This is a genomic window from Micromonospora vinacea, from assembly GCF_015751785.1.
Lineage (GTDB): Bacteria > Actinomycetota > Actinomycetes > Mycobacteriales > Micromonosporaceae > Micromonospora > Micromonospora vinacea.
Genome location: NZ_JADOTY010000001.1, coordinates 737485 through 965464, shown reverse-complemented (window position 1 = coordinate 965464; position 227980 = coordinate 737485). Strand labels below are relative to the sequence as shown.

Annotated in this window: 213 protein-coding genes, 3 tRNA genes and 2 pseudogenes (1 of these 218 cut by a window edge); 135 read left to right on the top strand and 83 right to left on the bottom strand. The window is 71.6% G+C overall.

Features of this window, described 5'->3' with window-relative positions:
- Positions 1-73 precede the first annotated feature (73 nt).
- The 7 genes from IW249_RS04680 to pip all read left to right on the top strand — a co-directional run bounded on the left by IW249_RS04680 (position 74) and on the right by pip (position 4846).
- On the top strand, positions 74-724 hold the full coding sequence (locus IW249_RS04680; protein ID WP_196919674.1) for a DUF998 domain-containing protein: 651 nt from the start codon (positions 74-76) through the stop codon (positions 722-724).
- Positions 725-757: 33 nt separating this feature from the next.
- Positions 758-1129, top strand: a complete 372-nt coding sequence (locus IW249_RS04675; RefSeq protein WP_196919673.1) for a YciI family protein — start codon at positions 758-760, stop codon at positions 1127-1129.
- Between the two features lie 64 nt (positions 1130-1193).
- Positions 1194-2465, top strand: a complete 1272-nt coding sequence (locus tag IW249_RS04670; protein WP_307788520.1) for a sigma-70 family RNA polymerase sigma factor — start codon at positions 1194-1196, stop codon at positions 2463-2465.
- A gap of 110 nt (positions 2466-2575) precedes the next feature.
- On the top strand, positions 2576-2893 hold the full coding sequence (locus IW249_RS04665) for an ArsR/SmtB family transcription factor (RefSeq protein WP_196919671.1): 318 nt from the start codon (positions 2576-2578) through the stop codon (positions 2891-2893).
- Positions 2890-3414 carry an SRPBCC domain-containing protein gene (locus IW249_RS04660; protein ID WP_196919670.1) on the top strand — a complete coding sequence of 175 codons (525 nt, stop codon included), beginning with the start codon at positions 2890-2892 and terminating at the stop codon, positions 3412-3414. The genes IW249_RS04665 and IW249_RS04660 overlap by 4 nt, the downstream gene beginning before the upstream one ends.
- Positions 3414-3794, top strand: a complete 381-nt coding sequence (locus IW249_RS04655) for a VOC family protein (protein WP_196919669.1) — start codon at positions 3414-3416, stop codon at positions 3792-3794. The genes IW249_RS04660 and IW249_RS04655 overlap by 1 nt, the downstream gene beginning before the upstream one ends.
- A gap of 89 nt (positions 3795-3883) precedes the next feature.
- The gene (gene pip, locus IW249_RS04650) at positions 3884-4846 is read left to right on the top strand and encodes a prolyl aminopeptidase (RefSeq protein ID WP_196919668.1); all 963 of its coding nucleotides are present in this window, start codon (positions 3884-3886) and stop codon (positions 4844-4846) included.
- Positions 4847-4925: 79 nt separating this feature from the next.
- Here the strand turns inward: pip and IW249_RS04645 are convergent, their stop codons facing one another.
- Positions 4926-5669: a helix-turn-helix domain-containing protein gene (locus tag IW249_RS04645; RefSeq protein ID WP_231392405.1), complete on the bottom strand. Its 744-nt coding sequence runs from the start codon at positions 5667-5669 to the stop codon at positions 4926-4928.
- 128 nt (positions 5670-5797) lie between these two features.
- Between IW249_RS04645 and IW249_RS04640 the strand changes: the two genes are divergently transcribed.
- The 3 genes from IW249_RS04640 to IW249_RS04630 all read left to right on the top strand — a co-directional run bounded on the left by IW249_RS04640 (position 5798) and on the right by IW249_RS04630 (position 7631).
- The gene (locus IW249_RS04640) at positions 5798-5986 is read left to right on the top strand and encodes a hypothetical protein (RefSeq protein WP_196925104.1); all 189 of its coding nucleotides are present in this window, start codon (positions 5798-5800) and stop codon (positions 5984-5986) included.
- On the top strand, positions 5976-7148 hold the full coding sequence (locus tag IW249_RS04635; RefSeq protein WP_307788519.1) for a helix-turn-helix domain-containing protein: 1173 nt from the start codon (positions 5976-5978) through the stop codon (positions 7146-7148). The genes IW249_RS04640 and IW249_RS04635 overlap by 11 nt, the downstream gene beginning before the upstream one ends.
- Before the next feature lie 108 nt (positions 7149-7256).
- Positions 7257-7631, top strand: coding sequence for a DUF805 domain-containing protein (locus tag IW249_RS04630; protein ID WP_196919666.1), 375 nt, complete (start codon positions 7257-7259; stop codon positions 7629-7631).
- 150 nt (positions 7632-7781) lie between these two features.
- On the opposite strand, the gene IW249_RS04625 is transcribed toward IW249_RS04630, so the two are convergent.
- Both IW249_RS04625 and IW249_RS04620 read right to left on the bottom strand, forming a co-directional pair.
- Positions 7782-8774: a MerR family transcriptional regulator gene (locus IW249_RS04625; protein ID WP_196919665.1), complete on the bottom strand. Its 993-nt coding sequence runs from the start codon at positions 8772-8774 to the stop codon at positions 7782-7784.
- Between the two features lie 101 nt (positions 8775-8875).
- Entirely contained in the window at positions 8876-9181 is a 306-nt protein-coding gene (locus IW249_RS04620; protein ID WP_307788518.1) for a winged helix-turn-helix transcriptional regulator, read from the bottom strand.
- A gap of 165 nt (positions 9182-9346) precedes the next feature.
- Between IW249_RS04620 and IW249_RS04615 the strand changes: the two genes are divergently transcribed.
- Positions 9347-10186 carry an NAD(P)H-binding protein gene (locus IW249_RS04615; protein ID WP_196919663.1) on the top strand — a complete coding sequence of 280 codons (840 nt, stop codon included), beginning with the start codon at positions 9347-9349 and terminating at the stop codon, positions 10184-10186.
- Between the two features lie 111 nt (positions 10187-10297).
- Here the strand turns inward: IW249_RS04615 and IW249_RS04610 are convergent, their stop codons facing one another.
- Positions 10298-11200, bottom strand: a complete 903-nt coding sequence (locus IW249_RS04610; RefSeq protein WP_196919662.1) for an NADP-dependent oxidoreductase — start codon at positions 11198-11200, stop codon at positions 10298-10300.
- Between the two features lie 105 nt (positions 11201-11305).
- On the opposite strand from IW249_RS04610, the gene IW249_RS04605 reads away from it, so the two are divergent.
- Together IW249_RS04605 and IW249_RS04600 are read left to right on the top strand one after the other, a co-directional pair.
- Positions 11306-11704 (top strand): winged helix-turn-helix transcriptional regulator, encoded by a 399-nt coding sequence (locus IW249_RS04605; protein WP_196919661.1) that lies wholly within the window; start codon positions 11306-11308, stop codon positions 11702-11704.
- 60 nt (positions 11705-11764) lie between these two features.
- Positions 11765-12199: a nuclear transport factor 2 family protein gene (locus tag IW249_RS04600; RefSeq protein ID WP_231392404.1), complete on the top strand. Its 435-nt coding sequence runs from the start codon at positions 11765-11767 to the stop codon at positions 12197-12199.
- Positions 12200-12215: 16 nt separating this feature from the next.
- On the opposite strand, the gene IW249_RS34105 is transcribed toward IW249_RS04600, so the two are convergent.
- From IW249_RS34105 to IW249_RS04585, 3 genes are all read right to left on the bottom strand, one after another.
- Positions 12216-12428, bottom strand: coding sequence for a DUF1737 domain-containing protein (locus tag IW249_RS34105; protein WP_196919659.1), 213 nt, complete (start codon positions 12426-12428; stop codon positions 12216-12218).
- 526 nt (positions 12429-12954) lie between these two features.
- Positions 12955-13875 (bottom strand): alpha/beta fold hydrolase, encoded by a 921-nt coding sequence (locus tag IW249_RS04590; RefSeq protein WP_196919658.1) that lies wholly within the window; start codon positions 13873-13875, stop codon positions 12955-12957.
- A 127-nt stretch (positions 13876-14002) separates the two neighbouring features.
- Complete coding sequence (locus tag IW249_RS04585; protein ID WP_196919657.1) at positions 14003-16147, bottom strand: S9 family peptidase; 2145 nt, start codon at positions 16145-16147, stop codon at positions 14003-14005.
- Between the two features lie 86 nt (positions 16148-16233).
- Between IW249_RS04585 and mshB the strand changes: the two genes are divergently transcribed.
- The 3 genes from mshB (at position 16234) to IW249_RS04570 (ending at position 18196) form a co-directional block, all read left to right on the top strand.
- Entirely contained in the window at positions 16234-17160 is a 927-nt protein-coding gene (mshB, locus tag IW249_RS04580; protein ID WP_196919656.1) for an N-acetyl-1-D-myo-inositol-2-amino-2-deoxy-alpha-D-glucopyranoside deacetylase, read from the top strand.
- A complete protein-coding gene (locus IW249_RS04575) occupies positions 17157-17615 on the top strand; it encodes a hypothetical protein (protein WP_196919655.1) in 459 nt (152 codons plus the stop codon). The genes mshB and IW249_RS04575 overlap by 4 nt, the downstream gene beginning before the upstream one ends.
- Before the next feature lie 116 nt (positions 17616-17731).
- Complete coding sequence (locus IW249_RS04570; RefSeq protein ID WP_196919654.1) at positions 17732-18196, top strand: hypothetical protein; 465 nt, start codon at positions 17732-17734, stop codon at positions 18194-18196.
- A 137-nt stretch (positions 18197-18333) separates the two neighbouring features.
- Here the strand turns inward: IW249_RS04570 and IW249_RS04565 are convergent, their stop codons facing one another.
- Positions 18334-19293, bottom strand: coding sequence for a GNAT family N-acetyltransferase (locus IW249_RS04565; protein WP_196919653.1), 960 nt, complete (start codon positions 19291-19293; stop codon positions 18334-18336).
- A gap of 79 nt (positions 19294-19372) precedes the next feature.
- Here IW249_RS04565 and fdxA point away from each other — a divergent pair, with 79 nt between their 5' ends.
- On the top strand, positions 19373-19699 hold the full coding sequence (gene fdxA / locus IW249_RS04560) for a ferredoxin (RefSeq protein ID WP_007464872.1): 327 nt from the start codon (positions 19373-19375) through the stop codon (positions 19697-19699).
- Positions 19696-20799, top strand: coding sequence for a succinyldiaminopimelate transaminase (dapC, locus tag IW249_RS04555; RefSeq protein WP_269215376.1), 1104 nt, complete (start codon positions 19696-19698; stop codon positions 20797-20799). Before fdxA ends, dapC begins: the two co-directional genes overlap by 4 nt.
- A gap of 46 nt (positions 20800-20845) precedes the next feature.
- Here dapC and IW249_RS04550 read toward each other — a convergent pair whose 3' ends face one another.
- On the bottom strand, positions 20846-22687 hold the full coding sequence (locus IW249_RS04550) for a M48 family metallopeptidase (RefSeq protein ID WP_196919652.1): 1842 nt from the start codon (positions 22685-22687) through the stop codon (positions 20846-20848).
- 226 nt (positions 22688-22913) lie between these two features.
- Between IW249_RS04550 and IW249_RS04545 the strand changes: the two genes are divergently transcribed.
- Genes IW249_RS04545 through IW249_RS04535 form a run of 3 tightly spaced genes read left to right on the top strand, consistent with a single transcriptional unit; the run spans position 22914 to position 25241 of the window.
- Positions 22914-23933, top strand: coding sequence for a prephenate dehydrogenase (locus IW249_RS04545; RefSeq protein ID WP_196919651.1), 1020 nt, complete (start codon positions 22914-22916; stop codon positions 23931-23933).
- 10 nt (positions 23934-23943) lie between these two features.
- Positions 23944-24594, top strand: a complete 651-nt coding sequence (locus tag IW249_RS04540; RefSeq protein ID WP_196919650.1) for an SIMPL domain-containing protein — start codon at positions 23944-23946, stop codon at positions 24592-24594.
- On the top strand, positions 24594-25241 hold the full coding sequence (locus tag IW249_RS04535) for a nucleoside/nucleotide kinase family protein (protein ID WP_196919649.1): 648 nt from the start codon (positions 24594-24596) through the stop codon (positions 25239-25241). Before IW249_RS04540 ends, IW249_RS04535 begins: the two co-directional genes overlap by 1 nt.
- On the opposite strand, the gene IW249_RS04530 is transcribed toward IW249_RS04535, so the two are convergent.
- Positions 25238-25795 carry a sugar O-acetyltransferase gene (locus IW249_RS04530; protein ID WP_307788515.1) on the bottom strand — a complete coding sequence of 186 codons (558 nt, stop codon included), beginning with the start codon at positions 25793-25795 and terminating at the stop codon, positions 25238-25240. The genes IW249_RS04535 and IW249_RS04530 overlap by 4 nt on opposite strands.
- A 76-nt stretch (positions 25796-25871) precedes the next feature.
- On the opposite strand from IW249_RS04530, the gene IW249_RS04525 reads away from it, so the two are divergent.
- The gene (locus tag IW249_RS04525) at positions 25872-29291 is read left to right on the top strand and encodes a S8 family serine peptidase (protein WP_196919648.1); all 3420 of its coding nucleotides are present in this window, start codon (positions 25872-25874) and stop codon (positions 29289-29291) included.
- Positions 29292-29342: 51 nt separating this feature from the next.
- On the opposite strand, the gene dapD is transcribed toward IW249_RS04525, so the two are convergent.
- The gene (gene dapD, locus IW249_RS04520; protein WP_196919647.1) at positions 29343-30302 is read right to left on the bottom strand and encodes a 2,3,4,5-tetrahydropyridine-2,6-dicarboxylate N-succinyltransferase; all 960 of its coding nucleotides are present in this window, start codon (positions 30300-30302) and stop codon (positions 29343-29345) included.
- A 78-nt stretch (positions 30303-30380) separates the two neighbouring features.
- Here dapD and dapE point away from each other — a divergent pair, with 78 nt between their 5' ends.
- Positions 30381-31454: a succinyl-diaminopimelate desuccinylase gene (gene dapE, locus IW249_RS04515; RefSeq protein ID WP_196919646.1), complete on the top strand. Its 1074-nt coding sequence runs from the start codon at positions 30381-30383 to the stop codon at positions 31452-31454.
- A 50-nt stretch (positions 31455-31504) separates the two neighbouring features.
- Here the strand turns inward: dapE and IW249_RS04510 are convergent, their stop codons facing one another.
- Positions 31505-31672 carry a hypothetical protein gene (locus IW249_RS04510; protein WP_196925103.1) on the bottom strand — a complete coding sequence of 56 codons (168 nt, stop codon included), beginning with the start codon at positions 31670-31672 and terminating at the stop codon, positions 31505-31507.
- A gap of 154 nt (positions 31673-31826) precedes the next feature.
- On the opposite strand from IW249_RS04510, the gene IW249_RS04505 reads away from it, so the two are divergent.
- The 7 genes from IW249_RS04505 to IW249_RS04475 all read left to right on the top strand — a co-directional run bounded on the left by IW249_RS04505 (position 31827) and on the right by IW249_RS04475 (position 42903).
- On the top strand, positions 31827-32693 hold the full coding sequence (locus tag IW249_RS04505) for an LOG family protein (protein ID WP_196919645.1): 867 nt from the start codon (positions 31827-31829) through the stop codon (positions 32691-32693).
- Positions 32693-33238 carry an LOG family protein gene (locus IW249_RS04500; protein WP_196919644.1) on the top strand — a complete coding sequence of 182 codons (546 nt, stop codon included), beginning with the start codon at positions 32693-32695 and terminating at the stop codon, positions 33236-33238. Before IW249_RS04505 ends, IW249_RS04500 begins: the two co-directional genes overlap by 1 nt.
- Positions 33239-33411: 173 nt before the next feature.
- Positions 33412-37002 (top strand): ATP-dependent helicase, encoded by a 3591-nt coding sequence (locus IW249_RS04495; protein WP_196919643.1) that lies wholly within the window; start codon positions 33412-33414, stop codon positions 37000-37002.
- Positions 37003-37066: 64 nt separating this feature from the next.
- Complete coding sequence (locus IW249_RS04490; protein ID WP_196919642.1) at positions 37067-40492, top strand: ATP-dependent helicase; 3426 nt, start codon at positions 37067-37069, stop codon at positions 40490-40492.
- 226 nt (positions 40493-40718) lie between these two features.
- Positions 40719-40922 (top strand): transcription antiterminator/RNA stability regulator CspE, encoded by a 204-nt coding sequence (gene cspE / locus IW249_RS04485; protein WP_007464836.1) that lies wholly within the window; start codon positions 40719-40721, stop codon positions 40920-40922.
- Between the two features lie 222 nt (positions 40923-41144).
- A complete protein-coding gene (locus tag IW249_RS04480) occupies positions 41145-42458 on the top strand; it encodes a DEAD/DEAH box helicase (RefSeq protein ID WP_196919641.1) in 1314 nt (437 codons plus the stop codon).
- A gap of 244 nt (positions 42459-42702) precedes the next feature.
- On the top strand, positions 42703-42903 hold the full coding sequence (locus tag IW249_RS04475) for a hypothetical protein (protein ID WP_091406170.1): 201 nt from the start codon (positions 42703-42705) through the stop codon (positions 42901-42903).
- A gap of 106 nt (positions 42904-43009) precedes the next feature.
- On the opposite strand, the gene IW249_RS04470 is transcribed toward IW249_RS04475, so the two are convergent.
- Genes IW249_RS04470 through IW249_RS04455 form a run of 4 tightly spaced genes read right to left on the bottom strand, consistent with a single transcriptional unit; the run spans position 43010 to position 46157 of the window.
- On the bottom strand, positions 43010-43447 hold the full coding sequence (locus IW249_RS04470) for an RrF2 family transcriptional regulator (protein WP_196919640.1): 438 nt from the start codon (positions 43445-43447) through the stop codon (positions 43010-43012).
- Between the two features lies 1 nt (position 43448).
- Positions 43449-44333 (bottom strand): ABC transporter permease, encoded by an 885-nt coding sequence (locus IW249_RS04465; protein WP_196919639.1) that lies wholly within the window; start codon positions 44331-44333, stop codon positions 43449-43451.
- Complete coding sequence (locus tag IW249_RS04460; protein ID WP_196919638.1) at positions 44323-45102, bottom strand: ABC transporter ATP-binding protein; 780 nt, start codon at positions 45100-45102, stop codon at positions 44323-44325. The genes IW249_RS04465 and IW249_RS04460 overlap by 11 nt, the downstream gene beginning before the upstream one ends.
- Positions 45099-46157 (bottom strand): ABC transporter substrate-binding protein, encoded by a 1059-nt coding sequence (locus IW249_RS04455; protein WP_196919637.1) that lies wholly within the window; start codon positions 46155-46157, stop codon positions 45099-45101. The genes IW249_RS04460 and IW249_RS04455 overlap by 4 nt, the downstream gene beginning before the upstream one ends.
- Before the next feature lie 173 nt (positions 46158-46330).
- Here IW249_RS04455 and IW249_RS04450 point away from each other — a divergent pair, with 173 nt between their 5' ends.
- The 4 genes from IW249_RS04450 to nudC are packed head-to-tail and all read left to right on the top strand — an operon-like array spanning position 46331 to position 51113.
- Positions 46331-47446 carry an LLM class flavin-dependent oxidoreductase gene (locus IW249_RS04450; RefSeq protein WP_196919636.1) on the top strand — a complete coding sequence of 372 codons (1116 nt, stop codon included), beginning with the start codon at positions 46331-46333 and terminating at the stop codon, positions 47444-47446.
- A gap of 10 nt (positions 47447-47456) precedes the next feature.
- A complete protein-coding gene (locus tag IW249_RS04445; RefSeq protein ID WP_196919635.1) occupies positions 47457-48767 on the top strand; it encodes a M16 family metallopeptidase in 1311 nt (436 codons plus the stop codon).
- A complete protein-coding gene (locus tag IW249_RS04440) occupies positions 48764-50107 on the top strand; it encodes a M16 family metallopeptidase (protein ID WP_196919634.1) in 1344 nt (447 codons plus the stop codon). The genes IW249_RS04445 and IW249_RS04440 overlap by 4 nt, the downstream gene beginning before the upstream one ends.
- A 46-nt stretch (positions 50108-50153) precedes the next feature.
- On the top strand, positions 50154-51113 hold the full coding sequence (gene nudC / locus IW249_RS04435) for an NAD(+) diphosphatase (RefSeq protein WP_196919633.1): 960 nt from the start codon (positions 50154-50156) through the stop codon (positions 51111-51113).
- Between the two features lie 127 nt (positions 51114-51240).
- Here the strand turns inward: nudC and IW249_RS04430 are convergent, their stop codons facing one another.
- The 3 genes from IW249_RS04430 to IW249_RS04420 all read right to left on the bottom strand — a co-directional run bounded on the left by IW249_RS04430 (position 51241) and on the right by IW249_RS04420 (position 53071).
- Entirely contained in the window at positions 51241-51516 is a 276-nt protein-coding gene (locus IW249_RS04430; protein WP_196919632.1) for a hypothetical protein, read from the bottom strand.
- 260 nt (positions 51517-51776) lie between these two features.
- Complete coding sequence (locus IW249_RS04425; protein ID WP_030337575.1) at positions 51777-52016, bottom strand: DUF397 domain-containing protein; 240 nt, start codon at positions 52014-52016, stop codon at positions 51777-51779.
- 74 nt (positions 52017-52090) lie between these two features.
- Positions 52091-53071 carry a helix-turn-helix domain-containing protein gene (locus tag IW249_RS04420; protein WP_196919631.1) on the bottom strand — a complete coding sequence of 327 codons (981 nt, stop codon included), beginning with the start codon at positions 53069-53071 and terminating at the stop codon, positions 52091-52093.
- Positions 53072-53286: 215 nt separating this feature from the next.
- On the opposite strand from IW249_RS04420, the pseudogene IW249_RS04415 reads away from it, so the two are divergent.
- Positions 53287-54504 (top strand): annotated as a pseudogene (locus IW249_RS04415) (MFS transporter); the annotation flags it as partial.
- A 145-nt stretch (positions 54505-54649) separates the two neighbouring features.
- Here IW249_RS04415 and IW249_RS04410 read toward each other — a convergent pair.
- Positions 54650-54892, bottom strand: coding sequence for a mycoredoxin (locus tag IW249_RS04410; protein WP_196919629.1), 243 nt, complete (start codon positions 54890-54892; stop codon positions 54650-54652).
- Between the two features lie 92 nt (positions 54893-54984).
- On the opposite strand from IW249_RS04410, the gene IW249_RS04405 reads away from it, so the two are divergent.
- The 3 genes from IW249_RS04405 to IW249_RS04395 all read left to right on the top strand — a co-directional run bounded on the left by IW249_RS04405 (position 54985) and on the right by IW249_RS04395 (position 58016).
- Positions 54985-57150 carry an ATP-dependent DNA helicase UvrD2 gene (locus tag IW249_RS04405; protein ID WP_196919628.1) on the top strand — a complete coding sequence of 722 codons (2166 nt, stop codon included), beginning with the start codon at positions 54985-54987 and terminating at the stop codon, positions 57148-57150.
- Between the two features lie 154 nt (positions 57151-57304).
- Positions 57305-57520 (top strand): hypothetical protein, encoded by a 216-nt coding sequence (locus tag IW249_RS04400; RefSeq protein WP_181518366.1) that lies wholly within the window; start codon positions 57305-57307, stop codon positions 57518-57520.
- A gap of 130 nt (positions 57521-57650) precedes the next feature.
- Positions 57651-58016 carry a WhiB family transcriptional regulator gene (locus IW249_RS04395; RefSeq protein WP_124771441.1) on the top strand — a complete coding sequence of 122 codons (366 nt, stop codon included), beginning with the start codon at positions 57651-57653 and terminating at the stop codon, positions 58014-58016.
- A 336-nt stretch (positions 58017-58352) separates the two neighbouring features.
- Here IW249_RS04395 and IW249_RS04390 read toward each other — a convergent pair whose 3' ends face one another.
- From IW249_RS04390 to IW249_RS04380, 3 genes are all read right to left on the bottom strand, one after another.
- Positions 58353-59699, bottom strand: coding sequence for an ABC1 kinase family protein (locus IW249_RS04390; RefSeq protein WP_196919627.1), 1347 nt, complete (start codon positions 59697-59699; stop codon positions 58353-58355).
- The gene (locus tag IW249_RS04385; protein WP_196919626.1) at positions 59696-60808 is read right to left on the bottom strand and encodes a TOMM precursor leader peptide-binding protein; all 1113 of its coding nucleotides are present in this window, start codon (positions 60806-60808) and stop codon (positions 59696-59698) included. Before IW249_RS04385 ends, IW249_RS04390 begins: the two co-directional genes overlap by 4 nt.
- Before the next feature lie 222 nt (positions 60809-61030).
- Complete coding sequence (locus IW249_RS04380) at positions 61031-61201, bottom strand: DUF5679 domain-containing protein (protein WP_167457767.1); 171 nt, start codon at positions 61199-61201, stop codon at positions 61031-61033.
- A gap of 513 nt (positions 61202-61714) precedes the next feature.
- Between IW249_RS04380 and IW249_RS04375 the strand changes: the two genes are divergently transcribed.
- Entirely contained in the window at positions 61715-62245 is a 531-nt protein-coding gene (locus tag IW249_RS04375; protein ID WP_196919625.1) for a M48 metallopeptidase family protein, read from the top strand.
- Positions 62246-62421: 176 nt separating this feature from the next.
- Complete coding sequence (locus tag IW249_RS04370; RefSeq protein WP_196919624.1) at positions 62422-63030, top strand: hypothetical protein; 609 nt, start codon at positions 62422-62424, stop codon at positions 63028-63030.
- A 165-nt stretch (positions 63031-63195) separates the two neighbouring features.
- Here the strand turns inward: IW249_RS04370 and IW249_RS04365 are convergent, their stop codons facing one another.
- Positions 63196-64416: a zinc-dependent metalloprotease gene (locus IW249_RS04365; RefSeq protein ID WP_231393008.1), complete on the bottom strand. Its 1221-nt coding sequence runs from the start codon at positions 64414-64416 to the stop codon at positions 63196-63198.
- 184 nt (positions 64417-64600) lie between these two features.
- Between IW249_RS04365 and IW249_RS34695 the strand changes: the two genes are divergently transcribed.
- The 6 genes from IW249_RS34695 (at position 64601) to IW249_RS04335 (ending at position 70700) form a co-directional block, all read left to right on the top strand.
- Positions 64601-65614, top strand: a complete 1014-nt coding sequence (locus tag IW249_RS34695) for a YlbL family protein (protein ID WP_196919622.1) — start codon at positions 64601-64603, stop codon at positions 65612-65614.
- Between the two features lie 96 nt (positions 65615-65710).
- Positions 65711-68695: a UPF0182 family membrane protein gene (locus IW249_RS04355; RefSeq protein ID WP_196919621.1), complete on the top strand. Its 2985-nt coding sequence runs from the start codon at positions 65711-65713 to the stop codon at positions 68693-68695.
- A 192-nt stretch (positions 68696-68887) separates the two neighbouring features.
- Positions 68888-69397 carry a SigE family RNA polymerase sigma factor gene (locus tag IW249_RS04350; RefSeq protein ID WP_196919620.1) on the top strand — a complete coding sequence of 170 codons (510 nt, stop codon included), beginning with the start codon at positions 68888-68890 and terminating at the stop codon, positions 69395-69397.
- The gene (locus IW249_RS04345; RefSeq protein ID WP_196919619.1) at positions 69387-70325 is read left to right on the top strand and encodes a hypothetical protein; all 939 of its coding nucleotides are present in this window, start codon (positions 69387-69389) and stop codon (positions 70323-70325) included. Before IW249_RS04350 ends, IW249_RS04345 begins: the two co-directional genes overlap by 11 nt.
- 88 nt (positions 70326-70413) lie before the next feature.
- A tRNA-Met gene (locus IW249_RS04340) sits at positions 70414-70487 on the top strand.
- A gap of 136 nt (positions 70488-70623) precedes the next feature.
- Positions 70624-70700, top strand: a tRNA-Met gene (locus IW249_RS04335).
- 115 nt (positions 70701-70815) lie between these two features.
- On the opposite strand, the gene IW249_RS04330 is transcribed toward IW249_RS04335, so the two are convergent.
- Positions 70816-74595: a S8 family serine peptidase gene (locus IW249_RS04330; RefSeq protein WP_196919618.1), complete on the bottom strand. Its 3780-nt coding sequence runs from the start codon at positions 74593-74595 to the stop codon at positions 70816-70818.
- Between the two features lie 163 nt (positions 74596-74758).
- On the opposite strand from IW249_RS04330, the gene IW249_RS04325 reads away from it, so the two are divergent.
- Positions 74759-75007 carry a hypothetical protein gene (locus IW249_RS04325; RefSeq protein WP_196919617.1) on the top strand — a complete coding sequence of 83 codons (249 nt, stop codon included), beginning with the start codon at positions 74759-74761 and terminating at the stop codon, positions 75005-75007.
- Between the two features lie 47 nt (positions 75008-75054).
- On the opposite strand, the gene IW249_RS04320 is transcribed toward IW249_RS04325, so the two are convergent.
- On the bottom strand, positions 75055-76374 hold the full coding sequence (locus IW249_RS04320; protein WP_196919616.1) for an ABC transporter substrate-binding protein: 1320 nt from the start codon (positions 76372-76374) through the stop codon (positions 75055-75057).
- Between the two features lie 138 nt (positions 76375-76512).
- Here IW249_RS04320 and IW249_RS04315 point away from each other — a divergent pair, with 138 nt between their 5' ends.
- The gene (locus IW249_RS04315) at positions 76513-77346 is read left to right on the top strand and encodes a phosphoribosylaminoimidazolesuccinocarboxamide synthase (protein ID WP_196919615.1); all 834 of its coding nucleotides are present in this window, start codon (positions 76513-76515) and stop codon (positions 77344-77346) included.
- A gap of 15 nt (positions 77347-77361) precedes the next feature.
- On the opposite strand, the gene glpK is transcribed toward IW249_RS04315, so the two are convergent.
- Positions 77362-78846, bottom strand: a complete 1485-nt coding sequence (gene glpK, locus IW249_RS04310; RefSeq protein ID WP_196919614.1) for a glycerol kinase GlpK — start codon at positions 78844-78846, stop codon at positions 77362-77364.
- Positions 78847-78952: 106 nt separating this feature from the next.
- On the opposite strand from glpK, the gene IW249_RS04305 reads away from it, so the two are divergent.
- Complete coding sequence (locus IW249_RS04305; protein ID WP_091406120.1) at positions 78953-79891, top strand: ribose-phosphate diphosphokinase; 939 nt, start codon at positions 78953-78955, stop codon at positions 79889-79891.
- A gap of 209 nt (positions 79892-80100) precedes the next feature.
- Here IW249_RS04305 and IW249_RS04300 read toward each other — a convergent pair whose 3' ends face one another.
- Entirely contained in the window at positions 80101-80556 is a 456-nt protein-coding gene (locus tag IW249_RS04300) for an ATP-binding protein (protein ID WP_196919613.1), read from the bottom strand.
- Positions 80557-80675: 119 nt separating this feature from the next.
- Here IW249_RS04300 and macS point away from each other — a divergent pair, with 119 nt between their 5' ends.
- Both macS and IW249_RS04290 read left to right on the top strand, forming a co-directional pair.
- Positions 80676-81809 (top strand): MacS family sensor histidine kinase, encoded by a 1134-nt coding sequence (gene macS, locus IW249_RS04295; RefSeq protein ID WP_196919612.1) that lies wholly within the window; start codon positions 80676-80678, stop codon positions 81807-81809.
- A gap of 14 nt (positions 81810-81823) precedes the next feature.
- Positions 81824-82477, top strand: coding sequence for a response regulator (locus IW249_RS04290; protein ID WP_196924633.1), 654 nt, complete (start codon positions 81824-81826; stop codon positions 82475-82477).
- A gap of 7 nt (positions 82478-82484) precedes the next feature.
- On the opposite strand, the gene IW249_RS04285 is transcribed toward IW249_RS04290, so the two are convergent.
- From IW249_RS04285 to IW249_RS04275, 3 genes are all read right to left on the bottom strand, one after another.
- Positions 82485-83057 (bottom strand): DUF5709 domain-containing protein, encoded by a 573-nt coding sequence (locus IW249_RS04285; protein ID WP_112583682.1) that lies wholly within the window; start codon positions 83055-83057, stop codon positions 82485-82487.
- Positions 83058-83146: 89 nt separating this feature from the next.
- Entirely contained in the window at positions 83147-83878 is a 732-nt protein-coding gene (locus tag IW249_RS04280) for an ATP-binding protein (protein WP_231392403.1), read from the bottom strand.
- Between the two features lie 59 nt (positions 83879-83937).
- Positions 83938-84936, bottom strand: coding sequence for an SDR family oxidoreductase (locus IW249_RS04275; protein WP_196919610.1), 999 nt, complete (start codon positions 84934-84936; stop codon positions 83938-83940).
- 224 nt (positions 84937-85160) lie between these two features.
- On the opposite strand from IW249_RS04275, the gene IW249_RS04270 reads away from it, so the two are divergent.
- Positions 85161-86360 (top strand): glycosyltransferase, encoded by a 1200-nt coding sequence (locus IW249_RS04270; RefSeq protein WP_196919609.1) that lies wholly within the window; start codon positions 85161-85163, stop codon positions 86358-86360.
- Positions 86361-86405: 45 nt separating this feature from the next.
- Here the strand turns inward: IW249_RS04270 and IW249_RS04265 are convergent, their stop codons facing one another.
- Genes IW249_RS04265 through aroA form a run of 4 tightly spaced genes read right to left on the bottom strand, consistent with a single transcriptional unit; the run spans position 86406 to position 90600 of the window.
- Complete coding sequence (locus IW249_RS04265; protein ID WP_231393002.1) at positions 86406-87260, bottom strand: hypothetical protein; 855 nt, start codon at positions 87258-87260, stop codon at positions 86406-86408.
- Positions 87261-87319: 59 nt separating this feature from the next.
- Positions 87320-88138 carry a histidinol-phosphatase gene (gene hisN, locus IW249_RS04260; RefSeq protein WP_196919607.1) on the bottom strand — a complete coding sequence of 273 codons (819 nt, stop codon included), beginning with the start codon at positions 88136-88138 and terminating at the stop codon, positions 87320-87322.
- 28 nt (positions 88139-88166) lie between these two features.
- Positions 88167-89243, bottom strand: coding sequence for a ribosome small subunit-dependent GTPase A (gene rsgA, locus IW249_RS04255; RefSeq protein ID WP_196919606.1), 1077 nt, complete (start codon positions 89241-89243; stop codon positions 88167-88169).
- A gap of 55 nt (positions 89244-89298) precedes the next feature.
- Positions 89299-90600, bottom strand: coding sequence for a 3-phosphoshikimate 1-carboxyvinyltransferase (gene aroA / locus IW249_RS04250; protein WP_196919605.1), 1302 nt, complete (start codon positions 90598-90600; stop codon positions 89299-89301).
- 103 nt (positions 90601-90703) lie between these two features.
- Between aroA and IW249_RS04245 the strand changes: the two genes are divergently transcribed.
- From IW249_RS04245 to rsrA, 5 genes are all read left to right on the top strand, one after another.
- On the top strand, positions 90704-91414 hold the full coding sequence (locus IW249_RS04245) for an SOS response-associated peptidase (protein ID WP_196919604.1): 711 nt from the start codon (positions 90704-90706) through the stop codon (positions 91412-91414).
- Positions 91415-91609: 195 nt separating this feature from the next.
- Positions 91610-92002 (top strand): WhiB family transcriptional regulator, encoded by a 393-nt coding sequence (locus tag IW249_RS04240; protein ID WP_091406097.1) that lies wholly within the window; start codon positions 91610-91612, stop codon positions 92000-92002.
- Between the two features lie 51 nt (positions 92003-92053).
- Positions 92054-92674, top strand: a complete 621-nt coding sequence (locus IW249_RS04235; protein WP_196919603.1) for an alpha/beta hydrolase family protein — start codon at positions 92054-92056, stop codon at positions 92672-92674.
- A gap of 235 nt (positions 92675-92909) precedes the next feature.
- Positions 92910-93734: a sigma-70 family RNA polymerase sigma factor gene (locus tag IW249_RS04230; protein ID WP_112583674.1), complete on the top strand. Its 825-nt coding sequence runs from the start codon at positions 92910-92912 to the stop codon at positions 93732-93734.
- Position 93735: 1 nt separating this feature from the next.
- Positions 93736-94023: a mycothiol system anti-sigma-R factor gene (gene rsrA / locus IW249_RS04225; protein WP_030336658.1), complete on the top strand. Its 288-nt coding sequence runs from the start codon at positions 93736-93738 to the stop codon at positions 94021-94023.
- A 139-nt stretch (positions 94024-94162) separates the two neighbouring features.
- Here rsrA and IW249_RS04220 read toward each other — a convergent pair whose 3' ends face one another.
- Positions 94163-94348: a 50S ribosomal protein bL37 gene (locus IW249_RS04220; protein WP_112624378.1), complete on the bottom strand. Its 186-nt coding sequence runs from the start codon at positions 94346-94348 to the stop codon at positions 94163-94165.
- A 110-nt stretch (positions 94349-94458) separates the two neighbouring features.
- Here IW249_RS04220 and IW249_RS04215 point away from each other — a divergent pair, with 110 nt between their 5' ends.
- Positions 94459-94680, top strand: coding sequence for a biotin/lipoyl-binding carrier protein (locus tag IW249_RS04215; RefSeq protein ID WP_196924632.1), 222 nt, complete (start codon positions 94459-94461; stop codon positions 94678-94680).
- Positions 94677-95186 carry a GNAT family N-acetyltransferase gene (locus IW249_RS04210; RefSeq protein ID WP_196919602.1) on the top strand — a complete coding sequence of 170 codons (510 nt, stop codon included), beginning with the start codon at positions 94677-94679 and terminating at the stop codon, positions 95184-95186. The genes IW249_RS04215 and IW249_RS04210 overlap by 4 nt, the downstream gene beginning before the upstream one ends.
- 22 nt (positions 95187-95208) lie before the next feature.
- On the opposite strand, the gene IW249_RS04205 is transcribed toward IW249_RS04210, so the two are convergent.
- Entirely contained in the window at positions 95209-95787 is a 579-nt protein-coding gene (locus IW249_RS04205; protein ID WP_196919601.1) for a TetR/AcrR family transcriptional regulator, read from the bottom strand.
- A gap of 111 nt (positions 95788-95898) precedes the next feature.
- Here IW249_RS04205 and IW249_RS04200 point away from each other — a divergent pair, with 111 nt between their 5' ends.
- Positions 95899-97485 (top strand): MDR family MFS transporter, encoded by a 1587-nt coding sequence (locus tag IW249_RS04200; RefSeq protein WP_196919600.1) that lies wholly within the window; start codon positions 95899-95901, stop codon positions 97483-97485.
- Between the two features lie 30 nt (positions 97486-97515).
- Here IW249_RS04200 and IW249_RS04195 read toward each other — a convergent pair whose 3' ends face one another.
- A complete protein-coding gene (locus tag IW249_RS04195) occupies positions 97516-99306 on the bottom strand; it encodes a tetratricopeptide repeat protein (RefSeq protein ID WP_196924631.1) in 1791 nt (596 codons plus the stop codon).
- A 240-nt stretch (positions 99307-99546) separates the two neighbouring features.
- Between IW249_RS04195 and IW249_RS04190 the strand changes: the two genes are divergently transcribed.
- On the top strand, positions 99547-100578 hold the full coding sequence (locus IW249_RS04190) for an SIS domain-containing protein (protein WP_196924630.1): 1032 nt from the start codon (positions 99547-99549) through the stop codon (positions 100576-100578).
- A 25-nt stretch (positions 100579-100603) separates the two neighbouring features.
- Entirely contained in the window at positions 100604-102196 is a 1593-nt protein-coding gene (locus IW249_RS04185) for a PAS domain-containing sensor histidine kinase (RefSeq protein WP_196919599.1), read from the top strand.
- A 179-nt stretch (positions 102197-102375) separates the two neighbouring features.
- On the opposite strand, the gene IW249_RS04180 is transcribed toward IW249_RS04185, so the two are convergent.
- On the bottom strand, positions 102376-103839 hold the full coding sequence (locus tag IW249_RS04180) for a glycosyltransferase family 39 protein (protein WP_372433026.1): 1464 nt from the start codon (positions 103837-103839) through the stop codon (positions 102376-102378).
- Between the two features lie 81 nt (positions 103840-103920).
- Positions 103921-104946, bottom strand: coding sequence for an aldo/keto reductase family protein (locus tag IW249_RS04175; RefSeq protein ID WP_196919597.1), 1026 nt, complete (start codon positions 104944-104946; stop codon positions 103921-103923).
- 62 nt (positions 104947-105008) lie between these two features.
- Between IW249_RS04175 and IW249_RS34930 the strand changes: the two genes are divergently transcribed.
- The 5 genes from IW249_RS34930 (at position 105009) to IW249_RS04150 (ending at position 109624) form a co-directional block, all read left to right on the top strand.
- Positions 105009-105920 (top strand): ArsR/SmtB family transcription factor, encoded by a 912-nt coding sequence (locus IW249_RS34930; RefSeq protein ID WP_196919596.1) that lies wholly within the window; start codon positions 105009-105011, stop codon positions 105918-105920.
- A gap of 290 nt (positions 105921-106210) precedes the next feature.
- Positions 106211-107923 carry a nitrite/sulfite reductase gene (locus tag IW249_RS04165; RefSeq protein WP_196919595.1) on the top strand — a complete coding sequence of 571 codons (1713 nt, stop codon included), beginning with the start codon at positions 106211-106213 and terminating at the stop codon, positions 107921-107923.
- Positions 107920-108081 (top strand): IS1 family transposase, encoded by a 162-nt coding sequence (locus IW249_RS04160; protein WP_196919594.1) that lies wholly within the window; start codon positions 107920-107922, stop codon positions 108079-108081. The genes IW249_RS04165 and IW249_RS04160 overlap by 4 nt, the downstream gene beginning before the upstream one ends.
- Entirely contained in the window at positions 108078-108839 is a 762-nt protein-coding gene (locus IW249_RS04155; RefSeq protein ID WP_196919593.1) for a phosphoadenylyl-sulfate reductase, read from the top strand. Before IW249_RS04160 ends, IW249_RS04155 begins: the two co-directional genes overlap by 4 nt.
- Positions 108821-109624, top strand: a complete 804-nt coding sequence (locus tag IW249_RS04150) for a sirohydrochlorin chelatase (RefSeq protein ID WP_372432932.1) — start codon at positions 108821-108823, stop codon at positions 109622-109624. The genes IW249_RS04155 and IW249_RS04150 overlap by 19 nt, the downstream gene beginning before the upstream one ends.
- Positions 109625-109711: 87 nt before the next feature.
- On the opposite strand, the gene IW249_RS04145 is transcribed toward IW249_RS04150, so the two are convergent.
- Positions 109712-109969, bottom strand: a complete 258-nt coding sequence (locus IW249_RS04145; protein WP_088950012.1) for a WhiB family transcriptional regulator — start codon at positions 109967-109969, stop codon at positions 109712-109714.
- Between the two features lie 449 nt (positions 109970-110418).
- Entirely contained in the window at positions 110419-111369 is a 951-nt protein-coding gene (locus IW249_RS04140) for a diacylglycerol/lipid kinase family protein (RefSeq protein ID WP_196919592.1), read from the bottom strand.
- A 43-nt stretch (positions 111370-111412) separates the two neighbouring features.
- Between IW249_RS04140 and IW249_RS04135 the strand changes: the two genes are divergently transcribed.
- A complete protein-coding gene (locus IW249_RS04135) occupies positions 111413-111802 on the top strand; it encodes a hypothetical protein (protein WP_124853891.1) in 390 nt (129 codons plus the stop codon).
- A 22-nt stretch (positions 111803-111824) separates the two neighbouring features.
- Here the strand turns inward: IW249_RS04135 and IW249_RS04130 are convergent, their stop codons facing one another.
- The 3 genes from IW249_RS04130 to sodN are packed head-to-tail and all read right to left on the bottom strand — an operon-like array spanning position 111825 to position 113241.
- Positions 111825-112232 carry an ATP-binding protein gene (locus tag IW249_RS04130; RefSeq protein WP_196919591.1) on the bottom strand — a complete coding sequence of 136 codons (408 nt, stop codon included), beginning with the start codon at positions 112230-112232 and terminating at the stop codon, positions 111825-111827.
- 32 nt (positions 112233-112264) lie between these two features.
- On the bottom strand, positions 112265-112840 hold the full coding sequence (locus tag IW249_RS04125; RefSeq protein WP_196919590.1) for a GNAT family N-acetyltransferase: 576 nt from the start codon (positions 112838-112840) through the stop codon (positions 112265-112267).
- Complete coding sequence (gene sodN / locus IW249_RS04120) at positions 112837-113241, bottom strand: superoxide dismutase, Ni (RefSeq protein WP_030490383.1); 405 nt, start codon at positions 113239-113241, stop codon at positions 112837-112839. The genes IW249_RS04125 and sodN overlap by 4 nt, the downstream gene beginning before the upstream one ends.
- 84 nt (positions 113242-113325) lie before the next feature.
- On the opposite strand from sodN, the gene IW249_RS04115 reads away from it, so the two are divergent.
- The 3 genes from IW249_RS04115 to IW249_RS04105 all read left to right on the top strand — a co-directional run bounded on the left by IW249_RS04115 (position 113326) and on the right by IW249_RS04105 (position 116100).
- Positions 113326-113676, top strand: a complete 351-nt coding sequence (locus tag IW249_RS04115; protein ID WP_307788511.1) for a S24/S26 family peptidase — start codon at positions 113326-113328, stop codon at positions 113674-113676.
- Between the two features lie 145 nt (positions 113677-113821).
- Positions 113822-115000 (top strand): NAD(P)-dependent malic enzyme, encoded by a 1179-nt coding sequence (locus IW249_RS04110; protein WP_196919589.1) that lies wholly within the window; start codon positions 113822-113824, stop codon positions 114998-115000.
- Positions 115001-115137: 137 nt separating this feature from the next.
- Positions 115138-116100 carry a zinc-binding dehydrogenase gene (locus IW249_RS04105; RefSeq protein ID WP_196919588.1) on the top strand — a complete coding sequence of 321 codons (963 nt, stop codon included), beginning with the start codon at positions 115138-115140 and terminating at the stop codon, positions 116098-116100.
- Between the two features lie 109 nt (positions 116101-116209).
- On the opposite strand, the gene IW249_RS04100 is transcribed toward IW249_RS04105, so the two are convergent.
- Positions 116210-117175 (bottom strand): alpha/beta hydrolase family protein, encoded by a 966-nt coding sequence (locus IW249_RS04100; RefSeq protein WP_196919587.1) that lies wholly within the window; start codon positions 117173-117175, stop codon positions 116210-116212.
- 88 nt (positions 117176-117263) lie between these two features.
- Complete coding sequence (locus IW249_RS04095) at positions 117264-118313, bottom strand: aldo/keto reductase (RefSeq protein ID WP_196919586.1); 1050 nt, start codon at positions 118311-118313, stop codon at positions 117264-117266.
- Between the two features lie 90 nt (positions 118314-118403).
- Between IW249_RS04095 and IW249_RS04090 the strand changes: the two genes are divergently transcribed.
- Complete coding sequence (locus tag IW249_RS04090; protein WP_196919585.1) at positions 118404-118865, top strand: MerR family transcriptional regulator; 462 nt, start codon at positions 118404-118406, stop codon at positions 118863-118865.
- Between the two features lie 177 nt (positions 118866-119042).
- Here IW249_RS04090 and IW249_RS04085 read toward each other — a convergent pair whose 3' ends face one another.
- Complete coding sequence (locus tag IW249_RS04085; protein WP_196919584.1) at positions 119043-119939, bottom strand: alpha/beta hydrolase family protein; 897 nt, start codon at positions 119937-119939, stop codon at positions 119043-119045.
- 157 nt (positions 119940-120096) lie between these two features.
- Between IW249_RS04085 and IW249_RS04080 the strand changes: the two genes are divergently transcribed.
- Positions 120097-120270: a hypothetical protein gene (locus IW249_RS04080; protein WP_196919583.1), complete on the top strand. Its 174-nt coding sequence runs from the start codon at positions 120097-120099 to the stop codon at positions 120268-120270.
- Positions 120271-120336: 66 nt separating this feature from the next.
- On the opposite strand, the gene IW249_RS04075 is transcribed toward IW249_RS04080, so the two are convergent.
- From IW249_RS04075 to IW249_RS04045, 7 genes are all read right to left on the bottom strand, one after another.
- Positions 120337-121452, bottom strand: a complete 1116-nt coding sequence (locus IW249_RS04075) for an acetate/propionate family kinase (RefSeq protein WP_196919582.1) — start codon at positions 121450-121452, stop codon at positions 120337-120339.
- Positions 121449-123518 (bottom strand): phosphate acetyltransferase, encoded by a 2070-nt coding sequence (gene pta, locus IW249_RS04070; RefSeq protein ID WP_196919581.1) that lies wholly within the window; start codon positions 123516-123518, stop codon positions 121449-121451. Before pta ends, IW249_RS04075 begins: the two co-directional genes overlap by 4 nt.
- Positions 123519-123703: 185 nt before the next feature.
- Positions 123704-123889, bottom strand: a complete 186-nt coding sequence (locus tag IW249_RS04065; RefSeq protein WP_030490374.1) for a DUF6104 family protein — start codon at positions 123887-123889, stop codon at positions 123704-123706.
- 139 nt (positions 123890-124028) lie between these two features.
- Positions 124029-127781, bottom strand: coding sequence for a multifunctional oxoglutarate decarboxylase/oxoglutarate dehydrogenase thiamine pyrophosphate-binding subunit/dihydrolipoyllysine-residue succinyltransferase subunit (locus tag IW249_RS04060; RefSeq protein ID WP_196919580.1), 3753 nt, complete (start codon positions 127779-127781; stop codon positions 124029-124031).
- Between the two features lie 275 nt (positions 127782-128056).
- Positions 128057-128869, bottom strand: coding sequence for an ABC transporter permease (locus IW249_RS04055; protein ID WP_196919579.1), 813 nt, complete (start codon positions 128867-128869; stop codon positions 128057-128059).
- Positions 128866-129801, bottom strand: coding sequence for an ABC transporter ATP-binding protein (locus tag IW249_RS04050; RefSeq protein ID WP_196919578.1), 936 nt, complete (start codon positions 129799-129801; stop codon positions 128866-128868). Before IW249_RS04050 ends, IW249_RS04055 begins: the two co-directional genes overlap by 4 nt.
- Positions 129802-129942: 141 nt before the next feature.
- The gene (locus tag IW249_RS04045) at positions 129943-130590 is read right to left on the bottom strand and encodes a hypothetical protein (protein WP_196919577.1); all 648 of its coding nucleotides are present in this window, start codon (positions 130588-130590) and stop codon (positions 129943-129945) included.
- Between the two features lie 149 nt (positions 130591-130739).
- Between IW249_RS04045 and IW249_RS04040 the strand changes: the two genes are divergently transcribed.
- The 9 genes from IW249_RS04040 to IW249_RS04000 all read left to right on the top strand — a co-directional run bounded on the left by IW249_RS04040 (position 130740) and on the right by IW249_RS04000 (position 140115).
- On the top strand, positions 130740-131513 hold the full coding sequence (locus IW249_RS04040; protein ID WP_196919576.1) for a GNAT family N-acetyltransferase: 774 nt from the start codon (positions 130740-130742) through the stop codon (positions 131511-131513).
- A complete protein-coding gene (locus IW249_RS04035) occupies positions 131510-132448 on the top strand; it encodes a lysophospholipid acyltransferase family protein (protein WP_196919575.1) in 939 nt (312 codons plus the stop codon). The genes IW249_RS04040 and IW249_RS04035 overlap by 4 nt, the downstream gene beginning before the upstream one ends.
- Positions 132449-132572: 124 nt before the next feature.
- The gene (locus IW249_RS04030; protein WP_196919574.1) at positions 132573-133397 is read left to right on the top strand and encodes a DUF4097 family beta strand repeat-containing protein; all 825 of its coding nucleotides are present in this window, start codon (positions 132573-132575) and stop codon (positions 133395-133397) included.
- Positions 133394-134005 (top strand): PadR family transcriptional regulator, encoded by a 612-nt coding sequence (locus IW249_RS04025; protein ID WP_196919573.1) that lies wholly within the window; start codon positions 133394-133396, stop codon positions 134003-134005. The genes IW249_RS04030 and IW249_RS04025 overlap by 4 nt, the downstream gene beginning before the upstream one ends.
- Before the next feature lie 85 nt (positions 134006-134090).
- On the top strand, positions 134091-134792 hold the full coding sequence (locus IW249_RS04020) for a response regulator transcription factor (protein WP_030336721.1): 702 nt from the start codon (positions 134091-134093) through the stop codon (positions 134790-134792).
- Positions 134789-136351, top strand: a complete 1563-nt coding sequence (locus IW249_RS04015; RefSeq protein ID WP_196919572.1) for a sensor histidine kinase — start codon at positions 134789-134791, stop codon at positions 136349-136351. The genes IW249_RS04020 and IW249_RS04015 overlap by 4 nt, the downstream gene beginning before the upstream one ends.
- A 62-nt stretch (positions 136352-136413) precedes the next feature.
- Entirely contained in the window at positions 136414-138057 is a 1644-nt protein-coding gene (locus tag IW249_RS04010; protein WP_196919571.1) for a trypsin-like peptidase domain-containing protein, read from the top strand.
- 182 nt (positions 138058-138239) lie between these two features.
- On the top strand, positions 138240-138911 hold the full coding sequence (locus tag IW249_RS04005) for a BON domain-containing protein (protein ID WP_196919570.1): 672 nt from the start codon (positions 138240-138242) through the stop codon (positions 138909-138911).
- 148 nt (positions 138912-139059) lie between these two features.
- The gene (locus IW249_RS04000; RefSeq protein ID WP_196924627.1) at positions 139060-140115 is read left to right on the top strand and encodes a glycosyltransferase family 4 protein; all 1056 of its coding nucleotides are present in this window, start codon (positions 139060-139062) and stop codon (positions 140113-140115) included.
- Between the two features lie 18 nt (positions 140116-140133).
- Here the strand turns inward: IW249_RS04000 and IW249_RS03995 are convergent, their stop codons facing one another.
- The gene (locus tag IW249_RS03995; RefSeq protein WP_196919569.1) at positions 140134-141633 is read right to left on the bottom strand and encodes a serine/threonine-protein kinase; all 1500 of its coding nucleotides are present in this window, start codon (positions 141631-141633) and stop codon (positions 140134-140136) included.
- Positions 141634-141798: 165 nt separating this feature from the next.
- On the opposite strand from IW249_RS03995, the gene IW249_RS03990 reads away from it, so the two are divergent.
- The 6 genes from IW249_RS03990 (at position 141799) to IW249_RS03965 (ending at position 150177) form a co-directional block, all read left to right on the top strand.
- Positions 141799-142632 carry a patatin-like phospholipase family protein gene (locus IW249_RS03990; RefSeq protein WP_196919568.1) on the top strand — a complete coding sequence of 278 codons (834 nt, stop codon included), beginning with the start codon at positions 141799-141801 and terminating at the stop codon, positions 142630-142632.
- Entirely contained in the window at positions 142632-143636 is a 1005-nt protein-coding gene (locus IW249_RS03985; protein ID WP_196919567.1) for a 1-acyl-sn-glycerol-3-phosphate acyltransferase, read from the top strand. The genes IW249_RS03990 and IW249_RS03985 overlap by 1 nt, the downstream gene beginning before the upstream one ends.
- Before the next feature lie 143 nt (positions 143637-143779).
- A complete protein-coding gene (gene cutA / locus IW249_RS03980; RefSeq protein WP_091406014.1) occupies positions 143780-144100 on the top strand; it encodes a divalent-cation tolerance protein CutA in 321 nt (106 codons plus the stop codon).
- Positions 144101-144148: 48 nt separating this feature from the next.
- Positions 144149-147613, top strand: coding sequence for an SCO7613 C-terminal domain-containing membrane protein (locus IW249_RS03975; RefSeq protein WP_196919564.1), 3465 nt, complete (start codon positions 144149-144151; stop codon positions 147611-147613).
- A gap of 136 nt (positions 147614-147749) precedes the next feature.
- The gene (locus IW249_RS03970) at positions 147750-148799 is read left to right on the top strand and encodes a fatty acid desaturase family protein (protein WP_196919562.1); all 1050 of its coding nucleotides are present in this window, start codon (positions 147750-147752) and stop codon (positions 148797-148799) included.
- A gap of 223 nt (positions 148800-149022) precedes the next feature.
- On the top strand, positions 149023-150177 hold the full coding sequence (locus IW249_RS03965; protein ID WP_196919560.1) for an FHA domain-containing protein: 1155 nt from the start codon (positions 149023-149025) through the stop codon (positions 150175-150177).
- A 53-nt stretch (positions 150178-150230) separates the two neighbouring features.
- Here the strand turns inward: IW249_RS03965 and rocD are convergent, their stop codons facing one another.
- The 5 genes from rocD to IW249_RS03940 form a co-directional block, all read right to left on the bottom strand.
- The gene (gene rocD, locus IW249_RS03960; RefSeq protein WP_196924626.1) at positions 150231-151445 is read right to left on the bottom strand and encodes an ornithine--oxo-acid transaminase; all 1215 of its coding nucleotides are present in this window, start codon (positions 151443-151445) and stop codon (positions 150231-150233) included.
- A complete protein-coding gene (gene ddaH / locus IW249_RS03955; RefSeq protein WP_196924625.1) occupies positions 151445-152260 on the bottom strand; it encodes a dimethylargininase in 816 nt (271 codons plus the stop codon). The genes rocD and ddaH overlap by 1 nt, the downstream gene beginning before the upstream one ends.
- 531 nt (positions 152261-152791) lie before the next feature.
- A complete protein-coding gene (locus IW249_RS03950; protein WP_307788510.1) occupies positions 152792-153691 on the bottom strand; it encodes a thrombospondin in 900 nt (299 codons plus the stop codon).
- Positions 153692-153914: 223 nt separating this feature from the next.
- On the bottom strand, positions 153915-154196 hold the full coding sequence (locus tag IW249_RS03945) for a hypothetical protein (RefSeq protein ID WP_307788509.1): 282 nt from the start codon (positions 154194-154196) through the stop codon (positions 153915-153917).
- On the bottom strand, positions 154193-154486 hold the full coding sequence (locus tag IW249_RS03940) for a hypothetical protein (protein ID WP_196925102.1): 294 nt from the start codon (positions 154484-154486) through the stop codon (positions 154193-154195). The genes IW249_RS03945 and IW249_RS03940 overlap by 4 nt, the downstream gene beginning before the upstream one ends.
- A gap of 125 nt (positions 154487-154611) precedes the next feature.
- On the opposite strand from IW249_RS03940, the gene IW249_RS03935 reads away from it, so the two are divergent.
- The 3 genes from IW249_RS03935 to IW249_RS03925 all read left to right on the top strand — a co-directional run bounded on the left by IW249_RS03935 (position 154612) and on the right by IW249_RS03925 (position 156591).
- Positions 154612-155499 (top strand): helix-turn-helix domain-containing protein, encoded by an 888-nt coding sequence (locus IW249_RS03935; RefSeq protein WP_196919559.1) that lies wholly within the window; start codon positions 154612-154614, stop codon positions 155497-155499.
- Positions 155492-155692, top strand: coding sequence for a DUF397 domain-containing protein (locus tag IW249_RS03930; protein ID WP_196919557.1), 201 nt, complete (start codon positions 155492-155494; stop codon positions 155690-155692). The genes IW249_RS03935 and IW249_RS03930 overlap by 8 nt, the downstream gene beginning before the upstream one ends.
- Positions 155693-155781: 89 nt before the next feature.
- A complete protein-coding gene (locus IW249_RS03925) occupies positions 155782-156591 on the top strand; it encodes an Fpg/Nei family DNA glycosylase (RefSeq protein WP_196919556.1) in 810 nt (269 codons plus the stop codon).
- Positions 156592-156609: 18 nt separating this feature from the next.
- Here IW249_RS03925 and IW249_RS03920 read toward each other — a convergent pair whose 3' ends face one another.
- A complete protein-coding gene (locus IW249_RS03920) occupies positions 156610-157491 on the bottom strand; it encodes an aminoglycoside phosphotransferase family protein (RefSeq protein ID WP_196919554.1) in 882 nt (293 codons plus the stop codon).
- Between the two features lie 99 nt (positions 157492-157590).
- On the opposite strand from IW249_RS03920, the gene IW249_RS03915 reads away from it, so the two are divergent.
- Together IW249_RS03915 and IW249_RS03910 are read left to right on the top strand one after the other, a co-directional pair.
- Entirely contained in the window at positions 157591-158442 is an 852-nt protein-coding gene (locus IW249_RS03915; RefSeq protein WP_196919552.1) for an LLM class flavin-dependent oxidoreductase, read from the top strand.
- Complete coding sequence (locus IW249_RS03910) at positions 158439-158864, top strand: nucleoside deaminase (protein ID WP_196919550.1); 426 nt, start codon at positions 158439-158441, stop codon at positions 158862-158864. The genes IW249_RS03915 and IW249_RS03910 overlap by 4 nt, the downstream gene beginning before the upstream one ends.
- A gap of 58 nt (positions 158865-158922) precedes the next feature.
- Here the strand turns inward: IW249_RS03910 and IW249_RS03905 are convergent, their stop codons facing one another.
- Complete coding sequence (locus IW249_RS03905) at positions 158923-159804, bottom strand: arylamine N-acetyltransferase family protein (protein ID WP_196919548.1); 882 nt, start codon at positions 159802-159804, stop codon at positions 158923-158925.
- 43 nt (positions 159805-159847) lie between these two features.
- Between IW249_RS03905 and IW249_RS03900 the strand changes: the two genes are divergently transcribed.
- From IW249_RS03900 to IW249_RS03890, 3 genes are all read left to right on the top strand, one after another.
- Positions 159848-160489 carry a TetR/AcrR family transcriptional regulator gene (locus IW249_RS03900; protein ID WP_196919547.1) on the top strand — a complete coding sequence of 214 codons (642 nt, stop codon included), beginning with the start codon at positions 159848-159850 and terminating at the stop codon, positions 160487-160489.
- A 267-nt stretch (positions 160490-160756) separates the two neighbouring features.
- Complete coding sequence (locus IW249_RS03895; RefSeq protein WP_196919545.1) at positions 160757-162022, top strand: AGE family epimerase/isomerase; 1266 nt, start codon at positions 160757-160759, stop codon at positions 162020-162022.
- Positions 162019-162972 carry a carbohydrate kinase family protein gene (locus IW249_RS03890; RefSeq protein ID WP_196919543.1) on the top strand — a complete coding sequence of 318 codons (954 nt, stop codon included), beginning with the start codon at positions 162019-162021 and terminating at the stop codon, positions 162970-162972. The genes IW249_RS03895 and IW249_RS03890 overlap by 4 nt, the downstream gene beginning before the upstream one ends.
- A 191-nt stretch (positions 162973-163163) precedes the next feature.
- Here the strand turns inward: IW249_RS03890 and IW249_RS03885 are convergent, their stop codons facing one another.
- From IW249_RS03885 to IW249_RS03875, 3 genes are all read right to left on the bottom strand, one after another.
- The gene (locus IW249_RS03885) at positions 163164-164132 is read right to left on the bottom strand and encodes a LacI family DNA-binding transcriptional regulator (protein WP_196924622.1); all 969 of its coding nucleotides are present in this window, start codon (positions 164130-164132) and stop codon (positions 163164-163166) included.
- A gap of 72 nt (positions 164133-164204) precedes the next feature.
- Positions 164205-165584 (bottom strand): FAD-dependent oxidoreductase, encoded by a 1380-nt coding sequence (locus IW249_RS03880; protein WP_196919542.1) that lies wholly within the window; start codon positions 165582-165584, stop codon positions 164205-164207.
- 23 nt (positions 165585-165607) lie between these two features.
- Positions 165608-166744, bottom strand: coding sequence for a carboxylate-amine ligase (locus IW249_RS03875; protein WP_196919540.1), 1137 nt, complete (start codon positions 166742-166744; stop codon positions 165608-165610).
- Positions 166745-166905: 161 nt separating this feature from the next.
- Here IW249_RS03875 and IW249_RS03870 point away from each other — a divergent pair, with 161 nt between their 5' ends.
- On the top strand, positions 166906-167199 hold the full coding sequence (locus IW249_RS03870; RefSeq protein WP_307788508.1) for a DUF6412 domain-containing protein: 294 nt from the start codon (positions 166906-166908) through the stop codon (positions 167197-167199).
- Between the two features lie 102 nt (positions 167200-167301).
- Complete coding sequence (locus IW249_RS03865) at positions 167302-168048, top strand: YidC/Oxa1 family membrane protein insertase (RefSeq protein ID WP_196919539.1); 747 nt, start codon at positions 167302-167304, stop codon at positions 168046-168048.
- Positions 168049-168053: 5 nt separating this feature from the next.
- On the opposite strand, the gene IW249_RS03860 is transcribed toward IW249_RS03865, so the two are convergent.
- Positions 168054-168725 (bottom strand): DedA family protein, encoded by a 672-nt coding sequence (locus IW249_RS03860; RefSeq protein ID WP_196919537.1) that lies wholly within the window; start codon positions 168723-168725, stop codon positions 168054-168056.
- 69 nt (positions 168726-168794) lie between these two features.
- Complete coding sequence (locus tag IW249_RS03855) at positions 168795-169409, bottom strand: DUF1349 domain-containing protein (protein ID WP_196919536.1); 615 nt, start codon at positions 169407-169409, stop codon at positions 168795-168797.
- A gap of 87 nt (positions 169410-169496) precedes the next feature.
- On the opposite strand from IW249_RS03855, the gene IW249_RS03850 reads away from it, so the two are divergent.
- A complete protein-coding gene (locus tag IW249_RS03850; protein ID WP_196919534.1) occupies positions 169497-171149 on the top strand; it encodes an alpha-amylase family protein in 1653 nt (550 codons plus the stop codon).
- A 43-nt stretch (positions 171150-171192) separates the two neighbouring features.
- Positions 171193-171951: a 3-oxoacyl-ACP reductase FabG gene (fabG, locus tag IW249_RS03845; protein ID WP_196919533.1), complete on the top strand. Its 759-nt coding sequence runs from the start codon at positions 171193-171195 to the stop codon at positions 171949-171951.
- Here fabG and IW249_RS03840 read toward each other — a convergent pair.
- From IW249_RS03840 to IW249_RS03830, 3 genes and pseudogenes are all read right to left on the bottom strand, one after another.
- Positions 171920-172446: pseudogene (locus IW249_RS03840) on the bottom strand (hypothetical protein). The gene fabG and the pseudogene IW249_RS03840 overlap by 32 nt on opposite strands.
- Entirely contained in the window at positions 172439-172831 is a 393-nt protein-coding gene (locus tag IW249_RS03835; protein ID WP_196919531.1) for a hypothetical protein, read from the bottom strand. The pseudogene IW249_RS03840 and the gene IW249_RS03835 overlap by 8 nt, the downstream one beginning before the upstream one ends.
- 139 nt (positions 172832-172970) lie before the next feature.
- Positions 172971-173333, bottom strand: coding sequence for a cupin domain-containing protein (locus IW249_RS03830; RefSeq protein ID WP_196919529.1), 363 nt, complete (start codon positions 173331-173333; stop codon positions 172971-172973).
- A gap of 185 nt (positions 173334-173518) precedes the next feature.
- On the opposite strand from IW249_RS03830, the gene IW249_RS03825 reads away from it, so the two are divergent.
- Positions 173519-174421 carry a Gfo/Idh/MocA family protein gene (locus IW249_RS03825; protein ID WP_196919528.1) on the top strand — a complete coding sequence of 301 codons (903 nt, stop codon included), beginning with the start codon at positions 173519-173521 and terminating at the stop codon, positions 174419-174421.
- 75 nt (positions 174422-174496) lie between these two features.
- Here the strand turns inward: IW249_RS03825 and IW249_RS03820 are convergent, their stop codons facing one another.
- A complete protein-coding gene (locus tag IW249_RS03820; RefSeq protein WP_196919526.1) occupies positions 174497-174688 on the bottom strand; it encodes a DUF2795 domain-containing protein in 192 nt (63 codons plus the stop codon).
- Between the two features lie 128 nt (positions 174689-174816).
- On the opposite strand from IW249_RS03820, the gene IW249_RS03815 reads away from it, so the two are divergent.
- On the top strand, positions 174817-176073 hold the full coding sequence (locus IW249_RS03815) for an erythromycin esterase family protein (RefSeq protein ID WP_196919524.1): 1257 nt from the start codon (positions 174817-174819) through the stop codon (positions 176071-176073).
- Between the two features lie 100 nt (positions 176074-176173).
- Here IW249_RS03815 and IW249_RS03810 read toward each other — a convergent pair whose 3' ends face one another.
- The 3 genes from IW249_RS03810 to IW249_RS03800 form a co-directional block, all read right to left on the bottom strand.
- A complete protein-coding gene (locus tag IW249_RS03810; protein ID WP_196919523.1) occupies positions 176174-178375 on the bottom strand; it encodes an MMPL family transporter in 2202 nt (733 codons plus the stop codon).
- Entirely contained in the window at positions 178375-178962 is a 588-nt protein-coding gene (locus IW249_RS03805; protein ID WP_196919521.1) for a TetR/AcrR family transcriptional regulator, read from the bottom strand. The genes IW249_RS03810 and IW249_RS03805 overlap by 1 nt, the downstream gene beginning before the upstream one ends.
- Positions 178963-179062: 100 nt before the next feature.
- Positions 179063-179497, bottom strand: a complete 435-nt coding sequence (locus tag IW249_RS03800; protein ID WP_231392398.1) for a winged helix-turn-helix transcriptional regulator — start codon at positions 179495-179497, stop codon at positions 179063-179065.
- Positions 179498-179572: 75 nt separating this feature from the next.
- Here IW249_RS03800 and IW249_RS03795 point away from each other — a divergent pair, with 75 nt between their 5' ends.
- The 5 genes from IW249_RS03795 (at position 179573) to IW249_RS03775 (ending at position 185428) form a co-directional block, all read left to right on the top strand.
- Entirely contained in the window at positions 179573-181057 is a 1485-nt protein-coding gene (locus tag IW249_RS03795; protein WP_196919520.1) for an MFS transporter, read from the top strand.
- A gap of 31 nt (positions 181058-181088) precedes the next feature.
- The gene (locus IW249_RS03790; RefSeq protein WP_196919519.1) at positions 181089-182048 is read left to right on the top strand and encodes a DNA polymerase domain-containing protein; all 960 of its coding nucleotides are present in this window, start codon (positions 181089-181091) and stop codon (positions 182046-182048) included.
- A 103-nt stretch (positions 182049-182151) separates the two neighbouring features.
- Complete coding sequence (locus tag IW249_RS03785) at positions 182152-182601, top strand: helix-turn-helix transcriptional regulator (RefSeq protein WP_196919518.1); 450 nt, start codon at positions 182152-182154, stop codon at positions 182599-182601.
- Between the two features lie 5 nt (positions 182602-182606).
- Entirely contained in the window at positions 182607-183017 is a 411-nt protein-coding gene (locus IW249_RS03780; protein WP_196919517.1) for a VOC family protein, read from the top strand.
- Positions 183018-183046: 29 nt separating this feature from the next.
- Positions 183047-185428, top strand: coding sequence for an ATP-binding cassette domain-containing protein (locus IW249_RS03775; RefSeq protein WP_196919516.1), 2382 nt, complete (start codon positions 183047-183049; stop codon positions 185426-185428).
- Between the two features lie 10 nt (positions 185429-185438).
- Here the strand turns inward: IW249_RS03775 and IW249_RS03770 are convergent, their stop codons facing one another.
- The 5 genes from IW249_RS03770 to IW249_RS03750 form a co-directional block, all read right to left on the bottom strand.
- A complete protein-coding gene (locus tag IW249_RS03770; protein WP_196919515.1) occupies positions 185439-185897 on the bottom strand; it encodes a hypothetical protein in 459 nt (152 codons plus the stop codon).
- 86 nt (positions 185898-185983) lie between these two features.
- Positions 185984-186058 (bottom strand) — tRNA-Arg (locus IW249_RS03765).
- A 90-nt stretch (positions 186059-186148) separates the two neighbouring features.
- On the bottom strand, positions 186149-186841 hold the full coding sequence (locus IW249_RS03760) for a winged helix-turn-helix domain-containing protein (protein ID WP_196919514.1): 693 nt from the start codon (positions 186839-186841) through the stop codon (positions 186149-186151).
- A 365-nt stretch (positions 186842-187206) separates the two neighbouring features.
- Positions 187207-187875 (bottom strand): DUF305 domain-containing protein, encoded by a 669-nt coding sequence (locus IW249_RS03755; protein ID WP_196919513.1) that lies wholly within the window; start codon positions 187873-187875, stop codon positions 187207-187209.
- A gap of 8 nt (positions 187876-187883) precedes the next feature.
- Entirely contained in the window at positions 187884-188681 is a 798-nt protein-coding gene (locus tag IW249_RS03750; RefSeq protein WP_196919512.1) for a thioredoxin-like domain-containing protein, read from the bottom strand.
- 97 nt (positions 188682-188778) lie between these two features.
- On the opposite strand from IW249_RS03750, the gene argS reads away from it, so the two are divergent.
- From argS to IW249_RS03700, 10 genes are all read left to right on the top strand, one after another.
- Positions 188779-190446, top strand: coding sequence for an arginine--tRNA ligase (gene argS, locus IW249_RS03745; RefSeq protein ID WP_196919511.1), 1668 nt, complete (start codon positions 188779-188781; stop codon positions 190444-190446).
- 1 nt (position 190447) lies between these two features.
- The gene (gene lysA, locus IW249_RS03740) at positions 190448-191833 is read left to right on the top strand and encodes a diaminopimelate decarboxylase (protein WP_196919510.1); all 1386 of its coding nucleotides are present in this window, start codon (positions 190448-190450) and stop codon (positions 191831-191833) included.
- 8 nt (positions 191834-191841) lie between these two features.
- On the top strand, positions 191842-193152 hold the full coding sequence (locus IW249_RS03735) for a homoserine dehydrogenase (RefSeq protein ID WP_196924619.1): 1311 nt from the start codon (positions 191842-191844) through the stop codon (positions 193150-193152).
- 139 nt (positions 193153-193291) lie between these two features.
- Complete coding sequence (gene thrC, locus IW249_RS03730; protein ID WP_196919509.1) at positions 193292-194341, top strand: threonine synthase; 1050 nt, start codon at positions 193292-193294, stop codon at positions 194339-194341.
- A 141-nt stretch (positions 194342-194482) separates the two neighbouring features.
- Entirely contained in the window at positions 194483-197761 is a 3279-nt protein-coding gene (locus IW249_RS03725; RefSeq protein ID WP_196919508.1) for an efflux RND transporter permease subunit, read from the top strand.
- Between the two features lie 127 nt (positions 197762-197888).
- A complete protein-coding gene (locus IW249_RS03720) occupies positions 197889-198737 on the top strand; it encodes a polysaccharide deacetylase family protein (RefSeq protein WP_307788506.1) in 849 nt (282 codons plus the stop codon).
- A gap of 11 nt (positions 198738-198748) precedes the next feature.
- Positions 198749-199993 (top strand): MFS transporter, encoded by a 1245-nt coding sequence (locus IW249_RS03715; protein ID WP_196919507.1) that lies wholly within the window; start codon positions 198749-198751, stop codon positions 199991-199993.
- A gap of 129 nt (positions 199994-200122) precedes the next feature.
- Positions 200123-201067, top strand: a complete 945-nt coding sequence (gene thrB / locus IW249_RS03710; protein WP_196919506.1) for a homoserine kinase — start codon at positions 200123-200125, stop codon at positions 201065-201067.
- 297 nt (positions 201068-201364) lie between these two features.
- The gene (rho, locus tag IW249_RS03705; RefSeq protein WP_196919505.1) at positions 201365-203467 is read left to right on the top strand and encodes a transcription termination factor Rho; all 2103 of its coding nucleotides are present in this window, start codon (positions 201365-201367) and stop codon (positions 203465-203467) included.
- Positions 203468-203622: 155 nt separating this feature from the next.
- Entirely contained in the window at positions 203623-207117 is a 3495-nt protein-coding gene (locus tag IW249_RS03700; protein WP_196919504.1) for a phosphodiester glycosidase family protein, read from the top strand.
- Positions 207118-207161: 44 nt separating this feature from the next.
- Here the strand turns inward: IW249_RS03700 and IW249_RS03695 are convergent, their stop codons facing one another.
- A complete protein-coding gene (locus IW249_RS03695) occupies positions 207162-208058 on the bottom strand; it encodes a phosphatase domain-containing protein (RefSeq protein WP_196919503.1) in 897 nt (298 codons plus the stop codon).
- 275 nt (positions 208059-208333) lie between these two features.
- Here IW249_RS03695 and rpmE point away from each other — a divergent pair, with 275 nt between their 5' ends.
- The gene (gene rpmE, locus IW249_RS03690) at positions 208334-208558 is read left to right on the top strand and encodes a 50S ribosomal protein L31 (protein ID WP_030333150.1); all 225 of its coding nucleotides are present in this window, start codon (positions 208334-208336) and stop codon (positions 208556-208558) included.
- Between the two features lie 133 nt (positions 208559-208691).
- Entirely contained in the window at positions 208692-209780 is a 1089-nt protein-coding gene (gene prfA / locus IW249_RS03685; RefSeq protein WP_196919502.1) for a peptide chain release factor 1, read from the top strand.
- Positions 209781-209918: 138 nt separating this feature from the next.
- Here prfA and IW249_RS03680 read toward each other — a convergent pair whose 3' ends face one another.
- Entirely contained in the window at positions 209919-211463 is a 1545-nt protein-coding gene (locus IW249_RS03680) for a GGDEF domain-containing protein (RefSeq protein WP_196919501.1), read from the bottom strand.
- Between the two features lie 73 nt (positions 211464-211536).
- On the opposite strand from IW249_RS03680, the gene prmC reads away from it, so the two are divergent.
- The 4 genes from prmC (at position 211537) to IW249_RS03660 (ending at position 215961) form a co-directional block, all read left to right on the top strand.
- Positions 211537-212484: a peptide chain release factor N(5)-glutamine methyltransferase gene (prmC, locus tag IW249_RS03675; RefSeq protein ID WP_196919500.1), complete on the top strand. Its 948-nt coding sequence runs from the start codon at positions 211537-211539 to the stop codon at positions 212482-212484.
- Positions 212484-213131 (top strand): L-threonylcarbamoyladenylate synthase, encoded by a 648-nt coding sequence (locus IW249_RS03670; RefSeq protein WP_091406475.1) that lies wholly within the window; start codon positions 212484-212486, stop codon positions 213129-213131. Before prmC ends, IW249_RS03670 begins: the two co-directional genes overlap by 1 nt.
- Positions 213132-213743, top strand: coding sequence for an arsenate reductase/protein-tyrosine-phosphatase family protein (locus IW249_RS03665; protein ID WP_196919499.1), 612 nt, complete (start codon positions 213132-213134; stop codon positions 213741-213743).
- A gap of 106 nt (positions 213744-213849) precedes the next feature.
- Entirely contained in the window at positions 213850-215961 is a 2112-nt protein-coding gene (locus IW249_RS03660; protein ID WP_196919498.1) for a transglycosylase domain-containing protein, read from the top strand.
- 9 nt (positions 215962-215970) lie between these two features.
- Here IW249_RS03660 and IW249_RS03655 read toward each other — a convergent pair whose 3' ends face one another.
- Positions 215971-217431, bottom strand: coding sequence for an SDR family oxidoreductase (locus IW249_RS03655; RefSeq protein ID WP_196919497.1), 1461 nt, complete (start codon positions 217429-217431; stop codon positions 215971-215973).
- A gap of 35 nt (positions 217432-217466) precedes the next feature.
- On the opposite strand from IW249_RS03655, the gene glyA reads away from it, so the two are divergent.
- The 12 genes from glyA to IW249_RS03595 all read left to right on the top strand — a co-directional run.
- A complete protein-coding gene (gene glyA, locus IW249_RS03650; protein WP_196919496.1) occupies positions 217467-218756 on the top strand; it encodes a serine hydroxymethyltransferase in 1290 nt (429 codons plus the stop codon).
- Entirely contained in the window at positions 218749-219171 is a 423-nt protein-coding gene (locus IW249_RS03645) for a hypothetical protein (protein WP_196919495.1), read from the top strand. The genes glyA and IW249_RS03645 overlap by 8 nt, the downstream gene beginning before the upstream one ends.
- A 181-nt stretch (positions 219172-219352) precedes the next feature.
- Complete coding sequence (locus tag IW249_RS03640) at positions 219353-219589, top strand: AtpZ/AtpI family protein (RefSeq protein ID WP_091405894.1); 237 nt, start codon at positions 219353-219355, stop codon at positions 219587-219589.
- Between the two features lie 11 nt (positions 219590-219600).
- Positions 219601-220398: a F0F1 ATP synthase subunit A gene (gene atpB / locus IW249_RS03635; protein ID WP_091405892.1), complete on the top strand. Its 798-nt coding sequence runs from the start codon at positions 219601-219603 to the stop codon at positions 220396-220398.
- Positions 220399-220463: 65 nt separating this feature from the next.
- Positions 220464-220697 (top strand): ATP synthase F0 subunit C, encoded by a 234-nt coding sequence (locus IW249_RS03630; protein WP_091405890.1) that lies wholly within the window; start codon positions 220464-220466, stop codon positions 220695-220697.
- 32 nt (positions 220698-220729) lie between these two features.
- Positions 220730-221269 carry a F0F1 ATP synthase subunit B gene (locus tag IW249_RS03625; RefSeq protein WP_196924617.1) on the top strand — a complete coding sequence of 180 codons (540 nt, stop codon included), beginning with the start codon at positions 220730-220732 and terminating at the stop codon, positions 221267-221269.
- Complete coding sequence (locus IW249_RS03620; protein ID WP_196919494.1) at positions 221269-222090, top strand: F0F1 ATP synthase subunit delta; 822 nt, start codon at positions 221269-221271, stop codon at positions 222088-222090. The genes IW249_RS03625 and IW249_RS03620 overlap by 1 nt, the downstream gene beginning before the upstream one ends.
- 140 nt (positions 222091-222230) lie before the next feature.
- Entirely contained in the window at positions 222231-223883 is a 1653-nt protein-coding gene (gene atpA / locus IW249_RS03615) for a F0F1 ATP synthase subunit alpha (RefSeq protein WP_196919493.1), read from the top strand.
- 4 nt (positions 223884-223887) lie between these two features.
- Complete coding sequence (locus IW249_RS03610; RefSeq protein WP_196919492.1) at positions 223888-224817, top strand: F0F1 ATP synthase subunit gamma; 930 nt, start codon at positions 223888-223890, stop codon at positions 224815-224817.
- Positions 224817-226253, top strand: a complete 1437-nt coding sequence (gene atpD, locus IW249_RS03605; protein ID WP_196919491.1) for a F0F1 ATP synthase subunit beta — start codon at positions 224817-224819, stop codon at positions 226251-226253. Before IW249_RS03610 ends, atpD begins: the two co-directional genes overlap by 1 nt.
- A 225-nt stretch (positions 226254-226478) precedes the next feature.
- Positions 226479-227621 (top strand): LCP family protein, encoded by a 1143-nt coding sequence (locus tag IW249_RS03600; RefSeq protein WP_196919490.1) that lies wholly within the window; start codon positions 226479-226481, stop codon positions 227619-227621.
- 88 nt (positions 227622-227709) lie between these two features.
- Positions 227710-227980 carry the 5' portion of a F0F1 ATP synthase subunit epsilon gene (locus IW249_RS03595; protein WP_151491389.1) on the top strand. 11 nt of this gene lie beyond the right edge of the window, so only the first 271 of its 282 coding nucleotides appear in the window; it begins with the start codon at positions 227710-227712; its stop codon lies off the right edge, out of view.

Here is a 227980-nt window from a genome sequence, read left to right as displayed (position 1 = left end):
GTCACTCTGTCTGGGTGTCAAGGTTCGCGGTGCGGCCACGAGGTAGCGGCAAGCACCCACCACGGAGGAATTCATGGCCACCACCGCAGCCACCGTTCCCACCCGCCGCCGCTCGTCCGAGCGCCTGCTCCTTGCCGGCAGCCTCGCCGGACCGGTGTTCTTCGCCTCGGCCGTGACGCAGATGCTCACCCGGGAGGGCTACGACATCACGCGGCACCCGATCAGCCAGCTGGCCACCGGACGTCTCGGCTGGATCCAGATCACCACATTCGTGCTCGCCGGCCTCGGCGCGATCGCTCTCGCCGTCGGCGCCCGGCGCACGCTCACCGAGGGCACCGGCCGACGTGCGCTGCCAATCTTTGTCGTGATCTTCGGTGCCGGGCTCGTCGCGGCCGGGGTGTTCACCATGGATCCGGAGTACGGCTTCCCGGTAGGGACTCCGGACGGGCCGGTCGGCGAGATGTCCTGGCACAGCATCGCGCACTCGGCGGCGGCCGCCATCGCCTTCACCGCGCTGGCCGTCGCCGCCATCGTGCTGTCCATCCGTCACATCCGCCGTCGGGCTGCCCTGCCGGCCCTGCTGAACGGCCTCGCCGCGCTCATCCTGCTGATGCCGATGTCGCCGAGCCGCATGAGCATCCAGATCGCGGTGAACGGCCTGGTCGCCTTCACATGGACGACGGTCCTCGCCCTCTCCCTGCGTCGTTCGAGCCGAGCGGCGTAGCGTGACCCGAGCCGCGCGAACACGAGGACGACCATGAAGTATCTACTGCTCAGCTACACGCCGGCCGCAGCCTGGGACGCCGCGACCGCGGACACCCCGTCAGACGAGGCGCTGGCCGCGTTCGCCGCGTACCAGCGGTTCGAACAGGAACTGATCGAGACCGGCGAGTTCGTCAGCAGCGAGGGACTCGGCCACCCGGCGGTCAGCACCACGATCCGCAGGACCCCGACCGGCGTGGTGGCCACCGATGGCCCGTTCGTCGAGCTCAAGGAGGTCTTGGCGAGCTTCGCGGTGATCGACGTGAGCAGCCAGGAGCGCGCCGTCGAGATCGTCTCGCGGATGGTCGATGTTCTGGGCGAGCCGATGGAGATCCGGCCGATCATGGGCGCGGACTTCGTGGCATGACCAGCCGCATCCTGCGTCGCCCGACGGCGGCATGTCGAGAGGGCACACGAACGGCAGCACCGGCGTGACGCCAGACGTCGAGTACCTGCTGCGCACCGAGGCGCCGCAGGTTCTCGGCGCGCTGGTGCGGCGCTTCGGTCACTTCGACATCGCCGAGGACGCGGTCCAGGAGGCCCTGCTCGCCGCGAGCAGGATGTGGCCGGCCGACGGCGTACCGGAAAACCCGCGCAGCTGGCTGATCCGGATCGGGTACCGGCGGATGGTCGACCTGCTCCGCACCGACCAGGCCCGACGCCGCCGCGAGCGGCACGCCGGCTTGAGCGAACTGGCGATGCGAGACCCGAGCCGGCGGACAGGCCCTGCGCCGGAAACCGATGACAGTCTCACGCTTCTGCTCCTGTGCTGTCACCCCGCGCTGAGCCCCACCTCCCGGGTGGCGCTCACCCTGCGCGCGGTTGGCGGCCTGACGACCACCGAGATTGCACACGCCTACGGGACGACCGAGAACACCACGGGCGCCCGGATCAGCCGCGCAAAACAGCAACTGGCCCGTGCCGGCGCCCGGTTCACCCCGCCAACCGACGCCGACCGCGACAGCCGGCTGAACGCGGTCATGCAGGTGCTCTACCTGATCTTCAACGAGGGCTACACCGCCTCGACCGGGGACGAACTCGCCCGCGTGGACCTGACCCGCGAGGCGATCCGGCTGACCCGCATGCTCCGCGATGCCCTGCCGGGCGACCCCGAGGTGACCGGGCTACTCGCCCTGATGCTGCTGACCGAGTCGCGGCGCGCTGCCCGTACCGACGGCGACGAGCTGGTGCCGCTGGACGAGCAGGATCGGACACGGTGGGATCACGAGCTGATCCGCGAGGGCACCGAGCTGATTGACAGCGTCTGGCCGCGGCGCGAGATCGGTGCGTACCAGCTACAGGCGGCGATCGCGGCCGTGCACACGGCGGCCGCGTCGCCGGACCGGACGGACTGGCCACAGATCGCGGCACTGTACCTGGGACTGGAACACCTCAGCCCGACCGCACCGGTACGGCTGAGCCGGGTGGTCGCAGTCGCGCACGCGTACGGGCCGGCCCGAGGGCTGGCCCTGCTCGACAACCTCAACCGGAGCTACCACCTGGACGAGGAACCGCTGACCCGGCAACGCGAACGCGCGATCCGCGCACATCTGCTCGAGATGACCGGTGACACGGCCGGCGCGGCCACGTGGTACCGCGAAGCAGCCGCCCTGACCCAGAACCAGGTCGAACAGCGCTACCTCCAACGCCGGGCCACGGCCTCGGCTGACCGATCCTCAGTCGGCGGCACATCGGCGCCATGAGCGGGCGCTTCGGCGTTCAGCAGGCGCTGCCGGTGGGGTGGCAGGTTGGACACCTTTACGAGGTTGAATGTAACCTTGCGGGTACGTACCCGATCGGTTACTTTGGCGTCATGGACGCCGTGTTGCACGCGCTGGCAGACGAGAGCCGGCGCACGGTTCTCGATATTCTCCGCGACCACCCGGCGAGTGCGGGAGAGCTGGCCGAGGCTCTCCCGATCGCTCGCCCGGGCGTGTCCCGGCATCTCCGCGTGCTGCGGGAAGCCGGGCTGGTCGACGTACGCCAGGAGGCGCAGCGCCGGATCTACACACTCCGCCCGGAGGCGCTCGTCGAGGTCGACGAGTGGCTGGGAGAGTACCGCCGGCTCTGGGAGAACCGGCTCGACGCTCTTCATACCGAGATCGCACGAGGAAGGAAGGCGCGACGATGACCACGATCGCGACGATGCGAGCGCTGGACGAGACCCGCGGAGCAGTCCGGGTCGAGGACCTTTACGACACGGACATCGGCGACCTCTGGCAGGCGTGTACGACGCCTGAGCGGCTGGCTCGCTGGATGGCCCGGGTCGACGGTGACCTGCGGGTCGGCGGCACGATCCAGGCCGTCTTCACGAGCAGTTGGACCGGTCCGGTGCGCATCGAGGTGTGCGATGCGCCCCACCACCTGCTGTTGACGACGAAGCCGGGTAGGGACGACGAGGGGCAAATCGAGGCGTGGCTGACCGAAGAGGGCTCCAAGACCCGGCTGGTGGTCGAGGAGCGCGGCCTGCCGATTGGGAGTCTCCCGTTCCACGCCTCTGGTTGGCGGGTCCACCTCGAGGATCTCGGTCGGTCGCTGGAGGTCGACGGTCCGGTCCATCCGGAGGGCTGGGGCTCCGATGCCCGAGCGCCAGGCTGGGAGGAACGCTGGGAAGAGCTCACGCCGGCATACCAGCAGGTTGAGATCGGCTGATGTCGGACCTGATCAGGCTCAGCCTGACGACTGTCAATGCACCCGACGCGATCGCGCTCGCGCGGTTCTACGCCGAGATCACCGGCGGGGTCGCGAAGGGCGACGAGGGCTGGGCGCTCGTCGAAGGGCCGAACGGTGACATCGGGTTCCAGCAGATCGACGACTACCAGCCACCCACCTGGCCGGATGGCGAGGTGGGGATGCAGATGCACCTCGAGTTCTTCGTCGACGACCTGGAGGCGACCGGAGCGCGTGTGCTGGCAGCCGGCGCTACCCGATTCGAGCATCAGCCCAACGCGGACCACTGCTTCGTGTACGCCGACCCGGCCGGGCATCCGTTCTGCCTGTCCCTGTGGCGGGTCCCGAGAGTCGGCGACTGACTCAGCTCGTTCGGGCATCTGTTGTTCAGGCGCGACCAACCTGCCGGTGCCGGAACGGGCCGAGCACCACTACCGATACACGGGGTTGAATGATGGACTGGTATCCGCCCATCGAGCCGTACGACTCCGGGATGCTCAACGTCGGCCATGGCAATGAGCTCTACTGGGAACTGTGCGGGAATCCCGACGGCAAACCCGCAGTGTTCCTGCACGGCGGCCCCGGCGGTGGCCTGCTCCCGCACAATCGGCGGTACTTCGACCCGTCCGGCTACCGGGTCGTGCTGTTCGACCAGCGAAACTGCGGTCGCAGTCGGCCCTTCGCGGGCGACCCGAAGACGTCACTGGAACACAACACCACCCCGCACCTGGTGGCGGACATCGAGCGGCTACGCGAGCACCTGGGGATCGAGCGTTGGCTCGTCTTCGGCGGCAGTTGGGGCAGCACTCTCGGCTTGGCCTACGCGCAGGCCCATCCCGAGCGGGTCACCGAACTCGTGCTGCGTGGCGTGTGGTTGGTTCGCAGGTCAGACGAGGCGTGGGCGTTCACCCCAGCGGGCGCGGCGCACCTGTTTCCCGCCGAGTGGGCCGCATTTTGTGCTGCGATCCCCGTCGCTGAACAGGACGACCTTGTCGGCGCCTATGGCCGCCGCATTTCCGACCCGGACCCCGCGGTCCACGGCCCGGCGGCCCGCGCCTGGATGAGCTGGGAGCTCTCGGCCAACACCCTGCTGCCGATGACGCCACCCGGCATCGACGACGCCAGCCTGCTGGCGTTCGCCCGCATCACACACCACTACATCAGCAACGGCGGCTTCCTTCCGCCGGAAGGCCTCCTGGCGGGCGTCGACCGCATTCGACACGTCCCGACGGTCATCGTGAACGGCCGCTACGACATCAAGACACCGCCCAAGCAAGCCTGGGACCTGCATCGGGTCTGGCCTGAGGCAAAGTTTCACATCGTGGAGGACGCCGGCCACAGCGGCTCCGAAGCTGGCACCCGCCGCCTGCTCATCGAAGCCACCACCCAGTTCCTGGTGCCAAGGAGATCTTGAGGCGGCCTGGCAGCCTCTTGAGGGCCAGTCGGTCCTCCGCCGTCCGCGTAGCCAGCTGCGAATTGGTCGGCGAAGCGCGCTATCCGGGCGAGGTGTTGTACTGGTCGAGCGTCGCCTTGGACGTGGACGCGTCCCGGAAGGTCAATTCCCAGGGGCCGGTGTTGACGTCCATGTCCTTGCCGAACCCGACCCATTTCCCGGCCATCCGTCGGCCGGTGGGCTCCACCAGTAGCTGGATCGCGCCGTGGTATCGGGCTCCCCGGTAGTAGCCGGCCGGGTCGGTCTGCTCCACCCAGGTTCCGGTTACCACGGCACCGTCGACGCTGAGATCCAGCGATAGCGACGAGGCCGCCGAGCCGGGCAGGCTGCGCACGGTCAGTCGGTCTCCGTGCTGGAGTACGACCACGAAGTGCTGCCCGGCGAACGATTCTCCCCGGCCGCTGGAGTGGTATTGGTAGCGGCTGAGCCAGACGCCCTCGTACGACGCGTGGACCGCAAGCGGCTTGGGCGTTGGCGTGGCCAGGCTGGACACGGGCGAGGTCAGGTCGTGGCCACCGTGTTGGTCATCGACGCCATGGCCATTGGTTATCGCAGTGAAGCCGAGCACGGAGACCGGCAGGCCGGTGACGACCTCCAGGGCGCGGGCGTAAACGGGCCGTGGTGCGGCGATCGCGCCGGACTCCCAGCGCTGGACGAGTCTCTTGTTGGCGTCATTGGGTTCGCCGACGCGGCGGCCGGCGGCCTGAAGCGCGCGGGCGAAGTCGTCCTGGCTCATGCGCATCCCGGTGCGGACCGCGCGCAGGGCGGTGTTCGGGGCATTCATGTTCGCCACAATAGCGGTGTGTCGCCCTAATGTCGTCATGAAAGTGCCCGGGATGTCGCACTCTGTGCCGTCGCGCCTAGCGACGGCCCGGCGTCATTGTGGACGGCACGCGACGGCTGAGCCTGCCGATGCGCCCAGCAGCGGAGGTGATGATGCCCAGTTGCGACGACGAGCCGGTCAGCAGGGGTGAGCAGATCGACGCCGCCGAACGGCAGGAGGCCAAACGCCGTTTGCTCGCGCAGGCCGAGTCGGAGCGGATTCCGGTTCAGCAGACGACTCGGGCGCTGCCGGATCGGCGGTGGCGTCGTGAGCCGTGAGCCGCTGCCGATCGGTCGACGAGTCGCCTACCTGCGGGTGCGGCGGAGGTTGTCGCAGCAGTCGTTCGCGGATCGTTTGGGCAAGTCGAAGAGTTGGGTGGACAAGGTCGAACGTGGGGTTCGTTCTTTGGAGCGGGTGTCGACCATCCGGGAGATCGCGGCGGTGCTGAGGGTCGATCCCGCAGCCCTGCTCGGTGGTGATGTCCAACCCGCCGGGTCGGCTGAGCGTCGCGAGGGCGTGGCGCGGATTCGGGCCGCGCTGTCGGCGTACCCAATGGCTTTCTGTCGCCCGACGGACCGGGAGGTGATGTCGCCCGATCGGCTGGCCCGGGGGGTGCGGCACGCGTGGATGACCTTCCAGCACGCCCGGTACCCGCGTCTGGTCGAGTTGCTGCCCACTGTGGTGAGCGAGGTTCATCGCGCCCACGTGCTGGACCCGGAGTCCGGGCGGGCGGCGGTGGTCGAGGCGTATCGGGTGACGGCGGCGCTGCTGGTCAAGCTGGGCGAGGGGAGCCTCGCCTGGTTGGCCGCTGACCGGGCGATGTCCGCCGCCGCCGGTGACCGGGTGTTGCTGGCCTGCGCGGCGGTGCAGTTGGGCCAGGTACTGCGGGCATCGGCTCGGGCAGGGACGGTGATGCTCGCCGCCGCTTCCCAGATCGCCCCTGGCACGCCGCAGGAATTGTCGCTGCGGGGATCGCTGCTCGTGCAGGCCGCTCTGATCGCGGCGGGGGCCGGTGACGACCGGGCGGTTGGTGAGCTGCTGGACGAGGCCGCCAAGCTGGGCGTCCAGGTGGGCGACGGCAACGACCATCACCGGACCGCGTTCGGGCCGACTGCCGTCGAACTGGCGCAGGTCGCCGCTGCCGTGGAGTTGGGCGACGGGTCGCAGGCGGTTGCCCGGCACGAGGAGGCGATCGGGCGGGACGGGTGGCGGTGGCTGCCGGTTGAGCACCGCGCCGCGCACCTGATCGACGCGGCGCGCGCCTACCTCCAGACGGATGACCCCGCCAACGCCGCCCGGGTTCTGTTGCGGGCCGAACGCATCGCACCCGCCGAGATCCACCATCGGCCAGCCGTGCGGGACGTGGTCGCCCAGGTCGCCCGCGACCCGGACGCCCCAGCCACGATCACCCAGCTCGCCTTCAACCTGGGGGTGCTGTGAGCATGCGGCTACTGTCCCTCGGCTGCTCGGCCGTTGACCACGCGACATCGATCTGTTTGGCTGCCTTCGCGATGACCTTGAGTACCCCTCACATAACGGGAGATAGTCATGTCCTTCAGTACCGCAATCAAGTCGGTCTTCAGCCAGTACGTCGGCTTCTCTGGTCGGGCCCGCCGGTCTGAGTACTGGTGGTTCGCCCTGTTCACCATCCTTGTCAGCATTGTCACCGCCATCTTGGACAGTGCGCTGGGGCTGACCTTCGTGGAGGGCTCGACGACCGGCTTCATCGGTCTTATCGCCTCCCTGGCGCTGCTGCTGCCGTCGCTGGCGGTCGCGGTGCGGCGCCTGCACGACACCGACCGGACGGGGTGGTGGCTGCTGATCGCCTTGGTGCCGTTCGTGGGCGCCATCGTCCTGCTCGTGTTCTTCGTATTGGACAGCACCCCCGGAGCGAACCGTTTCGGCCCCAACCCCAAGGGCTGACCGCAGTCCGCGCCCAGCATGACGTGATCAGCCCGAGAGTCTGACCACCTGGTGTCAATTGCCAGTTTCGGGTGTAGCCGGCTGACCGGTGTGCCTCGGCACACCGGTCAGCCGTCCACCTCGCGATCCAGTCGAATTACCTGCCGCCAATCAGCTGGCCGGTTGGGCGGACGCGCGTAGTGCTGCGGCCAGCCACTCGTACGGAAACTGCTCCGGCGGCGCGCTGTTCACGACGGTGACCAGCTCCATGTACCTGTCGAACGGACCCTCCTGCTCCGGTGGCGTGCGGTCCCACTCCGCGCCCTTGCGCATCTGGTCGGCCGCCTGGATCCGGAACTCCGGTGTGTCCGGGATCCCGGGGCTGTCCGGCGTCGCGAAGATGCCGGTCAGCCACCCGATCCACTGGTTGGCGATCTCCCGGCCCCTGGGCGAGTCCGGCGGCACCTGCTTGCGCGCTGCGTCCATCACCGGCTGGCCGATCGCCGCGCCCTCTTCGAGGGCGTCCAGCATCGGCGACGAGGTCATCAGCGGCCCTGCCCCGGTGGTGCACACCTCGTGCAACTCACGGCGGACGGCCTGCCGGACCTCGGTGTCCCGGACCAACTCGGCCAGCTCGATCCACGCCTCCAGCTGGGCCGCGGTGGGATGGTCGGGCAGCTCCGGTCGGGCCGCCCGCCACCACTCGACCATCCGCGCCGGCGGCTCCCAGCCTGCGGAGACCTCGGTCCAGAACTCGTCGATCAGCCGGTCACGTTCCTCGTCCGACAGGCCAACGAGCTTGTGCATCAGCGTGACCTGCTCGGCTGTGGAGTCCTGTCGCAGGATGGCCGACAGCACCGCGCGACGGGTGCGCAGCCGTGCCTCCTGCCGTTCCAGCAGGGCCAGGTGGGTGGCGGCCAGCTCGCGCAGCGTCGCCTCGCCGGCCAGCACCCGCCGGATCTCGTCCAGGCCGGCGTCGAGTTCCCGCAGCGTCCGGACCAGTTCCAGCCGGGCGATGGCCGACACGTCGTACAGGCGGTGGCCGGCCGGGGTGCTGGCGGCCGGCGTGACGATGCCGGCGTCCGCGTAGTACCGGACGGCACTGACGCTCAGGCCGGCCCGCCGGGCGACATCTCCGATGGCGTACAGCTCGTCTCTGTCCACGACGCCCACTATGCGATCTCAAGCGGCTTGAGATACAAGCCCCACATCAGGTCGCCTGGCAGATTTCGGGAGACGTGAACGCGCTTGAGGCCGGCGCGGGCTCATCGTTCGGCGTCGTAGGCGCGCTGTGCCCGCTCCACCTCTCCGAGATGGGCGTCGGCCCACGTGGTCAGGTGCGCGAAGAGCGGACCGAGGCTGGCGCCCAGCTCGGTGATCTCGTATTCGACCCGGGGCGGCACCTCGGCGTGGTAGGTGCGTGTCACGAGCCCGTCGCGTTCGAGTTGGCGTAACCGTTGCGTGAGGACCTTCGGTGTGATGCTGGTCAGCCGGCGCTCCAGCTCCACGAATCGCTGCCGACCGTACTCGTGCAGAGCCCACAGGATGGGTGTGGTCCATCGGCTGAACACGATATCGACGACCGGCGAAACGGGGCAGGCTAGCTCGGGATCCGCTGACCGTTGCATGTGTCCTCCGTTACAGATCCAATACTATCCTCTAGGTACCTACTATATCGACGCTACTAACGTCTCCTCCAACCGCGCGAACGACGCGGTCGACCTGGAGGTTCAGACATGCTCGTCGTGACAGGCGCCACTGGGAATGTTGGCCAGAGACTTTTGTCGATCCTCGCGGCGTCGGGCGCTGCGGCGACGGCGGTGTCCCGTGCGCGACGCCCGGTCGTCGTACCAGACGGGGTGCGCCACCATCGCGCGGACCTCGAGCAGCCGGAGAGCCTCAGGCCGGCGCTCGCTGGCGCCGAAGCGCTGTACCTGCTCGTGGAGGGCGCCGGGGCGCATCTCAACGTGCCCGAGATCCTGCGGGTCACCACGGCCGCCGGCGTGAAGCGCATCGTGCTGCAATCCTCGCAAGCGGTCGGCACAAGGCCGACGGCCGCCTCGCATGCGCCCCTGCACGCCATCGAAGACCTTGTGCGCAGGTCCGGCCTCGGCTGGACGATCCTGCGCCCCGGCGGCTTCGCCTCCAACGTTCTCGCCTGGGCCGAACCGATTCGCAACGGACGGACGGTGGCCGCACCGTTCGGCGATGTCGGTCTGCCTGTGATCGACCCGGACGACATCGCCGAGGTGGCGGCTGTCGCCCTTCGTGACGGCGCCCACGACGGTCACACGTATGAGCTGACCGGTCCGGCGCTGAGCACACCACGTGAACGGGTTGCCGATCTCGCTACCGCGCTCGGCGAACCCATCAGCTTCATCGAACAGACGCCCGACGAGGCCCGCGAACAGATGCTGCGGTTCATGCCACCACCGGTGGTCGAGGGAACGCTGGCGATCCTCGGCGCGCCGACCGCACGGGAGCAGCGGATCAGCCCGGACGTGTCGGAGGTCCTGGGTCGACCGCCACGCTCCTTCGCCGCATGGGCCGGGCGCAACATCGACATCTTCCGCTGACGCGACCGGCCATTGCACCAACCCTTCCCTCGGACTGATGACCGGACACCCTTGAACGGCTGTCCGGTCATCGGCAGAGCCATCAGCGGCTGACCGAGCTTTCGCTGCGGATCAGGGGACGATCACCACGCCGCCGCGCACGCCGCCTTGAGCCAGCCGCTCGTGGGCGGCCGCCGCGTCGGCGAAGGGGTACACGTCGGCGACCCGGAGCGGGATGTCTCCGCTGGTGACGAGTTTGACCAGTTCGCCCAGGCGGGTTCCGTCAGGTAGCACCTCCAGCGCGAAGGTCCCGATTCCGCGCACCGGCTCCGGACGAAGCGGGGGTGACGCGGCCACGTAGCCGCCGCCGTCCCGAACGAGGTCCAGCAACGAAGAGCCGATCACCGCCAGGTCGACGACCGCATCGAACGTCCCCGTCGGATCGTCGGTGCGCGACAGGAAGGCCGCGCCCAGCGACTCGACGAACTCGCGGTCGTCGGCTCCGGCGAGTCCGGTGGCGTGCAGACCGGTCGTCCGGGCCAGCGCCAGAACGAACCCGCCCACCTGCCCGGCGGCGCCGGTGACGAGCACTGTCGAACCCGCCGGGAGCGCGAGCAGGTCGAGTGCCTGGGCAGCGGCGAGACCATTGGTCGGCAGGGTCGCCGCCTCGGTGGCGGGGACGCCGGCGGGCGCGGAGGTCAGCCAGGCGGCGTCGAGGACTACGTACTCGGCGTGGGCGCCGGCCGTGGTTTGTAGCCACGGCGAGAAGCCGATGACCTCGTCGCCGATCGTGAACTCCTCGACCGACGGGCCGACCGCGTCGACGCTGCCGGCAACGTCCCAGCCGGGCGTGTACGGCAGGCCGGTCGGCAACGGGGCCGGGAACCGACCGGAGCGGACCATCAGATCAACCGGATGGACAACCGACGCCGCGACACGCACCCGCACCTGCCCCGGCCCCGGCTCGGGCACCGGCACCTCGGCCACGTGCAGGACCTCCGGCCCTCCGAACTCTGCATAGCTGACTGCGCGCATCGCCGTCTCCTTCGTGGGATTTCGTGCTCACCACGACCGTACGAATCGTCGGCACTATGAGAAAGTAGGTACCTTAAAGTGCCTAGGGCACCAACGGAGGAAAGAATGGCGACGTCAACCGCAGCGCAACGCCGCGAACAGGCCAAACGCGACTACGACGCGTTCCTGGATCAGTGCCCGACCCGTGAGCTGCTGAGCAGGCTCACCGACAAGTGGGTCGCCCTGGTGATCCCAGCGCTCGTCGACGGCCCGCAGCGGCACGGCCAGCTCGCCCAGCGCATCGCCGGCGTCAGCCAGAAGATGCTCACACAGACCCTGCGCACCCTGGAGCGCGACGGCCTGGTCACCCGCACTGTCACTGCCTCGGTCCCGGTCCGCGTCGACTACGAGCTCACTCCGCTCGGCCATGAACTGTTCCCGGTCATGATCGCGATCAAGAACTGGGCGGAGACGCACATGGACCGCGTCTTCGAAGCCCGTACCCAATACGACGCACGCCCCTGAGAACCTGGACGCCGATTCACGGCCCCGGCGTCGCCGGAGATCAGCCGGGCAAGGCCGGTGATGCACCGACGGCCTGCCAGATTGTCACTGGTGGAGGCTAGGGTCCGCGTCGTGGACGACACCTCGACGGCCCGGCAGACCGCCCACGCCTACGTTGATCTTCTGGAGCGCCGCGACTGGTCCGGGTTGGCCGCCCTGCTCACCGATGACGTGGTCTACGAGATGCCGCAGACTCGGGAGCGCATTCGCGGCACCGACGCGTTCCTGCGGTTCAACACCGAGTATCCGGGTGATTGGCACCTCCGGCCGCGGCGGGTGATCGCCGATGGCCGCCTCGTCGCCCTGTTGCTCGACGTTCGCGTCGGTGACGAGCGGCAGGACGCGTGCGTCTGGCTGGAGATGTCCGAGCATGGGCTGATCAGCAAGATCATCGACTACTGGCCCGAACCGTACGATCCACCGCAGGGTCGGGAACACCTCGTGGAACGTTGGTGATCGTCAGCAGGGGCCTCTACCTGGCGCTTCCCATGGGCGACTCAGGGCTGGCCGAATGCGACAGCACCAACGCTTGAGCGGCGATGACGCGTTCGCCATCAAAGGTCAGCGCCGGCGACCCGTGCAGCTGATAGCCCTGATCGAGTAGCGCGCTGACGCGGGCGCAGAATTCGGCATCATCGGGCCCGGTGATGAGACGGTAGCCGAGCGGCTTCGTGAAATCCGACACCGCCGCATTATCCCTGCTCGGGTGCCGGAAACCAGTCCCGGCCACTCGCCCCGCTTCGTCCCGGGTCACGCTCGATCCTGGATCGAGTGGTTACCTGGCGCCGCATTACCACTAGATCCTGGACAACGCCGTTGCGTAAGACGGAGTTGCTGTTCGTCAACCCCGCGCTGTCCCGTCGATCATGGAGTCGTGGTGGGTGGCGAAGTGCCCACATTGGGCCAAACCAGGCACCGTAACTCCATGATCGACGAGGGCGGGCTGCCCCTCTTCCGCGATCTTGCGTTAACTGTTGCGACATAAAAGGGTGTTCCGCGCATATCGGCGCCTGAAAGTGCAAGATCGGTGTGGGCCGGGCGTTTCTGAAGTGACGGACCCCTGGGTGTCGGGATTTCACCGTTCACCTGCGCCCAGCAGCCGATCGCCAACGCAACGGTGTTCGGATCCTGGATCGAGGGCGATCTTGGGGGTGCGGGCCGCGGGCAACAGGTGGGCGCGGAACAGGCGGAGTGGCCGCCCGTTGCGTTTTTCAGGAACGACCAACGGCGCGGTCCAGGAAATCGTGGATCATCGGCGCAGCGATGTCGAGCTTGTCTTCCAAGAGGAAGTGGCCGGTGTCGAGCAGGTGGAATTCAGCCGACGGCAGGTCGCCCCGATAGGGGTGGGCACCAGCGGCCGGGAAGACCGGATCGTTCTGGCCCCAGATGATCAGCGTCGGCGGCTGGTGGTCGCGGAAGAAGGCATGGAATTCGGGGTACAGCGTGACGTTGCTGCCGTAGTCGTAGAACAGATCGAGCTGGATGTCCGCGTTGCCGGGGCGGGCGAGCTGCGTGTCGTCGTGGGTCCACCGGTCGGGGTCGAGCCGACTGAGGTCCTGCACCCCCGCCGTGTACTGCTGCTTGACCGTGTCGGAGTTGAGGATGAACGCGATTGCCTGACGGCGTTCGTCGGTCTTCTCCGCCCAGTAGGCCTTGATCGGATCCCAGAACTCGCTCAGGCCCTCTTCGTACGCGTTGCCGTTCTGCACGATGAGCGCGCTGATCCGCTCAGGTCCCTTCAGGGCCATCCGGAACCCCGTCGGCGCCCCGTAGTCGAAGCAGTAGAGCGCATATCGATCCACGCCGAGTTGGCCGAGGAGGCCGTCCATCAGATCGGCGAAGTTGGCGAATGTGTAGTCGAACGTCGACCGGTCCGGGCTGGCGCTGTGGCCGAAACCCGGGAAGTCCGGCGCGATCACCCGGTATCGGTCCGCGAGGAGGGGGATCAGGTGGCGGAACTGCGAGGACGCCGTGGGAAACCCGTGCAGCAGCAGGACCGCGGGGCCGTCGGCCGGGCCGGCCTCGCGGTAGAAGATATCGATTCCGTTCACGGTCGCCGTGCGAAAGTGCGTGACCGGGAACTCGCCTTCCTGCACGGCGGCGACCGAGGGTTTCTGCGCTATGCCCACCATTGTGGAGTCCTTTCGGAATGAGGGAAAGCGGTGTCGCCCTCGGCAATCCCGGCACCGGGTCCCGCTTCGGTCAGCATGGCATGCGGCAAGGCACCCGACGTGCCGAAATCAGTTATCGAATACCGCGCTACAACAGGTGGGTGCGGAGGAAGTCGAGCTCCAGGGGGAGCAGCCGCTCGGCGGTGCCGTTCGCGGCCAAGTGGGTGGCCCCGGTCAGCGGCAGCACGGCGTGCGGCCGGCCGGTGCTCAGCAGGGCTGCGGAGAGCCGGAGCGTGTGCGCGGCCACCACGTTGTCGTCGGCCATGCCGTGCACCAACAGCAACGGTCGGGCCTGGTCCGGGCTGGTGACCGGCTCGGCGGCCAACTCGACGAGCGAATGGTGCGCGTAGATGTCCTGGCCGTCTTCCGGCAACCCCAGATAACGCTCGGTGTAGGCGGTGTCGTACAGCGCCCAGTCGGTCACCGGGGCGCCCGCGATCCCGCAGCGGAACAGCTCCGGGTGGCGCAGCACCGCCAACCCGGCCAGCCACCCGCCGAACGACCAACCCCGCACCCCGACCCGGCCCAGGTCCAGGTCCGGGTGCTTGCCGGCGAGCGCGGTCAGCGCGTCGATCTGGTCGGTGAGGATCACGTCGGCGACCCGCCGGTGGATCGCCTTCTCGAACGACGGCGCCACGCCCGGCGTACCCCGGTTGTCGATGGTGACCACCGCGAAGCCGGCGTCGGCCCACCACTGCCGTTCCAACCACGCGGCCCGCGCCGCCACGACCTCCTGGTGCCCCGGGCCGCCGTAGATGTCCAGCAGCACCGGCAGCCGCCGGCCCGTCACGTGGTTGTCGGGGTAGAGCACCGCCGCCGGCAGCCGCCGATCGGTCACCCGTTCCAGCAGTGGCAGCGGCGAGTACGGCGGGGTGGCGGCGAACGAGCGCAGCTCGGCGATCTCCTGGTCGCCGCGGCGCACCGTCCAGCGCACCCCGGCGTGATCCAGCGACGCGACGCCGACGGCCAGCACGTCCCCGCCCACCGCGGCGGTGTACCAGCCGGAGTCGGTGGTGAGCCGGCGCGCGTCCACCCCACCGCCGATTGTGGTGCGGACCCGGAACAGGTGCCGCTCGCTCGGCTCGCCGTCGCTCGCCTCCACCAGCAGGTCGGCCGGGCCGGCGGCGGCCGGCAGCCGACCCACCACCCGTCGTACGTACAGCGACGGTGGGGTGAGCAGGGTGCCGTCCGCGAAGAGGCACCGGGCGTCGTACCCGTCGTGGGCCAGCTCCCCGCCGACCAGCACCCGGCCGTCCGGCAGGTGCGCGGGGGTGCCGGCGATCGGCTCGACCCAGCGCGGGTCGGCCAGCTCGGCGTGCACCTGCGTCTCACCCGTCCGCGGGTCCACCGCCAGCACCAGCCCGTGCTGCTGCGAGCGGCGCAGCACGGTGATCAACGGGCTGCCCTCACCCCAGCTGACCCCGGTCAGGTACGGGTAGGTCTCCCGGTCCCAGTGCACGTCGACCCAGCCGTCGTCCAGGTCCAGCAGGTGCAGGCTGACCTCCGCGTTCGGGCCACCGGCCCGGGGGTACGCGACGGCGGTGGGCGGGCTCGCCGGCTCCGCCGGGTCGTGCAGGTGCCACCGCTCCAGCCGGGACTCGTCGACCCGGGCGGCGAGCACCGAGCGGCCGTCCGGCGCCCACCAGTACCCCCGGAACCGGCCGAACTCCTCCGCCGCGATGTGCTCGGCCAATCCCCAGCTCACCCCGGCGTCCTCGCCGGCCAGCAGGGTGTCGGTGCCGTCGGGGTCGATCACCCGGAGTTCACCCCGGCGCACACCCTCGGCGGCGTCCGTCACGTACGCCAGTCGCTGCCCGCTCGGGTCAGGCCGTGGGTCCAGCACCGGGCCGACGGCGGCGACCTCCACCACGTCGCCGTGCACCAGATCGGCCCGGAACAACCGCCCGGCCAGCGCGAACACCGCAACCCGGCCGGCCGCGTCCAACGCGTACGAGCCGATGCCGGCGGCGCTGAGCCGCAGTCGCTCGCGCAGCGCGCGTTCGCCGGGGGAGAGGGACCGGACGTCCCCGCCCTCGCCCAGCAGGGTGGCCGGGTCGGCGACCAGCCGCTCCTCGCCGGTGGCCACGTCCAGCAGCCAGAGCGCGTCCGCCGGATCCTCGGGACCGGCGGAGCGCAGAAAGATCACCCGGGAGCCGTCCTCAGCCACCGAGACAGCGCGTGGCGCGCCGTGGCTGAACCGGCGGGTGCGGGCGGCCAGCTCCGGAAAGTCCACACGCCAAATCGTAGAGCGGGAGCGGAGGTGATGTGGCCGACCTGGGCGGACGCGTCAGCGTTGGCCGGCCCTAACCGCCAGTTAGAGTGACCGTCGTGACGATGCTGCCCGACCGCCGCCTGCTGCTGGTCCACGCGCACCCCGACGACGAGTCGATCGGCACCGGCTCGACGATGGCCCACTACGCCGCCGACGGCGCGCACGTCACGCTGGTGACCTGCACGCTCGGCGAGGAGGGCGAGATCCACGTGCCCGCGCTGGCGCAGCTCGCCGCCGCCGAGGCCGACCAGCTCGGCGGGTACCGGATCGCCGAGCTGGCCGCCGCGTGCGAGGCGCTCGGCGTCAGCGACCACCGCTTCCTCGGCGGCGCCGGCCGCTACCGCGACTCCGGGATGATGGGGCTCGCGACCAACGAGCACCCCCGGGCCTTCTGGCAGGCCGACCTCGACGAGGCCGCCGGGCATCTCGTGGAGATCATGCGAGAGGTACGCCCGCAGGTGCTCGTCACGTACGACCCGAACGGCTTCTACGGTCACCCCGACCACATCCAGGCCCACCGGGTGGCCATGCGCGCCGTCGAGCTGGCCACCGCCGAGGGCTGCGCCCCGCTCAAGGTCTACTGGACGGCCATGCCGCTCAGCGTCCTGGAGGCCGGCATGACGCACTTCGCCGAGTCTGCCGACAACCCGTTCGGCGGCATCGAGGACATCGCCGACCTGCCCTTCGGCACCCCGGACGCCCAGATCGCCGCCCGCATCGACGGCACCGACCAGCACACGGCCAAGGAGGCCGCGATGCGGGCGCACGCCACCCAGATCCCGGCCAACTCCTGGCTCTACTCGATCGCCGGCAACTTCGGCGGGGAGTTCATGGGCGTGGAGTTCTTCACCCTCGCTGTGGGTGAGAAGGGCCCGGGCACCGGGCCGTACGGCTGGGAGGACGACCTCTTCGCCGGCCTGCCCGCGGAGACCGCCCCGGACCGGTTCCCGGTCGCGGCGGCGGGTCTCCGGTGACGCTGCCGGCCGCATCGGTGACGGTCGTGGAGGACCAGGAAGCCCCGCCCCCGGCGGGGCCGCCGCCACGACTGCTGGACCTGGGCGTCCGGGTGGTCGGTGCGATAGTGGTGGTCCTCGCCGGAGTGCTGACCGGCGTACTGGAGTTGCTGCTCGCCACGGTTCGCGTCGGCGGGCAACTGGTCGGCGTGTCGGTGTTCCTCGCCATCGGCGCCAACATCGTGCTGAGCTGGTTCGCGTACGAGGCGGTCGGCCGCCGCTGGGCGGTGGCGCTGCCGGCGGTGCCGTGGTTCGCGCTGATGGCCGTCGCCGCCATCCGGACCAACGAGGGCGACCTGTTGCTGGCCGGCGACAACTGGGTCGGGCTGGCCATGATCGTGGCCGGTGCGATGACCTTCGCGGTGATGGGCTTCCGCCAGATCCTCGCCCCGCAGCCGCCCATGCTCGGCGGCTGAAGCCCGGGTTGGGTTTTGGTCCGGGCCGGCTGATGACGTGTCCCAGGTAAGGGTGGTAGATATTCCTGCCAGGGATGTGCAGCCCGCGACGGGGCGTACGGCAGGAGGGTCCGGCGATGGACAAGCGGTGGCGTGACATCGGGTTGCTCGTAGCGGCGCTGTTCGCGGTCAACGTGGTCGCCCGACTGATCACGCGGTTCGGCTTCGACGGTGACGACACCGCCGCCGACAGGGTGTCGCTGGCGATGTTCGCGGTGATCGGGCTGATCCTCGCCGTGGTCGCCTTCCGCTGGGGTCGTCGCCGGCCGCTGGCGGGCTGGGCCGCCGACATGGCCCTCGTGGTGCCGGTGGCGATGCTGCTGACCGTGCTGGTCGGGCCCCTGCTGGTCGGTCACAACCCGTTCGACGGCGGCGCGGCGACGTTCTTCGCGCAGATCTGGCTCTACCTGCTCGCCACCGGCGCCGGGTTGCTGATCGGCTACCTGGTGCTCACCGCGTTGGGCCGTGACTACCGCTCTCAGCAGCTCAAGCGGTACGCGGAGGTCAAGGCCGCCAAGCCCCGCCGCGTCGTCCGCCGCTGACACCGCGGATCGACTCGGCTTCCTTGAAGTCGCGGGGTTGTAGGCGCCGGGATACCGCGACTTCCTGAAAGTCGAGTCGATCAAGCCCGCCAGCCCGCTTCGCCCGGCCGCAGGGTGCCGCCCGGCGAGGGTCGAGGTCAGTTCGGGGCGACCCGGGTCAGGTAGGTGTGGTGGGTGACGAGGCCGAGCCGCTGGTAGAGCGCGACCGCCGCCGTGTTGCGCTGCTCGACCTGGAGGAACGCGTGCGTCGCGCCGCCCGACACGCCCCAGCCGGCCAGTTCGTGGATCACGCGGCGGGCCAACCCCTGGCGGCGGGCCGCAGGTAGGACCTCGATCAGGCTGAGGCCCAGCCAGCGGCCCTGGCCGGTCACCGTGCCGCGGCCGACGGCCACCAGGGTGCCGTCGGCGTACACGTGGGCGAAGCGGACCTGATCCACGGCGGTGAGCACGTGTCGGGCGGCGTCCGGCAGGCCGCCCTTGCGGCCGGCGGCGATGGCCAACCACTCGTCGCTGGGCGCGGTGGCCAGTTCGACCACCGGGCCGGCCGGGCCGGTGGCGGCCGGCGACGCCAGCACGGGTAGCGGCGCGGTCTGCACCAGCGTCGGTGGTCGGGTGCTCCAGCCGCGGGCGTCCAGTTCGGCGCCCACCGGCGCGGCGAGGGGCAGCGGAGTGTTGATCAACGCGGGTTGGCCCAGATCGGCGTACCAGCGTTCCACCGCGTCGACCGCGGCGGCCAGTGGTCGATCCGGGTCACCGATCGGCAGTGCCGAGTTGGCGCGCCCGGTCCAACCCTCGGCCGAGCGGAGCAGCCAGTCACCGAGTCGGCCCCGGGTCGGTGCCGGCCAGGCCTCGTCGGCGGCCCGCTCCAGCGCCACGACCGCTGCGGCGGTGGGCCGGCGGGTCGGCGGTACGCGCTTGGCCCGGTGGACCTGCGCCACCGGGACCCGTAGCTGCCCCTGTGCGGTGGCCAGCGTGAGATGAGTCTCGCTCAGCTCCACCAGCTCGCCGAGGGCATCGGAGAATAGCGGGCGGCCTTCGCGAATCCCCACAATCCGGCGGACCACGATTCGGTGTCCCACATCCTGCTGTCGGAGCACGATCGACCCCCTCCCCGGCGAGATACTAGGCTCTTACCGTCGCGGGAGATCGCGGCGAGTCTTGCGGAGGAGAAGACCGGTGACCTACATCATCGCCGAGCCGTGCGTAGATGTGCTCGACAAGGCATGCATCGAGGAGTGCCCGGTCGACTGCATTTACGAGGGCAATCGGATGCTCTACATCCACCCCGACGAGTGCGTCGACTGTGGTGCCTGTGAGCCCGTCTGCCCCGTGGAGGCGATCTTCTACGAGGACGACGTTCCGGAGCAGTGGAAGGACTACACCGGCGCGAACTACGAGTTCTTCGAGGACCTGGGCTCGCCCGGTGGCGCCTCGAAGATCGGCAAGGTGGAGAAGGACGCCACCTTCGTCGCCGCGCAGCCGCCGCGCGGCGAGGGCCACTGAACCGGCCCGCGCCGGTCTCGTCGCGACTGCCCGAGTTCACCTGGGACACCCTGGACGCCGCGGCCACGCTGGCCGCGGCGCATCCGGAGGGCCTGATCAACCTCTCCATGGGTACGCCGGTCGACCCGGTGCCCGAGGTGATCCGGCGGGCGTTGGCTGACGCGTCCGATGCTCCCGGCTACCCGCTGACCGCCGGCACGCCGGCGCTGCGGGCCGCGATCGCGGCGTGGGTGTCCCGAGCCTGTGGCGCCGGCGTCGACGGTCTCGGTGTGCTGCCGACCATCGGCTCGAAGGAGCTGGTGGCCTGGCTGCCCACGCTGCTCGGCATCGGCCCGGGTGACGTGGTGGTGGTGCCGTCGATCGCGTACCCGACCTACGAGGATGGTGCCCGGCTGGCCGGCGCCACCGTCGTGCGTACCGACTCGCTCACCTCGCTCGGGCCGACCCCCCGGGTCCGGTTGGTCTGGGTCAACTCGCCCGGCAACCCGACCGGCAGGGTGTTGCCCGCGGCGCACCTGCGCAAGGTGGTCGACTGGGCCCGCGAGCGTGGCGCGGTGGTCGCCAGCGACGAGTGCTACCTGCCCCTGGGCTGGTCGGCCGACCCGGTTTCGGTGTTGTCTCCGCAGGTCAGCGGGGGCAGCTACGCCGGGGTGCTCGCCGTGCACTCGCTCTCCAAGCGGTCCAACCTCGCCGGCTACCGGGCCGGCTTCGTCGCCGGCGACCCGGCGCTCGTCGCCGAGCTGCTCAAGGTCCGCAAGCACGCCGGCATGATCGTGCCCGCCCCGGTGCAGGCGGCGATGGTGGCCGCGCTGGAGGACGAGCGACACGCCGAGGAGCAGCGGGAGCGTTACCGCGCCCGGCGGGAGGTGCTCACTGCGGCGTTCACCGGTGCCGGTTTCACCGTCGAGCACTCCGAGGCGGGTTTGTACCTCTGGCTGACCAGAGGTGAGGACTGCTGGCAGACGGTCGACTGGCTGGCCCGACGCGGCATCCTGGTCGCCGCCGGCGTCTTCTACGGCCCCACGGCCGGGCAGCATGTCCGGGTCGCGCTGACCGAGTCCGACGAGCACATCGCCGGCGTCGCGGCGCGCCTCGCCTGATCGCGGTCCGGGCGGTCGAACCTGTCGGCCGACCGCCCGCACGGCGTCAGTCGCTGATCTGGCGGAAGACCCGCAGCAGGGTGTTCCGGCTCTGCTTCTCCAGCAGTTCGCTGGCCATCAGCTCCTGCATGGTGAGCACCCGGCCGTCGTGCAGGGTCAGCTCCGCCTTCAGCGGCACCTCCCGCTTGACCTCCACGGAGACGACCTCCTCGTACGGCACTAACGTGTGCCGGGCGGCCAGTTCCGCGATCGGCATCGAGCCGACCAGTTCGCGGAGCCGCTTCTCGCCCTGGCTGGCCTTGCCGGGGTCGACGATCAGCACCAGCCCCCGGTCGAGGATGAGCACGTCGTGCTCCGTACCGTCGATCTTGATGTTGGCCAGTGCGCCGATCAGGTCGGCGTCCCGCCCGGAGACCCGGTCCTCGACCACCGTCGCGCCGGAGGGGTCGATGCCCAGCTCGGCCAGGCGGGCCAACGCCACGTCCAAGGTCTGCGGCGCGACGGCCAGCTTGGCGATCTCGGCGAGGTCCAACGGTTGCCCCTGCGGGCCGACGAGCTGGGCCGGACCGGACCAGGACAGCTGCCAGTGGGCCTGGCCGGAGCGGACGGCCGCGTTGTCGAGCAGCGTCTCCATCGGCCCGGCGAACCGGGCGGCCGCCTCCTCAGCGGTGACGTCGCCGAAGAACCGCTCGGCGAACTCGCCCAGCCGGCCGGAGCGCACCAGGTCCAGCACCGTCGTCAGGCCCGGCCCGCTGACGCCGGCGAAGCGCCCTGCCGCCCGGTAGACGCCGTCCGCCTGCCGCTGCACCCCGGCCGCCACCGCCGCAGCGATGAACTGCGGCCACTGCAGCACCTGACGGCGGCCGGAGTCGACAACGATGCCCTGCAACTGCCGACCGGCGGTGTCGATGTCGGCGAGCAGCAGCGCGGCGGGCCGATCATCCGGCGTGGCCGTTCCCGCCGGCAGGCCGGCCATCGCGGCGACCCGGACGCCGATCGGCGGGTGGGTGTCCCACGGCGACGGCCGCCGATCGGGGGCGTTCTCCCGCAGCTCGGCGATCTCGTCCTGCCGACCGCGTAGCAGCTGGCCGAAGCCGCCGAAGAGGTCGTCCGGCGCCAGCTCGGCGGACCAGCCCGGCTCGACGTACCGGCGCATGAAGAAGCCCCAGGCCGCGTCGAGCGCCGGCAGGGCACGCAACGCGGAGGCTGCGGCATCCGGCCCGGCCAGCAGTACGGAGGAACGGTCGGCCTCCAGTTCCTGCCGCCGCGACGCGGCGTTGTCCACCATCAGGTAGAGCTTCGAGTAGCCCTTGAAGACCCAGCCGATCGGGTTGCGCGGGCTGATCCGCTCCAGCGTCTCCGCGATCGCCAGCCGACCCCGGTACGCCACGGCGCCGAGTCGGGTGTGCTTGCCGGAGTAGTGGCCCAGCTCGTGTGCGAGCACCGAGCGCAGCTGGTCCATCCGCAACGCCTGGAGCAGCGGCAGACCGACGTACAGGGTCCGTCGTCCGCCGAGCAGGCCGAGCAGCCGGCTCTGCTCGGAGACCGCGGCGTTCACCTCGGGTACCAGCCGGATCTCGTCCGGGGCGCGGGTGCCGACGGCGGTGGCCAGCTCGCGTACGGCGGCCCACAGGCCCGGCGCCTCGCGCTCGGTGAGGATCAGGCCAGGCGCCGGCTCGTTCTTCGCGCGCATCGCACGCCAGAGCCCGACGGCCACCGCGCCCAGCGCGACGACCAGGGGGAGCAGCAGCTTCCCGGTGACGAGCCCGTTGGTGTGGCTGAACAGCCAGACCCCGAGCGCGGCGACGGCGGCGAGCTGCAGGAGCGCGACGACGTAGAAGCCGATCAGCATGACCACCGAGGCGAGGGCCCGGTATGTCGCGGACATTTCGTTTCCTTCCGCTGGTTGCCCGCATCGACTCGGCGGGCGGCGGAGCGGACCGTATGACGCCGATCTGAAGTGGACAACCCTCCTTCCGGACCGGCTGACCAAGATCTACGGTCGGTCGGGTCGTCACAGCGTGCGGGGGCCGGCGGCCCCGAACGATATCCTCGGCCCCGGACCTGGTCGGGGCCGTGGCCCCGCACCCCAGCAGGAACGTCGAGGTGTGCGGATGGTGGACAGGTCGGGCGCGCGGGTGCGGGCGGCGGTGGTCGGCACCGGCCTGATCGGTGGTTCGGTGCTGCTCCGGATGTACGCCGCCGGCGTCGACGTGGTCGGGTGGGACCCGGACGAGGTCACCCGGCGGGAGACCCGCCGGTTGGGCGTACCCGCGCCGGACCGGCTGGTCGAGGCGGTGGCCGACCGGGACGTGGTCTTCCTGTGCGGACCGTTGCCCACTCTGCCAGCGACGCTGGTCGAGGTGGCGGCGATGACCGGTGAGCGGTGTGTGCTGACCGACGTCGGTAGCACCAAGGAGCAGGTGGCGGCGTTCGCCGCCGCGCAGGGGCTGACGCACCGGTTCGTGCCCGGCCACCCGATGGCGGGCACCGACCGGGCCGGCTTGACGGCCGCCCTGGCGGACCTGCTCACCGGCGCGGCCTGGGTGCTCTGTCCGGCGCCCGGGCCGGCCACCACCGCGTTCCGCTGGCTGGCCGAACTGCTGGTGGAGGTCTTCGAGGCCCGGGTGGTGCCGATGTCCGCCACCGAGCACGACTCGGCCGCCGCGCTCGCCTCACACGTGCCGCACCTGCTGGCCGGCGCGCTGGCCGGCGCCGTCCAGCGCGCACCGCTGCGCGACGCGATCCTCGCCCTCGCCGCCGGCAGCTTCTCCGACGGCACCCGGGTCGCCGGAACCCCGGCCGAGCGGACCGCCAACATGCTGCTCGGCAACCGGGACCGGGTGCTGCGTGAACTGGCCGAGGTCACCTCGTTCCTGGACGACCTGGCCGCCGCGCTGCGCGCCGACGACGCCCCGGCGCTCGCCGCACGCTACGACGAGGCGCGAGCTGCCCGCTCGGCGCTGCGCGACCGGCGGTTCGATGCGTACGACAGGCAGTTCCCGGCCGGCGGTGACCACACCGCAGAGGTGTCCTGGCTGCGCGAGCTGGGGGTGGCCGGCGGCCACCTGACCGGCCTGCACGTCGACGCGGACACTGTCTCCTACGCGGCGCGGCGCCCAGTGGCTGACTAGGCTGAGGGGCATGGCTGTGGACGGTCCGGTGGTGCAGGTGCGCGGCGAGGCGTACCGGGAGGTGCCGCCCGAGCTGGCCCGGTTCGCTGTCACCGCGACAGCTCGCGACCGGGACCGGGAGGCGACGCTGACCCGGTTGGCGGAGCGGGCCGCGGCGGTCCGGGTGCTGTTGGACGGCTCCGGGCCGGCGGTGGCGCGGCGGGAGACCGGCGACCTGCGGGTGCGGCCGGAGACCCGGCGCTCGGGTGAGCGGGTGGTCGCCTGGCACGGCAGTGTCACCACCACAGTCACTGTCACCGACTTCACCGCGTTGGGTGAGCTGATGCTCCGGCTCGCCGACCAGGACCAGGTCGAGGTGGCCGGCCCGTGGTGGGAGCTTCGTCCGGACAGCCCCGCCCATCGTGCGGCCCGGCACGCCGCGATCAGCGACGCGTTGCTGCGGGCCCGCGAGTACGCGGAGGCGCTGGGGGCCCGGGTCACCTCGTTGATCGAGCTGGCCGACGCGGGCCCCGTCGACCGGCCGATGTTCGCCCGTGCGGCCTTCGCCGGGGGCGGCGGCGCGGGTGGTGGCCCGCCGGAGCTCGAGCTGGACCCTCAGCCGCAGACTGTGCAGGCGGCGGTGCAGGCCCGATTCACCATCAGCGAACCGGTTCTGGGCTGATGCCCCCGGCCCGGGTGCTGTCCGCCGACGAGTTGGTGGCGCGGGCCTTGGCGCTGGCCGAAGCGGGTCCGCGACAGCTGCTCGGCATCGCCGGTGCGCCGGGCGCCGGGAAGTCCACACTGGCGGAGCGGATCGTCGCCGAGGTCGGGTCGGCCGCCTGCCTGGTGCCGATGGACGGCTTCCACCTGGCGCAGTCGCAGCTGGTCCGCCTGGGCCGCGCCGACCGCAAGGGCGCGGTGGACACCTTCGACGCCAACGGGTACGTCTCACTGCTGCGCCGGTTGCACCGGTTGGAGCCGACGTCGGTCTACGCGCCGGAGTTCCGCCGGGAGTTGGAGGAGCCGGTGGCCGGCGCGATCGAGGTGCCGCCGTCGGTCCGGCTGGTGGTGACCGAGGGCAACTATCTGCTGTTGCCGGACTTTCCCTGGCAGGAGATCCGACCGCTGCTGCACGAGGCATGGTTTCTCGACCTGGACGCCGAGGTGCGGCACCGCCGGTTGACGGCCCGGCACGAGGCCTTCGGTCGTTCGCCGGAGCAGGCGCGGGCGTGGGCGCTGGGCAGCGACGAGTCGAATGCCGCAGTGATCACCCCCACCGCCGACCGGGCCGACCTGGTGGTCCGCCTGTCGGATCCGCCGACGGTCTAGCCGAGTTCGCGGATCGGCCGGGCGGGGTTGCCGACCGCCACCACGTCGGCGGGTAGGTCCCGGGTGACCACCGCGCCCGCGCCGACGACTGTGTTCGCGCCGATCGTCACGCCGGCCAGCACTATCGCGCCACCGCCGAGCCACACGTTGTCGCCGATGGTGATCGGCTTGGCCGCCTCCCACTTGTCCCGTCGCGGGCCGGCCTCGACCGGATGCGTCGGGGTGAGCAGCTGCACGTTCGGGCCGACCTGGACGTCCGCGCCGAGGGTGATCCGAGCGACGTCGAGGAAGACCGCGTTGTAGTTGACGAAGCTGCGCGGGCCGATCCGGATCTGCCAGCCGTAGTCGCAGTAGAACGGTGGGCGGATCCAGGCGTCCTCGCCCAGTTCGCCGAGGAGTTCCCGCAGTGCTGCGATTCGGGCCTGTGGATCGGCTGCGGGACTGGTGTTGAAGCGTTCCATCAGCCGGGCGGCCCGGTCCAGGTCGGCGATGATCTCGGGATCGTCGGCGATGTATGGCTCGCCGGCGAGCATCTTGTCCTTCATGGAGGTCACCGCCCGATCATGCCGGCCCGGTTCGCCGGCTCGTGGCGGGTCTGTCATTTTTTGGCCTTCATTTTACATACCCGGTATGCAATTGTGGGTTGTCAATGTGACTCCATCCATCAAGACGCTTGACGAGGAGGATCCGTTGCACCAGGGAAGAAGATTGGCCGCTCTCGGCCTCGTGTTCGCGCTGGCGCTCTCCGCGCCGGCTCCCGTCTCAGCCGCAACCACAGTGCCCGCACCACCCGGCGGCACCGGCCCACAGTCCACTCCGGGTGGACCCACCGTCAACCGTTCGACCACCGTCACGCTGATCACCGGTGACCGGGTCACCGTCACCGCGTCCGGCGCCTCGGTCCGGCCCGGCGCCGGCCGCGAGGACGTGCAGTTCCTGGTCCAGCGTGAGCGTGGACGCCTCACCGTGACGCCGACGGACGCGGTGCCGTTGCTGCGCTCCGGCCGGGTGGACCGGCGACTCTTCGACGTCACCGGGCTGGTCGAGGCGGGCTACGACGACGCCCACCGCAACAGCCTGCCGCTGCTGGTGGCGTACGGCACGACGGGGACCGCCCGGCGTGCCTCGGCCGCACTGCCCGGCACGCAGGTGACCCGCGACCTGCCGGTGATTAGCGGTGCCGCCCTGAACAGCGACAAGTCCTCCCTCGGCGCGGTGTGGGCGAAGGTCACCACCGGTCCGGCTGAGGCTCGGCTCGACGCGGCGGGGGGCGTCGAGCGGATCTGGCTGGACGGCCATCGACGGGTGACCCTCGACCACAGCGTGCCGCAGATCGGCGCGCCCGCAGCCTGGGCTGCCGGGTTCACCGGCGCGGGAGTGTCCGTCGCGGTGCTGGACACCGGCGTCGACGCGACCCACCCGGACCTGGCCGGCAAGGTGGCCGAGGCGCGCAACTTCACCGAGGTCGCCGACGCTCGGGACACGGTCGGCCACGGCACCCACGTGGCCTCGACCATCGCGGGCACCGGCGCGGCCTCCGGCGGCAAGTACCGGGGCGTGGCGCCGGACGCGACGCTGCTCGACGGCAAGGTCTGTGAGGACACCGGCTGCTCCGAGTCGGCGATCCTCGCCGGCATGCAGTGGGCCGCTGTGGAGAAGAAGGCCGCCGTGGTCAACATGAGCCTCAGCGGCTGGGACACCCCGGAGCTGGACCCGCTGGAGGAGGCGGTGCAGACCCTGACGGCGCAGACCGGCACGCTGTTCGTCCTCGCCGCCGGCAACGACGGCTCGGACGGCTCGGTCGGCTCCCCGGCCAGCGCCGACGCCGGGCTCGCTGTGGGTGCCGTGGACCGCGACGACGAACTGGCCGAATTCTCCAGCCGGGGACCGCGAGTCGGCGACGACGCGCTGAAGCCGGACATCACCGCGCCGGGCGTCGACATCGTCGCCGCGCGGTCCGCCAACGGCGTCATCGGCGATCCGGTGGGGGACCGCTACGTCACCCTCTCCGGCACCTCGATGGCCACCCCGCACGTGGCCGGTTCGGCCGCGCTGCTGGCTCAGCAGCACCCGGGATGGCGGGCCGACCGGCTCAAGGCCACCCTGATGGCCGCCGCCAAGCCACACCCGGACCAGACCGCCTACCAGCAAGGGGCCGGGCGGGTCGACGTCGCACACGCGATCACCCAGCAGCTTACCTCCGACCCGGTCAGCGTCTCGTTCGGACGTACGCTCTGGCCGCACGGTGACGACGCCCCGATCACCCGTACGGTGACCTGGCGCAACGACGGTCCGGCCCCGGTCACCGTGGACCTGAGCATCGAGGGCGCCGGCCCCGGCGGTCGGGCGCTACCGGCCGGCCTGTTCGTCCTGGGCGCCAACCAACTCACAGTGCCGGCGGGCGGCACGGCCGCCACGACCGTCACCACTGACACCCGGCTCGGCGACGCCGACGGTTACTGGACCGGCCGGATCGTGGCCCGTTCCGGTGCCGCGGTCGCGGTCACTCCGCTGGCCGTGAACCGGGAGGTGGAGAGCTACACGCTCACCGTTGAGCACCTCAACCGGGCTGGTGCGCGTACGGCGGACCACTGGACGCTCCTGGTCGGAATGGACACCTACGGCTCCTGGGACCTCGTCAGTTCCGACGGGGTGGCCACCGTGCGGGTGCCCAAGGGGCACTACGGCCTGAGTGGCCTCGTCTTCGAGCCCGGACCGGAGGACGAGCCGCGCGGGATGTCCCTGTTGATGCAGCCCGAAGTGGCCGTCGAGCGGGACACCCGGATCGTCGTGGACGCCCGCCGGGCCAAGCCGGTGCGGACGACAGTCCCGGACCGGACCGCCGTCCCGCAACTGATCGACCTCAGCGGCAACTTCACCGCCGACGACGGCAGTGGCTACGGCATCGGGCTCTGGGCGGACACGTTCACCGGCCTGACCAGCGGTCAGATCGGCAAGCCGGTCTCCGCCGACAAGTTCGTCGCCACCCTCAGCAGCCAGTGGACCCCGGCGCAAACGGCCAACAGCCCCTACCTGTACGCGCTGGCCGAAGCGATCCCCGGCCGGATGCCCACCGGGCTCGTCCGCGACTATGCCCGACGGGACCTGGCCACCGTCGTGCACCAGTTCCGGGGTGGCTACCCGGGCATGACGGCCGAGCGGATCGTGATCCCCGAGCTGGAGTACAACGTCGGCTATTCCGCGCTGATCCTGCCCACCGTCGTGCCCAGCCAGCGGGTCGAGTACTACAACACCAAGGGCGTGAAGTGGGAATCCGAGGTCTACTTCGGAACGGTGGACGAGGAAGGGTGGTTGAACCCGAAGGCGGCGCTCTTCTCCGTCCCCACCGCCTACCGGGCCGGGCGGACGGTGCAGGAGATCTGGAACCAGGCCCCGTACGGACCGTCCTTCCCGAAGCCGCGCTGGCCGCACCAGAGCGTCAGCCGGGTCGGCGACACCATCGTGGTGGACGTGCCGATGTTCAGCGACGCGGCCGGGCACCCGGGCGGCTCGCTGAGCGACAGTGAGCACACCAAGCTCTGGCGCAACGGCAAGCTGGTCGGCGAGAGCGAGTACGCCGGCTACGGCGAGTTCGCAGTACCACCGGGTGCGGCGGACTACCGGCTCGTCACGTCGTCGAAGCGAAGCTTCACCGATCTGAGCACCGATGTGGAGTCCAGCTGGACCTTCCGGTCGCGGCACGTCGCCGGTGAGACGCCGGCCCGACTGCCCCTGTCGGCGGTGCGCTTCGCGCCGCCGCTGCGGGTGGACAACAGCGCTCCGGCCGGGCAGGGCTTCATCGTTCCGGTCCGGGTGCAACGGCAGCCGGGTGCGCCGACCGCCCGGGTGGAAAAGCTCACCGTCGACGTCTCGTACGACGGCGGGAAGACCTGGAGCAAGGCGAAGCTGGTGCGCACCTCTGCCGACGGCTGGTCGGCACTGTTGCGCCATCCGGCCGGCCCCGGCTACGTGTCGCTGCGGGCCACCGCTCGGGACACCGCCGGCAACACGGTGACCCAACGGATCATCCAGGCGTACCGGTTGCGCTGAGTCGTACCCCGTCCGGGTCCGCGGCCGAACGCCGCGGACCCGGCGGGTCCGTCAGTCGTTGGCGTGCAGGGCGGCGTTCAGCTCGATGCCCCGGCCGGTGCGCGGCCGGGCCTCCAGCCCGCCGGTGACCGAGTTGCGCCAGAACAGCAGGCCGTCGACGCCGGACAGCTCCCGGGCCTTGACCACCCGGCCGTCGGGGAGAGTGATCTTCGACGCGGCGGTGATGTAGCAGCCGGCCTCGACGACACAGTCGTCGCCGAGCGAGATCCCGACGCCGGCGTTCGCGCCGACCAGGCTCCGCTCACCGATGCTGATCTTGTCGGTGCCGCCGCCGGAGAGGGTGCCCATGATGGAGGCCCCACCGCCGATGTCGGAGCCGTCGCCGACCAGCACGCCCTGCACGATCCGCCCCTCGACCATCGAGGTGCCGACGGTGCCGGCGTTGAAGTTCACGAAGCCCTCGTGCATCACTGTGGTGCCGGCGGCCAGGTGGGCGCCGAGGCGCACCCGGTCGGCATCGGCGATGCGTACGCCCGAGGGCAGCACGTAGTCGGTCATCCGGGGGAACTTGTCGACCCCGTACACCGCCAGGTGCCGGCCGGCGGCCCGCTCGATCACCCGCAGCTCGTCCACCCGCTCCGGGGGGCACGGCCCGGCGGACGTCCAGGCCACGTTGGCTAGCTTGCCGAAGATGCCGTCCAGGTTGACCTGGTTGGGCCGGACCAGGCGGTGCGAGAGCAGGTGCAACCGGAGGTACGCGTCGGACGCGTCCTTGATCGGGTCGTCCAGCGAGCCGATCACGGTGACCACCTGCACGGTACGCAGACCAGGCAACGGCCGGTCACCCAGCGCGGCCGGCGGCAGGTCGAGCACGTCCGCCTTGTCCTCGCCGGCGACCAGCGGCAGCTCGCCCAGGCCCAGCTTGCCGGTCGGGTACCAGGTATCGAGCACCTGCTCGTCGGCGGTGACCGTAGCCAGGCCGATGCCCCAGGCGGAATCTGCGGACGTCACTGTTACACCTCTCGGTCACGGCCGGGCTGACCTCGGCTCGCTCCTCGCGCTGACAGACCTGAAGGTACCGTGCGAACCATGGAGAACCCGCTGACCCCCGAGGTCCTCGCCGATCCGGTGCAGCTGACCCGCGCTCTGGTCGACATAGAGTCCGTGTCCCTCAACGAGAAGGCGATCGCCGACTGTGTCGAAGAGGTGCTGCGGGGTGTACCGCACCTGACCACCCACCGGCACGGCAACACGGTGATGGCACGTACCGACCTCGGTCGGTCGCAGCGCGTCGTGCTGGCCGGGCACCTCGACACGGTGCCGTTGAACAACAACTTCCCGTCGACGATGCGCGGCGACCTGATGTACGGCTGCGGCACCTCCGACATGAAGTCCGGCACCGCGTACGCCCTGCACCTGGCCGTGACGCTGCCCGAACCGCGCTACGACGTGACGTACTTCTTCTACGAGGCCGAGGAGATCGAGTCCCGGTACAACGGGCTCAACCTCGTCGCCCAGGCGTTCCCGGAGTGGCTGCAGGCGGACTTCGCAGTGCTGCTGGAGCCGACGTACGGCATCGTCGAGGCGGGCTGCCAGGGCACCATGCGGGCCATCGTGACGACCACGGGTGAGCGGGCGCACGCGGCGCGCTCCTGGCACGGGGTGAACGCCATCCACGGCGCCGGTGAGGTGCTGCGGCGGCTCCAGGCGTACGAGGGACGCCGGGTCACTATCGAGGGGTGTGACTTCCGCGAGGGTCTGAACGCGGTCCGGATCACCGGCGGCGTCGCGGGGAACGTGATCCCGGATCACTGTGAGATCGAGGTCAACTACCGGTACGCCCCGGATCGCGACCCGGTGGCGGCGGAGGCGCACCTGCGGGAGGTCTTCGCGGGATTCGAGCTGGCCGTGACCGACGCGGCGGCCGGCGCGGCCCCGGGGCTGGAGGCGCCTCCGGCGAAGGAGTTCCTGGCCGCGGTGGGCGCGGCACCGATCGGCAAGCTGGGCTGGACGGACGTGGCCCGGTTCGCGGCGATGGGGATCCCGGCGCTGAACTTCGGCCCGGGTGATCCCAACCTGGCCCACCACAAGGACGAGCACGTCGAGATCAGCAAGATCCGCGACGGCGCGGCAACCCTGCACCGCTGGCTGGCCCCGGCCTGACACTGGTCGCCCCGTCGCGTCCGGTCGCGCCGGTGATCAAGAGGTTTGCGTCAGCCTGGCCCGTTGTCGGCGACGCAAACCTCTTGATCGGCTCCGGATGGCGTGGGGGAGGTGGGGGTTGGGTCCTGCTGACGGATGCGGCGGCGTTCGGCCACCACGTCTCGGATCCGTCGCTGCATCTGGCGACGGATCCGGATCATCTCGCTGTTGCTGATCACGCTGTCTCCTCCCCCGAAGGCGCGCGCCGGGGCATACCCGGTATGTGAATAGTAAGACGTACGGGAGCGCCGAATAGTTGCCCATGATCCCGAACAATTTCTCGGCGTCCCCGCCCCGCGCACCCGACCGCTGCTGCTCCACTACGGTTGCCCCATGAGCCAGAGCAACGGGCGGGAGGCCGGTCGCGGCGCGCGACAGGAGCGGCATCGCGGTGCGGTCACCCTGCGCAGAGGGGCCATCCCGAGCAGCACCGCCGACCAACGGTTGCTGGATTCCCGGGGGCGGAGCGACTGGAAGACCAAGGACGCCTGGCGCGCGCTGCGCATCCTCGCCGAGTTCGTCGAGGGTTTCGACACCCTCGCCGACGTGCCGTCGGCGGTCAGCGTCTTCGGCTCCGCGCGCAGCGCGCCGGACAGCGCCGAGTGCCAGTTGGCCGAGCGGTTGGGCGGTGCGCTGGCCCGAGCCGGCTACGCGGTGATCACCGGAGGTGGGCCCGGGGTGATGGAGGCCGCCAACCGGGGTGCCAGCGAGGCCGGTGGGCTCTCCGTGGGGCTCGGCATCGAACTTCCGTTCGAGCAGGGCATCAACGACTGGGTCGACCTGGCCATCGACTTCCGCTACTTCTTCGCCCGCAAGACGATGTTCGTCAAGTACGCCCAGGCGTTCGTCGTGCTGCCCGGCGGGTTCGGCACCATGGACGAGTTGTTCGAGGCGCTCACCCTGGTGCAGACCGGAAAGGTCACCCGGTTCCCGGTGGTGCTCATGGGGGTCGCCTACTGGCAGGGCCTGCTCGACTGGCTGCGCGACACGATGGCCGCCACCGGCAAGATCGGGCCGGTCGACCTGGACCTGATCTGCCTCACCGACGACGTCAACGAGGCGGTCCGCTACATCGTCGCCTCGGAGGCCGCGCTCTCCGCCGAGCAGGAAGCGGTCCGCGAGGAAGCCGTCGCCCGTACCGGGGCGGACCAGCAGGCCGCAGCCGTTCAGGCCGCCGAGCAGCCTCGGGACCACGACTGATGGCGGCGATCTGCGTCTTCTGCGCCTCCTCTCGTACCCTCGATCAGCGCTGGTTAGACCTGGCCGCCGAGACCGGTGCGGAGCTGGCCCGGCGCGGGCACACGCTGGTCAGCGGTGGCGGCTGCGTCGGCATGATGGGCGCGCTGGCGGACGGCGCGCGCTCCGCCGGTGGCCGCACCATCGGCGTGATCCCGCAGTCGCTCGTCGATCTGGAGGTCGCCGACCTGGCCTCGGACGAGCTGCTGGTGACCGACTCGATGGCCAGCCGCAAGACCCTGATGATCGACAAGTCGGACGCCTTCCTCACCCTGCCCGGCGGGCTGGGCACCCTGGACGAGTTGTTCGAGGTCTGGACCACCGCCACCCTCGCCCTGCACGCCAAGCCGATGGTGCTGATCGACACCGACGGGTTCTACCGCCCCCTGCTGGACTGGCTGGACGCGCTGGCCGACCAGACCTTCCTCAAGCCCGCCGGCCGCGACCTCCTGACGGTCACCACCACCGTCCCCGAGGCCCTCGACGTCCTGGAATCCCACCTAACCTGACCCCCGGGTCCCGCCACCCCCGGCCCGGCCCGTCTGCGGTGATCATGGAATTGGCGATGTCGCTGTCGGCGTGTCGCGTCGCCAACTCCATGATCGACGGGGGTGGATGGGGTAGGGGAGTGGGGGTCAGGTTTGGGTGGGTGGGTGTCGTATGGGTCTGATGGGATGAGCTGATGCAGGCGTACCGGTTGGTGCGGCGGCCCGGAGGGCTGCCGCTGGGGGACGGGGCGACGCCTGACAGCGCTTCCGGGCCCGCCAACGGCGGCCTGTCCGGAGGCGGTGTCGGCGCGCCGGGTGGGCCCGATGGCGTGGCCGGGCCCGAGCTGGCCGTCGTCGACGGTGGCTGGCGGGCCGATCCGGTGCAGGCCGAGGTGGTGGGGCACACCGACGGGCCGATGCTCGTGCTCGGCGGCCCGGGCACCGGCAAGACCAGCACGCTTGTCGAGGCGGTCGCCGCCCGGGTGGCCGAGGGGGTCGACCCCGAACGGATCCTGGTGCTGACCTTCGGCCGGCGAGGCGCCACCGCGCTGCGGCAGCGCATCGAGGCCCGGGTCGCGCAGGACGGCCACCGGGTGCTGCGCGAGCCGCTGGTGCGCACCTTCCCGGCGTACGCCTTCGGGTTGCTCCGCCGCGCCGCCGCCGAGCGGGGCGAACCGTCGCCCCGGCTGCTCACCGGCCCCGAGCAGGATCTGATCATCCGCGAGCTGCTGGACGTGGTGGGCGAGGAGCCCGAGGACGACCCGGTCGGCTGGCCGACCGACCTGCGCCCCGCCCTCCGGACCCGGGCGTTCGCCGGTCAGCTGCGCGACCTGCTCATGCGCGCCGCCGAACGCGGCGTCGGCCCGGTCGACCTGGCCCGGCTGGGCGAGAAGCTCGGCCGCGCCGACTGGCCGGCCGCCGCCCGCTTCCTCCGGGAGTACGTCGCCGTGCTCGCGCTGCGCGACGTCAGCAACCGGGGCTCCATCGCGTACGACCCGGCGGAGCTGGTCCGGGCGGCCACCGGGCTGCTGCGCGACGACGAGGAGCTGCTGGCCGCCGAACGCCGTCGGCTCGCCCACGTCTACCTCGACGAGCTTGCCGACACCGACCCCGCCCAACTGGAGCTGCTGTCGGTCATCGCGGGCGGCGGCAAGTCGCTTGTCGCGTTCGCCGACCCGGATTCGTCCACGTACGCCTTCCGGGGTGCCGACCCGGCCGGGGTGGCGACGTTCCCGCACCGCTTCCGGACGGCTTCCGGGGCGCCGGCCGCACAGGTGTTGCTGACCACGTCGTACCGGGCCGGGCCGGGTCTGCTCGCGGCGATCGCCCGGCTGGGTCGCCGGCTGCGGGGTCCGGCCGCGCACCGTCGGCTGCACCCCCTGCCGGACGCGCCGCCCGCCGTGGTCGAGGTGCACACGTTCCGCTCGGCGACCAGCGAGGCCGCCTGGCTGGCCCACGCGCTACGCTCGGCCCACCTGCTCGACGGCGTGCCCTGGTCACGGATGGCGGTGCTGGTGCGGTCGACCGCGTTGCAGCTGCCCACCCTGCGACGGGCGCTGCACGCTGCCGGAGTACCGACCGTGGTGCACGGTGAGGATCTGCCCCTGCACCTGCAACCGGCTGTCGCGCCGCTGCTGCTCCTGCTGCGCTGCGCGCTGGAGCCGGCACGACTCGACGAGGAGGCGGCCGTCGCGCTGCTGCACTCGCCGCTGGGCGGGGCCGATCCGTTGGCCGAGCGGCGGCTGCGGCAGGGCCTGCGGGCGCTCGCGCTGGCTGGCGGTGACCGACGGCCCTCCGGGGAGCTGATCGTCGAGGCCTTGCAGGATCCGGAGGAGCTGGCCGGCATCGAGCGGCGCTGGGCGGAGCCGGCGCAGGCGGTGGCCGGTCTGCTGGCCATCGCACGCGAAGCCGCCGCCCGGCCGGGTGCGACCGCCGAGGACGTGCTCTGGGCCGTCTGGCACGCCAGTGGTCTCGCCGATCGGTGGGCCGGCGCGATCAACCAGGGGCGTCCGGAGGCCGGCGAGGGCGACCTGGCCCGGCGTCGGCGGGCCGAGGCGGCCGACCGCGACCTGGACGCCGTGCTGGTCCTCTTCGACGCGGCGGCACGGTTCACCGACCGGCTGCCCGGCGCTCGTACCGAGGTCTTCCTCGACCACGTGCTCGCCCAGGACCTGCCGGCCGACACCATCGCCCCGACCGCCGACCGGGGTGCGGCGGTACGCCTGCTTACCGCGCACGCGGCGAAGGGCCTGGAATGGGACCTGGTCGCGGTGGCCGGCGTGCAGGAGGGCATCTGGCCGGACCTGCGGTTGCGCGGCAGCCTGCTCGGCTCCGAGCGGCTGGTCGATGTGCTGGCCGGCCGGTCGGTCGACGGCGCGACCGCGGCGAACGTGGTGGGTCAGACCTCGGCGTTGCTGGACGAGGAGCGCCGGCTCTTCCACGTCGCGATCAGCCGAGCCCGGCACCGGCTGCTGGTCAGCGCCGTGGCGTCGGCCGCCGTCGGCGGTGACGATCACGAGGAACAGCCCAGCCGGTTCCTGCACGAGTTGGGCCCGAGCACCCCGCCGAGCTTGCCGCCGCCGCCGACTCCGCCGGGTCCGCCGCCAACGCCGACCCTGCCCACCCTGCCGGGCCCGCCGCACACTCCGCCGACAGCGCCGACCCCGCCGCCCGGTCCCCGCACCGAGCGGTCCCCGGGCGCCAGCGGGGGTGGCGCTGCGGCGGGCGAGACCGCAGACGAGGAGCCGGACCGCCCCGGGGCGCTGCCGGTGACCCGTCCACCCCGGGCGCTCACCCTGCCGGCGTTGGTCGCGGAACTGCGTACCGCCATCACCGACCCGGCCGCCCCGGCAACCCGGCGGCGCGCCGCGGCGGCCGAACTGGCCCGGCTCGCCTCCGCCGGGGTGCCCGGCGCGCACCCGGACGACTGGTGGGGGTTGCGGGTGCTCTCCGACGACCGGCCGCTCGTCGACGACGGTGAACCGGTGCGGGTCACCCCGTCGGCCATGGAGAGCGCGCTGCGGTGCAGCCTGCGCTGGTTGTTGGAACGGCACGGCGGCAGCGGGCCGACCAGCACCGCGCAGGGGGTGGGCAACCTGGTGCACGCCGCCGCGATGCTCGCCGAGGACGCCAGCGCCGACCGGGGGGCGCTGCTCGACTACGTGGCCGCCCGGTTCGACGCGATCGAGCTGGCGGCCCGGTGGATGGCCGGGCCGGAGCGGGAACGCGCCGAGGCGATGGTCGACAAGTTGCTGCGCTGGCTGGCCACCAACCCCCGTCGGTTGCTCGCCATCGAGCACGAGTTCGCCGTCCGCCTGGACGACCCGAACAGGCCCGTCGACCTGACCGGTCGGGTCGACCGGTTGGAGGTGGACGAGGCCGGACGGCTCGTGGTGATCGACCTGAAGACCGGTAAGTCCACAGCTGTCACCGGCACCGACCTGGCGGAGCACCCACAGCTCGGCGCGTACCAGGCGGCGGTGGAGGCGGGGGCGTTCGCCGAGTTCGGTGACGAGTCCGGGGGTGCCGCGCTGGTGCAGCTCGGCACCTCCGCCAAGGACGCCAGGGAGCAGAATCAGCCGGCGGCCAGCGAGGGGCCGGCGGCCGGTTGGGCGACGGCGCTGGTCCGAAGGACCGCCGATACGATGGCAGCCGCCACGTTCGCCGCGGTGGCCAACTCGAAGTGCCGGGTCTGCCCGGTGCGCACCAGCTGCCCGGTCTCCGGGCAGGGGCGCCAGGTAGTCGAGCCGCCCACCGTTCGACGCACCCGTGAGGGCGAGGAGTGAGCTTGCGAGCCCAGTCGCGCGTGAGGGCGAGGAGTGCGCCGGTGTGGGGAACCGAGACGGCACCGTGAGCCAGCCCACCCTGTTCGGCGCGGGTCCCGCGCCGACGCCCCGACTCGCGGACTCCGGCCCCCGGTACACACCGGTGGAGCTGGCCAAGCTGCTGCGGTTGCCGGCGCCCACCCGGGAGCAGGCCGCGATCATCGCCGCCCCGGTGGAGCCGCTGCTGGTGGTCGCCGGCGCCGGGTCGGGCAAGACCGAGACGATGGCCGCCCGGGTGGTCTGGCTGGTGGCCAACTCGTACGTGCGGCCGGAGCAGATCCTCGGGCTGACCTTCACCCGCAAGGCGGCCGGGGAGCTGGCGCATCGGGTACGGACCCGGCTCGACCAGCTGATCCGCCGCCTCGGCCGGCAGGAACGGAACCCGCTGGACGACCCGCTCGCGGGCGAGCCCACAGTCTCCACCTACCACTCGTACGCGGGGCGGATCGTCACCGAGCACGGGCTGCGGGCCGGCTACGAGCCGTCCACCCGGCTGCTCACCGAGGCGTCCCGCTGGCAGTTGGTCGACCTGCTGGTGCGCAACTACGACGGTGACATGTCCGAGGTGGACCGGATGCCGAGCACCATCACCGACGCGGTGCTGGCGCTCGCAGGCGAGCTGGACGAGCACCTGGTCGCGCCGGACGACCTGGCGGCCTGGACCGGTCGGTTCTTTGCCGAGGTGCAGTCCCGGCCGGGTCGGGTGTACGCCGACGTGCGCAAGGCACTCACCCTCCAGCAGACCCGGTTGCGTCTGCTGCCGCTGGTGCGGGCGTACGCCCGGCGCAAGGAGGACTTCGAGGCGATGGACTTCGCCGACCAGCTCGCCCGGGCGGCCCGGGTGGCCCGGGACCATCCGGGGGTCGGCGTGATCGAGCGGGACCGCTTCCGGGTGGTGCTGCTCGACGAGTACCAGGACACCAGCCACGCCCAGGTGGTGTTGCTCAACGCGTTGTTCGGTGGCGGGCACCCGGTGACCGCGGTGGGCGACCCGTGCCAGTCGATCTACGGCTGGCGGGGGGCCAGCGCGGGCACCCTGGACCGGTTCCCCACCGAGTTCGCACGCGCCAACGGTGAGCCGGCCCCGGCGCTGGGGCTCACCACGAGTTGGCGCAACCGCCCGGAGATCCTTCGGGTGGCGAACGCGCTCTCCACCCCGCTGCGGGCGGCGGGTGCCCGGGTGCCGGAGCTGCGCTCCGCGCTGACCGTCCGGGACCCGATCCCGCACCGCAGCCCGGGTGGTGCGGCCGGCGGCACCGTGCACTGCGCGATGCTGACCACGTACGCCGACGAGGCCGACTGGATCGCCGACAGCGTGCTCGCCGCCTGGCGCGGGGCGGCCGGGATGCCGGGCGCGGCCCCGGAGCACATCCCGGTGGCGCGGCGTCCGACGACAGCCGTGCTGGTCCGGGTCCGCAGCCAGATCCCGGCGATCGAGTCGGCGCTGCGCGAGCGGGGTCTGCCGGTCGAGGTGGTCGGGCTGGGTGGCCTGCTGGACACCCCCGAGGTACGCGACGTGGTGTGCACGCTGCGGGTGCTTGCCGACCCGACCGACGGCGCCGCGCTGCTGCGGTTGCTCACCGGCGCCCGTTGGCGGATCGGGCCGCGTGACCTGGTGGCGTTGCACCGGCGGGCTCGGGCCATCGCGAACGCCCGGCGGCAGGTGGCCGCCGACGAGGCCTCGGAGATCAGCCCCGACCTGTTGGACGAGGCGACCCTGGTGGAGGCGTTGGCCGACCTCGGGCCGGCGCAGGCGTACTCGGCGGAGGGGTTCGCGCGGCTGCGCGCGTACGGCCGGGAGCTGGCGCTGCTGCGCTACCGACTGGACCAGGCGCTGCCGGACCTGATCGCTGACATCGAGCGGACCATCGGCCTGGACGTGGAGGTCGCGGTGCGGGCCGGCCGGGACGGCGCCGGCGACGCAGGCCTGGCCCGGGGGCACCTTGATGCCCTCGGCGACGTGGCGGCCCGGTTCAGCGGGGAGACGCCCGGCGCGACGCTGTCCGGTTTCCTGTCCTACCTGGCCGCCGCCGAGGACGAGGAGCGTGGTCTGGCGCCGGGCGAGGTCGAGGTGGTGGAGGGCGCCGTGCAGGTGGTCACCGCGCACGCCGCCAAGGGCCTGGAGTGGGACGTGGTGGCGGTGGCCGGGCTCAGTCGTGGGTTGTGGCCGGGGCCGGTCCGCAACTCCGACCACTGGCTGGGTGGGCTGGGCGTGCTGCCGTTCCCGTTGCGCGGCGACGCCGACGGGCTGCCCGAGTTGGCGCTCGACGAGGCCGGGGACCAGCGGGCCGTGGCGCGGGCGGTGACCGACTTCACCGACGCGTGGCGGGCCCACGACGAGCGGGAGGAGCGCCGGCTGACGTACGTGGCGGTGACCCGGCCGCGCCGGCTGCTGCTCTGCTCCGGTTACTGGTGGGGGGAGGGCACGAAGCGACCGCGAGGTCCGTCGGTCTTCCTGCGGGAGGTGTACGACGCCTGCCTCGACGGCGGGCCGGGGCACCTGATCGACGCGTGGGTGCCGGAGCCGACGCCCGACGCAACGAACCCGACGGCCGAGGTGGTGCTCCGCGCGGAGTGGCCGGCCGACCCGCTGGGTGGTCGCCGGCCGGCGTTGGCCGAGGCGGCCGGGTTGGTGCGTCGCCTGATGGCCGACGGTCCGGCGGCGGCGCTCCCCGGGCCGGTCGGGCCGGTGCTCGCCGGGCCGGTCACGCCGGACGGGTCGCCGGTCGAGCCAGCCGAGCCGGAGGTGGATCCGGAGGTGGCGCGCTGGCAGCGCGAGGCGGACCTGCTGCTGGCGGAGCGCGCCGAGCTGACCCGGCTCTCCGGTGCGGTCGAGGTGGCGCTGCCCGGGGCGCTGAGCGTCACCCAGCTGGTCGCGTTGCGGCGCGATCCGGCGGCGCTGGCCCGTACGCTGCGCCGCCCGGTGCCGGCCGAACCCAACCCGTACGCCCGCCGAGGCACCGCCTTCCACGCCTGGTTGGAGCAGCGCTTCGGCGCCGACCGCCTGCTGGACCTGGACGAGCTGCCCGGCGCGGCCGACGCCGATGCCGCACCCGACGAGGCGCTGGTCGAGCTTCAGGAGCGGTTCCTGGCCAGTGAGTGGGCCGACCGGTCACCGGTGGAGGTGGAGGTGCCGTTCGCCACGGTGATCGCCGGAGTGGTGGTGCGGGGCCGGATGGACGCGGTCTTCGCCCGGCCGGGTGGTCGGTTCGACGTGGTCGACTGGAAGACCGGAGCGCAGCCCACCGGGACGGCGGCCGACGTGGCCGCCGTGCAGTTGGCCGTGTACCGGCTGGCCTGGGCTGAGCTGGCCGGCGTGCCTGTCGACCGGGTGGGCGCGGCGTTCCACTACGTCCGGCACGGAGTGACGGTCCGCCCCGCCGACCTCCTTGATGTGACAGGCCTCACGGCCATGATCGCCCAGTTGCCCGAGGATTCTGCCCAACATTGACCACCGCGGGGAAAACCGTGGTAGGTTGACCGGGTTGCAGTTTTGGTTACCAGAGACTCTGTGTGCGCCTGGCGGGATTGTGGCCCCAGGCGCTCTTTGTTGTGTCCGGAGTTCTCCGGGCGGGGCGACCAGAAGCGACAGGCGATTCGCGCATCCCCGCGCGGAGCGCTCCTCTTCGGGCACGCAACAAGTGCGTGTCCGACGTTCCGTCAAGGAGACGAAACACATGGCTATTGGCACCGTGAAGTGGTTCAACGCTGACAAGGGCTTCGGCTTCATCACCCCCGACGGCGGCGGCGCCGACGTTTTCGCCCACTTCTCGGCGATCCAGTCCTCCGGCTACCGGAGCCTGGACGAGAACCAGCGGGTCGAGTTCGAGGTGACCCAGGGCCAGAAGGGCCCGCAGGCGGAGAACATCCGCCCGCTCTGATCTTCGGATCGGTCAGCATTACCTGTCGCGCCCTCCGGGTGTGACGGTGACGGGACCGGCCCGCCCCGCTGTCGTCTGCTCACGCAGGCGGCGGCCCGGCGGCGGGCCGGCCTGTACTCCCTTCGGTTCGTGCTTGTGAGTCCTGGCGGCCTTTTTCCGCCGGTGACAGCGCCGACTTCGGCGCCCTCCCTCGACACGTGCCGCGTCGAGGAAGGCTTCCGCATGACCACAGTTATTCCTTCTTTCGCTCATACCGGTCTGGCGCCGGCGCTGCTCACCGCGTTGACCGCGCAGGGCATCACCGAGCCGTTCCCGATCCAGTCGGCGACGCTGCCCGACTCGCTCGCCGGCCGGGACGTGCTGGGCCGGGGTCGTACCGGCTCCGGCAAGACCCTCGCCTTCGGGCTTCCGCTGCTGTCCCGCACCGCCGGCCGCAAGGCGCGGCCGGGTCGTCCGCTGGCCCTGGTGCTGGTGCCGACCCGCGAACTGGCTCAGCAGGTCACCACCGCCCTGGCCCCGTACGCCCGCGCCGTCGGGCTGCGGTGCGCCACAGTCGTCGGCGGCCTGTCGTTGCAGCGGCAGGCGGACGCCCTGCGCGCCGGTACCGAAGTGGTCGTCGCCACCCCCGGCCGGCTGCACGACCTGATCAACCGTGGCGACGCCCGGCTCGACCAGGTCGAGATCACCGTGCTCGACGAGGCCGACCAGATGGCCGACATGGGCTTCCTGCCGCAGGTCACCAAGCTTCTGGAGCAGGTCGCGCCGCAGGGCCAGCGGATGCTCTTCTCCGCGACCCTGGACGGCGGCGTGGACCGGCTGGTCCGCCGCTTCCTGAGCAACCCGGTCACCCACTCGGTGGACCCGGGCACCGCGACGGTCACCGCGATGACCCACCACGTGCTGCACGTCGACGCCGCGGACAAGCCCGACGCCCTGACCCGGATCGCAGCCCGTGAGGGCCGCACCATCCTGTTCATGGGCACCAAGCACCGCGCCGACCGGCTGGCCCGCCAACTGCTCTCCAAGGGCGTACGCGCGGCCGCGCTGCACGGCGGCAAGTCCCAGCCGCAGCGCACCCGGATCCTGGAGCAGTTCCGCAACGGTCAGGTGACCGCCCTGGTCGCCACCGACGTGGCGGCCCGTGGCATCCACGTGGACGGCCTGGACATGGTGGTCAACGTGGACCCGCCGACCGAGGCGAAGGACTACCTGCACCGGGGTGGCCGCACCGCCCGGGCCGGCGAGTCCGGTTCCGTGGTCACTCTGGTCCTGCCGGAGCAGCGCCGGGACGTGTCCCGGCTGATGGCCACCGCCGGCATCCGGCCCGAGTCGGTCCAGGTGCGCGCTGGTGACGGGGCGCTGGCCCGGGTGACCGGTGCTCGCGAGCCGTCCGGCGTGCCGGTGACCATCGTCGCTCCGCCGGCGCCCGCCTCTCGGGCCCGTACCTCCGGTGGCGCGTCCACCGATGGTGGCGCCCGGCCGGCGCACCGCGCGTCGGGCCGGTCCCGTCGGCCGCGTCGCCCGCGTACCGTCTGATCTTCTGCGCGTCGACCGACCCGTCCCGCTTCGGCGGGGCGGGTCGGTTTTGTCTGCGCGGTGTTCCGGGCCGGTCGGCTCTCCGGGCCGCCCGACCGGTCAGCCGGCCGCGCCGGGTGGCCGCTCCGCTGAGTCGGTAATCAGCCTCCGGTCGGTCGGCTGGCCGACTGCGCCCCGGCCGGTCGTGGTCGAGGCTGACCGACGGGGGAAGTCGGGCGGGGGGCCCGGCGCGGGAGGGGTGACCATGGCGGGCGAAGCCGGCTCGGGTGCACTGCGTGAACTGATCCTGGTGGTCGCGGTCGCGCTCGCCGGGTTGTTGCTCGCCATGGTTGCGGCCTTCGCACCCTGGCATGCCACCCCGGCGGGTAACGCTCCCGCCGGTCTGGTGGAGCTGCACAGTCCTGGCGACCCGGGCCTCGGCCCGGCGACCGCACACGTGGGCTGAGCAGGACCGGCCTACCGGTGCCGGAAGAGGGGCAGGCCCGGTCAGGATCGGTACGAGATGTGGTCGGGCCGGCGGGGCACCGGCCCGACCACATCGCCTTCGCCGCTCACGAGGTGGTGGGGGTGTGGGTGAGCAGGTTGGCCAGGGTGGTGCTGTCGACCACAGTGGCGATCGCCCCGTGCACCGCCAGCCAGACGTCGGTAAGCCCGGCGGCCACCCCGTGATAGCCGGCCCGCTCGGCCGGCAGACCGCGCACAGTGGTGAGCGAGCCGCCGACCGCGCGGAGCACGTCTCCGACGGTGATCTCGCCGGGTGGGCGGGTCAGCGCGTACCCGCCGTCGGCGCCGCGATGGCTGTGCAGCAGACCGGCCCGACGCAGGTCGAGCAGGATGCCCTGCAGGAAGCTGAGCGGGATGTCCTGCGCCTCGGCCAGGCTGGCTGCCTTCACCAACTCGCCGGCCCTGTCGCCGTCGTCGCCACCACCGGCGGCGGCGACGGCGAGCATCGCCCGGAGCGCGTAGTCGCTGCGCGCGGAGACGAACACGTCACTGACCAGCCTGGTCCAGTACGCCCCAGCGGCGCCGGATCGCCTTGTCCGCAGCACCGAACGCGGCGTCCACGACCAGACCGACGACCAGGATGACGATCATCGTGGAGAGCAGCCAGGGTGCGTCGGACAACTCGCGGGAGTAGGTGAGCTGGGCGCCCAGCGAGGTCTGCGAGATGCCGCTCACGAGCAGTTCACCGGCCATCAGGCTGCGCCAGGAGAAGGCCCAGCCCTGCTTGAGCCCGGCGACGATCGCCGGCAGGGCGGCCGGTGCGATGACGTACCGGTAGAGGTTGAGCCCCCGGGCGCCCAGGTTGCGGCCGGCGCGCACCAGCAGCGGCGGCACGTAGTCCACGCCGGAGATCACCCCGTTGGCGATGGACGGTGCCGCGCCGAGCACCACCACGAAGAAGATGGCCTTCTCGCTCAGCTCGAAGAGCAGGATGGCCAGCGGGAACCAGGCGATCGACGGCATGGTCTGCAACGCGGTGATCATCGAGCCGATGGCGGCGCGCAGCACAGTGGACCGGGCCACCGCGAGGCCCAGCAGCAGGCCGACGGCGACCGAGAAGACGTACCCGAGGGCGGCCCGTTGCAGCGTGGTGAGCAGGCCGTCCCAGAGCTGTGGCCCCTGGGCCTGGGCCACCAGCTCGCGGCCCACCTCCAGTGGCGCCGGCAGTGAGTACGGCGGCTTCCAGCCCGTCCAGACCACGATCTGCCAGGCGGCGATGGCGATGGCCAGCGCGGCCAGCTTGGGCCAGGTGGCCGCCCAGATCCGGGCGCCCCGGGAGACCTCCTTGTCCCGGCCGGCGATCTCCAGCGCGTCGAGGCCGGAGATCTCCGCGTCGGTACGCGCCGAACTGGTGAGGGTGTCACTGGCCATGGCGGCCCACCTCCGTACGGAGCCGCTCGGTGACCTCGGCGGCGATGGCGGCGACCTCGGGGGAGTCGATCCGGCGGGGGCGCGGGATGTTCACCTCGGTGGAGTAGATGATCCGGCCGGGTCGGCTGGAGAGCAGGATGATCCGGTCGGCCAGCCGGGCCGCCTCGCGGACGTTGTGCGTCACGAAGAGCACCGAGAGCTTGCGCTCGGACCAGATCCGTTCCAGCTCGTCATGCAGGATGTCCCGGGTCATCGCGTCCAGCGCGCCGAACGGCTCGTCCATGAGCAGCACCGGGGTGTCCAGGGCCAGGGTGCGGGCCAGCGCGACGCGTTGCCGCATTCCGCCGGAGAGCTCGTGCGGGCGCTTACGGCCGAAGTCGGCCAGGTGCACAGTGCGCAGCAGTTCGGCCACCCGCTCGCGGCGCTGGGCCCGGGGGAGCCGGCGCAGCTTGAGGGGCACCTCCACGTTGGCGTCGACGGTCAGCCACGGGAACAGCGCCGGTTCCTGGAACATCAGACCCGGGTTGGCGTCGCCGGCCAGGGTGATCTGCCCACCGCTGACCCGGTCCAGCCCGGCCACCAGGTTGAGCAGTGTGCTCTTGCCGCAGCCGGACGCACCGACCAGGCAGACGAACTCGCCGGGCGCGACGTCCAGCGAGACACCGTCCAGGGCCAGGACGGCGTTCGCCCCGCGCCCGTACACCTTGGTCACGCCGGAGAGCGCGACCGCTGTGGTCGCGCTCTGCGGCGCCGTCGTGGTCGACGTCATGGCTGGACGACCTCGGGCTTCCCCTGCGCCTTGAGCGCGTTGTTCAGGTACTTCAGGTCGTACAGGCCCTTGAGGTCCACCGGCTCGGTCAGGTCCACGTCGACGGCGTGGTCGAGCCCGGCCTTGAGCGAGGACGAGATCGGGTCGTTGGTGAACTCCAACGTCGGCCACGCCTGCTTGATCAGCTTCAGGTCCAGCGGCTTGCCGGTGATCTTGCCGATCGCGTCGGAGATGGCCTGCTGCGCCTCGTCCGGCTTGGTGTTGACGAACTCGTTGGCGGCCACCTGGCCGTCGACGAGCTTCTGCACCACGTCCGGGTGTGCCTTGAGGAACTTCGTGCTCACCAGCAGGTTGGTGATGACGAACTTCTTGTCCGGCCACAGGTCGCGCTCGTCGACCAGCACCTTGCCGCCAGCGTTGACCAGGCGGGAGACGAACGGCTCGGGCACCCAGGCGCCGTCGATCCCGCCGCTGTTGAACGTCTCGACGGTCTGGGCGTTCTCCTGCGGCACGATCTTGACGTCACCACCACCCTCCTTGGTGGTCTTGAGGCCCTGCTGCTTGAGCCAGTACCGGATCGCCACGTCCTGGGTGTTGCCCAGCTGCGGGGTGGCGATCTTCTTGCCCTTCAGGTCCTGCACTCCGGTGATGCCGGGCTTGACCACCAGCGCCACGCCGCCGGAGGCCGCACCGGAGATGACCCGGACGGCCTCACCCTTGGACTTGGAGAAGGCGTTGACGGTCGGGTTCGGACCGATGTAGGTGGCGTCCAGCGCGCCGGAGAAGACCGCTTCGATGGCGGCCGGGCCGGCGTTGAAGGTCTTCGGGTCCAGCTTGACGTTGGCGCCGAGCTTCTCCGCGAAGATGCCCTTCTCCACGCCGACGACCGCCGGCGCGTGGGTGATGTTGGGGAAGTAGCCGAGGCGCAGCGTCACCGGGCTGGAGCTGCCGCCCTCGCTGTCGTCGCCGCACGCGGCGGTGCTGCCCAGGGTCGCCGCGCCGACCACGGCGAGGGTGGCCAGGGTGACCAACCGGCGCAGGGGGAGCCGTCTCATCGTCCATCCAATCCGCAGTATTCCTACTTAGTTGGTAGGAAGAGTGGGCCAGGCTCCGGTCAGCGTCAAGGCCCATCCACATGGCGGGATGGCGCGTCTCAGTTATGTCGGTATTTCCTATCAGGTTGCTAGGGTAATCGGCGATCGGTCACCGGCAGAGAGGCGACTTCGCGATGAGCTTCCACTGGTTCCTCCCCACCTCCGGCGACGGCGACCAGGTCGGTGCCGCCACCGTCACCGCGGGTGCCGCCCGGCACGACCGGGCGGCGACGGTGGCCTACCTGGCCGAGGTCGGCCGGGCCGCCGAGGAGAACGGGTTCACCGCCGTCCTCACGCCGGTGGGCGCCGGCTGCCCCGACCCGTGGATCGTCTGCGCCGCGGTCGCCCAGCACACCGAGCGGCTCGGCATGCTGGTCGCGGTCCGGGCCGGTTTCGCGCTACCCACCCTGATCGCCCAGCAGGCCGAAGCGTTCCAGGCCATCTCGGGTGGCCGGCTGTCGCTCAACATCGTCACCGGCGGCGACCCGGCCGAGCAGCGGGCGTACGGCGACTTCCTCGGGCACGACGACCGCTACGCGCGCACCGGCGAGTTCGTCGACGTGCTTCGCCGCGCCTGGGCCGGCGGGCCGTTCGACTACGCCGGCAAGCACTACCGGGTCGACGGCGGTGGCCTGGCCACCCCGCTCGCCGTGCCGCCGCCGGTCTACTTCGGCGGCGCGTCCCCGGCCGCCGAGACGGTGGCCGCCCGGCAGGCCGACGTGTACCTGATGTGGGGTGAACCGCCGGCGTCGATAGCGGCCCGGGTCGCCCGGGTCCGGGCGCTCGCCGCCGACCACTGCCGCACCCTGCGCACGGGCCTCCGGCTGCACGTCATCGCCCGACCGACAACCGCCGAGGCGTGGGCGGAGGCCGACCGACTGCTGGCCGGGATGAGCCCGGAGCGGATCGCCGCCGCCCAGGCCCGGTTCCGCCGGATGGACTCGGTGGGTCAGGCCCGGATGGCCGCCCTGAACGCCGGCCGCACCGACGGTCTCACCGTCGCACCGAACCTCTGGGCCGGCGTCGGCCTGGTCCGCGAGGGCGCCGGCACCGCGCTTGTCGGCAGCTACGCCGAGGTCGCGGCCCGCATCGACGAGTACGCGGCACTCGGCGTCGACGAGTTCGTCCTCTCCGGCTGGCCGCACCGCGAGGAGGCAGAGCGGGTCGGCGCCGAGGTGCTGCCCCTGGTGACGGCCCCGGTCGCGGCGGCTCCGGGAAGGTCGCGGGTGGCGGAGGTGTCGACGCGCTAGGGTCGACTCCGTGGCGGCGCGGAGATCCAGAATTCCAGCGACGAAGTATCCGGTCGAGCGGTTCACCCTCGACAACGGCCTGCGGGTGGTGCTCACCCCCGATCGCAGTGCCCCGGTGATCGGGGTGGCGGTGGTCTACGACGTCGGCATCCGTTCGGAGCCGGAGGGACGTACCGGCTTCGCCCACCTCTTCGAGCACCTGATGTTCCAGGGCTCGGAAAACCTGGAAAAGCTGGCCCACTTCCGGCACGTGCAGGGCGCGGGCGGCACCTTCAACGGCTCCACCCACCTGGACTACACCGACTACTTCGAGACGCTGCCGAGCAACGCGCTGGAACGCGCGCTGTTCCTGGAGGCGGACCGGATGCGCGGCCCCCGGCTGACCGAGGAGAACCTGCGCAACCAGGTCGACGTGGTCAAGGAGGAGATCCGGGTCAACGTCCTCAACCGGCCGTACGGCGGCTTCCCCTGGCTGACCCTGCCGCCGGTCATGTTCGACACCTTCCCGAACGCCCACGACGGCTACGGCTCCTTCGACGACCTGGAGTCGGCGACCGTCGCCGACGCCGCCGACTTCTTCCGCCGCTACTACGCCAGCGGCAACGCCGTGCTGGCCGTCAGCGGTGACATCGACGTGGCCGAGGCGACCGAACTGGTCACCCGGCACTTCGGTGACGTGCCGGCCCGGCCGGCACCGCAACGACCCGACTTCACCGAGCCCGACCTGAGCGCCGAGCGGCGCACCTCGTACACCGATGCCCTGGCGCCGCTGCCGGCGGTGGCCGGCGCCTGGCGCGTGCCCGACCCGGTCACCGACTTCGCCGGCTACCTGCCGTACGTGGTGCTGGCCGAGGTGCTCACCGACGGCGACGCGTCGCGGCTGGTCGAGCGGCTGGTGCAGCGCGACCGCACGGTGACCAGCCTCGGCGGATACCTCGGTTTCATGGGCGACCCGTTCGACGTCCGCGATCCCACAGCGCTGCTGTTGCAGGCGCACCTGCCGCCCGGGGGCGACGTGGACAAGGTGCTGCGCACCATCGACGAGGAGTTGGACCGGCTGGCCACCGACGGGCTGACCGACGGTGAGCTGGCCCGCACCCAGGCCCGGATGGCGACCCACCTGCTGCGGGACACCGACGCGGTGCTCGGTCGGGCGCTGCGGATGGCCGTGCTGGAGCAGCAACGCGGCGAACCGGGCCTGCTCAACGACCTGCCCCGGCTGGTCGGCGAGGTCACCGAGGAGCAGGTCCGGGCCGCCGCGGCCACAGTGCGCCCGGAGCGCCGGGCCGCCATCGAGGTCATCGCCGGAGGCGCCCGATGAGTGTCACCACCGCTCCTGCCGGGCCGCGTACGCTGCCGCCGCTCGGTCCCACCCGCAAGCTCACGGTGCCCAAGCAGGCCGAGCGCACACTGCGCAACGGGCTCACCGTGATCGCCGTACGCCGGCCCGCCGTACCCCTGGTCGAGATGCGGCTCTGGGTGCCGTTCGGCCGGGTCCACCTGGCCCGCGGCGCGATGCTCTCGCAGACCATGCTCTCCGGCACCGAGTCGATGACCAGCGTGCAGATCGCCGCAGAGTTGCAGAAGGTGGGCGGCGGGCTCTCCGCGGGCGTCGACCCGGACCGGCTGATGCTCTCCGGCGCCGGCCTGGTCACCGGTCTGGACCGGATGCTGGAGTTGCTGGCCGAGGTGCTGACCGGCGCCAGCTACCCCAGCGACGAGGTGTCCACCGAACGGGACCGGCTGGTCGACCGGATCCAGGTGGCGCAGAGCCAACCGGCGCACCTGGCCCGGGAGGCGCTGCTCAAGCGGATCTACGGCCGGCACCCGTACGCGACGCAGACGCCGGAGCCCGGTCAGATCCAAGCGGTCCGACCGGCGGCGCTGCGCACCCTGCACTCGGAGCGGGTCCATCCGACCGGCGCGCAGTTGGTGCTGGTCGGTGACGTGCAGCCGGAGAAGGCACTGGACGCGGCCGAGCGGGCGCTCGGCGGCTGGTCGGGTGCCGGGCGTACGGCCGAACTGCCGGCGACTCCGCCGCTGGAGCCGGGGCCGCTGCTGCTGGTCGACCGGCCCGGCTCGGTGCAGTCCTCGCTGCGGATCGCGCTGCCGGCGGTGTCGCGCACCGACCCCGACCACGCCCCGCTGCAACTGGCTAACCTGATCTTCGGCGGCTACTTCTCCTCCCGCTGGGTCGAGAACATACGCGAGGACAAGGGCTACACGTACGGCCCGCACTCGGTGATCGAGCACTCCGTCGCCGGGTCGGTGCTGGTCGCCGCCGCCGACGTGGCCACCGAGGTCACCGGTCCGGCACTGCTGGAGACGACGTACGAGCTGGGTCGGTTGGCGTCGCTGCCACCGAAGCCCGAGGAGTTGGAGCAGGCCCGGCAGTACGCCCTGGGCACCCTCCAGCTCGGCATGTCCACCCAGGCCGGGTTGGCGGCGTTGACCAGCGCGTACGCGGGCAACGGTCTGCGCCTCGACTTCCTCGCCGAGTACGCGGCGAGGTTGGCGAGGGCGAGCATCGACGACGTCGCGCGGGCGGCGGCCCGCTACCTGGCCCCGGCTCGGGCGGCGATCGTGGTACTCGGCGACGCGGAGCGGATCACTCCGGGGCTGGCCGCGCTGACCACTGTTCAGACCGAGCAGTTGGCGTGAGCGAGCGGAGCGAGCGAGCCCTGTGGCTCAGCAGCGGAGCGCCGGCGTGAGCGGGGAGGCGGCGCCGCCGTTGGCGCGGTCCACGCTGGATCGGGCGGCGCACCGGCGGGGTGACTCGCAGTGGTTGACCGAGGCGTGGTTGCGGGCCCGGGTGCTGCTGCTCGATTCGACCGACGAGGGGCGGACGCTCGCCCGCACCGAGACGTCGCCGCCGACGTTGGTGCTGTTCGGGGCGGGTGACGTGCCCGCCGGCTCCGAGTCGGGCGCGATGTTCCTGGGTGTCGAGCCGGACGGGGTGCCGGTCTTCGCTGTCGACGCGCCGCTGCCGACGATTCCGGGGACCCGGGCGGTCCACCTCCGGGAGGTGGGTCACCTGCTCGCCGACCGGGAGGCCGGCATCTTCACCACCGCGTTGGCGCTGGTCAACTGGCACACCCGACACGGTTACTCGACGAGCACCGGCGCGCCTACCGCGATGGACGAGGCCGGTTGGTCCCGGGTGGACCGCAACGGCGGGCGGATCTGGCCGCGTACCGACCCGGCGATGATCGTGCTCGTTCACGACGGCGTGGACGGGCCGGACGGCCGCTGTCTGCTCGGCAACAACGCCGGCTGGCAGGGCACACCGGGTGGTCGGCGCTACTCCTGCCTGGCCGGCTACGTGGAGCCAGGGGAGTCGGCGGAGGCGGCCGTGCTGCGCGAGGTCCGCGAGGAGGTGGGCATCGGGGTCGAGCGCATCGGGTACGTGGGCAGCCAGGCCTGGCCGTTCCCCGGCTCGCTGATGCTCGGCTTCCTGGCCACCGCGAACCCGACAGAGCCGGTGCGGGTCGACCCGTCCGAGATCGCGTACGCCCGCTGGTTCTCCCGCCGGGAGATCGGGGCGGCGTTGGCCGGGCAGACGGTGGACGTGGGCGATGGGGCCCGGCTGATCCTGCCGCCCCCGTCGTCGATCGCGCTGTTCCTCATCCACCGTTGGCTGGACGGCTGGGTGGACGCCGACCGCTGAGCACGGTCCCGGCCCGTGGCCGCCGTTGCCGCGGCGGTCACGGGCCGGGAACACGGGCCGTCGTGGTCGGTGGGTGCGATGAACGCGGCGGGGGAGCCGGTCCGACCACGACGGACGACCTGTGGAATCAGGTGCCGGTGCGGCCCGGTCTGTGTCGGAAGGCGGGCCGCGGCTCGACCAGCGGCAGGACCTTGACCCGTTGCTTGCCGGCGCGGACCGCGCCGACAGTGGCCAGGGCGCGAGCCAGCAGAAGTGCGGCGTCCCGGTCCTCGGCGTGCACGATCTGCCGGCGTGGCTCGGGCGTGGTCGTCTCGTCGCGAAGTCGGTGGCCGTCCGCCCAGGCGGCGGCGATGTCCCCGTCAGCGACGGCGCGGATGTCGGTGCGAACGATCAGGAACCGCATGAGGGTCTCCGGATGAACCGCGACGGAAGAGCCAGTGTGGAAGTTCCACGTATTCGAGGGTCATGTTACGCCCCGTGTTCGTCTCAGCAACTGAAACGCGCCTATCGGTTTCGAGCCTCGTCCGATCGGCGGATGGCTGCTCAACAGGGTCGGCGCGTCGCCCAGCGAGGGAGTCGGCGGGTCGCCGAGCGACGGAGTCGGCGGGTACGACGCGACGGGGCCGCCGGCAGTGCGCCGACGGCCCCGTACCAGTCACCGAATCAGTTCAGATCGAACTGGCCCTTCTTCGCTCCGGTGATGAAGCCGAGCCACCCCGCGCGGTTGAACAGCAGCACCGGACCGCCCCGGTCCTTGCTGTCGCGTAGGGCGACCGCCGACGGGCCGGTGGCGAGCGGGGCGACCTCCACACAGTTGGAGGTCTGGCTGCGTGTGCTGGTACGCCACGGGGCGTCCGCCAACGAGTGGGCGGAGACGGACGGCGTGTTGCGGATGTCGTTCATGGTTCTGCTCCTGATGTGCAGCGATCCGATGGGACGAGTGGTGCCGCACGCCCCGACGGAGGGTCCCCCGTGGATCACCGGTCCGTCAGTCGCCCCGATTCCCGGCGGCGTTGGGTCGGCGCCGTTGCCGGCCCGAACGCCACTGTGGATGGGGGCGTTGCCTCGGTCAGCCGTCCCGCCGCCTCGATCAGCCAGGAGAGGGTGTCCGAAGCGTTAAGTGCCGCCGTGCATAGCCACTCGAACACCACTTTATAGCGATTTAGAGTGATTGTGTCGGTCGACATGACGTCGGTGAAGCCACCTTCGATGGCCAATGTCTCCGGATCGAGGGGATCGGCGAACCGATAGACCGAGAAGGCGGTCGGCGGAAGGTACCAATTGCCGATCTGGGTGTCCCGGGGCAGCACGTGCAGGGCCACGTTGGGCAGCAGCGCCAGCTCACAGAGTTGGAGCAGCTGCTCGTGCAGCACCTCCGGCGGCCCGGCCCGACGGCCGAGGGCCGCCTCCTCCAGCACTGCGGTGTAGCGGGGAGCGTGCGGTTCCCGGGTCAGCAGCGACTGGCGGGCCAGCCGCGCCTGCACCTCGGTCTCCGGCTCGTCGCCGGGTTCCGGCTCGCCCGCGCCCGCGCTCACCTGCCGGGCCGACACGATCCGCAGCTGGGCGTACCCGGGGGTCTGCAACAGGCCCGGCACCAGCACCGGGTTGTACTCGGAGATCTCCGCGCAGCCCGCCTCCAACTCGGCCCAGCCGCGCTGTTGCTGCGTCATCACCGGGAAGTTCTTCAACCAGCCGCGCATGTCGCCGGCCTCGTTGGTGATGCCCAGCAGTTCGTCGTGCAGCGCCTGGTCGGCGCCGTAGAGGTCGAGCAGGTCGCTGACGTCCTGTGGGTCCGGTCGGCTGCGGCCGTTCTCCAAACGGGACAGTTTGGATGCGGAGGCCCAACCGATACGCTCGATGACCTGATCGCCCGTGAAGCCTGCGGCCTCACGCAGGCGGCGCAGCTCGACGCCCAACCGGCGACGACGCAGGATTGGGCTGGGTGCGGCAGGAGGCACAGTGTCCTCTTTCCCGTCGTCCGCCGCAGACGCGACGGTAACTGTATGAAATTCGCCCCCCACGGTCAGTATGGACGGCGCGACCGGTGTCGGAGGTTCCGGCGAGGGCGTGTCTTGCGAAAATCGGACCACGGGAATGCCGGCTGACGACGGACCCGAGGTCGCGGCCCGTCGACCTCGCCCACCTGGGCAGGCCATCCCGCCGGAGGGACCCCATGCGCACGATCCTGCGCCGACCCGACTTCCGCCTGCTCTTCGGCGGTCTGCTGGCCAGCATGACCGCCGAGTCGATCCTTCTGCTCGCACTCGCCATCTGGGTCAAGGATCTGACTGGCTCGAACGGGTTGGCCGGTGCCACGATCTTCGCGGTCATCGCGCCGATGACGCTGGCACCGCTGGTCGGCTGGGTCGTCGACCGTTACCCGCGCCGGCCGTTCTTCGTGGCCGCGAACGTGGTGACCGCGGCTCTGCTCGCCCCGCTGTTCACCGTTCACGACGCGGGCGACGTCTGGATCGTCTACCTGGTGGCCGCCCTGTACGGACTCTCGTCCATCACGCTCGGCGCGGCGCTCAGTGGGCTCATCCGCGAGATGGTGCCGGTCGAGCTGCTGGCCGAGGCGAACGGAGTGCTCCAGACCGTACGTCAGGGGATACGACTGGTCGGTCCGCTGGTGGGCGCGGCGCTCTACGCGGCGCTCGGCGGGTGGGCGCTGGCCGGAATCGGCATGGTCGGATTTCTGACCGCCGCGGCGGTGGTGACCGCACTGCCCACCCCGCAACAGCTGCCGCCGGCCGTACGGCTGCGGTGGCCAGCCGAACTGGGCGCCGGCCTGCGGCACCTGGCCGGCGAGCCGGCCCTGCGGCGGGCACTGCTCGGCTACGGGCTCGGATCACTGGTGATGGGCTTCAGTGAGTCGCTCATCTTCGCCTACGTCGACCAGGGGCTGAACCGGGATGCCGCGTTCGTGGGCGTGCTGGTCACCGTGCAGGGTGTGGGTGGTTTGCTCGGTGGGCTCTGCTCACCGACGCTGGTCCGCCGGCTCGGAGAGGTCGGCACGCTGGCCGCCGGGGTCGCCTTCTTCTCGCCGGCCGCGCTCGCGCTCGCGTACCCCGATCTGCGGCTCGGGTTCGCGGCGGTGCTGCTGGCCGGGGTCTCGCTCCCGCTGACGATGGTGGGGTTGCACACGCTGATCCAGCGCCGTACCCCGCCCTCGCTGGTCGGCAGGGTCGCCGCCGCCACCCAGGCGGTGGTCAGCGGGCCGCAGGCGTTCTCCATCGGGGCGGGTGCCCTGCTGGTCGGGTTTCTGGACTACCGGCTGCTGTTCGCGCTGGTCGGGGTGGCCACCCTGGCCGCCGGCAGCTACCTGTGGCGGGGCCGGCACCTGAGCGCGCCGACCGGGGCCCGCCCGCCGACGTCGCCCACCCGCCCGACGCTCCCGGCGCCCCGCCGACCTGTCGAGGACACCGACCGACCCGAGCTTCCGGCACCCACCGACCGTCGCCGCCGTGACCCGCTCCGGAACACGACGAGCGGCCGCCCCGGGTGGGGCGGCCGCTCGTCGAGAATGAACCGGCAGATCAGGCGTTGAGCGTCTCCAGGTGCTGCTTGACCTGGGTGATCGAGGGATTCGTCAGGGCGCTGCCGTCGGCGAAGCGCAGCGTCGGCACCGTCTGGTTGCCGCCGTTGACGCTCATCACGAACTCCGCGGCCTTCGGGTTCTGCTCGATGTCGACCACCTCGTACCCGATGCCCTCCCGGTCGAGCTGCGACTTCAGCCGGTGGCAGTAGCCGCACCAGGGGGTGGAATACATCGTCAGCATGGTCGGATCCTCCAACTCCTCCGGCCGCGGCTTGCGGATCAAGCCGAGGCTGTTCGCTGCAACGCTGGGAGGAGCTGAGATGATTCCTGGTTGTGGCGGTTCACTCAGCGTCGGAACAGGTGCTCGCCGGGCTGGACCCGGAGCAGCGCTCGGCGGTGACCGCACCCGCCGGCCCGGTCTGCATCCTGGCCGGCGCCGGCACCGGCAAGACCCGGGCGATCACCTCCCGAATCGCCCACCGGGCGCTCTCCGGTGAGATCTCACCCCGGCACGTGCTCGCGGTCACCTTCACCGCCCGCGCCGCCGCCGAGATGCGACACCGTCTCACTCTGCTCGGGGCGCAAGGCGTCCAGGCACGGACCTTCCACGCCGCCGCGCTGCGCCAGGTGCGCTACTTCGCGCCCCGGCTGCTGGCCGGCCGCGCCATGCCCGAGCTGCTGGACAGCAAGGTCCGACTGGTCACCCTCGCCGCCGCCCGGGTCGGCCTGCGTACCGACCGGGCCGCCGCCCGCGACCTGGCCGGCGAGATCGAGTGGGCGAAGTCGTCGCTTGTCGAGCCGACGGACTACGTGGTCGCCGCGGCCCGGGCACTGCGCGACACACCGCACGAGCCGGCGAAGGTCGCCGACGTGTTCACCGCGTACGAGCAGCTCAAGCGCTCGAACGGTGTGATCGACTTCGAGGACATGCTGCGGGCCGCGGTGTGGGGCATCGAGGAGCACCCGGACGTCGGCGAGCAGATCCGCACCCAGTACCGGCACTTCGTGGTCGACGAGTACCAGGACGTCAACCCACTCCAACAGCGGTTGCTGGACGCCTGGCTGGCCGGCCGCAACGACCTGACAGTGGTCGGCGACGCCAGCCAGACGATCTACTCGTTCACCGGGGCCACCTCGGCGTACCTGGTCGACTTCCCCCGCCGGCACCGCAACGCCACGGTGGTCCGGCTGGTCCGCGACTACCGCTCCACCCCGCAGGTGGTCGGGCTGGCAAACGCGGTGATCTCCCAGGCCCGGGGCACCGAGGCGCGTCTGCGACTGGAGTTGAGCGGGCAGCGCCCACCCGGCCCCGAGCCGGACCTGCGGATCTTCACCGACGAGCCGGCGGAGGCGAACGCGGTGGCCGCGCGCTGCCGGTCCCTGATCGACGCGGGCACGCCGGCGAAGGAGATCGCCGTGCTGTTCCGCGTCAACGCGCAGTCCGAGGCGTACGAGAAGGCGCTCACCGAGGCCGGCGTGCCGTACGTCGTGCAGGGCGCGGAGCGGTTCTTCGAACGGACCGAGGTACGCCAGGCGATGGTCGCGCTGCGTGCCGCCACCCGCTCGATCCCGGGGGAGACACCGCTGCCGGTCGCCGTCGTCGAGGCGCTCACCGCCGTCGGCTGGGCCCCGGACGCGCCCCCGGCCGGCGGCGCCGCCCGCGAGCGGTGGGAGGCGCTGTCCGCGCTGGTCCAACTCGCCGAGGAGTACGCGGCCACCCCCGAGGTCGTGCCGATCGGCGAGGCCGCCTCGGTGGAGCGTCCGGTCACCCTCACCGACTTCACCGAGGAGTTGGCGCGACGGGCCGCCCAGCAGCACGTGCCGACCGTGGACGGCGTGACGCTGGCGTCCCTGCACTCGGCCAAGGGGCTGGAGTGGGACGCGGTCTTCCTGGTCGGCCTGGCCGAGGGCACCCTGCCCACCACGTACGCCAAGACCGTCGAGCAGGTCGAGGAGGAGCGGCGGCTGCTCTACGTCGGGATCACCCGCGCCCGGGAGTGGCTGTGGCTGTCGTACGCCACCGCGCGCTCGCCCGGCGGACGGGCCCGGCGGCCGTCGCGGTTCCTGCCCCAACTGGACCGCTCCGGCGGCACCGAACGGGCGACGGGTAGCACCGGTCCGGCCCGCCGTCCCGAGCGGCGGCGAACCCAGATCGTCTCCTGCCGGATCTGCGGCGCCACACTGCTCGCCGGCCCGGACCGCAAGCTCGGCAGGTGCCCCACCTGCCCGTCCGACATAGACGATGAGCTGCACGAACGGCTGCGCGAGTGGCGGCAGCGGGTGGCCGGTGCGCAGAAGGTCCCGGCCTACGTGGTCTTCACCGACGCGACGTTGATCGCGTTGGCCGAGCGGCGACCGGGCCGGTCGGAGGAGCTGATCGCCATCGCCGGTATCGGCCCTCGGAAGCTGGGCCTCTACGGGGAGTCGGTGCTGGCCCTCGTGGCTGGTGCCGGGGTGGACGATGTCTGCCCGGAGAAAACTTTCGAAATCTCGTCGTAAATTCGTTTGCCCTCGCCCCGGCGCGAGGAATAGCCTCAGGACACACCACGCGAGCGGCGCCATTCCGGCTGCTCACGAGGTCGGTCCAGTCGATTCGAGGAACGTGAGGGAGGTGGCACCCGTGAAGATCTTCACCTATGAGCGTCTGACGGCGATGCCGTCTGTCTGCGCTCCGCTGTCGGCTGTCCGGGTGGCCCTTGCGGCTGCACGACCGTCGGTTCCACAGGTGCACCAGGTTCAGGCCGAGCTGATCCTGACCGTCGCGCCCGCTGGAGTCGAGGGGACCAGTGGCTTCACGGGCAATGGCATCCAGGTCGCCAAGAAGCGCATGGATGTCCGCGGCGTTCCACCTCGAGGTAAACCGGTCTGACCATCAGACTCCGGCTCACCTCGAGGCCGCGGAACCCGCTTACCGGGATCCGCGGCCTCAGTTTTTTGCCCGCCGTAAGTACGTCGGAATGCGATCCACGAGATCGAAGTGAGAGAGAGGTGACCGGGAGATGAGTCTGGCGTTGGCCCCCCTCGACATGAGCGTCGAGATGGAGGCGAACCTGCCCTGCCGGAAGTTCGACCCCGACCTGTGGTTCTCCGACTCGCCCACCGAGCTCGAGCTGGCCAAGTCACTCTGCGGGGACTGCCCGCTGCGTGTCGAGTGCCTGGCCGGAGCCGTTGAGCGAGCGGAGCCGTGGGGCGTCTGGGGCGGCGAGATCTTCGAGCGTGGCGCGGTTGTCCCGCGTAAGCGGCCCCGTGGCCGTCCGCGTAAGGAGGACGTCGCCCGTGACGCCGAGCTTCGGGTCGAGGCCGAGGCGCGCCTGGCGGCCAGTGGGCTGTCCGAGGCGCGTGGCGCGGTCCGGCTGGCAGCCTGACATGTTCCCGACCCGTCCCAACTACGCCGGTGTCACACCGGCAGTGAGCGAGAAAACGATGTTGAACGTTCCGAGTGGAGCCTTCGAGATGCAACTACTCCACGAAGCGTTGACCAGGGCTCGAATGCGCCGGCCTCAGGCCGGTCGTACCACCACGAGCACTGAGGCAACCCGATCCGCCCGTACCGTCGCCATGACCGGCCGCAACCAGGCGGCTCGCGACCTGGGCGTTCTCTAGTACCACCCCACGCAGAAGGGCGGGTGCCGACCGGCACCCGCCCTTCGTCACGTCATGAGGCGACCTGACCTCGACGTTGTCAGACGGTATCGACCTTGTCAGGCGACCGGGGCGAAGCCGGGCAGCCAGCGCTCCAGGATGCTCCGGTAGGGGGCCTTCGCCTCCAACTGGCAGAGCACCCCGATCGACCCGAGCGTCACCCGGTGGATCAGCAGGTACGACGGGGGCAGGTTGAGCCGCTTGCTCAGCTGGTACGTGGGGGAGCGGGGGCTGGCCAATCGCCCCGCCTCGGCGCGTAGCCAGGCTCGGGTGAACCGGAAGCCGTCCGCCGCGATGGGCTCCAACATGGGGCGGATGAAATCGAGCACCCCCTCGGCGTCGATCTCCTCGGCCGAACCGATGAACCCCTCCGACCGCAGCCCCGCCACGACCTCGTCGGCGTCGCCGCGCAGGGCCATCGCGGCGATACGACCGATCGGCTCCGGCGTGCCCTCCGGCATCCGGGCCACCGCACCGAAATCGATCACCCCGAGCCGGCCGTCGGGCAGCAGCCGGAAGTTTCCCGGGTGCGGGTCGGCATGCAGCAGCCCGGCCCGCTGCGGCGCCGAGAGATGCAGGGTGGCCATCAACCGGCCCGCCTCGTCCCGCTCCTCCTCGGTGCCCTCGCGGATGATGTCGGCCAGCGGGGTGCCCGTCACCCACTCGGTGACCAGCACCCGGGGCGAGGCGTTTACCACTTCCGGGATGAAGATCTCCGGGTCGTCGGCGTACGCGGCGGCGAAGGTGCGCTGCGACTCGGCCTCCAACTCGTAGTCCAACTCCTCGGTGATCCGTTCGCGCAGCTCGGCCAGGAGCGGCTTGACGTCCAGGCCGGGCTGGATGGCCCGGAACATCCCGCCCAGTCGGGACAGCTGCTTGAGGTCGGCGAGCAGGGCGTCGCCAGCCCCCGGATACTGGATCTTGACCGCCACGTCCCGGCTGTGCGGTGCGCCCGACTCGTCGTACCCGGGCTCGCGCCAGCGCGCCCGGTGCACCTGGCCGATGCTGGCGGCGGCGGCCGGGACGTCGTTGAACTCGACGAACAGGTCCCGCCAGTCGGGCCCGAGTTGCTCGGCCAGCACCTTGTGCACGCTGGCGGCCGGCAGCGGTGGCGCCGCCTCCTGCAGCTTCGTCAGCGCCTGCCGGTAGGGCGCGGCGATCTCCTCCGGCAAAGCCGCCTCGAAGACCGACAGCGCCTGGCCGAACTTCATCGCCCCGCCCTTGAGCTGGCCCAACACGCTGAACAGTTGCTCGGCGGTGCGCTGCTGAATCTCCGCGGAGATCACGTCGGAGGCGAGCCCGGTGACGCGCTTTCCCATCCCGAGAACGGTCCGGCCGGCGAAGCCGAGCGGCAGGGCGGCGAGCTTGGCGGTGCGGGACACGGCGCGGCGCGGGATGTCGGTCACACGGTCATTGTTACCGACCGGAGGGCCCCGCTGCTGCTCTGCGGCCGGGCTGGTGCGGACACTCGGCCTCGTGAGCACCCACATGCCGGGTGTGGCGGCCAACCCCGACGACGGAAACGACCGTTGCCGGTGATCTCCATGGCACCACCCAGCGTCTCCGGCTGACCTCCGTCCAGCTGCGTCAGTGCCTCGGCCAACGCGTACCCGCAGGCGACGAGCAGCGTGCCGGTCGTTCCGGCGGCCACCGGGTCGGCGGCGGCGAGTTGAGCGGCGAGCCGTGGCCAGTCCGGGTCGCGATCGGCCCGGTGCAGCTCGACGCAGTGCAGGCAGGGCCCTGCGGGTGGGCGAACCAGCGGCCCGATCACCGGTACGCCTTCGCGGAGCGTGACCAGCAGGTGCGGCTGCCGACGCTGGGCGAGACCGGCGGCGAGCAGCGCGGGAGGCCGGTCCGTGCCGAGCTGGATCACCAGGTCGATCCGGCCGGCGCGGCTCGGGTGGGTGCCGGTGCCCGGTGCGACGCGGTCGACCGCGGCCCGTACCGCCGGTGCCAGCGGACGACCCAGTTCGGTGGCGGGGATGCCCGTACCGATCAGGTCGACGGGGCGTACCGAGCCGGTGAGCTGCGGAATCACCTGCCCCACGCCGGACTGGGCCAGCGCGACCGTCAGCGGCCCGCCGAGCCCTCCGGCGCCGGTGAGCAGGACCCGGGCCGCGCGCCGCCGACGCAGGACCTGCGCGGGGGTGCCGGGTAGTCGGGCGGCGGCCAGGGCCAGCGCGCCGGCCTCGGCCGCGAGCCGGGCACGGACCGGGCCGGTCAGGTCGCGGGGGAGCAGGCTGTGCGCGGGCACCAACAGGCCGGCGGCCCGCAGGGTGTCGAGCAGGGTACGCGCGTCGTCGGCGCTGACCCGGGCGGTCGCCGCCTGGGCCAGCACTGTGCGCTCGCTGCGGGTGCCGTCCAGCAGGTCGAGCAGGTGGGCGGCGCGGGGGTTGGCCAGTTCCACCAGGACGGCCGGCCCGGGGCCGACGCCGAGCTGGAGGGTGTGCCGGTCCCGCCAGAGCCGGTTGAGGCCGGGTAGCAGGGTGGGGCGGGGCAGTACGCTGCGGCTCATGGTCACGAATCGTGACCGCATCTTCGCGTTCGGTCGATCGTTGTCCACAGGCGATCAGGCCGCTGTCCAGCGCTATCCACAGGCTTTGACGGGTTTTCCACAGCCCGCTGCGCCTGTTGTCGGTCACCCGACAGGGCTACCGACGCCGGTGGCACCGAACTCCCGATCGGCAACGGGGGTGGGGTGGCCACCGGCCACCCCACCCCCGTTCACCCGTTCGGGTCAGACCTTGGCCTTGCCCAGGATGCGGTTCACTGTTGTGCCGCATACCGGACACTTGCCCTTGGCCATGTTCATTCCGGTCTTCGAGACCTCGACGTGCCCCTCGAAGTCCCGCTTCTCCTTGCACTTCACGCAGTAACCGTTGTAGGTCGTCTGGGCCTGGTCGGCCACGGTGCCCTCCTCGTCTCGTCCGCCGGTCAATGCCGTCCCGGCGGGGTGCCCGGCGGCGGGCCACACGGGGCGCCGGCGCTGGGTCTCACTCCGCGGCCACCTTCGTGACCGCTGGTCCGCGGACCCTACCCAGGTCTGGGCAGTTCCATGTCAGCTGTGCATCGACACTGTGAGCAAGTCGACGTCGAGAGTGTGCATGGCGAAATAGGTCGGATAAGTCAGTTTGGCGGGGACACGCCGACCAAACCTTGACAGCCACCCGTGCGAGTGGCCCCCGCAGGGGCATTCGGACGGTGATCACCTACGGTGGGGACGTGCCGCGTACCGGCGCCATCAGCGTTCACGAAGGGTGACGAGATGGCGCGATGGCGCTGCGGTCAAGAAATTTTCGGGACGCCTGGCGACCAATCACCATTTTCTGGGCGCGTGTCGTGCGGTTGACTCTTGCGGACCCCTGGTCAGTACGCATTAGCTTTCCTTCGTGACACGTAGTCGAGGCTGCGCGGGCCAGTGATGGCGGGGACGCGTAAGCCGGTCGTCGAGGTGCGGCGCAGCCAGCGCCGACGACGCACGGTGTCCGCGTACCGTGACGGTGAGCGAGTGGTCGTCCTCATCCCCGACCAGTTCTCCCGCGCCGAGGAGAGCGAGTGGGTCGACCGGATGCTCGCCCGGCTCGCCGCCCGGGAGGGCCGCCTCGCCCGCTCCGACGCCGAGCTGCTGGCCCGCGCCAACCGGCTCATCGACCTCTACCTCCCCGGGTACGCCACGAAGGCGGTGCCGGCCAGCGTCCGATGGGTCACCAACCAGAACGGCCGATGGGGTTCCTGCACGCCGGCGGACCGCAGCATCCGAATCTCGCACCGCGTCCAGGAGATGCCCGAATGGGTGATCGACTACGTGTTGCTCCACGAGCTGGCGCACCTCATCGTGCCCAGCCACAACGCCCGGTTCTGGGCGTTGGTCGGTCGCTACCCCAAGGCGGAACGCGCCCGCGGCTACCTCGAAGGAGTAGCCGCCGCCTCCTGCGCCCCGCTCCCCACCTGATCCACACCCTCTGATCGGCCTAGATCCACTCGCCTTCCTGAAAACCGCGCTATCCAGGTCGCCGGGACACCGCGACTTCAAGGAAGTCGAGTCGATCATGTCGTCGAGCCGCGCCGGGGCGCTCCGGAGCGGGTCGGGTGGGGTGGCCGTACGGGGTGGGGCGCTAGGGTCGGGGGATGGCGCGACGGGTGGTGGTGGCGTTGCTCGGGCCGGTGCACTGGTCGCCGCCCGGCGTCGACCTGGCGGAGTGGCGAGCGGCTCTCGCGGAAGACGTCATCGACCTGCTCGCCACGCTCAACGAGGTGGAGGTCGCTGTCGCGGTGACCCCGGCCGACCGAGCGCTGGCCGATGCGCTGGTGTGGCCCGGCACTGCGGTGTACGAGGTGGCCGAGCCGACGCCGAACGCCGTGTTCGCCGCGCTGGAGGGGTACGACCAGGCGGCGGTGCTGGTCAGTGACGTGCCTGACCTTCCCGCACTGACCGTCGGCAAGCTGCTCCGCCCACTCACCACCCGACCGGTCGCGGTGGCCCCGGTCGAGGGCGGCGGTCCGGGTCTGCTCGGAGTCGCGGTACGACTGCCCGCGCCGGACTGGCTACCGACACTGGAACTGGACACCGCTACGCCGGCTGCGGCGCGCGCCAACGCCCCGCGCCCGGGTGACGTGGCGGTCACGGCGGGCTGGCGACGACTGCGCGGGCCGGCTGACCTGGCCACGCTGGACCCGGCCTTCGAGGGTTGGGAAGCGACCCGCGCCCTTCTCTCCGGGTCGGGCCGACCCGCCTGAACCGCCACCCTGCCTGCCCGCAGGACCCGCACCGCCGCCCGCCACCCCGCCACCCCGCCTGCCCGCAGGACCCGCACCACCGCCCGCCAGCCCCGCCGACGGCACGCCCGGGTGCCCGCTGTCGATCATGCGGGCACCCGGGCGCGGATCGTCGTCGCGCGGACGTCAGGACTTGGCGTCGTCCTCGCCGTCGGTCTCATCCGGCTGACCGGGGGCCTTCTCCTCCACCCCGCCGGGGGCGGTGAAGTCGAAGCTGTCCAGCTCGCTGAGGTCCATGTCGTTCATCGCGAAGGCGACCGGGTCGGCGAAGTCGTCGTCCGACGGGAGCAGATCCGGGTGGCCCCAGACGGCGTCGCGCCCCTCGATGCCACGGTGCTGGGTGAGCGCGGCCCAGAGCGCCGCGGCCTCGCGCAGCCGGCGGGGGCGCAGTTCCAGGCCGACCAGCGCGGCGAAGGTCTGCTCGGCGGGGCCACCGGCGGCCCGGCGACGGCGGAACGCCTCGCCCAACCGGACGACGTTGGGCAGCCGGTCGCTGGCGGCGCTGTCCACCACGTGGCACACCCAGCCCTCGACCAGGGCGAGTGCGGTCTCCAGGCGGGCCAGCGACGCCTTCTGCGCCGGGGTGTCCTCCGGGGTGAAGATGCCCTCCAGGGCGATCGCCTGCATCGACTCGGGGTCGGTCGGGTCGACCCGGCCCATCGCCTCCTCGATCGCCTCCCGGTTGACCCGGATGCCCGACGCGTACATCTCGACCGCGCTGAGCACATGCCCCCGCAGCCACGGGACGTGTTGGAACAGCCGCTGGTGGGCGGCCTCGCGCAGCGCCACGTAGAGGCGGACCTCGTCCTCGGGCAGTTCCAGGCCCTCGCCGTACGCCCGGATGTTGGCCGGGATCAGCGCGGCCGTGCCGGCCGGGCCGAGCGGCAGCCCGATGTCGCCGGCGGAGAGTACCTCCGCGGCGAGCGAACCGAGGGCCTGGCCCAGCTGACCGCCGAAGAGCGCGCCACCGAGGGAGGCCACCATCGACTGCATCGGGCCGAGCTGGGCGCGCGCCTCCGGTGGCACCAGGTCGCCCATCGCGCCGACCATCCGGCTGGCGACCGGGTCGCACAGCTTGCGCCACACGTCCAGCGTCTTGAAGATCCACTCGTTGCGGTTCCACGCAACCGGGTTCTGGATGCCGGTGGGCCACGCCGAGGCGGGCTCCAACCACAGGTCGGCGAGGCGGAGCGCCTCCTCGACCGCGTTGCGTTCGTACATCGACACCGCCGGGTCACCGGCGGCCGCGAGCTGGCTGGCTGCTACCTGCCGGGCCAGGTCCCAGTTGACCGGACCGCTGCCCGGCGCGGAGAGCAGGTGCTGCAACTGCGACATGAACTGCTGCATCTGCGCGGGATCGTTGGGGTCTGGTGGCTGCCCACCCGGGAGCGCGAAACCGAACGGAATATCAGGCACGACATCTACGGTACGCGGACCGCGCCCCAGGTAGCCGCCGCTGGCGTTGCGCTGAGGGCGAAGTCGCGCGGCGCATCCGGCAGGTGACCCGCGACCGGTCGGTACGCTCTGCGGCATGAGACGTCGTGGCCTGACGGTCCTGCTCGGTGCCCTGTTCACCGCCCTGCTGAGCATCGGGGTGCTCCGGGTGCCGATTCCGTACGTGGTGCTGGGCCCGGGGCCGACGGTCAACACCCTCGGTACGACCGACGGTAAGGAGGTCATCCAGGTCTCCGGTCGGGAGACCTCCACCTCGGCCGGCCAGTTGCGGCTGACCACGGTGGGGGTGCAGCCCACTGTGCGGTTGCGGGGGGCGATCGCGGGCTGGTTCTCCGACGACGAGGCGGTGGTGCCGCGTGAGCTGGTCTACCCGCCGGGGGAGTCGACGGAGCAGGTCGAGCAGCGCAACGCCGAGGACTTCAAGGCGTCGCAGACCAGCGCGGAGACCGCCGCACTGCGGGAGTTGGGCTTTCCGGTGCAGGTGGTGATCAAGACGGTGGCCGGGGACGGCCCGGCGGCCGGTGCGCTGAAGGCCGGCGATGTGATCACCTCGGTCGACGGCCAGCCGGTGCCGGTGGCCGCGAAGGTCACCGAGCTGGTCCGGGCCAAGCCGGCGGGCACGGCGTTGACCATCGGCTACACCCGGGACGGCGCGCCGGCCACCGCGACGGTGACCAGCCAGGAGCAGGACGGCCGGCCGCGGATCGGTGTCGAGATCGATCAGCAGCAGCCGCACCCGTTCACGCTCGGCATCGACCTGGGTGACATCGGTGGGCCGAGCGCCGGTCTGATGTTCGCCCTGGGGATCGTGGACAAGCTGACCCCGGCCGACCTGACCGGCGGCCAGATCATCGCCGGCACCGGCACCATCGACGACGAGGGTGCCGTCGGCCCGATCGGCGGGATCGCCCAGAAGCTGGTCGGTGCCAAGCGCGCCGGGGCCAAGGTCTTCCTGGTACCGGCGGACAACTGCGCGGAGGCGGTCCGCAACCCGCAGCCGGATCTGCCGCTGTTGCGGGTGGGCTCGTTGGACGAGGCGATGACCGCGCTGGAGACGTTGCGCGCGGGCGGTCAACCGACGCGTTGCTGACCGGTGTGACCGTGCCCCGCCACGCTCAGGAACACCCCGTACTCTGGGTGCCTGGTCGGAGCCGATCATATCGAGCGTGCGGAGCCAACAGTGGTCATGCGTAGCAGCAGCCCCCTCCCGAGGATGAGCCGGCGCGGGCGCGTCACCATCGCTGTCCTGGTCGGGGTGTTCGTGCTCTTCACCCTGCTCGGCTGGGGTGTCCAGGCGTGGACCGACTGGCTCTGGTTCGACGAGGTCCGCTACACCGAGGTCTTCACCGGTGTCCTGCTGACCCGGTTGATGCTCTTCCTCGCCGTCGGCCTCGGCATGGCGGTGATAGTCGGTGGCAACCTGTGGCTGGCCTACCGGTTGCGCCCGCGCCTGCGTCCGCACTCGGTGGAGCAGGCGACCCTGGAGCGCTACCGGATGGTGCTCAGCCCGCGTCTCGGCACCTGGATCTCGCTGACCGCCGCGGTGGTCGGGCTCTTCGCCGGTCTCTCCGCGCAGAACCGGTGGAACCAGTGGCTGCTCTTCCGCAACGGCGGTGACTTCGGCATCAAGGACCCGGAGTTCGGGGTCGACATCGGCTTCTACGTCTTCCAGTTGCCGTTCTGGCGTTACCTGCTCGGGGTGGCGTTCACCGCTGTGGTGCTGGCCGTGATCGGCGCGCTGGCGGTGCACTACCTCTTCGGCGGGGTCCGCCTCCAGGGCGTCGGCGACCGGATGAGCAACGCGGCCCGCGCGCACCTGAGCACCCTGGTCGCGGTCTTCGTGCTGTTGAAGGCCATCGCGTACGTGTTGGACCGGCGGGCCATGCTGCTGGAGTACAACGAGGGCGCCAAGTTGTACGGTGCCGGCTACGCCGACGTCAACGCGCTGCTGCCGGCGAAGGAGATCCTCGCCTACATCTCGATCGTGGTGGCGATCGCGATCCTCGTGTTCTCCAACGCCTGGATGCGGAACCTGGTCTGGCCGGGGATCTCGCTGGCGCTGCTCGGCGTGTCCGCGGTGGCCATCGGCGGCATCTACCCCTGGGCGGTGCAGACCTTCGAGGTCAAGCCGAGCGCCAAGGACAAGGAAGCGCCGTACATCCAGCGCAGCATCGACGCGACGCGGGCGGCGTTCGGGTTGGGGGCCACCGAGACGACCCCGTACGCGGCGAACAACCTCACCCCACCGGCGAACCTGGCCACCGACACCTCGGTGGTGTCGAACGTGCGGCTGCTCGACCCGCAGCTGGTCAGCGAGACGTACACCCAGCTCCAGCAGGTGCGTGGCTTCTACGACTTCGGCCCGAAGCTGGACATCGACAGGTACGGGGTGAACGGCAAGGTCTCCGACTACGTGGTTGGCGTCCGGGAGATCAACTATGGCGAGTTGACCGACCAGCAGAACACCTGGATCAACCGGCACACCGTCTACACCCACGGGTACGGGCTGGTGGCCGCCCCGGCCAACCAGGTGGTCTGCGGCGGTCAGCCGTTCTTCGTCTCCGGCTTCCTCGGTGAGAAGACCCAGGAGGCGTGCTCCTCGCAGACCGAGCAGATCCCGGCCAAGCAGCCGCGTATCTACTACGGCGAGCGGATGGCCGCGGACGACTACGCCATCGTCGGGCAGTCCGACCCGAACAAGAAGGCCGAGTTCGACAGGCCGGTCGGTGAGGGCGGCGGCGAGTCCTACACCTACACCGGTGAGGGCGGCGTGGAGATCGGCTCCTTCACCCGGCGACTGCTGTACGCCATCAAGGAGCAGGAGTCGAACTTCCTGCTCTCCGAGGCGGTCAACAAGGACTCGAAGCTGCTCTACGTGCGTAACCCGCGCGACCGGGTGGAGAAGGTCGCGCCGTTCCTCACCCTGGACGGCGACCCGTACCCGGCGGTGGTCGACGGTCGGGTGCAGTGGATCGTGGACGGCTACACCACGGCGGCCTCCTACCCGTACGCCGAGAAGGTCAATCTGCAGACCGAGACCACCGACGAGTTGACCAACCGGGGCACGTTCCAGCTGGCCCGGGAAGACGTCAACTACATGCGGAACTCGGTGAAGGCCACAGTCGACGCGTACGACGGCACTGTGAAGCTCTACGAGTACGACGACACCGACCCGGTGCTCAAGGCGTGGAACAAGGCGTTCGGCGGTGACCTGGTGCTGCCGAAGGCGGAGATCCCGGTCGAGCTGACCGAGCACCTGCGCTACCCGGCGGACATGTTCAAGGTGCAGCGCAACCTGCTCACCAAGTTCCACGTGACCAACCCGGGCGACTTCTACTCCGCGCAGGACTTCTGGCAGGTGCCGAACGTGCCGGACGCGCCGGACAGCGGCCAGAAGCAGCCTCCGTACTACCTGTTCACCCAGTTCCCGGGGCAGGAGAGCCCCCGGTTCCAGCTCACCTCGGCGGTCACCCCGAACGGCCGGCAGAACCTCGCCGCGCTGATCTCGGGGTCGTACGTCGAGGGGAAGCCCCGGCTGGAGGTGCTGGAGTTGCCGGATCAGACCCGGATCTCCGGCCCGGTGCAGGTGCACCAGCAGATGACCAACAACGCGAACATCCGGCAGCAGCTGAACCTGCTCTCCAGCAACCAGGCGCAGGTCCAGTACGGCAACCTGCTCTCGTTGCCCTTTGCCGACGGCATGCTCTACGTGGAGCCGGTCTACGTGAAGAGCAACCAGCAGGACGCGTACCCGCTGTTGCAGAAGGTGCTGCTCTCGTACGGTGACGGCGGCTCCTTCGTGGCGCTGGCCGACAACATCAACGACGGCATCAAGCAGTTGGTCGAGCAGGGCAAGAAGGCCGGGCAGGGCACGTCGCCGCCGCCGACGACCGGGGGCAATCCGACGACGCCCACGCCGACGCCTTCGGGCACGGCGACGCCAGCGCCGACGGCGACCCCGAGCCCCGGCACGCCACCGCCGGCCGGTGACCTGGCCGCCGCCGCGGACCGGGTGCAGACCGCGATCACCGAGGTCCGGGCCGCGCAGACGTCCGGCGACTTCGAGCGGTACGGGCGGGCGCTGAAGGCCCTCGACGAGGCGCTCACCGCGTTCCAGCAGGCGCAGCAGGCCGCCGGTGGGCCGGGTGCCAGCCCGAGTGCCGGAGGCTGACCCGCCACCGCACGCAGTTCCTCCCCGAGCCCCCGTCGCGCGGACCGCATCAGGTCCGAACGGCGGGGGCTCGGCCGTTGTCCTGATCTGTGCGTATCTGTCACGTCACCGACAGCACCCTCCACCTCCGCAACCTGCGACGCCGGTCCGCCGTCCTCAAAGCAACGGGGTGGGGACGAGGGGGAAACAGTCGTGCGGGACGCGCAGAGCTTCGATGACTCCTACCGCAGCACAGCCCGGCGGACGCTGCGGTACGGCTATGCGGTCGCTGGCGACCACAGTGAGGCGCAGGACCTGGTGCAGGAGGCGTACACCCGGGCCTGGCGGCAGTGGGGGCGACTGTCGTCGCATCCGGCGCCCGAGGCGTGGCTGCGGCTCGTGGTGGCCCGGCTGGCGACCGACCGCTGGCGGCGTCTGCACCGTTGGCGGGTGGTGCTGAGTCGTAGCGGACCGCCGGCGGTCGCACCCCCGCCCAGTGAGGACGGGGTGCTCCTGGTCGGAGCGCTCCGGCAGTTGCCCGCCACGCACCGGCAGGCGCTGGCCCTGCACTACCTCTTCGACATGTCCGTCGAGGAGATCGCCTGGGAGACCGACGCACCGGTCGGCACCGTGAAGTCCTGGCTGTCCCGAGGCCGGTCCCGGCTGGCCGCGCTGCTGCCCGACCTTTGCGCCGTGGAGTTGGAGGCGAACGATGTCAGTTGAACTCTCTGACCTGTACCGGTCGCTCGGCGCCGTCGCGGACGGGCATGAGCTGACGAATCCCGAGTCGCTTCGGCGGTTGGCCGACCGGCGGGCCCGAGCCCGGATGGCCGGCTCGACGCTCGCGGTGGCGCTGCTCGTGGGCGGGGTGGCCGTCGGCGGCCGACTGGCGTACCCGGCGGACGGCTCCGCGCCGCTGCCGCCGCCCGCCGACACCCCTGGCCCGCTGCCGACCGGGGCGACAGCGACCTCCCGGCCGTCACCCAGGCCGACCCCGGTGTCGACACCGTCGTCGCCGCCGCCGTCACGAACCACCCCGAGCGGTACGCCGTCGCAGCCGGCCACCGGCCCGGCGGCACCCCGGCCGCCCACCTCGATCCCGGACCGCGCCTTCTTCGTGCTGGCGGCTCCGAACCGGACCGGACTGGAATCCTCGGGGGAGGGTCCGGCGCTGCCGACGCTGTGCGGGACGCGCCTGTCCAGCGACTCGGCAATGGTCCAGCGCCGTGGTCGCTACCTGGCCTACAAGTTGCCGGAGACGCCGACGGGGCACGTGCCGGATGGCAGCTACCGGCACACCATCACCATCTACCGGGCGGGCCGCGCCGACGACGCGTTGCGGGAGCTGCGGCAGGCCGTGCGCGGTTGCCCCGACCAGAAGCTGCCCGACGACAGCAGGACGTGGCGACAGCGGCTGCTGACCTCGGGGGTGTACGGGGATGAGTCGGTGCTGTTCGAGATGCGGGCCCCGATGCCGGACGGGATGGGCGAGCCGGGTACGGAGGAGGTTCGGCTGGTCCGGGCGGTTCGGGTCGGTGAGGTGGTGACGGTGCTCTGGGAGCAGGGTTGGGAGCACACGGCGGCCGTTCGGTCCCAGGTCGATGCGGACAGTCGACGGGCGGTCGCGGCGATCGAGAACTGGCTCGACTGACAACGGCCCAGGTCAGAGCTGTCCGGGTCGGCGGTATCGGAGTCGCTTTGCGGTGTCCCGGGTCGGTGCGCTACGGTTAGCGAACCGACGCGGGGTGGAGCAGCTCGGTAGCTCGCTGGGCTCATAACCCAGAGGTCGCAGGTTCAAATCCTGTCCCCGCTACGAGAGAAACACCAGTTCGAAGCCCGTCTCCGGTTCGCCGGGGGCGGGCTTTCGACATTCCGGCTGCCGGGTCGCAGTGGTTGGTGACCCCCGCTGATCATCGCCGGGAACGGGTGGGTTAGTCTTAACCAGTCGACGCGGGGTGGAGCAGCTCGGTAGCTCGCTGGGCTCATAACCCAGAGGTCGCAGGTTCAAATCCTGTCCCCGCTACCACTGAAAGTGATATGAGTCCGGCCCCCACAGTGTGGGGGCCGGACTTTTTTGGTGCCGGTGCGCAATGCGGGCCCCGAGGGGGCCGGCGCCGCTCAGGCACCGGCCCCCGCTGGTTCTACCGCAGGCCGAAGGCCCGGGTGACGGTCTGGGTGACGCCGCCACCGTTGCGCTGCCTGGCGGTGACCCGGATCGACACGAAGTCGGCCCGCTGCGGCGCGTTCAGCGACGCCTGCCAGGTGCCCTTCTTCTCCCTCAGGTCCTGCCGCTGCCAGGTCGCCCCGTCGTCGTAGGAGATCTCCAACTGGAGCGACGACACGCCGTCGCGAGCCGCGGTGCTGCCCACCACCACGGGCGTGATCGCGAAGTCGGTTCGGCGCTTCGTCCGACCCGCGAAGTCCACGTCCGTGCCGTAGTCCAGTTGGACCAGCGGAATGGCCTGCACCTCGGTGCTGCCGCCGGAGACGAAGCTCCACTCGGTGTGCGTGGCGGTCGAGTACGGGCTGAACTCGGGCTTGCCAGTGGTCTCGACGACCAGCCGGTACGGCAGTCTCTCCGGCGACAGGTCACCCGCGCCGACCTCCGGCCAGCCGTCGAACTGGGTCAGCAGCTTGTCGCCCTGATAGAACGTGGCGATCTGCGACATGCTGGCCCCGCCGCTGTGTGCGGCGCCCGCGTCGCCGAACCCCTGGATGTAGGCGCTCATGGCGGTCTCACCACGGAACGGGATCTCGGTGCTGAGCAGCCGTGGCCGGGTGATGGGACCGAACCAACGGTCCTTCTGGACGCTTCCCGGCCGGTAGGCGATGGCCTCCGTGTTGGACCGCGCCCAGTCGGCGACGTCGGCGTACTGCATCCATTTGATGCCGCCACCCGCCGAGACCCAGTCGGTACGTGGCCCCGGCGCGACCGGCTCGAACGGGAACGGCCGTGCCGCCGCGTACTCGTACGGCGGGAAGTCCATTCGCGTCTCACTGGACTGCTTGCCCGGGGGCGGGGAGAAGGTGAGATCGATCCGGGCGAGGTTGCGTGGGTCGGTCTTGGCGGACGGGTCCTTCGGCACCCCGCCCCGGTGGTAGTCCACCAGGTCGTACAGGTACTTCGCCCTGGGGTGGGCGACCACTACCAGTCGTAGCGGGTTGCGGCCCGAAGCGGTGATCTTCTGGATCAGCGCCTCGCCCTCGTCCATGGTCACCGAGGCCACCGGGATCGGTCCGGTCGTCACGGCGTCGGGGTTGCCGTACCAGTCGCTCTTGCGGCCCGCCCCGTCGTTGACCACGACGAGCATCGCCGCCCCGGCGGTGTGCGCCGCCGCTGCCTGATCGGCGGGGGTCACCGAGTCGTTGCCGCGGACGACGACGGCCTTGCCGCGGGCGGAGAGACCGGCGTAGTCGGCGGTTCCGCCGACGCCCGCGAAGACGGCGTCCAGGCGCGAGGTGCCGTCGGGCAGCGGCGGGGAGCCGGGCTGCACGAGCGGGTCGCTGAGGTGCCGGCCGTGGTAGCTGATCGCCAGCGGCGTCTGCTCGGCGCGGATCCGGGTGGTGAAGACGAAGCTGCCCTTCTTCACCTTGTCAGTGGTCGGCAGGGCCCACAGGCTGTCGTAGGCGGCGCCCGGCCAGAACGTCTCGCGCAGGGCGCTCCAGTCGGTGGGTGTCGGCTCGCTCGACGTGAAGGAGCGGTAGACGTCGATTCTGCTGTTGACGACGGCGGTCGGCTGGGGTGTCGCCACCTTCACCTGGCGGGCCCGCGCGGCGTCGAGTTCCACTACCCGGTTCGTCGTGAGGTCGACCTCGGGAGCGGTCAGCATCGCGAGCCCGAGGGAGCGGGGGCCGTGCAGGCCCTCCACGTCCGCCGCCGTGACGACGGTGTAGGAGCCGGGCGCCAGGCGGGCGGTGAGCGTGCCGTCCGGCACCCACATGAAGGCGGAGCCGGTCTCGGCGTTGACCACCTCGACCTCGCCGCTCATCGGTCGACCGGCGCGGTCCTTGAGGTGGATGGTGAGGTCGTACTTCTTGGACTCGACGGCGACCCCGACGGCCGTGTGCACCTCGCCGGCCGCGAAGCGGGCCGTGACCTGGGCGGAGTACCTGCCGGCAGGAAGGCCCGCCGGGGCCACCACGACCTCGGCCGTAGCGCTCGCCCGAGCGGGCACCGTGACGCGGTCCGTCGTCGCCGTGAACGTCTGCGCGGGGGAGGTGCCGCGGTCGACGGAGAGCTCCACAGTGATCGGGCTGTCAGTGGTGTTGGTGTAGGTGATCGTCCGCTTGATCGGCTGTGGGGTGCTGCCCGGCGACCACCTGACGAGCCCGGCGTCCACCGAGCCGGACGCGATGACCTGGTCCTGGTGGTAGGCGGCGGCGACGTTCAATCGGCCGCTGCCGGCCTGGTAGGCGTTGTAGTCGGGCGTGCGGACGCTGGTGCCCATCAGCGCGTCCTTGAGCTGCCGCGCACTCCAGGTCGGGTGCTTCTGCGCCAGCAGGGCGGCCGCCCCGGCGACGTGCGGTGCCGCCATCGAGGTGCCACTGTCGGCGTAGTAGTAGCCCTCACCCCAGGGGATGTGCTGCGAGCGTGCCGCCAGCACGTCCACCCCGGGAGCTGTCATGTCGGGCTTGAGGGCCTCGTCGTTCATCCGGGGCCCGACGCTGGAGAAGCCCGCCAGCTGGTCGGAGGTGTCCACCGCGCCGATGGTCAGCGCGGCGTCCGCGGTGCCCGGCGCACCGAGGGTGTACGGATCTGGTCCGCTGTTGCCGGCGGCGACGACGAAGAGCGCGCCGGTCTCGGCGGTCAGCTGGTTGACGGCCTGGCTCAGCGGGTCGTCCTGGGTGTGCCACGCGCTCACGCCGAGGCTCATGTTGATCACTTTGGCGTGCTCGGCCCGCGCCGCCCACTCCATGCCCGCGATGATCCCCGAGATGGACCCGCTGCCGTACTCGTCGAGGACCTTGCCGATCACCAGGTCGGCGTCGGGGGCCACGCCCCGTTCCTTGCCGCCGGAGGCGGCGCCCGTGCCGGCGACGGTGGAGGCGGTGTGGGTGCCGTGCCCGTTCCGGTCGATCACGTCCTGGCCGGAGATGAAACTCCGGGAGGCCACCACCTGGTCGGCGAGATCCGGGTGGGTGGTGTCCACCCCGCTGTCCAGGACGGCGACCCGGACACCGCTGCCGGTGCCACCTGCGGCCCACGCCGCGGGCGCGCCGACCTGGGCGGTGGTGTCGGCCAGGGTGGCCTTCGCCTTGCCGTCGAGCCACACCTTGTCGACGCCGGCCGCGAAGGAGGGCGTCGGGGTGGCGGCGCTGCGGCCGGTCGGCGACTGTCCATTGGTGAGGGCCGACCAGAAGTCCGAGGCCTGCGATCGGCGGGTGCGGATCGCCTCGCCACGGACGGAGGGAAGCTCCAGCGTGGTCTGCGCGCCCGGCAGCGTGGTGCCGGTCCGGAGCTTCGCCACACCCGTCGTGCGGGTGACGATCAGGGGGAGTTCGGCGGTCCGCGCGTCGTCGTAGCCCTGGGCGATGAGCTGGGTGACGTCGAACAGCTGCTTGTCGAGTCGACCGGTGGCGAGGTACGGCAGCGCCTCGTCCGGGTACACATAGGTGTCCCCGCCCTCGGTGGAGATGCGCACGGATCCGGTGGCACCCGGCGCGCGTTTGACGTCCACCGAGGGGGTCGCGCCGTGGACGCCGGGGGTCACCGTCACCCGGTCGCCGGTGATCAGCGTGACAGTGGCGGGCGTGCGGTCCGCGTTGCCACTTGGAGCGGGTCTTGTCGGCGGCGGTGTGGGAGGTGGGGCGCCGTGCGCCGCAGTGGGGGTGAGGAGCGCGGCGACGAGTGTGACGCCGACCGCTGCCGCCGCGGATCTTCGGGTGTGAGAGATCCGCGCACTGTCTACAGAGTTGACCATGAGGCGAATCCGATCACCTCAAGAGATTCATGTAAAGATCATCATCTTTGCCGGGACGTTGCGAGCACGTTGCGCGCCGGCCGGAGAGTTCCGGACGATTCCGGTTCCGTGATTCGGCGTGGACCGACGTGCCGAGGTTGCACCCTTCGGCGAGGATGGGCACATGTCTTCATTCGGTAAGTGGTGGGGCCGCCTCAGCGCGGTCTTCGGTGCGGTCGTACTGGCGGTCTTCGTGCCCGTGGCGGCCTGGGCGTCCACGGGCACCGGCGAACTCGTGGTGGAGGCCGCTCGGCGGCGAAGCCGCGGCGGCTTCGGGATACTTCCGCTGCTCTGCTGCCTGGTGGTGGTGGCGATCGTCGTGTTCCTGGTGCTGCGGCTGATGCGCAACCGCCGGGGTGGCCCGCCGCGCTGACCGGGCCGGAGACACCGACGGGTCACCCAGCGGCCGGCCGCCGGTGCTCACACCGCCAGGGCCGCGATGGCCTGGGACAGGAAGCGCGCGGTGGCCTCGCGGGTGCCGTCGCGCTTGACGCGGATGCGCTCGGCGGCGGTGACCAGCAGGGTGCGCACCTTCGCGTGCCCCTTGGGTGGTGGGGCCGGCGCCGGCCCGAGCTGGTCGGCGATGCTGGCGCCGAACGCGGCGGCACGCCGCTGGGCCGAGTCGATGATGCTGCCCTCGGCGTAGCGGCGCACCGCGGCACTGGGGTTCAGCCCACGCTCGTGGCCGAGGACCGTGCCAACCTCACCGTTTGTGGTCAGAAAGTTGATCACGTCGGCGACCGCGTCCGGGTGGCGGGTGCCCCGGAACGCCGCCCAGTACATCGACGCCCGCGCCCACTGAGCGCCGGGCGGGCCGGGAAAGCCGACGATGCCCAACTCGGAATCGGTGAGTCGTTGCAGCTCGGGCAGCTGGTGGGACCACGCGAAGGACGCAGCGGTCACCCCGTTCACCACCAGTTGCCGGGCCGGCTCGCCGCTGTCGGCCTGCTCGACGAGCGCCGCGCTCGGCGTGGCCCGCCCCCTGCGGGCCCGCTGCCACAGCTCGAACCACGCGATCAGCTCGTCCGCGCCGAAGCCGAGCTGGTTGCCCCGGTAGAACTCGCCGCCCTGCGACCGCAGCCAGAGCCAGAGCGCCCGGTAGTCACCCGACCCGTCCATGGTGCCGGCCACCTGGCCGTCGCTGGCCTCGGTGACCTGCGTGGCCCAGGAGATGTAGTCGGGCCAGCTCATCCCGGCGCGTGGCTCCGGCATCTGCAGGTCCCGCAGCAGGTCCCGGTTGAACACCACGACGCCGTGGGTCTGCCCGGCGGCCACCGCCATCGTCCGCCCTTCCACAGTGCCGTAGCGGATCAGGCCCTCCGGCAGGCCCCGGAGATCCAGGTTGTGGTCGGTGAGGTCGAGGATGACCTGACGTTGCGTGTACTCGGTCAGCATGGCGTCGTCGATCTGGATCAGGTCCGGTACGTTCCCGCCGCCCGCCTGGGTGGCCAGCCGGTCGTAGTAGCCGTCGGCGCCCTGCCAGGTGACCCGGAAGGTGACCCGGGGGTTGCGATCCGAGTAGAGCCGCAGCGCCTTCTCGGTGAGCTCGGCCCGCTTGGTGCCACCCCACCAGAAGACCGACAGCTCGACGGGCCCGTCCTGGGTCGAGGTGGCGGCGCCGTCGCTGCAACCCGCCAGCCCGCCGGACGCGAGCAGAGGTGCGCCGAGCAGCGCGCCGAGCAGTCGGCGCCGGCCCGGGTCGGCACCGAGGCGGTCGAGCGGGGGTCGAACAACGGGCACGGGGCTCTCCTGGACCTACTGGGGTGGCGGTCGGACCATTCACGCAGGCAGCGCACGAAGGTGTCAACGTCCGTCCGGTCACCCTCGGCTGGGTGGTCGAATCAGGCCCTTCCAATGTCGCGTGGTGTACTAGGGCGCGTGGAACTTCTGCACTCGGGCAAGGTTCGGGACGTCTACGCCGATGGCGACGACCTGATCCTGGTCGCCTCGGATCGCATCTCGATCTACGACGTGGCGCTGCCGACGCCGATCCCGGACAAGGGCCGCCTGCTCACCGCGCTCTCCCTCTGGTGGTTCGAGCAGCTCGCCGACCTGGTGCCAAACCACGTCATCTCCGCCACCGACGTGCCCGCCGAGTTCGCCGGGCGGGCCATCCGCTGCCAGCGGCTGGACATGCTCCCGGTCGAGTGCGTCGCTCGCGGCTACCTCACCGGCGGCGGCCTACGGGAGTACGAGCGGACCGGCGCCGTCTCCGGCGTAGCACTGCCGCGAGGACTGGGCGAGGCGTCGATCCTGCCCGAGCCGATCTTCACCCCGTCGAGCAAGGCGCCGATGGGGGAGCACGACGAACCCATCACGTACGACGACGTGGTGGACAAGGTGGGCCAGGCCACCGCCGAGCGGCTACGGCAGATCACCATCGACATCTACCGGCGCGGCGCCGAGCTGGCCGCCGACCGGGGCATCCTGGTCGCCGACACCAAGATCGAGCTGGGCTGGGCGCCGGACGGCACCCTGGTCCTCGCCGACGAGCTGCTCACCTCCGACTCGTCGCGGTTCTGGCCCGCCGAGTCGTACCAGCCGGGGCGGGTGCAGTTCTCCTACGACAAGCAGTACGTGCGGGACTGGGCCACCGGCAGCGGCTGGAACAAGCAGGCCCCTGCCCCGGACATGCCGGCCGAGGTGGTCGAGGCGACCCGGGCCCGCTACATCGACGTCTACGAGAAGCTCACCGGTAACCGCTGGGAGTGACCGCCGGACCGGCGGTCACTCCACCCAGTCGAGGGTGCGCTGCACGGCCTTGCGCCAGTTGTGCAGCTCCCGATCGCGCAGGTCCGCCGCCATTGTCGGCCCCCACTGCGCGTCCGAGCGCCACTGTGCCCGCAACGTGGCCAGGTCCGGCCAGAAGCCGACCGCCAGGCCGGCCGCGTACGCGGCGCCCAGGCACGTGGTCTCGGTGATCCGGGAGCGGACCACCGGCACGTCGAGCACATCGGCGAGGAACTGCATGAGCAGGCCGTTGGCGGTCATCCCGCCGTCCACCCGGAGCCGGCGCAGCGCCACATCCGAGTCGGCGTTCATCGCGTCGACCACCTCGCGGGTCTGCCACGCCGACGCCTCCAACACCGCACGCGCCAGGTGCCCCTTGGTGATGTAACCGGTCAGGCCGGCGATCACCCCGCGGGCGTCGCTGCGCCAGTGCGGGGCGAACAGCCCCGAGAACGCCGGCACCACGTAGCAGCCGCCGTTGTCGTCAACGGTGCCGGCCAACTCCTCCACCTCGGCGGCCGTGGAGATCAACCCGAGGTTGTCCCGCAGCCACTGCACCAGTGAGCCGGTGACCGCGATGGCGCCCTCGAGGGCGTACGCCGGTGGTTGGCCCTTGATCTGGTAGGCGACCGTCGTGAGCAGGCCGTGTGTCGACGGGACCGGGCTGGCGCCGGTGTTGAGCAGCAGGAAGCTGCCGGTGCCGTAGGTGCACTTCGCCTCGCCCGGCTGGAAGCAGGTCTGCCCGAACAGGGCGGCCTGCTGGTCGCCGAGCGCGCTGGCCACCGGCACCCCGGCGAGCACCCCGCCGGCAGTGCCGTACACCTCGGCGGAGCAGCGGATCTCCGGCAGCATCGCCGCCGGCACGCCCATCGCGTCCAGCAGTTCCGGTGCCCAGTCCAGGGTCGTGAGGTCCATCAGCATGGTCCGGCTGGCGTTTGTCACGTCGGTGACGTGCTCGCCCGTCAGCTTCCAGATCAGCCAGCTGTCCATGGTGCCGAAGAGCACCTCGCCGCGCTCGGCGCGCTCGCGCAGGCCGTCGACCTCGTCGAGCAGCCAGCGCAGCTTCGGCCCGGCGAAGTAGGTGGCCAGCGGCAGGCCCGTCCGGGCCCGGAACCGCTCCTCGCCGTACGCCGAGGCGAGCTCGCGCAGGAGCGGCCCGGTCCGGGTGTCCTGCCAGACGATGGCGTTGGCCACCGGGCGGCCGGTGGCCCGGTCCCAGACGACTGTGGTCTCCCGCTGGTTGGTGATGCCGACGGCGGCCAACCCGGACGCGTCGGTACCCGCGGCCCGCAGCGCCTCGGCGACCACCTGCTGGACGTTGTCCCAGATCTCCTCGGCGTCGTGCTCCACCCACCCCGGTCGGGGGAAGATCTGCCGGTGCTCGTGCTGGGCCACGGCGACGATGTCCCCGGCCCGGTCGAAGACGATGCACCGCGAAGAGGTGGTGCCCTGGTCGATGGCGGCGACGTACTGGGGGGTCACCGCAGCACCGTACCCGGACGACGGCGCGGCGCGACAGGCGTCACTGTGGGTGGGTTCCGGCCCGCCGCCGATCGGCGGCCGTCCGCTTCCCCTACGATGTGCGAACGTGCGCGACATCGCAGTTTTCAGTGGAACCGCCCATCCCGACCTGGCTGCCGAGATCTGCGCCCACCTGGGGGTGCCGCTGCACCCGGTGCGGGTCTCCCGGTTCGCGAACGACTGTCTGGAAGTCCAGTTGCAGGCCAACTGCCGGGAGCGGGACGTCTTCCTGATCCAGCCGTTGGTGCCGCCGGTGCAGGAGCACCTGGTCGAGCTGCTGCTGATGATCGACGCCGCCCGGGGTGCCTCCGCCGGTCGGATCACCGTGGTGCTGCCGCACTACGCGTACGCCCGGTCGGACAAGAAGGACGCGCCACGGATCTCGATCGGCGCCCGGCTCGTCGCCGATCTGCTCACCTCGGCCGGTGCGGACCGGGTGCTCGCGATGACCCTGCACTCGCCGCAGGTGCACGGCTTCTTCAGCGTCCCGGTGGATCACCTGCACGCGCTGCGGGAGCTGGCCACCCACTTCCGGCGTTACGACCTCAGCAACACGGTGGTGGTCTCGCCCGACCTGGGCAACGCCAAGGAGGCCGCGGCCTTCGCCCGGCTGCTGGGCACGCCGGTCGCGGCCGGGGCGAAGCAGCGGTTCAGCGACGACCTGGTCAAGATCAGCGCGGTGATCGGCGACGTGACCGACCGGGACGTCATCGTGCTGGACGACGAGATCGCCAAGGGCAGCACTGTGGTCGAGTTGATGGAGCATCTGCGGGGCCTGAAGGTCCGGTCGATCCGGCTCGCCTGCACGCACGGCCTCTTCTCCGGAGACGCGTTGCAGCGGCTCAGCGACCAGGACGGTGTCCTGGAGATCGTCTGCACCAACACGGTGCCCATTCCGGCCGCCAAGCGGGTCCCCAAGTTGCAGGTCCTGTCGGTTGCTCCGGCCCTGGCCGAGGCGACGCGCCGAATCCACAACGGCGAATCCGTCTCCGCCCTCTTCGCCTGACCCGCCCTCGCCTACCCGCGCGATCTTGCGGTTTCTGTCGCGACATAAGGGATATTCCACTCATCCAGACAACCGAAACTGCAAGATCGCCGAAACGTCCGGGCTGACCTGCGTCGATCATGGAGTTGTGGTGCCTCGCATAAGGGGCGGACGTGGAGCTGTCGCCCACCACGACTCCATGATCGACGGGCGGGGGCGGGGGGCGGGGGTTAGCGCGGGGTGGGGTTGTGGGTGGTCAGGCCCGTCGTGATGCGGACGGTGGTGCCGGCGTTGCCGGTGACGACCTCCATCGCGTCGGTGAGCTCACGGGCCAACCAGAGACCCCAACCGCCGGCGGTGTCCGGGGCCGGTCGGCTGCGGTCGCCCAGCCGCTGCGGGGTGATCCCGTTCCCGTGGTCGGCGACCTCGCAGACCAGCACACCCGACTCCTGCCAGAGCCGCAGCCAGCCGCGCCCGCCGCCGTGTCGCACCGCGTTGGTGATCAGTTCGTTGATCGCGAGCACGAAGTCGTCCAGCCGTTGGCCGCTGAGTCCCGAGGCGTGCGCGCAGGAGGTGACCGAGTGTCGAATCTCGGTCACCTGGGCCTGGTCGAAGGCCTCGGCGATCAGGAGGGCAGGTTCGATGGGCACAACCGTACGCGGTGCGTGCGGGTCTGCGTTCGTCATGGGCCCGTCCCGGCGGCGCATCTCGGAGTATTTCGCGGCTTTTCCACCGTACGTCAGGGTTTCCTGAACCGCACTCGCTGCTCGCCGTGCGGCGGCCCGGTTGTGGCATCCTGACCGCCATGCCGTCGCCGCCGGGTGGATACGAGGTGCCGCTGTGGCGTGCGCTCACCGTGTTCAGGCTGGCGTCCCTGGCGTACGTCTGCGCGCTCGCGGTGCGCGACGCCGACCGGTACGCCCACCCGTACGCCGTCGGCGCCCTGATCCTGCTGATGATCATCTGGACCGGTGCGACAGCGATCGGGTACGCCCGCCCGGCCTGGCGGCGCTGGCCGCTGCTGCTGGCCGACCTCGGGGTGGTGATGGCCATCGTGCTGGCCACCCCGTGGGCGGTCGGCCGGACGGCGCTCAGCCACGGCGTACCCACCCTGGGGGTGGCCTGGATGGCCGGCCCGGTGCTGGCCTGGGCCGTCTCCGGCGGCCGGCGGCGGGGCACTGTGGCCGCGCTGCTGGTCGCCGGCGCGGACCTGGCCACCCGGGAGCGGATCGGCCAGTCCTCGTTCACCGGGGTGATCCTGATGCTGCTCGCCGGAGTGGTGGTCGGTCACGTGGCCCGGCTGGCGGCGAGCGCCGAGGAGCGCCTGCAGCGCGCGGTGGAGCTGGAGGCCGCCACCCGGGAGCGGGAGCGGCTGGCCCGGGACATCCACGACTCGGTGCTCCAGGTCCTGGCGCTGGTGCAACGGCGCGGCGCCGACCTGCCCGGGGAGGCTGGTGAGCTGGCCCGGCTGGCCGGCGAGCAGGAGGCTGCCCTGCGGGCGCTGATCGCCGACGCCGGCCCGGCCGCCGGCAGCCCCCCGGACAGCGGCGAGGCGGTGGACCTGCGGACCCTGCTCGGCCGGTACGCCTCCGCGACGGTGGCGCTCTCCGCCCCGGCCACAGCGGTGCCGCTGCCGCGACGGGTGGCCGGTGAGTTGGCCGCCGCGACCGGCGCGGCCCTGGACAACGTGGGACGGCACGCCGGTGGGCGGGCCTGGCTGCTGATCGAGGACGAGGGGGCGACGGTGACCGTGTCGATCCGCGACGAGGGGCCGGGCATCCCGGACGGTCGGCTGGACGAGGCCGCCGCCCAGGGTCGGCTCGGGGTGACCCAGTCGATCCGGGGCCGGGTGGCCGACGTGGGTGGCACGGTACGGATCGTGTCCGGCCCCGAGGCCGGCACCGAGATCGAGCTGAGCGTGCCGAGGTCACCGCTGTGAACCCGATCCGGGTGATGGTGGTGGACGACCATCCGATGTGGCGGGAGGGCGTGGCCCGCGACCTGACCGAGGCCGGTTTCCTGGTGGTGGCGACCAGCGGCGAGGGACGGCAGGCCATCCGGGTGGCCGCCGCTGCCCGGCCCGACGTGGTCGTCCTCGACCTGCAACTACCGGACATCTCCGGCGTCGAGGTGATCCTGGGGCTGCGCGCGGCACTGCCCGCAGTGCGGGTGCTGATGCTCAGCGCCAGCGGCGAACAGCAGAGCGTGCTGGACGCGGTCAAGGCCGGAGCCACCGGTTACCTGGTGAAGTCGACAGCGCCCGCCGAGTTCCTGGAGGCGGTCCACCGCACCGCGGCCGGCGATGCGGTCTTCACCCCCGGCCTGGCCGGGCTGGTGCTCGGTGAGTACCGCCGGCTGGCCGCCGGACCGGGGCGGGGGACCGGCCCGGCCGGCGCTGCCGAACCCGCGACGCCCCAGCTCACCGAACGGGAGACGGAGGTGCTGCGGCTGGTGGCGAAGGGGATGTCGTACAAGCAGATCGCCCAGCGGCTCGGCCTGTCGCACCGCACCGTGCAGAACCACGTGCAGAACACCCTGGGCAAGCTGCAACTGCACAACCGGGTCGAGCTGACCCGTTACGCCATCGAACGCGGCCTGGACGACTGAGCGGACGTCACACCGAGCGCGGCGGCTCCGTCTCGTGGATGGCCAGTTCCTCGGCGGTCGCCCCGCCCCCGGCCGATCCGGCGTCGTACGCCACCGAGTCGGTCTCCTGGTCGGTGTGCGACCCCTCGTCCGGTTCCACCAGCCGGCCCACAGTGGCGTCGGCCACCGTGCCGAGCTGACCGTGGTCGTAGAGGGAGACCGGTGAGTTCGGGTCCGAGGTCGGCCCGGGATCCATCACGTCGGCGTCCAGCTGAGCCTCCGCCGCGGCTTCCAGGTTGTCCGCCTCGAAGGCGATCTTCGGGTCGATCGTGCCGGCCAGCGGGTCGTCCGCCGGGCGCTCGTAGACCTCGCGGTCGAGCTTGTAGTCCAGGGACTCACCGTCGAGCTGCTCCTCGGCGGTCGTTCCGAACCGGTCCACCGCCACCGGCGTCCGGTCGCCGGGCAGTTGGGCCGGGTCCGGGCCGTCCGCCTCGCGCCCGGTGAGGACGTCGTCGTTGGCGGTCGAGTCGTCATCGGCGGTGTCGGGCAGCCCTTGCGCCTCGGTGTCGGACACGGGGGTCGGGTACTCGTTGTCGCGCATGTCTGATCACTACCCGCTGCCCTGCCGCCATAACCGGACGACCTTCGGCGGTACGCCGCCGAACCGGGCGGCGACGGCGAAAGCCCCCGTCAGACGGCCTCGTCGTCCGGGTGCAGCACGCACCAGACGACCTTGCCGTCCGGTACGGCGCTGCTGCCCCAGCGGCGCGTCACCGTGTCGATCAGCAGCAGGCCCCGGCCGCCCACCCGGTTCGGCGGGGATATCCCGGCGAACGTCGGCCGACGCGGGGAGTGGTCCCGAACCGCCAGGTGCAGGGTGCTGTCCTGGGGCGCCAGCCGAACCGTCATCGGGGTCTGTGCGTGCGCCACCACATTGTTGACCAATTCGGTGACCGCGATGCACGCCGGGTCGGTGAGCGTCGGCATGCCCCAGCGCTCGCAACCTGTGGTGACCAGCTCGCGCGCCAACCGGGCGGCCCCCACCGCCGGGGCCAGTTCGGCCGTGAGCACCGCAGCCAGGGGCGTCGCCGCGACCGCGGCCAGCGCTTCGTCGAGCGTCGGCCAGGCCGGCACGTTGGCGAGCGCGGCGTCGGGGTGGGCGGGCCCGTCGACAGCCGGGTCACACAGCAGCAGATCCGCTGCGGGCCAGTCGGCGACCTCCCGGCGGACGTCGGCGAAGACGCCCCGCCCGGCCGAGTCGACGACCCGCAGACCGGTCACGTCGGCCACCACCGGACCGGGCCGGTCCACCAGGCGGGCGAGCAGCGCGCCGCGTACCGTCTCGGCGCCGGCGGCGTCGAGCACACCGGTCAGCCGGACCACCGCTGACGACTCGTCGATTTCCACGAGACAGCTCGACATGATCGTCCCATTGTGCGCGCCGGTGACGGTCAGCGCATTTGGGCGCTCGACATCGGCCATCAGTGGTCCGACCGGGAGCGGCGGCTGATGGCGGCCAGGGTGCCGACAGCGGTGCCGGCGGCGGCCAGACCGAACGCGGCGGTCATCCGCACCAACTGACGTCGTCGACCCTGCCAGCCACCGTCCTGGCGGCCCTGAGCGTCGGCGTGGAACACGTTGCCGCTGCTGTCCACCCGGGCGCCCGGACCGAACTGGGTGCGGTGGGCGTACCAGCCGAGGGTGCGCTCCACCAGCGCGGGCGCCAGCCGCCACTGCAGACCGATCAGCCGGGCCGCGCCACCGGCGTACGCCTCGCGGCGGGGCCGGCGCAGCAGCCGGACGATGGTCTCGGCGACCACCTCCGGCGGGTAGATCGGAGGAGGCGGCACCAGTTCCCGGCCGCTGTGGTTGCCCGTGTGCCGGAAGAACGGAGTGTCGATAGTGGCCGGCAGCACTGTGCAGACGGAGATGTGGCCCCGACCGGTGACCCGCAGCTCCTGGCGGACGGTGTCGGCCAGCCCTCGGATGCCGTGCTTGGTGGCGTTGTACGCCGACTGGTACGGCATGGCTACCTCGGCCAACACGGAGGCGTTGTTGACCAGCACACCGCCACCGGCGGCGCCCAGGTAGGGCAGGGCCGCCTTGATCCCGTGCACCGTCCCGAGCAGGTTGACCTCCAGCACCCGGCGGAACTCGGCGACCGGTATCTCGTCGAACAGACCCACGGCGCTCACCGCGGCGTTGTTCACCCAGGCGTCGATCCGGCCGAACTCGGCCGCCGCCTGATCGGCCAGCCGCCGCACCGAATCCAGGTCGGTCACGTCGGTCGGTACGACAAGCGCCCGGCCGCCCAACTCCCGGCAGCGCTGCGCGACCTGTCGCAGGGCGGGCTCGCTGCGGGCGGCCAGCACGACGGCGGCGCCCCGGCGGGCCAGTGCGTAGGCGGTCGCCGTGCCGATCCCGCTGGACGCGCCGGTGATCACCACGGTCGAATCGTCGAGACTGCGGGTCAGCGGCATTCCTGATCGGTACCCCCGGCCGGCCCTGGTCACACCGACCACGGCTTGTCGATCATCGTCGAACCCCGCTGTCGTGTGCCGCCTGTGCTTGCCGTGGCGCAAGTGTCGGTGGCACTCGCGCTGACTCTTCCTGATCTGCCAGGTTTCGGCTCAGCGTCGCGGGGTTAATGGGACGCTCTGACCGGGAGGACCACCGCCGAGGAAAGATCGCAGGGAGGTGACCCATGCGCGTCGGCCTCGTCTGCGCGCACGCCAGTTCCTACCGCCACGCCGACGGCCCACCGGTCGGCACCCGACAGCACACCGCGCGGGTCGCCGCCGAGCTGGCCGAGCGAGGCCATGACGTCCGGCTCTACGTGCGCCGGGACGACCCGACGTTGCCGCCGACGATGAACGTCGACGGCTACCAGGTGCACCAGGTGCCCGCCGGCCCGCCCACCCCACTGCCCACCGCCGAGCTGATCCCGTACGTGACGGAGGTCGGCCGTTGGCTGGCCGACGACTGGTCGGGTGCCTGGCGGCCCGAGGTGGTGCACGGGCACTACTGGGTCGGTGGTCTGGCCGCCGCGCACGCCGTTCGGGAGACCGACATCCCGGTGGTGCAGACGTTCCACTCGCTCGGCATCGAGCAACTGCGTCACCTGGGCGGCCACTACGACGGGCCGGGCCAGCGGATCACGCTGGAGCGCGCGTTGACCCGGGCGGTCGACATCGCCGTGGCCCAGTCCAACGACGAGGTAGACGAGCTCACCCGGATGGGTCTGCAACGTAGTTCGGTCGCGTTGGTGCCGGCCGGCGTCGACATCGACCTGTTCCACCCCGACGGCGAGGCCGCACCGCGCGAACAGCGACCCCGCATCCTCTCGGTGGGCTCGCTCGCCGCCGGGCACGGCCAGGAGGACCTGATCCGGGCGATGCGGCTGGTCGGTGACGCCGAGCTGGTGATCGCCGGTGGGCCACCGGCCGACCAGTTGACCAACCACGCCGAGGCGCGACGACTGCGTGAGCTCGCCGAACAGCTCGGCGTCGTCGACCAGGTACGGCTCGTCGGGGCGGTGCCGCACGACCAGATGGCCACCTGGTACCGGTCGGCGGACGTGGTCGCCTGCACGCCGCACTACTCCTCGGCCGGGCGGGTCTCACTGGAGGCGATGGCCTGCGGGGTGCCGGTGATCGGCTACGCGATGGGCGGCCTGGCGGACGCCGTCGTCGACGAGGTCACCGGCCGCCTGGTGCCCCCCGGTGACGTACGGACACTCGGGGTGTCGCTACGCCGGCTGCTCGCCGACAACGCCGGTCGGTTCGCGTACGGGCACGCCGCCGTGGACCGGGTGCGCAGCAGCTACACCTGGGAGCGGACCGCCGGTGCGTTGGAGCGTCTCTACGAGCGGGTGGTGAGTCGTCGCAAGCCGGTCGAGGCCTGATCGGGTGATGCTGCGGCACCTCTTCAGTGGTGCAGTGCCGGATGGTCAGCCCGGCCGGCCGGCACCGACCATGGCGCGGTCCCGACGGCGTGCCACCGAGCGGTGCTGCTGCGGTTCGGCGTACCGGGTCAGGCCGATCACCGCGGCCAGGGTGACCAGGAAGCCGACAGCGGCCAGCCACTCCCGCCCCGGCCAGATCTTGTCGTTGAGCAGCAGCAGGCCGACGATTGCGGCCGGCACCGCGCCGGCGGCGTCCATCGCGGCGACCGCGGCGGTCGTCGAGCCGCGCTGCATGGCCAGGCCGAGCAGCAGCTGACCCACTATCGAATGGGCGATCAGCAGGTAGAACAACGGGTCGGCGAGGAACGCCTCAGCGGACGGCGCGGACGCCAGTGGCCGGGCGGCGACCGCGGCCGAGCTGAACGCCAGCCCGGCCAGTGAACCGAGGGCCACCGAACCCGGCGCCCCGTGCAGCCGCACGGCGAAGAAACCGAGCACAGCGATCACACCGAGCGCCACCAGCAGGGCGATCGAGCCGGCGGTGCCGAGCTGCTTCGACGGCGCCGGCCGGGCGGACAGCACCAGCGCGGTTATCCCCGCGAAGAGCAGCGCCAGCAGCACCACCTCCGCCGCCGGCAGTCGCCACTTCAGCACCAGCACCCCGAGGATGGCGGTCACCCCGAGCCCGGCGGCCACGCTGGCCTGCACGAGGAACAGCGGCAGGTCCCGCCGGGCCAGGAAGGCGAGCACGAAACCGCCGATCTGACAGCCGAGGCCGACCAGGTACGTCCGGTGCCCGGCGAGGCGCAGCAGCAGGCCCGGATCGAAGGTGTGGTGGACGGTGGTGCGGGCCGCCGCCACCGACTGGAGCAGGTTGGCGAAGCCGTACGCGACGATCATCGCCGCGAGAAAACACCAACCGGAGGAGACCACCTGGCGAGGATAGAGGTTGCCGGGGGTCAGCGCTCGGCTGGTCGATTGAGGCGGGTGAGGATGTCGGCGTGCAGCACACCGTTGGTGGCCACCACGCTGCTGTCGGTGCCCGGAGCGCCGGCGGGGGCCGGTTGTCCGGTCAGATCCGTGACCGTGCCACCCGCCTCGGTGACGATCGGCACCAGCGCCGCCACGTCCCACAGCGACAGTTCCGGCTCGACCATCACGTCGAGTGCCCCCTCGGCCAGCAACATGTAACCGTAGAAGTCGCCGTACGCCCGGTTGCGCCAACTGTCCCGCATCAGGTCGAGCACCGCGTCGAGCCGCCCGGCGCTCTCCCACCCGTTCAGCGACGAGTAACAGAAGCTGGCATCGGGGATCCCACGCACCGCGGACACGCCGATCCGCTCGCCGGCCGCGGGGCCCGGCCCGGCGAACGCGCCCGCGCCCGCGCTGGCCCACCAGCGTCGTCCGAGCGCCGGTGCGGACACCACGCCGACCGCCGGCCGGTCGCCGTCGTAGAGCGCGATCAGGGTCGCCCAGATCGGCACGCCACGGACGAAGTTCTTGGTGCCGTCGATCGGGTCGATGATCCACCGGCGCCCGTTCGGGTCGGCGGACGGCTGCGCGCCGTACTCCTCACCGAGCAGCCCGTCGGCCGGCCGGTGCTCGGTGAGCAGGGCGCGGATCTCCCGCTCCACGGCCGTGTCCGCGTCGGAGACCGGGGTCAGGTCGGGTTTCGCCTCGACGCGCAGGTCGAGCGCGCGAAACCGGGCCGTGGCGATGGCGTCGGCCCGGTCGGCGAGCAGGTGGGCGAGGGCGAGGTCATCGGCGTACCCGGTCATGCCGGCAACCTAGCCCACGCCCGTCGGGTCACTCGTCGGGGCCGCGCCGGTCACCCTCGCCAGGGCCGCGCTGGTCGCTGTCGCCGCGCGAGTCACCCTCGCCGGCCCGTGAGGCGAGCAACCGACGGTACGAGGCCAGCCGTCGCGGGTCGGCCTTACCGGCGGCCACCCACGCGTCCAACCCACACTCGGCCTCGTCAGCTGTGTGCGGGCAGTTCGGCGGGCAGTCGACGGTGCCCTCGACGAGGTCCGGAAAGCCGTGCAGCAGGCTGTCGGCCGAGACGTGCGCCAACCCGAAGCTGCGGATCCCGGGGGTGTCGATGATCCAGCCCGGGTCGGTGTCGACGCCGGGCACCGGTGGCAGCCGCAGCGCCACCGCGCTGGTCGAGGTGTGCCGGCCCCGGCCTATCGCGCTGACCACCCCGACCGCGCGCAGCGCGTCCGGAACGAGGCGGTTGACCAGCGTCGACTTGCCCACCCCGGAGTGCCCGACCAACACCGACACCTTGCCGCTGAGCAGCGAGCGGAGCGCGTCGAGGTCGGAGTCGGGGCGGTTGAGCACGTACGGCAGCTCCAGCTCGGTGTAGTAGCCGAGCACCTCCTCCGGCCCGGCCAGGTCGGCCTTCGTGAGGCAGAGCAGCGGCTCGACGTCCGCGTCGTACGCCGCCACCAGGCAGCGGTCGATGAACCCGGTGCGCGGCGGTGGGTCGGCCAACGCGCTGACGATCACCAACTGGTCGGCGTTGGCCACCACCACCCGTTCCAGCCGACCCTCGGCGGTGGTCTCGTCGTCGTCGGCGGTGCGGCGCAGCACCGAGCGACGCTCGGCGATCCGGACGATGCGGGCGAGCGCGCCCTCCGCGCCGGACGTGTCGCCGACCAGGCTGACCCGGTCACCGACCACCACCGACTTGCGGCCCAGCTCGCGGGCCCGCATCGCGGTGACAGTGGGCAGCTCGGCGCCGACCACGCCGCGCTCGGCCCCGGAGAGCACGCAGGTGTAGCGCCCACGGTCGACGGCGATGACGAACCCGTCGACAGCGTCGGCGTGCTGCGGGCGGGTGCGCGTACGCGGGCGCGACGACTTCCCGGGCCGGACCCGCACGTCGTCCTCGTCGTACTCCCGCCGTTTGGTCGCCAGGACCTGTCCTCTTCTCGCGTCAGCTCTTGCCGGTCACCATCGCTGACCATAGTGCCGGGAACTCGGGCATGGTCTTCGAGGTACACCCCACGTCGTCCAACTCGATGCCCGGAACGGCGAGCCCGGCCACTGCGGCGGCGTGCGCCATCCGGTGGTCGTGGTAGGTGCGGAAGACCCCGCCGCGCAGCGGCCGGGGCCGGATCTCCAGCCCGTCCGGTGCTTCGGTGACGTCCGCCCCGAGCGCGGTGAACTCGCGCGTGAGCGCGGTCAGCCGGTCGGTCTCGTGGCCACGGATGTGCCCGACGCCGGTGAAGACCGACGGCGAGTCGGCCAGCATGGCCAGTGCGGTCAGCGCCGGGGTCAGCTCACTGACGTCGGAGAGGTCGGCGGTCAGGCCGTGCACCACGCCGGTGCCCCGGACGGTCAGCCCGTTTGTGGAGAGGGTGACCTCGCCGCCCATCTGTTGCAGCAGCGAGCGGAGTTGCTCGACCGGCTGCGCGCTGCTGTGCGGCCAACCCTGCAGGGTGACCTCGCCGCCGGTGACCAGGGCGGCGGCGAAGAACGGCACAGCGCCGGAGAGGTCCGGTTCGATCTCCCAGCCGCGGCCGGTGAGCGGGCCGGGCTCGACGGTCCACACGTCGGGGGTGCTGTCGTCGACGGCCGCGCCGGCGGCCCGCAGCATCCGCACCGTCATCCGCAGGTGCGGCGCGGAGGGCACCGGGGGGCCGACGTGGCGCACCACGACGCCCCGGTCGAAGCGCGGGGCGGCCAGCAACAACGCGGAGACGAACTGGCTGGACACGGACGCGTCGATCACCACCTCGCCGCCGGTGACCCCACCGGTGCCGAACACTGTCAGCGGCAGGCTGCCGGTGCCGGTGACGTCGATCCGGACACCCAGCGAGCGCAGTGCGCCGACCAGCGGGCCGAGCGGCCGGGTGCGAACGTAGGGGTCGCCGTCGAAGGTGACCGGCCCGTCGGCCAGCCCGGCCACCGGCGGCACGAACCGCATCACGGTGCCGGCCAGGCCCACGTCGACGTGGGCGGGGCCGACCAGCGGGTGCGGCCGGACCAACCAGCGCTCGTCGTCGCTGATCGACACGTGCGCGCCCATCGCGCGCAGGCCGGCGGCCATCAACTCGGTGTCGCGGGCGCGCAGTGGCCGGGCCAGCGTCGACGGGCCGGCGGCCAACGCGCTGAGCACCAGGGCCCGGGCGGTCATCGATTTGGAACCGGGCAGGCGCAGCGTCGCCGCCACCGGGTCGGATGCGGTCGGTGCGGTCCACGGCTGCGGCGGCCGGGTCGCGGTCAGGTTGCCCACGGTTACATTCTGCCGTGTCGGCGGGAGGGCGACTGCGCCCGGCGTTCGTACTCCCGGTTGGCGGGACAGCCGGCGGGGCCTCCGACGCGTTAGCGTGTGCCCCATGTGCGGCAGGTACGCGACGACCCGGAGCTCCGGCGAGCTGAGCGCGCTGTTCGAGTCGTCCGACGACTCCGACGGCCTGGTCCGAGCGGATCACAACGTCGCGCCGACCGACCCGGTGCCGTTGGTCCGGGTCAGTCCGGAGGGGCACCGCAGCCTCTGTGTCGGCCGCTGGGGGCTGCTGCCGCACTGGTCCCGGTCCGCCTCGGGCGCCGCCCGCATGATCAACGCGCGGGCGGAGACGGTGGCCACCAGCCGGGCGTACGCCGGCTCATTCTCCCGTCGCCGCTGCCTGGTCCCGGCCGACGGCTGGTACGAGTGGGTCCGGCTGCCCGACGGCGGACGACAGCCGTACTTCATGACCCCCCGGGACGGCTCGGTGCTCGCGTTGGCCGGCATCTGGTCGGTCTGGGAGTCCGCCGCCGAGACCCGGCTCACGTTCAGCGTGCTGACCACCGCGGCGCTCGGCGACCTGGCCGAGGTGCACGACCGGATGCCGGTGCTGCTGCCACCCGAGCGTTGGTCGTCGTGGCTTGCGCCGACCGACGAGCCGGAGCGGCTGCTCGTCCCGGCGTCGGCGGAGCAGTTGGCGGGGTTGGAGATCCGCCCGGTAGGTGCGGCGGTGGGGGACGTCCGCAACGACGGGCCGCAGCTGACCGCCCGGGTGGCGGTGGCGCCGACTGTGACACCCCAGGAGCTGACCCTCTTCTGACGCTGCGTGCATTGTCGGCCGCCGATTTGCCAGGGTTCCGCGCGATTCGTCTCCTGGCTGTTCAGTCAGGTTCCCGGCAGACCCTTGTCCCGGTGTTGTGAAGTGCGATAGAACACAGCGCCGGTAGTGGCAGTCGATCCGCACGGGGCGGACGACGTCCACAGCTCTTGCCGGTCCCACGGGGGAGGTGGGTGGATGACACGGGCACGTATGCCGCGCCCGCACGAGGTGGCGGCGGCGCGGCGAGATCCGCGACTGCTGCGGGCCGTGCGGGAACGGCGCCAGGACGACGCCTGGCGCACCAGAGGAACCTGCCAGAGCGTCGATCCGGAGACGTTCTTTCCGGCACCGAACGAGCCGGCGGACGCCGCCGTCGCGCTGTGCCGCAGTTGTGACGTACAGGGATCCTGCCTGGCCTGGGCCCTCGACGTCGGTGACTGCCACGGCGTGTGGGGCGGCACCACACCGCGGGAGCGACGGGCGATGCTGGTCGCCTGGCGTGGCGAGGTCGAGCCCGACCCGGACGCCATCGACGACGCCGGCCCGCCGGTGCGCGATCGCCTGCTCGCCCTGGTCCCGCTGAGCTGATCGGCGGCCCGGTTCGCACCCGTCGCCCGTCCGGCGGCGCAGAATAGGCCGGTGCCACCCAGCTACGAGATCGACACCCCGCGCGGTCCGGCGCGGCTCGACACCGACCTGCCGGTCCGTCCGGCCACCGCCCTGCTTGTCCTCGGGCACGGTGCGGGCGGCAGCGTCGACGCGCCCGACCTGCTCGCGGTCCGGGACGCGTCGGTCGCGGCCGGCCTGGCGGTTGTCCGGGTGACCCAGCCCTACCGGGTCGCCGGTCGACGCGCGCCGGCACCGGCGGGTCACCTCGACGAGGCCTGGGCGGCGGTGCTCGCCGTGCTGCGTGAGCGGCACGCCGACGTGCCGACGGTGGTGGTCGGTGGGCGTTCCAGTGGTGCACGGGTGGCCTGCCGGACGGCACGTGCGGTGGGTGCGGCGGGTGTCGTCGCACTGGCCTTTCCGCTGCACCCGCCCGGCCGGCCGGAGCGCTCGCGGGCCGCCGAACTGGGCACCGGCCTCCCGACGTTGGTCGTCAACGGCGACCGCGACCCGTTCGGGACGCCGGAGCCGGGGCCGGGCGTGCAGGTGGTGAGCCGTCCCGGTGAGACGCACGATCTGCGCCGCGATCCGGCCGGCACCGCCGCCGCCGTGCGCGACTGGCTGTCCGCCCAGGGTTGGGCGGCGGCCGACTGACCCGTCGCGGCCGGCTCGCCGGGGCGACCGTTTCCGGCGCCGGGCACTGGTCGTTGCATCCGATGGTGCCGCCGGCCCGATCGGGGCCGGTGACACCAGTCCTCCCAGGCCCTTCCTGGTCCCAGCGCCGGCCGCCGTCGGGGCCGGGACCAGGAACGGGAGGGACGGCCGGAATGCCCCAGTGGTCATCTCGCGTTACTACCCCCGGACGACTTTTCTGCGAGGGGGGTGACCGGTGCCAACCGAGACACGAAGCCTGGAACGGGACGAGCGGGACGCCCGGCAGCTGAAGCGGCTGCTGGATGGCCCGGAGTGGCCCGCGACGGCGGGACCGGGCGGGGTGGGTGCGGTGAGCACGGGCACACCGGCCGGAAGTGAATCTGCGGGCAGGTCCGTGCGCGTATCCTCGGCGGGAAAGCATCCGACGCGAGGGGATGTGCGGTTGACCACCGAGAAGACGGACGAGCGCAGGGCCCGATTCGAGCGGGACGCGATGCCATTCGTCGATCAGCTCTACGCTGCTGGGCTGCGGATGACACGCAACCCGGCGGATGCCGAGGACCTGGTCCAGGAGACGTACCTGAAGGCGTACGCGGCCTTCCACCAGTTCGAGCAGGGCACGAACCTGAAGGCCTGGCTCTACCGGATCCTGACCAACACCTACATCAACTCCTACCGCAAGCGGCAGCGCCAGCCGATCCAGGCGCCCACCGAGGAGATCACCGACTGGCAGCTCGCCGAGGCCGAGTCGCACACCTCCAGCGGGTTGCGCTCCGCCGAGACGGAGGCACTGGACCGGCTGCCGGACAGTGACGTCAAGGAGGCCCTCCAGCAGTTGCCGGAGGAGTTCCGCCTGGCCGTCTACCTCACCGATGTCGAGGGCTTCTCCTACAAGGAGGTCGCGGACATCATGGGCACGCCGATCGGCACCGTGATGTCGCGTCTGCACCGGGGCCGTCGTAATCTGCGCAAGCTGCTCGAGCGCTACGCGGGGGAGCGGGGCTTCAGCGCTGCCCGCTCGGCGAAGGGCTCGACCGCCGCTGCCGGCCGGGAGGTGTGACGTGAGCTGTGGGGAGCCGCACGAGACGGACTGCCGCGAGGTGCTCGCGGAGGTTTACCTCTACCTGGATCTGGAGTGCGCCGACGAGCGCCGCTCGCTGATCCGGCACCACCTGGACGAGTGCGGGCCCTGCCTGCGCGAGTACGGGCTGGAGCAGGAGGTGCGGGCGCTGGTGGCGCGTTGCTGTGGCAACGAGACCGCGCCGGACGAGCTGCGCGAGCGGCTGCGGGTCAAGCTCACGGAGCTGGTGGTCTTCGAGACCAGCGACTCCCGTGAGCTGGCCGACTGAGCGTCTGAGCTGGCCGACGGAGCGTCGGCACGAGCTGGCAAGACCGGTGGCCCGGGTCGATGTCGACCCGGGCCACCGGTGTACCCGGCCTCGGCCGGGTCGAGCTGAGCGGCGACGGGCAACCGGCCCGTCGACCCGTTCAGGAGTTGGGACGCTTGCCGTGGTTCGCGGCGTTCTTCTTACGAGCCTTCTTCTTGCGGGACTTCTTCGCCATGCTGACCTCCTCGTGATGGGTCGGATCCGTCCTGCGCACGACCTCGGCGCGGATGCGGCCACCGGCGGTCCGGCGTCGGGTCCGACCCGCTGATGGTAGTGCGGTCGACACCCGCCGCCTTCCCCAGGGCGGGCCTGCCATCCCGGCTGTGCCGCTGCGCGCCCACCACCGGTCGACGCATGATTGGATACATCGGCAGGCACGTCGCGAAGAGGGAGGGCCTGGACATGGCCGAGGAGATCCGCGCCGAGATGGTGGCCAACGTCTGGAAGGTCGTCGCCACGGCGGGTGACACGGTGGCCGAGGGTGACACCCTGGTGATTCTCGAGTCGATGAAGATGGAGATCCCGGTCATCGCCGAGTCCGACGGTGTGCTCCAGCAGCTTGTCGTCAACGAGGGCGACGTCGTGCAGGACGGTGACCTGATCGCGGTGATCGCTTGACCGGGTTGCGGGTCCGTTCGGCCGAGCCGGCCGACTTCCCGGCGGTGGCCCGGCTGACAGTGGCCGCGTACGAGGCAGATGGCCAGCTCAAGGGCGAGCACGGGTACGGCGAGGTGCTGGCCGACGTGTCGACCCGAGCCGCCAGCGGCGAGGTGCTGGTCGCTGTCGACGAGGTGACCGGGGCGGTGCTCGGCTCGGTCACGTTCGTGCTGCCGGGCACCCCGTTCGCCGAGTTGTCCGGGCCCGGCGAGGCGGAGTTCCGGATGCTCGCTGTCGACCCCGGCGCTCAGGGGCGGGGGGTCGGTGCCGCGTTGGTCGAGGCGTGTGTCGACAGGGCGACCGAGTTGGGTTGCACGGCGGTGGTGATCTGCGTCCGGGCCGGGATGGCCGATCCGGCGCACCGGCTCTACTCGCGGCGCGGGTTCGTCCGTTCGCCCGAGAAGGACTGGTCACCGGCGCCGGGCGTGGACCTGCTCGGCCTGCGGCTGGAGCTGACGCGCGGCTGAGCCGCGGACCGACATGCCCAGGTCAGGCGTCGGGCTGCGTGCCGATGGCGGCCAGCAGCTCGTCGGCGACCTCCAGGGCGAGCTTGCGGCGTTCGTCGTCGCTGATGTGCGGCGCGCGGACCGCGAACCAGCTGGTGTGCACCGCGAAGATTGACAGCGCGGCGCGCAGTTGGGCAGCGGGGGAGTTGTCGCCCCGGCAGAGCGCGTCGGCCAGCTCCAACATCCGACCGCGCATCTTCTGCCCCGAGGAGAGGCTCTTGAGCGCTGTCTGGTTCTGTTCGAAGAAGCGCATCACCGACGGCTGAGTGCCGTCGAACATGGTGTCGGCGTACCGGGAGATCAGCTCGCGCCGGGTGGCCAGGGTCGCGGGCTGGGTGGCGGCCCAGGCGATCAGTGCGTCCATCCCCTCCAGCCGGTCCTCGACGAAGCTGGCGACGATGTCGTCCTTGCTCTTGAAGTGGTAGTAGAGCGCGGCCTTGGTGACGTTGAGGCGCTCGGCGATTTCCCGGAGCGAGGTCTTCTCGTACCCCTGCTCGGTGAAGAGTTCGAGCGCGACGGCCTTGATCCGTTCCCGCGTTCCGCCGCCTGTGCTCTCGCTCACGCACGCCCTCCAAATGGCTTGACCGTTGCTCGTACCCAACTTACCGTGCGGCTAGTAAGGTGACTAGCCGGGCGGCAAGTAAGTACGGCAATCTTCGGGGGGAGCTTACCCATGACTCAGGCAACCCAGGCCGGCACACGACCCAACAACATCCGGGTCGTGCTGTTCGGGCTGATGATCGCGATGATGCTCGCGATGCTCGACAATATGATCGTCAGCACCGCGTTACCGCGGATCGTCGGCGAGTTCGGCGGGCTCAACCACTTCACCTGGGTGGTCACCGCGTACGTCCTGGGCACCACCGTCTCGACCCCGATCTGGGGCAAGCTCGGTGACCTCTACGGCCGCAAGTCGGTCTTCCTGACCTCGGTCGTCGTCTTCCTGGTCGGCTCCGCCCTCTGTGGCATGGCCGGCTCCGGGATGCTCGGCGGCCCAGAGGACGGCATGGTCCAGCTCATCGCCTTCCGGGCCGTGCAGGGCCTCGGCGCCGGCGGCCTCATGGTGGGCGTGATGGCGATCATCGGTGACCTGGTCCCGCCCCGCGAGCGCGGGCGCTACCAGGGCATGATCGCTGGCATCATGGCCATCGCCATGGTCGCCGGCCCGCTGGCCGGTGGATTCATCACCGATCACCTCTCCTGGCGCTGGGCGTTCTACGTGAACCTGCCGCTGGGCGGTGTCGCGCTGCTCGTGCTGATCACCACCATGCACCTGCCGAAGTACCGCACCGAGCACCGGATCGACTGGCTCGGCGCCGGGCTGCTCTCGGTCGGCATCACCGCGATCGTGCTCATCACCACCTGGGGTGGCAACGAGTACGACTGGACGTCGGCGCAGATCCTCGGCCTGGCCGTGCTGGCCGTCGTCGCGTTGGTGGCGTTCGGCCTGGTGGAACGCCGGGTCCAGGAACCGATCCTGCCGCTGGCGCTCTTCGCCAACCGCAACTTCGCGCTGATCTCGGTGGTCGGCTTCCTGCTCGGCTTCGCGATGTTCGGCGCGATGAACTTCCTGCCGCTCTACCAGCAGACCGTGCAGGGGGCGTCGGCGACGAACAGTGGTCTGCTGTTGCTGCCGCTGATGTTCGGCATGCTTGTCGTCTCGCTGGTCATCGGCCGGGCGATCACCCGCAACGGCAGGTACCGGGCGTACCCGATCATCGGTGGCGTGGTGATGACCGCGGGCATGGCGCTGCTGTCCATGCTCGACACCGACACCAGCAAGCTGATGTCCTCGATCTACATGGTCGTGCTCGGTGTCGGCATGGGCTTCCTCATGCAGACGTCGATGCTGATCGCGCAGAACAGCGTGGAGCAGAAGGACCTGGGCGCCGCCAGCGGCGCGGCCACCTTCTTCCGGTCGATCGGCGGCTCGTTCGGCATCTCGCTGTTCGGCGCGATCTTCGCCAACCGGCTGGCCAGCTCGGAGGGCGGTCGGGCCTTCGGTGGCGGCGAGGCCGGCGCCGGGATGGACCTGGAGAAGCTCAAGGAACTGCCCGCCCAGGCGCGCGAGGCGGTGCTCGGCGGTCTCTCCGACGCCATCTCGCACGTCTTCCTCTGGGCGGTGCTGTTCACCATCGTGATCCCGGTGCTCGCCTGGTTCATCAAGGAGATCCCGCTGCGCACCGCGAACGAGGCACCGCCGCAGGCCACCCCGGAGGAGGACGCCGAGGTCGCCCTCGGCAAGGCCCCGGTCGCCTGACCCCACAGCGACACAGCGCCGCGTCGACCGTCACGGTCGGCGCGGCGCTCCCCTGCTCAGCCGTTGCCAGAGTCGGCGCAGGGGGTTGCGGGGGCGGGGAAGCCGGGGGGAGTGGGTGGCCAGCAGTTCGGTGGCCAGTGCCGCCGTCGCCGGATCCAACTGCGGGGCGGCGAGTGCCAGATGGGCCAGCGAAGCGGCGATCGGGACCGGTCGGCTCCGCGCCACGGCTGCCGCGTCGGCCAGCCGCTCCGCCACCACCCGGGCCACGTCGGGCCGCACCGACGGGTCCACCCAGGCGGCGGTGACCAGGGCGAACAGCGCCGCCTCGGTGACCCAGTCCTCGACGCCCCAGATCAGATCGAGCAGCACCCGGCGTCGGGTCGAGCCCTCCCACGGCTCGTCGGTGCGATGGTGCAGCAGCCCCAGACAGGCCCACACCTGCACCCCACGGACCCAGACCGACGGATCGTGGGCGGCCAGCAGCCGACCCACCGCGTTGGCCGGCGCCGCCGGCGGATGGACCAGCAGGCCGAGCAGGTCGCCCAGGTCGAGGCCGGCCAGGCCCACCGCCGCGTCGTACGCCGCCGGTGGGTGCGCCCACGCCGGGTGGGCGATCTGCCCGATCCGTTCGACAGCAGTCGCCGAGGGCGCCGCCACCGCGGGCGTGGGGACCGCGTCCGCGTAGTGCCACAACCGCTGAGCGGACTCCCGCCGGGGCTCGCGCGGGTCGGGCTCCGGCGTGCCGACGACCTCGATCCGCAGCCCGGGGGCGGTGGAGATCGCCGTGCCGACCGCGCTCGGCGGGGCGGCGGCGGGTAGGCGTACGGCACCGCCGAGACCGTTGTCGTCATCGGCCACCGCCTGACGCATCGCGTCGACCAGGGGCCCGCCGGCCGGGGTGAGTTGGCCGAGCCAGGGCCTGCCTCGGCAGCACTGGGCCAGGTCGCCGTGCTCGTGGCTGTCGTCCGGGTGGTCCCGCACGAAATCGGCGAGCGCGACCAGGTGGGCGAGGTCACCGTCGCGCAGGTGCCGCAGGCGGTGGGCGGTGTGTACCGCGCAGTCGAACGACGGATCGCGCGCCAGCGCCCGCTCGGTCCACTCCAACGCCTCGTCCAGCCGGCCGATCTCGGCCAGCGTGCCGGCGATGTCCGCGTAGATCGCCAGGTCGTCGGGGTCCAGCTCGACGGCCCGACCGAGAGCCGCCAGGCCGTCACGGGTCCGGCCCGAGCTGCGGTACGCGTACCCGAGCCACACCTCGCCCATCTTCGAGGGCTGTGCGCGTACCCCTCGGGTGGCCCAGCGGACCGCCAGCTCGACCTCGCCGAGGCGCCGGGCCAGCGCGGACGCCGCGCCCAGCAGCAGGCCGTGGTCGGGGTGCACGGTGGCCGCGTTGCGGGCGAGCGTGAGGTACGGGGTCAGCGGGGCCCGGCCGATCCGCGGCACCGGGTCGGGCAGCGCGGCGCAGACCTGCATGAGGACGCGGGCGATGTGCTCCGGGTCCAGTCGTTCGGCCAGCTCGGGCGCGGTGACCCAGGGCACGCCGGCCCACTCGGTGCCAGGGGAGTACGACGTTGCGGCGGCCAGCAGCTCCAGCCCTTCGGCGGGGCGGCCGGCGGTGGCGAGGAGGTGGGCGCGGGCGACCACCGCACCGACGAAGGTGTGGTGGTTGATCGGGAAGAGGTCGAGGCCGCCGCCGCCCGTCGCGGCGAGCCGGGCCAGCGTCTCGTGCACCTCGGGGAGGGTGGGTGCCCGGGCCAACGCGCCGGCGAGGTGGCCTGCGGCGTGGTGCAGGTCGCCCTCGTCGAGTGCCAGCCGGGCCATAGCCAGCTCCTCCGTCGCGGAGAGCGCGGGATCGTCCGTTCCCTCGGGCACGTCGTCCTCTCGTGGCAGGTAGACCGGGTACAGCGGGTAAAGCTTAGTTGATATTGAGATCAACTGGTGATCACCTGCGCAGTCCTGCTCGTTCAATTGCTGAGATACGCTCAAAAGTGCAAGACTGAGCAAGAATCGCGCGGCAACCGCGCAGGGGGAGGGGTTTCCGTGACACGTGCAGGGGCCGGAATGGCCGCCGACATCGAGGAGCAGCCGGCCGGCTACGCGCGCCTGCTCTCCGCTGCCAACGCCGTCGAGATCGCCCGGGTGGCGGCGGTCATCGCCGAACGTCGGCCACGGCACGTGGTCTTCACCGCGCGAGGCACCTCCGATCACGCGGCCCTCTACGGGGCCTACCTGACCGAGATCCGGCTCGGCCTGCCCGCCGGGCTCGCCTCACCCAGCGTCGTCACCCTGTTCGGTGCCCGCCCCGACCTGTCCGACGCGCTGGTCGTCGGGGTCAGCCAGAGCGGCGGCTCGCCCGACCTGGCCGAGGTGCTGCGCGCCGCCCGAGCCTCCGGGGCGCTGACCCTCGCGGTGACGAACGCCCCCGACTCGCCGCTGGTCGACGTGGCCGAGCTGAGCGTCGACATCGCCGCCGGGCACGAGCGGGCGGTCGCCGCCACCAAGACGTACACCGCCGAACTGCTCGCCCTGCTGATGCTGGTGGAGGGGATCCGGGCCGGCGACGGCGTGCTCCCGAAGGCCGAACGGGAGGGGCTCGACGCGCTGCCCGAGCTGGCCGCCCGGACCCTGGCCGACGGCACCCCGGCCCAGCTCGCCCCGCGCTACCGGTTCGCCCGTCAGCTGGTCACCACCGGCCGGGGGTACGCCTACCCGACCGCCCGGGAGGCCGCGCTGAAGCTGATGGAGACCTCGTACCTGCCGGCGCTCGCCTTCTCCGGCGCCGACCTGCTGCACGGCCCGCTCGCGATGACCGACCCGGAGGTTCCGGTGCTCGCCGTTGTCGGCTCCGGCCCCGGTGGCCGGTCGATGGGTGAGGTGCTGCCCCGCCTCGGCGAACGCCGCGCCGACGTGGTGGTGGTCGGCTCCGCCGACGTGCCGGGCGCCACCCGGCTGGCCGTTCCCGAGGTCGACGAGCGGTACGCCCCGCTGTTGGACATCCTGCCGATGCAGCGGTTGGCGCTGGCCCTGGCGCTCACCCGGGGCGAGGACCCGGACGCGCCGCGCGGGTTGAAGAAGGTCACCGCGACGATGTGAGGCGCGGCGTGGCACCCTGGTCACCGTGTCCACGCTGCGCGACCTCGCCGAGGAGCACACCCATCTCCGTCCGGCCGACATCGACCACCTGCACCGGATCGCCGGCGACTGGCAACTGCTCTCCGATCTGTCCTTCGCCGACCTGCTGCTCTGGGTTCCGGTCGACGCCGAGGGCACGTTCCTCTGCGTTGCCCAGGTCCGTCCGACCACCGCGCCGACCGCGTACCAGGACGACCAGGTGGGCCGGATCGTGGGCGGGCCGGAGGTGGCCCATCTGGGGGTGGCGTACTCCCAGGGTCGGATCTGGCGCGAGGGCGACCCGGTCTGGTACGGCGACGTGCCGGCCCGGCATGAGGCGATCCCGGTCCGGCTGCGTACCGCCGAGGGGGAGGCCGGCGAGGTGATCGCCGTGGTGGGGCGGGACACCAACCTCTCCACCGCGCGTACGCCCAGCCAGCTGGAGCTCAACTACCTCACCACCGCCGACGACCTGGCGCAGATGATCGCGGACGGCACCTTCCCGCCGCCGAGGCATCCGGGCGAGACCACCTCGGCCCCCCGGGTCGGTGACGGCCTGGTCCGGCTCGACGCCGGCGGGAAGGTCACCTACGCCAGCCCGAACGCGCAGTCCGCGTACCGCCGGCTGGGCTACGCCTCGCACCTGGTGGGGGAGGACCTGGCCGCGCTGCACCGCCGGCTGGCCGGTGATCCGCTGGACGGCACCGAGGCCTCGAACGGGATCCTGGCGGCGCTGCGGGGTGAGGCGCCGCCCCGCCGGGAGATCGACGCGCGAGGTGCCACGATGCTCACCCGGGCGCTGCCGCTGATGCCGGCCGGGGTGCCGATCGGAGCGCTGGTGCTGGTCCGGGACATCACCGAGGTCCGCCGCCGGGACCGGGCGCTGATCACCAAGGACGCCACCATCCGGGAGATCCACCACCGGGTGAAGAACAACCTCCAGACCGTCGCCGCGCTGCTGCGGTTGCAGGCCCGCCGGGTGTCCATGCCGGAGGCCCGGGTCGCGCTGGAGGAATCCGTCCGTCGGGTCGCCTCGATCGCCCTGGTGCACGAGACGCTCTCCATGTCCAGTGACGAGGCGGTGGAGTTCGACGGCATCGTCGACCGGGTGGCCAGCGCGGCGACCGAGGTCGCGGCGACCGAGGTGAGCGTCGGCATGCGGCGGCGCGGCAGCTTTGGCGTACTGCCGGCGGAGATCGCCACCTCGCTGGTGATGGTCCTCAACGAGTTGCTGCTCAACGCCGTCGAGCACGGCTTCCCGCCGGCCGACGAGGCGGAAGAGGTTCCCGTACCCGCGGCCTCCGGCATGGTGCCGGTCGCCGCTCCCGAGGTCGACCCGTCGCTGCGACCCGAGGTGGTGGTCTCGGCACACCGGTTCCGCAAGATGCTGCACGTCTCGGTGACCGACAACGGGCGTGGCCTCCCCCCGGACTTCGACGCCGAACGCGGCAGCCGGCTCGGCCTCCAGATCGTCCGAGCCCTGATCACCGGGGAGCTGCGCGGCACCATCGAACTGCGCGCCGGCGCCAACGGTGGCACCGAGGCAGTGTTGGTCGTCCCGCTGGCCCGCAACGCCCACGACGGCCGCTCGCAGCCCTGAGCCGCCGCCCGCCGCCCGCCGCCCGCCGCCCGCCGCCCTGCTTCCGGCTCCCGCTCGGGCGGGTCCGCGTCGGGAGCGGATGTCTGGATGAGCGTGATGCCGGTGAGTCATCTTGATGACTCACCGGCATCACGCTCAACGAGGTGCGCGGACCGCCCGCCTGCCCATGGACGGACCGGTCAGCGGCCGGGACGGCTGGTCAGCAGGGCAACGGTCAGGCCGGGGCGCGGCCAGACCTGGGTGACGGTGAAGTCCGTGCGCAGCGCGTCGCCCTTGGCGCCGGACACAGTGGCCAGCGGCTCGGCGTGCCGGCCGGCGACGACCAACCACACCCGTGTCGTACCGGCGAGGCACTGGGCCGGCTCGGGGCACTCGGCTGCCCACAGGTCGCCGCGGCGGACCTCGTCCTCGGTGACCAGCACGTCCCGGGGAGGGTCGCCGAGGTGGTATTCGATGCCGAGGTCGAGGAAGAGCCAGCTGTGCCGGGGCGAGTAGACCACAGCATCCCCCGGGCGTTGACCGTCGGCGATAACCCGCGCCGCGCCCGCGTAGTCCACCGGCGCGCTGCGCGGCCACTCGTGGGTGCGCCGCAGCGCGGCCTGGTCGGGCAGACCGAGCAGCCCGGCCAGCACCACCACGACGAGCGCGGCCGGTGCGGCCACGGCGGCCAGCGCCGCGCCCGCCAGCAGGCACGCGAAGGGCACCACGAAGACCAGGTACCGGGGCACCCACAGCGGTACGACAGTGCCGGCGGCGAAGAGCAGCAGTACGGGCAGCAGCACCGCGCCGACCGGCAGCAGGGCGCGTCGCCCGAGCCGGGCCGCGCCCAGCGCCGCGACCCCGACCAGCAGTCCACCGACCACACTGCTCTGGGTGACGCCGCCGGGCAGCGCGGTGAGGTCGTCCAGTCGGGCCAGGTGGACCCAGTTCAACTGCCGCGACTGCTGGGTCCGGGCCTTGACCAGCAGCGGCCCGGCCAGCAGCGCGACCGGCACCACGGAGACCAGCCACCGCCACACCCGCCGGTCCCGTTCGGCGTCGAGGTGCGCCGGGGTGGCGACGCCGGCCGCGGCCGGGCCGCGCCACCAGGCGATGAGGACGACCAGCGCGTGGGCGGCGAGCAGTGTGAGCGCGATCAGGTGGATGAGCCCGAGGGCGGCGACGGCGACGGCGTAACCGGCCCAACGGGCCCAGCTCGGTCGACGTAGCGCGGTCACCAGCAGCAGTGTGGCGAGCACGGCGAGCATGGTGGCCAGCGCGTACGGGCGAGCCTCCTGCCCGTAGCGGGAGGTGCCGGGGAGCACCGCGAACAGCAGCCCGGCGAAGAGGCCGCCGCGCCGGTCGACGAGCCGTGCCCCGAGCACGGCGAGCAGCCCGGCGGCCACTGTCATCGCCAGCACCGCCGGCACGCGCAGGGCGATCGTGGAGTCGCCGACGACACTGGTCCAGCCATGCATCAGCAGGTAGTACGGCCCGGTGGCGGCGTCGATGGTGCCGGCCAGCCGGACCAGGTCGCCGGGCGACCGGGTGGCCGCGCTCCACGTCGCCAGCTCGTCGCGCCAGAGCTGGGCGGAGCCCAGCCCGGTCACTGTCACCGCCACTGTCACCAGTGCCGGGGGGAGCCAGACCGGCAGGCGACGCAGGTGCTCCCACGCCGCCCCGGCCGACCTCTCGGACAATTGCCCCACGGTCCGAGCCTGCCACGGCCACCCCCTGCGCGGGCGTCAGCCGGCCGCAGGTGGTGGCCGCCAGGCGGGCATCACGTCGTTCGGGCGGGCGGTCTTCGCCGGATCACGCTCCACCAGTTCGTCGAGCACGGCGTCGATCCGGGCCATCAGCTCGTCGTCGAGCCGTACCGTGGCGGCCCTGGCCGTCTCGGTGAGCTGCTCGGGCCGGGACGCGCCGACGATCGCGCCCGCCACCGTCGGCCGGCGCAGCACCCAGGCCACCGCCAACTGGGCCATCGTGCAGCCGGCGGCCTCGGCGATCGGTCGGAGCTGGCGTACCCGGGAGAGCAGCAGATCCGAGGAGTAGCGGGCGATGAACGAGCCACCGAAACCGTCGGTGGCCCGCGAGCCGGCGGGCGGACGCCGGCCCGGCTCGTACCGACCGGTCAGCACGCCCATCGCGAGCGGCGACCAGGCGAGCTGGCCCAGGCCGAGGTCGGCGCAGGCGGGCGACACCTCGGCCTCCACGACCCGCCAGAGCATGGAGTACTGCGGCTGGTTGGCGATGAACGGGATGCGCAGCTCGGCGGCGAGCCGCAGGCCCGCGCGCAGCTGCGGGGCGGTCCACTCGGAGGCGCCGACGTAGAGCACCTTGCCCTGGCGGACCAGGTCGGCGAAGGCGAGCATCGTCTCCTCCAGCGGCACGCTGTCGTCGTACCGGTGCGCCTGATAGAGGTCGAGGTAGTCGGTGCCCAGCCGGCTCAGCGAGGCGTGACAGCCCTCGATGATGTGCTTGCGGGACAGCCCGGCGTCGTTGGCTCCCGGCCCGACCGGCAGGCACACCTTCGTGCACAGCTCGATCGAGCTGCGCCGGACGCCGCTCAGCGCCTTGCCCAACGCCTCCTCGGCCCGCCCCTGGGCGTACCGGTCGGCGGTGTCGAACGTGGTGATGCCCGCATCCAGGGCGGCCTTCACGCACGCGGCCGCCGCGTCGTCGTCGAGCTGGTTGCCGTGGGTGACCCAGTTGCCGTACGCGACCGCGCTGACGCGCAGGCCCGACCGGCCCAGTTGCCTGTACTCCATCCGAGAATCGTCGGGCCGCCGGGCGCTGTCGCCGAACCGTTCGATCGTGGTCGAATCCGTGGGTGATCGAGGTTCGGTTCTCGCCCGACGACCTGAGCCGGGTGCGGTTCGTGCACTCGCCCCTGGCCGAGCTGGTGGCCAGCTCCTGGGCGTTACGCAAGCCGGAGAAGTACTGGATGCACCGTCCGTGGCGGCAACGCGCGGAGCGGCTGCTGCCGGATGCCGGCCTGGAACCGCTGTTGGCGGTGCTCAGGTCGTCCAACGGTTACGTGCCGGACTTCCTCACCCCGATCGGAGTGGCACCGAACCTGGCCGCCGAGCTGCGGGCGGTCGCCGGCACCGACCCGTCCCGGATGCGCCGGCAACTCGAGCGGGCCGGCGCACCCCGGCTGGCCCCGGACGAATTGGTCGCGCAACTCCACAGGTACTTCACAGTGCTGATCGCACCGGACTGGCCCCGGCTGCGGGCGCTCGCGCTGGCCGACATCCGGCGTCGGACGCTGCTCGCCGCCGAGCAGGGCGGGCGCACTCTGCTTCGCGACGTGCACCCGTTGATCCGGTGGGACGGCGCGGCGCTGCGGGTCGCCGTCGGCACGACCCGCCCGCCCGGCCTGGACGGACGCCCGTGGACGCTGCTGCCCACCTCGTTCTCCGGGCCGACGGTGCACGCGATCATGGAGGGCGACGCCGGGCCCGCCCTCTGCTATCCGCCGACCGGGCTGGGCGGGCTGTGGGATTCGCCGCCGCCCAGCGCGGCGCTCGGCGCACTGCTCGGCGGCACCCGGGCGGAGGCGCTCTGCCTGCTCGACTCGCCGCTGAGCACCGGCGAGTTGGCAGCGATGCTGGGTCTCGCACCGGCGACGGCGTCGCATCACCTCACCACGCTGAGGGACAACGGCCTGATCGCCGGCGTACGGCAGGGGCGGGTGGTGCGTTATGCCCGAACTATCCTCGGTGACCAGCTGGTCGGCTGACCCCCGCCCGTGATGTGGGATCCAGCACGTGGACATTGGCCGGCCCCCTCGGGGTGTGGCAGCATGGGCCCATGACCGCCGCAGTCGTCCGCCGCTTCGTGGCACGTCGCCACGTCGATTACGGCCGCGTGCGCAGCGCGATCTGTCCGGCCTACTGACGACGCCCGACCAATCTGTCTCGGGCGCGCTCCGCGCCGGCTGTCTCAGACACCGTTGTCCCGCCCGCTTCGCCGGGCCGGCCGCCGCGCCCCGCGTATCCCGAGGCACAGCAGACAACGGAGGACGCCGCGATGGCGGTCAGCAGCATCCCGGCCCGTTCCGAGGACCAGACGGCTCGCCCGACCCGAGCACCGCGCCGGCCACGGGGTGAGGGTCAGTGGGCGCTCGGCCACCGCGAGCCGCTCAACCCCAACGAGCGGATCAAGAAGGACGACGACCCGCTCAACGTCCGGGCTCGCATCGAGAACATCTACGCCCACCGCGGCTTCGCCTCCATCGACCCGCAGGACCTGCGGGGCCGGTTCCGCTGGTGGGGCCTCTACACCCAGCGCAAGGCGGGCATCGACGGCGGGCGCACCGCCGTGCTGGAGCCGCACGAGCTGGAGGACGAGTTCTTCATGCTCCGGGTCCGCATCGACGGCGGCCAGCTCAGCCTGGCCCAGCTGCGGGTGATCGCGGACATCTCCCGGGAGTTCGCGCGGGACACCGCCGACATCACCGATCGGCAGAACATCCAGTACCACTGGATCCGGGTCGAGGACATGCCGGAGATCTGGCGCCGACTGGAGTCGGTCGGCCTGCAGACCACCGAGGCGTGCGGCGACTGCCCGCGGATCGTGCTGGGCAGCCCGGTCGCCGGGGTGGCCCGTGACGAGCTGCTCGACCCGACACCGGCGATCGACGAGATCGTCTCGCGGTACGTCGGCGACAAGCAGTTCTCCAACCTGCCCCGCAAGTTCAAGACGTCGATCTCCTGGCTGGTGGACACCCCGTACGAGTCGAACGACATCGCCTTCCTCGGTGTCGACCACCCCGAGCACGGGCCCGGCTTCGACGTGTGGGTCGGCGGGGGTCTCTCCACCAACCCGATGCTCGCCAAGCGGCTCGGCGTCTGGGTGCCGCTGGCCGAGGTGCCGGACGTGTGGGCCGGGGTGGTCGGGATCTTCCGCGACTACGGCTACCGCCGACTGCGCAACCGGGCCCGGTTGAAGTTCCTGGTGGCCGACTGGGGCGTGGAGCGCTTCCGCGAGGTCCTGGAGAAGGACTATCTCGGTCGTACGCTGCTCGACGGCCCGGCGCCGATCCTGCCGTCGAAGCCGGTCGACCACGTGGGTGTGCACGAGCAGTCCGACGGGCGGCACTACGTGGGCGCCGCCCCGGTGGTCGGGCGGGTCTCCGGCGCACAGCTCAGCCAGTTGGCCGACGTGGTCGAGGCGCACGGCAGCGACCGGGTGCGGCTCACCCCGTACCAGAAGCTGCTGGTGCTCGACGTGCCGTCGGAGCGGACGGAGTCGCTTGTCGACGCGCTGCGCGGGATCGGTCTGGAGGCCCGGCCGTCGGCCTGGCGGCGCGGCACGATGGCGTGCACCGGCATCGAGTACTGCAAGCTCGCCATCGTCGAGACGAAGGCCCGCGGCGAGGAGCTGGTGGCCCGGCTGGAGCAGCGGCTGCGCGACTTCGACGCGGACATCTCGATCCACATCAACGGCTGCCCGAACGCGTGCGCGCGCACCCAGGTGGCCGACATCGGCCTCAAGGGTCAACTGGTGGTCGGCCCGGACGGTCGGCAGGTCGAGGGTTTCCAGGTGCACCTGGGCGGCGGGCTGGGCATGGCCCAGGGGCAGACCGCCGGTTTCGGCCGCAAGCTGCGCGGCCTGAAGACCACCGCCGAGGAGCTTCCGGAGTACGTGGAACGGCTGGCCCGTCGCTACCTGGCCGGTCGGAGCGAGGGCGAGACGTTCGCCAACTGGGTGATCAGAGTCGACGAGGAGGAACTGCGGTGAGCAGCGAGAACCGAGCGGCACCTCTGTACTGCCCGTACTGCGGCGAGGAGGACCTGCGGCCGCACGAGGCGGGGCACGGCGCGTGGGAGTGCCACGCCTGCACCCGGGTCTTCTCGGTGAAGTTCACCGGGTTGCTGAGTCGGGCGGTGAACTCATGAGTCTCGTCTCGGCCGCGAGCCTGCGCCTGGTGGGCCCGGGCGGCTCGACGCCGGCCGACCCGGCCCGGCGCGAGCCGGACGAGCTGCGGGCCCTGGCCGAGCGGGCCGCTCGGGACCTGGAGGGCGCCCCGGCACTGGAGATCGCCCGCTGGGCGGCGCAGACCTTCGGTGACCGGTTCTGCGTGACCAGCTCGATGGCCGACGCCGTGCTGGCGCACCTGGTGTCCCGGGTGGCCCCCGGGGTGGACGTGGTCTTCCTCGACACCGGCCTGCACTTCCCCGAGACGCTGCGGGTACGCGACGAGGTCGCCCGGACGCTGCCGGTGAACGTCCGGTCGATCCGGCCCCGGCTGACCGTCGGCCAGCAGGACGGCCAGTACGGGCCCCGACTGTTCAACAAGTCACCGGACGACTGCTGCCAGCTGCGCAAGGTGGAGCCGCTGGAGCGGGCGCTGACCGGGTACGACGCCTGGGCCGCCGGTCTGCGTCGGGACGAATCGCCGAGCCGGGCCAACACGCCCGTGGTGACCTTCGACGCGCGCCGCGGCAAGGTCAAGGTCAACCCGATCGCGGCCTGGTCGCAGAAGGATGTGGACGCCTACATCGCCCGCTTCAACGTGCCGGTCAACGAGCTGTTCAAGCAGGGTTACGGGTCGATCGGCTGTTGGCCGTGCACCCGCCGTACCAAGGCCGGCGAGGACGCGCGGGCCGGCCGGTGGGCCATGTTCGAGAAGACCGAGTGCGGGCTGCACGTCTGACCTCCCCGGCGACGACCCTGACCGGCCCCGGCGCGGCCGGCGGGGCGGACCCGGTGGTGCTGGTCGCGCACGGCAGCCGTGACCCACGGGCGGCCGATGCCACCCGGGCGCTGGCTCGGGCGGTGTCGGCGGCCCGGCCAGGCACACCGGTGTGGGCGAGCTGGCTGGACCACACCGAGCCGGGGCCCACCGAGGTGCTGCGCGACCTGGCCGTGGCCGGTCACCGCCGGGCGGTGCTGGTGCCGCTGCTGCTGACCGCCGCGTACCACAATCGGGTGGACATTCCGGCGGCGGTCGCCGCGGCGGCGCGGTCCGGGCCGCCGCTGGCGGTACGGGTGACCGATGTGCTCGGGCCGGCGGACGACACGCCCGATCCCGGGCTGCTGGCCGGGCTGTGCCGTCGGCTGGGTGAGACGCGTCCGGGCCGCTTCGACGCGTTGGTGCTGGCCGCGGCGGGCACCCGGGACGCCAGGGCACGCCGCTCGGTGGGCCGGGTGGCTGACGCCCTCGGCGTGGAGTTCGGGGTGCCCTGCCGGGTGGCGTACGCCTCGGCGGCTCCACCGGCGGCCGGCGTGGCGGTGTCGCGGCTACGGGTGTCCGGCGCGCCCCGGGTCGCGGTGGCCGCGTACTTCCTGGCGCCGGGGCTGTTCCACGACGCGGTGACCGAGGCGGCCCGGGCGGCGGGTGCGGTGGCTGTCGCCGCGCCGCTGACCGACGCACCGGAGTTGGTCGAGCTGGTGCTGCGTCGGGTCGACGACCGGCCCGTGCTGGCGTCTACGGGCTGACCCGTGCCGGCACGGGGTCATCCGGTGCCGGACAGCAGAACGCCCCGGTGGGCGAACCCACCGGGGCGTACAGCTGTGTGTTGGGGATCAGGCGGAGTGAGCGCGCAGCACCCGGAGACCGCCGCGCCGCTTGACGGCACGCCGCTCCTCCTCGCTCATTCCGCCCCAGACGCCGGCGTCCTGACCAGACTCGAGTGCCCACTGAAGGCACTGGTCGGTCACGGAGCAGCGCCTGCAGACGGCCTTGGCCTGCTCGACCTGCAGCAGAGCCGGTCCAGACGTCCCGATCGGGAAGAACAGCTCTGGGTCCTCGTCGCGGCAGACACTATGGTGACGCCAGTCCATGGCGGCAACACTCCTCATTCTGGATGGGTGGCGAACAATTGCATGTCGTGCTTTTCCTATATGCATCCGCAGTGCCGATGGTGACAGTTAGCGTCCGTCCATTCGGCAGTGCGTGAGCAGGCGTTCAGCGCCGGGGACCTGCTGGAACAGCTCAACCTGACGAGCATATCCAGGCAATGTCCCGGTAACTCAAGTCCGCTTGTGAATACTTTCACGAACAGTCGCGATGTCAAGGGTGACGCTCGGAAAAACTCCGGGCGGTGAGCAAGCCCACAACCCATTTGTCCGGGTTCCAGTGCTTTCCTGGTTACCCGCCGTGCCACAGTCGAGGATCAATATAGTACAGTCCGCGTGACATTGCTGACATTTCCGGCACCTGCCCCTCGGTGTGGCGGCGACCAGGTCGATCGGTTGTGGCCACCGTGTCGACCAAGGGCAGTACCCGAGACCTAGCAGATTACTCTCAGTGCGGCGGGAACGGAGGTGAATCTGACTTTCTCCCGCTCGCCGAGATAGTCCCCGTCCAGCTGGAACGCCTGCGGACGGCTGGAGACCAGCGTGAACTCCGCCGTGTCATGGAGTCGTAACACCTGCCGACCGCGCGGATTCGGTTGCCGGGACAGGAACTGCGTCACTGTCCGTGTTGTGCTAGCCACCCGGAGCTGACGCAACGCCAGCACATCAAGCCCGAGATCGAACGACGCCGCCGGGTTCGGGTTGACCTCACGGTCGCCCAGGTACGTCCAGGGCGCCGTGTTCTGGATGATGACGGTGGCCAGCTCGGCCTCCGCCGGCTCGCCCGGACGCTCCAGGACGATCGCCGGGTGCCGCCGGTCCGAGGCGAGGAAGTACTGGTTCATGATCGAACGCAGGTAGAGCGACGGCGTGGACACCCGCCCCTTCCGCCGGGCCTGCTCCACCCGGTGGATCACCGCCGCGTCCAGGCCGAACCCGGCGCAGAAGGTGAAGTAGCGGTCGTCGGCGAGGCCCAGCCCCACCGTCCGGCTTCGGCCCAGCCGCAGCCCTTCCAGGATCATGCTGGTCGCCTCCGGCCACTCCCGGGGCAGACCCACCGCGCGGGCGAACACGTTCGTCGAGCCACCGGGGACGGTCGCCAGCGCGGGCAGTCGCTCGGCCATCGGGGCATCGCCGGCGCGAGTCGGCGGTTCGGCCGTCATCAGGCCGTTCACCACCTCGTTCACAGTGCCATCGCCACCCAGTGTGACGACCAGGTCGACCCCCTCCGCGGCTGCCTCCCGGGCCAGCGCCACGGCGTGCCCGCGCCGACGGGTGTAGCGCACGCTGAGATCGACTTCGCTGCGCAGCGCCCGGACAAGCACGTCCCGGCTGCGTTCGCTGGTGGTGGTGGCCTTCGGATTGACCACCAGGACGGCCCGCATGGGCGGCACTGTACCTTCCGGCAGCCCGGGTATCGTGGCGCGCGTGACCATCGACTCGGACCCGATCCCCGTCACGCTCCGCTGGGCGGTCCGGCTGCTGTGGGCGGAGGCGGCCGTCGTCGGGCTGATCGCCGTCTGGCTGGTCTGGGCCGACCTCACGGCCACCCGTACCGACCTGCTGGCGGCGTTGCTGGTGACCGTGTTCGCCATCGGGGCGGCCGTGGCGCTCTGGGCCCTGGGCCGCGCGCTGCTGCGCCGTCAGGCGGGCGCACGGGCTCCCGCGATCGTGCTTCAGCTGATGCTGCTGCCGATCGGGTGGTTCATGATCCAGGCTGGGCTGGGTTGGCTGGGCGTGCCGCTGATGGCGCTCGGCCTGGGCGTGGCCTGGCTGCTGATCTGCCCTCCGACGACACGCGCCCTCGGCTTCGAGTGACCGCGCCGGCGCGTCGGGTCGGTCAGTAGCCGCCGGAGCGGCGGGTGAGCAGCGCGATCGTGGCCCGACCGTCGGCGGACGTGGCGGACGCCGAGGTGGTCAGCGCGGTGAGCACCTTCCAGGCGAACGACGACTCGCCGGGCAGGGTGGCGCCGCGCACTGTCGGCACTGTCACCTCGACGGTCAGCGCGTCCTCGGTGACAGCGAAGCGGCACTCCAACTCGGCGTCGCGGGTGGCGATGGCGAGCAGCATGGCGCACGCCTCGTCGACAGCGATCCGCAGATCCTCGATCTCGTCGAGCGCGAACTGCAACCGGGCCGCGAGACCGGCGGTGGCGGTACGAAGCACGCCGAGGTAACCGCCGTCGGCGGGCACCGTGAGGTGCACCACGTCGTCGTCGGTCGCTGGCTGGCCAGTCAGTTGAGTCACGCCTCATCCCCCCGGTCGGGGACTCTACCCGGTCAGTCGCCCGGACGCGTGCCGGCGGTGGTGGCGTGGTCGGCCAACTCGCGGAGCGCGTCGCCGCTGAGCCGATAGGAAACCCATTCGCTCAGCTGCTCGGCCCCGATCGAGGCGTAGAAGCCGGCGGCCGGGTTCCAGTCGATCATGCTCCACTCCAGCCGCCGGTAGCCGCGTCGTACGCAGATGTCGGCCAGCGTGGCGAGCAGCAGTCGACCGGCACCGGTGCCCCGGCCGGCCGGCCGGACGTACAGGTCCTCCAGGTAGATGCCGTGCACGCCGGCCCAGGTGGAGAAGTTGAGGAACCACAGCGCGAAGCCGACCGGCTCGTCGTGCTCGTCCACCGCGACATGACCGAAGAGCGCTGGAGCAGTCGTCCGACCGCTCCAGCTCGGCGCGTCTGACGCCACGCCGCGACCTGGAGCGGTCGCGAACAGAGCCGAGGTCAGCTGCTCGGCGGTGAGATGGCACTGCTCGGGGGCACGTTCGTACTCGGCCAGCTCGTGCACCATGGCGACGACGGCCGGCACGTCCTCGGGACGTGCCGGCCGGATCGTCGGGATGACCGGTGAGGTCACGCCTTCTTGGTCTCCCAGAAGATCTTCGAGATCTCGTCGATCTTCGCGAGCAGCTTGTCGGCGGTGGCCGGGTCGAGGCTGCCCTTGACGCCACCGGCGCCGGCGAGCTTGGTGGCCTCGTTGAACAGGCTGTGCAGGTTCGGGTACTTCTCGAAGTGCGGCGGCTTGAAGTAGTCGGTCCAGAGCACCCAGAGGTGGTGCTTGACCAGCTCGGCGCGCTGCTCCTTGATGATGACGGCCCGGGTGCGGAACTCCGGGTCGGTGTTCGACTGGTACTTCTCGCAGATCATTTTGACCGACTCGGCCTCGATCCGGGCCTGAGCCGGGTCGTAGACACCGCACGGCAGGTCGCAGTGAGCGCTCGCGGTGACGCGGGGCGCAAGGATGCGCGGAAGTCGCATCAGGATCCTCCATGGGAAGTTTGCGATGATCAAAGGCGACATTACTCCTGGGAATGCTCCCCGAACCGGGTGGAGGTGAAACCAGTGGCCGCCGATCACCCGGCTGAGGTGCCCCGGTTGCGGAGGCCACTGGCCGCCGTTCTGGTCACGGGCCCGTCCATGGCCCCGACGCTGCGGCACGGCGACGCGGTGCTGGTGCGCCCCGGTGGCCGCCCGATCCGAGCCGGCGACGTGGTGGTCGCGGTCTTCCGGACCCGGCCCGATCTGCTGGTGGTGAAGCGTGCGGTCCGGCCGCAGGACGGCGGCTGGTGGCTGCGTGGCGACAACGACCTGATCACCGACGACTCCCGGGCGTACGGGGTGGCCGACGTACGCGGGCGGGTGGTGGCCCGCTACTGGCCGCGCCCCGGACGGATGCCTCGTCGTCAGTTATGACCCTGCTCACATCCGAGGGGTGGTGCCGACACTATGCTCGGAAAGTGCCCGGGTGACCCCCCGCACCGCGTGCCACCGCTCGCCGCCCACCTCGCGGCGGGGCAGGCCGCCTCACATCTGCTCGACAGATCCTGGAGTCACCACCATGCCTTCGTCCACCGTGGACCCCGCTGATCCCGTCTTCCTACTGCACCGGGGCGGCAAGATGGCCGTCACCTCGACAGTGCCACTCACCAGCCGGGAAGACCTCTCCCTGGCGTACACCCCGGGGGTGGCCCGGGTGTGTGAGGCGATCGCCGCCGACCCCGCCCTGGTGGACGACTACACCTGGGTGTCGCACACGGTCGCGGTGGTCACCGACGGCTCGGCGGTGCTCGGGCTGGGCAACATCGGCCCCCGGGCCGCGCTGCCGGTGATGGAGGGCAAGGCGGTGCTGTTCAAGCAGTTCGCCGGGGTGGACGCGGTGCCGGTGTGCCTGGACACCCAGGACGTGGACGAGATCGTCGCGGTGGTGCGGGCGCTGGCCCCCTCGTTCGGTGGGATCAACCTGGAGGACATCAGCGCGCCGCGCTGCTTCGAGATCGAGCGTCGGCTCGACGAGGCGCTGGACATCCCGGTCTTCCACGACGACCAGCACGGCACCGCCATCGTGGTGCTCGCCGCGCTGCGAAACGCCGCGACGTTGCTCGACCGCAAGCTCGGTGACCTGCGGGTGGCGGTGAGCGGCGCGGGCGCGGCCGGCGTGGCCGTGACGAAGATGCTGATCGCCGGGGGCGTCAACCCCGACCAGGTGGTGGTCTGCGACTCCAAGGGGATCATCGGCCGGCACCGCACCGAGCTGACCGGCACCAAGGCCGAGCTGGCGGCGAGCACCAACGCCGACGGCCGGCACGGCGACATCACCGAGGCGCTGCGCGACGCGGACGTGCTGGTCGGGGTCTCCGGCGGGCAGATCCCCGAGTCGGCGGTGGCCGGGATGGCGCCCGGCGGAATCGTGTTCGCGCTGGCGAACCCGACCCCCGAGGTGCACCCCGAGGTGGCCGCCCGGCACGTCGCGGTCGTCGCCACCGGCCGCAGCGACTACCCCAACCAGATCAACAACGTGCTGGCCTTCCCCGGGGTGTTCCGTGGCGCGCTGGACGCCGGTGCCACCCGGATCACCGAGGCGATGAAGGTCGCCGCCGCGGACGCCATCGCCGGGGTGGTGGCGGATTCCCTGACCGCCGACGCGATCGTCCCGTCCCCGCTCGACCCGCGTGTCGCGCCGGCCGTGGCCGAGGCGGTCGCCGAAGCCGCCCGCCGCGACGGCGTCGCCCGCCGCTAGCGCACGCACGGGCCGGGGGCGCTCCGGCGCAGCATGCGCCGCCGGCCTGTGCGCCGCATGGGCCGGGGGCGCTCCGGCGCAGCATGAGCCGCCGGCCTGTGCGGCACGGCTTCTTAACGAGCGCTCAGCTTGTTACCGTGCCGATCATGCGTGCTGCCTTTGCCTCCCGTTTCGACGACGCCGACCCGCTCGCCGCGCTCACCGTCGGCGAGCGGCCCGAGCCGACCCCTCCGGCCGACGACTGGGTGACCGTGCAGTTGCGGGCCACCTCGCTCAACCACCACGACCTCTGGTCACTGCGCGGGGTGGGTCTCACCGAGGCCCAGCTGCCGATGATCCTCGGCTGCGACGCGGTGGGGCTGGACCCGGAGGGGCGCCCGGTGGTCGTGTACCCGGTGGTCGTCACGCCGAATGACCCGCGCGGGGTTTCCATCCTCTCCGAGCACTTCTCCGGGACGCTCGCCGAGCGGGTGGCCGTACCCCGATCGAACCTGATCCCGCTGCCCGACGGCATGGCGGCGACCGACGCGGCGTGCCTGCCCACGGCCTGGCTGACCGCGTGGCGGATGCTGACCACCAAGGGCCGCGTCGCGGACGCCGACAGCGTGCTGGTGCAGGGCGCGGGCGGTGGCGTGGCCACCGCGGCCGTCGCGCTTGCCGTCGCGATGGGCAAGCGGGTGTACGCGACCAGCCGCGACGCCGTCAAGCGGGACCGGATCTCGGCCCTCGGCGCCATCGCGGTGGAGCCCGGTGCCCGGCTGCCGGAACGGGTCGACGTGGTGATCGAGACGGTCGGCGCGGCCACCTTCGACCACTCGCTGAAGTCGGCCGCGCCGATGGCCCGGATCGTGGTCTCCGGCGCTACCGCCGGGCACGAGCCGTCGGTCAACCTGCGCCGGGTCTTCGCGATGCAGCTGGAGATCCTGGGTACCTCGATGGGCACCCCCGGCGAGCTGTACGAGCTGCTGGCGTTCTGCTCCGACAACGAGGTGCGCCCGGTGGTGGACAGCGTCGTCCCGTTCAGCCGGGTCGAGGACGCCTTCGCCCGACTGCACTCCGGCGACGCCTTCGGCAAGGTCGTCATCGACCACACCGCCTGACACCTGCCTTCATCCGCGCGACATCAGGGATGTTGCTGCCTCCGGTCGCGCTGAGGCAGCAACATGCCTGATGCTGCGGGGATCTTCACCGTGATCGGCCGGGCGGACGTCAGAGGTGGTCGTCGAAGGTGGCGATGTCCCCGCGTGTCGCGTCGGTGGAGATGCGCTTCTTGGCGTCGGCGTCGCCGTAGAGCGACCAGCGCAGGAACTCGACAGAGGTGTCCGAGACGACCCGCAGCGTCGCCCCGTCGCCGAGCAGCGCCCGCCCGTGGTCGCCCTTGGGCAGGCTCAGCATGGCCTTCGGCCAGGGCACCTTGTCGTACGCGGCCTTGCCCGCCGCGTACTCGACCACCTCGTCCAACTCGCCGTGCACGAACAGCTGCGGCGCGGCCGCGCCGGCGAACGCGGTGCCCACGCCGAGCGCCGTGCCAGCGAACACCACACCCGCGTCCAGCCGTTCGTCCCGGCTCGCGGTGAACAGGCCGATGGTGGTCACCCCGCCCGCCGAGTGCCCGGCCGCGGCCACCCGCTCGCCGTCCAACCGGCCGCGCAACGCGTCGCCGGCCTTGCCGTCCAGCGCCAACACCTGATCCAACGCGTACGACACGTCGGCGGGCTGGTTCAGCACGTCGAGGACGTTGTTGTCAGCGCCCCGGGAGGTGTGCGGGAACGCCGGCGCGGCCACCACGAACCCCGCCGCCGCCCAGCGGGTCAGCAGTGTGCCGTAGTCGTCCGGCCGCCCACCCAGGCCGTGACTGAACATCACCACCGGGAACCGGCCCTCCGCCGCCGTCGCCGACCGCTTGGCCGCGCCGCCGGACTGCCCGGCCGCCGGGTACCAGAGCGTCGTGGGCAGCGCGCGGCCGTCCCGATCCAGCTTCAGCTGGCGTACGCCGACCGCGAAGGCGCGTTGCGGGGCCTTTCCGGCGGGGACCTGCGGTGTCGGCGTGGCGGCGGGTGGTGGTTCGACGGGCGCCTGCTGGCCCTCGGTCTTCCTGGCGTCCGCCGAGCAGCCGACCAGACCGGCGATGAGCACGGCGCTGGCCAGCAGGGCGGGGGTGACGCGACGTGGCATGAATCCGATTGTGCCTTGCCCCGCTGACGTGCCCGGTGGACTTCGACGCGGTGTGCCCGTCGACTCACCCAGCGCTGCGCGCTCGGCTTCAGGCCGCGGCACGTTCGGCGAGCGGGCGTCGCCGTCGTGAGGTGTCGGTCAGTGCGCGCAGAGGGAAGGCGGCATTGGGGTTGTACCGGTTCGTTCCGGGCGGAACGATCTCGTCGATCCGGTCGAGGGTCGCGTCGTCCAGGGTGAGCGTGGCGCCCTTGAGCAGGTCCTCCAACTGCGGCATGGTTCGCGGTCCGATGATCGCCGAGGTGACGGCCGGGTGAGCCACTGTGAAGGCGATGGCGAGTTGCGGAAGCGTGCAGCCGATGCTGGCGGCGAGGTCGACGAGCTGCTCGACGGCGTCGAGCTTGGCGGCGTTCTCGGCGATCGTGGGGTCGAACTGCGCCGGCCGCAGGGCGGCACGCCCGGTCGACAGGTCGACGGGCTGGTCCCTGCGGTACTTCCCGCTGAGGAACCCGAAGGCGAGCGGGCTCCAGACCAGCACTCCCATGCCGTAGCGCTGGCAGACCGGCAGGGTCGAGGCCTCGACCCCGCGGGCCAGGATCGAGTACGGCGGCTGCTCGGTGCGCAGGCGTCCGAGGCCGCGACGCTCAGAGACCTGGTGCGCCTCGACGATCTCCTCGGCCGGGAAGGTCGAGCAGCCGAAGGCGCGGATCTTCCCGTCGCGGACGAGGTCGGTGAGCACCGAGAGGGTCTCCTCGATGTCGGTAGAGGGGTCGGGACGGTGGATCTGGTAGAGGTCGATCCAGTCGGTGTTCAACCGCCGGAGGCTCCCCTCGACGGCCTTGAGGATCCACCGCCGCGAGTTGCCACCCTGGTTGGGGCCCTCGCCCATGGGGAAGTGCACCTTGGTGGCCAGGACGACGTCGTCCCGGCGTCCCCGCAGCGCCTTGCCCACGATCTCCTCCGACTCGCCCTGGCCATACATGTCGGCGGTGTCAACGAAGTTGATGCCCTGGTCGAGGGCGGTGTGGATGATGCGGACGCAGTCGTCGTGGTCGGGGTTGCCGACGGCACCGAACATCATGGTCCCGAGACAGTGGGTGCTCACCTCGATGCCGGTGCCGCCGAGGGTGCGATAGCGCATGTCGATGCTCCTTGGCTGTTTCAGTAGCGATCACCGCGCACCCTAGGAGCTAGAGTCGGCTCTAGGTCAACCCTCGGTATCCTGCTCGTCATGGCTGAGGTCACAGCGACTTTGAGCATCGGTCAGGTCGCCGAACGCACCGGCTTGAGCGTGCACGCGCTCCGCTTCTACGAGCAGCAGGGCGTCTTCGTCAGCCCGGTACGCCGTGGGCCTGGCGGGCGGCGCAGCTACACCGAGGACGACGTGGACTGGCTGGGCGTCTGCATCATCCTTCGCGCCTCCGGCATGCCGCTTCCCGCGCTCCGCCGATACGCCGACCTGGTCCGGGAAGGCGCCGGCAACGAGGAGGAACGACTCGCGCTGCTGCGCGAGCACCACGAGCAGGTCACCAGCCAACTCGGCCGGCTCACCCAGTGCCTGGACCTGATCACCTTCAAGGTCGGGGTCTACGAGGATCTGCTTGAGCAGGACCGGCGCGCAGCCGGGCCAGGTCGTCGGCGTCCTTCGGGCGGCGGGGACGTTCCGGCATCCAGACCGGGTACATCTGCTTGAACTCGATCTGGGCCGCCACCGAGATGGTCGGCGCGGTGAGTGGACCGATCCGGCCGGGTGGGGCGTCCAGCATCCCGGGATGCCGCCCGCCCCGGCCACCGCGACCACCTCGGCGATGCTCGCCAACTGCCGCCGCGCAAGCTCGTCCACCGGAAGACCGTACCGGCGTCGGCCGGGTCAGTGGGCCGGGCGGGACTCGTAACTGGTCAGGGTGGGGGAGTGGGCGTCGGCGGGGAGGCGGGAACCGGCGGCCCGGTCGCCGTAGAGGGTCCAGCGCAGGAAATCGGTGGTGGTGGCGAGCACCGGGGCGAAGCCCGGGTGGCCCGGCGTGAGGTACGCGCCGTGGTCCTGGCCGAGCAGGCTGAGGAACACGGCCGGCCCGGGAGTACGCGCGTACGCGGCCCGGCCGACAGTCACCGGCACCACCGGGTCGGCCGTGCCGTGCACGAAGAGCACCGGCGCGGCCGGCCCGGCGAAGCTGCCCGGCAGCCCGCCGCCGGCGATCACGATCCCGGCGCGCAACCGGGCCGGGTGGCCCTCGCTGAACATGCCGGAGGTGGTGAAGCCACCCGCCGAGTGCCCGGCGGCGGCGACCGAGGTCAGGTCGAGGTGCCCTGCGAGGGGATCGACAGGGCTCCGGTCGAGGCCGCCCAGGTGCCGGATCAGTCGCCACGCGTCGGCCGGCTGGTGGCGTACGTCCGCCCGGGTGAAGTACGCGGCACCCAGCCGGGTGTGCGGGTACGCCGGTGCAGCCACCACGAAACCGGCCGCCGCCCAGCGGGTGGTCAGGCCGGCGTGCAGCTCGGGCAGGCTGCCCAGCCCGTGGCTGTAGACCACCACCGGGAACCGCCCGGCCGCCACCTGACCGGTCGACGTCGGGTACCAGATCGTCACCGGCAGGGGGCGCGCCGAGCGCGGATCGAGGGTGAGCGTACGCACGCCGACGGCGTACGACCCCTCGGGCGCCCGACGCGCCGGCACCGGTCCGGTGGCCCCGCCGGCGACGGCCGTGGCCGGCGCACAGCCGGCCAGCAACGCTGTCACCAGTACGGCCATCAGCCGGCCTGCCCCCATCGTTCCACGGTAGGTGCCCGGGCGGGCGTAGCGGCCCCGCCGTCCGGCTCGGGTGCACCCGCCACCCGGTCGGGTCACCTCCGCCGGGCGGGTCCACCCCTGGGACGCCGTGGGCCGGGGACGGTGCAGCGTGACCAGCTTCGCTAGGGTCACCGACATGCCTGAGAACTACACGGACCCCAGCGGCAACACCGAGGCGTTCCGCGCCTTCAACCAGACGCCGGAGGCTGCGGCGTCGACGGAGGCCCCGTCCCGCCTGCCGCTCATCATCGGTGCGGCAGTGGTCGTCGTGGTGCTGGTGGCACTCGTCGCCTGGCTGGCGACCGGCTGATCGAGGCGCCTGGCTGTCGACTCGCGCGCACCCTCGGGCCTCCCGGGGGTGCGCGCCTCACTGGGGTCAGGCCGCCCCGACCACGTCGCGGGTCTGCCGGGCGATCTCCCGCTCCTCGTCGGTGCGGATGACGCAGACGCCCACCTCGGCGCCGTCGGGCGAGATCAACCGGTCGCCCTCGCCGTCGTTGCGGGCGTCGTCCACTGTGATGCCGAGCCGGCCCAGGCCGGCCAGCGCGGCGGCCCGTACCGGCGCGGCGTGCTCGCCGACTCCGGCGGTGAAGGTGATCGCGTCGACCCGGCCGAGCAGCGCGTAGTACGCCCCGACGTAGCCGGTGATCCGCCGGCAGTACACGTCGAAGGCCAGCGCCGCCGCCGGGTCACCGGCCGCCCGGCGTTCGAGCACCTCGCGCATGTCGTTGACTCCGGTCAGCCCGAGCAGGCCACTGCGGTGGTTGAGCAGGTCGTCGATGTCGTCCACCGACAGCCCGCCCTCCCGGCGCAGATGGAAGATCACGGTTGGGTCCACGTCGCCGCTGCGGGTGCCCATCACCAGCCCCTGCAGCGGGGACATGCCCATCGAGGTGGCGACGCTGCGACCGTTCGCCACCGCGCAGGCGCTGGCCCCGTTGCCCAGGTGCAGAGTGATCGTGTTGACCTGCTCGTACGGGCGGCCCAGCAGTTCGGCGGTGCGCCGGGACACGTACGCGTGCGAGGTGCCGTGGAAGCCGTACCGGCGGATGTCGTACCGCTCGGCGGTGTCCCGGTCGATCGCGTACGTCGCCGCGGCCTCCGGCAGGGTGTGGTGGAACGCGGTGTCGAAGACGGCGACCTGCGGGACGTCCGGCAGCGCCGCGCGGGCCACCTCGATGCCGGCCAGGTTGGCCGGGTTGTGCAGCGGGGCGAGCGGCACGAGACGCTTGATCGCGGCCAGCACCGCGTCGTCGACCAGCACCGGCGCGCTGAACGTCCGGCCACCGTGCACCACCCGGTGCCCGACAGCGGCCAGCCCGGTCAGGTCCAGCCCGTCCAGGATCTGCCGGACCGCCTCAGCGTGGTCCGCCGGGCCGCCGCCGGGCTCACCGATCCGCTCGACGGTGCCGTGGTCCAGTGCCTGGTCACCGTCGTAGCGGCGCCACTTCACCGACGACGACCCGCAGTTGAGCACCAGCACCCGACTCACGACGCCTCCTCGGTGGCCGCCTGGATGGCGGTGATCGCCACCGTGTTGACGATGTCCGGCACTGTGGCGCCCCGCGACAGGTCGTTCACCGGCCGCCGCAGGCCCTGCATGACCGGGCCGACGGCGACCGCCCCGGCGGAGCGCTGCACCGCCTTGTACGTGTTGTTGCCGGTGTTCAGGTCCGGGAAGATGAAGACCGTGGCGTGCCCGGCGACCGGGCTGTCGGGCAGCTTCGTCGCCGCCACCGCCGGGTCGATCGCCGCGTCGTACTGGATGGGCCCCTCGACCAGCAGGTCGGGCCGGCGCTCCCGGACCAGCGCGGTGGCCGCGGCGACCTTCTCCACGTCCGCGCCGGCGCCGGAGCTGCCGGTGGAGTACGACAGCATGGCCACCCGGGGTTCGATGCCGAACCGGGCGGCGGTGTCGGCCGACGAGATCGCGATGTCGGCGAGCTGGGCCGCGTCCGGGTCGCGGTTGACCGCGCAGTCGCCGTAGACCAGCACCCGGTCGGCGAGCAGCATGAAGAAGACGCTGGAGGCTACCGAGACGTCCGGCAGCGTACGGATGATCTCGAACGCCGGCCGGATGGTCGCGGCGGTGGTGTGGGTCGCGCCGGAGACCATGCCGTCGGCCCGGCCGGTGGCCACCATCAGGGTGCCGAAGTAGTTGGGCTGCGCCACGATGTCGTGCGCCAACTCGGCGGTGACGCCCCGGTGGGCGCGCAATCGGGCGTACTCGGCGGCGAAGTCGTCGCGCCACCCGCTGGTGCCCGGGTCGACCACGTGCGCGTCGCCAAGGTCGATGCCCAGCTCCCGGGTGCGGCGGGCGATGTCGTCCGGCCGACCGAGCACCGTCAGCTCGGTCACCCCACGGCGCAGCAGGATCTCCGCCGCGCGCAGGATCCGCTCGTCGTTGCCCTCCGGCAACACCAGGTGCCGGGGTTTCGAGCGGGCCCGGTCGATCAGCTCGTTCTCGAACATCAGTGGGGTGACCCGCGCGGACCGGCTGACCCGCAGCCGACGGGCCAGGTCGTCGGTGTCCACACAGCGCTCGAACGCGCCGAGCGCGGCCTCCACCTTGCGGGGATTGGCCGCGCTGGGCCGACCCTCGATGCGACTGGACGCGGCGACCGTGTCGTAGCTGTCGAGACGTACGGAGAGCACCGCCAGCCCGGTGTTGAGCCCCTCCACCAGCCGCATGACCCGGGGGTCGGGCTGCTCGCCGAGGGTGAGCACCAGCCCGGCCACCGACACCTGCCCGGCCACGTGCGCGGCGCTCGCGGCGACGAGCAGGTCGGCCCGGTCCCCAGGGGTGATCACCAGGGCGCCCTCGGTGAGGTGGCCCAGCAGGGTCGGCACGTGCGCCGCGCCGACCACGAAGTCCAGCACGTCGCGACCGAGCGCGGCGTCGTCCCCGGCCAGCAGGGTGGCGTCGAGCGCCGCCGCCACCTCGGCCACCGTCGGCGCCGACACGGTCGGCACCTCCGGGATGGCGTACGCGGGGACCGGCAGGTCGGGCAGCGTCATCGGCTCGGTCACCCGGTTGGCGATCACCGCGAGCACTGTCGCGCCCAGGTCGGCCAGATCGTGGTACGCCCCCCGCACGGCCGACGCGACCGCTGTCGGCTCCTGCTCGAAACCGTCCACCACCGGCACCACCACGCTGCCGAACTCGGTGGCCAGCCGGGCGTTGAAGGCCAGCTCCCGGGGGCGGGCCGGATCGCCCGGGTCGTCGAAGTCGCTGCCCACCACTACCACCGCCGGGCACTGCCGCTCCACCGCCCGGTAGCGCTCGACGATGGCGGAGATGAGCTGCTCCCGGCGGCCGTCGGCGACCAGCGCCGCGGCCTCGGCGTAGCTCGCCCCGGCCAGCTCGGACAGCGGCACCTCGACCCGGTAACGCTCGCTCAGCAGGGCGAGGATCGGGTCCTGGCCGCTGTCGGCCACCAACGGCCGGAACACGCCGATCCGTCCGACCTGGCGGGACAGCAACTCCGCCAACCCGAGGGCGATCGTCGACTTGCCCCCGCCCGAACCGACGCTGGTCAGATACACGCTGCGAGCCACGTACCCACCCTAGAAGATCGCAAGGCCCCCCACCCGGGCCCTCCGACCCTGCAAACCCGACCCCCCTGGGACCCTCCGCCCCCGCGGGTCCGCCCCTGCACCCGGTGATCATGGAGTTAGCGCTCGACACGCCGACGACACGCGCGGCCAACTTCATGATCAACGCTTGGGGGGTGGGGTGGGGGTTAGGCGTCTTCGTCGTCGGGGTCGTCCAGGCGGGCCAGGTAGGTGGCCAGGCGTTCGATGGGGGTTTCGAAGTCGGGGTTGAGGTCGACGAAGTCGCGCAGGCGCTCGCCGAGCCACTCCAGGGTCACCTGCTCCTCGCCCCGGCGCTCGACCAACTCCTCGATGCCACGGTCGGTGAAGTACATGGGTACGTCCTCGTGCTCGGCCCGGCGCGGGCCGGGCGGGTGATGGGTGGGTGGACGGTCAACCGGCTGGCGGGACCGACGAGAGCCGGGGCAGGACCGTCGTGAACGGCCCTGCCCCGGCTTCCGTGCTCAGGTCAGGTCACGGGCGGGGGAGAGCCGCCTCGATCAGCGCGTTCTGCTCGACCTCGTGGGTCTTGGCCGAGCCGACCGCCGGGGCGGCCGCGGCCGGGCGGGAGATCCGCCGCAGCCGAACGTCAGTGAGGTGCTCCAGCAGGTTGAGCGCGACGAACGACCAGCCACCCTGGTTGGCCGGCTCCTCCTGCACCCAGGCGAAGTCCTCCGCGTTCGGGAACTGCGCGAGGGCGGCCCGGATCTCCTCCACCGGCAGCGGGTACAGCTGCTCGAGCCGGAGGATCGCGGTGTCGGTGACGCCGCGCTCCTGCCGGGCCTGGAACAGGTCGTAGTAGACCTTGCCGGAGCACAGCAGCACCCGCTTCACCGCCTCCGGTGCCGGGGCGGCCGTGTCGCGCAGCACCGGCTGGAAGGTGCCGGTGGTGAAGTCCTCCACCGACGAGACGCAGAGCTTGTGCCGCAGCAGCGACTTCGGCGTGAACACCACAAGCGGCTTGCGCTTGGGCGACAGGGCCTGGCGGCGCAGCAGGTGGAAGTAGTTCGCCGGGGTGGTCGGGATGGACACCCGCATGTTGTCCTCGGCGCACATCTGCAGGAACCGCTCCGGCCGGCCGGAGGTGTGGTCCGGGCCCTGGCCCTCGTGGCCGTGCGGCAGCAGCAGGGTGATGGCGGAGCGCTGGCCCCACTTCACCTCACCGGACGAGATGAACTCGTCGATCACCGACTGGGCGCCGTTGACGAAGTCGCCGAACTGGGCCTCCCAGGCGACGAGGGCGTTGATGTTCTCCACCGAGTAGCCGTACTCGAAGCCCATCGCCGCGTACTCGCTGAGCAGCGAGTCGTGCACGAAGAACCGGGAACGGTCGCCGTCGCCGGTGAGCGACTTCAGCGGCAGGTAGTCGTCGCCGGTGCGGGAGTCGACCACCGAGGCGTGCCGCTGCACGAACGTGCCGCGACGCGAGTCCTGGCCGGCGAGCCGGACGGTGACACCGTCGTGCAGCAGCGCCCCGAGCGCGATGATCTCGCCGAAGCCCCAGTCGATGTTGCCCTCGACGGACATCTTGGCCCGCCGGTCCAGCAGTTGCTGGATCCGCTTGTGCGGGGTGAAGCCCTCCGGCAGGTTGATGTGCGCCTCGCCGATGGCCTTGACCACTGACGCGTCGGTGGCGGTGTCGACCTGCGGCTCCGGCTCCTCCTCGCGGCGCGGCCGGTTGAGCTGGCGCGGTGCCGAGGCGGCGTCCCGGGTGGCCTTGAAGACCTTCTCCAGCTGCGCCTGGTAGTCGCGCAGCAGCTCCTCCGCGTCTTCCACCGTGATGTCGCCGCGACCGATCAGCTCCTCGGTGTAGAGCTTGCGGACCGAGCGCTTCGAGTCAATGATCTTGTACATCTGGGGGTTGGACATCGACGGGTCGTCGCCCTCGTTGTGCCCGCGCCGGCGGTAGCAGACCATGTCGATCACGACGTCCTTGTTGAACGTCTGCCGGTATTCGAAGGCCAGCCGGGCCACCCGGACCACGGCCTCCGGGTCGTCGCCGTTCACGTGGAAGATCGGCGCCTGGATCATCCGGGCCACGTCGGTGCTGTAGAGGCTGGACCGGCTGTATTCGGGGGCGGTGGTGAAGCCGACCTGGTTGTTGACCACCACGTGCACCGTGCCGCCGGTGCGGTAGCCGCGCAGCTGCGACAGGTTGAGCGTCTCGGCGACCACGCCCTGCCCGGCGAAGGCGGCGTCACCGTGCACCGCCAGCGGCAGCACGGTGTAGCCCTCCAGCTTGAGGTCGATCCGGTCCTGCTTGGCCCGGACGATGCCCTCCAGCACCGGGTCGACGGCCTCCAGGTGCGAAGGGTTGGCCACCACCGACACCTTGACCGCGTGCTCACCGTCCGGGGTGGTGAACTTGCCGTTCTGACCCAGGTGGTACTTCACGTCGCCGGAACCCTGCGTCGAGCGCGGGTCCAGGTGGCCTTCGAACTCCGAGAAGATCTTCTCGTACGGCTTGCCGACGATGTTGGCCAGCACGTTCAGCCGACCCCGGTGGGCCATGCCGATGACGACCTCGTCCAGCCCGTTCTCGGCGGAGGACTCCAGCACCTCACCGAGCAGCGGGATCAGCGACTCGCCGCCCTCCAGCGAGAAGCGCTTCTGGCCGACGTACTTCGTCTGGAGGAAGGTCTCGAACGCCTCGGCCGCGTTGAGCCGGTTGAGCACGTGCTTCTGCTCGTCGGCGGACGGCTTCTCGTACTTGCGCTCGATCCGTTCCTGGACCCAGCGCCGCTCCTCCGGGTCCTGGATGTGCATGTACTCGATGCCGACCCGGCGGCAGTACGAGTCGCGCAGCACGCCGAGGATCTCGCGCAGCTTCATCCGCTGCCGGCCGGCGAAGCCGTTGACCGGGAACTCGCGGTCCAGGTCCCACAGGGTGAGCCCGTGCTGGAGGACGTCCAGGTCGGGGTGCTTGCGGATCTTGAATTCCAGCGGGTCGGTGTCGGCCATCAGGTGACCGCGCACCCGGTACGCGTGGATCAGCTCGTGCACCCGGGCGGTCTTGTTGATCTGACCCTCGGAGTTCACAGCGACGTCGCGCATCCAGCGCACCGGCTCGTACGGGATGCGCAGCGCGGTGAAGATCTGGTCGTAGAAGCCGTGCTCGCCCAGGATCAGCTCGTGCATCACCTTGAGGAACTCGCCGGACTGCGCGCCCTGGATGATCCGGTGGTCGTACGTGCTGGTCAGCGTGATGATCTTGCTGACCGCCAGCTCGGCGAGGGTGGCCTCGGACATCCCCTGGTAGGGGGCCGGGTACTCCATCGCGCCGACGCCGATGATCGCGCTCTGCCCCTGCATGAGCCGCGGCATCGAGTGCACGGTGCCGATGCCGCCCGGGTTGGTCAGCGAGATCGTGGTGCCGGAGTAGTCCTCCATGGTCAGCTCGTTGCGCCGCGCCCGTCGGACCACGTCCTCGTACGCCTGCCAGAACTGCCGGAAGTCCATCTGCTCGCAGCCCTTGATGGAGGGGACCACCAGGTTGCGGCTGCCGTCCGGCTTGGCCAGGTCGATCGCGATGCCGAGGTTGACGTGTGCCGGGCGGACCACCGCCGGCTTGCCGTTGGCCTCGGCGAAGGAGTTGTTCATCTCGGGGTGCTGGACCAGCGCGCGCACCATCGCGTAGCCGACCAGGTGGGTGAAGCTGACCTTGCCGCCCCGCCCACGGGCGAGGTGGTTGTTGATCACGATGCGGTTGTCCACCAGCAGCTTGGCCGGGACCGCGCGCACGCTTGTCGCGGTGGGCACGCTGAGCGAGGCGTCCATGTTCTGGACGATCTTCGCGGCGACGCCCCGCAACGGGGTGGTCTGCGGGCCGTCGGCGCTCGGCGCTGCCGCCTTGGCGGCCGGCTTGGCCGGAGCGGCCTTCTCCGGCGTGGCCTTGGGGCTGGCCGGAGCGGGCTTGGCCGGTGCCGGCTGGGCGGCGGCCGGCTTGCTCGCGGCCGCTGGCTTGGCCGGGACGCTCGGCTGGGCGACAGTGGCGGCTGCCTCCGGCTGCCCGTCCGGCTCGGGGGCGGCGGCGGGCTTGTCCGACGATTCGACGCCGCGCGGCGTGGCCGCGCCCGGTGCCGGCCGGTAGTCGGCGAAGAAGTCGTGCCAGGCCGAATCGACGCTCGATGGGTCGGCGAGGTAGCGCTGGTACATCTCCTCGACGATCCACTCATTCGGGCCGAAACCCGCCAGTGGGTTCTCCTGCGAAGTCTGCTGGGTCGACACGGCCGGTAATCGCCTCTTTCACGCGGGTTTGTGTGGCACGCGGTGGGTCGTCGCGCCCGATGAGGAGCACGGACTGGACGGCTCCAAGGCTACGCCGTACCGATCCCGCAGGCATTTCCGCCTCGGACCCGTGGCCGGTTTCACAGAAGATGCCAGAAGTTCGGCAACGCCTGCGCGCACCGTGTCGAACTGGTAACACCCAGCCGGGTGCCGACGGTGACGCCCGACCCCGGAGCGGCCAGCTCGTCGCCGCCGCCCCGGGGTCGCGGACGCCGTCAGGCGATGTCGCGCCGTCGGGTGAGCAGGACCCCGACAACTCCGCTGACCAGCGCGTAGCCGATCAGCACCAGGGCACCCACCCACCAGGACGGGGTGAACTCCGAGGTGCCCTCCGTGATCATGACCTGGGATGCCACAGCGGGCCAGATCACCTGCCACTTGAGCACCGCCTGGCTGTCGAGGAGATTCGACAGGAGCAGGAAGAGCAGACCCACCACCTGGGTGCCGATCAGATAGAGCACCGCCGCCGTGATCACCGCTCCGAGCTGGTTGGTGATCAGCGTGCCGATGCCCACCCCGAGGATCGTCCAGATGGCGTAGGCCAGCAGGTTGAACAGCAGCGCCCGCTGCACCGGCCACTCACCGAGCTGGGTGCCGTAGTCGTTCGCGGACAGGAAGATCGAGCCGGCGGCCAGGTCGATCAGCGTGGTCGCCAACCAGAACATGAAGCCGAGCAGGCTGGCGGCGACGAGCTTGCTGACGATGACCGACGTGCGCCGGGGAGTCGTCAGGAACGTCGTGGTCGCGGTCTGGTGGAAGAACTCGTTGGTGACCATCAGGATGCCGATGAGCATCACGAACATCAGCCCGAGGTACTGGCCCGAGGTGTAGAGGTTCGCCGCCTGCGCCGGCGCGGTCGCCTGCTCGGCGCTGACGCCGATCTCGTCGGCGTCGCCGCCGAGCGCCGTGACGGCCAACCACGCATTGATCGCGAACGCCAGGGCGATCGACAGGAACGCGCCGAGAGCCAGCCACCACCAGGTGCTGGTGGTACGGATCTTGAGTAGCTCGGATCGGACCAGGTTCATCGGATGCCCGCCTTTCCGGCCGTCAGCTCCAGGAAGACCCGTTCCAGATCGGGCCGTTCGGTGGTCAGTTCGTGCAGCTCGACCCCGGCCGCGAGGGCGGACCGGCCGATCGTCGGGGCGTCCACCCCGCCGACCAGCAACACACCCTGCTCGTCGGTCTCGATGGTCGCCGACTGCGCCTTCAGGGCGGCGGTCAACGCCTCGGCCTGCGGGGTGCGGACCCGGACCCGGGCGCCCTGGGCCATCGACCCGAGCACCTGCTCGACCGGACCCTGCCGGACCAGCTGCCCGGCCGCGATGATCACCACGTCGTCGGCGAGCAGCTGCATCTCCGACAGCAGGTGGCTGGAGACGAGCACCGTACGGCCCTCGTGGGCGAGGTTCTTGAGGAACCCACGCATCCACCGGATGCCCTCCGGGTCCAGCCCGTTGGCCGGCTCGTCGAGGATCAGCACGCGGGGGTCACCGAGCATCGCGGCGGCGATGCCGAGCCGCTGCTTCATGCCCAGCGAGTAACCCTTGAACTTTCGCTTCGCCGCCGGGGTCAGCCCGACCAGGGCCAACGCTTCGTCGGCCCGCTCCTTGGGCAGCCCGGCCGCCGCGCAGATGACCCGGAGGTGGTTGATGCCGGTGCGGCCCTTGTGCGCGCTGGACGCCTCCAGTACCGCTCCGACCTGCCGCAGCGGGTCGGAGAGGTCGGCGTACCGCCGACCGCTGATGGTGGCGGTGCCGGCGGTCGGCGTGACCAGGTTCAGCAGCATGCGCAGCGTGGTGGTCTTGCCGGCGCCGTTCGGGCCGAGGAAGCCGGTCACCCGCCCCGGCGCCACGGTGAAGGACAGGTTGTTCACCGCCCGGACGTTCTTGTACTGCTTCGTCAGACCGGACACCACGATCTGACCGTCGCTGGTGGGGCTTCGCTGCCCGTCAGACATCGTTCTCCTCCCGTGTGTGGCGTAGAGGTACGCCGTGGCACAGCGTGACGGCCCGTGGCAACAAGGTCAATCAGGCGCGGTCGGTACGTTTGCCTCCGTCGCGGGGTGGAGGCGACTCATCCCTGCGGACGACGAACGGGTTCAGCGGGCGATCCAGGTCGCCCGGGCCGCGCCGAGCAACGACCCGTCCGGGCCGTACAGGCTGGTGTGCACGAGTGCCTTGCGCCCATCGACGCGCAGCAACTTTCCGGTGACCACGCACTGGTCGCCCGGCCCGGGCAGCGCCGCGACCATGGCGGCGATCCGGCCCAGCAGGTACGGGCGGCCCGGCGCGAGCACCGCCCAACCACCGGGGCAGTCCAGCGCCGCCCAGACCGTGGCCACGCTGACCTGCTCGGGCGCGCGGAACGGCGCGGCGGTCCGGCCATCCGGCAGCCCGCCGGGGAAGATCCGCAGCCCGTCGGCCCGCTGCGGCCCGCAGACGTAACAGGTGGGGAACGGATGCTCGACCAGGCCGGGGTAGCGGGCCGCGGCGGCCACCGCCGTGTCCAGGTCGACAGGGGGTACGACGACATCGATCACCCCGGCCGGGCGCACCTCGGCCACCAGCTCGCCGGTCGGGTCCCGGACCTCGCCGTCGACCACTGTCAGCTCGGTCTCCAGCGGTGGGGGCCGGCGCAGCGTCACCTCGACCGGCCCGCTGCCGCCCGCCTCGGCGGCGAAGACCCCCGCGCTCCAGCCGCCGTTGCCGGAACCGGCGGGCCCGTTGTAGCGGGACTCGATGCGCATCGTCGACCTCCGGTGGTGCGTGCCGGCGTCGTCGCCGGTCCGTTCCGCAGCCTCGCACGACCGCTGTGCGAGCCATCTGCCGGCCGGCGTTCATCCTGCCGACACCAGTGGTCCCCGTGAATGGCAACCCGGGCCCTTACACAGATCCCATGGCCGTTCTGCATGCCGCTGGCGCACCCCTGAAGACCAGCGGATACACCCTGCTGATCGCCGACGACCCCACCCAGGTCGCGGCCGCGCAACGCCTGCGCCACGAGGTGTTCGCCACCGAGCTCGGCGCCACCCTCCTTCCCGGCGAGGCCGGGCTGGACGTGGATCCCTTCGACGCGTACTGCGACCACCTGATCGTTCGCGAGGACAGCACCGGCGAGGTGGTCGGTACGTACCGGCTGCTGCCGCCGGGGCGCACCACCCGGCGCTACGCCGAGGACGAGTTCGACCTGAGCCCCCTCGACCCGCTCCGGGGCGACCTGGTCGAGGCGGGTCGGTCCTGCGTGCATCCGGACCACCGCTCCGGCGCGGTGATCAACCTGATGTGGGCGGGCATCATCAGGTACCTGCACCTGCGCGGCTCCCGCTGGCTCGGCGGTTGCGCGTCGGTGCCGGTGGGCGACGGCGGGCGGACGGTCGCCGAGGTGTGGACCCAGGCCCGGGCCCGCCACCTGTCGCCGCCGCCGCTGCGGGTCCGGCCGTTGCGGCCCTGGTTCACCGAGGCGGCTGCCGCCGGCCCGGTCGCCGCCGCCCCGACCGGACGGGTCGCGTTTCCGCCGCTGTTGCGGGGCTATCTCCGGCTCGGCGCGTGGATCTGCGGCGAGCCGTCGTACGACAGCGACTTCGGGTGCGCGGACTTCTACGTCCTCTTCTCCCTGGACCGGATGAACCCGCGCTACCTGCGGCACTTCCTGGGCGGAGAGCAGCGGTGACCGCCGTGCCGCGTGACCTGTGGCGGCCCTCCTCGGGCTGCGACGACGACTGCCTGCCGGCGGCCGGCGAGGTGCCCACGGTGCCGGTGGCCCGCCGGGTGCTCAGGCTGGTCGCCGCGCTCGGCATGCTGCTGGCCGGGATCCCGGTGGTACTGCTGTTGCCGGTGCTCCCCACCCGGGAACGGCAGGTTCTGCTCAGTGGCTGGGCGCGGGCCACCGCGCGTGCCTTCGGCGTCCGCCTCGTGGTCAAGGGTCGGCTGCCCCGGCGGCGCGCGCTGCTGGTCGCCAACCACGTCTCCTGGCTGGACATCCTCGCGGTGCTGGCGGTCGCGCCCACCCGGATGGTCGCGAAGCGGGAAATCCGCTCCTGGCCGGTGGTCGGTCTGCTGGCCGCGGCGGCGGGCACTGTCTTCGTGGACCGCGCCCGGCCGCTGGCGCTGCCGAGGACCGTGGGCCGGGTCGCCGACGCGCTGCGCGCCGGTCGGTCGGTGGCGGTCTTTCCGGAGGGTACGACGTGGTGCGCCGGGAAGGACGCCACCGACTGCCGCCCCGGTGGTGGTTTCCGGCCCGCGACGTTCCAGGCGGCCATCGACACGGGCAGCCCGGTGGTGCCGCTGCGGCTCACCTACCGCTGTCTGGTCACCGGGTCGACCACCACGGCAGCCGCCTTCCTCGGTGCGGACACCCTGCTGCGCTCGGTGGCCCGGGTGGTCGCGGCGCGGGAACTGGTGGTCTCGGTGACGATCGCCGGCGCGCTGCACCCGGCCCGTGACGCCGATCGACGGTTGCTGGCCCGGGCCGCCGAGTCGGCCGTACACCTGGTGCCCACGGCGGGTGCCGGGGCGCGGGCCCGGCTGCGGCCGGTGCCGACGGTGACCCCCGCCGTTCCCGTGCCGACGCGGCTCGCCGATCGGGAGCTGGACCTGGCGGCCTGACGGGAGCCACGCCGGACGTCGGGCCGGCGACCAACTCCCGACAGTCTTGTAGTGTCGCGATGTATCGCGTTACAGTCTCCTCCTGTTCGGCGTGCCTCCCGCGCGTCGTCGAGAGGGGGACGCCATGGCCGGATGGACGGTCGAGAGCCCGCAACGGCTCACAGTGGACGCTCCGGTCGTCCGGCTGGACGTTCGACTGATCAGTGGACGGCTCAACGTGGTCGCCACCGACGGGCCGACCCGGATCGACGTGACCCAGGTCGGCCGTCGGCCGGTCCTGGTCGACCACACCGACGGCCGGCTCAGCATCCGCCAGGAGCGCGGTCGCGGCTGGTCGGACCTGCTGCGGTGGTTCCGGATGATCCACCGCTATCCCCGGGTGGACGTCTCCGTCGCGGTGCCCGCCGACGTCCTCGCCGACCTGGGCCTGGTCGCGGGCTCGCTGGTCGCCTCCGGCCTGCGCCGGCAGACCACAGTCAACGTCGTCGCCGGCCAGATCACCCTGATGGGGCTGCGCGGCAGCACCTCCGCGAAGCTCACCTCGGGGCCGGTGGAGGCGCTCGGCGTCCGAGGCGACCTCACAGTGGAGACGGTCTCCGGGGAGGTGATCCTCGCCGACAGCGCCGCCGACCGGGTACGGGCGCAGACCGTCTCCGGCGCCATCACCTGCGACCTGGACAACCCCCGGGGCAGCGAGATCCGGTTGACCACCATCTCGGGCAGCATCACCGTCCGGGTCCGCGCGGACAGCGACCTCGCCGTCCAGCTGAACACCGCCTCCGGGCGCATCACCAGCGGCTTTCCGCAGCTGCGCACCTCGACGTTCCCACTGCCCAGCAGCGAGGGGGTGCTCGGCGCCGGCGAAGGTAAGCTCTGGGCTTCCGCGACCTCGGGGAGCATCGCCCTGCTCGCCCGAGCCGTCGACGACGATGGGGAGGAGCTGCCGTGACCGCCGTGTTCAGCCACGGGCGGCTCCGGCTCTACCTGCTCAAGCTCCTCGACGACGGCCCGAAGCACGGCTACGAGCTGATCCGCCTGCTGGAGGACCGGTTCCTCGGGCTGTACGCGCCCAGCGCCGGCACCATCTACCCCCGCCTGCAACGGCTGGAGGTCGAGGGTCTGGTCAGCCACACAGCGGCCGGTGGGCGCAAGACGTACGACATCACCGACGCCGGCCGCGAGGAGCTGCGCCAGCGGGCCGGCGAGTTGACAGCGCTGGAAACGGACATCGCGGCCTCCGTCGCGGACCTCTCCAGCCTGGCCGGCGAGATCCGCAGTGAGGTACGCGGATCGGCACGCGACCTCAAGCGGGAGCTGAGCGAGGCCACCCGGCAGACCCGGCGGGCCCGCTGGGAGGCGCCCGCGCCGCCGCCCCGGCCGGCGTCGACCGGAGGGCCGCAGGCCGAGCTGCTCGACGAGCTGGACCAGCGGCTGGCCGCGTTCACCGCCGAGGTGGGCCGGCTGATGCGCGCCCGACAGTTCAGCGACACCCAGCTGCGCACCGCGATCCGGCTGCTCGACGGCGCCCTCGACGGGCTGCGTCGCCTGCTGCGCTGACCGATGTCGCCGACCGCCGGCGACTCACAGCCTTTTTGCAGGAAGCGTCCAGCGCTGGCGCAGTGATGTCACCGATGATGGGCGCATGCCCGCTACCCAGACCGAGGCGCGACTGCTCGTCGTCGAGGACGACCCCAACATCCTCGAACTGCTCTCCGCGAGCCTGCGGTTCGCGGGCTTCGACGTGGCCACAGCGACAAGTGGGAGCGCCGCGCTCAACGCCGCCAAGGACCACCGGCCCGACCTGGTGGTGCTCGACGTGATGCTCCCCGACCTCGACGGCTTCGAGGTCATCCGGATGCTCCGCGAGGGCGGCACGCGTACCCCGGTGGTGTTCCTGACCGCCCGGGACGCCACCGACGACAAGATCCGTGGGCTGACCCTGGGCGGCGACGACTACGTCACGAAGCCGTTCAGCCTGGAGGAGCTGACCGCCCGGATCCGCGCTGTGCTGCGCCGCACCACTACCGGCGAGCAGGCCCCGTCCCGGCTCACCTTCGCCGATCTGGAGTTGGACGAGGAAACCCACGAGGTGCACCGGGCCGGCCAGCGGGTGCAGCTCTCGCCGACCGAGTTCAAGCTGCTGCGGTACCTGATGCTCAACGCCAACCGGGTGCTCTCCAAGGCGCAGATCCTCGACCACGTCTGGAACTACGACTTCCGGGGCGACGACAACATCGTCGAGTCCTACATCTCGTACCTGCGGCGCAAGGTCGACACCACCCAACCCCGGCTGATCCACACTCTCCGCGGCGTGGGGTACGTGCTGCGCAAGCCGGCGGCGTGAACGCGGTCCAGCAGGCGAAGGGACGGGTGCGGGGCGTTCCGCTGCGGGTGAAGCTGGTCACCTCGGTGCTGGCGCTTGTTGCCGTCGCGCTCCTGGTGATCAGCGTCTCGACCGCGTACTTCCTGCACAACTACCTGGTCGACCAGATCGACCAGGAGTTGCGCGCCTCCGCCAAACGGATCCAGTCCATCACGCCGTCGTCGAACGGCGTCCTGCTGCCGACCGACTACGTGATCGTGCTGACCGACGTGGTAACCGGCAAGGCGCAGATCCCGGTGTTCGACACCACCAACTTCCGGATGAACGATCTGCCACCGTGGCCGAACGACGCGAGCGGTTTCCGGGCGGAGGAACAGGCCCGCAATGGTGCTCCGTTCACCGTCCGGGCCCGGGACAGCTCCGTGCGCTGGCGGATGCTCTACACCGAGCTGCCCAGCGGCCAGATGGCCGCGATCGGCCAGCACCTGACGGATGTCGACCTCGCCGTCAAGCGACTGGCGTGGATCGACCTGCTGGTCGGCGGTGCGGTGCTGATCATGCTGGCCTCGGTCGGCGCGGCGGTCGTCCGGACCAGCCTCAAGCCCCTCGTCGAGATCGAACAGACCGCCGCCGCGATCGCCGGCGGTGACCTGACCCGCCGCGTGCCCGACCCGGAAGAGGGGCAGGAGCATCCCACCTCCGAACTCGGGCGGCTCTCCCGTGCGCTGAACGCGATGCTCACCCAGATCGAGGCGGCCTTCACCGCCCGCGCCGCCTCGGAGACCTCGGCGCGCTGGGCGGAGAGTGCCGCCCGGGATGCCGCCGCCGCCGCTCAGGCGTCCGAGGCGCGGGCCATCCGCTCCGAGGAGCGGATGCGGCGGTTCGTCGCGGACGCCTCGCACGAGTTGCGGACTCCGCTGACCACCATTCGCGGCTTCGCCGAGCTGTACCGGCAGGGTGCCGCCCGTGCGCCGGAGCAGACCGCCGGCCTGCTTCGCCGGATCGAGGACGAGGCGGCCCGGATGGGGCTGCTGGTGGAAGACCTGCTGCTGCTCGCCCGGCTGGACATGGAACGACCGCTCTCGCTGACCCCGGTGGAGCTGCCGGTGCTCGCCTCCGACGCGGTGCAGGCCGCGCGGGCGATCGCACCGGACCGGCGGATCGAGCTGGACATCGCGCCCGAATCGGGCCCGCTCGTCGTCTCCGCCGACGACGCGCGGCTGCGTCAGGTGATCGGCAACCTGGTCACCAACGCGCTCACCCACACGCCACCGGAGGCCGAGATCCGGGTACAGCTTCGCGCCGAACCTGGTGGTTTCGCCGTCGTGGAGGTGGCCGACACCGGCCCCGGCCTCTCGGCCGAGCAGGCGGAACGGGTCTTCGAGCGGTTCTACCGGGCCGACGCGGCCCGTACCCGGCGGGCCGACGGCAACACGGGCACCGGCCTCGGCCTGGCCATCGTGGCGGCGCTGGTCGCTGCCCACCACGGCTCGGTCGAGGTGGCCGAGACGCCCGGCGGCGGGGCCACCTTCCGGGTCCGGCTGCCGCTGCTGCCGCAGGTCGACAGAGCGGGCGAGTGACTTTCAGCCAACTTCCAGGACGGTTCCAGGTTGATTGCAGTGCTGCGGGAGAAGGTAGTGCCATGACCGAGTTCGAGTCCGACCCGCAGCGCCGGCCGGCCCCCACCGACGCCGAGCCGTCGCACCCCACCGCCGAGCTGCCGCGCGACGAGCGCGTGCAGTCCGACTCCCCGACCACTCCAGTACCGGTCGTCTCGACCGACGGTGACCCGACGGTCGTCTCCACCGCCCGTGACGCGGAGACCACCGCCGCCACCCCGGCCGCATCGCCCGCCGGGTACGCCGGCTCCTCCGCGCCCGCCGGCCCGCCGGCCGCCGCCCAGCCGACCGGGTACGAGCCGTCGACCGGCTACGAGCGCCCGGCCGCCGCCGCGTCCGCGCCGCCGTACCCGGTCTCCGGTCACCCGGCGCCCGGCCAGCCCGGCTACCCGCAGCCGGCCGCCGGCCACTACCCCGGTGCCCCCTGGTACCAGGGCCAGCAGTCCGGCTGGGCCGGCGGGGGGCAGCCGGGCATGGCGTACGCCCAGCACCAGCAGCACCCCGGGCAGCACGCCCAGCACCCGCAGCACCCTGGACAGCACCCGCAGCACCCGGGCCAGCCGGTCCCGCCGTGGGGCCCGCAGGTCGCGCCGCCCGGCAGCGGCCCCCGGCCGGGTCGGATCGCCAAGTTCGCCGGCGCCGGCGTCGCGGTCTTCGCCCTGATGCTCGGTTCCGGTGTGGCCGGCGGGGCGCTCGCGCTCGCCCTCGACGGAGACAGTGGCGGTATCACCCGCACCTACTCCGCGGCTCCCGTGATCAATGGCGCCGACCTGCCGAAGATCGCCGCGTCGGTGCAGGACAGCGTCGTGTCGATCACCACCGACAGCGGTGAGGGCTCCGGGGTGGTGCTCAGCGCCGACGGGTACGTGCTGACCAACAACCACGTGGTCGCGTCCGCCGCCGGCGACGCGGTACGGGTGGTCTTCGCCGACGGCAAGACCGCCGACGCGAAGATCATTGGCACCGACCCGAAGACGGACCTGGCGGTGGTGAAGGCCAACGGGGTGAGCGACCTCAAGCCCGCCAAGTTCGGCGACAGCGACGCCATGCAGGTCGGCGACCAGGTGCTCGCCCTGGGTAGCCCGCTCGGCCTGCAGGGTTCGGTGACCTCGGGCATCCTCAGCGCCCGGGACCGCACCATCCGGGCCGGCGAGGGGCAGCAGCAGGACCCGACCCAGCAGAGCCAGCCGGTCAGCTCGATCTCCGGCCTGCTCCAGACGGACGCGCCGATCAACCCCGGCAACTCCGGCGGCGCGTTGGTCAACACCCGGGGCGAGGTGATCGGTGTCAACACCGCCATCGCGACCTCCGGGCAGAGCACCGGCAACATCGGTGTCGGGTTCGCCATCCCCAGCAACAAGGCCAAGGACGTCGCGGGCAAGCTCCAGCGTGGCGAGAAGGTCAGCCACCCGTCGCTCGGGGTCGGCGTCAACCAGGCCGAGGGTGGTGGCGCGCTGGTCGCGTCGATCACCCCGGGCAGCCCGGCCGAGAAGGCCGGCCTCCAGCGTGGCGACGTCGTCACCCGCTTCGGCGACAAGCCGGTCAACGACTCGGACGACCTGGTCGGCGCGGTGCAGGCCGGCAAGGTCGGCGACCGGGTCGAGGTGCAGTTCAAGCGCAACGGTGTCGAGAAGTCGGCGACCGTGACGCTCGCCGAGACGTCCTGACCAGCTGTCTGACAGAACCTGCTTCCTCCCTCCGGCGGCGGGTGGCGGGGCCGAGGGGGTCGGCTCCGTCACCCGCCGCTTTTTTCCGCCCGGACGGCGGTTCACCCGGATCGGGTGAACCGCCGTCACCCGTCCGCCCGGCAGGTTCGGTGGGCGACGACCGGAATCGGGGGTGGGGTGCCATGACCGAGGTGGTGGATGTCCGCGACGACCAGCGCATCCAACGCGACGTCCTGGCCGAGCTGGCCTGGGACGCCCGGCTGCAACCGAACGAGATCGGGGTGACCGTCGACCAGGGCGTGGTCACCCTGACCGGATTCGTGGACGGTGCCGCTCGCGGTTGGGCCGCGACCCGGTGCGCCCAGCGGGTCCGTGGCGTACGGGCGGTGGCAGACGAGATGGAGGTGCGGCTGCCCGGCACTCCGGGGCGTACCGACGCCGAGGTCGCCATCGCCGCCATGCGGGCGTTGGAGTGGGACAGCTTCGTGCCGGCCGAACGGCTGGACGTGACAGTGGCCAACGGCTGGCTGATGCTGCGCGGTGAGGTCGAGTTCGGCTGGCAGCGGCGGGCCGCCGAGGGCGAGGCGCGCCGGCTCGACGGCGTCCGGGGGATCACCAACCTGATCGAGGTACGACCTGCGTCGCCACCGGTCGCCGAACGCCTGCGGCGGGACGTCCAACGGGCGCTGTCGCGCACGCTCGGCGGCGAGCGGGTGACCGTCGAGGTGGACGGCGACACGCTGGTCCTCGCCGGGGTGGTCCGGTCCTGGTGGGAACGCGACCAGGTCGAGCGGGTGGCGTGGTCCGCGCCCGGGGTGCGGGTCGTGCACGACCAGCTCCTGGTGGGCGGGTGAGCGTCCGGCGTGTCCCGTTTACCCGCGACGTCACCGGGAAACCGCCGCCGACCGGCGGTGCCGCCGCACCGGGGATCAACGGGGAGGACTCGTGGCCGTGAACCACCCGCCCGCAGGCCGGTCCGACGAGCGGTCGCTGCGCATCGCAATGGTGGTTCCGCCGTGGTTGTCCGTTCCGCCGCCCGGTTACGGCGGCCTTGAGCAGGTCGTCGCGGCCCTGGTGGACGCGCTCTGCGAGCAGGGACACGCGGTGACCCTGTTCGGCGCCGGCGGTGACCACGGCACCGCGGCCGACGGCTTCGTCTCCACCGTCGCCGAGGTCCAGTACGAGCGGCTCGGTGAGTCACTGCCCGAACTGGCTCACCTGGCCCGGGTGAATCGGCTGATCAGCGTGGCCGACTTCGACGTGATCCACGACCACACCACGATCGGTCCGCTGGTCGCCGGCCGCCGGGCCGTGCCGACGGTCGCGACAGTGCACGGGAACCCCGTCGGGGAGTACGGCGACGTGCTGAGCGACATCGACGGAGGCGTCGCTCTGGTGGCCATCTCGCACGCCCAGCGTCGGCTGAACCCGAACCTGCCCTGGGCCGGCACCGTGCACAACGCGCTGGACATCCGGGGCTTCCCGCGCAAGCACACGCCCGGTGCGGGGCCGGTGCTGTGGCTGGCCCGGTTCAGCCCGGACAAGGGCCCGGACACCGCCATCCGGGCGTGCCGGGCGGCCGGGCTGCCGCTGCTGCTGGCCGGCAAGTGCAACGAGCCGGCCGAGCGCCGCTACTACGAGCAGGTCGTCGCGCCGATGATCGACGACGACGTGACAGTCGTGCTCAACGCGGACCGCGCGACGACGCTGCGGATGCTTGTCGACGCCCGCTGCCTGATCATGCCGATCCAGTGGGACGAGCCGTTCGGCATGGTGATGCTGGAGGCGATGGCGACCGGCACGCCGGTGGTCGCGCTCAACCGGGGTGCGGTGCCCGAGTTGGTGCAGCCGGGGCGGACCGGGCTGGTCGTCGAGCGGTCCGAGGAGCTACCGGCCGCGTTGCTCGCGGCGGAGCGACTCGACCCGGAGGACTGCGTGGCGCACGTCGCGCAGAACTTCTCGGTCGAGCGGATGGCGCGCGGCTACGCGGAGGTCTATCGGCGCTTCGCCGTCGGCCGGCACGACGTCAACGAACCGGCCCGGGTGCCGGTGCGCTGACCCAGCCGGGTCGCCGGGTCAGGCCCCGGTCGCGCCCAGTTCGGCGATGGCGGCGTCGAGCCGGGAGGCGTACGCCGGGCTGATGCCGCCCTCACCGAGGCGGACGGTGACCTTGGCGCGCAGCCGGGCCACCGGCGGCGCCAGCTCTTCGCGGCCGGAACTGACCGCCACTGTCAGGTTGCGCAGCTCGTTGCGCAGGTCGAGGGCCACGTCGTCGCGGATCTCCCCGGCGCCCAGGCCGGCGCCGATCAACCCGTCGACCCGGTTCGCGACCTCGGTCAGGGTGCCCGGGTTCGAGGTGGGCGCGCCGGTGGTCGGCTTCGTCGGCGGCGCCGCGGTCGGCGGCGCCGACGTGATGGGCGCGGACGACTCGGGGGCCGGCGGCCCGGTCGACGGGGTCGTCACCGGCCCGGCGGAGGGCTGTGCCCGGCGGGTCGGCTGCTGTTCGGGCAGCAGGGCCACCCCGGCCAGGGTCACCCCGACGGCCAGCACCAGCAGCAGCACCAGCCGCCGCCGCGACCAGCCCGACCCGGCCGCCGGTCCGCCCGCGCCGGAGGAGGCCCCGCCGTCCGAGGTGTCCGCATCCGGTCGCGCCGCTGCCGGGACGCTGGCCGTCGCCACGGCCGGCGACTGCGGTGGCATCGGCTGGGTGGGCACCCGGATGGTCGCGGTCGGGGGCTCGGCGGGCAGCGAGTGGTCGCGCAGCGCGGTGGCGACCTGCCGGGCGGTCGGCCGATCGGCCGGGTTCCGGGCGAGGCTGCGCAGGCAGATCTGGGCCACCGGCGCGGGCAGGTCCGGTAGGTCGGCCAGCGTCGGCGGCGGGCCACTGGCCAGCGCGGCGCTGAGCTGCTCCCAGGTGTCCGCCGGATACGGAACCCGGCCGGTGAGCGCCTCGTGCAACAGCACGCCGAGCGAGTAGACGTCGGTGGACGGTTGGGCCGGCGCGCCGTCGAGACGTTCCGGGGCCACGTACGCCGGGGTGCCGAAGGTCTCGCCGTCCTCGTCCTCGTCGGGCGCGCCGATCCGGGTGGCGATGCCGAAGTCGAGCACCTTGACGCCCGTCCCGGTCATCATCACGTTGGCCGGGGTGATGTCCCGGTGCACGATGCCGAGCCGGTGCGCGGCGGCCAGCGCGTCCGCGACCTGCGCGCCCACCTGGACCGCCTCGGTCCACGGCAACGGCCCCTCGGTGAGCCGAAGCTTCAACTCCTCGCCGCTGAGCAGCTCCATCACCACGAAAGAGGTGATCGAGCCGTCCGGGTCGACCGTCTCGCCGTAGTCGTGCACGGACGTCAGGTGCGGGTGCACCAGCTGGGCGGCAGCCCGTGCCTCCTCGCGCACCATGCCCCGGAACCGCGCGTCGGCGGCGAGGGACGGGGCGAGCACCTTGAGCGCGACCACCCGGTCCAGCACCTCGTCCCGGGCACGCCAGATGACCGACATGCCACCGGCGCCGATCTGGTCCAGAAGTCGGTATCTGCGAGCCAGCAATCGGCCCGGATGCAGCGCTGCCTTCACGGATCGCACCTGCCTCAGGGGTGGGAGCCGTATCAGGTTGCGCGAATGCGTCCGGCCTGTCAACGCCGCCGCCACCGGCCGTCGGCGGACGGTGCCTGCCGTGCGCTGACCGCCGGGCGACGGCAGCCCATCGGTCGGCGGCGGGCCCGTGCCAGGATGAGAGACATGGCGGGGGGACCGGTGGCGTTCGTGCTCGGCGGCGGGGGAGTGCTCGGCGCGGTCGAGGTCGGCATGTTGCGCGCGCTGTTCCGCGCCGGCATCCAACCCGACATGGTGCTCGGCACCTCGATCGGCGCGGTGAACGGCGCGCTGGTCGCCGCCGACCCGTCGGAGGCCGTGACCGACCGGCTGGTCCGGCTCTGGGCCTCACCGGAGGCGAGCGAGGTGTACGGCGACTCGGTGGCCCGGCAGTTGCGCCGCTTCGCCGCCCGCACCCACCTGCACTCACCCCGGCCGCTGCGCCGCCTGTTGGAGACCGAGCTGGGGGTGGACACCACCTTCGCCGATCTGCGGGTGCCGTTCCGGTGCTGCGCCGCCCACATCGAGCGGGCCGCCGAGCACTGGTTCGACAGCGGTCCGGTGGTGCCGGCGGTGATGGCGTCGGCCTCCGTGCCGGGCCTGCTTCCGCCGATGCAGATCGACGGCGCGCACTACGTGGACGGCGGGATCGTCAACTCCATCCCGATCGGTGAGGCGGTGGCCGTCGGCGCCCGCCGGATCTACGTCCTCCAGGTGGGTCGAATCGAACGGGAGCTGACCCCGCCCCGTCGGCCGTGGGAGATCGCGCAGGTCGCGTTCGAGATCTCCCGCCGGCACCGCTTCTTCCGGGAGATGGCGGCGCTGCCCGAGGGGGTGGAGGTGCACGTCCTGCCCACCGGCGGGCTCAACCCCCGCGACGACACGCCGTGGGCGTACCGGGACATGGCGGCTGTGGGACGGCGGATCAGCCGCGCGTACACCGCCTCCCGGCGGTACCTCGCCACCCACCAGGAGCGGTGATGCCGCTGCCTCCCCGGTGGCTGCGTCGGCTGCTGTTGGCCCCCGCCGTCGTACTGGTCGCCTTCCTGGTGGTCACCACGTTGCCGATCTGGGCGCTGCTCGCCGCCGCTGCGTCCCCGCTGGTCCCGGGCCGGCTGCGCCCGCTGCGACTGCTCTGGATCGGCTGCTTCTACCTGGTCTGGGACGCGGCCGCGCTACTCGCGCTCTTCCTGCTCTGGGTCGTCTCCGGTTTCGGCTGGCGGACCCGGTCGCCGGCCTTCCAGCGCGCGCACTACGTGCTGGCCGGCTGGTTCCTGCGGGTGCTGTTCTGGCAGGCACATTGGACACTGCGGTTGCGCATCGACGTGGTCGGCACCGACCCGGACACGGCGCTGCCCGGCCGACCCGAGCTGGTGCTCTGCCGGCACGCGGGGCCTGGCGACTCGTTCATCCTCATCCACGGGCTGGTCAACTGGTTCCACCGGGAGCCCCGGATCGTCCTCAAGGACAGCCTCCAGTGGGATCCGGCAATCGACGTGCTGCTCAACCGGCTGCCCAACCGGTTCATAGCGCCGACACCGGAGCGCGGCGAGGAGACGGTACGCCAGGTCGGGCATCTGGCCACCGGCCTGGACGACAACGACGCCTTCGTGCTCTTTCCGGAGGGCGGCAACTTCACCCCCAGGCGACGGCTGCGCGCCATCGCCCGGCTGCGCTCCCTCGGCCTGGAACGAATGGCCCTGCGCGCCGAGCGGATGCGCCACGTGCTCGCCCCGCAACCCGGTGGGATGCTCGCCGCGCTGGACGCCGCACCGGACGCCGGGGTCATCTTCGTCGCCCACACCGGGCTGGACCGGCTGCTCACCGTCACCGACGTGTGGCGGGAACTGCCGATGGACAAGCGGATCGTGATGCGGTTCTGGTCGGTGCCGCCGGAGGACGTACCGACCGGACGGCAGGAACGCATCGACTGGCTCTTCGACTGGTGGGCGCAGATTGATGCCTGGATCGCCGCTAACCGGTGAGCGCGAGGAGTGCAGCGAAGCGGAGCCCCGCAGTCGCGAACGAAAGGCGGGCTCCGGTGAGCGCGAGGAGTGCAGCGAAGCGGAGCCCCGCAGTCGCGAACGAAAGGCGGGCTCCGCGGCGTTTGGCCGCGTAGGGTGCGGGCGTGGACGAGATCTGCGTGGTGACAACGGTGGTGGATGCGCGTTCGGTCGCCGACGTGTTGGCGGCTGCGGCCGTCGCCGGCAGGCTCGCCGCCTGCGCCCAGGTGGGCGGTCAGGTGGACAGCACCTACTGGTGGCGGTCCGGGATGGAGACGAGCACCGAGTGGTCGGTGCAGTTCAAGACCGCACCGGATCGGCTCACCGCGTTGCTGGACCAGATCCGGGTCAGCCACCCGTACGAGGTGCCGGAGATCCTGGTGTCCAGGGTGGAGAGCGGCAACCCCGACTACGCGACCTGGGTGTACGAGCACACCCGATCCTGAGTACGCGCACTCTGGGTGGCGCCCGGGTCGGCTGTCGATGATGACCGGGTGGACGACACCCGTTACCCCTGCCCCGCCTGCGGTGCGCCGGCCGACCTGAGCGCCGGTTGCTCCGGCTGCCGGCGCGCGCCCGACCCGATCGCCGCCGAGGTGGTTCGGCTGAGCCGGGAGGCCGCCGAGCTTGAGCCGAAGGTGGAGCAGGCGCGCCGCGCGTACACCGAGCTGGCCGGACGTCTGTCGACCGTGTCGCGGCGGCGGGCCGAACTGGCGGCGGTCGTCCGGGCCGGGTTGGCCGCCTCGGTCGTGGCGCGCCCGGCGGCTCTCGTCGGCCCGGCGCCGTCCATCGGCCCGGGTCCCGGGGTGGCGGCGGATTCGCGACCGGGTGCGGCGGAGACCTCGACCCGGACGGTCCAAGGTCTGCTCTTCGTCCTCGGTGGACTCCTGCTGGGCACCGCGGCGGTGGTGTTCACCGCTGTCGCCTGGGCGGCGGTGGGGGTCGCCGGGCGGGCGTTGATCCTGGTGGCGTTCACCGCGCTCGCCCTGGGCGTGCCGCTGCTGGCGGTCCGCCGAGGTTTGCGGGGTACGGCGGAGACGTTCGCCGCGGTGGGGTTGCTGCTGGTGGTGCTGGACGGTTACGCGGCCTGGTCGGTGGACCTGGCCGGCGTGACCGGCTGGCCGGGCAGCCGGTACGCCGCGCTGGTCGGGGGGGCCAGCGCGGCGGTCGCCGTGGCGTACGGCCGGTGGAGCGGGTTGACAGGGCCCTGGTTCGCCGCCCTGGTGGCCGCCCAGCCGGCGTTGCCGCTGCTCGCCGCCGAGGCCGGGCTGGGTGCGGCCGGGTGGGCGTTGGTACTGCTCGGGGTGGCGGCGCTGAACCTGGCCGTGCTGGCGGCGCTGCGGGGCCGGGAAGGGGCGGCGCAGCTCGTCGGCCGGGTGCTGGCCGGCGTTGGTCACGTCGCCGCGCTGGTGGGTGCCGCGGCCTGCGCGGTGGTGCCGCTGGTCAGTGGGCGGGCGGGGGGCTCGCCACTGCTGGCCGGGGTGCCGTTGGTGCTTGTCGCGCTGACCGGGTTCGGCGCGGCCCGGCTCGTCGGGGGGCGGGCGCTGCGGGCCGTGGCGGCAGGGCTGCTGGTGCCGGTGCTCGCAGCCGCCCTGCTGCGTCCGGTGGCGGAGCTGCGGCCGTCCCTGCTGCTGCTCGCAGCGGCGATGGTGGCGCTCGGGCTGGCTGTCGCCGTGCGGTTCGTGCCGGCGGGGGCGGCGGACGGTGGCGGCGGTTGGCGGACCGGCCCGCGGGCCGGTGCGCTGTTCGTCGCGGCGGGGACGGCGCAGGTGACAGTGCTGATCACCGTCGGGCTGGCGGTCGCCACCGTCGGCCGGTCGCTGCCGCCCTGGGGCGGGGCTGGGACGGGGCCGGGCCTGCGCTGGGGCTGGCAGCTGGCACCGGCGGTGGCACTGGCTATCGGCGCCACGGTGCTGCTGCTGCCCCGGAACGCGCGGGCGGTGCTCGCCACGGCCGGGGCGGTGGCGGTGCTGTTCGCCGTACCCGCCGGCTGGACGGCCTCCTGGTCGCAGGTGGTGGCCATCGACCTGGTCGGCGGGGTCGCGTTGCTGCTCGCCGTGCTGGCCCGTCCGACCACCCCGCCGGTCGCCCTGCGCACCCGTGCGCTCGGCGGTGCTGTGCTGCTCGGGCACGGGCTGCTGGTCGCCCTGGCCGCCCCGGCCGGTGCCCTGGTGGCGCTCGGCGTGCTCGCCGTGGTCGGGCTGGCCCTCGCCGTCCGACGGGGGACCGGCGCGTACCGGGAGGTGGCCGGCGCGGGTCTGCTGGTCGGGCAGCTCGCGCTGCCCGGGATCGCGGCGGTGGCGATGTTCGCCGCGGGCGGGTCGCCGTGGTGGCAGGCCCGGCTCGCGCTGGCCGCCGCCGGGCTGTCGCTGGCCGCGGCGCTCGCGGCCCGTCGCCACCGGGTGGAGCTGATCGGGTACGCGCTGACCGGCGCCGTCGTCGCGGTGACAGTGCCGGGCCTCGCGCCACTGGTCGGGGCGGGTGACGAACCGCTCGCGCTGTACGCCGCGCTGGCGGCCCTGGGTGTCGCGTCCGTCGCCTACCTGCTGCCGTCGGCGAGCGCCTCCGGCCCGGCGGCCCTCGGGGACCGCCCGGCGGCCGACGGGAGCGAGCCGGGCCGGTCGGCGCTGTTGCTGGCGGCGGGCGGAACGCTGGCGGCCGTCGCCGTCCTGGCGGTCCTGCCGACGGTGCTGACAGCGCTCGGGTCGCCCTACGGCGGTCGGGACCGGGTGTGGTCGGGGGTGCCCACTGTCGTCGCCGACCCGACGGTGCTCCCGGCCGGGTTCGCGCTGGTCGTGCTGGCAATAGCCGGCGCGCTGACCGGTCGGCGGGCCGGCCTGCCGGTGCCGCCCGCTCTGCCGTTCGTCGCGGCGGCGCTGCCGGTGCTGCTCATCGCGATCGGCGCGCCGTGGCCGGTGCTGCCGGCCGCCGTTCTGCTCGCCGGCCTGGCCGCGCTGCTGTTCACCGCTTTGGCGGCGGCCCGCCTGGCGCTCGCACCGGTCGCCGTGCCGGTGGGCGTGGTGTTGGTGGCCTCCGGTGTGCTCGGTCTGCTGGCCACCCGGGCCGGGACGCTCGCAGCCGAGGGGGCGCTGCTGGTGGCGGCGGTGGCGGTCGCCGCCGGGGCGCGCCGGTTCGAGGTACGGGTCGCCGGTTGTCTCGCCGCCGTGGGCGCGGCGTCCGCGTTGGCGGTGACCGCCCCACTCGCCGGCGGGCTGTCGTTGCGGGCTGCCGCGTACCCACTGCTGGTGGTGGCCGCGTTGGTGCTGGCCGCCGCTGTGGTCACCCCGGCGGGGGCCCGGCTGGGACGGGTGCTGGACGCTGCCGCGCAGGCCGTCGCGCTGGTGGCGGCGGTGCTCGCCGTCGAGGTGGCGCGGCACCTCGCCACCGTCTGCGTGCTCTGGGGTGTCGCCGTCGCGCTGCGGCTGCTGCGCCGGAATGAACCGGCCGGTCGGCGGTGGCCGTTCGCCGGGATCGCCGCCGGCAGCGAACTGCTCGGGGCCTGGGTACTGCTGGCCGCCGGTGGGGTGACAGTGCTGGAGGCGTACACCCTGCCGGCCGCGGCGCTCGCCGTCGGCGCGGGTCTGCTGGCGCTGCGCACCCGGCCGGGGCTGACCAGTTGGCCGGCCCTCGGCCCGGGGCTGGTAGCGGCGTTGCTGCCCAGCCTCGTGTCGGTGCTGGCCGGGCCGGACCCGCAGCCGTGGCGGCGACTGCTCCTCGGCGCGGCGGCCACCGGCGCGGTGCTCGCCGGCGCGACCCGCCGGTGGCAGGCGCCGGTGCTGCTCGGCGGCGGGGTGCTGACGCTGTTGGCGCTGCACGAGGTGGCCCGGGGATGGGACCTGCTGCCCCGGTGGATCTACCTGGGGGTCGGCGGGCTGGCGCTGGTCGGGCTCGCCGCCACCTACGAGCGGCGTCGACGTGACCTGGCTCGACTGCGCGCTGCGGTGGGCCGACTCGGCTGAGCCGAACCAGTAGGGGTAGGGCCTGCCCTACCCCCCATTCGGGGGTTGTCGGGGTTACTCACCGCTACCGCGATCGGGAGACTTGACATTAAGCCCGAACCACCCTGGTACGGGCGCAAGCGGAACGGGAGCAGCGATGGCGCTCGGAGCGGTGGCGGAACCGCCGGTACGACGGCGAGGTAGTGACTACGCACAGTTGTCCCGACGGATCAGCCAGGCGGGCCTGCTGGAGCGGCGCCCCGGCTGGTATGTCACCCGCATCGTGTTCACCCTCGGCGCTTTCGTGGCCGGCTGGGTGGCCGTGTTCCTGCTCGGCGACTCCTGGTGGCAGCTGCCGCTCGCGGCCCTGATGGCGGTGGCCACCACCCAGGTCGCGTTCCTCGGTCACGACGCCGGGCACCGGCAGATGTTCCGTCGGCGTGGCCCCAGCGAGTTGGTGGGGCTGCTCGCCGGCAACGTGGCGGTGGGGATCAGCTACGGCTGGTGGGTCGACAAGCACAACCGGCACCACGCCAACCCGAACCACGAGGACGAGGACCCGGACGTCGGCGCGGGCGCACTGGTGTGGACGCCCGAGCAGGCGATGGAGACCCGGGGGTTCGGCCGTTGGATGGCTCAGCGGCAGGCGTACTTCTTCTTCCCGATGCTGCTGCTGGAGGGTCTGAGCCTGCACGTGGCGAGCATCCGGGCGATCGTCGGCCGCGAGGACGGCAAGTACACCGTCCCGATGCGGCGCCGGGCGGTCGAGGCGGCGTTGCTCGTCGTGCACACCGCCGCCTACGTGGCGCTGCTGTTGGCGGTCATGTCCCCGGTCAAGGCGCTGCTCTTCGCCGTCGTGCACCAGGCGCTGTGGGGCCTCTACATGGGCTGCGCGTTCGCGCCGAACCACAAGGGCATGCCGATGCCGACCGCCGAGGACGAGCTGGACTTCCTGCGTAAGCAGGTGCTGACCTCCCGCAACGTACGCGGCAGCCGACTGGTGGACACCACGCTCGGTGGCCTCAACTACCAGATCGAGCACCACCTCTTCCCGAACATGCCCCGCGCCAACCTGCGCCGGGCCCAGCCGATCGTGCGCGCCTACTGCGTCGAGCAGGGCATCCCGTACGCCGAGACCGGTCTGGTCGAGTCGTACCGGCAGGCACTCGGTCACCTGCACGAGGTGGGGCGGCCGCTGCGCGGCTGAACACACCAGGGGGAAGGCGGGGGCGGTGCCAGACGGCACCGCCCCCGCCTGCGCGTATCGGACCGATCGACACCCCGCTACCGCTGGTCCGTGCCGGCCGTCGTCCCCGGTAGGGTCGGCCCATGGCAGACCTGCTCACCGCGGAAGCGGTGCGAGAAGAGCTGGGCGGGCTGACGGGCTGGTCCCTGGCCCGGCGGATTGACGACATCGTCCGGAGTGCGGCATGAGATTCGAGATCAGCAAGGTTCTGGATGCCATCGAGGGTCGGGTCTGCACCGACCCGTCACTGGCCCGAGCCGTGGTCGACCTGGCCGAGGTGATCCGCTACCAGGACATCGACGGTGGTCGTCCGGCCAGCCTGCTCCGCCTCGGCATGGTCATCGACGCGCTCTCCCGCGAGCTGGAGGAAGACAGCGTCCAGGTCTACGCGGTGGTGCACCGGGCGTTGCTCTCCGACGCCGACCTCACCTCGAACGAGCGGATGGTCGTCCGCCGCTGGGCCGACGACGGGCTCGTCGAGGTGCTCGACAACCCGGGTGACCGGATGTTGGAGGTCGCCGACCTGCTCGGTCTGCCGGTGCTCAGCCGGGTCCGCTTCGACGGGCTGCGGGGTCGCTTCCCGTGGCTGGTCGAACAGCCCGGTCGGGTGGTCGCCCCGGTGCCCGGCGCCGGCGGGCCGGTGTTCATCGCACACGTCGGCGGTGGCCACTCTCCGGTGGCCGGTAAGCGGTCGCCGACCGGCGCCAAGCTGCTGGCCCGCCAGTGGCGCTGCCCGGAGTCGGGCTGCGCGCTGTTCGGCGGCGGTGGTGGGGGTGGCGCGTTCGCCGACCTGGCCGGGGGTGCCGACCGCAGCCCCGCAGCGCAGCCGCCGCCCGCGCTGCGCAACGGCGTGCCGACCTGCCCCCGACACGGCGTACGGCTCGGTGACGGCGGCCCGCGTCCGCGTACCGAGGTGCTCGCGGTGCGCGTCGGCGGCCTGGTGCGGCGGCGGTTCGTGCTCAGCGAGGAGCAGCCGATCGTGGCCGGTCGGGCTCCCGAGCAGGACGGCGGGATCATGCTCGGGCAGTGGCTCAACGATGAGGCCCGGCGCTGGATCAGCCGTGGTCACGTCCGCTTCGAGCTGCGGGTCGGCGAGGTCATCGTGACCGACGTCAGCACCAACGGCTCCGGTATCCGCCCGGCCGGTTCGATGACGGAGTCCGACCGGATCCCGCTGGCCCCCCAGCAGTCCCGGGTGCTGGGCGAGAACGACATGGTGGAGCTGTACCCGGGGGTCCAGATCGGTCGGGCCGAGGAGTTGCCCACCGGTGCCCCGTTCACCCCCACCTCGGTGATGGCCGAGGCCCCGACCATGGCCATGCGCCTGCCCCGTCCCTGACGCGAAAGGCGGGCGCCGGAACCCCGACGCCCGCCTTTCACCACGTTCCTGGATCAGCCGGCCAGCACCTCGGCCAGCTGGGCCACCGCCAGGTCGATCTCCTCTTCGGTGATCACCAGCGGCGGGGCGAGCCGGATGGTGGAGCCGTGGGTGTCCTTGGCGAGCACGCCGCGCGCGGCGAGCCGCTCACACGCCTCCCGACCGCTCATCAGCGCCGGGTCGATGTCCAGACCGGCCCACAGGCCACGGACGCGTACCCCGACGAGGCCCTTGCCGACCAACCCTTCCAGGCCGGCGCGCAGCCGCTCACCCAGCTCGGCCGAGCGGCGCTGGAACTCGCCGGTGGCCAGCAGCCGGACCACCTCGATCGCCACCGCGCAGGCGAGCGGGTTGCCGCCGAAGGTGGAGCCGTGCTGGCCGGGCTTGAGCACCCCGAGCACGTCGGCGTTCGCGGCCACCGCGGAGACCGGCACGATGCCGCCGCCGAGCGCCTTGCCGAGCAGGTACATGTCCGGCACGACGCCCTCGTGGTCACAGGCGAAGGTCGCGCCGGTACGCCCCAGACCCGACTGGATCTCGTCGGCGATGAACAGCACGTTGCGCTCGGTGCACACCTGGCGTACGCCCGGCAGGTAACCCTCCGGCGGCACCACCACACCCTGCTCGCCCTGGATCGGCTCCAGCAGCACGGCCACTGTGTTCTCGTCGATCGCGGCGGTCAGCGCGTCCAGGTCGCCGTACGGCACGACAGTGAACCCCGGGGTGTACGGCCCGAAGTCGGCGCGGGCGTCCTCGTCGGTGGAGAAGCTCACGATGGTGGTGGTCCGCCCGTGGAAGTTGCCCTCGGCGACCACGATGTTGGCCTGCCCGGCGGCCACGCCCTTGACCTGGTAGCCCCACTTGCGGGCCACCTTGATCCCGGTCTCCACCGCCTCGGCGCCGGTGTTCATCGGCAGCACGAGGTCCTTGCCGCACAGCTCGGCCAGCTCACGGCAGAAGTCGGCGAACTGGTCGTGGATGAACGCCCGGCTGGTCAGCGTCAACCGGTCCAGTTGGGCGTGCGCGGCGGCGATCAACTGCGGGTGCCGGTGACCGAAGTTCAGCGCGGAGTAGCCGGCCAGGCAGTCCAGGTAGCGGCGCCCGTCCACGTCGGTGAGCCAGGCGCCCTCGGCGGACGAGATCACCACCGGCAGCGGGTGGTAGTTGTGCGCAGTCCAACGCTCGGCGTCCCGGACCGCTCCCGGCGTACGCAGGATGTCATCCACTATCACTTGCTTGCCTTTCCCTGACGGAGTCGCAGCGTGCAGCACTTCGGTCCGCCGCCGGCCTTACGTAGCTCGGACAGGTCGACCCCGATGGTCTCGTAGCCCCGGTCGCGCAGCTTGGCGGCCAGGTCGGTGGCCTGCGCGGGCAGCACCACGTGCCGCCCGTCGCTGACCGCGTTCAGCCCCAGCACCTCGGCGTCGGCCATGGTGGCGTGCACCGCGTCGGGGAAGAGCCGGCGCAGCACGGCCCGGCTGCCCGGGGAGAACGCCTCCGGCAGGTACGCCACGGTCCGCTCGTCGAGCACTGTCAACGCGGTGTCCAGGTGGTAGAAGCGTGGGTCGACCAGTTGCATGGTGATCACCGGGTAGCCGAAGACCTCCTGCAACTGGGCGTGTGCGGCGTGCGCCGTGCGGAAGCCGGTGCCGGCCAGCAGGTGGTCACCGGCCAGCAGGACGTCGCCCTCCCCCTCGTTCACGTGCTTCGGGTCGTACATCTCGAAGCCGGCGGCCTCGAACCAGGCCCGGTACGCCGGCGCCTCGTCGGCGCGCTGCGGGTCCCGGAACTGCACGGCCATCGCCTTGCCGTCGATCACGGTGCCGCCGTTGGCGGCGAAGACCATGTCGGGCAGGCCGGGCACCGGAGTGATCTCCTCGACGGTGTGGCCCAGGTCAAGGTACGTCTGGCGCAGCTGCTCCCACTGCCGGACGGCCAGCGCGGCGTCGACCGGCGCGCTCGGGTCCATCCATGGGTTGATCGCGTAATCGACGGCGAAGTACGTCGGCCGGCACATCAACAGGCGCTGGCTGGTGGCGTCCATCGTCATTGTCCTGCTCCCAGGGGTCGGGCGCGCCCGGCCACCGTGGCCCACGGGCTGGCGCCGTTGCTCAACGGTATGCGGCGTCAGCGGCAGGATCCACCACCGAGAGTTGCGCAGACCGAAGATTCGTTGCGTCTGGGAGCTCTGCGAATGCGAATCGTTGCGTCGGAGGCTTCGTGGGCCGGGATTCGTGTTCCGGGCCACCTGCCGCAGGCGTCTCGCGTGGCCTTTGCTCTGCTTCATCGGACGCAACAGCCAACGCCCGGATACCGGACGTGAGGTGTTGCGTCTAGTGAAGCAGAGCAAAGGGGGCGTGCCGGGCGAAGCCGGGCCGTCGCTGGCGCAGGGGTCTCGTTTCCGGGCCGGAGCCCATCCCACCGGGAAGCTGCCAGGCCCTGGAAACACTTCAGGGGCGGCGAACCGCCGCCCCTGAAAGGGTGTCGCCCGGCCGGTGAACCACCGGACTGATCGGGCTGCCGGCGAACCGCCGGCTGTTCGCCGGTGCATCACCGGCGAGCGGAACAGTGCCCGCTAGAAACGATCCACAAACTGTGAGTCAAGCCACTCCCGGAAGCGCTGCACCCAGTCGCCGTCAGTGGTCGGCCAGTCGAACTGGCCGGTCATCGCGAGCACCCCGATCACGACCGCGGCCAGCCCGATCATCACGCCGAAGAGCGCGTCGGTCTTGCCGGCGACGTGCCGACGGCGGGTGGCCATCAGGCCGAGCACCGCGAGCACCGCACCGAACGCGCCGAGCCCGATGCCGTACCCGGCCAGGGTCCCGGTCAGCACGAACATCGCGCCGACGACCGAGACGATCAGGCCGAGGGTGGCGAGCAGGCTGGCGCGCGGCTTCGGGCCACGCGTCACCGGCGGCTCGGGCGTGGTCACGTCCGGAGTCGGGTCGACCGGGCGGTCGGTGGTGACACGGTCGGTGGTGTCGGGCCGACGGGTGGTGCCGTCGAGGTCGGCGTCCCGCTCGGCGGTCCGTGCCGTCGTCGGGGCGACGGTGGGCCGGGACCCGGTCACCAGAGTGTTGGCGGTGCGGGGCTCGGGTGTGACCGGGCTGGTCGTACCGTTCACCGGCTCGGGTGCGACGGGGCGGGTCGTGCCGTTCAGAGGCTCGGGTGCGACAGGGCGGGCGGTGCCCCGCGGCTCGGTCTCCGCCGGTCGTGCGGTGGCGGCTCGGGCCACCGCCGCCCGCTCGTTGGCCCGCCGCTCGGCCTCGCTGGTCTGGTCGCCGGTCGCGCCGGCGCTGCGGTACGTCGTCTGGTCCTCGTCCCGGTCGGTGACCACCGGTCGGCCGACGCTGTCGTCGGACTGGCCGGTCTCGGTGACCGGGGTGTCACGGCCGTCCACGCGGCCGTCGAGGTTCTCGTCCCGCGTCGGTGCCGGCTCGGACCGGCGGGACAGCGAAGGAATCCTGACCACTACACACCTCCTGATGAATGCGTGGTGGCCGACGGAAAGGGTGGCACCCACGCGGTGTCGCCCCCCAAATACCCACCTGGGCGTTTCTTGACACCAATCCTGGGTACGGCCGCCAAGACCCGCCTTGACCGGCCCTCGCCCTGCCTCGGCCTTGGTCCCGGCTCGGCCTTGGTCCCGGCTCGGCCTTGATCGACTCGGTTTTCTGGAGGTCGCGGTGTCCCGCCTACGTGGACACCCCGGTTTCCTTGAACCCGAGTCGATCAGCGGGGGCACGGGTGGGCGCGGCGCGGAGCACCCGCAGGCCGGCCTGTTGCACGAACACCTCCCGCTTGTCGACGGCCAGGCCCTTGTCGTTCAGTACGTAACCGGTCAACCACACCCACCCCTGGTAGGTCGGGCGCGGGTCCACGCTCACCAGTCGAAAGCGCAGCGCCCGGTCACCGGTGAACTGCACTGAGCACGCCTCGCCGATCAGCAGCAGGTCGCCGGGCATGAGTCCGGTCACGTCGGCCAGTGCCCGCGGTTGATCGGGATGCGGTGCCGCGCCCGGCAGGGCAGGTCCGCGCCGCAACGGCACACCGTGCGCCAGCGTGTCCAACTCCAGACCGGACGGTGCCGACGGGCAAGGGTCAGCGCAGTGACCAAGACGTATTCGTTGTACGACACGCGCATTGTGGCGTCCTTCCCGAGGAACAGCGTCACGTCGGCCGATGTGCCGATAAGCGTCCGGGCTATTGTCGACGCCATTCCCGACGCCATTTCTGGGAGTTCCTGACGCGTGACAGCATGTTCCACGCTGGCCACCTTGTGCAACGCCCCGATCGCCCTTAGCCTCAGGCCGTATTGACGCACGAGGAATGGTAAGGAAATGCGTACGGGGTGAAACATCAGGTGTTGCAGGAAGAGAGCGGTGATGTTGCATGACGGATGAAACAAGCGGGTCCACGGTCCCTCGGCGGCAACTCGGACGGCTGCTCACGCAGCTCCGCGAGGATGCCTCCGTGACGCTGGACGCCGCAGCCGAAGCACTGGACTGCTCGCGGCAGAAGGTCTGGCGCATCGAGAAGGGGTTGGTCCCGGTGCGCGTGGTGGACGCCCGCGCGATGTGCGTTCTTTATCGGGTGACCGACGACATGGGGGAGATCGTCGCCAGCCTCGCGAAAGAGACTCGAGCCCGGGGTTGGTGGCATTCGTACGGCGATGTCGTTCCGTCGTGGTTCTCGCTGTACGTCGGCCTGGAATCGTCGGCCACGTTGATTCGCCGATATGACTCGGAGTTGATCCCCGGGCTTCTGCAAACCCGGGAGTACGCCAGCGAGTTGTTCCGGCGGAAGAATCCGACGATGCGCGGGGAGGAACGGGAGAAGCTGGTGGAGGTTCGGCTGCAACGACAGGGCATTCTCGTGCGCCGACTGCCCTCTGCTCCCACCCTGCGGGTCGTTCTGAGCGAGGCCGTGCTGCGGCGCACGATCCCCGATCGGCGGGCGATGGCTCAGCAGTTGCAACACCTGCTCGACGTGGCCGCGCTGCCGAACGTGAGCCTGCGGGTGTTGCCGCTCGCCGCCGGTCCGCCGTTGGCCAGCGAGAGCGGCACCTTCGTCCTGCTGGACTTCCCGCAGGCCTTTGGGAGGGCGTCGACCGAGCCGACCACCGTCTACGTCGAGAACATCACCGGAGCGCTGTACCTGGACAAGCCGGCCGAGGTGGCGGCCTACGAACATGTCTGGTCGGACCTGGAAGCGCTCGCGTCGGGTGAGGCAGAATCAGAGAAAATGATCACTTCGATCACCGAGGAGCATCATGACTGACCTTGCCGGTGCCACCTGGCGCAAGAGCACCCGCAGCGGCGGGAGCGGCGGTGACTGCGTCGAGGTGGCCGACAACCTCCCCGGCGTCGTGGGCGTACGGGACAGCAAGGACCCAACCGGCCCGACACTGACCTTCGCCCCGGCCACCTGGGCCGCGTTCGTGAGCGGAGTCAAGGAGCAGCGTCAGGGCTGACCGTCCCGCCACCCCGAACAACCCACCGCCGGGACGCGAGTCGATCAGCGCGCGGTCCAGTCGGGTGGGGCTGGCTATCCTTGGCACCTGTGCCAGAGGGACACACGATCCACCGCCTGGCGGCCCGGCACGCCGAGCTGTTCGCCGGGGACAAGCTGCACGCCGCGAGCCCGCAGGGCCGTTTCGCCGAGGGTGCCGCCCGGCTCACCGGGACCGTACTGGAGGGCACCGAGGCGTACGGCAAGCACCTGCTGCACCACTACGCCGGCGAGCTGACTCTGCACGTACACCTCGGGTTGTACGGCAAGTTCACCGACGGGTCGGGGGAGCCGCCGGAGCCCGTGGGTCAGGTGCGGCTGCGGCTGGCCAGCGACCGGCACTGGCTCGACCTGCGCGGGCCCACGGCCTGTGAGCTGCTCACCCCACCCGAGGTGGCCGCGCTGCGGGACCGCCTCGGGTCGGATCCGTTGCGCGCCGACGCCGACCCGGAGCGGGCGTACACCCGGGTCGCCCGCAGCCCCACACCTCTCGCCGCGTTGCTGCTGGATCAGTCGGTGGTGGCCGGCACCGGCCTGATCTTCGTGACCGAGGCGCTGTTCCGGGCGGGGCTGCCTCCCACGATGCCGGGACGGCAATTGACCAGGGCCGGGTGGGACGCGCTCTGGGTCGACCTGGTCGGGTTGATGCGGCTCGCGGTCGAGCACGGCCGGATCGACACGGTCCGCGACGCGCACCTGCCCGAGGCGATGGGCCGGCCGGCGCGGGTGGACCGGCACGGTGGCGAGGTGTACGTCTACCGCCGCCCCGGGGCACCGTGCCACGTCTGCGGCACCGAGGTCAGCCGCGGCGAACTGGCCGGCCGCAACCTGTACTGGTGCCGTACCTGCCAAGCCGGCTGACCCGCCCGGTGCCGGACCTCAGGCGCTGTCGAGCAGCCAGCGGACCACGTCGATCTTCTGGGGGAAGACGCTGTCGTCGGCGACGCTCCAGGACAGCGTGTGGCCGATCGTCCAACCCCGGACCCGTTCCCGGTCCAGCCCCAGGTCGGTGCTGAGTCGGTCCAGTCGGTGCCGGACGGCGACCGGCGAGTGCCCCAACTCCGGGCCGCGCACCATCGGCACGACCGAGAATTCCCGTTCTCCGGTCAGCGGCTTCGGGTCGATCGCCAGCCACGGCCCTCGGTCGCCGGGGAGGGCGTCGGCGGCGAGCACGTTGCCGGCGTGCAGGTCCTGGTTGACGAGTACCTGTTCGCCCTGGCTGGATGCCAGGCCGCCGAGCAGGTCGAGCGCCGCGTCGAGCAGCCGCCGCTCGTACGGCCGGCCGGCCTGTTCCCAGGCCCTGGGCATCCGGTCGATCCAACGGGCGGCCTCCTGCGCCAGCGGGGTGAACGGCGCGCCGGCCGGTCGCCAGAGCCGGGGGAGCAGCGCGATCACCGCGTCCAGCGCCCGGTCCAGCGGGAGGTCGTGCAGGGGAGTGCCGGGCTGGCAGCGTTCGAGCAGCAGGGCACGCCGCCCGGGGTCGTGGGCGAGCAGACGGATCGCCGCGTCACCGCCCCAGTGGGCCAACGCGTCGGCTTCGTGCCGGCTTTCCTCGTCGGGGTACTGGAGCTTCAGCACCACCGCAGTGCCGTCGGGCATCTCGGCGGGGAGCGCCAGTGAGGCGTACGCCTGCCGAAAGGGCGGCCCGACCCGCAGCGACCAGCGCTCGGCGCACTCGGCCAGCCACGTGGGAAGTGCGGCCAGCCAGGCGCGACCGGCCGGTGACCCGCGTACCCAGTCGAGCCCCTCGGGCAGTTCCATCTGGTCCTCCTGAACCGTGCGGCGGTTCGTGCCAGCTGCCTGGTGGTTCAGGCGGGCCACGGCGTTCCCACAACGGTCCACAGTGGCTAGCGTGGACGGGTGCAGATTGGTGTGAACGTACCGAACTTCGCCCCGGGAACCGACCCCGACGTGCTGCGTCGGTGGGCGCAGACGGTCGAGGGTCTCGGCTTCGACCTGTTGATGGTCTCCGACCACATAGTGGTGACCCCGGACGTGGCCGAGCAGTATCCGGCGCCGTTCTACGAGCCGTTCACCACGCTGTCCTGGCTGGCCGGGGTGACCAGCCGGGTCCGGCTGGGCACCACGGTGCTCATCGTTCCGTACCGGCACCCGCTGCTGACCGCCCGGATGGCGGCGAACCTCAACCGGCTCAGCGGCGGCCGGCTCGTCCTCGGTGTCGGCGTCGGCTGGGCCCGGCAGGAGTTCGAGGCGCTCGGCGTGCCGTTCCGGCAGCGGGGCGCGCTGACCGACGAGTACCTGCACACCATGCGCGAGGCCTGGCAGGACACCGACGATTACGACACGGCTGCGATCCCGATCTGGGTCGGTGGCAACAGCGAGGCCGGCATGCGGCGCGCGGTACTGCTCGGTGACGCCTGGCACCCGCTGCGGGTCACGCCGGCACGGCTGGCCGAGGCGGTCGGACGACTGACGGACATCGCCGACGAGTTGGGTCGCCCGGTGCCCGCGTTGGTGCCGCGGATCGCGCTCCAGGAGACCCGGGAACCGATCACCGACCCGGACCGGCTCGCCGGTGTCGGCACCATCGATCAGATCTCCGCCGACCTGGACAAGCTTCGTGCGCTCGGCGCGGAGACGGTGGTGCTGGACCCGTTCAACGACGACCTGACCGAGATCCGCCAGCCCGAACGCGCCTGGCGGACCCTTGCGGCAGTGGCCGCACACCACAAGACCCAGGAGGATCGATGACCCCCGACGACGAGAAGTTTCTCCGCCACGCCGTGGAAATCGCCAGGCGGGCGGGGGCTTCCGGCGAACGGCCGTTCGGCTCCTTGCTGGTCGACGCGGCAGGAGTCGTCCTGATCGAGGACCACAACACAGTGGTCTCCGACGCGGACATCAGCGCCCACCCGGAGTTGAAGCTGGCCCGCTGGGCGGCTCGGGAACTCTCTCCCGAGGTGGCCGCCGGCACCACCATGTTCACCAGTTGCCAGCCCTGCCCGATGTGCGCGACGGCGATCGACCGGTCCGGCCTCGGGCGGGTGGTGTACGCCCTGTCGACCGAGCAGTTCGAGGAGGTCAAGCCGGCCACCCCGCCGTTGCCCCCGGTCCGGTACGAGGGGCCGGCGCTGTTCGACGAGGCACGCCAGCCGATCGACGACTACTACTGATCGGAGCCCGTCGGAGCTGCTTGGCTCGGCTGAGCCGACGCTGAGGGTCGCCCAGTGCTCAGGGGGTGGTGCGGACCCGCGCGCGCCACAGGTCGTCCTGGGTGCCTGTCTTGTGCCAGAGGTGGGCGATGCCGTCCGGGCCGAGGTCGTCGAGCGGTACGAGGAAGTCAGTGGACAGCGTTCTGGCGAATTCGTCGACGTCGGCGATCGTTTGGGGGGTGCTGGGGGCGGCGCCGAGCCGGCGCAGCGTCCGGGACAGCAGGACCAGGGTGTGGTCGGCGCTCGGCCGAGCGGCCATGAGCGTGGTGACATACGCCGAGGTGGGGGACGTGGACATTTCCCGGGAGTGGGCGGCGAAGTCGGCGATCTCCCGTGGCCGCAGGCGGAGGTCGTAGGAGGCGATGGTTCCGCCGGGGCGGTGGTGGAAGCGCCAGGTATCAGGATCGAGCCGCTCAAGCCGGTAGGTCAGGCTTCCCTGAGTGTGGTGGCCCTCCCGCATCGGCAGCGGCTGGATGAATCCGTCGCCGATACCGGCGTCGGCCAGCCAGCGTCGGTCACCGAGGTCGACCAGCAGCGCGTTGTGGTTGCCCCACATCGCCTCGCCGCGGGTAGCACGCATGACTGCGGCCTCCACCAGGGTCACCTGGAAACCGGCCAGACGCAGCAGCATGGCCAGGCCGGCGTTCTGCTCGTAGCAGTAACCGCCGCGCCGCCGCCGCACGAGCTTGTCGAACAGTGCCTCCGCATCGAGGGCGATTGGCCGGCCGAGCTGGATGTCGAGGTTTTCGTACGGCACGGCGTGCCGCCAGGCCTGATGCAGTGCGAACAGCGTCTCCACGTCGGCTGCGACGCGCCCGTGGTGCCCGATTCTGCGCAGCATCTGACTCATCGCCACCTTTGTGCCCATCATCAACCTCCTAAGTGGGGGAGCCTCCTCCACTTGTGAAGTGTAAGTGAAAGAGTTCCATCCGTATACTGGTCAGGTGAAGAACGAGAGCCCCAGGCTCCGGGCGGACGCCAGGCAAAACCGCGAACAGATCATCGAGGCGGCCCGCGCACTCATCGCCGAACGCGGTGTCGAAGTGCCGATGGAGGAGGTGGCCCGCCGCGCCGGCGTCGGGGCCGCCACCCTCTATCGCCGATTCCCTGACCGTGACGCTCTGGTGCGCGGGGTCGCGCTGGACGGCTTCGACCGCGTGGTCGCCATCGCTCGCGATGCCGAAGACGAGGAGCCGGACGCGTGGCGTGCGCTCGCACGTTTCGTCCGCCGGTCGGCCGCCGAGCTGAGGTTGGCGACCTGGCTGTCGATCTGGTTCACCAGCACCTGGGAACAGCTGCACGCCGAGCCCGAGGAGCAGCGGCTCCGTCAAGCCCTGCTGAAGATCCTCGACCGGCTCGTCCGCCGCGCCCAGGCCGACGGTGACCTGCGCCCCGACGTGGACGCCGGCGACCTGACCCTCATGATGGCGCTGCTGCTGCGGCCACTACCCGGCCTGCGCGCCGAACTCACCCAGCGCAGCGTGGACCGCTACCTGACCCTCATGCTCGAGGGCCTGCGTGCTGGCCCGGACATCCAGGACCTTCCCCCCGCCGAGATCGGCCTGGTCGACCTCGGGGGCGCCTGATGGATGGGGGGAGGCGGACATCGCGACAGCCGGGCGACCGTCCCCGTTGCGGTGTGACGCAGCCGGAATTGACAGTCGGCCGGCTGTCGGAGCAGGGTTGAGCGGTGACAACGATGTCAACGGGCAAATGGGGGCAAAAGCCCCGGCTGCGGGTTGACCCTGGCCAGTCGATTCGTGGCGTACCGTTGGCGGTTTTGCGGCGCGGACCCGGTCCGTCCGCCGATCCTGGCCGTATGTCCCTTTCCTACCCGACGGTGACCAGCTGAAATGACCGACGTGCCCCGATCCGACGCCGCAACGACACCCGCCCCGGCAGGGTCGCCAGACCTGCCCGATCTGGACGAGTTCCTCGTCGACCAGACCCGGACGCTGCTCGACACCGCCCGCCGCTCGGTCCGGCCCGAGGGCGGCTTCTGGTGGCTCACCGACGACCGCACCCCGGACCGCGGCGAACCGATCCACACCTGGATCACCTGCCGGATGACCCACGTGGCCGCCCTTGCCCACCGCAACGGCGACCCGGACGCCGCCGCCCTGGTCGACCACGGGATCGCCGCGCTCAGCACACTGCTGCGCGACGACCGGTACGGCGGCTGGTTCGGGGCGGTGGACCAGCAGGGAGTGCCCGTCAACGACCGCAAGGCCGGCTACGACCACGCGTTCGTCCTGCTCGCCGCCTCCAGCGCCGCACGCGCCGGCCGGCCCGGCGCGGACACGTTGCTCGCCGACGTGCTGACCGTCGTGCGGGACCGATTCTGGGACGACGACGCCGGCGCGGTCCGCGAATCGTGGAACCGGGACTGGACGGTCACCGAGGACTACCGGGGCGCCAACAGCAGCATGCACATGGTCGAGGCGTACCTCGCCGCTGCCGCCGCCACCGGCGACGCGAGCTGGGCCGACCGGGCCCTGCGGATCGCCACCCACCTCGTGCACGGGGAGGCGGCCCGGCACGACTGGCGACTGCCCGAGCACTTCACCACCGACTGGACGCCGCTGCCCGACTACAACCGGGACCAGCCCGCCGACCCGTTCCGGCCGTACGGCTCCACCATCGGGCACTGGCTGGAGTGGGCCCGGCTGCTGCTGGAGTTGGAGGCGGTCCTGCCGCAGCCGCCCAGCTGGCTGCTCACCGACGCCCGTGCCCTGTTCGCCGCGGCCGTTCGTCGCGGTTGGGCGGTCGACGGCGCGGACGGCTTCATCTACACGATCGACTGGGACGACCGGCCGGTGGTGCGCTCCCGGATGCACTGGGTTCTCGCCGAGGCCATCGGGGCGGCGATCACAGTGCACCGCCGCACCGGGGACGCGGTCTACCTCGACTGGTACCGGGTCTTCTGGGCGTACGCCCGCCGCAGTCTCATCGACCAGACCGGATGGCGGCACGAGTTGGACGCGCAGAACCTGCCCGCCGACACGGTCTGGCACGGCCGACCAGACGTCTACCACGCGTACCAGGCGGTACTGCTGTCCCGCGCGGCCGACGGGCTCGGTGGCCCCGGCCCGCTCGCACCGGGGGAGGTGACCGCGTGATCGTCGTCGCGGGTGAGGCTCTGATCGACCTGGTCGTCACCGCCGAGGGGCAGCGGGCCGTGCCCGGCGGCTCCCCGGCGAACGTCGCTGTCACAGTGGCCCGGCTCGACCAGCCGGTACGGCTGCTGGCTCGGCTCGCCAGCGACGACTACGGTCGGCAACTCGTCGAGTATCTGAGTGCCAACCGGGTGGACCTGGAGTGGGCGGTGCACGCCGAGGAGCCCACGTCGGTGGCGGTGGCCACCCTGAACGCCGCCGGGCAGGCCAGCTACGAGTTCCGACTGGCCGGTGCCGCGGACTGGCAGTGGACTCCGCAGGAGCTGCCCGAGTTGGCCGGCTCACCCGCGATCGCGCTGCACACCGGCTCCCTGGCACTCGCGTTGGCGCCCGGCGCCGAGGCGTTGGAGGGCCTGCTCGCCCGAGAACGCCAGCGGGACGGGCTCACCATCTCCATCGACCTCAACCTGCGGCCGAGCATCGTCACCGACCGGGCGGCGGAGCAGGAGCGGGTACGCCGGCAGGTCCGTCTCGCGCACCTGGTCAAGGCCAGCGACGAGGACCTGGCCTGGCTCTACCCGGACCGTTCGGTGGCCGACGTGATGACCGAATGGCGTACGGCCGGCGTGTCCTGTGCCGTGGTGACCCGGGGCGGGGACGGCGTCTGGCTGCTCGCGCCCGACGGCTCGCTGCACGAGGAGCCGGCGGTCCGCACCACGGTGGTCGACACCGTTGGCGCCGGCGACTCGTTCACCGGTGGCCTGCTGGCCGCACTGGCCGACCTCGATGCGCTCGGCGACCGCCCAGCCGACCGGCTCGCTGCCGTCACTCCGCAGCAGTGGGGCACAGTGCTGCGCCAGGCCGCGACCGTGGCCGCACTGACCTGCGGCCGTCGGGGTGCCGACCCGCCCCGCCGCTCGGAGGTAGCGGCCCGCCTCACCCCCGCAAACTGACCCCTTTGCTCTGCACCCGCGGATGCGACGGCTACGAGCCGTGCCCGGTCGTGCCCGGTGCCCGGTCGTGACCGGCGCGCATCAGGGTGCAGAGCAAAGGAGGGGGCAGGGGGTTGTCTGCCCTGCTCCTCCGGGGCGAGCACGTCCTGCTCAACGCTCGCGGTTCCGCCACCGGAGGGGGTGGGCGGGGGTCAGGTCAGGCCGCGGGGTCGGAGCCGCGTGGGGAGCACTGTGGTTGTCGGTGGGGAGTCGTCGCCGGCTATGCGCTCGAACAGCCGTTCTGTGGCGACCCTCGCCAGCTCCCGGGTGTCGTAGGCGACGACGGTCAGCGGTCGGGGCATCAGGTGGGCCAGCTCGAAGTCGTCGAAGCCGACCAGCGCGGCGTCGCTGCCCCGCCGGTGCAGCTCCTGGAGCGCACCGACGGTGAGCCGGTTGTTGGCGCAGAAGAACGCGGTCGGCGGCTCCGGGAGGTCGAGCAGCGCGGCGACCGCCCGACCGGCCTCCTCGGGAGCGATGAGCCGTTCACGGATCAGTGACTCGTCCGGTTCGACACCAGCGGCGTCCAGCGCCGCCCGTGCACCGGCCAGCCGCTCACGCATGGTGGGCACGCTCGGCGCGCCGAGCAGCAGCCCCACCCGGCGGTGGCCCTCGTCGAGCAGCGCACTCACCCCGGCGTGGCTGCCACCCCGGTTGTCCAACAGCACCGCGTCGGCTTGCAGCCCCTGCGGCGGCCGGTCCAGGAACACCACAGGCATGCCCAACTCGACCTCGCGCCGCAGGAACGAGTGGTCCAGGCCCGCCGGCACCACCAGCAGGCCGTCGACCCGGCGCTGGGTGAAGTCCTGGAGCAGGGCGCGTTCCCGCTCCGGGTCCTCCTCCGACGACGCGGTGATCAGCATGGTGCCGTGGGCGGCGGCGATCTCGGCGGCGACGCTGGCGATCGTCGCGTAGAACGGGTTGGCGATTTCCTCGATCAGCAGGCCGACGGTGGCGTTGAGCTGCCGGGAACGCAGGTTGCGAGCGATGTCGTTACGCCGGAAGCCCAGCTCGGCGATGGCGGCCAGCACCCGGCCGACCAACTCCTGCCCCACCGGCTCGTCGTTCACGACCCGGGAGACCGTCTTCAGGCTGACGTCGGCGCGCCGGGCCACGTCGACCATCGTGGGACGCCGACGTACGGTCGGCCGGGTCGGGGTCTGGGTCACGGGGTGTTCCTCCACGGCGGGCGCGGGTCAACGGTCGAGGGCGGCGAGCGCGTCGACAGCTTTACGGGCGGCGATGAGCACCGGATCCCACACCGGCGCGTACGGCGGAGCGTAGCCCAGGTCCAGCTGCGTCATATCGTCCACCGTCATGCCGTTCCACAGCGCCACGGCCAGCGAGTCGATCCGTTTGGCCGCCTCGGACCAACCGACGATCTGCGCGCCGAGCAACCGGCCGCTGGGGCGCTCGGCGATCAGCTTGACAGTCATCGGCCGGGCGCCCGGGTAGTAGCCGGCCCGGTTGGTCGACTCGGCGATCACCGAGACGAACTCGAAGCCGGCGGCCGTGGCGTCGCGCTCGCGCAGACCCGTCCGGCCCACCTCCAGGTCGCACACCTTCGTCACCGCCGTGCCGATCACGCCGGTGAAGGTGGCGTACCCGCCGCCGATGTTGATGCCGGCGACCCGTCCCTGCTTGTTGGCGTGCGTGCCGAGCGGCACGTGCACCGGCAGCCCGCTGACCCGGTGCAGGGTCTCCACGCAGTCGCCGGCCGCCCAGATCCCCGGGTGCCCGGGCACCCGCATCCGCCGGTCCACCCGGATCGCGCCGGTCGGCCCGAGGGGCAGCCCGGCCGCCTCCGCGAGCGCGGTGTTGGGGCGTACGCCGAGACCCATGACCACGACGTCGGTCGGGATCGGCCCCTCGGCGGTGACGACGGCGGACACCCGGCCGTCCCGTTCCTCAAGGCCGGTAACCGGCAGGCTGCCGCGGATCGTGATGCCGAGGCCGCGCATCGCGTCGGCGACCAGCTCGCCCATGTCGCTGTCCACCGTCGACATGGGCTGCTCGCCCGCTTCCACCAGGGTCACCGAGAGGCCGCGTTGGATCAGGGCCTCGGCGATCTCGACGCCGATGTAACCGCCGCCGACCACCACGGCCCGGCGCGGCTGCGGGTCGGCGTCCAGCCAGTCGCGCAGCGCCGCACCGTCGTCGAGGGTCTGCATGCCGAACACGCCGCCCGCGTCGGTGACCGCCCACGACGGCTTCACCGGCACCGCGCCGGTGGCGTACATCAGGTCGTCGAAGCGCTCGCGGACCTCGCCGCCGCCCTTCAGGTCCCGGGCCACCACCTCGCGGCGTTCCAGGTCGATGGCAGTGACCTCGTGGCGCATCCGCACGTCCATCGCGTACTCGGTGCGGAACGTCTCCGGGGCCCGGGCGATCAACGCCTCGGGGCCGGGCACCAGGCCGCTGATCCAGTATGGGATGCCGCACGCCGAGTAGGAGGTGAAGTGGCCCCGCTCGAAGACCACGATCTCCAGGTCGCCACTGTCACGACGGCGTCGGGCCTGGGACGCCGCCGACATTCCGGCGGCGTCCCCGCCGATGACGATCAGCCGTTGCGCCACGGGTCCATCCTGTCACGCGGTGATCAGCCGCGGGTCTGCCGCGCGACGTCCTGCACCACGTCGGTGAGTTTGCCGGTGCGCTCGAACACCGCGCGTTGGCGTGCCGCGCCGCTGCCGTGCCGACGCAGGCCGCCCAGGAGGTCGGTCACCTCGGCCCAGTCGCCGTGCTGCTCCAGCGCCGGACGCATCCGCTCCACGAACCGGTCCAACAGCTCCCAGGTTGGGCGTAGTTCACCGTTCGTGACGTCGACGGCCTCGCCTTCCAGGCCGTCATGGGCGGCTCGCCAGTGCGCCCCGACCAGCAAGTGGTGGTCGGTCTGCAACGCTGGCCGGTCGGACTCCACATCCGCCATGGCGGTGGCCACCAGCGCCCGGACCAGCGCGGCGACCAGCACCGCGTCGTCCACCGACGGGCAGACGTCGCCGATCCGCAGCTCAACGGTCGGGTACTTCGCCGACAGCCGGGCGTACCAGTAGAGCATTCCCTCGTCGAGCATCACCCCGCTGGAGATCAACTGCCGGATCAGCCGCTGGTAGTGCTCGTGCGACTCCAGAAACGGCGTCGGCGCCACAGACGGCCAACGCTCCCACTCCACCGAGCGCCAACTCGCGTAGCCGGTGTCCTCGCCCCGGGAGAACGGCGAGTTGGTGGTGACGGCGTGCAGCATCGGCAGCCACGGCCGTACGTGGTTGAGCACCTGCACGCCGGTGTCCGGGTCGGGCACCCCCACGTGCACGTGCATGCCGTTGTTGCCGGGGCCGGGAACGAGCAGCCGGAACCGCTCGATCATCCGGTCGAAGCGGGGCTTGTCCACCACCGGTGGCACCGGGCCGTCCACCGGGCCGGTGCCGATGGCGAGCAGGCGTACGCCGGCCCGCTCGGCGGCGTCGGAGAGCGCCCGACGCAGGACGCCGAGGGAGTGCCGGATCGACGAGAGTTCCAGGCCGGGCGGGCTGCCGATCTCGATCTGACTGGTCTGGAACTCCCGCTCCACCTGTCCGCGAAGTTCGGCCGGCACCTGCTCCATGACCAGGTCCACGGCCGGAACCGCAGCCCCGGTGTGCGGGTCGACGAGCAGGAACTCCTCCTCGACACCCACGGTGAGCAACCCGGTCGCCGCAGCCATGTCGCTGGGCGCCTCTGCCACCTGACCCGTCATCACATCACCCGTCCGTTTCCACCGTTCGCGGTCCGTCCGCGTCGGTCCGCCGTTGGTTACCCAACGTGGCGATGCCGGGAAACGTGGCGGCGACACGTCGTACTCGGAGCGGGCCGCAGGATTCGGCTGGGCGACGTGACAGCGGGTCCTATGCTGAGCCCGTGCCGGTGCTGCTGGGCTTTTTCGGGGTCGCGTGGATGTCCGCGTTCGCCCAGCTCACAGTGCTCGCGGGCCGACCGGTCGACCTGCTCGCCGGCGCCGCGTTGACCGCCCTGGTGCTGCTCGCCGTGGTGCTGGCGGCCCGGGTGCACGACCGGGCGGGCCCACCCGGTGCCGGGCCCCGGTGGGCCGGCCTGCGGGCCCGCTCCCGAAGTCGCCGAATGCCCCGCCAGATCGACCCCGATGCCGCCGGTCGGCCTCGTCCCCGCGCTCCGGGACACCCCTCGGCCGCGTAGCGTCTCGCCGCCGCGCGGCCGATCCCGCCGTCACCGGCCCCCCTTGCTGAGCGGATGCCGCCCAGGGGAGGGCCTCACCGGAATCGGACCGAGGGGTTTCCCATGCTTGCCTTCGCACCACTGCATGACGCTGTCGCCGCTGCCGGCAGCGCGCTGTCCTGGCTCACCGAGCTGCTCGAACCACTGGCCGGCGGTGCGGCGACCGCCGCGGCGATCGTGCTCTTCACCATCGCCGTCCGCCTGCTGATCTCGCCGCTGACGGTCGCGCAGGTCCGCGGCGAGCGGCGCCGCGCGGCGCTCGCCCCACAGGTGCGTGACCTTCAGCAGCGGTACCCCGACGACCCGGCGACGCTTCAGCGCGAGGTGTTCACGTTGTACCGCGAGGCCGGCGCGAACCCGATCGCCGGCTGTCTGCCGTTGCTCATCCAGGCGCCGTTCCTGCTGGTGCTGTACCGGTTGTTCAGCACCAGTGAGGGCGGCACCGGGTTGCTGGACGAGCGGTTGGCCGGCGTGCCACTGGGTCACCATCTCACCGAGGGGCTGGCCGGTGCGGCCGGACCGCTGTTCGGCGTACTGCTGGTGGTGTTGTTGGCGGTGGCCTGGTGGTCGTCGCGGCGGGCCCGTCGGGCGTCGGCGGCGGTGGGCACGGTGGCCGGTACGCCGACCGAGGGGCCGGGGGCGGCCACGCTCGGCCGGCTGCTGCCCCTGCTGCCGTTCACGACCGTGCTGGTGGCGCTGGTGCTGCCGCTCGCCGCGGTGATCTACCTGGTGACCACGAGCGTGTGGTCGGCCCTCGAACAGGCGGTACTCCGGCGACCCCAGGCGGTTCCGTCGCCGGCTGACCGGTAACGCGATCAGCGACCGGCGGTCACCGACCGCCGGTCGTCGCGGTTCCGACGCTTACGAACCTTACGGATCACCCAGCTGGCCACCAACACGGCGAAGACCGCGACGATCGCGTAGTTGAACCAGTCGCTGTAGCGCTCGACGTCCTGCCAACGGCTCCCGAGCCCGTAGCCGGCTCCCACGATGAGACCGTTCCACACCCCGCTGCCGATGGTGGTGAGCAGGATGAACTCACCCAGCGGCATCCGGTTGGCTCCGGCCGGCACGGAGACCAGGCTGCGGACCACCGGCACCACCCGACCGATCAGCACCGCCCACCGACCGTGCCGCTCGAACCACTTGTCGGCCTTCTCCAGGTCGTCGCGGTCCACCAACGGGATGTGGTCCAACCAGCGCTTGAGCCGTTCCTCGCCCAGCGCCGCGCCCAGCCAGTAGAGCACCAACGCGCCGACCAGCGAGCCGACAGTCGCGGCCAGCACCACGAGGAAGACGTTGAACTTGCCCTCGTGCGCCAGGAAGCCGGCGAGCGCCAGCACGATCTCGCTGGGGATCGGCGGAACGATGCTCTCCAGCGCCACCAGCAGCGCCACGCCGACCGGGCCCATCACCTCGATCACCGAGGCCACCCAGCCGGTCAACCCGGTGAACCCGGACGGGTCGCCAGCCTGGGCGTACGCCATGGTCGTCCTTCCGGTCGGCTCTCGGGGATCGGATGGTCATACCCAGCCGGGCCCGAGCTACACCTGCGCTCAGTGCTCCGGGTGCAGCGCGGTGTCCGCCGGCCCCTGCCTCCAGCCGGTGAACACCACTGTCAGACCGGCGCGGGACGGCGCGCAGCAGAACGGGCCGGCCATGGCCTCGGCCGTCGGGTCCAGCGGGGCGAGGCGGACCAGTCGCCACGGCTCGTCGTCGACCCGGGCGCGGACGGTCAGCGCGTCGCCGGCCCGGCTGACCCGGATGGTCACCTCCCGGCCCGCCCACTCCGGCACCGGCCCCACCGACCAGTCGGAGAATTCCCGGGTCACCACCGCGCCGAGCTGCACCTCGCCGTCGCTGATCTCCACACCGGCCTTTGTCCAGGTCCGTTCGTCGACCCGGACGAACGCACCGGCCTGGTCGAACTGCGCCGAGAAGTCGAGCCGGAAGCTCACCTCCATGGCGGTGCCCACCGGCAGCGGTGCCAGCAGGGCCGGGCCGTTGTCGTGCACGAAGCCGTAGCTGGTCCGCCGCCAGAAGTCGCTGTCGGCGGCCGGCTCGACGACCAGCTCGCCGGCCGGGCCCTCCTCGACGCGTACCGGCGGGTGCAGCCAGCTACCCCGGGACCAGTCCAACAGTTCGCTCGGCGGTACGAGGTCGTTCTCCATGACCGGCACGGTAACCAACGCCGCCCGCCGCCCGCCCGCCCGCCGGACGGGTTTGCCGCAGCGGTGGATCGGAGATGTTCCTCCGGCATGGGTGACCGTTGGTATTCCGAAGCCGTCGTCTACTGCCTCGACATCGACACGTACGCCGACTCCGACGGCGACGGGGTCGGTGACATCCGTGGGTTGATCGGGAGGCTGGACTACCTGGCCCGACTCGGGGTGACCTGCCTGTGGCTGCACCCCATCCACCCGTCGCCCAACCGTGACGACGGCTACGACGCCACCGACTTCTACAACGTGGACCCGCGCTTCGGCACCCTGGGCGACTTCGCCGAGCTGCTGCACCAGGCGCAGAACCGGGGCATCCGCGTGATCATCGACCTGGTGGTCAACCACACCTCCGACGAACACCCGTGGTTCCAGTCCGCCCGCTCGTCGCCGGACTCGCCGTACCGGGACTGGTACGTCTGGTCCGACACCGAGCCGGACGACCGGCACCAGGGCATGGTCTTCCCCGGCGAGCAGGACGAGACCTGGAGTTACGACCGGACCGCCAAGGCGTGGTTCTATCACCGGTTCTACAAGTTCCAGCCGGACCTCAACTTCGCCAATCCGCAGGTCCGCGACGAGATCAAGAAGATCATGTCGTTCTGGCTCCAGCTCGGCGTCTCCGGCTTCCGGATGGACGCGGTGCCGTTCATCATCGAGCTGACCGAGCCGGGCAACCCGAACTCCCCGAAGGACTTCGAGTTCCTCACCGAGATGCGCCAGCACGTCCAGTGGCGCCGCGGTGACGCCGTCCTGCTGGCCGAGGCGAACGTCGAGCCGGACCAGCTACCGACGTTCTTCGGCGACGCCAGCGGTTCCGGCAACCGCATCCACATGCTCTTCGACTTCATGCTCAACGGTCGACTCATGCTGTCCCTGGCCCGGCAGGACCCGGAATCGTTGATCGACGCGTTGCACGACACCCCGAAGCTGCCGGTCGGTGGGCAGTGGGCCACCTTCCTGCGCAACCACGACGAGATCGACCTGTCCCGGCTGACTACCGAACAGCGCAACCAGGTGTACGCGGAGTTCGGCCCGGACGAGAACATGCGCATCTACGACCGGGGCATCCGTCGCCGGCTCGCCCCGATGCTCGGCAACGACCGGCGGCGCATCGAGCTGGCGTACGCCCTCCAGTTCTCGATGCGCGGCACGCCGGTGCTGCGCTACGGCGAGGAGATCGGGATGGGCGAGGACCTGTCGCTGCGGGGTCGGGACGCGATCCGTACCCCGATGCAGTGGTCGTACCAGCCGAATGCCGGCTTCTCCACGGCGGACCCGGAGAAGCTGGTCCGCCCGGTGATCGAGAAGGGCGAGTTCGGCTACCAGAACGTCAACGTCACCGCCCAGCGGGGCGACCCGAAGTCCCTGCTCGCCTGGTTCGAGCGCATGATCCGTACGCTGCGGGAGGCACCGGAGATCGGCTCCGGCTCGACCAGCCACATCGACGTGCCGGTGCCGCCGGGCGTGCTGACGCACCGGGCGGACGGGCCGACCGGGACGATGGTCTTCGTGCACAACCTGGGCACCGACGACGTCGAGGTGGACCTGAGCAGCCTCGAACCGGAGGCCGACCTGCCGATCGACGTGCTCGCCGACCGCGGCTACGGAGAGCTGGGCAAGCTCGGCGCGGTGAAGGTCTCCGGCTACGGATACCGGTGGATTCGCCTATGCCGAGGGTCGGCCTGTTGACGTTAAGCTCCTCCGATCGACCCCACGTTACCGGGAGGTAATCATGTCGGAGGAGTCCCGCGTCGCCATCGTCACCGGAGCCGCACGCGGCATCGGCGCGGCCACCGCCCGACGGCTGGCCGCCGACGGGATGGCCGTCGCCGTGGTCGACATCGAGGAGGCGGCCACCAAGGAGACGGTGGACGCCATCGCCGCCGAGGGCGGCCGGGCGCTCGGGGTGGGCGCCGACGTGTCCGACCGGGACCAGGTCGAGGCGGCGGTGAGCCGGATCGCCGCCGAGCTGGGCGCGCCCACCGTGCTGGTCAACAACGCCGGTGTGCTCCGCGACAACCTGCTGTTCAAGATGACCAACGCCGACTGGGACACGGTGATGGGGGTGCACCTGCGCGGCGCGTTCCTGTTCAGCCAGGCGGCCCAGAAGCACATGGTGGACCGGAAGTGGGGGCGGATCGTCAACCTCTCCAGCACCTCCGCGCTGGGCAACCGGGGCCAGGCGAACTACGCCGCCGCCAAGGCCGGCCTGCAGGGCTTCACCAAGACGCTCGCCATCGAGCTGGGGCCGTTCGGGGTGACCGTGAACGCCGTCGCACCCGGCTTCATCGTCACCGACATGACAGCGGCCACCGCCGCCCGGATGAAGGTCGACTTCGACGACTTCCAGAAGCACGCCGCCGCCGAGATCCCGGTCCGTCGCCCGGGCCGGCCGGAGGACGTCGCGCACACCATCTCGTTCCTGGCGAGCGAGGGCGCCGGCTTCGTCTCCGGTCAGGTCATCTACGTCGCGGGCGGCCCACGGGACTGACCCGTACTCCCGACGAGGGCGCTCCGGCAGGTAGGCCGGCGCCCTCGTCGTCGGGCGGGTCAGGCGGGCGCGCGGTGGTCAGGCCGGTGCGCGGCGGGTGCGCCAGAGCCAGATCAGGCCGAGCACCGGCAGCACCAGCGGGATGTAGCCGTACCCGCTGCCGAACTGCGACCAGACCGTCTCGTCCGGGAAGAGTTCCCTGTCGACCAGGCTCAGGATGCCGACCGCGACCACCCCGACCAGCTCCACGGAGCAGCACGCCAGCGCGACCCGTCGGCCGGTGTGCCCGGCGCGGGCCAGCCCCACCGCCGCCACGATGTAGATGAGCGCGGCCACCCCGGAGAGCAGGTACGCCACCGGCGCCTCGTCGAACTTGGTGGCGAGTTGCAGACCCGCCCGACTCGTCGCCGCGATGGCGAAGAGCAGGTAGACCGCGATCAGCAGCCGACCCGGGCCGGAGTTCGTACGCCGGGGGGCCGGTCCTGTCTCAACCACCGAGCACCTCCCAGGTCTGCTGCAACCGGACCACCACCACCGGGGCCACCAGGCAGACCGCGCACACGATCGCCGAGCCCCAGCGGGTCGGTTCCATCCGGGCCAGCACCCAGGCCAGTGGCGGCAGGCACACCAGCGTGACCAGGTAGCCGAAGAAGGCGCCGGGCTCGCCGGGCCGATCCCCGCCGCCGACCGCGACGAGCGCCAGCACGCTCAACACCAGCAACGCCACTTCGAGTACGGCCAGACCGACGAACTGCACCTGGTCCGGCGGCCGGTGGCGTACCGCCGCCACCAGCGCCCACACCGCCACGAGCAGTGACAGCACGATCGGCACTGTCGCGACGATCCCATCCACCGGCGAGTCGGCGCCCACGCTGGTCACCGGCACCACCCGGTCGTTGCCTCGGTCACCGGCACAGCCTACTAACCGTCGTAGTAAAGGGATGCCCTGCCTCTCCGCGTGTGACGCGCGCCTGTCGCTGTGGCCGCAGCCCCCGTTCCCGACGCCGTTCGGGTGGGCGTCAGTCGTCCCCTTGCAGCCAGTAGACGGAGACGGCAAGGAGCGGATCCGGTCCGTCGTTCCGGATCTGGTGCGGCACAGTGCTGTCGAACGCCACGACGTCTCCGGCCCGCAGGACGCTGGCCTGGTCGGCGAAGGTCACGGTTCCGGTTCCGGCCACGATGATCCACACCTCACGAGACCGGTGGACGTCGAGATCGTTGGACGTGTTCGGGGCCACCGACCAGCGCGCAACCTCGAACGGAGCGGGCGCCGTTGACGGAAACGGCAGCAGCGCGCGGTGCACGGGGCCACCCTCGGTGAAGTCGTACCAGTGGTCGAAGGTCACGACACCGCTGGTCGTCGCTGGATTCGTGCTCGGCATGTCCTCGAGACTGCCTCGCCGTACCTGGGGTGTCTGGCGGCATTCGGACCTGACGTCACCGAGAGCGGAAACGGCGGTGGGCTGCTTCGATTGGTCGAACCCGCCGCCGTCATGACCGCCGGGGAGACTAGCGTGGATCACGTCCGTGGCGTTGCCATGGTGCGGGGAAAACAGCGGAGGTACACGTGCTGCGGTTCGGCTTGTTCGGCACCGGTCACTGGGCGATCGAGACGCACGGGAAGGCGCTGCACGCACATCCCGACGCCGAGTTGGTCGGGGTGTGGGGGCGCAACCCGGAGCGAGCGTCAGCGCTTGCCGAGCGGTACGGGGTGCCTGCCTACGCCGACGTCGACGCGCTGATCGAGCAGTGTGAGGCGATCGCCGTCGCCCTGCCGCCGGACATCCAGGCCGACATCGCGGTCCGGGCCGCCCGCGCCGGCCGGCACCTGCTGCTGGACAAGCCGCTGGCGCTCAGCGTGGCCGACGCCGACCGCGTCGTGGCCGCCGCCGACGAGTCCGGGGTCGCCTCGGTCGTCTTCTTCACCCAGCGGTTCCAGCCGAACGTGACAGCGTTCCTCGCCGCCACCGCCGCCGCCGGGGGCTGGCAGCACGGCCGGACCACCGCGTTCGCGTCGATCTTTCATGAGGGCAGCCCGTACGGCGGCTCGTTGTGGCGTCGCGAGCACGGGGCGCTCTGGGACATCGCCCCGCACGCCCTCTCGATCCTCCTGCCGGTGCTGGGCCGGGTGACGCAGGTGGCGGCGATGGACGGCCCGAACGGGATGGTGCACCTGCTGCTCACCCACGAGGGGGGTGCCACGAGCAGCGCCTCACTCTCCCTGGATGCCCCGACCGAGTCGATGGCCCGGGAGTTCGTGTTCTACGGCGAAAACGGCATCGAGAACGTCCCGTTCGGCGAGAACGACGCCGCCACCGCGTTCGGCGTCGCCATCGACCAGCTCGTCGAGCAGGTGCGGGCCGGCAGCCGGGATCACCGCTGCGACGTCCGCTTCGGCCGTGAGGTCGTCACCATCCTCGCCGCCGCCGAAACCGCCCGAGCAGAAGCCCGCACAATCCCCCTCCCGTAACCCCACGCCCGGTGATCATGAAGTTAGCGGCGCGACACGCCGTGCGGGACGGCGATAACCTCATGATCACCGAGGTCAGGTGGGAGTGGTCAGGGCGGCGTTCAACTCGTCGGGGGAGTTGAACTGCTCGGGTGGTAGGGCCTGCAGCATCTGCAGCATCGCTGTGCTGGCCCCGTTCTCCTGACCCCAGCGGACCAGGTCCTCCCGGGAGACCGGGTAGTCGAGCCCGGCCAGGTACTCCTGCAACTGAACCCCGGTGACGGTCATGTCGGCCGGCTACCCGCTCGCGGTGGCCGTACACCGGTCGGGTTGGCACCCACGATGGCCCGGCGGCCGGCGTGTCGGCCCGCGACGCGCCCACGGTTTGCCGCAGCGGCGGCCGGGTAGCCGCTGGCATGCTGGTTCAGCGGCTCGGCGCGCCGAGCGATTTCGACCCGTTGCTGGAGCGCGTTCGGAACGCCCGGGTGGTGATGATCGGTGAATCCACCCACGGCAGTTACGACTACTACCGGCTGCGGGAGCAGCTCACCCGCCGGCTGATCGCGGAGTGCGGCTTCTCCTTCGTCGCCGTGGAGGGTGACTGGCCCGACTGCGATCGGGTGCACCGCTCCGTGACGGCGGCACCGGGTGGCGCGCTCCAACCCCAGCTCGCGCTCGACCAGTTTGAGCGGTGGCCGACCTGGATGTGGGCCAATGCCGAGGTGGCCCGGTTCGCCAGTTGGCTGCGGGCCTGGAACGTGGAGCGGCCGGAGGAGCAACGGGCCGGATTTCACGGACTCGACGTGTACAGCCTCTGGGAGTCGATGCAGGCGATCTTCGACTACCTGGGGGAGGAGGACCCGAAGTCGCTGGAGGCGGCGCAGGACGCCTACCGGTGTTTCGAGCCGTACGGCAAGAGGGTTGAGGAGTACGGCGCGGCCAGCCGGTTCGTCTCCGCCCGCTGCGAGGAGGAGGTCGTCCGGTTGCTCGCCCGGACCCGCGAACACGCCCTCTCGGACGGCCCGGATCGCTTCTCCGCCTGGCAGAACGCGGAGGTGGTGGCTGGCGCTGAGCGGTACTACCGGGCGATGGTGGCCGGCGGGCCGGACTCGTGGAACATCCGCGACACCCACATGCAGGACACCCTGGACCGGCTGCTGGACCGCTACGGCCCGGAGGCCCGGGGCATCGTCTGGGCGCACAACACGCACGTCGGGGACGCGCGGGCCACCGACATGGCCGCCGACGGGATGGTCAACATCGGTCAGTTGGCCCGGGAGCGGCACGGCGAGGACGCGGTGGCCCTGGTCGGCTTCGGCAGCTACCGGGGCACGGTGATCGCCGCACCCCGCTGGGGTTCGCCGCCGGAGGCGATGGTGGTGCCGCCGGCTCGGGAGGGGTCGATCGAGCGGCGGCTGCACGAGCTGATGCCGGAGCGGGCGGTGCTGATCTTCGGCGGCGACGACCAGCCGGGCTGGGTCACCGACACCGTGGACCACCGGGCGATCGGGGTCGTCTACGACCCGTCGTTCGAGTCCTGGGGTAACTACGTGCCGACGCGGCTCGGCGACCGGTACGACGCCTTCATCTGGTGCGACGACACGACCGCTCTGCACCCGCTACCGGTGCCGGCCGCCTCCGGCGAGATGGAAACGTACCCGGCCGGGGTCTGACCCGGACCCGGTCGCGCCGATCATGGAGTTGTGGTGCCGGACCAACGCCCCGAAGTGGGGCACGGCAGACACCACAACTCCTTGATCGACCGGATGGGCGTCAGACCCTCGTGGGGGTCCGCACCTCCAGGTGTTCGCGCAGGCCCTCGCCCTCGATGTCCACGTTGGGCAGGGCGCGGTCGAGCCAGCGGGGGAGCCACCAGGCACGGTCGCCGAGCAGCGACATCACCGCCGGGACGATGGTCATCCGGACCACGAACGCGTCGATGGCCACGCCGATGGCGAGCGCGAAGCCCATCGACTTGATGATCGGGTCGTCGAGGAACACGAAGCCACCGAAGACGGACATCATGATCAGCGCGGCGGCGGTGACCACCCGGGCACCGTGGCCCATGCCGCTGATCGTGGCCTCACGCGCGGTGTCGCCGTGCACGAAGTCCTCCCGCATCCGTGAGACCAGGAACACCTCGTAGTCCATGGCCAGCCCGAACAGGATGCCGATCAGCAGGATGGGCAGGAAGCTGACCAGCGGGGCCGGGCTGTCCAGGCCGACCAGGTCGGCGAGGTGGCCCTGCTGGAAGATCGCCACCGTGATGCCGAACGTGGCGGCAACGGTGAGCAGGAAGCCCAGCGCCGCCTTGAGCGGCACCAGCAGCGAGCGGAACACCAGCATCAGCAGCAGCACCGAGAGCCCGACGACCAGCAGCAGGTAGATCGGCAGTGCGTCGGAGAGCTTCTCCGAGACGTCGATTCCGATCGCCGTGGCGCCGGTGAGCAGCACCTCGGCGCCCTTGACCCCACCGACCGCGTCGCGGACGTCGTGCACCAGGGTCTCGGTGGCCTCGTCGGTCGGGCCGGTCTTCGGCACCACGCCGAGCAGCGCGGTCCGACCGTCCGGACTCAGCTGCGGCGGCGCCACCGCGAGGACGTTCTCGGTGCGCTGGATCATCGCGGTCACCTGCGGCACCGCGGCCGCGGTCGCCTGCGCGTCGTCGCCCGCCACGACCACCGCGAGGCGGCCGGTGAAGCCGGGGCCGAAGCCCTCGGTGGTGAGGTCGCTCGCCACCCGGGCCGGGGAGCCCACCGTCGCCGTGCTGGCGTCCGGCAGGGCCAGCCGCATGTCCGGCGTGGGCAGCGCGAGCAGCCCCAGGCCGAGCAGCGAGACCAGGATGACCGGCACCCGGAAGCGGATGACGAACCGTGCCCAGCGGAAGCCGAACCCGGAGCGGTCCTCGACCGGCAGCGTCTCTTCGCCCACCGGCTCACCTGGGGCGGCGGAGCCGACCGTGGAGCGCAGCCGGCGCGGGAGCACCCGGTTGCCGGCGAAGCCGAGCAGTGCGGGCTGGAGGGTGATCGCCACGAGCACGGCGATGGTGACAGTACCGGCAGCGGCGAGACCCATCACGGTGAGGAACGGAATGTTCACCACGGCCAAACCGGCGAGGGCGATGACCACTGTGGCGCCCGCGAAGACGACTGCCGAGCCGGCGGTACCCACGGCCCGGCCGACCGCCTCCTCCGGGGGAAGGCCTTCGAGCAGGTTCTGTCGGTGCCGGGAGGTGATGAACAACGAGTAGTCGATGCCGACGGCGAGACCGAGCATCAGCGCCAGGATCGGCGCGGTGCTGGTCAACTCGATGACACCGCTCAGCGCGAACAGGCCGGCCATGCCGACGCCCACGCCGATCAGCGCGTTGAGCATCGTCATGCCGGCGGCGACAAGGGAACCGAACGTAATGATCAGGACGATCGCGGCGACCAGGACGCCGAGCGCCTCGGTGGAGCCGATCTCCGGCTCACCACCCAGAACCTCGCCCCCCGGGGCGACCTGCCAACCCTTCGCCTCGGCGGCGGTGCCGACCTCCTCGTACGCGGTGCGCTGCTCGTCGGTCACCTCGTCGCCGCCGGTGGCGAACTGCACCTGGACCAGTGCGTACCGGCCGTTGGGTGAGACCGCGCCGACCTGGAACGGGTTGACCGCGCCGACCACGCCGGGCAGTGTCGAGGCCTCCTGGACCAACTCCTGCACCACGGCCTGGCCCTCGGGCGTGGCCAGTTGGCCGTCGGCGGGCGCCTTGACAGCGATGGTGCCGGTGGCGCCGCTGGCTGAGGGGAACTGGTCGGCCAGCAGGTCGAGCGCGCGCTGGCTCTCGGTGCCGGGCATCGTGAAGTTGCTCGCCGTCGGGCCGCGCAGGGTCGCCGCGGCCAGGCCGGCGACGACGAGTACGACGAGCCAGAGCGCGACGACGAGCCGTCGCCGGCGCAACGCGCCCCGGCCGAGCCGGTAGAGCAGGGTGGCCATCAGGAGTCCTTGTCCTCGGTCGTGGGTGGATGGGGCAGGGGTGCGTCGACGGGTTCGACGGCCCGTCGGGCGAGGGTGAGCAGGGCGAGGCGCAGCTCGTCGTCGGGGATGTCGGCGAACTCGGCGCACGCCTCGGAGATGCCGGCGAGCAGCACCAGCGCGGCGATCCGAGCCGCCGGCCGGTCGGAGTGCCCGGCCAACGCGTCCCGCAGCCGGTCGGAGATCTCCTGGATGTGCGCGAAGGCCGGCTGGCACAGCAGCTCCGGGAACTCGCCGCGCAGTACGGCGATCTCCTGCCGGAACCGGACCGCGAGGTCGACGAAGCCCTGTGCGGCGACCTCCTGGGCGGCCGCTCCGGTCAGGCCGTTGAGCTGGTCGTCGAGGCTGCGGAGCACCTCGATCGCGGGGGCCATCAGCTCGGCGAGCAGGGCTTCCTTGTTGGCGAAGTGGTAGAGCACCGTGGCCTTGGAGCAGCCGACCTCCCGGGCGATGTCCTGCAGGGAGGTGCCCCGGTAGCCGGTCACCGTGAACTGCCGCGCCGCTGCGGCGAGGATCTCGCCGTGCGTGTCGGGTACCGCTCTGACCATGCCGGTCCACCTCCCGCAGACCAGCATGCCTGACCGATCGGTCAGACCCTGACCGATCGGTCAGATGGAAGCGGTGGCGTTCACCACACCTGGGCCCGGTTCAGCCGGTGTGCTGGGCGTCGTACCTGGTCCGCGCCTCGGCGATGGCCCGGCGGTGCCGCTCGGCCCAGCTGGTCAGCGCGACCAGCGACTCGTACAGCTCCAGCGCCATCGGGGTGGCGGTGTATTCGACCTTGGGCGGGACGGTCGGATAGACGGTGCGGTGCAGCAGTCCGTCCCGTTCCAGGTTGCGCAGCGTCAGGGTGAGCATCCGGCGGCTGATCCCCTCGATGTGCCGCTCCAGTTCGGTGAAGCGCACCGGGCCGTGCGAGGCGGCCACCAGGATGCCGATGCTCCACTTGCCGCCGACCCGGTCGAGGACCTCCCGGACGGTGCACGCGCGGGCCTGCCCCGGGGTGAACGGCACGTTCTCGGCAGCGCAGGTCAGCTCGGCCTCGACCAGCCCGGACACATCGCTGTTCCTCTGGGACATCAAAGTGCCTCCTTCCGCTCCGGTTCATGGTCACAGACGATGACCTCGGTAACAAACCGTGCACCAAGGAGGGGTTCCATGGATCGTGTCGTCCCGTCCCGCTGGCCGGCGCTGCTGGTGCTCTGCGCCGGCAGCCTGATGATCATCCTGGATGGCACAGTCGTCGCTGTGGCGCTGCCCGCCGTGCAACGCGACCTGGGCTTCACCGCCGCCGGCCTGGCCTGGGTGGTCAACGCCTACCTGGTCGCCTTCGGCGGACTGCTGCTGCTCGCCGGCCGACTCGGCGACCTGCTGGGCCGGCGCGGGGTCTTCCTGGCCGGCGTCGCGCTGTTCACAGTGGCCTCGCTGGCCTGCGCGGTCGCCACCGGACCGGCAGTGCTGGTGGGCGCGCGGTTCGGGCAGGGTGTCGGCGGCGCTCTGGCCATGGCGGTCAGCCTCGGCATGATCGTCCGGCTCTATCCCGAAACGGCCGAACGGGCCCGCGCCATCGCCGTCTTCAGCTTCACCGGGGCGGCCGGCGCGTCGGTCGGCACGGTCGCCGGAGGGGTGCTCACCCAGGCCGCCGGGTGGCGGACGATCTTCCTGGTCAACGTGCCCATCGGGGCGGCCATCCTGATCGCGGCCCTCCGCCGGCTCCCGGCCGAACGGGGGATCGGCCTGCGCGCCGGCCTGGACCTGCCCGGTGCGCTGCTCGCCACCGCCGGCCTGATGGCCGCCGTGTTGGCCATCGTGGGAACTGGCGAACACGGCTGGACCAGCCCTCGGACGCTCGGTGCGATGGCACTCGCGGCGCTGCTGCTCGGCGGGTTCGCGCTGCGTCAACGGGTGGCGGCGACCCCGCTGGTGCCGTCCCGGGTGCTGCGCGTCCCGGGTCTGGTGGCGGCGAACGCCGTGCAGTTCCTCATGGTCTGCGCGTACTTCGGGTTCCAGTTCCTGCTCGCCGTGGAGTTGCAACTGGTGCTGGGGCTGGACGCCGCCGCGACCGGCTGGGCCTTCCTGCCCACCCCGGTCGTGATCGCCGTGGTCTCGCTCGGCCTGGCCGGTCGGCTGATCGCCCGCTTCGGTGCCCGGATGGTCCTGCTGGTCGGGCTCGCCCTGGCGACCGTCGGCTTCCTCCTGCTCGCCCGACTGCCCGCCGACGGCGCCTACCTCGCTGACGTACTCCCCGCGATGCTGATCTTCGGCGTGGCCGGCGGCCTGACCCTGCCGGCGGTCACCACAGTGGCGATGGCCGGCGCGACCGACACGGATGCCGGGCTCGCCTCCGGCCTGGCCAACACCACCCAACAGGTGGGCGGCGCGGTCGGCCTGGCGGCGCTGGCCACCCTGGCCGCCGCGCGCAGCGACGGGCTGCGGACCGCCGGCTGGGCCGAGACCGCCGCGCTCGCCGGCGGCTACCGGACCGCGTTCGCGGTGGCCGCCGGTCTCGTTGTCGCCGCGTGGCTGGTGGCGCTGACAACGGTGCCCCGACGCGCGACCGGGCCGTCGTCGACCGCTGGTCCGTCGGCGCAGACCGCGGTGGGCGCCGGAACAGATCCGCACCGAAGCGCCGCGTCCGGTTGACCGACGGCACCGGGGCCGGGAGGGTGGTCGGGTGAGTGAGGCTGACGAGACCCGGGACGGCGTGGCCCTGACCAACCTGGACCAGCCGCTGTCCGACCGCGATGACGCGACGAAGCGTGACCTGGTCGACTACCTCGACGCGGTCCGGGACCGGATCCTGCCGCAACTGCGGGGCCGGCCGCTGTCGGTGATCCGGGTCCGCCCCGGCCAGCCGCCGTTCATGCAGAAGAACCTGCCCCGGTACACCCCGGACTGGGTCCGCCGGGCGTCGGTCTGGGCGGAGGCGTCGCACCGGGAGATCTCGTACGCCCTCTGCGACGACCGCCGCACCCTGCTCTGGTTCGCCAACCAGCGGGCGGTGGAGTACCACCCGACACTGGCCACCGTGGCGGACCTGCACCGCCCGACCCACCTGATCCTCGACCTGGACCCACCGGACGGCGACGGGTTCCGCGCGGCGGTCGACGCCGCCCTGCTGGTCCGCCAGGCGCTCGCCGATGCCGGCCTGGCCGGTGCGGTCAAGACCAGCGGCGCCAAGGGCGTGCACGTCTTCGTCCCGGTGACCGACGAGCCCACGGCCGAGGAGTTGGCCGCCGCCACCCGGGCGCTCGCCGTCCGCGCCGAGCGGCTCGACCCGGCGCTGGCCACCACTGCGTACATCAAGGAGGACCGGGGTGGCCGGGTCTTCGTGGACGCCACCCGGGCGGGCGGCGCGACGGTGGCCGCCGCGTACAGCCCCCGGCTGCGTCCCGGGATGCCGGTCTCGTTTCCGGTCGACTGGGCCGACCTGACCGAGGTGACCCCCGCCGACTTCACCATCCGGACCGCTCCCGCGCTGCTCGCCGACGATGACCCGTGGGCCGCGCTGATGCCGGCCCCGCAACCGCTCCCCGCCGACCTGGTGGCCGAGGGTCGGACCATCCCGGTGGCCCGGGTGCAGGCCATGCACGAGGGGAAGCGCCGGGCCCGCGCCCGCCGCGAGGCCGGCTGACCGGCGCGCCGGCCCCCGGCTCGGCCCGTGCTTGGCCCCGGCTCGACCCCGCTCGCGCCCGGCGGGCGGCCGATTGTCGGTGGGTTGTGGCACGATTTCGCAGGTGAGCAGCAAACCCGACGCGACCCAGCGACTGGGCGACCTGGCGCGGCTGCGTCGGGTCCGCGACCGGATCGACAGGGAGTACGCGCAACCGCTGGACGTCGAGGCGCTGGCGCGTGGCGCGCACATGTCGGCCGGGCACCTCAGCCGCGAGTTCCGTCTCGCCTACGGCGAATCTCCGTACAGCTACCTGATGACGCGACGGATCGAGCGGGCGATGGCCCTGCTGCGCCGTGGTGACCTGAGCGTCACCGATGTCTGTTTCGCTGTCGGTTGTTCGTCCCTGGGCACCTTCAGCACCCGCTTCACCGAGCTGGTCGGCGTGCCGCCCAGCGTCTACCGGCGGCAGGCGGCGCAGGCGACGGCGGGAATGCCGTCGTGCGTGGCGAAGCAGGTGACCAGACCGGTCAGGAATCGAGAAGCGCGGGTCACCGCGCCGCAACTAGCGTGACCAGCATGGACATCACCATTCACTCGAGTTTCCTGCCGCACACCGACCCGGAGGCCTCGCTGGTCTTCTACCGCGACATCCTCGGCTTCGAGGTCCGCCTCGACGTCGGTTACGAGGGGATGCGGTGGATCACGGTCGGGCCGGTCGGCCAGCCCAGCACCGCGATCGTCCTGCACCCGCCGGGCGCCAATCCCGGCATCACCGACGACGAGCGGCAGACCATCCTCGAGCTGATGGCCAAGGGCAGCTACTTCGGCGTCAACCTGGCCACCACCGACCTCGACGCCACCTTCGCCAAGCTTGAGGCCAGTGACGCCGAGGTGGTCCAGGAGCCGACCGAGCAACCGTACGGCGTGCGCGACTGTGCCTTCCGGGACCCGGCAGGCAACATGGTCCGCATCCAGGAAGTGCGCTGAGTCCTGCGCGCCCGACAGATGGAGACACGATGAGCACGGCCAGCCAGCCGTCCGCGCCGCACATCGCCGACAGCCACGACCTGATCCGGGTGCAGGGCGCGCGGGTGAACAACCTCAGAGACGTCAGCGTCGAGATCCCGAAGCGGCGGCTGACCGTGTTCACCGGTGTCTCCGGCTCCGGCAAGAGTTCGCTGGTGTTCGGCACCATCGCGGCCGAGTCGCAGCGGATGATCAACGAGACCTACAGCGCCTTCGTGCAGGGCTTCATGCCGACGCTGGCACGGCCCGAGGTCGACCTGCTGGATGGCCTGACCACGGCGATCATCGTGGACCAGGAGCGGATGGGCGCCAACTCCCGCTCCACCGTCGGCACCGCCACCGACGCCAACGCGATGCTGCGCATCCTGTTCAGCCGGCTCGGGCAGCCACACATCGGCTCGCCCAACGCGTACTCCTTCAACGTCCCCTCGGTGAAGGCGACCGGGGCGATCACAGTCGATCGCGGCGCCGGCAAGACGAAGACCGAGAAGGCGACCTTCAACCGTCTCGGCGGCATGTGCCCGCGGTGTGAGGGCATGGGCGCGGTGACCGACATCGACCTGTCGGCGCTCTACGACGACAACCTCTCGCTCAACGAGGGCGCGATCACCATCCCGGGTTACAGCATGGAGGGCTGGTACGGCCGGATCTTCCGTGGCTGCGGCTACTTCGACCCGGACAAGCCGATCGCCAAGTTCAACAAGCGGGAGCTGCACGACCTGCTTCACCGGGAGCCGACCAAGATCAAAATCGATGGGATCAACCTGACGTACGCGGGCTTGATCCCGTCGATCCAGAAGTCCTTCCTCGCCAAGGACATCGACGCGTTGCAGCCGCACATCCGCGCCTTCGTGGAGCGCGCGGTGACCTTCACGACCTGCCCCGAGTGTGCCGGCACCCGGCTCAGCCAGGAGGCCAGGTCGTCGAAGATCAAGGGCAAGAACATCGCCGACGCGTGCGCGATGCAGATCAGCGACCTGGCCGCCTGGGTGCGCGGGATCGAAGAGCCGTCGGTGGCCCCGTTGCTGGCCGGCCTGCAACACCTCCTCGACTCGTTCGAGGAGATCGGGCTGGGCTACCTGTCACTCGATCGGCCGTCGGGCACCCTCTCCGGCGGTGAGGCGCAGCGCACCAAGATGATCCGCCACCTCGGCTCCTCGCTCACCGACGTCACCTACGTCTTCGACGAGCCGACGATCGGGCTGCACCCGCACGACATCCAACGGATGAACGAACTGCTGCTCCAACTGCGCGACAAGGGCAACACGGTGCTCGTCGTGGAGCACAAGCCGGAGGCCATCGCGATCGCCGACCACATCGTCGATCTCGGGCCCGGCGCCGGCACGGACGGCGGAACCGTCTGCTACGAGGGCACCCTGGAAGGTCTGCGGGCCAGCGGCACCATCACCGGCCGCCACCTCGACGACCGGGCGGCTCTCAAGGAGACGGTGCGGACGCCCACCGGCAAGCTGGAGATCCGGGGCGCCACCGCCAACAACCTCCAGAACGTCGACGTCGACGTACCCCTCGGGGTGCTCGTCGTCGTGACCGGCGTCGCCGGCTCCGGCAAGAGTTCCCTCGTGCACTCCTCGATCCCGGCCGGCGCGGGCGTGGTGTCGATCGACCAGGGCGCGATCCGCGGCTCACGGCGCAGCAACCCGGCCACGTACACCGGGCTGCTCGACCCGATCCGCAAGGCGTTCGCGAAGGCCAACGGGGTGAAGCCGGCGCTGTTCAGCGCCAACTCCGAGGGTGCCTGCCCGAGCTGCAACGGCGCCGGCGTCATCTACACCGACCTGGGGATGATGGCGGGCGTCGCCGCCCCCTGCGAGGAGTGCGAGGGCAAGCGGTTCCAGGCGTCGGTGCTGGAATACCGCTTCGGCGGTCGCGACATCAGCGAGGTGCTCGCGATGTCGGTGACGGAGGCCGAGAAGTTCTTCGGCGCCGGCGATGCGCGTACGCCGGCAGCGCACGCCATCCTCGACCGGCTCGCCGACGTCGGGCTCGGCTACCTGAGCCTGGGGCAGCCGCTCACCACCCTCTCCGGCGGCGAGCGGCAACGGCTCAAGCTGGCCACCCACATGGCCGAGAAGGGCGGCGTCTACGTCCTCGACGAGCCGACCACCGGCCTACACCTGGCCGACGTCGAGCAACTGCTCGGCCTGCTCGACCGCCTGGTCGACGCCGGCAAGTCGGTGATCGTCATCGAGCATCACCAGGCGGTCATGGCGCACGCCGACTGGATCATCGACCTCGGCCCCGGCGCCGGCCACGACGGTGGCCGGATCGTCTTCGAGGGCACCCCCGCGGACCTCGTCGCCGCCCGCTCCACCCTCACCGGCGAGCACCTGGCGGCGTACGTCGGAGGCTGACGGCCGCCGTTCACGCCACCGGTGGTCGGACGCGGCGTGCCGTCGTGCTGGCGAGGACTCCGCAGGTGGCGGCGACCAGGCCGAGGCCGACCGTGCCCGGGGTGACGTACCCGGGCACGGACGAGGTGACGTAGGCGCCACCACCGCTGAGACGGCACTCGAAGCGGAGTGGCAGGAAGCTGACGTCGTAATCGATGACCAGGCTCGCCACCTGTGGTCCGGCCTCGCGGCAGGGTCCGACCGGGGCGGATCCGGTGCCACCGTCCTCGGCCCGCATCACGGCGTAGCCGACGTTGAGCAGGCCCCACGCGTACAGGGCGACGGCGACCGCACCGACGAGCAGCGCCGCCGCACGCAGGCGACCCGACCGTTCGCTCTTCCTGAACATCGCGCGGAACCCGCGGACGGTGAGGACTGTCGCGATGACCGCCCCAGCCAGTGCGGCGAGGAGCAAACCGAGAAACAGCATGATCGACATTCTGGCGGGTGTTCCGCCAACACGATGAAGGCCCCTGACCGAATTTCTGGTCAGGAGCCTCTCGTGCTGGTGAATCTTGGTGCCCCCGGCAGGATTCGAACCTGCGCCCCCGCCTCCGGAGGGCGGTGCTCTATCCCCTGAGCTACGGGGGCTCAGCGACTGGAGAAGACTAGCAAACCTCCCCTCCGTACGCCGAATCGGTATCGGGTGAGCCGATCGTGTCGGACCGGCCCACCCGGTGCTCAGGCGGCTACCGCCCGCCCGCAACTGGGCAGCGGGTGCAGGACGATCCGCCGCGGGAGCCGGCGCGGCCACTCGTTGCGCGGCCAGGAGCCGTCCACGATCAGGTGCACGGTGCGCTGCTCCTCGCCGCTGAGCCGCAGCACGAAGTCGCGGGGGAGCGGCGGGTCCACGGTCGGCGTGGTGATCATGAAGCGCACCCGACCGCGAGACGAGACCGCAGAGATCACGTCGGCGGCCGGCATCGTGCCGCGCAGCCGGACCCGACCGATCCAGTAGACCTCCGCGAGGTGCTCCTGGGCGGCCCGGGTGATCCCCGGGTACTCGCTGCGGACCCACCGCTCGACCGCGCTGACGCAGAGCCCGCAGGCCCGCTCGCGCGGCTCCCGCGGACCCAACCCCCAGGCCCGCAGGTACGCCCCGACCGCGCCGACGTCCAACGGCAGTTCGAAGCGCCGCTGGATGAGCGTGGTGAGGCTCTGCCGCGTCCACAGCTCCTCGTCCAGACCGAACTCGTCGGGGTGGACGCCCCGCAGCATGTCGATCAACTCGAGTTCCTGTTCGCGGCTGAGCATTCCCGGCTCGCCCTGCCGCTGTCCGCGACGGACGGCTGCCACCGCCCCGTCACCACCGATGGTGTGGCGTCGGCACCAGCTGGTGACCGAACGCCGTGCGTCTCTGAGTGCAACCCCCACGTCTTGGGCAACGAGCCCGAATCGCAACTGGTCACGATATGTGGGGAGAAAACTCTCTAAGCAACGTAATCGCCTGTGCCACGCAAAACACCCACAAGGTGCGAGAGGGGCGTTCGGGTCATACGCGACGGGTTCGGCCGCCTTGATCGACTCGGGTTCCTGAAAGTCGGGGCGTGCCGGTCGCGCGGACAGCCCAGTTTCCTGCAACGCGAGTCGATCAAGGCCGTGCGGGCGTCGGTGTTGGCCGGGGCTGCGCCAGCGGTTGGCCGGGGCCGAGCCGCGGGGTGCGCTGGTGTCGACATGGTGCGGCCCGCGTCACCGCCACGATCGGCGGGGACGCGGGCCGGGTGCGCCGTCCGGGTTGGTCAGCCCCTGGCCTGCGTCTGGAGCTGCCGGAGGTTGTTCAACTCGGTCTGCTGGGTGGCCTTCATGGTGTTCGCCACCCGCACCACCTCGGCGTTGTCGGTCGCGTCGAGCGCCGCGTCGATCATGTGGATGCCGCCCAGGTGGTGGGCGTACATCAACGCCAGGAACTGCCGGTCCACCTCGATGCCCTGGGCGTCGCGCAGGGCGGTCATCTGTTGCGGCGTGGCCATGCCCGGCATCAGGCCGTCCTTGACGGTGGCACCGTCGGACATCCACGACATCGGCGGCTTCGATGCGGTCGGGCTGAGGTTCCACTCGCGCAGCCAGGTCTGCATGGCGCCGATCTCGCCCTGCTGCCCGGTGGCGATGTCCACGGCGATCTGCCGCACCTCGGGGAGGGTCGCCGACCGGTACGCGATCAGGCTCATCTCCACCGCCTGCGCGTGGTGGGTCGTCATGTCCCGGGCGAAGCCCGCCTCGACCGAGGCGTCACCGGGTCGGGTGAGCCGCGGGGTGAGCAGGCCGCCCGCGTAGCCGAGGAGGAGCCCCACCACCAGCATGATGGCCAGTGCCAGCACGCCGTAGCGCGACGCCGGGGCCCGGCCGCCCTCGTTCGGGGCGGCCGGGATCTCGTCGTACTCGCTGTCGGTGGTTGCCGGAGCGGTCATTGCCGTCCTTACTGGGTGGGCTGCTGCTGGAGTTCACGCGGCGTGGTGCCGGTGGCGGTGATGCCGGTGTTGCAGAGCGCCGTCGGGCCCTCGACGGAGGCGTTCACCCGCAGGTCCTTGATGAACTCGTCGATCCGCGAGTCGTCGGCGTTGTCGACTTTGAGCTGGTAGCCCCAGGCCTGCAGCGAGATCGGCTTGTCCAGGCCCTCGTACGGGCTCATCAGCATCTTCTCGACGCCGCGCACCTTGCCGGCGAGCTTGTCGACCTGGTCCTTGGGCAGGTCCGGGCGGTAGGTGATCCACACCGCGCCGTGCTCCAGGCTGTGCACCGCGTGCTCGCTGGCGATCGGGGCGTCGTAGACGTCGCCCATGCAGTTCTGCCAGGCGGCGTTGTGCACCCCACCCACCGGCGGCGAGTACTTGTAGGTCAGCGGGCCCGACTTGTGCGACTCGTACTTCAGGCTGTCCGGGTCGGACTTGCGAATGTTGGTGATGCCGTCGATGGCGTTGGCCCGCTTGTCCCACGGCTTGGAGCCCTGGAACGACGCCCAGGCGCCGTACCCGAGGATGCCGGCGGCGAGCACGCCCACCGCGACGAAGAGCGCGATCGGCCCCCACGCGCGGCCCTGGCTCACCTTGACCGGGGTGACCGGCTTGCGCGGGCCCTTGCCACCGGCCCGGGGGGAGCCCGTCGGCTTTCCGGAACCGGTCTTGGCGCCGGACGCCGGCCGGCCAGCGGCCGGCTTCTTGCCGGTGCTGACCACGGTCGGGCGGCGCTCAGGGCCACCCGGGGTGCTGATGCTCATCGTGCCTCGTCAAGTCGGTCGGTCAGGGGAGTGGCGGGCCGGATGACGCGCAGGGGAGCCGCCGAGTGCCCGAGTCTACCCCCGATAACATGGTTGGGTGACTCCTGCAGAACTAGCCTCGGTCGTCCTTGCCGCCGCCCACGCCGTCTTCGAGCAGCGTGGGCTGGACCGCGCCGCGCTGCCGGCGAGCACTGTGGTGGAGCGACCGCGCAACCCCGAGCACGGCGACTACGCCTCGACGCTCGCGCTGCAGTTGAGCAAGAAGGTGGGCGTTCCGCCCCGGGAGCTGGCTACCGCCCTGGCCGACGAGCTGGGCCGGGCACCGGGGGTCAAATCGGTGGAAATCGCCGGGCCGGGCTTCCTGAACATCCGGCTCGACGCCGCCGCGGCCGGTCAGCTCGCGCGGGTGATCGTCGAGACCGGCGCGGAGTACGGCCGCAGCGACCGCCTCGCCGGCGAGAAGATCAACCTGGAGTTCGTCTCGGCCAACCCGACCGGGCCGGTGCACATCGGCGGGGTCCGCTGGGCGGCCGTCGGTGACGCGCTGAGCCGGCTGCTGCGGGCCACCGGCGCCGACGTCGGCACGGAGTACTACTTCAACGACGCCGGTTCGCAGATCGACCGGTTCGCCCGGTCGCTGCTCGCCGCCGCCAAGGGTGAGCCGGCGCCGGAGGACGGCTACGGCGGGGCGTACATCGCCGAGATCGCCACCGAGGTGCAGGCCCGCCGGCCGGAGGTGCGCTCGCTCGACGACGACGCGGCCCAGGAGATCTTCCGGGTCGAGGGCGTCGCGCTGATGTTCGACGAGATCCGCTCCTCCCTGCGCGACTTCGGGGTGGAGTTCGACACCTACTTCAACGAGAAGGACCTGCACGACCGGGGTGAGCTGGACCTCGCCCTGGCCCGGCTGCGCCAGCAGGGGCACCTCTACGAGTCCGAGGGCGCCACCTGGCTGCGCACCACCGACTTCGGCGACGACAAGGACCGGGTGCTGCGCAAGTCCAACGGCGAGTGGACGTACTTCGCCGCGGACTGCGCCTACTACCTGGACAAGCGCGAGCGCGGCTTCGAGCGGGTCGTGATCATGCTGGGCGCCGACCACCACGGCTACATCGGTCGGATGAAGGCGATGTCCGCCTGCTTCGGCGACGACCCGGAGCGCAACCTGGAGATCCTCATCGGGCAGCTGGTCAACCTGCTGCGCGACGGCGCCCCGATGCGGATGAGCAAGCGGGCCGGCACGGTGATCACCCTGGAGGACCTGGTCGACGCGATCGGTGTGGACGCCTCCCGGTACGCGTTGGCCCGCTACTCCAGCGACTCCCCGATCGACATCGACATCGAGCTGTGGACCCGGGCGACCCGCGACAACCCGGTCTACTACGTGCAGTACGTCGCCGCCCGGACGGCGGGTGTGGCCCGCAACGCCGCCGAGGTGGGGCTTGTTCCGGGCGACGCCGACGCGTTCCGCCCCGAGCTGCTCGACCACGAGAAGGAGAACGAGCTGCTCAAGGCGCTCGCCCAGTTCCCCGCTGTGGTGGCGACGGCCGCCGAGCTGCGGGAGCCGCACCGGGTGGCCCGCTACCTGGAGGAGAGCGTGGCCGCCTCCTACCACCGGTTCTACGACAACTGCCGGGTGCTGCCGCTGGGCGACGAGGAGATCACCGACCTGCACCGCGCTCGGCTCTGGCTCAACAACGCCACCCGCACGGTGATCGCCAACGGTCTCTACCTGCTCGGCGTCTCCGCACCCGAGAGGATGTGACATGAGGGCTCACGAGGCTGGTGCGCTGCACGCGGACATCAGCAACCAGGGGCCGGCCTGGCTGCGTACCCCGGCCGACGTCAACGCCCTCGTGCCGGCGCTGTGGCCGCGGTCGGTGACGCGCGGCGCCGACGGCGCTGTCGCCGTCGCGGGCCTGAGCGTCCGCGACATCGCGGCCGAGTTCGGCACCCCGGTGTACGTCCTGGACGAGGCCGACCTGCGCTCGCGCTGCCGCGACTTCCGGGCGGCCTTCCCGACCGAGGACGTCTTCTACGCGGGCAAGGCGTTCCTCTGCCGGGCGGTGGTCCGGATGATCGCCGAGGAGGGCCTGCACCTGGACGTGTGCACCGGCGGCGAGCTGGCCACCGCGCTCTCGGCCGGAATGCCGCCGGAGCGCATCGGCTTCCACGGCAACAACAAGTCGGTCGCCGAGCTGGGCCGGGCGCTGGACGCCGGGGTGGGCCGGATCATCGTCGACTCGTTCACCGAGATCGACCGGCTCACCGCGCTGGCCCGCGAGCGCGGGGTCCGACCCCGGGTGCTGGTCCGGGTCACTGTGGGCGTCGAGGCGCACACCCACGAGTTCATCGCCACCGCCCACGAGGACCAGAAGTTCGGCTTCTCGCTGGCCGGCGGTGCCGCCGCGAACGCCGCGTTCAAGATCCTCGACGAGGGTGTGCTGGAGCTACGCGGTCTGCACTCGCACATCGGCTCGCAGATCTTCGACGCCAGCGGCTTCGAGGTCTCGGCCCGTCGGGTGCTCGCCCTGCAGGCGCAGATCCGCGACGCGCGGGGGGTGGAGCTGCCCGAGCTGGACCTGGGCGGCGGCTTCGGCATCGCGTACACCACCCAGGACGACCCGGCGACCCCGCAGGATCTGGCCAAGCGGCTTCGCAAGATCGTCGATTCGGAGTGCGCCGCGGAGAACCTGGCCGTGCCGCACCTGTCCATCGAGCCGGGCCGGGCCATCGTCGGGCCGGCCGTGTTCACCCTCTACGAGGTCGGCACTGTCAAGGACCTCGACGGCCTCCGCACGTACGTCAGCGTCGACGGCGGGATGAGCGACAACATCCGTACCGCCCTCTACGACGCGTCCTACTCGGCCACGCTGGCCTCGCGGGCCTCCGACGCGCAGCCGTTGCTCGCCCGCGTGGTGGGAAAGCACTGTGAGTCCGGGGACATCGTGGTGAAGGATGAATTCCTGCCCGCCGACGTGCAGCCCGGAGATCTTGTCGCAGTGCCCGGCACCGGTGCGTACTGCCGAAGCATGGCCAGCAACTACAACCATGTGCCCCGGCCACCGGTGGTCGCGGTGCGCGACGGCCAGGCGCGCCTGATCGTCCGGCGGGAAACCGAAGACGACCTGCTGGCTTTGGATGTGGGATGACCTCACCTGTGCGCTTGGCGCTGCTCGGCTGTGGCACTGTCGGCCAGGAGGTGGTCCGGCTGCTGCACGAGCAGTCGGCCGACCTGGCCGCGCGGATCGGCGCTCCGCTGGAGATCGCCGGCATCGCCGTGCGGCGGCTCGGCCGCGACCGGGGTGACCTGCCGGTCGACGAGGACCTGTTCACCACCGACGCGCTCGGCCTGATCAAGCGCGATGACGTGGACGTGGTGATCGAGGTGGTCGGCGGCATCGAACCGGCCCGGAGTTGGCTGGTCGAGGCGCTGCGCGCCGGCAAGAGCGTGGTCACCGCCAACAAGGCGCTGCTCGCCGAGGACGGCGTGGCCCTGCACGAGGCGGCGGCCGAGGGCGGCGGCGACCTCTACTACGAGGCGTCGGTGGCTGGCGCGATCCCGCTGCTGCGCCCGCTGCGGGAGTCGCTGCACGGCGATCGGATCAACCGGGTCACCGGCATCGTCAACGGCACCACCAACTTCATCCTCTCCGCCATGGACGCGACCGGGGCCGGCTTCGCCGAGGCCCTCGAAGAGGCCACCGCCCTGGGGTACGCGGAGGCCGACCCGACCGCCGACGTGGAGGGCTTCGACGCGGCGGCGAAGGCGGCGATCCTCGCCTCGCTGGCGTTCCACACCCGGGTCGGCGCCGCCGACGTGCACCGCGAGGGCATCACCGAGGTGACCGCCGCGGACATGGCCAGCGCCCAGGCGATGGGCTGCACGATCAAACTGCTCTGCATCGCGGCCCGGGGTGTCGACCCCACCGGCCGGGAGACCGTCAGCGTCCGGGTGCACCCGGCGATGATCCCCCGCAGCCACCCGCTGGCCAGCGTCGGGGACGCGTTCAACGCGGTCTTCGTGGAGGCGGACGCGGCCGGGCAGTTGATGTTCTACGGCCGGGGGGCCGGTGGCGCGCCCACCGCCAGTGCGGTGCTCGGTGACGTGGTCGCGGTGTCCCGCAACCGGCTCGCCGGGGTGCGCGCGGCCAGCGAGAGCGCGTACGCGGACCTCGCGGTCCGGCCGATGGGTGAGGCGCTGACCCGCTACCACGTGAGCCTCGACGTGGCCGACCGCCCGGGTGTGCTGGCCTCGGTGGCGAGTGTGTTTGCCCGGCACGACGTGTCGATCGCGACAGTGCGGCAGGGCTCGGCGGGCGGGCCAGCGGGCCGTGACGGCGACGCCGAGCTGGTCATCGTCACCCATGTGGCACCGGATGCCGCGCTCGCCGCGACCGTCGGTGAGCTGCGCGGTCTGGACATCGTCCGGTCGGTGACCAGTGTGCTGCGGGTCGAGGGCGACGCCTGAGTCGTTGCATCATCGACGGGACGTCCCGCGTGTCCCGTCAGGTGGGTAAACCGGGGTGTGCCATCGACCACTCCGGCAGGCTGGTCCAAGGTGGCCCTGATGCTCGGCTGGGCGCGGCGGTAGAGACGAGGAGAACGACATGTGGCGGGGTCTGATCGAGGCGTACCGGGATCGGCTGCCGGTCACCGCTGCCACGCCGGTCGTCACCCTGCACGAGGGGAACACCCCGCTGTTGCCGGCGCCGGTGCTGTCCGCCCGGCTCGGTTGCGACGTGCACCTCAAGGTGGAGGGCGCCAACCCGACCGGCTCCTTCAAGGACCGGGGGATGACCCTCGCGGTGTCCAAGGCGGTCGAGGCCGGCAACAAGGCCATCATCTGCGCCTCCACCGGCAACACCAGCGCCTCCGCCGCGGCGTACGCGGCCCGGGCGGGGTTGACCTGTGCCGTGTTGGTGCCGCAGGGCAAGATCGCGCTGGGCAAGCTGGCCCAGGCGCTGGTGCACGGCGCGAAGCTGCTCCAGGTGAACGGCAACTTCGACGACTGCCTCGCGACGGCCGCCAAGCTCGCCCAGGACTACCCGGTCGCGTTGGTCAACTCGGTGAACATCGACCGGCTGCACGGCCAGAAGACGGCCGCCTTCGAGATCGTCGAGGCGCTGGGTGACGCGCCCGACATCCACTGCCTGCCGGTCGGCAACGCGGGCAACATCTCCGCGTACTGGATGGGATATTCGGAGGAGTTGGCCGCCGGCGCCACCACCCGCACCCCGAAGATGTACGGCTTCCAGGCCGCCGGGGCGGCCCCGATCGTGACCGGCCAGGTGGTGCCGGAGCCGTCGACCATCGCCACCGCGATCCGGATCGGCAACCCGGCGAGCTGGACCAAGGCGTTGGATGCCCGGGACGCCTCCGGTGGCCTGATCGCGTCGGTGACCGACCGGGAGATCCTCTCCGCGTACCGTCTGCTCGCCCGCGAGGTGGGGGTCTTCGTCGAGCTGGGCAGCGCGGCCAGCGTGGCCGGCCTGTTGCAGCAGGCCGCGGCGGGCGCGGTGCCGCCCGGTTCCACTGTGGTCTGCACGGTGACCGGCCACGGGCTGAAGGACCCGGAATGGGCGATCTCGACCGCGCCGGCGCCGGTGACCATCGCGAACGACCCGCTGGCCGCAGCCCGCGCCCTCGACCTGGTCTGAGCGCGCCACCGTCCGGGCGGTGATCGACGGCGGGTAGGCGGACGGCGGGGCGGCCCGGGGGCGGCGGGGGCCGAGGTATGCGAGTCCGGCACACTTTCGGGTATCCCCGCCCGCATTCTCGTTCAGGAGTGAGCCAGGCCGATGTCGCTGCTCGCCAGATTCAGCCTCGCCAACCGAGGGCTGATTGCCCTCATCGCGGTGGTGACCACGGTGTTCGGAGCGTTCGCCGTTCCGTCGCTGAAGCAGCAACTGCTGCCGTCGCTCGAGTTCCCGGCCGCGTTCATCGTGGCCCCCTTCCCCGGCGCCGGCCCCGAGATCGTCGAGTCGCAGGTGACCGAGCCGATCGAGAATGCCCTCCAGGGCATCCCGGGGCTGGACAAGGTCACCTCCACGTCGCGCGAGGGCGCGGCCACCGTGCAGGTGACCTACGAGTTCGGCACCGACCTCGACGACGTGGTCAACAAGATGCAGACCGCGCTGAGCCGGATCGACGCCCAGCTGCCGGAGGGCGTCGACCCGCAGGTCATCGCGGGTAGCACCGACGACCTCCCGGCGGTGGTGCTGGCCGCGGCCGGCACGGCTGACGAGCGGGCGCTCGCCGAGAAGCTGCGCGCCACAGTGGTGCCGGAGCTGGAGGGCATCGAGGGGGTACGCACTGTCGAGGTGACCGGCACCCGCGACAACGTCGTGGTGGTCACCCCGGACCCGGCGAAGCTGGCCGCCGCGAAGATCCAGCCGACGGCGATCGGCGCGGCGCTGAAGACCAACGGCGTGGCGGTTCCGGCCGGCGTGGTGACCGACGGCGCGCTGGCCCTTCCGGTGCAGGTCGGCACGCCGATCGCCACGGTGGAGGAGCTGCGCGGCATCGTGGTCGCCCCGGCTGCGGCACCGGTCCGCCTCGGTGACGTGGCGACGGTCGAGCAGCAGCTCGCTCCGGCCACGGCGATCACCCGGACCAACGGCAAGGACAGCCTCGGCATCGCGGTCACCGCGGCGCCGGACGGCAACGCTGTGCAGATCTCGCACGAGATCCGCGACCGGCTCGACGACCTGAAGGACGCCTCCGGCGCGGAGCTGACAGTGGTCTTCGACCAGGCGCCGTTCGTCGAGAAGTCGATCGAGTCGCTGACCACCGAGGGCCTGCTGGGCCTCGTGATGGCGGTCATCGTCATCCTGGTCTTCCTGCTGTCGGTGCGCTCGACGGTGGTCACAGCGGTCTCCATCCCGCTCTCCGTGCTGGTGGCGCTGATCGCCCTGTGGATCGGTGACTACTCGCTCAACCTGCTCACCCTCGGCGCGTTGACCATCGCGGTGGGCCGGGTGGTGGACGACTCGATCGTGGTGTTGGAGAACATCAAACGACACCTGGAGTACGGCGAGGAGAAGCGGCACGCCATCATCACCGGCGTCCGGGAGGTGGCCGGTGCGGTGACCGCGTCCACCCTCACCACGGTGGCGGTGTTCGCGCCGATCGCGCTGGTCGGCGGATTCGTGGGCCAGCTCTTCGCGCCCTTCGCGATCACCGTGACGGTGGCCCTGCTCGCCTCGCTGCTGGTGTCGCTGACCGTCATCCCGGTCCTCGCGTACTGGTTCCTCAAGCCGCGCGGCGGCACCGCGGACGACGAGGCGGTACGGCACGCCGCGGAGGAGAAGGAGCTGCGCAGCCCGTTGCAGCGGGCGTACCTGCCGGTGATCGGGTTCGCCACCCGCAAGCGGTCGACCCGTTGGATCACCGTCGGGCTCGGCCTGCTGGTGCTCTTCGGCACCTTCGGTCTGGCGCAGAAGTTGGAGACCAACTTCCTGGACGACTCCGGCCAGGACACCCTCAACATCAGCCAGGAGCTTCCGGCCGGCAGTGGCCTGGCGGCCACCGACGCGGCGGCAAAGCAGGTCGAGTCGGTGCTGTCCCGCACCGAGGGCGTCGAGACGTACCAGGTGACAGCGGGCGGTGGGGACAACCCGTGGGCGGGCGGCGGCGGCAACAACGTCGCCAGCTGGTCGCTGGCGCTCGGCGGTGACACCGACGCCAAGCAGATGCGCGAGGTGCTGCGCAAGGAGTTCGACAAGCTCGGCGCCGGTGTGGGTGAGATCAGCTTCGGTGGCGGGCAGGAGGCGTCCACCAGCCAGCTGGAGGTGATCGTCCAGGCCAGCGACCCGGAGGTGCTGACCCGGGCGGCCGAGGAGGCGCGGGCCGCGATGGCCGGCGTCCCGGACGTGGAGGACGTCTCCACCAGCCTGGCCGCGCGGGTGCCGCGGGTCGACGTGACTGTCGACCGGGTCGCCGCCGGTCGGGTCGGGCTCACCGAGGCCGCCGTGGGGCAGATCGTGTCGCAGGCGTTCCGGGGAGCGCCGCTGGGTCAGGTCGCGCTCGACGGCCAGCAGCAGAACGTGGTGCTGCGGTTGGGCACGCAGCCGCCGATGACAGTGGCGGAGCTGCGGGCACTGCCGGTGGGCCCGGTCAAGCTGGGGGACATCGCGCAGGTCACCCAAAGCGAGGGGCCGCAGCAGGTCACCCGCATCGACGGTGAGCGCAGCGTGTCGGTGACCGGCGCGGCTACCGGCTCGAACCTGGGCGCGACCAGCAAGGAGTTGCAGACGCGGCTGGACGGCATCAACGTGCCGGGCGCGAGTTTCACCATCGGTGGTGTCAGCGCGGATCAGGCGGACGCCTTCGCGGACCTGGGCCTGGCGGTGCTGGCCGCGATCGCCATCGTCTTCCTGATCATGGTGGCCACGTTCCGTAGCCTCACCCAGGCGCTGATCCTGCTGATCTCCATCCCGTTCGCGGCGACCGGCGCGATCGGCCTTCTGCTGGTCACTGGGACGCCGCTCGGTGTGCCGGCGCTGATCGGTGTGCTGATGCTGGTCGGCATCGTTGTGACAAACGCGATCGTGTTGCTCGACCTGATCAACCAGTATCGGGCGCAGGGCATGGGGGTCCGGGAGGCGGTGGTCGAAGGTGGCCGTCGCCGGCTGCGCCCGATCCTGATGACGGCCGTGGCGACCATCTTCGCGCTGCTGCCGATGGCGTTCGGCTTGACCGGCGAGGGTGGCTTCATCTCGCAGCCGCTGGCGGTCGTGGTGATCGGTGGTCTGCTCAGCTCGACGCTGCTCACGCTGATCCTGGTGCCGACGCTCTACACGATGGTGGAGCACACCAAGGAGTCGCTGCGGAGTCGGCGCGCACGGCGGCGCTCCGGCGGGTCGGCGGTGACCACGACGGAGACCGACGAGGTGCCGGCCCCGAACCAGGTCGCGGTGCCGAGCGACACGCCCGCCCCGGCTACGGCCGAGGCCACCCAGCCGGCCGGGCGACCCGCGCCGTCGGCCGCGCTGGTGGAGGGCACGGACCAGTTCGAGGTGCTGCGGCTGCCCCGTAGCCGTACCTCGCCACTGCCTCCGGCGGAGCCGACCGAGTAGGTCGAAGCGCGATTCGGAACGCCCCCGGCGGATTTTCGCCGGGGGCGTTCCCGGTCTATCCGACCGAAACACTCCGACTCGACCGACCCACACTTTGTGTAACTTCTTGCATACTCTTCGTGGATGGGTGGGGGTGTGGGTGGAGCGGGACGGGCGGACGGCCGAGAGGGCGCGCGGGTGGGGACGACGCGACCTGCTGCGCCGTGGCCTGCTGGTGGTCGGCGGTATGGCCATCGGTGCCGGGACGTCCGAGGCGTGGTGGATCACCCATCGCCGGATGCCGATCGCCGGCGGCCCCGCCAGCGCCACCCTCGGCAACGGTCAGCAGGACGTCCGCTCCGGCGCGCTGGAGATCACCTGGTCGGGAAGGACCAACCAGCGTCTGGTGGCCCTCACCTTCGACGACGGCCCCGCACCACAGTGGACCCCGATGGTGCTCGACACCCTGGCCCAGCACCGGGTTCCGGCCACCTTCTTCATGGTCGGAGCGCAGGTCCGCCGGCACGCCGACGTCGTCCGCGACCGCCTCACCGGGCACGAGGTGGGCAACCACAGCTGGGAGCACCGGGACCTGGCCGAACTGGACGCCGCCGAGACGTACGAGGACCTGCGCCGCAGCCACGACGTGATCACCGACCTGACCGGGACGCCGCCGGTGCTCCTCCGTCCGCCGTACGGCCACCTGGGCGGGGCGGTGCTGCACGCGGCGGCCCGGCTGGACTATCGGGTGGTGTTCTGGTCGTTGCAGATGGCGGAGCGTGAGTTCCCCGGCGATCCAGCCGGCCACGCCCAGCGGATCGTGGCCGGCGTCCGACCGGGAACGATCGTGCTCGGCCACGATGTGGGGGCGCGGCGGCGGCTGGTCGCACTGCGCGGCCTGACCGACATGATCAACGGGCTCCGGTCGCGCGGTTACACATTCGTCACGGTCTCGACGCTGCTGGGAGCGGGTGTGGGCCCGACACCGACCGGGTAGGGTCGCGCTCCGTGGCGTCCACCCTCTCGGTTCTGACCGGCAATCGGAGCTTCCGCAACCTGTTCCTCGCCGAGCTGGTGGTGTTCGGCGCCGACTGGTTCGTCATGGTGCCGCTGCTGGTGCTGCTGCCGCACCTGACCGGCAGCGGCGTCTGGGGCGCGCTGGTGTTGGCGGTGGACACCGGCATCGTGGCGTTGCTGCTGCCGTACACCGGCACGATCGCCGACCGCTTCGACCGCCGGAAGATCATGATCGCCGCGAACGTGGCCGCGCTGGCCGGCGTGCTGCTGCTGCTCGGCGTGCGGAACGCCGGAACGGCGTGGCTGGCGCTGGTTGCGATCGGCGTGGTGGCGGTCGCGAAGGCGTTCTACTCGCCGGCCGCCCAGGCCGCGCTGCCCAATGTGCTGGAGCCACACGAACTCGCCGCCGGCAACGCCGTCGCCGGCTCGGCCTGGGGCACCATGACAGTGGTCGGTGCCTCGCTCGGCGGCGTGCTCAGCACCGCCGCCGGCCCGTACGCCTGCTTCTGGGTGGCGGCGGCGGGCCTGGTGATGGCCGCGGCCCTCGCCACCCGGATCCGCCGGCCGTTGCAGGCGCCCCGGGACGCCGACCAACCGGCCCAGCGCACCTGGCCGGCGGTCCGTGAGGCGCTCGGCTACATCGGTCACCGCCCCCGGGTGCTCGCGCTGGTCACTGTCAAGTCGGCGGTGGGCCTGGGCAACGGCGTGCTGACCGTGTTCCCGCTGCTGGCCGGTGTGTATGGTGTCGGCCCGCTCGGGGCCGGACTGCTCTTCGCGGTACGCGGCGCGGGAGCGTTGGTCGGGCCGATCCTGATGCGCCGGGTGCTGACCAACCGGGCCTGGCTGCTGCCCGGGCTCGCGCTGTCCATGTCGCTCTACGGCCTGTCCTACCTGGGCACCTCGGTGGTGCGCTGGTTTCCTCTGGTGCTGCTGCTGGTCTTCGTGGCGCACTTCGCGGGTGGCAGCAACTGGGTGATGTCGAACTTCGCCCTCCAGGGTGAGGTCCCCGACCGGTTGCGGGGCCGCGTCTTCGCCACCGACATGATGCTGGCGACGCTGGCGATCTCGGTGAGCCAACTGGCGGTGGCCCTGGTGGTGGACACGGTCGACGAGCGGGTGGTGCTCGCCGGCTGCGGTCTGATCACCCTCGTGTACGCGGTCGGCTGGCGGATCGCCACGCGCCGGCTCTCGCTCACCGATCCGGCCGCCGAGCCGGTCCCGAACCCGGCCGGCTGAACTCGGCGGTCCCAGGCAGCGGGCGCGACGTCGGTTCGTCGGTGCCGAGCGCGAGGGCGTGTGTCAAAGCCCCTGACCGGCCTGCGGCGGCTCGACCGAGGACTTTGACACACGCCCTAGCATGAGCGCGTGCCGACGAACTTCGCCGCCGGGCCGGTCCGGGTCCGGGTTCCCGCGACCAGCGCCAACCTGGGCCCGGGCTTCGACGCGCTGGGTCTCGCCCTCGGGCTCTACGACGACGTGGCCGCCGAAGTCGCGTCCTCCGGCGTCCGGGTGACAGTGACCGGTCAGGGCGCCGGTGAGTTGCCCGACGACGACCGGCACCTGGTGGTGCGGGCCATGCGCGCCGCGTTCGACGTGCTCGGGGCCCACCCCGCAGGGCTGAGCGTGGAGTGCGTCAACCGGATCCCCCAGGCACGTGGGCTGGGCTCCTCGTCCGCCGCGATCGTCGCCGGGGTGCTGCTGGCCCGGGCCCTCGTCGTCGATGGGGAGCACCGCCTCGACGACGACGGCGCGCTCCGGCTGGCCGCCGAGATCGAGGGCCACCCCGACAACGTGGCGCCGTGCCTGCTCGGCGGCTTCACAGTGGCCTGGTCCGAGCCGGGCGGCGCCCGGGCGGTGTCCCTGCCGGTCGCCGAAGCGGTGCGACCCACCGTCTTCGTCCCGGCGGAACGCGGATTGACCGCGACCGCGCGGGCGGCTCTGCCGGCCACCGTGCCGCACGGCGACGCCGCGTTGACCGCGGGGCGGGCCGCGCTGCTGGTGCACGCGCTCACCACGGCCCCGACCCTGCTGCTGCCGGCCACCGTCGACCGGCTCCACCAGGATTACCGGGCAGCCGGAATGCCCGGCACGTTTGCCCTGGTCAGCGCGTTGCGCGAGGCCGGTGTGGCGGCTGTGGTCAGTGGGGCGGGGCCGACTGTGCTGGCGCTCAGCGAGCCTCCAGCGGGCTTCCCGGTGGGAACAGACTGGGAGATCTGGCAGTTACCGATAGACGTCAGCGGCGCACGGGTCGCACGGGGTAGACTTGGACACGCCGAGCGGGACCCTGTTGCCGCAGGTCGGAAGAGTTGATTACGCTCTAGACCTAGCACAGCCGCGAAGCACGCGATCTCCTGCGGGGCGGCGCACCCCCGAAGCTCTCGGCGGTCAGCCCGTCTACCCCTGCCAAAGGCCCACGCCGCACCGCAGTTTCCACAGGTCGCCGCAGACGGCGAGACCTGCTCACCGATGTTGGTGAGTCGGGATACCGACCGGCTGCTGTGTCACAGACTCCCGCGACGCGTCCTTGCGAGGCGGGTGCACCGAGGCCGCCCGGCCACCTGAGTTCCGACTCCGGGCAGTCCCGGCCTTATCGAGGGAAGGAATCCATTGAGCGACACCACCGACGTGACGTCGGATGTTTCCAACGTCGCTGGCGATGCCACCGCCGCCGCTCCCGCCCGTCGTCGGCGTAGCGGCACCGGTCTGTCGGCGATGCTGCTGCCAGAGCTGCAGAGCCTGGCTGCGTCGCTCGGCATCTCCGGCACGGCTCGCATGCGCAAGGGCGAGCTGATCGCCGCGATTTCCGAGCGGCAGGGCGGCAACGCCGCCGGGACCCCTCGACCCCGGGCCGAGGTCGCGGCCGCGGCCGCCCCGACCCGTGAGGGGGTGCGCGCCGAGGTGCGGGAGACCGCCGACCGGCCGGCCGCCGAAGGTCGCGGTGCCGAGCAGGCGCCGGCCGAGCCGGCCGCCGAGACCGAGGGCCGCACCCGCACCCGGCGGAGCCGGACCGCGACGGCGGAGGCCCGTGCCACCGAGGCGCGCCCCGTTGAGGCGCGTGCGACCGAGACGCGTGTGAACGAGACGCGTGCGACCGAGACGCGTACCGACGAGGCGGAAGCCGGCGAGCGGGCCGACCGTGGCGAGAACCGCCGCGAGCGGGCCGAGCGCCCGGAGCGTGGCGAGCGGACCGAGCGTGCCGACCGTGGCGAGCGGACCGAGCGTGGCGAGCGGACCGACCGTGGCGAGCGTGCCGAGCGGACCGAGCGTGGCGAGCGTGGCGAGCGGACCGAGCGTGGCGAGCGGGCCGAGCGTGGCGAGCGCAACGACCGGGGCGAGCGTTCCGACCGGGGTGAGCGGGCCGAGCGTAACGACCGACCCGACCGCGGTGACCGCAACGACCGCAACGACCGTGGTCAGCGCGCCGAGCGGGACAACGACGACGACGACGGCGAGGGTGGCGGCCGGCGCGGCCGGCGCAGCCGTTTCCGGGACCGTCGCCGCGGGCGCGGCGAGCGCACCGAGACCGGTGCCGACACCGGCGGGCGTGAGCCGCAGGTCAACGAGGACGACGTGCTCGTCCCGGTGGCCGGCATCATCGACGTGCTCGACAACTACGCCTTCGTGCGGACGACCGGCTACCTGGCCGGCCCGAACGACGTGTACGTCTCGATGTCCCAGATCAAGAAGTACGGCCTGCGCCGCGGTGACGCGATCACCGGTGCGGTGCGGGCGGCCCGCGAGGGCGGCAACAGCGGTGACCAGCGGCGCGACAAGTACAACCCGCTGATGCGGCTGGACACGATCAACGGGATGGAGCCCGAGGAGGCCCGGCGTCGTCCGGAGTTCTACAAGCTCACCCCGCTCTACCCGCAGGAGCGCCTGCGGCTGGAGACCGAGCCGCACATCCTGACCACCCGGGTCATCGACCTGGTCATGCCGATCGGCAAGGGCCAGCGGGCACTCATCCAGTCTCCGCCGAAGGCGGGTAAGACCATGGTGCTGCAGGCGATCGCGAACGCGATCACCCGCAACAACCCGGAGTGCCACCTGATGGTGGTGCTGGTGGACGAGCGGCCTGAAGAGGTCACCGACATGCAGCGGTCGATCAAGGGCGAGGTCATCGCGGCCACGTTCGACCGTCCGCCGCAGGACCACACCACGGTAGCGGAGCTGGCCATCGAGCGGGCCAAGCGCCTCGTCGAGCTCGGGCACGACGTCGTCGTGCTGCTCGACTCGGTGACCCGGCTCGGTCGGTCGTACAACCTGGCGGCGCCGGCCAGCGGCCGGATCATGTCGGGTGGTATCGACTCCACCGCGCTCTACCCGCCGAAGCGCTTCCTCGGCGCGGCCCGCAACATCGAGAACGGCGGGTCGCTGACCATCATCGCCACGGCGCTGGTGGAGACCGGGTCCATGGCGGACACGGTCATCTTCGAGGAGTTCAAGGGCACCGGCAACGCCGAGTTGAAGCTGGACCGGAAGATCGCCGACAAGCGGACCTTCCCGGCCATCGACATCAACCCGTCCGGTACGCGTAAGGAAGAGGTCCTGCTCGCACCGGAAGAGCTGGCCATCATCCACAAGCTCCGGAAGGTGCTGCACTCGCTGGACTCGCAGGCCGCGATGGATCTCCTGCTGGACCGGCTCAAGCAGTCCCGCACGAACATCGAGTTCCTGATGCAGATCGCGAAGTCGACGCCGGGGGAGTAACCATCCCCGGGTAACGACAAGGGGCACGGCCGTCGCGGCCGTGCCCCTTCGTCATGTCTCCGGGCCCGACACCGCGCCGTGAGTTGATGGAATTTTCCTTCGGTTCAGTCGACAGGTATTGAAACTTCTATTCATGGCCGGGTTGACTGTCGTCCATGCGTACCCGCAGACGATCCGCCCGCCGCACCGGCGTCCTGCTGCTGACGCCGCTGCTCGCCCTGGCCCTGTCGCCGCCGGCCACTGCCGCACCCACCACCGACCCGCCCACCGTGGCCTCGACCGCCGTGGCCTCACCCACCATCGCGGAGGACGCGCCGCCCGCGTCTTCCGGCCCGGCGGGCTCGGTCAGCCTGGCCGCCGCCCCGACGGTCGCGACCGCCCCGACCGCCGGCGCCGGTGGTCTGGAGCCGGCCGGCGGGCTGGAGACCACGAAGGCCACCCGGCCGGTAGCGCCGGGCGTGCAGCTGACGTCCTTCGACAGGTACGACGCCGAGGGCTGGCTGCGCGCCGACGCGCTCACCACCGACCTGGCCGGCGGCGCCACCGTCGACTACGTCAACTCCGGGGCGGTCAGCCGGGCCGAGCCGCTGCGGAAGGCGGTGGACCAGTCGCACGCTGTCGCCGCTGTCAACGGCGACTTCTTCGACATCAACAACTCCGGTGCCGCCCAGGGCGTCGGCGTCCGGAACGGCGAGCTGATCCAGTCGGGGGTCAGCGGTCACCGCAACGCGGTGGCGGTCACCACGAACGGGCTCGGACGGGTGATCGAGGTGAACTTCGACGGCAGCGCCACCCTGCCCACCGGGCCGGTCCCGCTGACGCAGTTCAACAACATGGTGCAGGCCGACGGCATCGGCGCCTTCACCGAGCTGTGGGGGACGTACTCCCGGCAGCGTGCCGTGGAGGGCGCGGCCCGGGTGGTCGAGGTCACAGTGACCGACGGTCGGGTGGCCGCTGTGGGAAGTGTGGCCGGTGGCGGCCCGATCGTCGCCGGCAGCACCGTGCTGCTCGGCCGCGACCTCGGCGCGGACGCGCTGGCCGGCCTGCGCCCCGGTGACCCGGTGGCGGTGGCCTGGCGGCCGAAGCCCTCCGACGGCAGCACCCTGCACGCGGCTGTCGGGGGCGGCAACGTCCTGGTCCGCGACGGCGTCGCGCAGAGCATCGCCGACCCGACCCTCGCCCCCCGAACCGCCGTCGGGTTCAGTGCCGACGGCCGAAAGATGATCATGTTGACAGTGGACGGCCGGCAGGTCGACAGCCGCGGCGTGACGCAGACCGAGATGGGCCGGATGATGGCCGAGCTGGGCGCCCACCACGCGCTCAACCTGGATGGCGGCGGATCGTCCACGCTGCTGGCCCGGGAGCCGGGAGCGCCTGCCGTGCAACTGGAGAACGGTCCCTCCGACGGCAGCGAGCGGGCCGTGCCCAACGGCCTGGCCATCTATGCGCCGAAGGGCAGCGGGCGACTCACCGGCTACTGGGTCGAGACGGCCAGCGACCCCACGGCCGCCCCCGGCGTCTCACCGGTGCGAGGCGGGCGGCCCGACCGGGTCTTCCCGGGGCTGACCCGCACCCTCACCGCATCCGGGTACGACGAGACGTACGGCCCGGCGGCCGGTGCCCCCACCTGGCGGGCGACCCCGGCGGTCCGCGGCCGGGTCGACAGTGGTGGCGTGTTCCACGCGGGCGCACCGGGGGCCAGCACGGTCACCGCCGCACGGGGGCCTGTCACCGGCTCACTGAACCTCACTGTGCTCGGCCCGCTGGCCCGGATCGGCACCACCGAGCCGCGGGTCGGACTGGCCGGCCGGGACGGTGACGCAGTGGTCGGCGTGGTCGGTTACGACGCCGAAGGCAACACCGCGCCGATCGAGCCGGCCGACCTCACAGTCGACTACGACCGGGACCTGCTGCGGATCACTCCCACCGGGGACGGCAACCTGTCCGTCGTCGCGCTGCGCGACACCGGCTCGGGCCTGGTGACTGTTCACGTCGGACGCACGAGCGCCGTCCTGCCGGTCACCGTCGGGCTGACCGACGTGCCGGTCGCCGGTTTCGACGACGCCGCGTCCTGGCGGTTCAGCCAGGCCCGCGCCAGCGGTTCGGTAGCGCCGGCGCCGGGGCACACCGGCACCGGCCTGCGAATGTCGTACGACTTCAGCCAGTCCACCGGCACACGGGCCGCGTACGCCGACCCGCCCGCCTGGATCGAGGTGCCCGGTCAGCCGCAGGCCTTCGGGATGTGGATCCACGGCAACGGCACCGGGGAGTGGCCCAGCCTGCACCTGCACGACGCCCAGGACACCCAGCACGTGCTGCGTGGCCCACTGATCACCTGGACCGGCTGGCGGTACGTGGAGTTCGCGGTGCCGGCCGGGGTGCAGTACCCGGTGCGGGTACGCCGCTTCTACGTGGCCGAGACGAACGCCGCGGCGCAGTACACCAGCGAGGTGATCATCGACGACCTGGTGGCGAAGGTGCCCCCGACTGTCGACGCGCCGGAGGTGGCCCCGCGTACCGATCGGGTGGTGATCCGCGACGGCACCGTTGACGGCGCGCCGTGGCGTTTCGCGGTGCTCTCCGACGCCCAGTTCGTCGCCGCCGACCCGGACAGCGACCTGGTCGCCCAGGCCCGGCGGACGTTGCGCGAGGTGCGGGCGGCCCGGCCGGACTTCCTCCTGATCAACGGCGACTTCGTGGACACCGCCTACCCTGCCGACTTCGCGCTGGCCCGGCGGATCCTCGACGAGGAGTTGGGCGACGCGCTGCCCTGGTACTACGTGCCCGGCAACCACGAGATCATGGGTGCCCCGATCAGCAACTTCGCCTCCGTGTTCGGTGCCACCTCCCGGGTGTTCGACCACAACGGCACCCGGTTCGTCACGCTGAACTCGTCCACCGGGACGCTGCGCGGAGGCGGCTTCGACCAGGTACGGATGCTCCGCGAGACGCTGGACGCGGCGGCCACCGACCGGCGCGTGGGTTCGGTCGTCGTCCTGCACCACCACCCGCCGCGCGACCCCAGCCCGGCGCAGGCCAGCCAGCTCGGCGACCGCAAGGAGGCGGCGCTGCTGGAGCAGTGGCTGGCCGACTTCCAGCACCGCACCGGCAAGGGCGCGCTGTTCGTGGGCGGGCACGTCGGCACCTTCCACGCCGACCGGGTGGACGGGGTGCCATACGTGATCAACGGCAATGCGGGCAAGACGCCGTCCACCCCCGCCGACCAGGGCGGCTTCACCGGCTGGACGGAGTTCGGCGTGGACCCGGTGACCCCGGCCGAAGCCGACCGGGCCCGCCGTAACCCGCTCGCCGAGGGCCCACGCTGGGTGGACGCGGAGTTCCACGCGCACGCCGACCGGCTCACGGTGGCCGCCCCGGCCAGTATCGCGGTCGGCGCCCCTGCGGCGGTCACCGCCACGCTGACCCAGCCCGGCGGGCGTACGGTCCCGGTGGCCGCACCGGTCAGCGCCGACTGGTCGGCCTCGCCGGGAGTGCACATCGGCGCGGCGGCCGGGGTGCGCCAGTGGCACACCGCCCGATTCGACCCGGCCACCGGCACCCTGACGGCACTGCGACCCGGCGCGCCGATACGCCTGACTGTCGAGGTCAACGGCGCCCGTGCCGAGGCCACCATCACCGTCACCGGGTGAACTGTCCGGACGGGCCCCCACTCGTGGGGGTCCGTCCGAACACCTCAGAAGTCGCCGTCGGCCACCTGGAAGACGGTGAGGCCGAGGGATCGCCACATCTGGACCACCTGGACGCGGTCGTCGAAGACGCCGGCCACCCGGTAACGGTCCCGGATCTCCCGGTCGTAGATCTCCCGTTTGACGATCGAGTCCTTCCGGGAGTCGCCGACGGCCCGCAGGTGCAGGCCCAGGTAGGGCACCCGCACGTGCCGCGCCAGCCACGCCTCGGTGGCCGCACGGGCAGAGGCGTCCCGCCCCGAGCAGAAGACCACCCCGTACCCGGCGGCGTGCATCGCCCGGACCGCCGCGATCACCGCCGTGTTCGGCTGGTCCTGGCCCACCCGGGTCATGTCGTACGGGCTGCGGGAGACGGCCAGCGCGACGGTGCCGTCGATGTCCACCAGGACGATCTCCGGTGGCTCGGTCGACGGCGGGTGCACCACCGCGGGGCGTCCGGTGCGGGCCTGCGGCACCGGCAAGGGCAACTCCCGCCCCTGGAGGTACCGCTCGTGCAGCCGGCGGATCGCGTCCGCGCCGACCTGGTCGGCGGCCGGGCGAGCGGCGTCGCGGCGCAGGCACTCGTCCAGCGGCACGTCGGTGAAGTCGTGCACCTCGAAGTCCGCGCCGTGGCGGGCGGCCAGCTCGGCCCAGCCCCGCAGGGTCCGCGCGCGCAGGTTGGTGTCGTCCACGCAGACGTCCGCCCGGGCCCGCAGCAGCGCCTCGACCTGAGCCTGCTGTACGGCTGTCACCTGCGCCTCGGCCCACTGGGTGAACAGCCGTTCGCCGTGCAGCATCCGGCGCAGGTCGTCACGGTTGACCCGCGACACGGACGGCTGGAGCGTGCGGGCGAACGTCGTCTTGCCCGAGGCGGGCAGTCCCCGGGTGGCGATCAGACGGGTCATCGGCGCACCTCCGGCTCGGCGGACGTACCCCGGGCGGGGTACCTGGCGGCGGACCGCCGGGTGCGCGAATGCCCCGCCGGGCGGCGGGAATGCGGACGGGTAGGCACGTGTTGACGATGCCGGACGAGGTGTGCGGCCCGATTACCGGGTCGGCTCAGGCCCATGGCACACTGGTCAATCGGCCACCGGTTCCGGTTCACGCCCGAGCCCGTCGCGTACGGCGCGACGAGCGATGACGGCGACCCGGCGACCACCAACGAGAGGACCGAGGCGAGATGAAGGCAAACATCCACCCGGAGTACGTGACCACCGAGGTCAGCTGCTCCTGTGGCAACACGTTCACGACCCGCAGCACCGCCAAGGGCGGGGCGATCCACGCCGAGACCTGCAGCGCCTGCCACCCGTTCTACACCGGTAAGCAGCGCGTTCTCGACACCGCCGGCCGGGTCGCGAAGTTCCAGCAGAAGTACGCCAAGGTTCAGGCCAAGAAGGCCAAGTAACTCCCCGTTCGGCGCCCGCGTCCGGTTTTCCACCGGACGCGGGCGCCGTCCGCTTTTCCCTCCGTTTTCCGCCCGGCCGCTGGCCTCCCGGCCCGGCCTGGTCGTCGCGCACCGTCGAAGGAGCATCCGCAGCATGAGCAGCGAGCGTCTGGCCGGCCTTCTCGACGAGTACGCGGAGCTGGAGAAGCGGTTGGCCGATCCGGCCATCCACGCCGACCAGGCCACCGCGCGCAGGGTCGGCCGCCGGTACGCCGAGCTGGTGCCGCTGCACAAGGCCGCCGACGAGTTGGAGCAGGCCCGCGCCGATCTGGCCGCGGCCCGCGAGCTGGCCGCCGAGGACCCGTCCTTCGCGGCGGAGGCGGACGCGATCGCCGGGTCCCTGCCGGTGCTGGAGGAGCGCCTCGCCGAGCTGCTCATTCCGCGCGACCCGCACGACGCCAAGGACGTGATCGTCGAGATCAAGGCCGGTGAGGGTGGCGAGGAGTCGGCGCTGTTCGCCGGTGACCTGCTGCGGATGTACACCCGGTACGCCGAGCGGCACGGCTGGGTCACCGAGGTGATCGACGCACAGGATTCGGACCTCGGCGGGGTCAAGGACGTCTCCCTGGCGATCAAGACCAAGGGTGTACCGGACGGCGGCAACGGCGTCTGGTCGCGGCTCAAGTGGGAGGGCGGCGTGCACCGGGTGCAACGTGTCCCGGTGACCGAGTCGCAGGGCCGCATCCACACCAGCGCCGCCGGGGTGCTGGTGCTGCCGGAGGCCGAGGACGTCGACGTCACGATCGACCAGAACGACCTGCGCATCGACGTGTTCCGCTCGTCCGGCCCGGGCGGCCAGTCGGTGAACACCACCGACTCGGCGGTGCGGATCACCCACCTGCCGACCGGCATCGTCGTCTCCTGCCAGAACGAGAAGTCCCAGTTGCAGAACCGGGAGCAGGCGATGCGGATCCTGCGGGCCCGGCTGCTCGCCGCGGCGCAGGAGCAGGCCGACGCCGCCGCCTCGGACGCGCGCAAGGCCCAGGTGCGCACCGTGGACCGCTCGGAGCGGATCCGCACCTACAACTTCCCGCAGAACCGGATCACCGATCACCGGATCGGCTACACCGCGTACAACCTGGATCTGGCGCTCGGCGGCGAGCTGGACGGGGTGCTGGACGCCCTCACCGAGGCCGACCGGGCCGCCCGGCTCGCCGGCGACACCGAGCTGACCCGCCGCTGACCGCGGCACGCCCGGACTGCCTCGCCGCGCCCGTCGATCATGGAGTTGCGGTGGGCGAAATGTCAGGTCGTGGGGCTTTCGTGGGGCACCACGACTCCTTGATCGACGCCAGCGCCAGCGGCAGCGTTGGCCGGAGGGTCAGCTCGCGCGGGGGCGGGTCTTGGCGCGGAGCATCTCGCGGTCGGCCTGCTCGAACGCGACGCTGAGCGCGTCGCGCAGCCCGCTGCCACCGGAGACCTCGGCGAAGCCGATGCTCACCCCGACCGGGGTGCCCGGCACCAACGACTCCCAGTCCTCCAGTCGAACCGCGGCCTCGATCCGGCGGGCCACCTCTGCGGCCTCGGCCATGCCGGTGTCCGGCAGCACCACCACGAACTCGTCACCGCCGTAGCGGGCCACGAAGTCGCCCCGGCGCATCACCCGGTTGATCACACCGGCGATGCGTTGCAGCACCAGGTCGCCGGAGTGGTGCCCGTGGCGGGTGTTGACCGCCTTGAAGCCGTCCAGGTCGCACACGCCGATCACCACCTGCTCGCCGCGGGTGACAACGGCGGTGATGTACCGCTCCAGCCGGCGGCGGTTGGGCAGCCCGGTGAGCGGGTCGGTCAACGCCTCGCCCTCGAAGCGCGCCGCCTCGCGGCGCATCTCCTCGTGGTCGATGCGGGCGGCGATGCCGTCGATGTAGACGTCGCGCAGCCGGTCGTTGCGCTGCGCGGCCAGCCGGAACGCCAGCCGGTCGGCCCGGTGCGCGGAGAGGTGGTCCCCGGCGCGGGTCAGCGCGATGCTGCGTAGCCGGGCCGGCTCGGCCGCCCCGAGGGTCTCGTTGGACACCTGGACGGTGTCCAGTCGGGCGACCGCCTCGATCGGCCGACCGTCGGCGACGGCGAGGCACACCTGCCCGAGCTGACGCAGGTCGCGGGCGCGGGCGCTGTCCCCACCGTGGCTGATCAACCGGGCCGGCTCGGGGCCTTCGGTCGCCACCTGGTCGCCGAGCGCGGCCTGTCGGGCCGCCGCGTAGCCGTAGGCGGCGAGACTGCTCGGGCGGAGCTGGTCGGCCCGCCCGGCGCGGACGAAGCGGGCCAGGTCGGCGGCCACGTCCCGGAGCACCCGCAGACAACCGTCGCTGTCGCCGTTGTGGTCCAGGGCCACGGCGTTGCGCAGCCGGATGCCCGGCGCGGCGAACGTCTCCTCCGGGATGCCGGCGGTCAGCCCGAGCTGCCGGGCCCGCTCGATGGCGCCCAGGGCGTACCCGTGGAAGCTGAGGTAGCTGTAGGCCATGGCCAGGTCGTGCCAGCCCCAGGCGGTGTCCCGGTCCGGGTCGGCGACGGCGCCCAGCGCGCGGGCCGCCCGGACGAGGTGCATGACGCAGCGGTCCAGTGCGCCCTGGTGGTGCGCGGCGAGCGCGGCCAGCGCGTTGAGGTGGCCGTGCAGGTAGGGCTCCGCGAGGTCGCGGACCGCCGCCGACGCCTCTTCGATGGCCCGGGTGAACTCCGCGGTGCGACCGAGATTGATCAGCGCGGAGAGGCGCTGCACCATCGCGTCCGCTCGCGCCGCCGGGTCGGTGGTGGTGCGGATCACACGCTCCAGCAGGACGTACGACTCCGCGGAGCGGCTGGCCTCCTGCAACGCCCGGGCGTGCGTGAGGGCGTCAACCTGGTCATCGACCCGGTCGAGCCAGCCCACCCGCCAACCTCCTGTCGTGCGCGCCTGGGCGCACCTGTTCGTCGCGTCGCCCGCGACGCTTCATGATTATGTCGTGAGTACTTTGCCGCAACACCCCCCCGAAGGGACAGGCCCCATCCGGCCGTCCGCCGCGGTGGCCCGAGCGGCCCGCGCGCTCGCCGCCGCCGGGGTCGCCTCCGCCCGGGTGGAGGCCGAGGTGCTGGCGGCGTACGTGCTGGGAGTTCCCCGGGGTCGGCTGGCTCTCGCCGACGACCTCGGCGACGACCAGTTGGCGCGGCTCGACGAGCTGACCCGCCGCCGCGCCGCGCGTGAGCCGTTGCAGCACCTGACCGGCCGGGCCGGGTTCCGGCACCTGGAACTGTCGGTCGGCCCGGGTGTCTTCGTGCCCCGGCCGGAGACCGAGCTGTTGGCCGGCTGGGGCGTCGAGCAGGCCCAGGGCCGGCCCGACCCGGTGGTGGTGGACCTGTGCAGCGGCTCGGGCGCGATCGCGCTGGCGGTTGCCCAGGAGGTGCCGGGGGCGCGGGTGATCGCTGTGGAGCGGTCCCCGGCGGCGCTGGCCTGGCTGCGGCGCAACGCGGCGGAGCGCGCCGCGGCGGGGGACCGGCCGATCGAGGTGGTCGAGGCCGACGTGACAGCGCAGGACCTGCTGGCGGAGCTGGTGGGCCGGGTGGACGTGCTGCTCTGCAACCCGCCGTACGTGCCGGACGACGTGGTGGTCCCGCCGGAGGTGGCCGGGCACGACCCGGCGGAGGCGGTCTTCGGCGGCGCGGACGGTCTGGTGGTGATCCGGCCGGTGGTCGCCCGGGCGGCGGTGCTGTTGCGCCCGGGGGGCGTGTTCGGCGTGGAGCACGACGACACCCACGGCGCGGCGGTGCCCAGGCTGCTCGTCGAGGACGGCGGCTTCACCGCTGTCGCGGAGCATCTGGACCTCACCGGGCGTCCCCGCTACGCCACCGCGTCCCGACGGGCGGACGGCCAGCACGCCCCGATCGGGGCGGCGTGGCAGACTGACTCCTCGTGATGCTCTACGACTGCCGGTCGCCCGCCGATCGGGACCGCGGCATCGCTGCGGCGATCGAGGCGGTCAAGAACGGCGAGCTGGTCGTTCTCCCGACGGACACCGTGTACGGGATCGGAGCGGACGCGTTCACCCCGTACGCGGTGAAGGCGCTGCTGGATGCCAAGGGCCGGGGTCGGCAGATGCCGCCGCCGGTGCTGATCGGCTCGCGGCACACCCTGGACGGGTTGGTCTTCTCGCTGCCCACCGCCGCTCGCGACCTCGTGGAGGCGTTCTGGCCGGGTGCCCTGACGATCGTTGTCGAGCACTCGCCGAGCCTCCAGTGGGATCTGGGCGACAAGACCGGCACGGTGGCGGTGCGGATGCCGCTGCACCCGGTGGCGTTGGAGGTGCTGCGCGAGACCGGCCCGATGGCGGTCTCGTCGGCCAACAAGACCGGCCAGCCGGCCGCGGTCACCGCCGACGAGGCGCGTGACCAGCTCAGCTACTCGGTGCGGGCCTATCTGGAGGCCGGGCCCTGCCCGGACCCGGTGCCCAGCACGATCGTGGATCTGACCGGTGAGGTGCCGCAGCTGTTGCGGGCCGGGGCGATCCCGTTGGAGAAGCTGCGCGACGTGGTTCCGGATCTCGTCGACGGTCGGGCGGTCTGAGTGCCCCCGTTCACCGTTCTGCACGTCTGCATGGGCAACATCTGCCGCTCGCCGATGGCGGAGCGGCTGCTCGCCCTGGCGGTGCGGGAGCGGCTGACCCGGCGTGCGCAGGACCCGGCTCAGGCCGAGGAGCTGGTGCACAGCCACAGCGCCGGCACGGGTGGCTGGCACGCGGGTGAGGAGATGAACCCGCCGGCGGCCCGGCAGGTCACCGGCCGTGGTGGGGACGTGGCGGGGTTCGCCGCGCGCAAGCTGCGCTCGGACCACATCGACGCCGCCGACCTGGTCCTGACCGCGACCGCCGACCAGCAGGAGTACGTGGTGGCGCTTCGTCCGGACGCGGCGGCCCGCACGTTCGTGCTGGGTGAGTTCGGCCGGCTGCTGGCCGCTGTGGACGCTGCCGCGCTGCCGCCGGGTGACGCCACCCCGGAGGCCGTGTACGCCCGGGGGGTGGCCCTGGTGGCGGCGGCTCACGACGCGCGGCTGGGCGCTTCGGCGCTGACCACCGATGATCTGGACGACCCGTGGGGTCGTGGCGACCAGTGCTTCAGCCGGGTCGCCGACGAGATCGAGGAGACGGTCCACCCGCTGGCCGGCGCGCTGCTGCCCTGAGCGTGGTGCGAGTTTCCTCCGGGTTTGTGGAAAACCCAGGGCTAAAGGGGCATTCCGGGTCATTCTGAACGGGTCCTAGCGTGACCGGCTCCTGCGGGGAGAGCTGATGATCCGGGCCCAACTCGACAAACTGCTGACCGTGGTGATCGCCGGAGTGCTGGCCGGACTGGTGCTGGCCGCCGCCGCCCTGCCCGTGGCCCTGGTCTTCGGGATCGGCTTCAGCGCCCTGTCGACGCCGTACTCGGAGCTGCCGAACACACTCCGGACGCCGCCCACCGCGCAGCGCTCCAACCTCTACGCCAACGACGGCACCACAGTGATCACCTCCTTCTACCAGGAGGACCGGGTGGACGTGCCGCTGCACGAGGTGGCTCCGGTGATGCGACAGGCGATCGTCGCCGCCGAGGACGTCCGGTTCTACCAGCACAGCGGGGTCGACCTGCGGGGCGTGGTGCGCGCGTTCACAGTCAACAAGCGCGACGGCCAGACCCGGCAGGGCGCCTCCACGCTGACCATGCAGTACGTCCGCAACGTGCTCAGCAACGACCCCCGGCTGACCGAGGCGCAGCGGGACGCCGCCACCGAACTCACCACCGTCCGCAAGCTCCAGGAGATGCGGTACGCGCTCGCGTTGGAGCGGGAACTCGACAAGGACGAGATTCTGACCCGCTACCTGAACATCGCCTACTTCGGCGCCGGGGCGTACGGCATCGCGGCGGCCAGTAAGCGGTACTTCTCCCGCTCCCCGGCCGAGTTGACCCTGGCCCAGGCGGCACTGCTCGCCGGTCTGGTGCGTTCGCCGGACAGCGACGATCCGATCAACGGCGACGCCGACAGCGCTGTGGCCCGGCGGTCGTACGTGTTGGAGCGGCTGGTGGAGTCGGGGCAGGTGCCGGCGGACGCGGCGGCGGCGGCGCGCGCCGAGCCGTTGCAACTGCGGCCCAGCGAGACCCCGAACGACTGCACGGGCGTGCCCGACGCGCACAACGACTGGGGCTTCTTCTGCGACTGGTTCACCCGCTGGTGGAGCAGCCAGTCGGCGTTCGGGGCGACCGCCGACGAGCGGCAGCGCGCGCTGCGCCGGGGCGGTTTCTCGATCGTGTCGTCGCTGGATCCGGGAGTGCAGCGGGCCACCACCGAGCAGGTACTGAAGATCTATCCGACGACCAGGGCCGAGGCGGTGCCCACCGCCGTGGTGCAACCGGGCACCGGGCGGGTGCTGGCGATGTCGGTGAACCGGGCCTACAGCGTGGCGGACAACCCGGTCGGGCAGAAGAACCGCCCGAACACCGTCAACCAGTTGATCGCCGGCGGCGGCGCGATCGAGGGGTACCAGGGCGGTTCGACGTTCAAGCTCTTCACCCTGCTGGCCGCGCTGGAGTCCGGCCTGCCGCTGTCGACCGACTTCGTGGCGCCCACCCAGTTGCTCACCCGCTTCCCGGTGACCGGGCAGGCGAGCTGCGACGGACGGTGGTGCCCGGCGAACGCCAGCCCGTCGTCGATGGACGGCCCCCGCACCATGTGGAGCGCGTTCGGCCGCTCGGTGAACACCTACTTCGCCTGGCTCACCGAGAAGGTCGGCGCCGACCGGGTGGTGGAGATGGCCGAGCGGCTCGGCATCGTGCTGCGGGCCGAGTCCGACGCCAAGCTGGCCCGCTACGGGGCGAAGGACTGGGGTCCGTTCACCCTGGGCGTGGCCGCGACCACCCCGTTGGACCTGGCTGGCGCGTACGCCACCGTGGCGGCCGAGGGGACCTGGTGCGCGCCGCTTCCGGTGGTCTCGATCACCGACTCGGCCGGCCGGCCGGTCGACGCCGCCAAGCCGGACTGCCGACAGGTGCTCGACCCCGACGTGGCGCGGGCGGCCACCGACGCGGCCCGCTGCCCGGTCGGCGACCAGTCGATGTACGGGCGCTGTGACGGCGCCACCGCACCCGGGTTGCGGGCGAAGCTCGGCCGCCCGGTGGCGGGCAAGACCGGCAGCTCGGAGCGGTACGAGACGGAGACGGTGGTGGCGTTCACGCCGCAGCTCGCGGTCGCCTCGATGGCCGCGAACCCGGACGATCCCCGGGACGCGGTCGGTCAGGCGGTGCAGGCCCAGATGGTGAACGCGGTCGGTGAGGTGCTCGCCTTCGCCCTGCGCGACCAACCGGTCCGCGACTTCGTCCCGCCGAGCGAACGAGCCGCCTTCCAGGCCCGACCCCAAGCCGGCAACTGACCCCTGCGGTCAGCGGGTCTGTTCGGCGTTGCGGGCTATGTTGCGGGCCATTCCGCCGAAGACCACCGCGTGGAACGGTGCCACCGACTTCCAGTAGGCGTGCCCCGGCAGGCCGCGCGGCAGGAAGACGGCGCGTTGCTGGTAGCGGCTGCGGCCGTCGTCGGCCGGCAGCACCCGCATCTCCAGCCAGGCCCGGCCGGGCAGCCGCATCTCGGCGCGCAGTCGCAGCAGCTCGCCCGGGACGATCTCCTCGACCCGCCAGAAGTCCAGCGCCTCGCCGACCTGGAGGCGGTGTGGGTCTCGTCGACCCCGCCGCAGGCCGACGCCGCCGACCAGCCGGTCCAGCCAGCCGCGGATCGACCAGGCGAGGGGGAACGAGTACCAGCCGTGTTCGCCGCCGACGCCCTCGACGACCCGCCAGAGCGCCGCTGGTGGTGCGTCCACCGTCCGCTCCCGGACGTCGGTGTAGGCGGTGCCACCGGACCACACCGGGTCGGTGGGCAGTGGTTCGGCGGGGGCGTCCGGGCCGCTTGCGGTGGACCAGCGGGTCTCCACCTGGGCGTCGCGCACCTTGGTCAGCGCCAACGCCACCGCGTCGTCGAAGCCGGTCAGCCCGCCCGGCGGGTCGGGGACGTAGCGGGCGATGTCGTGTTCGTCCGCTACCGCCTCCTGGATCAGGCTCTCCACCAGCGGGCGGGCGATCTTGTTCGGCACCGGGGTGATCAGGCCGACCCAGTGCGAGGAGAGCGACGGGGTGAGCGCCCGGACCGGCACGATGATCCGCCGGCGCAGCCCGGCCACCCGGGCGTAGCGCTGCATCATCTCGCGGAAGGTGAGCACGTCCGGCCCGCCGATGTCGAAGCCCCGGTTGACCTCCGCCGGCAGGGTGGTGCAGCCGACCAGGTAGCTCAGCACGTCGCGGACGGCGATCGGCTGGATCCGGTTGCGCACCCAGCGTGGCGTGATCATGGCGGGCAGCCGCTCGGTCAGATACCGCAGCATCTCGAACGACGCCGAACCGGAGCCGATGATCACCGCGGCGCGGAGCACCGCCGTGGGCACCCCGCTGGCCAGCAGGATCCGGCCCACCTCGGCCCGGGAGCGCAGGTGCGGCGAGGGGACCGCGTCGGTCGCCGGCAGTGGACCGCCCAGGTAGACGATCCGCCGTACGCCGGCCGCGCTGGCCGCCGCCGCGAAGTTGGTCGCCGCCGTCCGGTCGGCGGCCTCGAAGTCGGGCCGACCCAGTGAGTGCACCAGGAAGTACGCGACGTCCACGTCGGCGAACGCGGCGGCCAGCGTCTCCGGCCGGCTCAGGTCTCCCTCGACGATCTCGGCCGCCGAGGCCCAGGGCACGTCGCGCAGCCGCACCGCCTTGCGGGCGAGGCAGCGCACTGTGTGCCCGTCGGCGAGCAGCAAAGGCGTCAGCCGCCCGCCGATGTAGCCGGTCGCTCCGGTGACGAGGCATCTCACAGGTCCCAGTCTGCGGCCCCCTAGACTCGTTTGCTGTGGAGACCGAGACGAGCACCTTCTGGGGGCCGGATTTCGCGCAGCTCAGGGCCACTGATCCGGAGATCGCCGGGGTGGTCCTCGGCGAGCTGGACCGGTTGCGCGGCGGCCTGCAGCTGATCGCCAGCGAGAACCTGACCTCGCCGGCGGTGCTGGCGGCGCTCGGCTCGACGCTCACCAACAAGTACGCCGAGGGGTACCCGGGCCGGCGCTACTACGGCGGCTGCGCCGAGGTCGACCGGGCTGAGGAGATCGGCATCGCCCGGGCCAAGGAGCTCTTCGGGGCCGAGCACGCCAACCTCCAGCCGCACTCGGGGGCGAGCGCGAACCTGGCCGCGTACGCCGCGTTGGTGCAGCCGGGGGACACGGTGTTGGCGATGGACCTGCCGCACGGCGGGCACCTCACCCACGGCAGCCGGGTGAACTTCTCCGGCAAGTGGTTCCACCCGGTCGGCTACCCGGTCCGGCCGGACACCGAGCAGATCGACTACGACGAGGTACGGGACCTGGCGCGGGCGCACCGACCCAAGCTGATCATCTGTGGGGCCACCGCGTACCCGCGCCTGATCGACTTCGCGCGGTTCCGGGAGATCGCCGACGAGGTCGGCGCGTACCTGATGGTGGACGCGGCGCACTTCATCGGCCTGGTCGCCGGTCGGGCGATCCCGTCCCCGGTGCCGTACGCCGACGTCGTCTGCGCCACCACCCACAAGGTGCTGCGCGGGCCGCGCGGCGGCATGATCCTGTGCCGTGAGTCGCTGGCCCAGCGGATCGACAAGGCGGTCTTCCCGTTCACCCAGGGCGGCCCGCTGATGCACGCGGTAGCGGCCAAGGCGGTCGCGTTGCGCGAGGCCGCCCAGCCGGAGTTCCAGACGTACGCCCGGCAGGTGGTCAGCAACGCCCAGGCGCTCGCCGCCGGGCTGGCCGACGAGGGGATGCGCCCGGTCTCCGGTGGCACCGACACCCACCTCGCCCTGATCGACCTGCGGGAGCTGGGGGTGACCGGCGCCGAGGCCGAGCGCCGCTGCGACGCCGCGTCGATCACCCTGAACAAGAACGCCATCCCGTACGACCCGCAGCCGCCGATGGTGGCCTCCGGCATCCGGGTGGGCACCCCGAGCGTCACCACCCAGGGGATGCGCGAGGGCGAGCTGCGCCAGGTGGCGACGCTGATCGCCCGTGCGGTGCGCACCGATCCCGGCGCTCCCGGCGGGGCCGACGAGCTGACCCGGCTGGGTGCCGAGGTGTCCGAGCTGGTCGCGGCGTTCCCGGCGTACCCCCGTGGCTGAGCCCGGGGTGGTCGCGCCGGACACCGACCGGTGGCGGCTGCGGCACCTGCCGGTGCTGTTGGGCGCGTCGGCGGCGCTCGCCGTGGTCGCCGCCGTGGTGGGTGGGGTGACCGGCGGCGTGACGGCCGCGCTCGGCGCGGCGGCCGGTGTGGGCGTCACGGTGCTCAGCTACACCCTCACCACTGTGGTGCTGGCCCGGGCCGACCAGGTCAACCCGCAGCTGCTGCTGCCGCTTGGCCTGGGCCTGTACGTGCTGAAGTTCAGCCTGCTGGGTGCGGTGCTGGTGGCGGTGGCGTCGACTGGCTGGCCCGGGTTGATCCCTCTTTGCCTCGGCATCGTCGCCGGGGTGGCAGTGTGGACAGCGGTGCACCTCTGGTGGCTGACCACGGTGCACGCTCGCCGGCCGCGCGGCTGACCTGGCGGTCGTCCCAACCAGCGGACGCGCCGCAATGTGTCGGCCTCCGGTCATTTTCCGACGGGCGGAAGGGGAGTAGCGTGCCCACAGACGACGGCGCCCACGAGAAGCCCACACAACGACGGTTGTGCGGGGGGTGAGGCACAGCCTCGTCTTCCCGGCTGATATCGTTCGCCCCGTCATGGCTGGTGACCAAACCCCCCGTCCCGCCGGTGAACCGGACGATTATCCGTCCGGCGCCGGTCAGGGTTGGACCGCGCTCAGCTACCTCATCGGAGGAATGCTTGTGTGGGGTTTCATCGGCTGGCTGGTCGACCAGTGGCTCGATACCGGTGGCGTCGCCACCGGGATCGGCGTCGTGCTCGGCGTGACCGGGGGCATCATCCTCGTCGTCCGTCGGCTCGGCACGCCTACTTAGGAAGGGACACGGTGTTCGGACAGGCGAACGTTCTGGCAGCGGGCCAGGCGGCATTCCCACCCAGTGTGGACGACTTCTACCTGCCCGCGATCGCGCCCTGGGGTGTGGAGAACGCTCCGTGGTTCACCAAGTTCACGCTGATGATCTGGATCGCGGTCGGCGTTCTGATCATCTTCTTCCTGGCGACCTATCGGAACCCGAAGCTGGTGCCGACCAAGAAGCAGTGGTTCGCCGAGTCGATCTACGGCTTCGTCCGGAACAACATCTCGGTCGACATGATCGGTCACCAGGGCGTGCGGTTCGCTCCGTACTTCACGACGCTGTTCTGCTTCGTGCTGCTGACGAACGCGTTCGCGATCATTCCGCTCTTCCAGATCTCGCCGAACTCGCACATCGCCTTCCCGGCGATCCTCGCGGTGATCAGCTACGTGCTGTTCAACTACATCGGCATCCGGCACCACGGCTTCGGCAAATACTTCAAGCACGCCCTGATCCCGCCGGCACCGTGGTACATCCTGCCGCTGCTGATCCCGATCGAGGCGTTCTCGACCTTCATCATCCGGCCGTTCTCGCTGGCCGTCCGTCTCTTCGCGAACATGTTCGCCGGCCACATGCTCCTGCTGGTCTTCACGCTCGGCGGCTTCGCGATGCTCAACGCCAACGCCTGGTTGGCGCCGATCTCGGTGGTCTCCTGGGTGATGACGGTGGCGCTGACGCTCCTCGAGGCGCTGGTCATCGTCCTGCAGGCCTACGTCTTCACCGTGCTGAGCGCCAGCTACATCCAGGGTGCGCTCGCCGAAGAGCACTGATCCACGCACCAACCGTTGTCGTCCCGCGTGAGAGTCACGCGTGATAACCAGGAGGAACCACACCAATGGACGCTAGCGTTCTCGCCGAGGTCACCGGTAGCACCGCTGCCATCGGCTACGGTCTCGCCGCCATCGGCCCGGGCATCGGCGTTGGCCTGGTCTTCGCCGCCTACATCCAGTCGACCGCCCGGCAGCCCGAGTCGTCGCGCATGACCCTGCCGTACGTCTGGATCGGCTTCGCCGTCATCGAGGCGCTCGCGCTGTTCGGCATCGCCTTCGGCTTCATCTGGGCCGGCTGATTCCGCCCCTTCCGACCGGGAGGTCACCCATGTTGTTCCTCCTCGCCGCCGAGGGTGGTGAGTCAGACCACAACCCGATCATTCCGATCTGGCAGGAGATCGTGGTCGGCACGGTCGCCTTCGCCGTGCTCTGCTTCGTCCTGATGAAGTTCGTCTTCCCGCGCATGGAGCAGACGTTCCAGGCTCGGGTCGACGCGATCGAGGGCGGCATCAAGCGCGCCGAGGCCGCTCAGGCCGAGGCGAACCAGCTGCTCGAGCAGTACCGTGCCCAGCTCGCTGAGGCCCGGACCGACGCCGCCAAGATCCGTGACGACGCGCGGGCCGACGCCGAGGGCATCCGGCAGGACATCCTCGCCAAGGCGCGGGAAGAGTCCGACCGGGTCATCCAGGCGGGCAAGGACGCGCTCGCCGCCGAGCGGGCCACCATCGTGCGCGAGCTGCGCACGGAGGTCGGCACGATCGCGGTGGACCTGGCCAGCAAGATCGTTGGCGAGTCGCTGGCCGACGAGGCGCGGCGTAAGGGCACCGTCGACCGGTTCCTGAGCGGTCTCGAGAGCACGGGGGCCCGCTGATGCAGGCCGCCAGCCGGGAGTCGTACAAGGTCGCGGCCGAGCGCCTCGACGCGTACGTCCGCGGCGCGGAGCCGTCGGCGGTGGCCTCCACCGCCGACGCCATCCTCTCCGTGGCGACCCTGCTGCGGCGTGAGCCGCGGCTGCGCCGGGCACTCTCCGAGCCGTCCCGGTCCGGCGAGGACCGCGGCGCTCTGCTCGGCGACATGCTGGGCGGGCGGATCGGCGCGGACGCGCTCGACCTGCTCGTGTCGCTCGTCTCCGGCCGGTGGTCGGCACCGTCGGAGCTGCTCGACGGCGCCGAGCGGCTGGGCGTGGAGGCGCTGCTCGCCAGTGCCGACAAGGCCGGCGAGCTGGGCGAGGTCGAGGACGAGCTGTTCCGCTTCGGTCAGGTCGTGGCCGGTCAGTCGGCGCTGAGCAACACGCTCGCCGACCCGGTCGCCCCGGTCGAGCAGCGGGCCACCCTGGCCCGCGAGCTGCTCGCCGACAAGGCCCGTCCGGTCACCGTCCGCCTCGTCGAGGTCGCACTCGGCGGGTACGGGGGGCGCTCCTTCACCGGCGCGCTCACCCGGCTGGTGGAACTCGCCGCCGAGCGACGTGACCGGCAGGTGGCGTACGTGACCGTCGCGGCCCCGTTGAGTGACGAGGACGAGCGCCGGCTGGGTGCGAGCCTCAGCGCGATATACGGTCGGGAGGTCTCCGTCAAGCAGACGGTGGACCCCCACGTCCTGGGTGGCGTGAGCGTGCGGGTCGGTTCCGACCTGTACGACGGCACCATCCTGCGCCGCCTCAACGAGACCCGCAACGCGCTCGCGAAGCGCTGATCGGCTTCGCCGCCCCGCGGCTGAGCGGCTCCGCCGCCCAGCGTCAGGGTGGCTGGACCGCCAGCGCCCGGAATGACAGACGCCATTCGGACCGGTCGGTACTAGGTATCCCGGGCCCCTGAATTTTAAGGAAGCAGAGGATGGCCGAGCTGACCATCTCGACGGAGGAGATCCGCGGCGCCCTGGAGCGCTACGTCTCTTCCTACTCGTCCGACGTCTCCCGCGAGGAGGTCGGCACCGTCGCTGACACCGGTGACGGTATCGCCCACGTCGAGGGCCTGCCTTCGACCATGACCAACGAACTCCTGGAGTTCGAGGACGGCACGCTCGGCGTGGCGTTGAACCTCGACGTCCGGGAGATCGGTGTCGTCGTTCTCGGTGACTCCGCCAAGCTGGAGGAGGGGCAGCGCGTCAAGCGCACCGAGCGGGTTCTCTCCGTTCCGGTCGGCGACGCCTTCCTCGGCCGCGTGGTCGACGCGCTCGGCAAGCCGATCGACGGGCTCGGTGACATCGCCAACGAGGGTTTCCGCGAGTTGGAGCTGCAGGCTCCGAACGTGATGTCCCGGCAGTCGGTGTTCGAGCCGCTGCAGACCGGCATCAAGGCGATCGACGCGATGACCCCGATCGGTCGGGGCCAGCGACAGCTGATCATCGGTGACCGGAAGACCGGTAAGACCACTGTCGCCCTGGACGCGATCCTCAACCAGCGGGACAACTGGCGCACCGGCGACCCGAAGAAGCAGGTCCGCTGCATCTACGTCGCCATCGGCCAGAAGGCCTCCACGATCGCCTCGATCAAGGGGCAGCTCGAGGAGGCGGGCGCGATGGAATACACCACCATCGTCGCCTCGCCGGCGTCCGACCCGGCCGGCTTCAAGTACCTCGCCCCGTACACCGGCTCGTCCATCGGGCAGCACTGGATGTACGGCGGCAAGCACGTTCTGATCGTCTTCGACGACCTGAGCAAGCAGGCTGAGGCGTACCGGGCCGTGTCGCTGCTGCTGCGTCGCCCGCCGGGCCGTGAGGCGTACCCGGGTGACGTCTTCTACCTGCACTCCCGCCTGCTGGAGCGCTGCGCGAAGCTCTCCGACGAGCTGGGTGGCGGCTCGATGACCGGTCTGCCGATCATCGAGACGAAGGCCAACGACATCTCGGCCTTCATCCCGACCAACGTCATCTCGATCACCGACGGTCAGATCTTCCTGGAGACCGACCTGTTCAACCAGGGCGTCCGTCCGGCGATCAACGTCGGCACCTCGGTCTCCCGGGTCGGTGGCGCCGCGCAGGTGAAGCCGATGCGCAAGGTCGCCGGTTCGCTGCGGCTCAACCTCGCGCAGTACCGCGAGCTGGAGGCGTTCGCCGCCTTCGCCTCCGACCTGGACCGGGCCTCTCGCGCCCAGCTCGACCGCGGCGTCCGCCTCGTCGAGCTGCTCAAGCAGCCGAACTACTCGCCGTTCCCGGTCGAGCAGGAGGTCGTCTCGGTCTGGGCCGGCGTCGAGGGCAAGCTGGACGACATCCCGGTGGGCGACGTTCGGCGCTTCGAGGCGGAGTTCCTCCAGTACCTGCGGCACAAGCACCAGGGTGTGCTGGCCGGTATCGCCGACAACCAGTGGGGCGACGACATCGTCGGTTCGCTGGACGGGGCGATCGCCGAGTTCAAGCAGGTCTTCCTCAACAAGGACGACGAGCGCAAGGTCAACGACGCGCCGGCCGCGCCGCTGGAGGGCGACGAGAACCGCGAGACGGTGACCCGCTTCCGCGACAGCGCGACCGACCGCCCGGCCGAGAGCTGATCCCGTGGCGGCCCAGGTACGCGTTCTTCGTCAACGGATCCGCTCGGCGAAGTCGATGAAGAAGATCACCAAGGCGATGGAGCTCGTGGCGACGAGCCGGATCGCCAAGGCTCAGGCCCGGGTGCAGGCGTCCCTGCCGTACGCCCAGGCCATCACCGGCGTGCTCACGGCGCTGGCGTCCAACGCGCGGATCGACCACCCGTTGCTCACCCCGCGCGAGCGGGTGCGGCGGGCGGGCGTCCTGTTGGTCACCAGTGACCGTGGTCTGGCCGGCGGCTACAGCTCCAACGCGATCAGGATGGCGGAGTCGCTGATCGCGCGGCTCAAGGCGGACGGCAAGGAGCCGGTGCTCTACGTCATCGGACGTAAGGGCGTCGGGTTCTACCGGTTCCGCAACCGGCCGATCGAGGCGAACTGGACCGGCTTCAGCGAGCAGCCGTCGTTCGAGGACGCACGTACCGTTGGTGAGACGCTGATCAAGGCGTTCACGGCCGGTGCGGACGACGTCGACGGCGGCGCCGGAGCGGACGGGGTGCTCGGCGTCGACGAGTTGCACATCGTCTACACCGAGTTCCACTCGCTCATGACGCAGAACCCGGTTACCAAGGTCATCGGTCCGATGCAGGTGGAGGACCGGCCGCGCTCCGAGGGGTTGCTGCCGGCGTACGAGTTCGAGCCGGAGGCGGAGGCGCTGCTCGACGCGCTCCTGCCGAGGTACATCAACACGCGGATCTACGCGGCGTTGATCGAGTCGGCGGCGAGTGAGTCGGCGGCACGGCGGCGGGCGATGAAGAGCGCCACCGACAACGCCGAAGAGATGATCGAGAAGTACACGCGCGAGATGAACTCGGCTCGCCAGGCCGGGATCACCCAGGAGATCAGCGAGATCGTCGGCGGCGCCAACGCGCTGGCCGCGTCGGGAAGTGAAGTGTGATGACTGCACCAGTAGAGACCAAGACGGCCACGGGTCGCGTGGTCCGGGTCATCGGCCCGGTCGTCGACGCCGAGTTCCCGCGCGACGCCATGCCGGCCCTGTTCAACGCCCTCAACGTCAAGGTGAACCTGTCCGGCGGTGAGAAGACGCTGACCCTGGAGGTTGCCCAGCACCTGGGTGACAACCTGGTCCGTGCCATCTCGATGCAGCCGACCGACGGCCTGGTTCGCGGCGCGGAGGTGCGTGACCTCGGCGAGCCGATCAGTGTGCCGGTGGGCGACGCGGTCAAGGGCCACGTGTTCAACGCGATCGGCGAGGTGCTCAACCTCAAAGAGGGCGAGACGTTCGAGGCCGACGACCGGTGGGGTATCCACCGCAAGGCCCCGGCCTTCGCCGACCTGGAGCCGAAGACCGAGATGCTGGAGACCGGCATCAAGGTGATCGACCTGCTCGCCCCGTACGTCAAGGGCGGCAAGATCGGCCTGTTCGGCGGCGCGGGCGTGGGCAAGACGGTGCTCATCCAGGAGATGATCACCCGTGTTGCCCGCAACTTCGGTGGTACCTCGGTGTTCGCCGGTGTGGGTGAGCGCACCCGTGAGGGCAACGACCTCATCGCCGAGATGACCGAGTCCGGCGTCATCGACAAGACCGCGCTGGTCTACGGCCAGATGGACGAGCCGCCGGGCACCCGGCTGCGGGTGGCGCTCTCCGCGCTGACCATGGCCGAGTACTTCCGGGACGTGAAGAAGCAGGAGGTGCTGCTCTTCATCGACAACATCTTCCGCTTCACGCAGGCCGGTTCCGAGGTGTCCACCCTGCTCGGCCGTATGCCGAGCGCCGTGGGTTACCAGCCGACCCTGGCCGACGAGATGGGCGAGCTCCAGGAGCGGATCACCTCCGTCCGGGGCCAGGCCATCACCTCGATGCAGGCGATCTACGTGCCGGCGGACGACTACACCGACCCCGCCCCGGCCACCACGTTCGCCCACCTGGACGCGACCACCAACCTGGAGCGGTCGATCTCCGACAAGGGCATCTACCCGGCGGTTGACCCGCTGGCGTCCTCGTCCCGGATCCTCGCGCCGGAGTTCGTCGGCCAGGAGCACTTCCAGGTCGCGACCGAGGTGAAGCGGATTCTGCAGCGCTACCGCGACCTGCAGGACATCATCGCCATCCTCGGTATCGAGGAGCTCTCCGAGGAAGACAAGATCACCGTGGCTCGCGCCCGGCGGATCGAGCGTTTCCTCTCGCAGAACACCTACGCGGCGGAGCAGTTCACCGGCGTGCCGGGCTCGACGGTCCCGATCAAGGAGACCATCGAGGCGTTCCGCAAGATCAGCGAGGGTGAGTACGATCACTTCCCCGAGCAGGCGTTCTTCATGTGCGGCGGTCTCGAGGACCTGGAGCGCAAGGCTGAGGAGCTGATGAAGGACTGACAAGTCCCCATCCAATCCGTAGCAAAAAGACTGCCCCGGCAATGCCGGGGCAGTCTTTTGTTCATGTTCGCGTCTTACCATCGTCGCGGTCCGTTACTCGCGGTCGTCACTCCCGAGACTCCCGAGCTACGGTTCGTTCCGCGCGCTCACCTGAACGAGCGTTGATCTTTGCAACCTTTCGACGACGTGCGCCCGTCTTCCTCGTCGTGGGCGTAACGAACGGAGATGCTCGTGGGTAAGGCCGGCAAGAGGGGCCGCAAGCCGTCCATCTGGCGAGGCGTGCCGCGGTGGGCCAGGATCTGCACGGTGTTCGGCACCGTGCTGGCCGTGCTCAGCGGCGCGGTGCTGGTCGGCACCGAGGTGCTGATGGCCCGCTACGAGGGGTCCGTCGGCAAGGCCGACCTCTTCGGGGACCAGGCCGCGGGCGCCCAGGCGAAGAAGAGCGACATCAAGGGCCCGCTCAACATCCTGCTCGTCGGTATCGACCCGCGTACGCCGACGGCCGCGCCACTGGCCGACTCGATCATGGTGCTGCACGTGCCGGCCTCGATGGACCGGGCCTACCTGTTCTCGCTGCCACGTGACCTCTACGTGCACATCCCGGAGTTCAAGAAGGCCAACTTCCCGGGCGAGACCACGAAGATCAACGCCGCGATGTCGTTCGGCAGCAAGGTGCCGGGGGCCAACCCCGACGCGGCCCGGGGCTTCGAACTGCTGGCCACCACGGTGCAGAAGGTGACAGGCATCAAGCGCTTCGACGCTGGTGCGATCATCAACTTCACCGGCTTCCAGAAGATCGTCGACGCCATGGGTGGTGTCGACATGTACATCGAGCGCGACGTGAAGTCCGAGCACAAGCAGCCCGACGGCAAGCCGCGCCCGGGCAACACCCGTGGTGAGGGTTACGTCGGCCCGCAGGCGCTCTACAAGAAGGGCAACCGGCACCTGAGTGGGTGGCAGGCGTTGGACTACGTCCGCCAGCGCTACCCGAAGAACGGTGTCCCGGATTCCGACTACGGCCGGCAGCGGCACCAGCAGCAGTTCGTCAAGGCCATGGTCGGCCAGGCGTTCAGTGCGGACGTGGTGTCCAACCCGATCAAGCTGGACAAGGTGCTCCGTGCCGCCGGCCAGTCACTGATCTTCAACGGCCGGGGCAACAGCGTGGTCGACTTCGGGCTCGCCCTGAAGGACATCCGGCCGAACACGATCGAGATGATCAAGCTCCCCGGTGGTGGAGTCTTCGACGGTAAGAAGTACCTGGGCGAGCAGTTCCAGGAGGGGGTCCCGGACTTCTTCACCGCCCTGCACAACGAGCAACTCGACCCGTTCCTGCTCGAGCACCCGGAATTCGTGAACAAGACCAAGTAGCCAGGGCGCCGTTGTCCCGACCCGCGTTGGGCGGGCCGCGTCGTCAGGCTAGACTTTCGGCAATCCGTAGCCGCAGCAAGGAGACAGCGTGGCACAGCAGCTTCACGTCGAGCTCGTCGCCGTCGAGGAGAAGGTCTGGTCCGGTGACGCCGAAATGGTCGTCGCCCGGACGACCGAAGGCGAGCTCGGTGTCCTGCCGGGGCACGCGCCGCTGCTCGGCCAGCTCGCCGAGCCCGGCCAGGTACGCATCAAGCTTGCCGGCGGCGAGCAGGTCGCATACGAGGTGGCCGGCGGCTTCCTCTCGGTGAGCGCCGACGGTGTCACCGTGCTGGCCGAGAGCGCAACCCCGGTCTCCGCGC

Bases quoted from the DNA above. Each gene is read 5' to 3' on its own strand.
- IW249_RS04680 (WP_196919674.1), top strand. From the start codon at position 74: ATGGCCACCACCGCAGCCACCGTTCCCACCCGCCGCCGCTCGTCCGAG.
- IW249_RS04675 (WP_196919673.1), top strand. From the start codon at position 758: ATGAAGTATCTACTGCTCAGCTACACGCCGGCCGCAGCCTGGGACGCC.
- IW249_RS04665 (WP_196919671.1), top strand. From the start codon at position 2,576: ATGGACGCCGTGTTGCACGCGCTGGCAGACGAGAGCCGGCGCACGGTT.
- IW249_RS04660 (WP_196919670.1), top strand. From the start codon at position 2,890: ATGACCACGATCGCGACGATGCGAGCGCTGGACGAGACCCGCGGAGCA.
- IW249_RS04655 (WP_196919669.1), top strand. From the start codon at position 3,414: ATGTCGGACCTGATCAGGCTCAGCCTGACGACTGTCAATGCACCCGAC.
- pip (WP_196919668.1), top strand. From the start codon at position 3,884: ATGATGGACTGGTATCCGCCCATCGAGCCGTACGACTCCGGGATGCTC.
- IW249_RS04645 (WP_231392405.1), bottom strand. From the start codon at position 5,669: ATGAATGCCCCGAACACCGCCCTGCGCGCGGTCCGCACCGGGATGCGC.
- IW249_RS04640 (WP_196925104.1), top strand. From the start codon at position 5,798: ATGCGCCCAGCAGCGGAGGTGATGATGCCCAGTTGCGACGACGAGCCG.
- IW249_RS04630 (WP_196919666.1), top strand. From the start codon at position 7,257: ATGTCCTTCAGTACCGCAATCAAGTCGGTCTTCAGCCAGTACGTCGGC.
- IW249_RS04615 (WP_196919663.1), top strand. From the start codon at position 9,347: ATGCTCGTCGTGACAGGCGCCACTGGGAATGTTGGCCAGAGACTTTTG.
- IW249_RS04610 (WP_196919662.1), bottom strand. From the start codon at position 11,200: ATGCGCGCAGTCAGCTATGCAGAGTTCGGAGGGCCGGAGGTCCTGCAC.
- IW249_RS04605 (WP_196919661.1), top strand. From the start codon at position 11,306: ATGGCGACGTCAACCGCAGCGCAACGCCGCGAACAGGCCAAACGCGAC.
- IW249_RS04600 (WP_231392404.1), top strand. From the start codon at position 11,765: ATGCACCGACGGCCTGCCAGATTGTCACTGGTGGAGGCTAGGGTCCGC.
- IW249_RS04590 (WP_196919658.1), bottom strand. From the start codon at position 13,875: ATGGTGGGCATAGCGCAGAAACCCTCGGTCGCCGCCGTGCAGGAAGGC.
- IW249_RS04570 (WP_196919654.1), top strand. From the start codon at position 17,732: ATGGACAAGCGGTGGCGTGACATCGGGTTGCTCGTAGCGGCGCTGTTC.
- IW249_RS04550 (WP_196919652.1), bottom strand. From the start codon at position 22,687: ATGTCCGCGACATACCGGGCCCTCGCCTCGGTGGTCATGCTGATCGGC.
- IW249_RS04545 (WP_196919651.1), top strand. From the start codon at position 22,914: ATGGTGGACAGGTCGGGCGCGCGGGTGCGGGCGGCGGTGGTCGGCACC.
- IW249_RS04540 (WP_196919650.1), top strand. From the start codon at position 23,944: ATGGCTGTGGACGGTCCGGTGGTGCAGGTGCGCGGCGAGGCGTACCGG.
- IW249_RS04535 (WP_196919649.1), top strand. From the start codon at position 24,594: ATGCCCCCGGCCCGGGTGCTGTCCGCCGACGAGTTGGTGGCGCGGGCC.
- IW249_RS04525 (WP_196919648.1), top strand. From the start codon at position 25,872: ATGCAATTGTGGGTTGTCAATGTGACTCCATCCATCAAGACGCTTGAC.
- dapE (WP_196919646.1), top strand. From the start codon at position 30,381: ATGGAGAACCCGCTGACCCCCGAGGTCCTCGCCGATCCGGTGCAGCTG.
- IW249_RS04505 (WP_196919645.1), top strand. From the start codon at position 31,827: ATGAGCCAGAGCAACGGGCGGGAGGCCGGTCGCGGCGCGCGACAGGAG.
- IW249_RS04500 (WP_196919644.1), top strand. From the start codon at position 32,693: ATGGCGGCGATCTGCGTCTTCTGCGCCTCCTCTCGTACCCTCGATCAG.
- IW249_RS04495 (WP_196919643.1), top strand. From the start codon at position 33,412: ATGCAGGCGTACCGGTTGGTGCGGCGGCCCGGAGGGCTGCCGCTGGGG.
- cspE (WP_007464836.1), top strand. From the start codon at position 40,719: ATGGCTATTGGCACCGTGAAGTGGTTCAACGCTGACAAGGGCTTCGGC.
- IW249_RS04480 (WP_196919641.1), top strand. From the start codon at position 41,145: ATGACCACAGTTATTCCTTCTTTCGCTCATACCGGTCTGGCGCCGGCG.
- IW249_RS04475 (WP_091406170.1), top strand. From the start codon at position 42,703: ATGGCGGGCGAAGCCGGCTCGGGTGCACTGCGTGAACTGATCCTGGTG.
- IW249_RS04465 (WP_196919639.1), bottom strand. From the start codon at position 44,333: ATGGCCAGTGACACCCTCACCAGTTCGGCGCGTACCGACGCGGAGATC.
- IW249_RS04460 (WP_196919638.1), bottom strand. From the start codon at position 45,102: ATGACGTCGACCACGACGGCGCCGCAGAGCGCGACCACAGCGGTCGCG.
- IW249_RS04455 (WP_196919637.1), bottom strand. From the start codon at position 46,157: ATGAGACGGCTCCCCCTGCGCCGGTTGGTCACCCTGGCCACCCTCGCC.
- IW249_RS04450 (WP_196919636.1), top strand. From the start codon at position 46,331: ATGAGCTTCCACTGGTTCCTCCCCACCTCCGGCGACGGCGACCAGGTC.
- IW249_RS04440 (WP_196919634.1), top strand. From the start codon at position 48,764: ATGAGTGTCACCACCGCTCCTGCCGGGCCGCGTACGCTGCCGCCGCTC.
- IW249_RS04430 (WP_196919632.1), bottom strand. From the start codon at position 51,516: ATGCGGTTCCTGATCGTTCGCACCGACATCCGCGCCGTCGCTGACGGG.
- IW249_RS04425 (WP_030337575.1), bottom strand. From the start codon at position 52,016: ATGAACGACATCCGCAACACGCCGTCCGTCTCCGCCCACTCGTTGGCG.
- IW249_RS04410 (WP_196919629.1), bottom strand. From the start codon at position 54,892: ATGCTGACGATGTATTCCACCCCCTGGTGCGGCTACTGCCACCGGCTG.
- IW249_RS04400 (WP_181518366.1), top strand. From the start codon at position 57,305: ATGCCGTCTGTCTGCGCTCCGCTGTCGGCTGTCCGGGTGGCCCTTGCG.
- IW249_RS04395 (WP_124771441.1), top strand. From the start codon at position 57,651: ATGAGTCTGGCGTTGGCCCCCCTCGACATGAGCGTCGAGATGGAGGCG.
- IW249_RS04385 (WP_196919626.1), bottom strand. From the start codon at position 60,808: ATGAGCCGCAGCGTACTGCCCCGCCCCACCCTGCTACCCGGCCTCAAC.
- IW249_RS04375 (WP_196919625.1), top strand. From the start codon at position 61,715: ATGGCGGGGACGCGTAAGCCGGTCGTCGAGGTGCGGCGCAGCCAGCGC.
- IW249_RS04370 (WP_196919624.1), top strand. From the start codon at position 62,422: ATGGCGCGACGGGTGGTGGTGGCGTTGCTCGGGCCGGTGCACTGGTCG.
- IW249_RS04365 (WP_231393008.1), bottom strand. From the start codon at position 64,416: ATGCAGCAGTTCATGTCGCAGTTGCAGCACCTGCTCTCCGCGCCGGGC.
- IW249_RS34695 (WP_196919622.1), top strand. From the start codon at position 64,601: ATGAGACGTCGTGGCCTGACGGTCCTGCTCGGTGCCCTGTTCACCGCC.
- IW249_RS04355 (WP_196919621.1), top strand. From the start codon at position 65,711: ATGCGTAGCAGCAGCCCCCTCCCGAGGATGAGCCGGCGCGGGCGCGTC.
- IW249_RS04345 (WP_196919619.1), top strand. From the start codon at position 69,387: ATGTCAGTTGAACTCTCTGACCTGTACCGGTCGCTCGGCGCCGTCGCG.
- IW249_RS04330 (WP_196919618.1), bottom strand. From the start codon at position 74,595: ATGGTCAACTCTGTAGACAGTGCGCGGATCTCTCACACCCGAAGATCC.
- IW249_RS04325 (WP_196919617.1), top strand. From the start codon at position 74,759: ATGTCTTCATTCGGTAAGTGGTGGGGCCGCCTCAGCGCGGTCTTCGGT.
- IW249_RS04300 (WP_196919613.1), bottom strand. From the start codon at position 80,556: ATGACGAACGCAGACCCGCACGCACCGCGTACGGTTGTGCCCATCGAA.
- macS (WP_196919612.1), top strand. From the start codon at position 80,676: ATGCCGTCGCCGCCGGGTGGATACGAGGTGCCGCTGTGGCGTGCGCTC.
- IW249_RS04290 (WP_196924633.1), top strand. From the start codon at position 81,824: ATGGTGGTGGACGACCATCCGATGTGGCGGGAGGGCGTGGCCCGCGAC.
- IW249_RS04285 (WP_112583682.1), bottom strand. From the start codon at position 83,057: ATGCGCGACAACGAGTACCCGACCCCCGTGTCCGACACCGAGGCGCAA.
- IW249_RS04280 (WP_231392403.1), bottom strand. From the start codon at position 83,878: ATGTCGAGCTGTCTCGTGGAAATCGACGAGTCGTCAGCGGTGGTCCGG.
- IW249_RS04275 (WP_196919610.1), bottom strand. From the start codon at position 84,936: ATGCCGCTGACCCGCAGTCTCGACGATTCGACCGTGGTGATCACCGGC.
- IW249_RS04270 (WP_196919609.1), top strand. From the start codon at position 85,161: ATGCGCGTCGGCCTCGTCTGCGCGCACGCCAGTTCCTACCGCCACGCC.
- IW249_RS04265 (WP_231393002.1), bottom strand. From the start codon at position 87,260: ATGATCGTCGCGTACGGCTTCGCCAACCTGCTCCAGTCGGTGGCGGCG.
- hisN (WP_196919607.1), bottom strand. From the start codon at position 88,138: ATGACCGGGTACGCCGATGACCTCGCCCTCGCCCACCTGCTCGCCGAC.
- IW249_RS04245 (WP_196919604.1), top strand. From the start codon at position 90,704: ATGTGCGGCAGGTACGCGACGACCCGGAGCTCCGGCGAGCTGAGCGCG.
- IW249_RS04240 (WP_091406097.1), top strand. From the start codon at position 91,610: ATGACACGGGCACGTATGCCGCGCCCGCACGAGGTGGCGGCGGCGCGG.
- IW249_RS04200 (WP_196919600.1), top strand. From the start codon at position 95,899: ATGACTCAGGCAACCCAGGCCGGCACACGACCCAACAACATCCGGGTC.
- IW249_RS04195 (WP_196924631.1), bottom strand. From the start codon at position 99,306: ATGGCCCGGCTGGCACTCGACGAGGGCGACCTGCACCACGCCGCAGGC.
- IW249_RS04190 (WP_196924630.1), top strand. From the start codon at position 99,547: ATGGCCGCCGACATCGAGGAGCAGCCGGCCGGCTACGCGCGCCTGCTC.
- IW249_RS04175 (WP_196919597.1), bottom strand. From the start codon at position 104,946: ATGGAGTACAGGCAACTGGGCCGGTCGGGCCTGCGCGTCAGCGCGGTC.
- IW249_RS04165 (WP_196919595.1), top strand. From the start codon at position 106,211: ATGGCGGTCAGCAGCATCCCGGCCCGTTCCGAGGACCAGACGGCTCGC.
- IW249_RS04155 (WP_196919593.1), top strand. From the start codon at position 108,078: ATGAGTCTCGTCTCGGCCGCGAGCCTGCGCCTGGTGGGCCCGGGCGGC.
- IW249_RS04145 (WP_088950012.1), bottom strand. From the start codon at position 109,969: ATGGACTGGCGTCACCATAGTGTCTGCCGCGACGAGGACCCAGAGCTG.
- IW249_RS04140 (WP_196919592.1), bottom strand. From the start codon at position 111,369: ATGCGGGCCGTCCTGGTGGTCAATCCGAAGGCCACCACCACCAGCGAA.
- sodN (WP_030490383.1), bottom strand. From the start codon at position 113,241: ATGCGACTTCCGCGCATCCTTGCGCCCCGCGTCACCGCGAGCGCTCAC.
- IW249_RS04110 (WP_196919589.1), top strand. From the start codon at position 113,822: ATGCCTTCGTCCACCGTGGACCCCGCTGATCCCGTCTTCCTACTGCAC.
- IW249_RS04100 (WP_196919587.1), bottom strand. From the start codon at position 117,175: ATGCCACGTCGCGTCACCCCCGCCCTGCTGGCCAGCGCCGTGCTCATC.
- IW249_RS04095 (WP_196919586.1), bottom strand. From the start codon at position 118,313: ATGCGCTATCGCACCCTCGGCGGCACCGGCATCGAGGTGAGCACCCAC.
- IW249_RS04090 (WP_196919585.1), top strand. From the start codon at position 118,404: ATGGCTGAGGTCACAGCGACTTTGAGCATCGGTCAGGTCGCCGAACGC.
- IW249_RS04085 (WP_196919584.1), bottom strand. From the start codon at position 119,939: ATGGGGGCAGGCCGGCTGATGGCCGTACTGGTGACAGCGTTGCTGGCC.
- IW249_RS04080 (WP_196919583.1), top strand. From the start codon at position 120,097: ATGCCTGAGAACTACACGGACCCCAGCGGCAACACCGAGGCGTTCCGC.
- IW249_RS04065 (WP_030490374.1), bottom strand. From the start codon at position 123,889: ATGTACTTCACCGACCGTGGCATCGAGGAGTTGGTCGAGCGCCGGGGC.
- IW249_RS04055 (WP_196919579.1), bottom strand. From the start codon at position 128,869: ATGAACCTGGTCCGATCCGAGCTACTCAAGATCCGTACCACCAGCACC.
- IW249_RS04050 (WP_196919578.1), bottom strand. From the start codon at position 129,801: ATGTCTGACGGGCAGCGAAGCCCCACCAGCGACGGTCAGATCGTGGTG.
- IW249_RS04045 (WP_196919577.1), bottom strand. From the start codon at position 130,590: ATGCGCATCGAGTCCCGCTACAACGGGCCCGCCGGTTCCGGCAACGGC.
- IW249_RS04040 (WP_196919576.1), top strand. From the start codon at position 130,740: ATGGCCGTTCTGCATGCCGCTGGCGCACCCCTGAAGACCAGCGGATAC.
- IW249_RS04030 (WP_196919574.1), top strand. From the start codon at position 132,573: ATGGCCGGATGGACGGTCGAGAGCCCGCAACGGCTCACAGTGGACGCT.
- IW249_RS04020 (WP_030336721.1), top strand. From the start codon at position 134,091: ATGCCCGCTACCCAGACCGAGGCGCGACTGCTCGTCGTCGAGGACGAC.
- IW249_RS04010 (WP_196919571.1), top strand. From the start codon at position 136,414: ATGACCGAGTTCGAGTCCGACCCGCAGCGCCGGCCGGCCCCCACCGAC.
- IW249_RS04005 (WP_196919570.1), top strand. From the start codon at position 138,240: ATGACCGAGGTGGTGGATGTCCGCGACGACCAGCGCATCCAACGCGAC.
- IW249_RS04000 (WP_196924627.1), top strand. From the start codon at position 139,060: ATGGTGGTTCCGCCGTGGTTGTCCGTTCCGCCGCCCGGTTACGGCGGC.
- IW249_RS03990 (WP_196919568.1), top strand. From the start codon at position 141,799: ATGGCGGGGGGACCGGTGGCGTTCGTGCTCGGCGGCGGGGGAGTGCTC.
- IW249_RS03985 (WP_196919567.1), top strand. From the start codon at position 142,632: ATGCCGCTGCCTCCCCGGTGGCTGCGTCGGCTGCTGTTGGCCCCCGCC.
- IW249_RS03970 (WP_196919562.1), top strand. From the start codon at position 147,750: ATGGCGCTCGGAGCGGTGGCGGAACCGCCGGTACGACGGCGAGGTAGT.
- IW249_RS03965 (WP_196919560.1), top strand. From the start codon at position 149,023: ATGAGATTCGAGATCAGCAAGGTTCTGGATGCCATCGAGGGTCGGGTC.
- ddaH (WP_196924625.1), bottom strand. From the start codon at position 152,260: ATGGACGCCACCAGCCAGCGCCTGTTGATGTGCCGGCCGACGTACTTC.
- IW249_RS03935 (WP_196919559.1), top strand. From the start codon at position 154,612: ATGACGGATGAAACAAGCGGGTCCACGGTCCCTCGGCGGCAACTCGGA.
- IW249_RS03930 (WP_196919557.1), top strand. From the start codon at position 155,492: ATGACTGACCTTGCCGGTGCCACCTGGCGCAAGAGCACCCGCAGCGGC.
- IW249_RS03920 (WP_196919554.1), bottom strand. From the start codon at position 157,491: ATGGAACTGCCCGAGGGGCTCGACTGGGTACGCGGGTCACCGGCCGGT.
- IW249_RS03910 (WP_196919550.1), top strand. From the start codon at position 158,439: ATGACCCCCGACGACGAGAAGTTTCTCCGCCACGCCGTGGAAATCGCC.
- IW249_RS03895 (WP_196919545.1), top strand. From the start codon at position 160,757: ATGACCGACGTGCCCCGATCCGACGCCGCAACGACACCCGCCCCGGCA.
- IW249_RS03885 (WP_196924622.1), bottom strand. From the start codon at position 164,132: ATGGTCGACGTGGCCCGGCGCGCCGACGTCAGCCTGAAGACGGTCTCC.
- IW249_RS03875 (WP_196919540.1), bottom strand. From the start codon at position 166,744: ATGACGGGTCAGGTGGCAGAGGCGCCCAGCGACATGGCTGCGGCGACC.
- IW249_RS03865 (WP_196919539.1), top strand. From the start codon at position 167,302: ATGCTTGCCTTCGCACCACTGCATGACGCTGTCGCCGCTGCCGGCAGC.
- IW249_RS03860 (WP_196919537.1), bottom strand. From the start codon at position 168,725: ATGGCGTACGCCCAGGCTGGCGACCCGTCCGGGTTCACCGGGTTGACC.
- IW249_RS03855 (WP_196919536.1), bottom strand. From the start codon at position 169,409: ATGGAGAACGACCTCGTACCGCCGAGCGAACTGTTGGACTGGTCCCGG.
- IW249_RS03850 (WP_196919534.1), top strand. From the start codon at position 169,497: ATGGGTGACCGTTGGTATTCCGAAGCCGTCGTCTACTGCCTCGACATC.
- fabG (WP_196919533.1), top strand. From the start codon at position 171,193: ATGTCGGAGGAGTCCCGCGTCGCCATCGTCACCGGAGCCGCACGCGGC.
- IW249_RS03830 (WP_196919529.1), bottom strand. From the start codon at position 173,333: ATGCCGAGCACGAATCCAGCGACGACCAGCGGTGTCGTGACCTTCGAC.
- IW249_RS03820 (WP_196919526.1), bottom strand. From the start codon at position 174,688: ATGACCGTCACCGGGGTTCAGTTGCAGGAGTACCTGGCCGGGCTCGAC.
- IW249_RS03815 (WP_196919524.1), top strand. From the start codon at position 174,817: ATGCTGGTTCAGCGGCTCGGCGCGCCGAGCGATTTCGACCCGTTGCTG.
- IW249_RS03810 (WP_196919523.1), bottom strand. From the start codon at position 178,375: ATGGCCACCCTGCTCTACCGGCTCGGCCGGGGCGCGTTGCGCCGGCGA.
- IW249_RS03805 (WP_196919521.1), bottom strand. From the start codon at position 178,962: ATGGTCAGAGCGGTACCCGACACGCACGGCGAGATCCTCGCCGCAGCG.
- IW249_RS03795 (WP_196919520.1), top strand. From the start codon at position 179,573: ATGGATCGTGTCGTCCCGTCCCGCTGGCCGGCGCTGCTGGTGCTCTGC.
- IW249_RS03780 (WP_196919517.1), top strand. From the start codon at position 182,607: ATGGACATCACCATTCACTCGAGTTTCCTGCCGCACACCGACCCGGAG.
- IW249_RS03775 (WP_196919516.1), top strand. From the start codon at position 183,047: ATGAGCACGGCCAGCCAGCCGTCCGCGCCGCACATCGCCGACAGCCAC.
- IW249_RS03770 (WP_196919515.1), bottom strand. From the start codon at position 185,897: ATGCTGTTTCTCGGTTTGCTCCTCGCCGCACTGGCTGGGGCGGTCATC.
- IW249_RS03755 (WP_196919513.1), bottom strand. From the start codon at position 187,875: ATGACCGCTCCGGCAACCACCGACAGCGAGTACGACGAGATCCCGGCC.
- IW249_RS03750 (WP_196919512.1), bottom strand. From the start codon at position 188,681: ATGAGCATCAGCACCCCGGGTGGCCCTGAGCGCCGCCCGACCGTGGTC.
- lysA (WP_196919510.1), top strand. From the start codon at position 190,448: ATGAGGGCTCACGAGGCTGGTGCGCTGCACGCGGACATCAGCAACCAG.
- thrC (WP_196919509.1), top strand. From the start codon at position 193,292: ATGTGGCGGGGTCTGATCGAGGCGTACCGGGATCGGCTGCCGGTCACC.
- IW249_RS03725 (WP_196919508.1), top strand. From the start codon at position 194,483: ATGTCGCTGCTCGCCAGATTCAGCCTCGCCAACCGAGGGCTGATTGCC.
- IW249_RS03700 (WP_196919504.1), top strand. From the start codon at position 203,623: ATGCGTACCCGCAGACGATCCGCCCGCCGCACCGGCGTCCTGCTGCTG.
- IW249_RS03695 (WP_196919503.1), bottom strand. From the start codon at position 208,058: ATGACCCGTCTGATCGCCACCCGGGGACTGCCCGCCTCGGGCAAGACG.
- rpmE (WP_030333150.1), top strand. From the start codon at position 208,334: ATGAAGGCAAACATCCACCCGGAGTACGTGACCACCGAGGTCAGCTGC.
- prfA (WP_196919502.1), top strand. From the start codon at position 208,692: ATGAGCAGCGAGCGTCTGGCCGGCCTTCTCGACGAGTACGCGGAGCTG.
- IW249_RS03670 (WP_091406475.1), top strand. From the start codon at position 212,484: ATGCTCTACGACTGCCGGTCGCCCGCCGATCGGGACCGCGGCATCGCT.
- IW249_RS03660 (WP_196919498.1), top strand. From the start codon at position 213,850: ATGATCCGGGCCCAACTCGACAAACTGCTGACCGTGGTGATCGCCGGA.
- IW249_RS03640 (WP_091405894.1), top strand. From the start codon at position 219,353: ATGGCTGGTGACCAAACCCCCCGTCCCGCCGGTGAACCGGACGATTAT.
- IW249_RS03630 (WP_091405890.1), top strand. From the start codon at position 220,464: ATGGACGCTAGCGTTCTCGCCGAGGTCACCGGTAGCACCGCTGCCATC.
- IW249_RS03620 (WP_196919494.1), top strand. From the start codon at position 221,269: ATGCAGGCCGCCAGCCGGGAGTCGTACAAGGTCGCGGCCGAGCGCCTC.
- atpA (WP_196919493.1), top strand. From the start codon at position 222,231: ATGGCCGAGCTGACCATCTCGACGGAGGAGATCCGCGGCGCCCTGGAG.
- atpD (WP_196919491.1), top strand. From the start codon at position 224,817: ATGACTGCACCAGTAGAGACCAAGACGGCCACGGGTCGCGTGGTCCGG.
- IW249_RS03600 (WP_196919490.1), top strand. From the start codon at position 226,479: ATGCTCGTGGGTAAGGCCGGCAAGAGGGGCCGCAAGCCGTCCATCTGG.